This window comes from Cohnella sp. GCM10027633 (assembly GCF_042675445.1).
Taxonomy (GTDB): domain Bacteria; phylum Bacillota; class Bacilli; order Paenibacillales; family Paenibacillaceae; genus Cohnella.
Map to the genome: position 1 here is coordinate 173015 of NZ_JBHTGV010000004.1, position 230686 is coordinate 403700.

178 protein-coding genes and 2 riboswitches (2 of these 180 cut by a window edge) are annotated in these 230686 nt (G+C 60.9%); of the genes, 34 read left to right on the forward strand and 144 right to left on the reverse strand.

Translation table 11 applies throughout. From position 1 onward, the window contains the following. From purL to ACFQZG_RS12330, 13 genes are all read right to left on the reverse strand, one after another. Nucleotides 1-1157, reverse strand: the 5' portion of a protein-coding gene (purL, locus tag ACFQZG_RS12270; protein ID WP_378152820.1) for a phosphoribosylformylglycinamidine synthase subunit PurL. 1099 nt of this gene lie to the left of the window's left edge; 1157 of the gene's 2256 nt are visible here — the first part of the coding sequence; its start codon is at nucleotides 1155-1157; the stop codon falls past the left edge of the window. After that, nucleotides 1135-1827 carry a phosphoribosylformylglycinamidine synthase subunit PurQ gene (purQ, locus tag ACFQZG_RS12275; protein ID WP_378152822.1) on the reverse strand — a complete coding sequence of 231 codons (693 nt, stop codon included), beginning with the start codon at nucleotides 1825-1827 and terminating at the stop codon, nucleotides 1135-1137. Before purQ ends, purL begins: the two co-directional genes overlap by 23 nt. 6 nt (nucleotides 1828-1833) lie before the next feature. Further along, nucleotides 1834-2076, reverse strand: a complete 243-nt coding sequence (purS, locus tag ACFQZG_RS12280; RefSeq protein WP_378152824.1) for a phosphoribosylformylglycinamidine synthase subunit PurS — start codon at nucleotides 2074-2076, stop codon at nucleotides 1834-1836. A 40-nt stretch (nucleotides 2077-2116) separates the two neighbouring features. Further along, a complete protein-coding gene (locus ACFQZG_RS12285) occupies nucleotides 2117-2998 on the reverse strand; it encodes a phosphoribosylaminoimidazolesuccinocarboxamide synthase (protein WP_378152826.1) in 882 nt (293 codons plus the stop codon). Between the two features lie 214 nt (nucleotides 2999-3212). Continuing rightward, complete coding sequence (purB, locus tag ACFQZG_RS12290; protein ID WP_378152828.1) at nucleotides 3213-4508, reverse strand: adenylosuccinate lyase; 1296 nt, start codon at nucleotides 4506-4508, stop codon at nucleotides 3213-3215. Between the two features lie 6 nt (nucleotides 4509-4514). Continuing rightward, on the reverse strand, nucleotides 4515-5684 hold the full coding sequence (gene purK / locus ACFQZG_RS12295; protein WP_378153336.1) for a 5-(carboxyamino)imidazole ribonucleotide synthase: 1170 nt from the start codon (nucleotides 5682-5684) through the stop codon (nucleotides 4515-4517). Between the two features lie 71 nt (nucleotides 5685-5755). Beyond that, nucleotides 5756-6244, reverse strand: a complete 489-nt coding sequence (gene purE, locus ACFQZG_RS12300; RefSeq protein ID WP_378152830.1) for a 5-(carboxyamino)imidazole ribonucleotide mutase — start codon at nucleotides 6242-6244, stop codon at nucleotides 5756-5758. Between the two features lie 164 nt (nucleotides 6245-6408). Next, a riboswitch (purine riboswitch) is annotated at nucleotides 6409-6509 on the reverse strand. Nucleotides 6510-6780: 271 nt separating this feature from the next. Then, nucleotides 6781-8187, reverse strand: coding sequence for an NCS2 family permease (locus tag ACFQZG_RS12305; RefSeq protein WP_378152832.1), 1407 nt, complete (start codon nucleotides 8185-8187; stop codon nucleotides 6781-6783). 140 nt (nucleotides 8188-8327) lie between these two features. Next, a riboswitch (purine riboswitch) is annotated at nucleotides 8328-8428 on the reverse strand. A gap of 219 nt (nucleotides 8429-8647) precedes the next feature. Continuing rightward, nucleotides 8648-10168 (reverse strand): glutamine-hydrolyzing GMP synthase, encoded by a 1521-nt coding sequence (guaA, locus tag ACFQZG_RS12310; protein WP_378153338.1) that lies wholly within the window; start codon nucleotides 10166-10168, stop codon nucleotides 8648-8650. A gap of 109 nt (nucleotides 10169-10277) precedes the next feature. After that, entirely contained in the window at nucleotides 10278-10805 is a 528-nt protein-coding gene (locus ACFQZG_RS12315) for a peroxiredoxin (RefSeq protein ID WP_378152834.1), read from the reverse strand. A gap of 102 nt (nucleotides 10806-10907) precedes the next feature. Continuing rightward, nucleotides 10908-11696 (reverse strand): ABC transporter permease, encoded by a 789-nt coding sequence (locus ACFQZG_RS12320; RefSeq protein WP_378152836.1) that lies wholly within the window; start codon nucleotides 11694-11696, stop codon nucleotides 10908-10910. Between the two features lie 7 nt (nucleotides 11697-11703). Next, on the reverse strand, nucleotides 11704-12498 hold the full coding sequence (locus ACFQZG_RS12325; protein ID WP_378152838.1) for an ABC transporter permease: 795 nt from the start codon (nucleotides 12496-12498) through the stop codon (nucleotides 11704-11706). Continuing rightward, a complete protein-coding gene (locus ACFQZG_RS12330; RefSeq protein WP_378152840.1) occupies nucleotides 12491-13564 on the reverse strand; it encodes an ABC transporter ATP-binding protein in 1074 nt (357 codons plus the stop codon). Before ACFQZG_RS12330 ends, ACFQZG_RS12325 begins: the two co-directional genes overlap by 8 nt. A 152-nt stretch (nucleotides 13565-13716) precedes the next feature. Here ACFQZG_RS12330 and ACFQZG_RS12335 point away from each other — a divergent pair, with 152 nt between their 5' ends. After that, nucleotides 13717-14733 (forward strand): LCP family protein, encoded by a 1017-nt coding sequence (locus ACFQZG_RS12335; protein WP_378152842.1) that lies wholly within the window; start codon nucleotides 13717-13719, stop codon nucleotides 14731-14733. Between the two features lie 3 nt (nucleotides 14734-14736). Continuing rightward, the gene (locus tag ACFQZG_RS12340; RefSeq protein WP_378152844.1) at nucleotides 14737-16044 is read left to right on the forward strand and encodes a glutamate-1-semialdehyde 2,1-aminomutase; all 1308 of its coding nucleotides are present in this window, start codon (nucleotides 14737-14739) and stop codon (nucleotides 16042-16044) included. Nucleotides 16045-16120: 76 nt separating this feature from the next. Here ACFQZG_RS12340 and ACFQZG_RS12345 read toward each other — a convergent pair whose 3' ends face one another. Then, entirely contained in the window at nucleotides 16121-17497 is a 1377-nt protein-coding gene (locus ACFQZG_RS12345) for a WG repeat-containing protein (protein ID WP_378152846.1), read from the reverse strand. Between the two features lie 25 nt (nucleotides 17498-17522). Then, nucleotides 17523-18545: a sulfate ABC transporter substrate-binding protein gene (locus tag ACFQZG_RS12350; RefSeq protein ID WP_378152848.1), complete on the reverse strand. Its 1023-nt coding sequence runs from the start codon at nucleotides 18543-18545 to the stop codon at nucleotides 17523-17525. A gap of 296 nt (nucleotides 18546-18841) precedes the next feature. Here ACFQZG_RS12350 and ACFQZG_RS12355 point away from each other — a divergent pair, with 296 nt between their 5' ends. Beyond that, nucleotides 18842-19927, forward strand: coding sequence for a sulfate ABC transporter substrate-binding protein (locus ACFQZG_RS12355; RefSeq protein WP_378152850.1), 1086 nt, complete (start codon nucleotides 18842-18844; stop codon nucleotides 19925-19927). A 65-nt stretch (nucleotides 19928-19992) separates the two neighbouring features. On the opposite strand, the gene ACFQZG_RS12360 is transcribed toward ACFQZG_RS12355, so the two are convergent. The 6 genes from ACFQZG_RS12360 to ACFQZG_RS12385 form a co-directional block, all read right to left on the reverse strand. Then, nucleotides 19993-20214, reverse strand: coding sequence for a hypothetical protein (locus ACFQZG_RS12360; RefSeq protein WP_378152852.1), 222 nt, complete (start codon nucleotides 20212-20214; stop codon nucleotides 19993-19995). A 46-nt stretch (nucleotides 20215-20260) separates the two neighbouring features. Continuing rightward, the gene (locus ACFQZG_RS12365; RefSeq protein WP_378152854.1) at nucleotides 20261-21112 is read right to left on the reverse strand and encodes an inositol monophosphatase family protein; all 852 of its coding nucleotides are present in this window, start codon (nucleotides 21110-21112) and stop codon (nucleotides 20261-20263) included. Nucleotides 21113-21224: 112 nt separating this feature from the next. Then, a complete protein-coding gene (locus ACFQZG_RS12370; protein WP_378152856.1) occupies nucleotides 21225-22049 on the reverse strand; it encodes a sulfite exporter TauE/SafE family protein in 825 nt (274 codons plus the stop codon). A gap of 151 nt (nucleotides 22050-22200) precedes the next feature. Then, entirely contained in the window at nucleotides 22201-22971 is a 771-nt protein-coding gene (fabI, locus tag ACFQZG_RS12375) for an enoyl-ACP reductase FabI (RefSeq protein WP_378152858.1), read from the reverse strand. A gap of 157 nt (nucleotides 22972-23128) precedes the next feature. Beyond that, on the reverse strand, nucleotides 23129-24148 hold the full coding sequence (uvsE, locus tag ACFQZG_RS12380; RefSeq protein ID WP_378152860.1) for a UV DNA damage repair endonuclease UvsE: 1020 nt from the start codon (nucleotides 24146-24148) through the stop codon (nucleotides 23129-23131). Between the two features lie 37 nt (nucleotides 24149-24185). After that, nucleotides 24186-24509, reverse strand: coding sequence for a hypothetical protein (locus tag ACFQZG_RS12385; RefSeq protein WP_378152862.1), 324 nt, complete (start codon nucleotides 24507-24509; stop codon nucleotides 24186-24188). A gap of 182 nt (nucleotides 24510-24691) precedes the next feature. Here ACFQZG_RS12385 and ACFQZG_RS12390 point away from each other — a divergent pair, with 182 nt between their 5' ends. Beyond that, nucleotides 24692-25342 (forward strand): DNA-binding response regulator, encoded by a 651-nt coding sequence (locus ACFQZG_RS12390; protein WP_378152864.1) that lies wholly within the window; start codon nucleotides 24692-24694, stop codon nucleotides 25340-25342. A 380-nt stretch (nucleotides 25343-25722) separates the two neighbouring features. Here the strand turns inward: ACFQZG_RS12390 and ACFQZG_RS12395 are convergent, their stop codons facing one another. After that, on the reverse strand, nucleotides 25723-26877 hold the full coding sequence (locus tag ACFQZG_RS12395; protein WP_378152866.1) for a D-alanine--D-alanine ligase: 1155 nt from the start codon (nucleotides 26875-26877) through the stop codon (nucleotides 25723-25725). A 20-nt stretch (nucleotides 26878-26897) separates the two neighbouring features. Beyond that, the gene (locus ACFQZG_RS12400) at nucleotides 26898-28004 is read right to left on the reverse strand and encodes an amidase domain-containing protein (RefSeq protein WP_378152868.1); all 1107 of its coding nucleotides are present in this window, start codon (nucleotides 28002-28004) and stop codon (nucleotides 26898-26900) included. 229 nt (nucleotides 28005-28233) lie between these two features. Between ACFQZG_RS12400 and acnA the strand changes: the two genes are divergently transcribed. Further along, nucleotides 28234-30945 (forward strand): aconitate hydratase AcnA, encoded by a 2712-nt coding sequence (gene acnA, locus ACFQZG_RS12405; protein WP_378152870.1) that lies wholly within the window; start codon nucleotides 28234-28236, stop codon nucleotides 30943-30945. Nucleotides 30946-31098: 153 nt separating this feature from the next. After that, on the forward strand, nucleotides 31099-32154 hold the full coding sequence (locus ACFQZG_RS12410) for a YlbL family protein (RefSeq protein WP_378152872.1): 1056 nt from the start codon (nucleotides 31099-31101) through the stop codon (nucleotides 32152-32154). Nucleotides 32155-32582: 428 nt separating this feature from the next. On the opposite strand, the gene ACFQZG_RS12415 is transcribed toward ACFQZG_RS12410, so the two are convergent. Further along, the gene (locus ACFQZG_RS12415) at nucleotides 32583-33326 is read right to left on the reverse strand and encodes an IclR family transcriptional regulator (protein ID WP_378152874.1); all 744 of its coding nucleotides are present in this window, start codon (nucleotides 33324-33326) and stop codon (nucleotides 32583-32585) included. 255 nt (nucleotides 33327-33581) lie between these two features. On the opposite strand from ACFQZG_RS12415, the gene ACFQZG_RS12420 reads away from it, so the two are divergent. Next, nucleotides 33582-34613: an alpha/beta hydrolase gene (locus ACFQZG_RS12420; RefSeq protein WP_378152876.1), complete on the forward strand. Its 1032-nt coding sequence runs from the start codon at nucleotides 33582-33584 to the stop codon at nucleotides 34611-34613. An 80-nt stretch (nucleotides 34614-34693) separates the two neighbouring features. Then, nucleotides 34694-35812 (forward strand): superoxide dismutase, encoded by a 1119-nt coding sequence (locus ACFQZG_RS12425; protein ID WP_378152878.1) that lies wholly within the window; start codon nucleotides 34694-34696, stop codon nucleotides 35810-35812. 79 nt (nucleotides 35813-35891) lie between these two features. Here ACFQZG_RS12425 and ACFQZG_RS12430 read toward each other — a convergent pair whose 3' ends face one another. From ACFQZG_RS12430 to ACFQZG_RS12465, 8 genes are all read right to left on the reverse strand, one after another. Continuing rightward, complete coding sequence (locus ACFQZG_RS12430; protein ID WP_378152880.1) at nucleotides 35892-36968, reverse strand: Gfo/Idh/MocA family protein; 1077 nt, start codon at nucleotides 36966-36968, stop codon at nucleotides 35892-35894. A gap of 219 nt (nucleotides 36969-37187) precedes the next feature. Then, nucleotides 37188-37781: a GTP cyclohydrolase I FolE gene (folE, locus tag ACFQZG_RS12435; RefSeq protein ID WP_378152882.1), complete on the reverse strand. Its 594-nt coding sequence runs from the start codon at nucleotides 37779-37781 to the stop codon at nucleotides 37188-37190. A 21-nt stretch (nucleotides 37782-37802) separates the two neighbouring features. Continuing rightward, entirely contained in the window at nucleotides 37803-38072 is a 270-nt protein-coding gene (locus tag ACFQZG_RS12440; RefSeq protein ID WP_378152884.1) for a YneF family protein, read from the reverse strand. Between the two features lie 90 nt (nucleotides 38073-38162). Continuing rightward, nucleotides 38163-39185: an HD-GYP domain-containing protein gene (locus tag ACFQZG_RS12445; RefSeq protein ID WP_378152886.1), complete on the reverse strand. Its 1023-nt coding sequence runs from the start codon at nucleotides 39183-39185 to the stop codon at nucleotides 38163-38165. Nucleotides 39186-39241: 56 nt separating this feature from the next. Then, nucleotides 39242-40372: a tRNA epoxyqueuosine(34) reductase QueG gene (gene queG, locus ACFQZG_RS12450; protein WP_378152888.1), complete on the reverse strand. Its 1131-nt coding sequence runs from the start codon at nucleotides 40370-40372 to the stop codon at nucleotides 39242-39244. Next, entirely contained in the window at nucleotides 40369-40971 is a 603-nt protein-coding gene (gene lepB, locus ACFQZG_RS12455) for a signal peptidase I (protein WP_378152890.1), read from the reverse strand. The genes queG and lepB overlap by 4 nt, the downstream gene beginning before the upstream one ends. Next, nucleotides 40968-41549, reverse strand: coding sequence for a DUF402 domain-containing protein (locus ACFQZG_RS12460; protein WP_378152892.1), 582 nt, complete (start codon nucleotides 41547-41549; stop codon nucleotides 40968-40970). The genes lepB and ACFQZG_RS12460 overlap by 4 nt, the downstream gene beginning before the upstream one ends. Before the next feature lie 123 nt (nucleotides 41550-41672). Further along, nucleotides 41673-42095 (reverse strand): GNAT family N-acetyltransferase, encoded by a 423-nt coding sequence (locus ACFQZG_RS12465; protein WP_378152894.1) that lies wholly within the window; start codon nucleotides 42093-42095, stop codon nucleotides 41673-41675. 382 nt (nucleotides 42096-42477) lie between these two features. Between ACFQZG_RS12465 and ACFQZG_RS12470 the strand changes: the two genes are divergently transcribed. Both ACFQZG_RS12470 and ACFQZG_RS12475 read left to right on the forward strand, forming a co-directional pair. Continuing rightward, complete coding sequence (locus tag ACFQZG_RS12470) at nucleotides 42478-43089, forward strand: superoxide dismutase (RefSeq protein WP_378152896.1); 612 nt, start codon at nucleotides 42478-42480, stop codon at nucleotides 43087-43089. Nucleotides 43090-43265: 176 nt separating this feature from the next. Further along, complete coding sequence (locus ACFQZG_RS12475; RefSeq protein WP_378152898.1) at nucleotides 43266-45878, forward strand: hybrid sensor histidine kinase/response regulator; 2613 nt, start codon at nucleotides 43266-43268, stop codon at nucleotides 45876-45878. Here ACFQZG_RS12475 and ACFQZG_RS12480 read toward each other — a convergent pair. The 13 genes from ACFQZG_RS12480 to ACFQZG_RS12540 form a co-directional block, all read right to left on the reverse strand. After that, nucleotides 45847-48012 (reverse strand): EAL domain-containing protein, encoded by a 2166-nt coding sequence (locus ACFQZG_RS12480; protein ID WP_378152899.1) that lies wholly within the window; start codon nucleotides 48010-48012, stop codon nucleotides 45847-45849. The two genes, ACFQZG_RS12475 and ACFQZG_RS12480, sit on opposite strands and share 32 nt — an antisense overlap. An 18-nt stretch (nucleotides 48013-48030) precedes the next feature. Beyond that, entirely contained in the window at nucleotides 48031-50559 is a 2529-nt protein-coding gene (locus ACFQZG_RS12485) for a chemotaxis protein CheW (protein WP_378152901.1), read from the reverse strand. Beyond that, complete coding sequence (locus ACFQZG_RS12490) at nucleotides 50556-50984, reverse strand: chemotaxis protein CheW (protein ID WP_378152902.1); 429 nt, start codon at nucleotides 50982-50984, stop codon at nucleotides 50556-50558. Before ACFQZG_RS12490 ends, ACFQZG_RS12485 begins: the two co-directional genes overlap by 4 nt. Nucleotides 50985-50999: 15 nt before the next feature. Further along, nucleotides 51000-52568, reverse strand: coding sequence for a methyl-accepting chemotaxis protein (locus ACFQZG_RS12495; RefSeq protein WP_378152904.1), 1569 nt, complete (start codon nucleotides 52566-52568; stop codon nucleotides 51000-51002). 19 nt (nucleotides 52569-52587) lie between these two features. After that, nucleotides 52588-53025, reverse strand: coding sequence for a hypothetical protein (locus tag ACFQZG_RS12500; RefSeq protein WP_378152905.1), 438 nt, complete (start codon nucleotides 53023-53025; stop codon nucleotides 52588-52590). Between the two features lie 249 nt (nucleotides 53026-53274). Continuing rightward, nucleotides 53275-54372 (reverse strand): A/G-specific adenine glycosylase, encoded by a 1098-nt coding sequence (gene mutY / locus ACFQZG_RS12505; RefSeq protein WP_378152907.1) that lies wholly within the window; start codon nucleotides 54370-54372, stop codon nucleotides 53275-53277. Between the two features lie 5 nt (nucleotides 54373-54377). Continuing rightward, complete coding sequence (locus ACFQZG_RS12510; protein WP_378152909.1) at nucleotides 54378-55238, reverse strand: helix-turn-helix domain-containing protein; 861 nt, start codon at nucleotides 55236-55238, stop codon at nucleotides 54378-54380. 116 nt (nucleotides 55239-55354) lie between these two features. After that, nucleotides 55355-55759, reverse strand: coding sequence for a holo-ACP synthase (acpS, locus tag ACFQZG_RS12515; RefSeq protein ID WP_378152911.1), 405 nt, complete (start codon nucleotides 55757-55759; stop codon nucleotides 55355-55357). Between the two features lies 1 nt (nucleotide 55760). Beyond that, on the reverse strand, nucleotides 55761-56570 hold the full coding sequence (gene nadE / locus ACFQZG_RS12520; protein ID WP_378152913.1) for an ammonia-dependent NAD(+) synthetase: 810 nt from the start codon (nucleotides 56568-56570) through the stop codon (nucleotides 55761-55763). A gap of 106 nt (nucleotides 56571-56676) precedes the next feature. Beyond that, nucleotides 56677-57111 (reverse strand): BrxA/BrxB family bacilliredoxin, encoded by a 435-nt coding sequence (locus tag ACFQZG_RS12525; protein ID WP_378152915.1) that lies wholly within the window; start codon nucleotides 57109-57111, stop codon nucleotides 56677-56679. Nucleotides 57112-57263: 152 nt separating this feature from the next. Further along, entirely contained in the window at nucleotides 57264-57680 is a 417-nt protein-coding gene (locus ACFQZG_RS12530) for a DUF3905 domain-containing protein (protein WP_378152917.1), read from the reverse strand. A gap of 22 nt (nucleotides 57681-57702) precedes the next feature. Next, nucleotides 57703-57828, reverse strand: coding sequence for a spore protein (locus tag ACFQZG_RS12535; protein WP_378152919.1), 126 nt, complete (start codon nucleotides 57826-57828; stop codon nucleotides 57703-57705). A 75-nt stretch (nucleotides 57829-57903) separates the two neighbouring features. Continuing rightward, complete coding sequence (locus tag ACFQZG_RS12540; protein WP_378152921.1) at nucleotides 57904-59565, reverse strand: ATP-binding protein; 1662 nt, start codon at nucleotides 59563-59565, stop codon at nucleotides 57904-57906. 177 nt (nucleotides 59566-59742) lie between these two features. On the opposite strand from ACFQZG_RS12540, the gene ACFQZG_RS12545 reads away from it, so the two are divergent. After that, entirely contained in the window at nucleotides 59743-61011 is a 1269-nt protein-coding gene (locus tag ACFQZG_RS12545; RefSeq protein ID WP_378152923.1) for a BaiN/RdsA family NAD(P)/FAD-dependent oxidoreductase, read from the forward strand. A 42-nt stretch (nucleotides 61012-61053) separates the two neighbouring features. On the opposite strand, the gene ACFQZG_RS12550 is transcribed toward ACFQZG_RS12545, so the two are convergent. The 7 genes from ACFQZG_RS12550 to xylA form a co-directional block, all read right to left on the reverse strand. After that, nucleotides 61054-61506, reverse strand: a complete 453-nt coding sequence (locus ACFQZG_RS12550; protein ID WP_378152925.1) for a hypothetical protein — start codon at nucleotides 61504-61506, stop codon at nucleotides 61054-61056. Nucleotides 61507-61549: 43 nt separating this feature from the next. Then, nucleotides 61550-62110 carry a deaminase domain-containing protein gene (locus tag ACFQZG_RS12555; protein WP_378152927.1) on the reverse strand — a complete coding sequence of 187 codons (561 nt, stop codon included), beginning with the start codon at nucleotides 62108-62110 and terminating at the stop codon, nucleotides 61550-61552. A 91-nt stretch (nucleotides 62111-62201) separates the two neighbouring features. Beyond that, nucleotides 62202-62576 (reverse strand): hypothetical protein, encoded by a 375-nt coding sequence (locus ACFQZG_RS12560; protein ID WP_378152929.1) that lies wholly within the window; start codon nucleotides 62574-62576, stop codon nucleotides 62202-62204. A 71-nt stretch (nucleotides 62577-62647) separates the two neighbouring features. Beyond that, a complete protein-coding gene (locus ACFQZG_RS12565) occupies nucleotides 62648-63520 on the reverse strand; it encodes a DUF1835 domain-containing protein (protein WP_378152931.1) in 873 nt (290 codons plus the stop codon). Then, entirely contained in the window at nucleotides 63517-64377 is an 861-nt protein-coding gene (locus tag ACFQZG_RS12570) for an SDR family oxidoreductase (protein ID WP_378152933.1), read from the reverse strand. The genes ACFQZG_RS12565 and ACFQZG_RS12570 overlap by 4 nt, the downstream gene beginning before the upstream one ends. Before the next feature lie 121 nt (nucleotides 64378-64498). Then, entirely contained in the window at nucleotides 64499-65995 is a 1497-nt protein-coding gene (gene xylB, locus ACFQZG_RS12575) for a xylulokinase (RefSeq protein ID WP_378152935.1), read from the reverse strand. A 197-nt stretch (nucleotides 65996-66192) separates the two neighbouring features. Then, on the reverse strand, nucleotides 66193-67512 hold the full coding sequence (gene xylA / locus ACFQZG_RS12580) for a xylose isomerase (protein ID WP_378152937.1): 1320 nt from the start codon (nucleotides 67510-67512) through the stop codon (nucleotides 66193-66195). 154 nt (nucleotides 67513-67666) lie between these two features. Between xylA and ACFQZG_RS12585 the strand changes: the two genes are divergently transcribed. Both ACFQZG_RS12585 and ACFQZG_RS12590 read left to right on the forward strand, forming a co-directional pair. Then, nucleotides 67667-68827, forward strand: a complete 1161-nt coding sequence (locus ACFQZG_RS12585; RefSeq protein WP_378152939.1) for an ROK family protein — start codon at nucleotides 67667-67669, stop codon at nucleotides 68825-68827. Nucleotides 68828-69311: 484 nt separating this feature from the next. Then, entirely contained in the window at nucleotides 69312-69632 is a 321-nt protein-coding gene (locus ACFQZG_RS12590; protein WP_378152941.1) for an ArsR/SmtB family transcription factor, read from the forward strand. 118 nt (nucleotides 69633-69750) lie between these two features. Here the strand turns inward: ACFQZG_RS12590 and ACFQZG_RS12595 are convergent, their stop codons facing one another. The 7 genes from ACFQZG_RS12595 to ACFQZG_RS12625 all read right to left on the reverse strand — a co-directional run bounded on the left by ACFQZG_RS12595 (nucleotide 69751) and on the right by ACFQZG_RS12625 (nucleotide 77163). Then, a complete protein-coding gene (locus ACFQZG_RS12595) occupies nucleotides 69751-70605 on the reverse strand; it encodes a hypothetical protein (RefSeq protein WP_378152943.1) in 855 nt (284 codons plus the stop codon). 116 nt (nucleotides 70606-70721) lie between these two features. Further along, complete coding sequence (locus tag ACFQZG_RS12600; RefSeq protein WP_378152945.1) at nucleotides 70722-71081, reverse strand: response regulator; 360 nt, start codon at nucleotides 71079-71081, stop codon at nucleotides 70722-70724. Nucleotides 71082-71096: 15 nt separating this feature from the next. Continuing rightward, nucleotides 71097-71540 (reverse strand): chemotaxis protein CheX, encoded by a 444-nt coding sequence (locus ACFQZG_RS12605; protein ID WP_378152947.1) that lies wholly within the window; start codon nucleotides 71538-71540, stop codon nucleotides 71097-71099. An 83-nt stretch (nucleotides 71541-71623) separates the two neighbouring features. Beyond that, on the reverse strand, nucleotides 71624-73435 hold the full coding sequence (locus tag ACFQZG_RS12610) for a glycoside hydrolase family 9 protein (protein WP_378152949.1): 1812 nt from the start codon (nucleotides 73433-73435) through the stop codon (nucleotides 71624-71626). A gap of 149 nt (nucleotides 73436-73584) precedes the next feature. Continuing rightward, the gene (locus ACFQZG_RS12615) at nucleotides 73585-74814 is read right to left on the reverse strand and encodes an MFS transporter (RefSeq protein WP_378152951.1); all 1230 of its coding nucleotides are present in this window, start codon (nucleotides 74812-74814) and stop codon (nucleotides 73585-73587) included. A 45-nt stretch (nucleotides 74815-74859) separates the two neighbouring features. Then, a complete protein-coding gene (locus ACFQZG_RS12620) occupies nucleotides 74860-75561 on the reverse strand; it encodes a queuosine precursor transporter (protein WP_378152953.1) in 702 nt (233 codons plus the stop codon). A gap of 144 nt (nucleotides 75562-75705) precedes the next feature. Then, entirely contained in the window at nucleotides 75706-77163 is a 1458-nt protein-coding gene (locus ACFQZG_RS12625) for a DHA2 family efflux MFS transporter permease subunit (protein ID WP_378152955.1), read from the reverse strand. Between the two features lie 123 nt (nucleotides 77164-77286). Here ACFQZG_RS12625 and ACFQZG_RS12630 point away from each other — a divergent pair, with 123 nt between their 5' ends. Continuing rightward, nucleotides 77287-77844 carry a PadR family transcriptional regulator gene (locus ACFQZG_RS12630; protein ID WP_378152957.1) on the forward strand — a complete coding sequence of 186 codons (558 nt, stop codon included), beginning with the start codon at nucleotides 77287-77289 and terminating at the stop codon, nucleotides 77842-77844. Nucleotides 77845-77898: 54 nt separating this feature from the next. Here ACFQZG_RS12630 and ACFQZG_RS12635 read toward each other — a convergent pair whose 3' ends face one another. Beyond that, the gene (locus ACFQZG_RS12635; RefSeq protein ID WP_378152959.1) at nucleotides 77899-79296 is read right to left on the reverse strand and encodes a hypothetical protein; all 1398 of its coding nucleotides are present in this window, start codon (nucleotides 79294-79296) and stop codon (nucleotides 77899-77901) included. 245 nt (nucleotides 79297-79541) lie between these two features. On the opposite strand from ACFQZG_RS12635, the gene ACFQZG_RS12640 reads away from it, so the two are divergent. Genes ACFQZG_RS12640 through ACFQZG_RS12655 form a run of 4 tightly spaced genes read left to right on the forward strand, consistent with a single transcriptional unit; the run spans nucleotide 79542 to nucleotide 81441 of the window. Then, a complete protein-coding gene (locus tag ACFQZG_RS12640; RefSeq protein WP_378152961.1) occupies nucleotides 79542-80123 on the forward strand; it encodes a hypothetical protein in 582 nt (193 codons plus the stop codon). Further along, nucleotides 80089-80355 carry a hypothetical protein gene (locus ACFQZG_RS12645; protein WP_378152963.1) on the forward strand — a complete coding sequence of 89 codons (267 nt, stop codon included), beginning with the start codon at nucleotides 80089-80091 and terminating at the stop codon, nucleotides 80353-80355. Before ACFQZG_RS12640 ends, ACFQZG_RS12645 begins: the two co-directional genes overlap by 35 nt. 10 nt (nucleotides 80356-80365) lie before the next feature. Next, on the forward strand, nucleotides 80366-81136 hold the full coding sequence (locus ACFQZG_RS12650) for a hypothetical protein (protein ID WP_378152965.1): 771 nt from the start codon (nucleotides 80366-80368) through the stop codon (nucleotides 81134-81136). 32 nt (nucleotides 81137-81168) lie between these two features. Next, a complete protein-coding gene (locus ACFQZG_RS12655) occupies nucleotides 81169-81441 on the forward strand; it encodes a hypothetical protein (RefSeq protein WP_378152967.1) in 273 nt (90 codons plus the stop codon). Between the two features lie 74 nt (nucleotides 81442-81515). Here the strand turns inward: ACFQZG_RS12655 and ACFQZG_RS12660 are convergent, their stop codons facing one another. The 4 genes from ACFQZG_RS12660 to ACFQZG_RS12675 form a co-directional block, all read right to left on the reverse strand. Further along, complete coding sequence (locus ACFQZG_RS12660) at nucleotides 81516-82133, reverse strand: 4-hydroxybenzoate synthetase (RefSeq protein WP_378152969.1); 618 nt, start codon at nucleotides 82131-82133, stop codon at nucleotides 81516-81518. A 51-nt stretch (nucleotides 82134-82184) separates the two neighbouring features. Further along, nucleotides 82185-83933 carry an AMP-binding protein gene (locus tag ACFQZG_RS12665; RefSeq protein WP_378152971.1) on the reverse strand — a complete coding sequence of 583 codons (1749 nt, stop codon included), beginning with the start codon at nucleotides 83931-83933 and terminating at the stop codon, nucleotides 82185-82187. A gap of 13 nt (nucleotides 83934-83946) precedes the next feature. After that, the gene (locus ACFQZG_RS12670; protein WP_378152973.1) at nucleotides 83947-85293 is read right to left on the reverse strand and encodes a phenylacetate--CoA ligase family protein; all 1347 of its coding nucleotides are present in this window, start codon (nucleotides 85291-85293) and stop codon (nucleotides 83947-83949) included. A 191-nt stretch (nucleotides 85294-85484) separates the two neighbouring features. Beyond that, complete coding sequence (locus ACFQZG_RS12675) at nucleotides 85485-89081, reverse strand: glycoside hydrolase family 44 protein (protein WP_378152975.1); 3597 nt, start codon at nucleotides 89079-89081, stop codon at nucleotides 85485-85487. Between the two features lie 220 nt (nucleotides 89082-89301). Between ACFQZG_RS12675 and ACFQZG_RS12680 the strand changes: the two genes are divergently transcribed. Together ACFQZG_RS12680 and ACFQZG_RS12685 are read left to right on the forward strand one after the other, a co-directional pair. Continuing rightward, on the forward strand, nucleotides 89302-89967 hold the full coding sequence (locus ACFQZG_RS12680; RefSeq protein ID WP_378152977.1) for a response regulator: 666 nt from the start codon (nucleotides 89302-89304) through the stop codon (nucleotides 89965-89967). Further along, on the forward strand, nucleotides 89964-92012 hold the full coding sequence (locus ACFQZG_RS12685; protein WP_378152979.1) for a sensor histidine kinase: 2049 nt from the start codon (nucleotides 89964-89966) through the stop codon (nucleotides 92010-92012). The genes ACFQZG_RS12680 and ACFQZG_RS12685 overlap by 4 nt, the downstream gene beginning before the upstream one ends. A gap of 25 nt (nucleotides 92013-92037) precedes the next feature. On the opposite strand, the gene ACFQZG_RS12690 is transcribed toward ACFQZG_RS12685, so the two are convergent. The 17 genes from ACFQZG_RS12690 to ACFQZG_RS12770 form a co-directional block, all read right to left on the reverse strand. Next, entirely contained in the window at nucleotides 92038-92940 is a 903-nt protein-coding gene (locus ACFQZG_RS12690; protein WP_378152981.1) for a DMT family transporter, read from the reverse strand. A gap of 386 nt (nucleotides 92941-93326) precedes the next feature. Next, entirely contained in the window at nucleotides 93327-94427 is a 1101-nt protein-coding gene (locus ACFQZG_RS12695; RefSeq protein WP_378152983.1) for a Gfo/Idh/MocA family protein, read from the reverse strand. Nucleotides 94428-94448: 21 nt separating this feature from the next. Further along, nucleotides 94449-95171 (reverse strand): ThuA domain-containing protein, encoded by a 723-nt coding sequence (locus ACFQZG_RS12700; protein WP_378152985.1) that lies wholly within the window; start codon nucleotides 95169-95171, stop codon nucleotides 94449-94451. Further along, complete coding sequence (locus ACFQZG_RS12705; protein ID WP_378152987.1) at nucleotides 95168-96211, reverse strand: LacI family DNA-binding transcriptional regulator; 1044 nt, start codon at nucleotides 96209-96211, stop codon at nucleotides 95168-95170. The genes ACFQZG_RS12700 and ACFQZG_RS12705 overlap by 4 nt, the downstream gene beginning before the upstream one ends. Before the next feature lie 551 nt (nucleotides 96212-96762). Beyond that, the gene (locus tag ACFQZG_RS12710; RefSeq protein ID WP_378152989.1) at nucleotides 96763-98445 is read right to left on the reverse strand and encodes a methyl-accepting chemotaxis protein; all 1683 of its coding nucleotides are present in this window, start codon (nucleotides 98443-98445) and stop codon (nucleotides 96763-96765) included. A 126-nt stretch (nucleotides 98446-98571) separates the two neighbouring features. Beyond that, nucleotides 98572-100188 (reverse strand): response regulator transcription factor, encoded by a 1617-nt coding sequence (locus ACFQZG_RS12715; RefSeq protein ID WP_378152991.1) that lies wholly within the window; start codon nucleotides 100186-100188, stop codon nucleotides 98572-98574. Nucleotides 100189-100284: 96 nt separating this feature from the next. Next, nucleotides 100285-102039 (reverse strand): sensor histidine kinase, encoded by a 1755-nt coding sequence (locus ACFQZG_RS12720; protein WP_378152993.1) that lies wholly within the window; start codon nucleotides 102037-102039, stop codon nucleotides 100285-100287. A gap of 24 nt (nucleotides 102040-102063) precedes the next feature. Beyond that, nucleotides 102064-103623, reverse strand: a complete 1560-nt coding sequence (locus ACFQZG_RS12725) for an ABC transporter substrate-binding protein (protein ID WP_378152995.1) — start codon at nucleotides 103621-103623, stop codon at nucleotides 102064-102066. Between the two features lie 153 nt (nucleotides 103624-103776). Next, entirely contained in the window at nucleotides 103777-107010 is a 3234-nt protein-coding gene (locus ACFQZG_RS12730; protein WP_378152997.1) for a CARDB domain-containing protein, read from the reverse strand. A 144-nt stretch (nucleotides 107011-107154) separates the two neighbouring features. After that, on the reverse strand, nucleotides 107155-107826 hold the full coding sequence (locus tag ACFQZG_RS12735) for an Rpn family recombination-promoting nuclease/putative transposase (RefSeq protein WP_378152999.1): 672 nt from the start codon (nucleotides 107824-107826) through the stop codon (nucleotides 107155-107157). Further along, entirely contained in the window at nucleotides 107817-107966 is a 150-nt protein-coding gene (locus ACFQZG_RS12740; protein WP_378153001.1) for a PD-(D/E)XK nuclease family transposase, read from the reverse strand. Before ACFQZG_RS12740 ends, ACFQZG_RS12735 begins: the two co-directional genes overlap by 10 nt. Nucleotides 107967-108122: 156 nt before the next feature. Then, nucleotides 108123-110213, reverse strand: a complete 2091-nt coding sequence (locus ACFQZG_RS12745; RefSeq protein ID WP_378153003.1) for a glycosyl hydrolase family 28-related protein — start codon at nucleotides 110211-110213, stop codon at nucleotides 108123-108125. A gap of 66 nt (nucleotides 110214-110279) precedes the next feature. Then, nucleotides 110280-116570: an S-layer homology domain-containing protein gene (locus ACFQZG_RS12750; protein WP_378153005.1), complete on the reverse strand. Its 6291-nt coding sequence runs from the start codon at nucleotides 116568-116570 to the stop codon at nucleotides 110280-110282. A gap of 47 nt (nucleotides 116571-116617) precedes the next feature. Next, nucleotides 116618-118912, reverse strand: coding sequence for a glycoside hydrolase family 31 protein (locus ACFQZG_RS12755; protein ID WP_378153006.1), 2295 nt, complete (start codon nucleotides 118910-118912; stop codon nucleotides 116618-116620). A gap of 36 nt (nucleotides 118913-118948) precedes the next feature. Next, nucleotides 118949-119791, reverse strand: a complete 843-nt coding sequence (locus tag ACFQZG_RS12760) for a sugar ABC transporter permease (protein WP_378153008.1) — start codon at nucleotides 119789-119791, stop codon at nucleotides 118949-118951. A gap of 1 nt (nucleotide 119792) precedes the next feature. Further along, nucleotides 119793-121100, reverse strand: a complete 1308-nt coding sequence (locus ACFQZG_RS12765) for a carbohydrate ABC transporter permease (RefSeq protein ID WP_378153009.1) — start codon at nucleotides 121098-121100, stop codon at nucleotides 119793-119795. An 89-nt stretch (nucleotides 121101-121189) separates the two neighbouring features. Continuing rightward, nucleotides 121190-122521 (reverse strand): extracellular solute-binding protein, encoded by a 1332-nt coding sequence (locus ACFQZG_RS12770; protein ID WP_378153011.1) that lies wholly within the window; start codon nucleotides 122519-122521, stop codon nucleotides 121190-121192. 255 nt (nucleotides 122522-122776) lie between these two features. Between ACFQZG_RS12770 and ACFQZG_RS12775 the strand changes: the two genes are divergently transcribed. Genes ACFQZG_RS12775 through ACFQZG_RS12785 form a run of 3 tightly spaced genes read left to right on the forward strand, consistent with a single transcriptional unit; the run spans nucleotide 122777 to nucleotide 126485 of the window. Then, nucleotides 122777-123871, forward strand: coding sequence for a GerAB/ArcD/ProY family transporter (locus ACFQZG_RS12775; protein WP_378153012.1), 1095 nt, complete (start codon nucleotides 122777-122779; stop codon nucleotides 123869-123871). After that, nucleotides 123868-125346 (forward strand): spore germination protein, encoded by a 1479-nt coding sequence (locus ACFQZG_RS12780; RefSeq protein WP_378153014.1) that lies wholly within the window; start codon nucleotides 123868-123870, stop codon nucleotides 125344-125346. Before ACFQZG_RS12775 ends, ACFQZG_RS12780 begins: the two co-directional genes overlap by 4 nt. Continuing rightward, nucleotides 125343-126485, forward strand: a complete 1143-nt coding sequence (locus ACFQZG_RS12785; protein ID WP_378153015.1) for a Ger(x)C family spore germination protein — start codon at nucleotides 125343-125345, stop codon at nucleotides 126483-126485. Before ACFQZG_RS12780 ends, ACFQZG_RS12785 begins: the two co-directional genes overlap by 4 nt. A gap of 98 nt (nucleotides 126486-126583) precedes the next feature. On the opposite strand, the gene ACFQZG_RS12790 is transcribed toward ACFQZG_RS12785, so the two are convergent. Beyond that, nucleotides 126584-127213, reverse strand: a complete 630-nt coding sequence (locus tag ACFQZG_RS12790) for a hypothetical protein (protein WP_378153017.1) — start codon at nucleotides 127211-127213, stop codon at nucleotides 126584-126586. Between the two features lie 81 nt (nucleotides 127214-127294). Then, nucleotides 127295-128125: an AraC family transcriptional regulator gene (locus ACFQZG_RS12795; protein ID WP_378153019.1), complete on the reverse strand. Its 831-nt coding sequence runs from the start codon at nucleotides 128123-128125 to the stop codon at nucleotides 127295-127297. A 125-nt stretch (nucleotides 128126-128250) separates the two neighbouring features. Between ACFQZG_RS12795 and ACFQZG_RS12800 the strand changes: the two genes are divergently transcribed. Next, the gene (locus ACFQZG_RS12800; protein ID WP_378153021.1) at nucleotides 128251-129222 is read left to right on the forward strand and encodes a Gfo/Idh/MocA family protein; all 972 of its coding nucleotides are present in this window, start codon (nucleotides 128251-128253) and stop codon (nucleotides 129220-129222) included. Nucleotides 129223-129254: 32 nt separating this feature from the next. Further along, complete coding sequence (locus ACFQZG_RS12805) at nucleotides 129255-130019, forward strand: hydroxypyruvate isomerase family protein (RefSeq protein ID WP_378153023.1); 765 nt, start codon at nucleotides 129255-129257, stop codon at nucleotides 130017-130019. A gap of 63 nt (nucleotides 130020-130082) precedes the next feature. Here ACFQZG_RS12805 and ACFQZG_RS12810 read toward each other — a convergent pair whose 3' ends face one another. From ACFQZG_RS12810 to ACFQZG_RS12865, 12 genes are all read right to left on the reverse strand, one after another. Next, nucleotides 130083-131003 carry an Rpn family recombination-promoting nuclease/putative transposase gene (locus ACFQZG_RS12810; RefSeq protein WP_378153025.1) on the reverse strand — a complete coding sequence of 307 codons (921 nt, stop codon included), beginning with the start codon at nucleotides 131001-131003 and terminating at the stop codon, nucleotides 130083-130085. A gap of 381 nt (nucleotides 131004-131384) precedes the next feature. Next, complete coding sequence (locus tag ACFQZG_RS12815) at nucleotides 131385-131885, reverse strand: SRPBCC domain-containing protein (protein WP_378153027.1); 501 nt, start codon at nucleotides 131883-131885, stop codon at nucleotides 131385-131387. 120 nt (nucleotides 131886-132005) lie between these two features. Then, nucleotides 132006-134105 (reverse strand): methyl-accepting chemotaxis protein, encoded by a 2100-nt coding sequence (locus ACFQZG_RS12820; protein ID WP_378153029.1) that lies wholly within the window; start codon nucleotides 134103-134105, stop codon nucleotides 132006-132008. Between the two features lie 14 nt (nucleotides 134106-134119). Beyond that, nucleotides 134120-138658 carry an S-layer homology domain-containing protein gene (locus tag ACFQZG_RS12825; protein ID WP_378153031.1) on the reverse strand — a complete coding sequence of 1513 codons (4539 nt, stop codon included), beginning with the start codon at nucleotides 138656-138658 and terminating at the stop codon, nucleotides 134120-134122. A gap of 485 nt (nucleotides 138659-139143) precedes the next feature. After that, on the reverse strand, nucleotides 139144-140544 hold the full coding sequence (locus ACFQZG_RS12830) for an ABC transporter substrate-binding protein (protein WP_378153033.1): 1401 nt from the start codon (nucleotides 140542-140544) through the stop codon (nucleotides 139144-139146). A gap of 101 nt (nucleotides 140545-140645) precedes the next feature. Beyond that, nucleotides 140646-141470, reverse strand: a complete 825-nt coding sequence (locus ACFQZG_RS12835; protein WP_378153035.1) for a carbohydrate ABC transporter permease — start codon at nucleotides 141468-141470, stop codon at nucleotides 140646-140648. 9 nt (nucleotides 141471-141479) lie between these two features. Further along, on the reverse strand, nucleotides 141480-142331 hold the full coding sequence (locus ACFQZG_RS12840; RefSeq protein WP_378153037.1) for a carbohydrate ABC transporter permease: 852 nt from the start codon (nucleotides 142329-142331) through the stop codon (nucleotides 141480-141482). Between the two features lie 52 nt (nucleotides 142332-142383). Then, the gene (locus tag ACFQZG_RS12845) at nucleotides 142384-143490 is read right to left on the reverse strand and encodes a Gfo/Idh/MocA family protein (RefSeq protein ID WP_378153039.1); all 1107 of its coding nucleotides are present in this window, start codon (nucleotides 143488-143490) and stop codon (nucleotides 142384-142386) included. A 363-nt stretch (nucleotides 143491-143853) separates the two neighbouring features. After that, complete coding sequence (locus tag ACFQZG_RS12850) at nucleotides 143854-144879, reverse strand: LacI family DNA-binding transcriptional regulator (RefSeq protein ID WP_378153041.1); 1026 nt, start codon at nucleotides 144877-144879, stop codon at nucleotides 143854-143856. A gap of 186 nt (nucleotides 144880-145065) precedes the next feature. After that, nucleotides 145066-145671, reverse strand: a complete 606-nt coding sequence (locus ACFQZG_RS12855) for a carbohydrate-binding family 9-like protein (protein WP_378153043.1) — start codon at nucleotides 145669-145671, stop codon at nucleotides 145066-145068. Between the two features lies 1 nt (nucleotide 145672). Further along, the gene (locus ACFQZG_RS12860; RefSeq protein WP_378153045.1) at nucleotides 145673-146692 is read right to left on the reverse strand and encodes a Gfo/Idh/MocA family protein; all 1020 of its coding nucleotides are present in this window, start codon (nucleotides 146690-146692) and stop codon (nucleotides 145673-145675) included. Continuing rightward, nucleotides 146692-147537, reverse strand: coding sequence for a sugar phosphate isomerase/epimerase family protein (locus ACFQZG_RS12865; protein WP_378153046.1), 846 nt, complete (start codon nucleotides 147535-147537; stop codon nucleotides 146692-146694). Before ACFQZG_RS12865 ends, ACFQZG_RS12860 begins: the two co-directional genes overlap by 1 nt. Nucleotides 147538-147683: 146 nt before the next feature. Here ACFQZG_RS12865 and ACFQZG_RS12870 point away from each other — a divergent pair, with 146 nt between their 5' ends. Further along, on the forward strand, nucleotides 147684-148589 hold the full coding sequence (locus ACFQZG_RS12870) for an AraC family transcriptional regulator (protein WP_378153048.1): 906 nt from the start codon (nucleotides 147684-147686) through the stop codon (nucleotides 148587-148589). Between the two features lie 34 nt (nucleotides 148590-148623). On the opposite strand, the gene ACFQZG_RS12875 is transcribed toward ACFQZG_RS12870, so the two are convergent. The 7 genes from ACFQZG_RS12875 to ACFQZG_RS12905 form a co-directional block, all read right to left on the reverse strand. Beyond that, nucleotides 148624-149160, reverse strand: coding sequence for a DoxX family protein (locus ACFQZG_RS12875; protein WP_378153050.1), 537 nt, complete (start codon nucleotides 149158-149160; stop codon nucleotides 148624-148626). Between the two features lie 283 nt (nucleotides 149161-149443). Further along, complete coding sequence (locus ACFQZG_RS12880; protein WP_378153052.1) at nucleotides 149444-150121, reverse strand: SGNH/GDSL hydrolase family protein; 678 nt, start codon at nucleotides 150119-150121, stop codon at nucleotides 149444-149446. Nucleotides 150122-150394: 273 nt separating this feature from the next. Continuing rightward, nucleotides 150395-151531 (reverse strand): acyltransferase domain-containing protein, encoded by a 1137-nt coding sequence (locus tag ACFQZG_RS12885; RefSeq protein WP_378153054.1) that lies wholly within the window; start codon nucleotides 151529-151531, stop codon nucleotides 150395-150397. A gap of 114 nt (nucleotides 151532-151645) precedes the next feature. Continuing rightward, nucleotides 151646-153025, reverse strand: coding sequence for a hypothetical protein (locus ACFQZG_RS12890; RefSeq protein ID WP_378153056.1), 1380 nt, complete (start codon nucleotides 153023-153025; stop codon nucleotides 151646-151648). Between the two features lie 166 nt (nucleotides 153026-153191). Further along, nucleotides 153192-154313 (reverse strand): PAS domain-containing sensor histidine kinase, encoded by a 1122-nt coding sequence (locus ACFQZG_RS12895; protein ID WP_378153058.1) that lies wholly within the window; start codon nucleotides 154311-154313, stop codon nucleotides 153192-153194. After that, nucleotides 154306-154959: a response regulator transcription factor gene (locus tag ACFQZG_RS12900; protein ID WP_378153060.1), complete on the reverse strand. Its 654-nt coding sequence runs from the start codon at nucleotides 154957-154959 to the stop codon at nucleotides 154306-154308. Before ACFQZG_RS12900 ends, ACFQZG_RS12895 begins: the two co-directional genes overlap by 8 nt. 39 nt (nucleotides 154960-154998) lie before the next feature. Beyond that, on the reverse strand, nucleotides 154999-155481 hold the full coding sequence (locus ACFQZG_RS12905) for a GAF domain-containing protein (RefSeq protein WP_378153062.1): 483 nt from the start codon (nucleotides 155479-155481) through the stop codon (nucleotides 154999-155001). Nucleotides 155482-155826: 345 nt separating this feature from the next. Between ACFQZG_RS12905 and ACFQZG_RS12910 the strand changes: the two genes are divergently transcribed. After that, nucleotides 155827-156588: a Crp/Fnr family transcriptional regulator gene (locus tag ACFQZG_RS12910; protein WP_378153064.1), complete on the forward strand. Its 762-nt coding sequence runs from the start codon at nucleotides 155827-155829 to the stop codon at nucleotides 156586-156588. Between the two features lie 312 nt (nucleotides 156589-156900). Here the strand turns inward: ACFQZG_RS12910 and ACFQZG_RS12915 are convergent, their stop codons facing one another. From ACFQZG_RS12915 to ACFQZG_RS13005, 19 genes are all read right to left on the reverse strand, one after another. Continuing rightward, the gene (locus tag ACFQZG_RS12915) at nucleotides 156901-158472 is read right to left on the reverse strand and encodes an S-layer homology domain-containing protein (RefSeq protein WP_378153066.1); all 1572 of its coding nucleotides are present in this window, start codon (nucleotides 158470-158472) and stop codon (nucleotides 156901-156903) included. 20 nt (nucleotides 158473-158492) lie between these two features. Continuing rightward, complete coding sequence (locus tag ACFQZG_RS12920) at nucleotides 158493-163010, reverse strand: sugar-binding protein (RefSeq protein WP_378153068.1); 4518 nt, start codon at nucleotides 163008-163010, stop codon at nucleotides 158493-158495. Nucleotides 163011-163267: 257 nt separating this feature from the next. Then, complete coding sequence (locus tag ACFQZG_RS12925; protein ID WP_378153070.1) at nucleotides 163268-166111, reverse strand: alpha-L-rhamnosidase-related protein; 2844 nt, start codon at nucleotides 166109-166111, stop codon at nucleotides 163268-163270. Next, complete coding sequence (locus ACFQZG_RS12930) at nucleotides 166101-166907, reverse strand: sugar phosphate isomerase/epimerase family protein (protein WP_378153072.1); 807 nt, start codon at nucleotides 166905-166907, stop codon at nucleotides 166101-166103. Before ACFQZG_RS12930 ends, ACFQZG_RS12925 begins: the two co-directional genes overlap by 11 nt. Further along, the gene (locus ACFQZG_RS12935) at nucleotides 166907-167794 is read right to left on the reverse strand and encodes a carbohydrate ABC transporter permease (protein WP_378153074.1); all 888 of its coding nucleotides are present in this window, start codon (nucleotides 167792-167794) and stop codon (nucleotides 166907-166909) included. The genes ACFQZG_RS12930 and ACFQZG_RS12935 overlap by 1 nt, the downstream gene beginning before the upstream one ends. An 18-nt stretch (nucleotides 167795-167812) precedes the next feature. Continuing rightward, nucleotides 167813-168709, reverse strand: a complete 897-nt coding sequence (locus ACFQZG_RS12940) for an ABC transporter permease (protein ID WP_378153076.1) — start codon at nucleotides 168707-168709, stop codon at nucleotides 167813-167815. A gap of 78 nt (nucleotides 168710-168787) precedes the next feature. Then, the gene (locus ACFQZG_RS12945) at nucleotides 168788-170536 is read right to left on the reverse strand and encodes a type 2 periplasmic-binding domain-containing protein (protein ID WP_378153077.1); all 1749 of its coding nucleotides are present in this window, start codon (nucleotides 170534-170536) and stop codon (nucleotides 168788-168790) included. A 157-nt stretch (nucleotides 170537-170693) separates the two neighbouring features. Beyond that, nucleotides 170694-172118 carry a response regulator gene (locus ACFQZG_RS12950; protein WP_378153079.1) on the reverse strand — a complete coding sequence of 475 codons (1425 nt, stop codon included), beginning with the start codon at nucleotides 172116-172118 and terminating at the stop codon, nucleotides 170694-170696. Then, nucleotides 172093-173889, reverse strand: coding sequence for a cache domain-containing sensor histidine kinase (locus tag ACFQZG_RS12955; RefSeq protein ID WP_378153081.1), 1797 nt, complete (start codon nucleotides 173887-173889; stop codon nucleotides 172093-172095). The genes ACFQZG_RS12950 and ACFQZG_RS12955 overlap by 26 nt, the downstream gene beginning before the upstream one ends. 192 nt (nucleotides 173890-174081) lie before the next feature. After that, complete coding sequence (gene rpe / locus ACFQZG_RS12960; RefSeq protein ID WP_378153083.1) at nucleotides 174082-174747, reverse strand: ribulose-phosphate 3-epimerase; 666 nt, start codon at nucleotides 174745-174747, stop codon at nucleotides 174082-174084. 23 nt (nucleotides 174748-174770) lie between these two features. After that, nucleotides 174771-175805 carry an alcohol dehydrogenase catalytic domain-containing protein gene (locus ACFQZG_RS12965; RefSeq protein WP_378153085.1) on the reverse strand — a complete coding sequence of 345 codons (1035 nt, stop codon included), beginning with the start codon at nucleotides 175803-175805 and terminating at the stop codon, nucleotides 174771-174773. Between the two features lie 31 nt (nucleotides 175806-175836). Continuing rightward, nucleotides 175837-176883 (reverse strand): galactitol-1-phosphate 5-dehydrogenase, encoded by a 1047-nt coding sequence (locus ACFQZG_RS12970; protein WP_378153087.1) that lies wholly within the window; start codon nucleotides 176881-176883, stop codon nucleotides 175837-175839. Nucleotides 176884-176905: 22 nt separating this feature from the next. After that, on the reverse strand, nucleotides 176906-177802 hold the full coding sequence (locus ACFQZG_RS12975) for a sugar phosphate isomerase/epimerase family protein (protein ID WP_378153089.1): 897 nt from the start codon (nucleotides 177800-177802) through the stop codon (nucleotides 176906-176908). A 385-nt stretch (nucleotides 177803-178187) separates the two neighbouring features. Continuing rightward, on the reverse strand, nucleotides 178188-179306 hold the full coding sequence (locus ACFQZG_RS12980; protein WP_378153091.1) for a GntR family transcriptional regulator: 1119 nt from the start codon (nucleotides 179304-179306) through the stop codon (nucleotides 178188-178190). A 421-nt stretch (nucleotides 179307-179727) separates the two neighbouring features. After that, the gene (locus tag ACFQZG_RS12985; protein ID WP_378153093.1) at nucleotides 179728-180801 is read right to left on the reverse strand and encodes an ABC transporter substrate-binding protein; all 1074 of its coding nucleotides are present in this window, start codon (nucleotides 180799-180801) and stop codon (nucleotides 179728-179730) included. Between the two features lie 99 nt (nucleotides 180802-180900). After that, nucleotides 180901-181866, reverse strand: a complete 966-nt coding sequence (gene yjfF, locus ACFQZG_RS12990; protein WP_378153095.1) for a galactofuranose ABC transporter, permease protein YjfF — start codon at nucleotides 181864-181866, stop codon at nucleotides 180901-180903. Beyond that, nucleotides 181859-182893 (reverse strand): ABC transporter permease, encoded by a 1035-nt coding sequence (locus ACFQZG_RS12995; RefSeq protein WP_378153097.1) that lies wholly within the window; start codon nucleotides 182891-182893, stop codon nucleotides 181859-181861. The genes yjfF and ACFQZG_RS12995 overlap by 8 nt, the downstream gene beginning before the upstream one ends. A 5-nt stretch (nucleotides 182894-182898) precedes the next feature. Then, entirely contained in the window at nucleotides 182899-184413 is a 1515-nt protein-coding gene (locus tag ACFQZG_RS13000; protein ID WP_378153099.1) for a sugar ABC transporter ATP-binding protein, read from the reverse strand. Between the two features lie 96 nt (nucleotides 184414-184509). Next, nucleotides 184510-185559 (reverse strand): ABC transporter substrate-binding protein, encoded by a 1050-nt coding sequence (locus ACFQZG_RS13005; protein WP_378153101.1) that lies wholly within the window; start codon nucleotides 185557-185559, stop codon nucleotides 184510-184512. Between the two features lie 278 nt (nucleotides 185560-185837). On the opposite strand from ACFQZG_RS13005, the gene ACFQZG_RS13010 reads away from it, so the two are divergent. Genes ACFQZG_RS13010 through ACFQZG_RS13020 form a run of 3 tightly spaced genes read left to right on the forward strand, consistent with a single transcriptional unit; the run spans nucleotide 185838 to nucleotide 190240 of the window. After that, nucleotides 185838-187637 carry a sensor histidine kinase gene (locus tag ACFQZG_RS13010; RefSeq protein ID WP_378153103.1) on the forward strand — a complete coding sequence of 600 codons (1800 nt, stop codon included), beginning with the start codon at nucleotides 185838-185840 and terminating at the stop codon, nucleotides 187635-187637. A 4-nt stretch (nucleotides 187638-187641) separates the two neighbouring features. After that, nucleotides 187642-189276 carry a response regulator gene (locus tag ACFQZG_RS13015; protein WP_378153105.1) on the forward strand — a complete coding sequence of 545 codons (1635 nt, stop codon included), beginning with the start codon at nucleotides 187642-187644 and terminating at the stop codon, nucleotides 189274-189276. Continuing rightward, nucleotides 189254-190240 carry a sugar ABC transporter substrate-binding protein gene (locus tag ACFQZG_RS13020; RefSeq protein WP_378153107.1) on the forward strand — a complete coding sequence of 329 codons (987 nt, stop codon included), beginning with the start codon at nucleotides 189254-189256 and terminating at the stop codon, nucleotides 190238-190240. The genes ACFQZG_RS13015 and ACFQZG_RS13020 overlap by 23 nt, the downstream gene beginning before the upstream one ends. 56 nt (nucleotides 190241-190296) lie before the next feature. Here the strand turns inward: ACFQZG_RS13020 and ACFQZG_RS13025 are convergent, their stop codons facing one another. From ACFQZG_RS13025 to ACFQZG_RS13045, 5 genes are all read right to left on the reverse strand, one after another. Next, nucleotides 190297-191232 carry a helix-turn-helix domain-containing protein gene (locus tag ACFQZG_RS13025; protein ID WP_378153109.1) on the reverse strand — a complete coding sequence of 312 codons (936 nt, stop codon included), beginning with the start codon at nucleotides 191230-191232 and terminating at the stop codon, nucleotides 190297-190299. Nucleotides 191233-191283: 51 nt separating this feature from the next. After that, a complete protein-coding gene (locus ACFQZG_RS13030; protein ID WP_378153111.1) occupies nucleotides 191284-194460 on the reverse strand; it encodes a glycosyl hydrolase in 3177 nt (1058 codons plus the stop codon). A gap of 86 nt (nucleotides 194461-194546) precedes the next feature. Beyond that, a complete protein-coding gene (locus ACFQZG_RS13035) occupies nucleotides 194547-195647 on the reverse strand; it encodes a GerAB/ArcD/ProY family transporter (RefSeq protein WP_378153113.1) in 1101 nt (366 codons plus the stop codon). 26 nt (nucleotides 195648-195673) lie between these two features. Beyond that, nucleotides 195674-196855 carry a Ger(x)C family spore germination protein gene (locus tag ACFQZG_RS13040; RefSeq protein WP_378153114.1) on the reverse strand — a complete coding sequence of 394 codons (1182 nt, stop codon included), beginning with the start codon at nucleotides 196853-196855 and terminating at the stop codon, nucleotides 195674-195676. Further along, complete coding sequence (locus tag ACFQZG_RS13045; RefSeq protein ID WP_378153116.1) at nucleotides 196827-198344, reverse strand: spore germination protein; 1518 nt, start codon at nucleotides 198342-198344, stop codon at nucleotides 196827-196829. The genes ACFQZG_RS13040 and ACFQZG_RS13045 overlap by 29 nt, the downstream gene beginning before the upstream one ends. Nucleotides 198345-198518: 174 nt before the next feature. Between ACFQZG_RS13045 and ACFQZG_RS13050 the strand changes: the two genes are divergently transcribed. The 3 genes from ACFQZG_RS13050 to ACFQZG_RS13060 are packed head-to-tail and all read left to right on the forward strand — an operon-like array spanning nucleotide 198519 to nucleotide 202498. Continuing rightward, complete coding sequence (locus ACFQZG_RS13050; protein ID WP_378153118.1) at nucleotides 198519-200153, forward strand: spore germination protein; 1635 nt, start codon at nucleotides 198519-198521, stop codon at nucleotides 200151-200153. After that, entirely contained in the window at nucleotides 200150-201367 is a 1218-nt protein-coding gene (locus tag ACFQZG_RS13055; RefSeq protein ID WP_378153119.1) for a Ger(x)C family spore germination protein, read from the forward strand. Before ACFQZG_RS13050 ends, ACFQZG_RS13055 begins: the two co-directional genes overlap by 4 nt. An 18-nt stretch (nucleotides 201368-201385) precedes the next feature. Continuing rightward, nucleotides 201386-202498 (forward strand): GerAB/ArcD/ProY family transporter, encoded by a 1113-nt coding sequence (locus ACFQZG_RS13060; protein WP_378153121.1) that lies wholly within the window; start codon nucleotides 201386-201388, stop codon nucleotides 202496-202498. Here ACFQZG_RS13060 and ACFQZG_RS13065 read toward each other — a convergent pair. The 12 genes from ACFQZG_RS13065 to ACFQZG_RS13120 form a co-directional block, all read right to left on the reverse strand. Then, a complete protein-coding gene (locus ACFQZG_RS13065) occupies nucleotides 202448-202804 on the reverse strand; it encodes a YczF family membrane protein (protein WP_378153123.1) in 357 nt (118 codons plus the stop codon). The genes ACFQZG_RS13060 and ACFQZG_RS13065 overlap by 51 nt on opposite strands. A 258-nt stretch (nucleotides 202805-203062) precedes the next feature. Further along, nucleotides 203063-204109, reverse strand: coding sequence for a Gfo/Idh/MocA family protein (locus ACFQZG_RS13070; RefSeq protein WP_378153125.1), 1047 nt, complete (start codon nucleotides 204107-204109; stop codon nucleotides 203063-203065). Between the two features lie 21 nt (nucleotides 204110-204130). After that, nucleotides 204131-204871, reverse strand: a complete 741-nt coding sequence (locus ACFQZG_RS13075; protein WP_378153127.1) for a sugar phosphate isomerase/epimerase family protein — start codon at nucleotides 204869-204871, stop codon at nucleotides 204131-204133. 572 nt (nucleotides 204872-205443) lie between these two features. Continuing rightward, nucleotides 205444-209412: a PA14 domain-containing protein gene (locus ACFQZG_RS13080; RefSeq protein ID WP_378153129.1), complete on the reverse strand. Its 3969-nt coding sequence runs from the start codon at nucleotides 209410-209412 to the stop codon at nucleotides 205444-205446. 80 nt (nucleotides 209413-209492) lie between these two features. Beyond that, nucleotides 209493-211037, reverse strand: coding sequence for an ABC transporter substrate-binding protein (locus ACFQZG_RS13085; RefSeq protein ID WP_378153131.1), 1545 nt, complete (start codon nucleotides 211035-211037; stop codon nucleotides 209493-209495). A 130-nt stretch (nucleotides 211038-211167) separates the two neighbouring features. After that, nucleotides 211168-212097, reverse strand: coding sequence for a carbohydrate ABC transporter permease (locus ACFQZG_RS13090; RefSeq protein ID WP_378153133.1), 930 nt, complete (start codon nucleotides 212095-212097; stop codon nucleotides 211168-211170). A gap of 25 nt (nucleotides 212098-212122) precedes the next feature. Continuing rightward, nucleotides 212123-213067 (reverse strand): ABC transporter permease, encoded by a 945-nt coding sequence (locus tag ACFQZG_RS13095; RefSeq protein WP_378153135.1) that lies wholly within the window; start codon nucleotides 213065-213067, stop codon nucleotides 212123-212125. Between the two features lie 206 nt (nucleotides 213068-213273). Beyond that, complete coding sequence (locus ACFQZG_RS13100; protein WP_378153137.1) at nucleotides 213274-215625, reverse strand: helix-turn-helix domain-containing protein; 2352 nt, start codon at nucleotides 215623-215625, stop codon at nucleotides 213274-213276. Between the two features lie 153 nt (nucleotides 215626-215778). Then, nucleotides 215779-218163, reverse strand: a complete 2385-nt coding sequence (locus ACFQZG_RS13105) for a glycoside hydrolase family 2 TIM barrel-domain containing protein (protein WP_378153139.1) — start codon at nucleotides 218161-218163, stop codon at nucleotides 215779-215781. 416 nt (nucleotides 218164-218579) lie between these two features. Continuing rightward, nucleotides 218580-218852, reverse strand: a complete 273-nt coding sequence (locus ACFQZG_RS13110) for a hypothetical protein (protein ID WP_378153141.1) — start codon at nucleotides 218850-218852, stop codon at nucleotides 218580-218582. Beyond that, nucleotides 218849-219868: a TIR domain-containing protein gene (locus ACFQZG_RS13115; RefSeq protein ID WP_378153143.1), complete on the reverse strand. Its 1020-nt coding sequence runs from the start codon at nucleotides 219866-219868 to the stop codon at nucleotides 218849-218851. Before ACFQZG_RS13115 ends, ACFQZG_RS13110 begins: the two co-directional genes overlap by 4 nt. A 108-nt stretch (nucleotides 219869-219976) precedes the next feature. Continuing rightward, entirely contained in the window at nucleotides 219977-221026 is a 1050-nt protein-coding gene (locus tag ACFQZG_RS13120; RefSeq protein WP_378153145.1) for a LacI family DNA-binding transcriptional regulator, read from the reverse strand. 107 nt (nucleotides 221027-221133) lie between these two features. Between ACFQZG_RS13120 and ACFQZG_RS13125 the strand changes: the two genes are divergently transcribed. Continuing rightward, on the forward strand, nucleotides 221134-222387 hold the full coding sequence (locus tag ACFQZG_RS13125; RefSeq protein WP_378153147.1) for an FAD-dependent oxidoreductase: 1254 nt from the start codon (nucleotides 221134-221136) through the stop codon (nucleotides 222385-222387). Nucleotides 222388-222458: 71 nt separating this feature from the next. On the opposite strand, the gene ACFQZG_RS13130 is transcribed toward ACFQZG_RS13125, so the two are convergent. The 6 genes from ACFQZG_RS13130 to ACFQZG_RS13155 form a co-directional block, all read right to left on the reverse strand. After that, complete coding sequence (locus ACFQZG_RS13130; protein WP_378153149.1) at nucleotides 222459-224213, reverse strand: glycoside hydrolase family 2 protein; 1755 nt, start codon at nucleotides 224211-224213, stop codon at nucleotides 222459-222461. Further along, nucleotides 224210-225577, reverse strand: a complete 1368-nt coding sequence (locus ACFQZG_RS13135) for a hypothetical protein (protein WP_378153151.1) — start codon at nucleotides 225575-225577, stop codon at nucleotides 224210-224212. The genes ACFQZG_RS13130 and ACFQZG_RS13135 overlap by 4 nt, the downstream gene beginning before the upstream one ends. Before the next feature lie 82 nt (nucleotides 225578-225659). Next, entirely contained in the window at nucleotides 225660-227267 is a 1608-nt protein-coding gene (locus tag ACFQZG_RS13140; protein WP_378153153.1) for an ABC transporter substrate-binding protein, read from the reverse strand. A gap of 90 nt (nucleotides 227268-227357) precedes the next feature. Continuing rightward, nucleotides 227358-228269: a carbohydrate ABC transporter permease gene (locus ACFQZG_RS13145; protein ID WP_378153155.1), complete on the reverse strand. Its 912-nt coding sequence runs from the start codon at nucleotides 228267-228269 to the stop codon at nucleotides 227358-227360. 21 nt (nucleotides 228270-228290) lie between these two features. Next, nucleotides 228291-229205, reverse strand: coding sequence for an ABC transporter permease (locus ACFQZG_RS13150; protein ID WP_378153157.1), 915 nt, complete (start codon nucleotides 229203-229205; stop codon nucleotides 228291-228293). A gap of 567 nt (nucleotides 229206-229772) precedes the next feature. Continuing rightward, a protein-coding gene (locus ACFQZG_RS13155; protein ID WP_378153159.1) for a cache domain-containing sensor histidine kinase crosses the window boundary here: on the reverse strand, nucleotides 229773-230686 show its 3' portion. 802 nt of this gene lie beyond the right edge of the window; the window shows 914 of its 1716 coding nt (coding positions 803-1716); its start codon lies beyond the right edge, outside the window; its stop codon occupies nucleotides 229773-229775.

The following is a 230686-nucleotide window of genomic DNA, read 5'->3' on the forward strand; positions in this document are numbered from 1 at the left end:
TTATTGTAGATCGGGCAATCGTCGACGAGCGCCTTAACCGGCATGTCGCCCACGAGCTCGCCTTTGTGGAACAGCTTCAAGCGGCCGTCGTCGGACACTTTGCCGACTTTGGCGCAGTGCAATCCCCAACGCGCGAAGATGCCTTTCGCTTGCTCTTCGTGCTGCGGCTCGCAGACGAACAACATGCGCTCTTGCGACTCGGACAGCATCATCTCGTACGCCGTCATGCCTTCTTCGCGTTGCGGCACCTCGTCGAGGTACAGCTCCATGCCGTTGCCGGCCTTGGAAGCCATCTCCGCGCTGGAGCAAGTGAGGCCGGCCGCGCCCATGTCTTGGATGCCGAGGACGATGCCGGAATCGATCAACTCGAGCGTCGCTTCCATGACGAGCTTCTCCATGAACGGATCGCCGACTTGTACCGCGGAGCGCTTCGCTTCGGACTCGGCCGTCAGATCTTCGGAAGCGAACGTCGCGCCATGGATGCCGTCGCGGCCCGTTGCCGGTCCGACATAGAACACCGGGTTGCCGATGCCCTTCGCGACGCCGCGTTGGATCTTGTCGTGGTCGATCAGGCCGACGCACATCGCGTTGACGAGTGGGTTACCCTCGTACGCTTCGTCGAACATGATCTCGCCGCCGACCGTCGGGATGCCGATACAGTTCCCGTAGCCAGCGATGCCGCTGACCACGTGCTCGAACAGGTAGCGCACGCGATCGTTCTCGAGACGTCCGAAACGCAGCGAGTTCATCAGAGCTACCGGACGGGCGCCCATCGAGAAAATATCGCGGATAATGCCGCCGACGCCCGTCGCCGCGCCTTGGTAAGGCTCGACCGCGGACGGGTGGTTGTGGGATTCGATCTTGAACACGACCGCTTGGTTATCGCCGATGTCGACGATGCCCGCGCCTTCGCCCGGTCCCATGAGGACGCGTGGTCCCGTGATCGGGAAACGCTTCAAGAGAGGCTTCGAGTTTTTATATGCGCAATGCTCGGACCACATGACGCTGAATACGCCGATCTCGGTGTAGTTCGGCTTGCGGCCCATGAAGTCGCAGATGAGGGCGTATTCTTTGTCGGACACGCCGAATTGCTTGTATATTTTCTGCTCCGCGATTTGCTCTACGGTAGGTTCTTTAGCGGACACTTGCTGCGCCATTGCGTTCCCTCCAAGCGTTAAGTACTGACGTGAACATGCGAACGCCGTCGTCGGAGCCGAGAATGTCGGCCACGGCGCGTTCCGGGTGCGGCATCATGCCGACGACGTTGCCGGCCAAGTTAGAGACGCCCGCGATGCCGTCGACGGAGCCGTTCGGGTTCTCGCCCGCATAGCGGAATACGATCTGGTTGTTCGCCTTGAGCTGCTCGAGCGTCGCGTCGTCGACGTAGTAGCTGCCTTCGCCGTGAGCGATCGGGATGTCGATGACGTCGCCCTTCGCGTAGCCGTTCGTGAACGCGGTCGCGTTGTTCTCGACGACGAGGTCCACTTGGTGGCAACGGAACTTGAGCGAGTTGTTGCGGATGAGCGCGCCAGGGAGCAGGCCCGCTTCCGTCAGGATCTGGAAGCCATTGCAGATGCCGAGGACAAACTTGCCGGCTTCGGCAGCCTTGCGTACTTCGGCCATGACCGGAGCGAATTGCGCGATCGCGCCGCAACGCAGGTAGTCGCCGTAGGAGAAGCCGCCCGGCACGAGGATCGCGTCGTACTTGGACAGATCCGTCGCCGTGTGGAACACGTAGTCGACCGGTTGGCCGATCGTGTCTTCTACCGCTTTATAGCAGTCGATGTCGCAGTTGGAGCCCGGGAATACGAGGACAGCGAAGTTCATGGAGTCTCAGCCCTCCAATTCGAAGCGATAGTCTTCGACGACCGTGTTCGCCAGCAATTTCTCGCACATTTCCTTCAGTTGCGCTTCCGCTTTCGCGCGGTCGTTGCCCTCGATTTCGACTTCGAGGTACTTGCCAATGCGGACTTTGCCGACTTCGCCGAAGCCCATCGTGTGAAGCGCGCCTTGGACGGCGTTGCCTTGCGGGTCGAGCACGTTTTCCTTGATCGTTACGTATACTTTCGCTTTCATGAGTTCTCCTCCTGAAAATGGGGTTATAGGTATAGTCGTTCTATTCCATCAGCCTGCGAGCGATATCGCGATACCGGTCGGTCGTCGCTTGCACGACTTCGTCCGGCAGCCGCGGCGGCGGGCTGTTCTTGTCCCAATCCGAACCGGCGAGATACGCCCGTACCGGCTCCTTGTCCATGCTGTCGATCTCGACGTCCAGCGCGTACTTCTCCTGCGCCCAGAAGCGCGAGGAATCCGGCGTGAACAGCTCGTCGATCAAGATGACTTGACCGTCGACGATGCCGAACTCGAACTTGCAGTCCGCGAGGATGATGCCGCGTTCCGCGCAGTAGTCGCGTCCGAAGGTGTACAGCTTCAACGTGCGATCGCGAAGCTCTTCCGACAGCTCCAAGCCGACGCGACGAGCCATCTCTTCAAACGGGATGTCCTCGTCGTGGCCGACGTCGTTCTTGCCCGCCGGGGTGAAGATCGGCTCCTCCAGCTTCGAGTTCTTGCGAAGCCCTTCGGGAAGCTTGATGCCGTTCACTTCGCCGTTCCCCTGATACTGCCGCCAACCGCCGCCCGTTATGTAGCCGCGGACGACGCACTCGATATCGATCCTTTGCGCTTTGCGGCTTACCATGATGCGGCCTTCGAGCTTCTCCGGCTCCGTCACCAGATCGCCGAGCAGCTTCACGTCCGTGTGGACGACGTGGTTCGGTTGAACCCCGGCCGTCTGCTCGAACCAGTACGCGCTCAGCGTGTTGAGCACGCTGCCTTTGCCGGGAACCGGCGGGTCGAGCACGTAGTCGAACGCGGAGATGCGGTCGGTGACGACGATGAGCAGATGCTCGCCGAGGTCGTACAGCTCCCTGACTTTCCCCTTGTGAATGAGCGGGGCATTGACGAGCCCTTCGGCCGTCGCTAACGCTTGGATGGACATGATGGCCTCCCCATGATCGCGATTGTTAGCGGTTGTTCAAAAAGTCGACTTTTGATCACGAAGCAGACCAAGAAGCGGATTCGACATCGAATCTTGCGTTCACCTTCGAAGTCCGGTGCTCATGTAGGTTTGCCTACACTCCGCTCCTCCTTCTTCAGGTTCACGCAACTTTCTCGGTGCTGAAAAGCCGTCTTTTTGAACTCGCATTGTTCGTTTATTTCAAACCGAGCCGGTCGAAAATCGTGTCCACGTGCTTCAGATGCCACGTCGGGTCGAAGCAGTCGGCAATCTCTTCCTTGCTAAGCAATTCCGTGATGGCCGTCGTCTCCGAGACGATGTCGCGGAAGTCGCGTTGCTCTTCCCACGCTTGCATCGCGCGAGGCTGCACCGTGTCGTAAGCCTGCTCGCGGGCGAGGCCCTTGTCGATGAGCTTCGTCATGACGCGGCCGGAGAACGGCACGTTGTACGTGCGGGCCATGTTGCGCTTCATGTTCTCCGGGAACACCGTCAAGTTCTTCACGATGTTGCCGAAGCGGTTCAGCATGTAGTTGAGCAGCATCGTCGCGTCCGGCAGAATGACGCGCTCGGCCGAGGAGTGCGAGATGTCGCGCTCGTGCCACAGCGGCACGTTCTCGTATGCGGTCAGCATGTGGCCGCGAATGACGCGGGACAAGCCGCTCATGTTCTCGCAGCCGATCGGGTTGCGCTTGTGCGGCATCGCGGACGAGCCCTTCTGTCCTTTGCCGAACGGCTCTTCCACTTCGCGGAACTCGGACTTCTGCAAGCCGCGGATTTCCGTAGCGAACTTGTCGATGGAAGACGCGATGAGCGCCAGCGTCGCCATGTACTCCGCGTGACGGTCGCGTTGCAGCGTTTGCGTCGAGATCGGCGCGGCTTTGATGCCCAGCTTCGCGCAGACGAATTGCTCGACCGCCGGATCGATGTTCGCGTACGTGCCGACCGCTCCGGACATTTTGCCGAATTGGACGCCGTCCGCCGCGCGCTCGAACCGCTCGAGGTTGCGCTTCATCTCTACGTGCCACAGCGCCAGCTTGAGACCGAACGTCGTCGGCTCGGCATGGACGCCGTGCGTGCGCCCCATCATCGGGGTCGACTTGTATTTGATCGCTTGATCGCGCAGGATGGCGATGAAGTTCTCGATGTCCTTCTTCAAGATCGCGTTCGCCTGAAGCAGCAAGTAGCCGAGCGCCGTGTCGACGACGTCGGTGGACGTCAGGCCGTAGTGGACCCATTTGCGCTCCGCGCCCAAGCTCTCGGATACCGCGCGAGTGAAAGCGATGACGTCGTGGCGAGTTTCTTGCTCGATCTCGTAGATACGGTCGATATCGAACTTCGCGTCGCGGCGCAATACCACGGTGTCCTCGTGCGGGATGTGCCCGAGCTCTGCCCATGCTTCGCATGCTGCTAATTCAACCTCGAGCCAGGCTTGGAACTTGTTCTCTTCGGTCCAGATTGCCCGCATCTCGGGGCGGCTGTAACGTTCGATCATGATCGGTTAAACCCTCCATATATCTGATTGGGAGATCCATTCAAGCGCCGCCTCGACGTTCGGGGCGAGCACGTTGATATGGCCCATCTTGCGCATGTGTTTCGCTTCCGCCTTGCCGTACAGGTGAACCTTCGGCTCCACGCCGAGCTTGCCGGCGACCGCATCGTGCGACTGCATCCATTGCATCAGCGGCTCCATGTGCTCGCCGAGGATGTTCGCCATGACGACCGGCGTCAGCAGCGACGCGTCGCCGAGCGGCAGATCGCAGATCGCGCGCACGTGCTGCTCGAACTGCGAAGTCCGGCAAGCTTCCATCGTGTAGTGGCCGGAATTGTGCGGCCGCGGCGCGAGCTCGTTGACGAACAGCTTGCCGTCGGCCGTGACGAACATCTCGACCGCGATCAGCCCGACGACGCCGAGCGTCTCGGCGATCGACACCGCCAGCCGCTCGGCCTCGGCGATCACTTCCGCCGACTCGCGGGCCGGCACGATCGAGAGATGAAGGATATTGCGAACGTGAACGTTCTCGGCCGGCGGGAACGTCCGGACTTCGCCGGACGGCCGGCGCGCCGCGATTACGGATATTTCCTTGTCGAAGCGGATGAACTGCTCGAGCACGAGCTCGGTGCCCGTCTTCCGCGCTTCTTCCCACGCGGGCGCCAGCTCGTCCTCGCCGCGCAGCACCCACTGGCCTTTGCCGTCGTAGCCGCCGGTCGCCGTCTTGAGCACCGAAGGCAAGCCGAGCCGGGCAACGGCCTCGCGCAAGCTCTCCAAGCTTACGATCTCCGCGTAAGGAGCGACCGTCGCGCCCGCCGCCTCGATCGCGCGCTTCTCGCGCAGCCGATGCTGGGTCGTGTAGAGCAATTGGCTGCCTTGCGGCACGTACGACTCCGTCTCGAGCATCGCCGCCACGTCCGCGTCGACGTTCTCGAACTCGTACGTGATAACGTCCGAGCGCTTCGCCAGCTCTCTGGCCGCCTCGCGGTCGTCGTACTTCGCGACGATCTGAGCCGCCGTCTGCCCGCAAGGCGAATCCGGCGTCGGATCGAGCGTCACGAACTTGTAGCCGAGCCGGTTGCCCGCGTGCGCGAGCATGCGCCCGAGCTGGCCGCCGCCGAGGACGCCGATCGTGGCGCCCGGCATGATCTTGCGCGGCGCGGCCGCCTTGGCGTCCATCGGCTCGCAGCCGTCGATGCCGCAAGCCTCGCCATCTCCGTCGAACAGACTATCCAACCGAATCATCTCGCTCATCCCGGCAGCTCCGCGTTATCGAGCACGTCCTGCATGATGCGCGCGCGTCTGGCGGCGACCTTCGCTTGCACGCCGGCGTCGAACGACCCGATCATCTGCGCCGCGAGCAGTCCCGCGTTCGTCGCGCCGGCCGCGCCGATCGCTACGGTCGCGACCGGAATGCCGCCCGGCATCTGCACGATCGACAGCAACGAATCGAGCCCGTTCAACGCTTTCGATTGAACGGGCACGCCGATGACCGGCAAGACGGTTTTGGAAGCGACCATGCCGGGCAGATGCGCGGCGCCTCCCGCTCCCGCGACGATGACCTTCAGGCCGCGCTCGGCCGCTGTTTCCGCGTACTCGAACATCAAGTCCGGCGTACGGTGAGCGGATACGACCTTCTTCTCGTACGGAATCTCCAACTCGTCCAGGATGTCGCAAGCCTTTTTCATCGTGTCCCAATCCGAAGTGCTTCCCATGATAACGCCAACCAATGCCGACATGCTTCCACCCTTCCCAGGTGCATAATGGTATGATAAACGCGCAAAAAGACCGATGGGCATACTGTCAGCATTCCCCGATCGGCCACTCCTCTCTCTATGGCAAACGGAAGGACGGACGACAACACAAAGCCCGAACCTGGATGGGTCCGCGCTTCTATTCGCCTATCATTCGACATTCGCCGCGTAGTCCGGAAATTAGGGTTTCCGGGTAGAGACTCATCGGGCCGATCCCCGACATTATACGCGTATTTAATTCGCTGTCTAGCAGCGGGTAATTTGCTCTTGTAACGTTACTAAGTTTACCCCACATCTGATAGGTTGTCAAACAAAGACGAACACTCCGGGAGTCATGAAATATTAATGTTCGGATTTAGACACATCCTCGCGAACTCTGCCCATTATGCCTTCGACAATATCCGAACAATGCCACCGGCGACCCTGTCGAAAGTGCGCCAACCGCATGAAAAAACCGCCGTCTCTTCCTATGGAAAGGAAGAAACGGCGGAATCGATGCGCGCCTATTCGGTTAAGCGGGTTTAGCCTTGCGAACCGATGAACGCGTAGCGCGCGACCACGAGAATCGCGAGCACCCACATCAGCCAGTGGACTTTGTACTTGCCTTTGCCGAGCAGATTCACGGCCGTCGCAAGAACGACGTAGGAGACGATGCCGAACGAGATGCCGTTGGCGATGTTATACGTGAACGGCATCAACACGATCGTCAGGAACGCCGGAATCGCGATCGTGTAGTCTTGGAAGTCGATCAGCTTAACCGATTGCAGCATGAGCAGGCCGACGATGATCAGCGCCGCCGCTGTCGCCGGGCCGGGAATCAGGGCGATGACCGGCGCGAGGAACAATGCGGCGAGGAAGAATATGCCCGTCGATACCGCCGTCAAGCCGGAACGTCCGCCTTCGGCTACGCCCGCGGCGCTCTCGACGTACGCGGTCGTCGTGCTCGTGCCGAGCAACGCGCCGCCGCTTACCGCTACCGCGTCTACCAGCATCGCTTTGCCGACGCGTTTGTTGCCTTCGACGGGGTCTTTCATCAAGCCGGCGCGGTTCGCCGTGCCGACTAGCGTGCCGAACGTATCGAACAGCTCGACGAACGTGAACGTCGCGACGATCGAGATAAGGCCCGTCGTCATGACGCCTTCCCAGTCGAAGTTGGCGAACGCGACTTTATCGAGTTCCGGGATCCATGGCGTCAAATCCGTGTTGATGTCGGTCGGTACGTAGGACGAGCCCATGATCATGCCGATGATCGTCGTGCCTAGAATGCCGAACAGGATCGCGCCTTTAACGCGAAGAACCATCAGGATGGAGATGAGCGCCAGACCGATCAGCACGAGCTGAACGCCATGGTTCTCGAGCGAGCCCATGTGGAACACGGTCTCGAAGAACGCCACGTCCGTGAACTTGTGCGCCGGAATGTCGGCCCCGGCTTCGACGCCAACCGTGAGCAGGCCGCTGTTTTTCAAACCGATGATCGTAATGAAGAGACCGATGCCTACCGTAATCGCGTGCTTCAAGCCGTCAGGCATCGCGACCAGCAGCATCTGGCGCACCTTCGTAAGCGTAAGTAGGATGAAGATAAGCCCCGAGATGAATACGGCCGTCAGCGCGATCTCGAACGTAACCGGCGAACCGGACGCTTGGGAGCTCAGAATAACGGATGCGAAGTACGCGTTAAGTCCCATGCCCGGCGCTACCGCGACAGGGAAGTTAACGAACAAGCCCATCGCGATCGTGAAGATGCCCGCAGCGAGCGCGGTAGCCAGGAAGATCGGATACCATTCCGCTCCCGGCACGGATCCGAAGCCCGTCAGGGTGTTCGGGTTAACCGCCAGTATGTACGCCATCGTCATAAAAGTCGTAAGACCCGCCATGATCTCTGTGCGTACGTTCGATCCCAGTTCTTTCAGCTTAAAGAAACGTTCCATGTGTTTCGACAAGCTCCCTTCAATTGGTTAGTTGATGGTTGAAACTAAGGCAGAACATACAAAAAACCCAGAAGATGACACCTCTAGGTTCCGCACAACTGGGAAAAACCATACGTTCGGGGCGCGCGCTGCCCGTATAGCATGACTCTTCCACTTCCCGTAGCCAGATCATTTGCGGTGACCTCGTAGATACTTCCGGGCCGATTCCCGGAATTATACGAAAAGAGATATTCAGTTGTTAGTTCACTCTCATTCTAGGACCAAGTACCTTGTCTGTCAATGAATATTACGAATATTGTAACCGCTTAACCTGATCGAACGTTCGGAATTATCTCATAATTAGGCGGGATTAGGCTGAAAAACACGCAAAAACGCCCCAGCCGGGTTGCGACGGGGGCGGTTCGGTTCCAACTATGTCGAATACTGTCATGCCTTGATCAGTACGCGGGACGTTTCCCTCTTATTCCCACTCGATCGTCGCCGGCGGTTTGGACGTAATGTCGTAGACGATCCGGTTGACGTTCTGCACCTCGTTGACGATGCGATTGGAGATCTTCTCCAGCACGTCCCAAGGGATGCGCGCCCAGTCCGCGGTCATGCCGTCGATCGACGTAACGGCGCGAATGCCGACCGCGTACGAGTACGTGCGGCCGTCGCCCATGACGCCTACGCTCTTCATGCCCGGCAATGCCGTGAAGTATTGCCAGATCTCGCGATCGAGACCGGCTTTGGCGATCTCGTCGCGCAGAATCGCGTCGGATTCGCGCACGATCTCGAGCTTCTCCGGCGTGACTTCGCCGAGCACGCGGATCGCGAGACCCGGTCCCGGGAACGGCTGACGCATGACGATCGCTTCCGGCAAGCCGCACTCGGCGCCGACTCGGCGAACTTCGTCCTTGAACAGCGTCTTCAGCGGCTCGATCAGCTTGAACTTCATGTCTTCCGGCAAGCCGCCGACGTTATGGTGCGACTTGATCGTCTGGGCCGTGGCCGTGCCGCTCTCGACGATGTCGGTGTACAGCGTGCCTTGCGCGAGGAACGTGAAGTCGTCGAACTTCGCGGACTCTTCCTCGAACACGCGGATGAAGTCCGTGCCGATGATTTTCCGCTTCTTCTCTGGATCGTCCACGCCCTTCAGGTTGCCGAGGAACCGCTCGCTGGCGTCGATCTTCACGACGTTCATGCCGAACTTGCCGACGAACGTCTCCATGACGCTCTCCGCTTCGCCCTTGCGAAGCAAGCCGTGGTCGATGAACATGCAAGTCAACTGGTCGCCGATCGCCTTATGGATCAAGATCGCCACGACGGAAGAGTCCACGCCGCCGGACAGCGCGCACAGCACCTTCTTGTCGCCGACTTCGTTGCGGATTTCCGCTACCATATCGTCGATGAACGAGCCCATCGTCCAGTCGCCGCGGCAGCCGCACACTTCGAACAGGAAGTTGCCGATCATCTCGTTGCCTTGCACCGAGTGGCGTACTTCCGGATGGAACTGCACCGCGTAGAAGTGACGGGACGCGTCGCTCATCGCCGCTACCGGCGCATGCTCCGTGCTCGCGTCGACGCGGAAGCCTGCCGGCAGCTCCGTGACGTGGTCGCCGTGGCTCATCCATACCGTCTGGCGACGGTCGAGCTTCTTCGCGAGGTGCGCGTCTTCGATGAAGTCGATGTCCGACTTGCCGTATTCGCGCTTGTGGGCGGGCTCGACTTTACCGCCGAGCTGGTGCGTGATCAGTTGCATGCCGTAGCAGATGCCTAAGATCGGAATGCCAAGGTCGTAGATCGCCGGATCGACTTGCGGCGCTCCTTCCGCGTATACGCTGGCGGGTCCGCCGGAGAAGACGATGCCTTTAGGCTGCAGCGCCCGGATCTTGTCGACCGAGACGTTGAACGGCAGCAATTCGCTGTATACGCCTAGATCGCGAATACGGCGGGCGATCAGTTGGTTGTACTGGCCGCCGAAGTCCAATACGACGATCATTTCGTGCTGATTCGTAGTCACTTGTAAACCGAGCCTCCTGCAATCAATTGAATGTATTATAGCCGTGCGGCTTTCGCAGCGTCAAGGTTGCGCGGGCGTCGCGGGAGGCTTAGTTCTTCTTCGCCGGACGCTTGCGCTTGTTCAGCGCGCGGATCGCGGCGACGACTTCGTCGACGTGGCCCTTCACCTTCAGGTTGCGCCACTCTTGGACGAGCTTGCCGTTCTCGTCGATCAGGAACGTCGAGCGCACGATGCCCATGTAGACTTTGCCGTACAGCTTCTTCTCCTGCCATACGCCGTACAGGTCGCAGACGCGGTGATCGACGTCCGCCAGCAGCGGATAGGTCAGGCCGTACTTGTCCATGAACTTGCGGTGGGATTTCAGATCGTTCGTGCTGATGCCGAGAATGACCGTGTTCTCGTCTTCGGCGGCCAGCACCGCGCTCGCGTCCCTGAAGTCGCACGATTGTTGGGAGCATGCCGGCGTAAGATCCTTAGGATAGAAGAAAATAACGACTTTGCGGCCGCGGTACTCGCCGAGCTTGACCTTAGCCTTGTCCGGTTCGGCCGGTACGATGGCGGGGAGCTCGAAGTCCGGCGCCTTGCGGCCGACTTGCGGGGGATGCTTGCTTGGCATGTGCGATAGTCCTTTCCATTGCGCTTGCGTGTGGCGTATTGCGTATTGCGTTAGGATTCAGCTTACCACTTCGGCGGGGAAAAAGGGAACACGCGCAGCGCCCTAACTCCCCGCACCGCGGTACCGGCGAACCCCGCTGTTCCAGAACAGGAGGCCGAGTCCGCCGACGACGAGGCCGACGGCTGGAGTGAGCAACGACAGCGTCACGTCCTGATGCCGGTCGAGGAAGAACGACGCCGGGTAGACGCCGACGAACGCGAACGGCAGCAGCCACGTCAGCAGGAAGCGAATGCCCTTGTTGTAGATCTGGACCGGATAGCGGCCGTAGTTCTGAATGTTGTAGATGAGCGGCACGATGCCGGTCGGCGCGTCGGAGTAGAACGAGATCGCCGCCAGCGCCGTGTACACGCCCGCGTAGACGAGCGTCGATCCGAGCACCAGCAGCGCCAGAATGAAGGGATCGTACCACTCGAACGGCATGCCGAGCGTCGTCCATGCCGAGCCCATGATCGCGAGTCCGACGAACGCGCCGATGAGCGACGGCGGATCCACGTTCTCAAGCATGATCTGCACGAGCGAATGCGCCGGCCGCGTCAGCACGCGGTCCATCTCGCCCTTGGCGATGTAGCGCTCGCCGAAGTTCCACAAGTTGAAGAACGTCGTGAACAAGCCGTACGGGATCATGAAGTAGCCGTACACGAAGACGACTTCCGCCTGCGTCCAGTCGCCCAGCGCCGGCGTGTGCAGGAACACGACGAAGATGAAGATCAGGTTCATCGCCGAGAAGAGCAGGTCGCTCACGACTTCCACCCAGAAGTCCGCTCGGTAGGTGAGCTTTGTTTTCAAATAATTGCCGATATATTCGCGGAACAGCGATAAAGTAAATTTCATGCGCCGGTCAACCTCCTTGCACGAACAGCCTGCGGCGCGCGGAGCGCCACATGGCCATGATCGGTAGAATGAGCACGGCGAACCAGACGACCTGAACGAGCAGCGCCTGCCAGACGTCGGCGCCGTTCAGCCGTTCCGTGAACACGGAGCTCGGCAAGTACGTGATCGCCGGGAACGGCAGCCACTCGAGCGCCGACTGCGCCCACAGCGGGAAGAACGCGATCGGCAGCAGCACGCCCGACAGCAAGTCGAGCAGGATCCGCTTCATGCGCATCATGCCCTCGTTGTTCTCGACGAAGAAGGCGAACAGGCCGGTCAGGATGTTCAGCTGCGAGTTAATGAGGAAGCTGAACCAGAGCATGACGATGAACACGACGTAACGCATCGGATCGCTGGGGAACGAGATCGGGAACAGCAGCGACACGACGATCATCCCCGGAATCATGAACAATCCGAAGCGGAATAGACCCTCTCCGAAGCCTTGCATCATTTTCACGATCAGGTAGTTGTACGGACGCGTCATCTGGACCGCCAAGCTGCCGTCGCGGATGTCGTTCGAGATTTCCCTGTCGAGGTTGTTGAAGTAGAACGCGCGCCCCATCCACGACACCGCGACGTACGTCGTCATCTGCGCCACCGTGAAGCCTTGGAGCGTATCCGATTCCCCGTAGATCGCCTGCCATAGAAAATAGTACGCCCCGATATTGATCGCGTAGATGACGATGCCGCTATAATAGTTCACCCGGTAGGCGAGCATCATGAGGAACCGGATCCGGATGAGCTCCAGATAAGCGCTAGCCACGGGCGCCCGCCCCCGCTTCCGCCTTCTCCGGCTCGGACTCGGCGACCGCATCGCGCTTCGGCGCTTCGGCGCTGCCCGATTGGTAGATCTCGCGGACGATCTCGTCCGTGTTCGTCTCGAAAATCTTGATGTCGCTAATGTCTAGCCGCGTGCCGACGACGCGGGAGAGCACCTCCGACACGTTCAGCTCGCGCGGCAGCCATACCTTCGCGGTCTGCTCGTTGTCCATCGTCCACCGAACCTCGAGGCCGCTCGTCAATGCGCTCATCGCCGACAGGGTGACCGGGTCGTTGAACTGGAACTGCACTTCCCGCCCTTTGCCCCAGCGCGTCTTCAGCTCCTCGAGCCCGCCGTCGTATATAATACGTCCGTCGTCCAGCATAATAACGCGAGAGCAGAGCGCTTCGATATCTTGCAGATCGTGCGTCGTCAGCAGAATCGTCGTCCCGTGCTCGCGGTTCATCCGCTTCAGGAATTCGCGGATCTCCGTCTTCACGACGATATCGAGGCCGATCGTCGGTTCGTCGAGGAACACGATCGACGGATTATGCAGCAGTGCCGCCACGAGCTCGCAGCGCATCCGCTGGCCGAGACTGAGCTTGCGCACCGGACGGTTGAGCAGCTCCTGCAGATGAAGCGTCTCGACCAATTCGTCCAACCGGCGCTTGAAGTCCGTCTCTCCTACACGATACACCTTGCGCAGCAGCCGGAACGATTCGATGACGCCGATGTCCCACCAGAGCTGGCTGCGCTGGCCGAAGACGACGCCGATGCCGCGGACGAACGTCTCGCGGTCCTTGTACGGCACGTACCCGTTCACGAGCAGCTTGCCCGACGTCGGAACGAGAATGCCGGTCAGCATCTTGATCGTCGTCGACTTGCCCGCCCCGTTCTCCCCGATATAACCGCATATCTCGCCTTGCGGAATATGGAAGCTGATATCCTTGACCGCGGTCACCTCGGTGTGCTCGCGCTTGAACAGATCCTTGAGCGCTCCCTTAAGACCCTCGCGGTTTTTTTGCACTTTGAACTGCTTTCTCAGCTCGTTCACTTCGATCGCTAACATCGTTACCTCCCGGCGAAACTTGCTTGTCCCGCATGCGAAACTTTATAATTCCTATGATGTAATCTTACCTCACTAATGATTCAGCTTACAATGCCGCCCGCGATTCCGATACGTACGCAGGTTCAGACATGAGAAGCGGAGAGGAATGACAGATGTCTAAAAAATGGAAGTATTCGTTGTTCGGCGTTCTTGCCGTGCTGTTCCTGGCGTTCTGCTTCATCGGCTGGTGGGTATTCCGCATGGCCAACGTCGCCGATAGCGCCCACAAGTCCAACGAGGAATCCCGGTTCAGTCAGATCGAGAGCAAGCCGGAGTACAAGCCGCCCGAATGGGAAGGCTCCGAGCGCGTCAACGTGCTGCTCATGGGCGGAGACGAACGCGGACTGCGGGAGGGCGAAGTCGCCCGTTCCGACTCGATGCTCGTCGTTTCTCTAGACCCGCAGAAGAAGACCATCCACTTGTTCTCCGTCCTGCGAGACACGTGGGTCGAAATTCCGGGCTATCACGACAACCGCGCGAACGTCCCGCTCTCGCTCGGCGGACCCGATCTGGCGATGAAGACGATCGGCAACATGCTCGGACTCGACATCCAGTATTACGCGTACGTCGACTTCCAAGGGTTCATCAAGCTCGTGGACGCGATCGGCGGCATCGACTTCTACGTCGAGAAGGACATGCATTGGTCCGATTCCGCGGACGACCACAAGTACGATATCAATCTGAAGAAGGGCCAACAGCATCTCGACGGCGATCACGCGCTGCAATACGTGCGGTTCCGCCACGACAGGCTGTCCGACTTCACGCGTACCGGACGCCAGCGCGAGTTCCTCGGCGCGATCGCCGACAAGCTGAAGTCCGGCTGGAACCTCATCAAGCTTCCGGACATTCTGGGTAAGGTCGTCCCGTACGTCGAGACGAACATGTCGTCGCGCGACATGCTGAAGCTGGCGACGCTCGGCTACAAGTCGCATCAAGCCGGCTCGGCGCAAGCGCCGCCGTCGGAGCTGCTCGCCGACGAGAAGATCGGCGGCTCTTCCGTGCTGGCCATCAGGGACAAGGACGCGTTGAAAGGCTTCGTCCAGCAGACGCTGGCTACGGATACGAGCTTGCCGGAGGCGACGCCGTCGCCTTCCGCGCCGCAAGCTAGCGGCCAATCGGGAGGAGAGTAACGGATGCAACCACGCGTAAGATCCGCGGAGCTATACGAACAAGCGCAGCGCCATATCGTCGGCGGCGTCAACAGCCCTTCCCGCTCGTTCAAGGCGGTCGGAGGCGGAGCGCCCGTCTTCATGGAACGGGGAGAAGGCGCGTACTTCTGGGACGTGGACGGCAACAAGTACATCGATTACTTGGCCGCGTTCGGCCCGATCATTACCGGCCACGCCCATCCGCACGTAACCGAGGCGATCGTGAGAGCCGCGCATAACGGCACGTTGTACGGCACGGCGACCGAGCACGAGATTCGGCTGGCGGAAATGCTGAAAGCCGCCATTCCGTCGATGGACAAGGTCCGGTTCGTCAACTCCGGCACGGAGGCGGTCATGACGACGATCCGCGTCGCGCGGGCGTACACCGGCCGCAGCAAGATCATCAAGTTCGCCGGCTGCTACCACGGCCACTCCGACCTCGTGCTCGTGGCGGCCGGCTCCGGACCGTCGACGCTCGGCATTCCCGATAGCGCGGGCGTGCCGGCGAGCATCGCGAGCGAAGTCATTACGGTTCCGTTCAACGACTTGGACGGTTTGCGGGAAGCTTTGGGCCGCTGGGGAGACGACGTCGCGGCCGTCATGGTCGAACCGATCGTCGGCAACTTCGGCATGGTCATGCCGCGCGAAGGCTTCCTTGAAGGGCTATGCAAGCTGACCCGCGAAGCCGGCGCGCTCGTCATCTACGACGAAGTCATCTGCGCGTTCCGGTTCCATTACGGCTCGGCGCAGACGTACGCCGCCTTCCCCGACCAAGACGCGATCCGTCCCGATCTCACCGCCCTCGGCAAAATCATCGGAGGCGGCTTGCCGATCGGCGCCTACGGCGGCCGAGCGGACGTCATGGAGAAGGTCGCGCCGCTCGGTCCCGCCTACCAAGCGGGTACGATGGCGGGCAATCCGGCTTCGATATTAGCCGGCATCGCTTGCCTCGAGGTGCTGCAGCAGCCAAGCGTCTACGAGAAGATGGAGCGTCAAGCGATCCGTCTCGTAGAAGGTTTACGGAACGCGGCCGGCAGCAACGGCGTGCCGCTTACGATCAATCGGATCGCCGGCGCTTTCTCGACCCACTTCTGCGATCATCCGGTCACGAACTACGACGAGGCTCAAGATACGGACGGAGAGCGGTTCGCCGGCCTCTTCCGCCTGATGCTCGAGCAAGGCGTCTACCTCGCGCCTTCGAAATACGAGGCGTGGTTCCTGACGACGGCGCATACCGACGCGGATATCGACGAGACGATCGCGGCCGCGGAGCGCGCGTTCGCGCGATTATAACGTCCATACCGAAGACCGGCATCCCCGGAGCGCGCAGCGCTTCGGGAATGCCGGTCTTTTTTGTTATTACGCAGACTTAATGCGCAGGCGCGTCGCCGAGAATGTCGCCTTGCGCGTTGATGACGACGGGGCCGGTGGCGACGTTCACGACGGCGAAGCCGTTATCGAAGTTGCCCGCCGCGTCGAATTGGGCCGGAATGACGACTTTGCCTTTGAGGTCGATATAGCCGTATTGGCCGTCTTCCTCGAACGACGCGAGGCCGTCATGGAAGTTGCCGACGTCGTAGTAGGAAGTCTCCAGCACGGTCTCGCCCTTCGCGTTCACGTACTTGAACGCTCCGTCCGCCTCTACGGGCGCCAAGCCCTCGTTGAACGAGAACGCCTTCGAGTAGACCGGCGCGATCGCCGCTTCGCCCTTGGCATTGACGAAGCCGAACGAGCCTTCTCCGTTCTCGCCCTCCGCCTGCACGAGACCGAGGCCCGCGCTGAAGTCGGACGCGCTCTGATAGACCGGCTTGATTACCGTCGCTCCCGTGCGATCGATATATCCGTATCTGCCTTCGACTTGAACGGCGGCCAACCCTTCGGAGAAGTAGAACGCATCCTCGTATTGCGGCGCGATCGTTTCTTTGCCGGCATGGTCGATATAACCGAACGCGTCGCCTTTGCGAACGAGCGCCAGCCCCTCGGAGAAGTCGTACAGCTCGTCGTAGCCGGTCGGCGTCAACACCGACTCTCCCTTGGCGTTAATATACGATGCGGTTCCGTCCTTGACCACGAGCGCCACGCCGTCGGCGAAGTCGTAAGCTTCGTCGTATTGCAGCGGAATCGCCTGCTTGCCAAGCGAGTTGATATAGCCGAACTTGCCATCGAGCTTCACGATCGCGAGCCCTTCATGGAAGCCGTTCGCCACTTCGTATTGCGCCTCGATGGCGCGTTCGCCGAACACGTTGACGTAGACTTGCTTGCTGCCGATCGCGATCGGATGCAGCTTCGGCGTAATCCGCAGCTCGGACGTCGCGGCATCCTTGTCGGCGGAGGCGCCGAACAGCTTGGCGACCGCGGCGGCCGGCACCCATAACGTGTTCTTCTCGATGACCGGAGCCGGATAGATATCCGCGCGCTGCCCGTTGACGCTCGCATAATACGAGAGATGCGTCAGTTGAACGGAGCGTTGTCCCTGCTTGAGCGTGACCGCTCTCAGCGCGGGGTCCCATTCGACCGTCGCGCCGATCGCGGCGGCGAGAAGTCTGGCCGGCACGAAGTCGGTTTGTTCGATATTGCGGACCGTCCATCCGGATTGCGCGACGCCGTCGACGGTGACGGCGACTGCCGCGTTGGCCGCATGGGCCGAGGAGGCAGGACCGAAGCTTGCGATTTGGATCGCCGTCAGCGCGGCCGCGGCGAACAATGCTCCCTTGCCGATCGTGGAACGATTGCGCGTGATCGTCATCGTACACTACCCCTTATCGATTGGATTATTTGATATAAATTTGGTCGAACACGCCTTTGTCGGCGAAGAACTTCGCTTGCGCCTTATCCCATCCTCCGAACTCGTCGATCGTGATGAGGTTCAGTTTCGGGAAATTCTTCTCGAATTCTTTCGCTATTTTGGCGTTGATCGGACGGTAGAAGTTTTTCGCGGCGATGCGCTGTCCTTCTTCTGTATACAAGTAATCCAGATAAGCGGTCGCCACTTGGCGCGTATCGTGCTTGTTCACGTTCTTCGTAACGACGGCGACCGTCGGTTCCGCCAGAATGCTGATCGACGGCGTGACGATCTCGAACTTGTCGCCGTACTCCTTCTTGACCAAGTACGCTTCGTTCTCCCATGCGATCAGGACGTCGCCGATTTCCTTGCCCACGAACGTATTCGTCGAGCCGCGGGCGCCGGTATCGAGGACGGGGACGTTGGCGAACAGCTTCTTGATGAATTCCTTCGCCTTGTCCTCGCTATTGTTGTTGTGCTCGAGGGCGTAGCCCCAAGCCGCCAGCAAGTTCCACCGAGCGCCGCCGGACGTCTTCGGATTCGGGGTGATGACTTTGACGTCGGACCGGACGAGATCGTTCCAATCCTTGACCTTCTTCGGATTGCCTTTGCGAACGAGGAATACGATCGTGGACTTGTATGGCGCGCTGTTGTTGGCCAAGCGCTTCTGCCAACCTTTGGCGATCAAGCCCTTCTGTTCGATCGCGGACACGTCGTATTCGAGCGCCAGCGTCACGACGTCCGCTTCCAAGCCGTCGATTACCGAGCGGGCTTGGGCGCCGGAGCCGCCGTGGGATTGCTTGACCGTCACTTTCTGGCCGGTTTTCTTCTGCCAGTACTTGGCGAATGCGGCGTTGTACTCTACGTACAGCTCTCGAGTAGGGTCGTACGATACGTTCAACAGCGTTACGCTTTTTTTCTCGGTCTTTTTGGTGACGGCACCAAAGACGGTCGTGGAGGACAGGATGAATGCGAATGCGATGAAGAGGATGAGGCGAATCGACTTTTTCATGCGAATGACTCTCCTTATAATAGGATCTCTTCTTCGGATAACGACCGAAGGCCTCGGCTCCGCCACGCCCCCCGGAACATACGGGTAGCCTTGACGGATCAACCGAGGCCTCCGGTGTACCGGTCGGCGCGTTTGGCGCGATCCATTTCGAATGACTTCATCATATTTCAGACTATTCCTAGTTGTCAACTATGAATTAATCGTTGACATCGGCAATCTTCCGTTGATACAATCTGCACAGATATCCAATTATTTCTATGGGATTTATACCTAATGAGAACAAAGGGGAATTGTCCATGTATCCACGTCTACGCGAACTACGCGCGCGTTACCTTCTAGGCGGCTTGTTGGCCGCCCTGCTTCTCGCTACCTCCGCCTGCTCCGGCGGGGCCAATAACGAACCGGCTGCCGTCTCCGAAGAGCCGGTCCCGTCGTCCGACTACGGCAAGCCCGTTCAATTGGTGAACGCGGTAGCGAACGGCGCGGCGGAACTGTTCAAGGCGATCGACGCCTCGTTCGCGCAAGATTGGAAGGAACGCACCGGCCAGGACGTGACGGTCGAGCAAGCCGCCGGCTTATCGGCCGCGCACGAGGCCGCGATCGTAGACGGTACGTTGCAAGCGGATCTCGCGACGCTGGGCGTCGGCATCGACATCGACGCGATTCAAGCCGGCGGCAAGATCGGCGAAGGCTGGCAGCAGCGCTACGACTACAACAGCTCCCCGTTCGAGACGGCCGTCGCGTTCGTCGTTAGAACCGGCAATCCGAAGGGTATCGCGGAATGGGAAGATCTCGTAGGCTCGGACGCGCAGGTTGTCGTCGCGAACCCCGCGACCGATTCGGACGCGCGCTGGTACTACGCGGCGCCTTGGGCGTATTCGCTAGACCGGACGCCGGAGGACCAGGAAGCCGCTTCGGCATTCGTGACGAGCTTCCACGAGCGGGTAAGCTTGCTCGCGCAGGACGATCAAGCAGCCGAGAACGCGTTCTTGACCGAGAACCAAGGCGACGTATGGGTGACGACCGAGAGCAATGCTCTACGGCTCGCGGCAGGCGCGGGCCAAGGGAAAGTCGAAGTCGTCGTCCCCGCCGTCACGCTTAAGGTCGAGCCGATCGTCTCCGTCGTCGACGCCAACGCGGACGCCAAGGGGACGAGGGAAGCCGCCAACGGCTACGCCGACTTCCTGTTCACGGAGAAGGCGCAGACGCTCGCGGCCGAGCACTTCTACCGCCCGCGCTACGCTTCGGTCGCCGAGCTGTTCGCGGACCGGTTCGCCGAGACGACGCTGCTCACGGTCGACGATAACTTGACCGGCTGGGAGGATCTCCAGGCTGCGCTGTTCGCGGACGGCGGACTTTACGGCAGCTTGCCTGCCAAATAAAAGAAACAAGGGCAACCTTCGGCTCTCGCCGTCGGTTGCCCTTCATCGTTCGCTAGCATGATTCGTTATCGGTCGTCGTATCTCCCGTCTACTTCGCTCGCCAGCTTCCGGTACAGCTTCGTCTCCTCCGCTACCGGATCCCGCTCCGCCTGCACGCGGATTTCCCACTTCGGGGATATCGCCCTCGCCGCTTCGACCTCCGGCGCCTCCGCTTCTTGCTCTCCTTCGGTCAGCATGCGGGCGAGCTGCTCCTCCGCCTCGCTGAACTTCTCTTCCGCGTCTGCCACGACATTCGCTCCTTTCCTCATCTAGGATGGACGAAAGCCGCGCTCGTCATGTGAGCAAGGCGATTCGAAGCTCCTCGATCAATTCGTCGTGAACGCGGCCGTTGCTCGCCGCGACGTCTCGCACCCCGAGATGGTACCGTTCGCCGTTCAGATCCGACATTCGTCCGCCCGCTTCCTCGACGAGCAGCGAACCGGCGGCGATATCCCACGCGCTCAGGTTGTATTCCCAGAACCCGCTTAACCGGCCCGCGGCGACGTAGGCGAGATGCAAGGCCGCCGAGCCCACGATGCGAAGATTGCGGACCTTCGGAGCCAGCGCTTGAATCCCCTTCATGTTCGCCGGCAGGGCTACGTGCTGGTCCGCCGGGAAGCCGGTCGCCACGAGGCTGCGGCTAAGCGTCTCTTCCGGCGACACCTGCATCGACCGTCCGCGGACGTAGGCGCCCTTGCCCCGCTCGGCGACGAACAACTCGTCTCTCGAAGGGTCGTACACGACGCCGACGATCACTTGTCCGCGATGCGCAAGCGCAATCGAAACGGAATAGAACGGGAAGCCGTGTACATAGTTCGTCGTCCCGTCGACCGGATCGACGATCCACAAGTATTCTTCGTCTCCCATCTCCCGAATCGCCCTCGCCGAAGCTTCCGGCCCCGGCTCCACGCCTTCTTCGCCTAGGAAGGCATGGTGCGGGAAGTGAGTCGCGATCAAGTTGCGGATCATCCGCTCCGATCCTTTGTCGACTTCGGTCACGAGATCGTGCATCGAATATTTCGTATCCAGCTGCGTGAAGCTGCCTGATTTGCTCTTGATCCATTCCCCGGCCTTCGACGCGCAATTGATCGCGACCGCCGTGAAGCTTTTGCCGCCGATCGTATGATTCGGCTCGCCAACGCTCATCTATCATCCCTCAGATCCTCGGATTCGTTGCCTAATCGACACCTTACTATACCTATAGCATATACGAAAAACCCGCCCGGCGGTTGCTAACTATATAGATAAGACATGAAAATTATAAATCGCGGGCGCCCTGAACGATCAGATAGATCGCCATGCCGAGCAGCGTCGCCTGCAGCAGCCAGATGAGCTGCTTGCCGCTCATCTTCGACGCGATGATCGCGCCGACGCGGCCTCCGACGATCGCGCCCGGCATGAGCGCGGCGAACAGCAGCCAGTCGATGTTGCCGTGCCACGCGTGCACGCCGCTGCCCAGAACCGAAGAGAGCAGAATGACGAACATCGACGTCGCGGTGGCGATGTGCGGCGGGAATCGGAACAGCAGCACCATCAACGGCACGAACAACGATCCTCCGCCGATCCCGAACAACCCCGAACATAGGCCTACTCCGCATCCGATGATCAAGGCCAGCGTCACGCTGTAACCGTACGTATGCCGTTCGCCTTTGCCGTCCGTGAAGCTTCTCTGTACCGGCCAATTCAGCCGAAGCGGCTTCATTCGCTGTCTGGCGATCATCAGACCGAACATAACGAACATGAAGATGCCGAAGGAGAGCTGGAACGGTCCCGGCTTGATTCCGTTCGTCAGCAGCGCCCCCGCCATCGCGGCCGGACCGCTCGTCGCGAAGAACAGCCATCCGGTACGGAAGTCGACCTTGCCTTGCTTATGATACGTATACGTCGCCGATAGCGCCGTGAAGATCAGCACGGCGAGCGAGGTTCCGACCGCTACCTGCGTCGTGACCGGGTCTCCCGCAATTCGCTCGCCTAGCAGCACGAGCACCGGCACCATGATGATGCCTCCGCCGAGACCGACGATGCTGCCGAAGATCGCCGCGACGGTTCCGATCGCGAATAATATTAAGATAGCCAATAACATCGAGTCATGCACTCCTACGTTCGATTGCCCTTGATTCGTATAGTATAAACCACCTCGGCGCGCACTTGCCATTATAGACGTCCATTTCGGTTATTGACGCGAAGAAGCCGCCTATTCGCTAGGCGGCTTCCGTACGATATAGCAAAATGAATTAAATCCCCACCGTATTGTAGCCGTTGTCCACGTACAACACTTCGCCCGTAATGCCGCGGGCCCAGTTGCTCATCAAGAACAGGGCGGTGTCGCCGACTTCGGCTGCCTCCGTGTTGCGGCGCAGCGGCGCCTTCTCCTCGACTTGCTTCAGAATCGAGTTGAAGCCCGCGATTCCTTTGGCCGCGAGCGTCCGGATCGGTCCGGCGGAAATCGCGTTGACGCGGATTTGATTCGGGCCGAGATCGTTCGCCAGATAGCGCACCGATGCTTCGAGACCGGCTTTGGCGACGCCCATGACGTTGTAGTTCTTCAGCGAGCGCTGCGCGCCGAGGTACGTCAAGGTGACGATGCTGCCGCCTTCCGTCATGAGCGGATGCAGCCGCTGGGCGACCGCCGTCAGCGAGTAGACGCTGATGTCGTGCGCGAGCGCGAATCCGGCGCGGGACGTATCGACGTACATGCCGTCCAGCTCCTCGGCCTTCGCGAACGCGATGCAATGCGCGAGTCCGTGAACGACGCCGACTTCTTCCTTCAGCCGGTGGGCCAAGCCCTCGATGTCTTCGTCTACCGCGACGTTGCACAGCAACGTCAGCGAGTCCGGAATCGTATCCGCGAGCTTCTTCACGCGTTCCTCGACCCGCTCGCTCTCGTATGTAAAGATCAATCTCGCGCCTTGCGACGCGAGCGATTGGGCGATCGCCCAGGCAATGCTTCTTTCGTTCGCGACTCCCATGACTACGATGTTCTTTCCTTGCAGCAATCCGCTCATTCGCCAACAATCCCCCTCGCCGAGAATCAGAAGCGTTCGCCGGCGACATGCCGCGATCCGCTGCCCTGCCTTCGAACTGGCAGAACGCTCCTGCATTTTCCAACGTAACGCATTTCCCGGGGGATTGCAACTGTTGCCCGTCATTTTATGAAAACGCTTAACCCGACACCTCGACGCTCGCGCCGTCGATGACGCGGATCGGTTCGCCCGATGCCTCGAGCCCGCGCAAATCCTCCATCAGCTTAACGAGAGATTCGTCCTTGCGCTTCGCTTCGATCATGACGTCAACCGCCGCGGTCGAGCCAGCGATCCCGTACAGGAACCGCAGCAAAGGCTGCGGATCCACATAATCCGCGTGCCCGCGCGGGTCCGACTCACTCTTCGGACTCGACACGTGCAGCTTCGGCGGCAGCCAGCGCGGATCGCCCATCGCGATGCCGCTTCGCCCGTTCCAGCCGAACTTCTCCCACGTTCGCAGAATGTCCGGCCATAGCGCCTCGGCTTGTTCCTCACCCGGATTGACCGCATGATGATGGATATCGAGCACCATCGGAACGCCGACCTCCTCGCTTATGCGCAACGTCTCGAGGGCGGTGAACGTTTTGTCGTCGTTCTCCAGCGTGATCCGATGCCTGAGCCGCTCCTCCATGAGGTTGAACTGATCGACGAACCGCCTGCCGGAAGTCGGCTTGTCCCCGTAGCTTCCGCCGACGTGGATGTTGCAGGTCGCCCGTTCGTCGAGCCCCATCGCCTCCAGCATCCGCACGTGGTAATCGAGCTCTCTGACCGAGTTGCGGTACACTTCCTCTCGCGGCGTGCTGAGAACCGTGTAATGATCGGGATGAAAAGAAAGCCGTATGCCATGCTCCCTCGCGAACGCGCCGACGTCCGCGAACCCTTGCGCGAGCGCGGGGTACGGATCCCAGTCGCTTAGGTCGGCATGGGTGGAGAGCGGGATGATCTTCGAAGTTATGCGGTACAGCTTCACGTCCATGTAGCGGCAATGCTTCAGCAGCCTTAGCGTGTTGTGCAAGTTCGCCTGCGCGATGCCTTCCAGCCTGCGTAAGCCCGCTTCGCGGTCGGCGAGCTTGGAGAACGTCGCCATGGTCATCGTGCGCGAAGGCGACGCGTCTTCCAACTGGACCGACATCGCGACGAATCCGAATCTAACGATCATGGTGCGGCGATTCCTCCAGACTTAGTCGGGTATCGTACTAAGTTTGCTCCTGATCGCCGAAAAACATTTCGTAAGCGAGCGCCGTCTGCACGCGCGATTCTTCCTCCGTCAACCGGCGCACGAGCTCCATCTCTACTTGGGTCACTTCCTCGCCTTGGAAGTTCCTCTCCGCGATCGACGCCAGAATGCGCACGATGGCGACGGCCGTATTGTCCGGAGCGTAAGCGATCACCTTCTGCCCGGTCGGGAAAATGCGATAATGCTTCTTCACCATTTTGCCGCGGCCGTATTCGAGCAGTTCGTACAGCTCGCCGTCGGACTTGAATTTGCACACGGAATTGAATTCGGTCTGGAATCCCATGGTTCTTAACCCCCTCGTTCTTGTTGCGTTCATTATAACCCGCCGAACGCGGCGATTGCACATTGCCGTTGCCGTCGGTCGTCATCTACCCGTATAATGGATCTAAGCGCGTGAAGCACACCGTCCTCCCCCTTGCATGGGGGTTGGGCGGTTATTTTTTTATCCATGGGAGGGAAATAGCGGTGAGTAAATTCGAGTCGGCTTACGAAGCTTGGTTGAACAAGCATCGCGCGGCGGCCAGCGGTGAACGGTTACGAAGACTGACGAAAGGACATGGTTACGGCGAAAAACTGTTGCTACAGACGGGGTGGTGGCCGACATTCGGGAACTTCGACCATCTAGTGCCGGAGTTCGAGTTCGTGGACGATGAGGGGAATTACTATTATATGGATCTTGGATATGCGCGCTTGCCTAAACCCACCTGTTTGGAATCCGACAGCTTCGGCATTCACGCCCGGGACGCGGATCGCGATTCGTTCTCACGCGGATTGGAGCGTCAGAACGCGATCGTACTGTCGGACTGGCACATCCTTCGTTTCTCGATCGACAAGCTGAAGGAGGATCCCGGCTACTGTCAGCGCACGCTTCGCAAAATGCTCGAGAGCTGGTACGGAGAGGACAGCATGCGGTTGAACGGGTTGAACGTGTACGAAAGGGAGATCTATAGGTTGGCGACTCGGTCGATTATTCCGATCGAAACGGCGGATGCGTGCGCATGTCTCGGGAAGAGCGACCGGTTCGCTCGCGATTTGCTCCATGGCATGGTGGCTAAGGGCATTCTCGAGTCCGCCTCCGGCGTATCGCGTGTACGAAGCTATCGGCTCGTGCGCTAGCGTGATGAGGCCGGAGCCGGGGTCAAGATAGCGGAACCTCGTTCCGCTATTGCGGCCTGGCGCGCCCTTCGCGGCGAGATAGCGGAACCTCGTTCCGCTATTGCGGCCTGGCGCGCCCTTGGCGGCGAGATAGCGGAACCTCGTTCCGCTATTGCGGCCTGGCGCGCTCTTCGCGGCGAGATAGCGGAACCTCGTTCCGCTATTGCGGCCTGGCGCGCCCTTGGCGGCGAGATAGCGGAACCTCGTTCCGCTATTGCGGCCTGGCGTGCCCTTCGCGGCGAGATAGCGGAACCTCGTTCCGCTATTGCGGCCTGGCGCGCCCTTCGCGGCGAGCCAGCGAACGCAAAAAAAGCGGCGCCGAAGCGCCGCCCATCCCGTAATCATTCCCCGCCGCCGTACTCCAGCGACTGCCGCTCCGCATGGCGCTCGATCGCCAGCCGGATCAATTCGTCCAACAGCTCCCGGTAAGAGACGCCGGTTTCCTTCCACATGAGCGGGTACATGCTGAACGGCGTGAATCCCGGCATCGTGTTCACCTCGTTGATGAACAGCGCGTTGTCCCCGCGGCGCAGGAAGAAGTCCGCGCGGCACAATCCGGAGTTGTCGATCGCCCGGAAAGCGCGAATCGCCATCTCGCGAACCGCCTGCGCCGTCTCAGGAGAGATCTCCGCCGGGATGACCATGACCGACTTGCCGTCGATGTATTTCGCCTTGTAATCGTAGAACTCGTTCGAGCTGCAGATCTCGCCCGGCACCGAAGCGCGAGGCTCGTCGTTGCCGAGCACGCTGACCTCGATCTCCCGCGCGTCGCAGAACTCTTCGACGATGATCTTGCGGTCGTACCGCAGCGCCTCTTCGACCGCGCCTACGAGCTCCTCGCGGTTGCGCGCCTTGGATACGCCGACGCTCGAGCCCAGGTTCGCCGGCTTGACGAAGCACGGATAGCCGAGCTCCTCGACGTTCGCAAGCACGCGATCGCGATCTTTGATCCAAGCATGCTTAATGAAGTGACGGTAGCCGACTTGCGGCAACCCCGCCGCCGCGAACATCGTCTTCATCGCCACCTTGTCCATGCCGACGGACGAGGCGAGCACGCCCGCGCCGACGTAAGGCAGTCCCGCCATCTCGAACAGCCCTTGGATCGTGCCGTCTTCACCGAAGGTGCCGTGCAGCAGCGGCAACATGACGTCGATCGCCGCGCCGGATTCGGCCTTCGCACCAACCGCAACCGCGCTCTCGGTAATACCCTGAAGCACAGGCAGCAGCGCGTTGCCGGCGCCGGCGAGATCACCGGCCGCGCCCGTATCGTCGCCGGCGACGCCCGCCGCCGAGAATTGCAATTCGGCAACCGCGGACGGCGGAGCCGCCAACGCGGCACCCGATCGCCATTGTCCCTTCGCGGTAATATAGAAAGGAATGAGTTCGTATTTGTCGTAATCGAACGCCTTCGATACCGCCAGCGCGGTCTGCAGCGAAACTTCGTGTTCGCCCGAACGTCCGCCGTACACGAGACCGACGCGAATTTTGTTCCCCATGAGGACCTCCGGAATATAAGTCATTCGTAAATATGGAAGAAGCGGTACTGGGTTCTGTCCGTCCAGGCATACGAGTCGCGATAGTCCCAGTAACGGTGGCGGCTGCTCACCGTGTTCGCGTTGACGAGCGGCATGCCTTCCGGCGTGAATGCCGTCACGATCGTCGTGTGCTGATACCGGCCATTGCCGTCCCAGTCGTAACAGATCACGTCCCCTAACCGGAGCAGCTCCGGCCGATCGACGGCTTCGGCCTTCAGGCCGTAGGCGCGCGGCTGCGACAAATATCCCTGCAGCGCGTTCGATACCGCCCAGCTGTAGCTCCACTGCTCGACGTTGTTCTGGCGCCCCTTGTACCACCAGCCCGATTCTCTTCTCCCAGTATAGTCCATCGGAATGCCCCCTGCAAAGATGCACTGGGACACGTAGTTCGTGCAATTCACGGCAAAATCCTCGTAGGACGCGTTCGGCTCGTTCCACCATCTCTCCGCGTAGGCGACGGCGGCCTCCCGGCGATACGGGGCGTCGCGCATATTCCGGTCGTAGCCCGTTTCGCTTCCCGCGACGGCTCCGACGTACAACCTGGACTTGAAGCCGTGCAGCGCGTTCGGATTCAGATAAGGAAGCGAAGGAATCGTCGGCCGTCTGTCGTCCTCGAAGCTAACGAAGCTTCCTAAGCTTCCTTCCGCGTGCCGGGGTTCCGGATCGACGGAGACGCCCTGCTCCGGATTCGCCTCCGTCGCGAGCGGCTGCACCGAATCGAGGCGCCAGCTCGAGCCGACGCGAACGAATTTGACGCGTTCCCGGTCGATGCGCTCCTCTTGCCACGGACTGCCGCGCTGTTCGAACGAGCGAACCGAATGCAAGGCGATCTCGACGACCGCTTCCCCCGAATTGGCGCGTTGGCGTTCGATACGCGTTCGCATTTCGCTATGAACGGGCTTAATGCCGGACTTTTTCTCCCGCAGCATCGCCACCCGCATCCGCTTGGCGAGCCGATCGCGCTGCCCGACGTCGGCGATCTGCTTCAGCACGCCCGAATCTTTGCTTAATGCCGCTTCGTTCATCGCGCTCACGTATCGGAACAACGCGTCCTTCCATTCCCCCGCTCTAGACGCTTGATTGGGCACAGCGATCCCTCCCCGATGAAGACATGGAGCCGTCCGTACATTTTATGCCCGGCTTCGCCCGTCCGATGCCTTCGTTCCCCTCGGATGAATTCGCCCCCGCATGCGGTATTCTAATGGAATAGGCCCGTTACGTCTTTACGGAATATGCGCAACAGAGTATACTTGATCTTGTAGCATTATAATGAAATCGTGTTTCACTGTATGAAACAAAGCTAGGAGGCGCGTTGAATTGTCCAAATTGCCTTATCAAGTCGAATCAGACCTTCAGTCGTCGGGTAACTCTTACCGCTACTATCGTCTGCAAGCGTTGGAGGAACAAGGCGTAGGCCCTGTCTCCAAACTCCCGTTCTCGATCAAAGTATTGCTGGAAGCCGCAATCCGTCAATTCGACGGCCGGGGCATCACCCAGGAGCACGTCAAGCAATTGGCGAACTGGGCGAACGGCCGCGAAGACAAAGAAATTCCGCTTATCCCCGCGCGTATCGTCCTGCAGGACTTCACCGGCGTACCGGTCGTCGTCGATCTCGCTGCGATGCGCGAAACCGTCAAGCAAGCCGGCGGCGATCCGAACCGGATCAACCCGCTCGTGCCGGTCGACCTCGTCATCGACCACTCCGTCATGGTCGACGCGTTCGGCACGCCGGACGCGCTTAAGACGAACACGGATATCGAGTTCGAACGGAACAACGAGCGCTACCGCTTCCTTCGCTGGGCGCAAACGGCGTTCGATAACTTCCGCGCGGTTCCTCCGGGAACGGGTATCGTTCACCAAGTCAACCTGGAGTACCTGGCATCCGTCGCCGCAACGAAAACGAAGAACGGCGTAACCGAAGTGTATCCGGATTCGCTCGTCGGCACGGACTCCCATACGACGATGATCAACGGACTCGGCGTCGTAGGCTGGGGCGTCGGAGGCATCGAAGCCGAGGCGTGCATGCTCGGCCAACCGCTCTACTTCGTCATGCCTGAAGTTATCGGCTTCAAGCTGACCGGCAAGCTCGCGGAAGGCGCTACGGCGACCGACCTCGCGCTGACCGTAACCCAAATGCTCCGCAAAAAAGGCGTCGTAGGCAAGTTCGTCGAGTTCTTCGGCCCCGGCTTGTCCAACATCAGCCTGGCGGACCGCGCGACGGTCGCCAACATGGCTCCGGAATACGGCGCGACGATCGGCTTCTTCCCGATCGACGAAGAAGCGCTCAACTACATGCGCCTGACGGGTCGCGAAGAAGCTCAAATCGAGCTCGTCGCCGACTACTACAAAGCGCAAGACATGTTCCGCACGGACGCGACGCCTGATCCGGTGTTCTCCGACATTCTCGAGCTCGACTTGTCGACGATCGTACCGAGCCTTGCCGGTCCTAAGCGCCCGCAAGACCGCGTAGAGCTGACGAACATGAAGAAGAACTTCAACGACAGCATCCGCACGCCGATCGACAAAGGCGGCTTCGGCCTGTCCGACGACAAAATCGCGCAATCCGCTTCCGTCAAGCATCCGAACGGATCGGCGAGCACGCTGCAGACGGGCGCCGTCGTCATCGCGGCCATCACGAGCTGCACGAACACTTCGAACCCGAGCGTAATGGTGGGCGCGGGTCTCGTCGCGAAGAAAGCCGTCGAACGCGGCTTGAAAAAACCGGGCTACGTCAAAAGCTCGCTGACGCCGGGCTCGCTCGTCGTTACCGACTACTTGGTGAAAGCCGGCTTGTTGCCTTACCTCGAGAAGATCGGCTTCTACGTAGCCGGATACGGCTGCGCGACGTGTATCGGCAACTCCGGTCCGCTGCCGGACGAAGTCAGCATCGCGATCGCCGAGAACGACATGACGGTTGCCGCCGTCATTTCCGGTAACCGGAACTTCGAAGGCCGCGTTCACGCGCAAGTGAAGGCGAACTATCTGGCATCTCCGCCGCTCGTCGTCGCTTACGCGCTCGCGGGCACCGTTAACATCGATCTGTCCGTCGATCCGATTGGCTACGACAACGACAATCAACCGGTATATTTGAAGGATATCTGGCCGACGAACGAAGAGATTCAACAAGCCGTCGGCGCTTCGCTCACGCCGGAGATGTTCCGCGCGAAATACGAGAACGTGTTCACGCAGAACGAGCAGTGGAACGAGATTCCGGTACCAAAGGGCGAGCTGTACGAGTGGGACGACAAGTCGACTTACATCGCGAACCCGCCGTTCTTCACGAACCTCGGTCCGACGCCGGGCGACATCGGAGACATCAAGGGCGCGCGCGTTCTGGCGCTCATGGGCGATTCCGTAACGACCGACCATATCTCTCCGGCAGGCAACATCAAAGCCGACAGCCCGGGCGGCAAGTACTTGCTCGATCACGGCGTGAAGAAGGAAGACTTCAACTCGTACGGCTCCCGCCGCGGCCATCACGAAGTGATGATGCGCGGCACGTTCGCCAACATCCGGATCCGCAACCAAGTGGCCCCGGGCACCGAAGGCGGCGTAACGACGTACTTGCCGAAGGACGAAGTGATGTCCATCTACGACGCGTCGATGAAGTACCAGAAGTCCGGCACGAACCTCGTCGTTATCGCCGGCAAAGAGTACGGCACCGGAAGCTCCCGCGACTGGGCGGCTAAAGGCACGTTCCTGCTCGGCGTCAAAGCGGTCATCGCCGAAAGCTTCGAGCGCATTCACCGCGCGAACCTCGTCGGCATGGGCGTTCTGCCGCTGCAGTTCCAACCGGGCCAATCGTGGCAAGTGCTTGGCATTACCGGTCGCGAGACGTTCTCGTTCGCGGGACTGTCCAACGACGTACAACCGGGCCAGACGATCACGGTAACGGCTACGCGCGAAGACGGCACGACGTTCGAGTTCCCTGCGATCGTTCGTCTCGATTCCCTCGTCGACGTCGACTACTACCGCAACAGCGGCATTCTGCAGACGGTATTGCGTCAAATGCTCGCGGGCCAAGCGTAAGCTTACCCTCGTTCAAGAAGCCCTTCCCTCGTCCGATATGGATGCGGGAAGGGCTTTATTGCGCGTCGGCGGCATTTTCGAAAAATCCGCTCATATCGGTTATAATGAAACCGACCTCTTGCATCGATTCGTTCAACTTGGGAGTGACTCGCCTTGACATCGAGACCGAATTTCTCGTTCCGCCGCTCATGGAAGCTGCTGCTCGTCTTCTTCCTGCTCGCGGTATACGCGTTTGCTTATTTCAAATCTTGGCCTTACGTCATCTCCGGTCCCGGCTCCGCCGAGCCGATCCATTCGCGCGTCGAGACCGGGCACAAGCTCGAGCAGAAAGGCGAGTTCCTGTTCACGACCGTATCGTCCCGTTCGAAGCCGAACTTGTTCTCTTTGCTGTACGCCAAGCTGGATCCGAAGCTGGACATTCAATCCGAGCAGAAGGCCACGGGCGGACGCACGAACCTGGAAGCGTACCGGAACCTGCTCGCGTGGATGCGCGACAGCTCCGAGAACAACGCCATGCTAGCCGCCTATAAGACGATGGACAAGGAGATCGGCGTCGAGGAGCAGGGCGTCATCGTCGTCAGCTTGCTTCCCGGCTCCAAGGCGCGCGAGAGCGGCCTTCAGGAAGGCGACATCATTACGCATCTCGACGGCGAGGAGACGCTCACGTTCGAGAAGTTCTACGAGCATATCTCCGACTTGAAGCCCGGCGATTCGGTGAAGGCTTCCGGCAAGCGCGGCGAGAAGACGTTCGAAGCGACGATCCCGCTCATGAAGCTTGACGACGGGCGCACGGGCATCGGCTTCCAGCGCGACATGGTGCTCAAGGTGACGCCTCCGGACCCGGTCAAGTTCGACTTCAACGATATCGGCGGTCCATCCGCCGGCTTGATGATGACGCTGGAGATCATCTCCCAACTAACCGACGAGGACTTGACCCGCGGCTACCAAGTCGCCGGCACCGGGACGATCGCCGCGGACGGCAAAGTCGGCCAGATCGGCGGCATCAACTACAAGCTAATGGCCGCGGACCGCGAAGACGCAGATTACTTCCTCGTGCCGTACTCGGGAGACTACTCGAACTGGAAGCTCGCCGAGGAGACGGTGAAGGATCTTAATCTGTCGCCCAAGCTCGTGAAGGTCGCGACGCTCGCCGACGCGGTCAAGTTCCTGAAGGAGCTGCAAGACAATCCGACGCCTGATGCAAAATAGCGCTACTTGGTAACGCTGCAGCTACGAATACGCGAAGTTGTTACCTGTAACGGTGTCTGGCACCGCTGCAGCGACGAACACGCGAAGTTGCTAACTGTAACGGTGTCTGGCACCGCTGCAGCGACGATTACGTGAAGTTGCTACCTGTAACGGTGTCTGGCACCGCTGCAGCGACGAACACGCGAAGTTGCCTTCTGTAACGGTGTCTGGCACCGCTGCAGCGACGATTACGCGAAGTTGCTGCCTGTAACAGTGTCTGGCACCGCTGCAACGACGAATACGCGAAGTTGTTACCTGTAACGGTGCCTCGTACCGCTGCAGCGACGAATATGCGAAGTTACTCTCTGTAACGGTGTCTCGTACCGCTTCAGCGACAACAAAAAAATCGGGGCCACTCGGCTCCGATTTTTTTGTTGCGCTTATCCTAATTACCCCAACAGCCCGCCCATCCGCCGCGCCGCCTCCATTATCGCCGGGGCGTGCTCGTGCATCTTGTCGGGCGTCAGCCGGTTCGACGGTCCGGATACCGACAGCGCCCCGACGAGCTTGCCGGAGCGGCTCCAGATCGGCGCGGACACGGCGGCCGCGCCGGGCTCGCGCTCCTCGAAGCTCGTCGCGTAGCCGCTCGAGACGATGTCGTCCAGCTGCTGCGCGAACGACTGCCGGTGAAGCCCCGCCGGCCAGGACGGGTCGGACATGACGAGACTGCGCACGCCGGGCTCCGCGAAGGCGAGCAGCACTTTGCTCGATGCGCCGACCGACAGCGGAAGCCTCGAGCCGACCGTCGCGACGCGGCGAATCGCCTGCGTGCTCTGCACGGCCTGGATTCGCACGCGCTCCGAGCGGTCTCTCACGTACAGGCTGACCGTCTCGCTCAGCTCGTCGCGCAATCGCTCCATCTCCGGCAGCAGCACGACCGAAGGATCGTCCGACCGCGACAAATGCGCGGACAGCTCCAATACGCTCAGCCCGAGCCTGTATTTGTCCGTCGCTTCGACGCGCTTCACGAAGCCTTTCGCTTCCAGCGTCGCCAGCAGACGGAACACGGTACTCTTGTGAAGGCCGACCCGGCCGGCGATCTCCGTCAGTCCCCACTCGTTGCCCGCCGCGAAGCAGAGCAGCACGTCGAGCGCCCGCTCGACGGCTCTGACCGTCTTTTTGTCCTCCTCCATCCCGTTCGTACCTCCTTGATAAATAGAATCTACGTCGGGCTCGAACGATCTCACCCTTCGATTCGTTTCATTGCATGAAACCCTGTTACGCCTAGTATAACGCAATCCGGAAGCCGCGTAAATGTTGGAAGCGCTTTATTACAATTTGATTACGCCTATTTAACAAGTGTCCTAGCCGCATTGACGCTCTGAAACCTGCGATCTACGATGAAAGTACTACGATTCGCTAGCGCATGCAAAGAGAGGCGATCCATCATGACAACTTTGTCGACGCCACTTCCTCTCGGCGGCTCCGGGACGCTTCCGTCTCCGGTCGCCTCGTCCGACCCGACAACCAACCACCGCGCCTGGCGCATCGCCTTCAACGTCTCGGTAAGCGCGATCGTCCTGCTGTTCGCGCTCGTCATTGGCGCGCACGGCTACGTCGCGTACCGGCTCGCGCATCCGCCCGTCGCCGCTCTCGTCTCGAATCCGATGCTGGCCATCCAGCTGGATTACGCGGAGGTGACGTTCCCGAGCGTCGACGGCGCAACGCCCGTGGACGGCTGGTGGATTCCCGCCGCGGACAGCCGCAAGACGGTCGTGCTCAGCCATGGCTACGGCACGAACCGGGAAGAATCGTGGGTTCCGATGTACGATCTCGCCTCTCTGCTGCACGAACGAAGCTACAACGTCCTCATGTTCGATTACGGCTTCGCCAGCCAATCTCATCCGACGCCAGCTACCGGCGGTTTAATAGAATCCGGGCAACTGCTCGGCGCCATCCAATATGCCCGATCGCAAGGCAGCGACGAGCTCATCGTATGGGGCTTCTCGATGGGAGCCGGGACGGCGCTGCAAGCCGCCCTCCGGGACGCTCCCGTCGACGCGATGATTCTCGACAGCACGTTCCTGCCGGACGACGACACGCTCTATTATAATTTGCGACAACAGATCAACATTCCTAAAGATCCTTCCGTCTCGATACTGCGTTGGTTTTTCCCGTTCATGAGCGGCGTATCGCTGTCCGATATTCCTTCCGAGCGAGTGCAGACGACGGACTACGGCATTCCGATTCTGCTCATTCACGGAACCGCGGACGACAAGGCGCCGACCTACTTGGCCGAAAATATCGCGGAAGCGCAGACGAACGCGAAGTCGGGACTGTGGATCGTTCCGGGCGCGATTCACGAGATGATCTTCCGAACGCATCCGGATGAGTATATCGCGCGCACGACCGCGTTCCTGAGCGAAGTCGACGCAACGGTTGCCGTTCAAGCGGCCTACGTCTCTCAAGCCGCCTCATAATCGAGCATAACTCCCCTCCTTTGCGCATACGTTGGGTAAGAAGAACGCCTTACTCACCGTGCATGGAGGGGGTTTATTTCATGTTGCCGACTTACGGCGATCGGATATTGCAAGGCCTGATCGGGGGCAAACAGCGCGAACGGGAGCACGCGGCTGCGGTGCGCGAGCTCATCCCCGAGCTCGAGGCGCCGTACGCTCGTCTGCTGCGCGAATGGGAGCAGGCCTTCGCTCGCACGCGGGAGCTGCTGCAACGCGCCAGACAAGACGTAAGGGCTTCCGAAGAGCAAGCGGACGAAGCCGACCGGATAAGATTGCGGATTCCGCAGCTCGTACAGGACGCGCTGCATCAATCCCAAGCGTTCGCGCAGCATCTGCGGTTGCTGCGGGAGCATAGCGAGGCAATCAGGGCGCTGCCTGAGAGCGCCGCTCCGCTCCGGTTGCCCTTGTACGACGAGTCGTCCGACGACGCTTCCGACGACTACGGCGGCGGGCCCGAGCCCGCGGATTCGCCGATGCGTCCCGATCAAGGCGCCGCCATGGGCGATATGAGCGGAAGCGTATTGCCCGTAGGCGCCGTACCGATCGGCGGCCATAAGCTTCCCCCCTTGCCCTACTCCTATAAAGCGCTCGAACCGTGGATAGACGAGAAGACGATGCGCATCCATCACGTCAAGCACCATCAGAGCTACGTGGACGGCTTGAACAAAGCGGAGACGAAGCTCTCGGAAGCAAGGAAGACGGGCGATTTCGATCTGGTTAAGCATTGGGAGCGAGAGCTGGCGTTCAACGGCGCCGGTCATTACTTGCATACGATCTTCTGGGAATCAATGTCGCCGAGAGGCGGGGGCAAGCCCGTCGGAGCGCTTCTGCAGGAAATCGAACGGAGCTTCGGCAGCTACGACGCGTTCAAGAAGCAGTTCTCCGAAGCCGCGAACAAAGTCGAAGGCGGCGGATGGGCGATTCTCGTCTGGAGTCCCCGGAGCCATCGCTTGGAGATTCTGACGGCGGAGAAGCACCAGAACCTGTCCCAATGGGACGTCGTGCCTCTGCTGCCGCTGGACGTCTGGGAGCATGCCTATTACTTGAAGCATCAGAACGAACGCGCCGCCTACGTCAAAGATTGGTGGAACGTCGTGAATTGGCCGTACGTCGCGCAAAGGTACCACGAAGCGGCGAAGCTGCAATGGACGCCTTGGTGAACGAACGGCAACGCAATAAGGGCTCTCCCGGAATCGCGCATGGCGACCGGGAGAGCCCTTCGGTTATTTCGCGCCTAGCTTACAGGCTCCAGTCCAGCTTCACTTCGCCGCCGGTGCGGGAGGACTCGTAGATCGCGTCGATGATCAGGTTGCTGCGCAGTCCCGTCTCCGCGGACGTCCAAGGCGTCTTGCCTTCGCGGACGCACTCGAGGAAGTGGCGGCTCAGTCGAACGCGGGCGCCTTCGTCGTCGGCCGGCGTCGCCAGATCGACTTCGACCGTCTGGTCGAAGCGCTCGGTCAAGAACTTGCCGGAGCTGCCGCGCAATACGGCGCCGCCGTCGGAGCCCATGAGGTGCAGGAACGGCGCGCTGTCCGTGTCCATGTGAACCGCCCAGCTCACTTCAAGCGTCAGGGAGCTGCCGTCTTCCATCTTGATGATGGCCGTCGCCAAGTCTTCGACGTCGTAGATGCCGTTCCAATCCGGCTTGCCCCAGCTTCCGATGCCTTTCTTGCGAGGGCCGAACTCCGCGTACGTAGAGCCGTATACGGATACGGGCTTCGGCTCGCCCATCAGGAAGAACGCGAGGTCGAGCATATGAACGCCGATATCGATCAGCGGGCCGCCGCCGGATTGGGCGTGCTGCGTGAACCACGTGCCCCAGCCCGGGATGCCTTTGCGACGGTACCAGCCGGTTTTGGCCGTATAGATGTTGCCCAGCTCGCCGCGGTCGACTTGTTGCTTGATTTGCAACGACTGCGGCTCCCAACGCATCTGGTGCGCGACCATGACGGTCTTGCCCGTGCGCTTCTGGGCGCGGACGATTTCCTTCGCCGCTTCGGAGTCGAGACCCATCGGCTTCTCGACGAGCACGTGCTTGCCGTGCTCAAGCGCCATGATCGTCAGAGGCGCGTGCGCGGAGTTCGGCACGGCTACGATTACCGCGTCCACGTCGTCGCGGAGGATGAGCGCTTCCGGGGAAGGAGCGACGACGGGAATGCCGTATTGCTGCGCTCTTTGCTCCGCGAGCGGCAAGTAGACGTCCGTGATCGCGACGAACTCGCATGTGTCCGTCAGCTTGCCGAATTCCTGCAAATGCACGTTGCCGATGTTGCCCGCGCCGATCAAGCCGAGGCGGAGCTTGCTAGCCTTAGACATAAAATCAATTCCTCCAATGGATGGTCGATAGTAAGCTGCACTTTCCTAATCATAATAGAGAACCCCGCGCGGAGTGAGTGTCAATTTGGCTTACTTCTTATGGTCATTTGTCCGGAGCCGAGATGCGCGACGATCGGGAACAACCGGAACGACCGCGAACGACGGCGCGAACGCAAAAACCGCCGGAGCGTATCGCTCCGGCGGTTCGTTCTAGCTTCCTTATTCCTTGATCAATCCCAGGAACTCCGCGCGCAGCGCCGAGCTCTGGCGGAACTGGCCCCTGACAGCAGACGTCACCGTCTTGCTGCCCGGCTTCTTGACGCCGCGCGAGCACATGCACAGATGCTCGCCTTCGACGACGACCATGACGCCGTGCGGTTGCAGCACCTCGTCGAGCATGTCCGCGATCTGCGACGTGATTCGTTCCTGTACCTGAAGGCGCCGCGATACGGCCTCGACCAGGCGCGCCAGCTTGCTCAGGCCGGCGATCTTGCCGCTCGGGATATAACCGATGTGCGCCTTGCCGAAGAAAGGCGCCATATGGTGCTCGCATTGGCTGTAATAGACGATATCCTTGACGATGACGAGCTCTTCGTGCCGCTCGTCGAAGGTCACTCCGAGGACGTCCCGGGGATCTACCTCGTATCCCGCGAATATCTCCTCGTACATTCGGGTCACGCGAGCGGGCGTCTCGAGCAAGCCTTCCCGTTCCACGTTCTCGCCGACGAGCTTCAGAATCTCGCGTACATGGAACTCGATCTGCTCGCGGTTGCGGCCGACCTGCGAATTGACGTAATCTTTGGCTCCCGCCACGACGACTCCCCCTTGCAGCGATTATCTGCGGAATTTCGGATTATTTCTGTTGTTGCCCGGGCTCGGCGGTTTAGGAGCGCCGCCGCCGGAACCTTGGTTCTTCATCATTTGCTGCGCTTGCTTCAATTGTTGGCTGTTCATATTGTATCCCATTTGCTTCGCCATCTTCTGCAGCATCTCGGGATTGTTCTGCATCTTCGTCATCTGCGAGCGCAGATAGAATACGCCGATAATGAAACCTACGATCAGACCGACGATCAACGTCAGGATCGGAATTAACCAAGCCCACATAAGAATACCCCTCCGACATGTTCGAATTGTTACCGTCGATCTATGATAGCATGGCCTAACGCGAAGGCGCAAACGGCATCCGCCGCCGCCCTACGACAATACTTCCTCTATGAACAGAGTCGTCTTCTGCGCGAGATCGATCTCTTGCGCGCCCACGGCGACGTCCCCGTCCTTATCGATGACGCGCACGATCGGCCTGCCCGGCAAGCCGCGATGCTGGCCGACGACGACGCCCGTCTGCCTGTTGGAGAGCCTGACCGATACGCCGTTCGGATAGACGGACACGATGCGCATGAATTGGACGATTACCTCGTGGTCGAGCTCCGTGCCCGACAAAGCGTTGAGGCGCTCGCAGGCGACGTGCGGCTGGTGCGGCGGTTCCTCGTCCGTCCCGAAGATCAGGTTGTCGTAACGGTTCGCGACGGCCGCGATCTTGGCGTACAGATGAATCTCTTCCCCGGACAGCTTGCGCGGCACCCCCGTACCGTCCACATGCTCGTGATGCTGGAAGGCGACGTGCGCGGTCAGCAGGCTGTACTCCCGCTTCATCTTGAGCAGCTCGAAGCCCCTCCACGCGTGATGCGTGCGGCCCTCCTGGACTTCCGGAGCGTTAAGCTTGCCGATATCGTGCAAGAGCGCGCCGATCGCGAGCTCTTTCAATTGCAGCATGTTAAGTCCCATATTCAGGCCGAGCAGCGACGACATCATGCAGACGTTCATCGCGTGAAGGAACATCTTGTTATCGGCCGTACGAATGTCGGCGAGCTGTACGAGCATCGTCTGATTGCGCATGACGTCGTCCAGCAGCTGATCGACCGTCTGGCTGATCGCCTTCGTATTGAACGGCTTGCCGGAGCGCAGCGCCTCGAACGTCTCCGACATCTGAGCGACGACGACGCGCTTCGTCTCGTCCGATAGCACCTCGTCATGCTTGATATCGCGGAACTTCGGATCGTCGATATAGACGACCGTAACCCCGAGCCGCTTCAACGTACTGATCATATATACCGTGAGTTGGACGCCCGCGGACAACAGCACCGTGCCGTTCGAGGAAAATATCGTTCTGCCCAGCATTTGTCCCTGCTCTACTTGTTCGATGTCGACGAATTTCATAATCGCTCGCTCCCCGTCCCATGCGTATGATGTTGATACTCGTTAGCAGAACCACGCTACGCCTTCGCCGCCAGCGCGCGATCGATCGCGGCCAGCACCTCGGGATCCGCCTCCTTGAGTCTGGCTTCCGACAAGCCGCGTACCGCTTCTTCGCCGCCGATCCGTCCGAGCGCCCAAGCCGCGGTCGCCCGGAGCTCCGGGCGCGGATCGTCCTCCAGCACCCGCGCGACGTCCGGCACGGACGCCTTGTCCTTGAAGTTGCCGAGTCCGATCAGCGCGTTGCGCTGGATCGGCTTCCTGCCCCTCCACGCGGCGGCGCTGCTCCCGAACTTCATCTTGAACTCGCGGTTGCCCATCTTCAGAATCGGCACGAGCAGAGGCTTCGCGACTTCCGGGTCGGGCAACAGCTCTTCGTGCAGCCGCTTGTCGATGCCGCGGTTCACCGGGCAGACGATCTGGCACGTGTCGCATCCGTAGAGCCGGTTGCCGATCTTCAGCATCAACTCATCCGAGACGATTCCTTTCGTCTGGGTTACGTATGAGATGCAGCGCTGGGCGTTCAGCTGGCCCGGCCCGACGAGCGCGCCCGTCGGACAGGCGTCGATGCAGATCGTGCAGTCTCCGCAGCCGTCTTCGATCGGCCGATCCGGCGGCAGCGGCAAGTTCGTGATCATCTCGCCGAGATAGATCCACGAACCGAGCTCCCGCGACATGATCATGCTGTTCTTCCCGCTCCATCCTACGCCCGCCCGTTCGGCGACGGCCCGATCGGACAACGCGCCCGTATCGACCATCGAGAGCAGCCTCGCGTCCGGCACCCGTTCGGTAATCCACGCCGCGAGCCGCTCCATTCGGCGCCTCAACGCCGCGTGATAATCTTCGCCCCAAGCCGAGCGGGACAAGATGCCCCTGCGCGCGCCAGGCTCGGATACGGGCGCGTCCTTCAGCTTGGAAGGATAAGCGACGGCGATCGAGACGATGCTCCTCGCCCCGGGCAATAGCAAAGCCGGCTCTGTCCGCTTGTCCAGATCCGGCTCCTCGAAACCCGATTCGAAGCCTTGCTCGCGATGAGCGATCAATCGCTGCTTCAGCTCCAAGAACGGGTCCGCCGTCGTCACCCCGAGCTTGTCGATGCCGAGCGAGGGCGCCGCCGCGAGCAACTCTTCCTTGAATGCCTGCCAATTCACAGCTTCGTCCACCTGCTGATCGGCCACAGAATCAGATCGCCGCGCCCCTCGATCAGCTTCCGCGGAACTTCGTTGAACGTACGGCTGTCTTTGCTGCCGTTCAAGTGCCGGTTGTCTCCCAGCACGAAATAATGGCCGGCCGATACGGTCACCGGCCCGTAATCGCCGTCTTCGATCTTGACGTCGGTGTAGGACTCGACCTTCATCTCGCCGTTCAAGTACAGCTGGCCGTTGCGAATCTCCAACGTATCCCCCGGGATGGCCACGATCCGCTTCACGAGATGCTCCTTGCGGTCGACGCCTTCGCTCGGGTCTTTCAGAATAACGACGTCGCCTCTCTTCGGATCGCCGAATTCGTAGGCGATCTTATTAATGAACAGCCATTCGTTCTCGAAGAGCGTCGGCTGCATCGATTGGTGCTTGACCGTGGAGAGCTGGAACACGTAAGCCTTCAGCAGCAGCACGATGACGAACGCGACGATCAGCGCCTTGGACCAGTCCCACAGTTCTTTTTTCCAGCCGACCAGGAACGCGCCCTTCGCATCCTTGACTCTCGCTCTCGAGCTCAATGCCCGCGGTTCTTGCTTCGTATCGCTCATGGCTGCGCGTCGTCTCCTTCCGGGTTCGTCCGGTTCTTCCATTGCTCGTAATATCGGTACGCGTGTTCGTCGCCGAACAACGACGACTGGCCTCTCATCGCTTGCTTAAGCTTGCGAACGCCGGTCTCGATCCGCGATTGAATCGTCTCGCTATACTTGTATTCCGCCTTGTGCCGCGCGAATTCTTCCCTGTCCAGCTCGTGCATGGAACCGTCGGGGAGCAGCACGATATCCAGATCGTAATCGATATACGTCAACACGTCTCCGTATCGATAAGGCGGCGAAGCCAGATTGCAATAATATCGAATACCCTTGTCTTCGAGGAGCGCGACGACGTTGAACCATTCGTTCGGCAGGAAGAACGACACGGCGGGCGTACGGCTAACCCACGTCTTGCCGTCTCTCTCTACGATAGTCGTCTGGTCGTTGAGATACGCCCACACGGATCCGTCGGCATGCGCGGGGTGAAGCAGCCCGCGCGGAATCTGCCAATTCTCCTGCCAGACGCGATGCAGGGAGCCGTCGTGCTTGAAGCTCTTGATCACGTACCGTTCGTACGGAATTCGCGCCGCGTCCATAAGCGTTGTGCCCCCTTATGCCCCTCTCGTCCAGCCCGCGTTACTATAAGAAAAGCATATCTCTCGGCCAAAAGCAACGGCCCGAAAGATATGCTATCAATGAACATGCGACTGACGTCCGAATTACCCTGCCACGATCGCGAGAGGCTGCTTCAGATGCGCGAAATCCGACGATCCGACGCCTAGCGACTCGTAGAACGGACGAAGGAGCTCGTTATGCTCGTCCACCGCGATCAGCATCTTCTGCACCTTGCGTTGGCGGAACCGATTGCCCATGCTCGTCACCAAATCCCGTCCTACGCCTTGGCCGCGGTATTGCTCATAGACCGCGATCCGATAGACGTAAGCTTTCTGCTTGTCGATCGTCCCGATCAGAACGCCCGCGATCTCTCCATCCGACTCGGCAACGAGTATGAGCTCGCTGTCCCACGAGAGTTGCCTGGCGAAAGCGCCCATCGTCTCTTCGCAGCATTCCTCAGACAACACTTCCTCTAGTAGCTCCGCAACGGACCGGTAGTCCGACAATTGGAAAGAACGAATCCGCATGATGCACAATCTCCTCAGGCACAAAAGATTTACGTTCGGTTTACGCTTTTTAATTTTACGACAAATTCGCGATAATTCCTTCACTTTTGTTAAAAAAACATTAAATTTTTTTGTAGAAACTTACGAAAATTAGATGTAAACGCTTCATTCCTCCATATCCTGGCACAACGCCGAAATTCTGATGAATACGCGGTCGAAAGACGGAGATGCTATTTCCGTTATGGCCCTTTCGGAAGCCGATCGAACCGTTCGGAACGGCGCATGATCGTCCGTTCGAAGACGCTCGACTTAACAAACTTACAAGTTGATTTACTCTTTGAAATAAGGGATAATAAGGTTCGTCAGCTACATTAGAACAATTATTATGAGGAGGTAATACTCAATGGCTCATGAATTGCCGGCACTTCCGTACGCGCACGACGCGCTCGAACCGAACATCGACACCGCGACGATGGAAATCCACCACGGTCGTCACCACAACGCATACGTGACGAACCTCAACAACGCGCTTAAATCCGCTCCCGAATTGGAGAGCAAGAGCGTTGAGGACCTCATCGCCGATCTGAATAGCGTTCCGGAAGCGATCCGCACCGCTGTTCGCAACAACGGCGGCGGCCACGCGAACCACTCCCTGTTCTGGAAGACGATCAGCCCAAGCGGCGGCGGACAACCGTCCGGCGCTCTGGCGGCGGCGATCGACGCGGAACTGGGCGGCTTCGACAAGTTCAAGGAAACGTTCGCGGCCGCGGGCGCTACGCGCTTCGGCTCCGGCTGGGCTTGGCTCGCGCTGAGCAAAGACGGCAACCTCAAAGTATACAGCCTCCCGAACCAAGACAGCCCGATCATGGAAGGCGACACGCCTTTGCTCGGCCTGGACGTATGGGAGCATGCGTACTACCTGAAGTACCAGAACAAACGTCCCGACTACATCGCGGCGTTCTGGAACGTCGTCGACTGGAACGCGGTCGGCGCGATCTACGACGCGGCGAAGTAATCAACTTTAACGCAAGAAGCGGCGGTGCCGGGGTTCCTCCCGGCATCGCCGCTTTTTTGCGTTCGTCGAACTGTATAAATAATCAGTTTGCTGTATGAAAATGTCTTGCTCCGCGATCGATCCGGATAGTATTCTGAATTTAACATGTCAGATATTGTCGCCGATGGAGGGGTCCCGTGAGCATCTTAGTCTATTTCGCCCAGTACAGCGCCATAATGGTAACCTTCGTCTTCTTGCTTAGATGGCTGTATCCGTTCTTGACGAGCCTCTCGCCGCGCGCGCAAGCCATTATCTACGGGCTCTGCTTCGCGTTGATCGGCCTGCTCGTCATGCAGATGCCGATCAATGCCGAGCATGGCGTCCGCTCCGACGCGAGACTCATCGCCATCCTGCTCGCCGGCATCTTCGGAGGACCGACCGGAGCGTTCATCTCGACGTCGGTCATCGCCGCTTATCGCGTATATCTCGGCGGAGAGATTGTGTTCCCGTTATGCGCGATCGTTACGACCGGCTTCGTCAGCTTGGTCGCTCATCGCTGGCGCATGAACAAGGAACATTGGCTGGAGCGGTACGGCTGGCTGCTCGGCCTGTTCGCCGGAGCGCAGACGCTCGCCTGGACGATGCTCGCTCCGGGAGACGCGCGAGCGTTCTTCCTCGAGACCATGGGCGTTACGTTCCTCGTCTTCCACGCGGTGGCCGTGCCGCTCTATTATTCTCTCATCTCCTACGAATTGAAGCGGCAAGAGACGACGAAGCAGCTGAAGGACAGCGACGAGCGCTACCGCACGCTCGTGCAGAACTCTCCGGACATTATCTACAGCTGCGACCTGAACGGCGTGTTCACGCAAGCGAACCGGACCCTCACGGCCATCGCCAGAATACCCGAGGAACAACTCGTCGGCCGGCACGCGTCCGATTTCATGATCGATTCGGACGTTCGCCGAATCTGGCAGGAGACGTTCGACAAGGTGCTCGAGACGAAGCGATCGCAAGGCTTCGAGGCATCGCACGTCACGACTTACGGCAAGCCGTATACGCTTCGCGTAATGCTGTCCCCGATCTTCGACCAGAACGGGAACGTCGTCGAGGTTACCGGCACCGGACACGACATTACGGAGCTCAGAATGCAGGAAGAGTCTCTGCGGCGATATCGGGGACATCTGGAGGAGCTCGTCGCGGAACGGACGACCGAGCTCGAACGGAGCAACACGGAGCTGGCCGTGGCGAAGGATGCCGCGGAATCCGCCAACCGCGCCAAGAGCGCCTTCCTCGCCAATATGAGCCACGAGATTCGTACGCCGCTCAACGGCATCGTGGGACTGAGCTACTTGCTGCAGCAATCCGAGCTCAACGAGGAGCAGCGCAAGAACGTCGACAGGACGATCATGTCCGCGCACAGCTTGATCGCGCTCGTCAACGACGTGCTCGACTTCTCCAAGATCGAAGCGAACAAAGTCGATATCGAGCGCCTCGAGTTCGATTTGTACGACGTTCTGGGCCAAGTGTCCAATCTGATCAGCATCAAAGCGTACGACAAAGGACTGAAGCTGCATTACGCCATTCACCACGAAGTGCCGCAGATGCTCGTCGGGGATCCGATCCGCCTGAACCAAATTTTGCTTAACCTGGCCGGCAACGCGGTCAAGTTCACCGATGCGGGCGAAATCTCGTTCGACGTGAGCGTCGCCGGCGCGGACGAAGACGGCTACACGCTGGCGTTCTCCGTAAGCGATACCGGAATCGGCATGTCGGCCGAACAGCAAGCGCTGTTGTTCCAAGAATTCACGCAAGCCGATATGTCCACGACCCGCAAGTACGGAGGCACGGGACTCGGTCTCGTCATCAGCAAAAATCTCGTCTCGCTCATGGGAGGATCGATCGAGGTGGAGAGCGCTCCCGGCCAAGGCAGCCGCTTCGTCTTCACCGCGCGCTTCGGCCGCGCGAAGGGTCCGTTGCTCGCGAGCGAAGCCGGCTCCCCGTTGCCGAAGCTGCGCGCCTTGCTCGTCTGCGACGACCCGGAGATGCTGCTCGTGCTCAAGAGCCAGCTCGAACATTTCCTATGCACCGTCTACGCGGCGACGACCGAAGACGACGCGCTGGACCTGCTGCGCCGCTGTCGCAAGTTCGATCTCGCGATCGTGGACTGGAAGCTTCGGGACGCGGACGCCGTCAAGCTCGCGGAGCGATTGAAGGCCGAAGCCTCGACGTCCGTGCAGGTCATCGTACTCATGACCGCCACCCACGAATCCGGCTACCTATCCGGCATTCAATCGCCGGCGATCGAGAAGCTGCTTCATTATCCGATCAGCCATTCCCAGCTCTATAACGAACTGGTGGGACTGTTCAAGCGGCGGTTCTATCCGCAACAGACGCCGAGCCTGCTCGCCGAGCGAACGGAACGCTTCGGCGTCCTGCACGGCAAGCGGGTGCTGCTCGCGGAAGATAACGAGATCAATCAGCTCGTCGCCCAGGAGATCCTGAAGGAGATGGGCGTCCAGGTCGACGTCGCGGAGAACGGCGAGGAAGCGGTCAAGCTCGCGGAAGCGAACCGATACGATGCGATCCTCATGGACCTGCATATGCCGGTCATGGACGGGGTGGCCGCGACTCGGCGCATAAGAAGGCTCGATTGTCCGAACGCGTCAAGCGCGCCCATCGTCGCGATGACGGCGGACGCGATGAAGGGCGTGCAGGAGCAAGTGCTCGGCGCCGGCATGACCGCGTATATTACGAAGCCGTTCGACCCGGACGAGCTATTCAGTTTATTGACGCGGTTGATCGTCCGTTGAATTGGTTCAAGAAGATCGGCACCTGCACCGCTTCTATCGGCTTGCTAAGCCAGTAGCCTTGCGCGATATCGCATCCCAGTTGGCGTAGAAGAAGGAGCTCGTCCTCCGATTCTACGCCTTCCGCCGTTACGCACAGGTTCAGATCCTCCGATAGGGCGATGATCGTATTCACGATCGAGGCGTCGACGGCGCTCGACGTCATCTCCGAGACGAACGATCTGTCGATCTTCAGCTTGTCGATCGGTAGCTTCTTCAGATAGGCGAGCGAGCTGTAGCCGGTCCCGAAGTCGTCGACCGCGACCGTCAATCCTAAGCTTCTTAGCGCATGCAGCGTCGGCGTCGCGCTGTCCATGTTCATCGTCATGCTCTCCGTGATTTCAAGCTCCAAGCATTCCGGCGCAAGCCCGGTATCCTGCAGAATCGCCCCGACCTTCTCCGACAGCTTCTGATCGTAGAACTGCCTGGAGGACAAGTTGACCGCCACGAACAGCTTCGGCAAGCCGGCGTCTTGCCAGCATCGATTTTGCCGGCAGGCTTCCCTTAACACCCACTCCCCGATCCGGTAGATCAGCCCCGTCTCCTCGGCGACCGGAATGAACTCGGCCGGAGATACGCGGCCCAACTCCGGGCAATCCCATCGGATCAAGCATTCGAAGCCGATAATCCGGTGGCTCGCGATATCCATCTCCGGTTGGTAGAGCAGCACGAACTCGTCCCGCTCCAGCGCCCTTCGCAAGTAAGTCTCGATCGCCATTCGCCGCTGAATCTCCTCTTGGTAACGCGGGTGATAGAACTCGAGGACGCCCCCGCCTTGCTTCTCGGCATAAACCCTGGCGATATCGGCATAGCGGATCAGATGCTCGGCGACGTCGTGATCTCCCGGGTACAAGCTGACGCCGATGCTGGAAGACAGATGAACCTCGTGCCGATCGACGCGAATCGGCTGCCGGACGCAATGCATGATCTTGTCCGCGAACGATGCGGCCGCCTCCCGCGCCGCGTTCGGCAGCAGGCAGACGAATTGGTTGCCGCCGGTGCGGAATACCGCCACTTCCCCGATCGCGCTGCTCTTCAGCCTTCTGGCGATCAACTGCAGCAGCCGGTCGCCGATCTCTTGTCCGAGCGTTTCGTTCGCCAGCTTCAACTGCTCGATCTGCACGTTCAACAGAGCGAACCGGTTCGTCTCCAGCGTCTTCCGCTCCAATTGCTTCACGAGGTTGCGACGGTTCGGCAATCCCGTCAGCAGGTCGAGATTCGCCAGATCGCTGATGCGCGTCTCCTGGCGCTTCTGCTCCGTCGTGTCGATCGAGAGCGCGATCACTTCCGTCACGACGCCCTCCGACAAGATCGGCCGGAATACGGTCAAGATCGAATAGCTCCGCCATTCTCCGTTGAAGCTGACGGACGTCTCCCCTCTCCACGCCCGATCGCAATAAGAAGTCCATTCTTGCGCGATTTCCCCGGGCAGCATTTCCTCGATCGCCAGCTCGGCGACCGCCTCTTCCGGCCAACCGAACATTCGGAGCATCGCTCCCTCGCCTTCGGCGACGACGAACCGCTCCCCGTCGGCGCGAAGCCTCAAGTATAATCCCTTCGATCCGAACGCGTTGCGCCATTGCGCGAACGCGGCCTCGACGTGCATTTTCAGCTGCAGCATCCCCGCGATGATTTCGAGCAGCCCGTTGATGATTTTCGCGTTATGCGCGGTTTCCGATTCCTTCCTCAGGAACGGCCGGCTGCATAGCGCCGCTTGGCACCGCAACAGGAATTCTTCCTCCGCTTGCGGGTTGCGCGGATGCTGGAACAGAGCGTCCTTATGGAAGAAATCCGCCGCTCCGAGCTCCAACGCCTCGATCGCGAACGCCGAACCTTCGTCCGTATAAGTGCTCAGCACGATGACGGGAATCGGATCCGTGTCCATCATATGGCGCAACGAGGTCAGACCGTCCATGCCGGGCATCTCGATGTCCATCGTCACGAGATCGGGGCGCAGGCTATCTACCTTCAGCAGCGCTTCCAGCCCGTCGACCGCCGTACCGACGACGGCGAACCTGCCGTCCCTCTCGAGCAAAGAGGAGATCAACTGCCGCATGACCGCGGAATCGTCGACGACCAGTACTCTCTGCTTGTCCAATCCCATCACCGCCTCCGGTTACGCATGAAGCGCGTCGAGCCGATGCGTGCCGACGATGGCGTCCATGCGCAGCAACACGATTAGTTGCTCGTTCTGTTTGTAGATTCCGCGAATGTAATGCCGCGAGATGGCGGCAATCTGATCCGGCGCCGGCTCGACTTGGTCCGCGCGCATATTGACGACTTCCGCGACCTCGTCGACGAGCACGCCGATATCGCGTCCCGCTTCGTTCAAGATGAGAATGCGCGATTGCTCGCTTCCCGCCGCTTGCGGGAGTCCGAGGCTCGGACGTATATCGATGACCGGCAGCAACGCGCCCCGGAGGTTGATTAAGCCGAGCACTTCTTGCGGCGCGTTCGCGACGCGCAAGATCGACGGCACCTTGATGATTTCCTTCAAGTGCGAGATGTCCAGCGCGTAACGCTCGCCCTCCAGCATGAACATAACCAGCTTATCCATCCGTCCGCCATGCTTCGTCGCTTCGTCCTTCTGAGCGGTCGTGCCCGCCTCGCGGACGACCGCGTTCACGTCCAGAATGAGCGCGATGCTGCCGTCGCCCAATATCGTAGAGCCGGATACGTACGGCACTTGGCCGAGGAACGAGCCGAGCGACTTCATGACGATCTCCTGATTGGCGATGAGACGGTCGACGTACAGGCAGACGCGCTTGTCCGCGACGCCGATCATGACCGCGTAACCCCGTTGGCCCGAGCCGCTCTCCGTCGTGCCGAGCGCGCGGTGCATCCGGATGAGCGGTAGGATGCTGCCGCGAACGACGCACACTTCGCGTCCGTGCACCGTTTGGATGTCCGCCGGAGTCAGCCGGAACGTCTCGAGCACGTTGACGAGCGGAATCGCGAAGCGATGCTTGCCGAGCTGAACGAGCAGAGAGCGGGTAATCGCGAGAGTGAGCGGCAGCTTGATCGTGAAGACGGTGCCTTCTCCGATAGACGTGTCGATGTCGACGAGTCCGTTCAGCTTCTCGATATGCGCACGGACGATGTCCATGCCGACGCCGCGTCCCGACAGCTCCGTCACTTGCTCCGCGGTAGATACACCCGAGCGGAAAATAAGCGAGATCAGCTCCTTGTCCGTCATCCGGTCCGCTTCTTCTTGCGTGACGTACCCTTTCTGAATCGAAGAGCGCTTCAGCTTGTTCGCGTCTATGCCGCGTCCGTCGTCCGCGATCTTGATGATGATCGCGTTCTCTTGGTGGCTCGCCTGCAGCATGATGTTGCCTTTGCGGCTCTTGCCCAGCTTCTCCCGCTCGTCCGGCGATTCGAGACCGTGATCGGCCGCATTGCGCAGGATGTGGATGAGGGGATCGCTGATCTCCTCGATGAGCGTGCGGTCGAGCTCGGTCTCTTTCCCTTCGATGGACAGCGAGATTTCTTTGCCCGCTTGCTGTGCCAGGTCGCGCACCATGCGAGGGAAGCGATTGAACAACTGCTCGATCGGCATCATCCGCGTCTTCATCATGCCGTCCTGCAGCTCCGACACGACGCGGCTCAGATGGTCCGTGACGTCCGTCAAGAGCGCCGTCTCCGGCTCTTGCTTGAACCGGTCGCCGAATCTGCGCTTCACTTCCTGCAGCCGGGTGTTGTCGATGATGAGCTCCCCGACCAAGTTCATAAGATGCTCGAGCCGGTTAACGTCCACGCGCACCGTCGGTTGTACTTGCACCTTCGCGTCCGACGCTTGCTTCGTATCGGACTGGACCGCGCCGCCGGCGAATATCGTCTCGTCCTGAACGGGCGACGGCTTCGGCTCCTTCTCGGCCGTTCGTACGGTCGCGCCGATTCGCGCTTCGGCAACCTGGGAGATTTGCATCAGGTCGGCGACGATCGCCTCGTCCGCCGCCTCGGATACGACCGCGAACGTAATCGGACCCGCGAGCAACGCCGCTTCGTCGTCCCATCCGTCCATCGACGGGGATATGCCGACGACTTCTCCGAGCTCGCTTAAATTCCGATGGACGATCATCGCCTTCACGATCGGCATGTCCGCTTCCTGATCTAGCCTAACGCTGACGAGACGATAGGCCGTGCATCCCGCGTTGATTATCATCGCGACTTCCGGCTCCTCCTGCGGGACAGCCGCGATCGCGGCTTCGATGGCGACGAGCTCCGCTTCCGCCCCGAGGGCGGCGGACGCCGAGCTACCGTTCAAGCAGTCCCCTAGCAGCAGAAGCAGCTTGTCGTTCGGCTGCTCTTCGTAGTTGCCTTGCCGCAGCATCACGCGCTGATGCTTCAAGTAGTCGATGCACTGGAACAGCGTATCGATCAGCGTCGAATCGACTTGCAGACGTTGATTGCGAAGCAGATCGAACACGCTCTCGACCTTGTGCGTGACGTCCTTCATCCGGGTGAAGCCCATCGCGGCGGTAGAGCCCTTGAGCGTATGCGCCGCCCGGAATATCGTCTGAAGCGTATCCTGCCTATTGCCGCCGTGCTCGAGTTCCAAGATCGAATGGTCCAAGATTTGCAGTTGTTCCTCCAGCTCGTCCAGGAATACTCCCAGATAGGCCGCGGCGAAAGAATCGTTCATCGGTGGCTCTCTCCCTTCCCTAGCACCTTGCCCAGATCGAGCAGGCTGATCAATTGGTCGTCCAGCTTGCCGATGCCTTTCAAGTACGTCTGGTCGCCTCCGCCGACGCCGTCCGGCGCGGGTAGCGCTTCGGCGAACGGCACGACCTGCATGACGTTGTCCACGAGCAAGCCGACCGCTTCGCCTTCCGCCGTATTGACGATGACGATTCTCGACGCTTCGCCCCGATCCCCGACCGGCATGCCGAATCTCGCCCGCATGCCGATTACCGGCACGATCCGCCCCCTCAGGTTAATGACGCCTTCCACGTAATGCGGCACGCTGGGAATGTCCGTGATCGGAAGCAGCTTGATGATCTCCTGGATGTCCGCGATGGCCAGCCCGTATTTCTCCTCGTTAATACCGATGACGATATGGTCGCTCATGAGCAGCTTCTCCTTCTATACCTTGAAGATGGACACGTTCTGATTCAGCTCGTCCGATAGTTGGGCGAGGCCGTGAGACGAGCTTGCCGTCTCTTCCGCCGACGCGGCCGACTGCTGGCTTGCGGCCGCGATCGTCTCGATGGCGCGCATCACTTCGTCGGATTGCGCGGCTTGCTCTTCGCTTGCCGCGGCGATTTCGGCCACCTGCGCAGCGGTTTCCCCGACCATGCGAACGATCTGATCGAACGTCGCGCCCGTCTTGGCCGACAGCGCCGACGCTTCTTCGACCGCCTTCACGCTGTGGTCGGTATTGCGCTGCATTCCTTTGATGATCGTCGCGATCTGCTTCGTCGCTTCCCCGCTTCGTTCCGCCAGCTTCCGAACCTCGTCGGCGACGACGGCGAATCCGCGTCCTTGCTCCCCGGCCCTCGCCGCTTCGATCGCCGCGTTCAGCGCCAACAAGTTCGTCTGCTCGGCGATTTCGTCGATGACCTCGATGATCCGGCCGATCTTCTCGGAATCTTGCTCCAGCAGGTGCATCTGCTTCGACAATCGTTCCATGCCGTTAATCGAAGCTTGCACGGCCGCTCCGCCTTCTTCGGCGCCCTGACGCGTGCGGTCGGAGAGCGTCGATACCGACTCGGCGTTATCCGCTACCGCGTTCACGGCGCGGGTCATCTCGTTCACGAGCTCGCTGATCGTCTGCGCGGCTTCCGCCTGGTCGGTGCTGCCCTTGGCGATCTCTTCCGTCGTCGCCGATATTTCCTGCGCCGCCGCGGCGACGCTCTGCGCGGAATCCAGCGTATGCCCGATCAGCTTCCGCAAGTTGTTCATCATGCCGTTGAACGCCGTCGCCAGCACGCCGACCTCGTCCTTGCCGCGAACGGCCGCGAGTTCGCGCAAATCCCCGTTCGCCGCCTTCGTCGCGACGTCAAGCACCGACTGCACGCCTCTTCGCAAGTTCTCGGAGATGACGACGGCGAGACCGAGTCCCGCGATTACCGCGATGATGCCCAGCACGATTATGATCGTCGTGCCTTTCGTATTCGTGTCGTTGGCATGGGCGACTTCTTTGCCGGAGCCCTCGATATTGTAATGAATCCATTCGTTGATCGCCGCCTTGCCCGTCTCTACGAGCGGAGATGCCGCGGACAGCAGCGCGATCGCGTTCGGGTCCTTCGCTTTGATTCCGGCGATCACGAGTCCGATCTGAGCATAATACTCGTCCGTCGCGGTCTTGACGTCGTCGTAGAGCGTTCTCTCCTCCGGCGAGATAATCAAGTCTTCGTAATCGTCGAGCGAGTCGCTGTATCGGGCCATCGTATCGTTCAGCTGCGCTTCCCGCGCGTCCCTCTTCTCGCCTTCCGGAGACAAGTACATCGCCATCATCGCGCTCGAGAGCGAGATATAGTCGCCGCGCATATCCGATAGCTTGTTAATGCTCGGCATCCAATTGTGCTGCACGGTTTTGATCGAGCCGTTCAGCGACCTCATCTGCATGATCGCCGTCGCTCCTACGACCACGAGCAAGGCCAGTACGATTAGGAAGCTACCTAATAATTTCGCGCGAATCGTCAATCTCATCATCATTTCTCTCCTCGTTCTAGTGGATACTGGTTTCGTTGCTAGGGGTAATCCCGTAATCCTCTTGAAGCTGAATGGTGCAATCTATGATGTTCATCAGTTGGCCGCGCGCTTGATGAATGAAGCCCATGATCGAATCCTGCAGATTGGCCGTCGACACCGTCGCGTTCAGCCACAGCTTGCGGTCCAAGATCGCCAGCGTCAGCTCGTATTGCGATTTGTAGCTTTTGATTTCCTCGTAGATCGTCGTCTGCAAGTAAAGCTCCGGCAGCACGATCGAATACATGAGCACCGGCGGTTCGTGTTTCATCTCCGTGATTTGCAGTTGCTCTTGGTTCGGATAGTTCCGCTTGATCCATCTGACGCCTTGCTCGTACCTGCGATCTTCCCGCCACACGGGCTCGAACTTCTGGAATGCCTCGATGATCAATTGTTTGTAGAATTGAATTAAGGTCATCGGCCGTCACGCTTCTCCATGGGTGATTACCCCTCTCGTTTCCATTGCGTTGTCAGCGTTGCTGTTACGTTAAAGATACCGAACAATTATGTGATCTTTCCCGGATTGAATGTTATAAAAGCATGTTTTTTCCGCGACGAACGAACCGAATATGAGACGACTGTTAGCAAAGTGTGAAGGGTAGGAGAATTCGCCCGCAACGAAAAAAAGCCCCGCCGCGGCCGGCGAACCGGTACGGCGAGGCTTCCCTCAATGAGGACGCGAGATGAAATATTCCGTTAACAATTTGCGGAACACGTTAGGCCAAGAGTAGTTCTCGAATTCCTCCGGTCCGACCCAGCGGTAATGCGCCGGCAGCCGGAGCTCCTCCAGCGGCGCGGCGCCGATGACGCGCACCTGCCAGACGAGATGCGTGAACACGTGCTGCGCGTCCGCCAGATGCTCCGTCGGCCGGACGCGCAGCCCTTCTTCGGCCAAGGCAGCCGCCGCCAGACGGCCGGCGGCCGCCGGGTCTTCCCAGACGGCGGCGTCCGCCGTCTCGATATGCGGCAGCTCCCACATGCTCGCGAGCAGCCCGGTGCCCGGCCTCTGCCGCACGAGCACTTGGCCCGCATGGCGACCGACGCCTTCGACTAACGCGGCGACCCGCGCCACCGGCTTCGGCGGCTTCGCCTTGCTCTTCACCGGCAGCTCGCGTTCGCGTCCGGCCTCGCGCGCCATGCAATGGAGCGCTACCGGGCAATCCCCGCACGACGGGCTCTTCGGCGTGCACACCATGGCCCCGAGCTCCATGAGCGCTTGGTTGAAGTCGCTTGCTTCCCCTTCCGGAATAAGCGCTGCCGCCAGGCTCTCCATGCCAACGCGCGTCGCGGGCTTGGCGATATCGTCCTCGAGCAGGAAGTACCGCGACAGCACGCGCATGACGTTGCCGTCGACCGCGGGCTCGGGTTGATTGTACGCGATGCTCAGAATGGCGCCGGCCGTGTAAGGTCCGACCCCTTTCAATCCCGACACGGCCTTCTTCTCCGAAGGAACCTGCGCTCCGTACCCGGAGACGACCTCGCGGACGGCGGCCTGCAGGTTGCGGGCCCGCGAGTAGTAGCCGAGCCCTTCCCAGTGCTTCAGCACGTCCTCTTCCGGCGCCTCGGCCAGCTCCCGCAACGTCGGGAAGCGCCCGACGAACCGGTTGAAGTAAGGAATGACCGTCTCGACCCGCGTCTGCTGCAGCATGATCTCCGACACCCAGATGTGGTACGGATCCTTCGTGCGGCGCCAAGGCAGATCGCGGCGTTCTCTTTTATACCAACGCAGCAGCTCCGTGCTGAAATACCGTCTTGCTTCGCTCACCGAATCTATACCCCTTCTCCCGTCGCGGCTATGAAGTTCATCGTTCCCTGTTTGCGGAAGCGGCTCGGCGACAGCCCCGTATGCGACTTGAACATGCGGGAGAAATAGTAGATTTGCATCCCGACTTTGTTCGCGACCGCCGATACGTTGCATTCCGGCTGCAGCAGCAGCCCTTTGGCCGTCTCCATTCGCCGTTGGTTCACGTATTGTATGGGAGAATATCCCATCATACCTTTGAAGAACATAATGAAATAGTTCGGGTGCAAGTAGACTTGCTTCGCCAGCTCTTCCACCGTAATATTATCCGCCAGATGATTATCGATATATTGAATCACCGCTTCGATCTTCTGCAGATCGTGCGACGGAGCCTTCTCGTTCGCGTCGATCGATAGATTGTCGATATAGGCGCTGATCAGCTCGAGCATTAACGACTTCAAGCGAAGTCTCGACGTCAGCCGCTCATGACCCAAGTATTCGAAGATGCGCTCGAATACGGACGCAACCTCTCCGAAGCTTGCCACTTGCGTCACGGACGGCAAGCTCAAGCTGCGATACAAGTCCCGATCTTCGTAGCTCGCGCGAAAATGTACCCATTGCACGGTCAGAGTCGTCCCCGGCGCCGGCTCGAACCGATGCGCGATGCCCGAGAGCAACACGCACAGAGTACCGCTCGCGATCGGCAGCGTCTTGCCTTGCATGTGCAAGCGCCCTTCGCCTTTGGCGATCCATACGAACCGATTGCAATCGAATACCGCTTCCTTCGCCTCGGCGGAATCCGCTCCGATGACGGTTTCCGCCGCCGCGGCGACTTCGATCTGCATCTGTTCGAAATGTTTCATCATGATCGATACGTACGTTGTCGTCATTAGAGCTCCCCGTTCGAAATGGCTTCCTATCGTTCGGCCATCTGAAATCTATTATACGCTACCTATATATTGGAGTAAATTTACAAAATAAAACAGCCCACGTTGAGGTGGGCCGTCTATCGGTCCTTCTCGATTAAGGCGGTGGCGGCGGCCATGGAACGTTCGTGCGTAATCGCCACGTGGATGCGCGGCGGGCGCCCCGCGAGCCCGAGCCGTTCCAGCGCCGCTTCCGACAGCCGGCATACCGGCTTCCCGTATTCGTCCGGCAGCGCCTCGATATCCTGGAAGCCGACGATCGCCCCGATGCCGCAGCCGAGCGCCTTCACGACCGCTTCCTTCATGGCGAACCTGCCCGCCACGTATTGCACTCGCCGCATGTGCGTCAAGCCTTCCGACGTCTTCCGTTCGCTCGGCGTCAGCACTCTTGCCGAGAACCGCTCTCCGGCCGATCCGGAGAGCACCGACGCTACCCGCTCCAGCTCGACGATATCCAATCCGATTCCGACGATTTCCGCCCTCATCTTATATGCCCGGTATCGGCTTGCGTTTGTGTTCGGTGCGAAGGTAGCGCTGCTCTAGCTTCTCTCTCGCTTGCGGTGAAATCTCTTTGCCTTCCAGATAATCGCTGTTGTCCTCGTACGTGACCCCGAGCTCGGCCTCGTCCGTCTGTCCTTCCCACAATCCGGCCGTCGGCGCCTTGTCGATGACCGCGGCGGGGACGCCGAGCGCTCGCGCGAGCTGACGAATCTGGCGCTTATCGAGCGTGCTGAGAGGCGTCACGTCGACTGCGCCGTCGCCCCACTTCGTGAAGAAGCCCGTGAGCGCCTCGGAAGCGTGGTCTGTTCCGACGACGAGCAAGTTCAGATCGAACGCGAGCGCATACTGGACGACCATGCGCGTCCGCGCCTTCACGTTGCCCTTGCCGCCGCGGCTCATATGCCGATGGATGCCGAGCGACTTGAAGGCGTATTCCGTCTCGATCACGATTTCGTCCACGGCCTGCTCGATATTCGTCTCGGCCTTGCGCGTCAATCCGAACGCCTCGGCGACCGCGTAGCTATGCTGAATGTCCTCTTGCTCTCCGTACGGCTGGAAGACGCCCAGCGTCATATATTCCCGGCCCGTCTCCGCCGACAGCTCGTCCGTCGCCCGTTTGCACAGACCGGCAGCCACCGCGCTGTCCACGCCGCCGCTGATCGCGATCAGCAGTCCGGTCGCGCCCGCTTCCTTCACGTAGCTCTTCAAGAACGCTACGCGCCTTGCGATTTCCGTATCGGCGTCGATCGTCGGCTTCACGCCGAGCGCCGCGATAATTCGCTGCTGCAAGCTCATCGTCCCTGTCCCCTTTAACCGCTTATCGCCGTTCACCCGAAGCCCCGAAACGCAAAATATCCCGGGAACGCAGCCGGTCTAGCCGCGTCCCGGGATACTAGGCCGATTACCGGCAGTAACGATCGAACGCATCCGTCAAGTCGGCCGCGATGTCGTCGGCGCTGCGGTTCTCGATCTGATGTCTCTCGATGAAGTGCACGAGCTCTCCGTCCTTCAGCAAAGCGATGGACGGCGAAGACGGCGGGTAAGGCAGGAAGTATTCGCGTGCTTTCGCGGTCGCTTCCTTGTCTTGTCCGGCGAATACCGTGAACGTGTGATCCGGCAGCGCGTCATGCCGAAGCGCTTGCGCGACGCCCGGACGGCATTGGCCGGCGGCGCAGCCGCACACCGAGTTGATGACGACCAATGAGGTTCCCTTCGCGTTCGGAAGCTCGCTCTCTACTTCCTCCGGCGTTCTAAGCTCCTGAATGCCGAGCCGCGTCAGATCGTCGCGCATCGGTTGAATCATATCCATCATATAGCGTTCGAAAGACATCGACACTACAATCGCCTCGCATTCTGTTGCGGGATCTCGCCCGCGATTTCCTTCATTATAACGCGCCGGCGCAAGCCCCGTCAAAACCTTCCCCGAACGCGCCGAAGACCGAACCCATGGGACGCCCTAGGCTCGGCCTTCGTCATCTGGTCTTCCGTTCATGGCTCGTCCAATACTTCGGGCACCGGAAAATATTCGTCGTCGTCGAATTCCGCCGAGGCGGAAGCCGAGTGAGTCGGGTGCATGAACAACCCGGAGAAAGGCGCGATGCCCTTCTCGAACAAGTCCCGGTTCTCTCGGGTCAGGAAGCCGATGTCTTTGTACGGATGCACCCACTGCCCTCCGGACATGATCGAGGGGTCCGTGTCGCTGCTCCAGTTCTCGAGCGGAGATTGCGGAGATTCGTAATCGTGATCCCCGACCACAACGCCGTGTTCGTTGACGAACGGCTCCCGCGGGCCCCGGTTGTCGCGGAATTCCGCCCGAAATTCGATTTCGAACGGATCGAGCTCGGAATCGTCGCGGCTTTGCGCCGGTTTCACGTTCGCATAGGATGGATGGGTATCGTCCCTCATGCCGCCCTGCCGCGTCTAGTCTTCACGTCGACGGACGATTCGGTCCGTCCAGTCTTTTGTCGTATCCGGGGGAAGTCGGCGAACGGTCTTTCTTGCCTTGGCTGGCGGATTTGCCCGCGGTCTGCCCGCGATCTTGAGACTGGGTCATGGGAGCTTCCTCCTTGGTTGGATGTATCCCCCGTAGTGTATCCCGATCGTCCTCCCTTATCCGCCCGCCGGGCGATCATTGCCAACAATTTCGCCCCGGCTTGCACAACGACACGATGATCGTCGTCCCTTGTCCCGGCACCGATTCGACGTGGATTTTGCCGTTATGACGCTCGACGATGCTGAGGCATAGCGCAAGCCCGAGTCCGGTTCCGTTCGCCTTCGTCGTATAGAACGGCTCGAACAGCTTCTCCAGCTTCTCCTGGGAGATGCCGACGCCCGAGTCGATGACCCGCAATTGGATAATGTCTTGCAGATTGATCGTCTCGATCCGCAGCACGCCTTTGTCGTTCATCGCTTCCATGCCGTTGCGCGCCAAATTCAGAATGAGCTGCTTGATTTCCTTGCTGTTCAGATTGAGCATCTCCATCCGGTCGCACAGCTTCACTTCGAACACTTGCCCCCGCATGTTCGCGTCCGCCCAGATGAGCGGAATGACGTCGTTCAGCACGTCGTGAAGATCGCCCAACTCCTTCTCGACGATCCGGTTCTGCGCGAGCGACAAGAAGTCGTTGATGATGGCGTTGGCGCGATCGAGTTCCTCCAGCACGATGCGAAAATACGACTGCTGCTCCGGCGCGCTGCGCTCGTCGAGCAACTGGATGAAGCCGCGGATGACGGCCATCGGGTTGCGGATCTCGTGCGTAATGCTCGCCGCCATCTGGCCGACGAGGCTCAGCCGCTCCATGCGGTCGACCTCGTCCTTCAATCGCTGCAATTCCGTGATGTCCTGCCCCACGTGCAGAATGCCCTCGAGCTGCCGCGAAGGCACCTCTACGACCCTGCAGGTGACCGTGTAATAGACTCGACCCCGGTAGCGCACGATCTCCGTGAAACGTTCTTCTCCGTTCCTGATTCGCTCGACGGGGGAAACCTCCAGTTGCTTCTCCCTGTTCGAGTAGATGTCGTCCAACGTTCGTCCGATCAAGTCTTTGCGCGTAAGCGGATGCATGTGCTTAAGCGCCTCTTCGTTAATATGGGTCAACAGCCCTTGACCGTCGAAGAAGGCGACCGTCAGCGGCGTATTGTCGATGAGCAATTGCAGCCTCCGCATCTCGTTCAAGTACTTCTGCGAGACGACGCGCAGTTGGGACTGCATGCGGACGCGTTCGTACGTCATCTCCGCGAGATGGACCGTAACGTAAATCACGATCAAGAAGACGCAACCATAGAGCAGGACGGGACCGAAGTACGCCGACAGATCGTCCGGCCGGAATTTGTATATGCATATCGCGTGACTAAGCAGATAGAAGGTCAGAAGTACGCCGCACAAGAGCGACACTTGCTTCATCTTGACCGCGTAGCCGCGTTGCGTGAAGGACGCCGCGCGAACGTACAGGAGCGGCAGGAAAACGAGGAGAGTAGCCGCCAACATAGCGTACTGCCACAGCTCCGTCAATTGCGGAATTCTTGTCGCGAGGTAGAGTACCGTAAGGAACGCCGCGGTCGGAATTCCGCCGTAGAGCGATCCGATCGTAAGCAGCACGTAGCGCAAGTCGAAATTTTGCCCGAGCTCGGTATAGGCCGCGTATTGGAACGTAAGCACCATCGAAGCGCCGCAGACGACGCCGATGAACGCCGAGACGTAACGGCTGCGTTCGGGACGGTCGTACCAGATCAAGAACAGGAATGCGGGAAGTAGCGCGATCAATGTTTGCAGCAGCGTATCCTTCCACATTCCTGCTCGTCCTCCCGGATATATCGAATATATATACGAATAATTTAGCAAATATTAGCGGGTATTAGGGATTTAATACCATTAGTTAACCACATTTATTCGATTGTTACAATAAACATCGATAGCCGAATTCGGGTATACTTGTACTAGCATATCGATAATAGGGGCAAACGAACGATGAACTATGACGTAATAATCGTCGGGGCCGGATCCTCCGGACTTATGGCGGGCGTAGCCGCGAGCGAAGCCGGGGCGAAGGTGCTGCTGCTGGACAAGGGAGACAAGCTCGGGCGCAAGCTGGGCATTTCGGGCGGCGGCAGGTGCAACGTCACGAACGCCAAAGAACTCGACGAGCTGATCAAACATATTCCCGGCAACGGCCGGTTTCTGTACAGCGCGCTCGCCACGTTCGGCAATCGCGACATCGTCGCGTTCTTCGAACGAATGGGCATCGAGCTGAAGGAAGAAGACAACGGCAGAATGTTCCCCGTCTCGGACAAGGCGAAGACGGTCGTGGACGCGCTCGTGAACCAAGTGCGCGCGCAAGGCGTGGACATTCGGGTGAATTGCCCGGTCGATCGCGTGCTGTACGAGGACGGCAGAACGGCCGGCGTCGCGCTGGCGACGGGGGAAGTCGCGCGCGGCGCTTGCGTCATCGTGGCCGTCGGAGGCAAGTCGGTGCCCCACACGGGGTCGACGGGAGACGGCTACGCGTGGGCCGAAGCGGCGGGACACACGATCACCGAGCTGTTCCCGACCGAAGTGCCGCTGACGTCGAAGGAGCCGTTCATCCGCAGCAGAGCGTTGCAAGGCTTATCGCTGCGGGACGTCGGCCTGTCGGTGTGGAACGCCAAAGGCAAGAAGATCATCACTCACGAAGGAGACATGATCTTCACCCATTTCGGCTTATCCGGTCCGATTGCGCTGCGATGCAGCCAATTCGTCGTGAAGCAGTTGAAGCAGCAAGGGGGAGCCGCGGCGCAGACGACGATCGACCTGTTGCCGCGTCTGAGCGCCGAAGAAGTATACGAAGAGACGTATGCGCTCGCGAAGAACGAACCGAAGAAGGCGATCAAGAACGTGCTGAAGGGGTACTTGCCCGAACGGATGCTTCCGTACTTATTCGAGCTCGCTGGGCTGAAGGAAGACTTGACGTTCGACAACTTGCCGAAGCAAGCTTGGAACGACTTGGCTCGCATCGTCAAAGCGTTTCCCGTCGCGGTGAACGGCACACTGTCCATCGAGGAAGCTTTCGTGACGGGCGGGGGCGTGAACTTGAAGGAGATCGATCCGAGGACGATGCAGTCGAAGCAGATGGACGGACTCTATTTCTGCGGAGAAATATTGGACATTCACGGCTACACGGGCGGCTATAACATCACCGCCGCATTCTCGACCGGCTTCACCGCGGGCAAGAACGCCGCCGAGCAGGCACAAAAATGGTAATAAAAAAATACCCCGCCTTCACGAACCTGTGATGGCGGGTGTTCAATGACCGTTATTTATCCTTTTTAGGCTCCTGCTGACTTTTGGCGTTTTCAAGATATCTTCTTTGATCTCTAAGCGGCCTACGATATTGCCCAGATGATCGATAAACCTATATTCTACGTTTTCACCCGAAATTAATGAATTAAACCGATTGTCGATTGAACCTAACTCGTCTCTCGTTCGCTCTATCCAATCCATTACTTCTTGTTTCATTGCATCATCCTTATAATTTGCGGCATCATTTAGTACACGAAACTTCTCAAAAATAACACCTGCATTTGAAACTTGTTTGCGAGTCCATGATTCGACCTCATCGTAAATAGAGTAAGTTATATCTGCATAGTCGGGATTCAACTGTCCTTCCTGCAACTCTCTCCAAAGATAATCGATATACATAACAACTTCATCTGTTGACTTGTCGTTAAAGTCTTCGCCCGTAAGACCAACTGCCATGACATCTCCTCCTTGACCTTAATTATATTTGTTACCCTTTTCCTTAGGAATAATCTTCGCAATCCGAACATTTTTCATGGAAATAAATATTTAAACTGATGTTACGAAAGAGATTCAAAAAATTAATGATAACAAAATCGCAGCTAATACAAGGCTCTAATGTCGTATATAGATGTACGTCTCCTGTTGTTTCTGCTGTGAATCTCCGGCTTAGTTCCTCTAGAAACGTGACTTCGGTATCGTTATTCCTGTTAATAGGCGGAATCTTTACTCTGAACTTTTCAGGATACTGTAAATTAATGTTTCTTGTATATCCTGCTTTTAAATTGTTTTCGAATGGTTTGTCTTCTCCATGTTTAACGATAAGAAGACCTTTTAGTGGGTGATCGTGCCTTGATAGCTTACTGTGAGCCATCAAATGATCCGATAAAGGAAACCCCTCTCTCGTTTTATCTACAGTATACTCTAGATAGGCGAGGTTTTTAGTCGTAAAAGCGATAAGCCAATATTCTCCGTCCGGATGTTCAAATAATTTATCTCGATGTCCTTGTTCGATGATTTCAGTTAGCTTTTGCTGCGCATTCCTATCTCCTCCCGCATCCATATTATACCATAAAAGTTGAGAGGGGGATATCAGTCCAACTTAATAGCCCTGCCTCCGATGAAGGAAGCAGGGCCGATTCGTTCGCTACCGATTATCGCGCGTCGAAGCGATCGTAGGAACCGTCGTCCGGGTCGAAGTCTCGTTCGTCGGACGCCGCGTTGCCTGCGAGCTCCCGATATTGATCCTCCCAGTCCTCGTTCACCGTATGCGCCGGAATCGGTATCGCATCCATTCCGTACGCGACGTCGGTAATGACCACCGCCTCCGCCGGGGCGTGCTCCATCAATTGCCCCGCGTAGCACTGCACGATCTCCAGCGCCGAGGTCAGATCCTCGTTATGCACGTGAATATGCAGGCGCCCTCCCTCGTGAAGCTGCGGCTCGTAGCCGAGCTCTTCAAGCGTATCGCCCGCAAGGGCCGCTTGCCGGGCATCGGGAAATTGGAATAACAATGCGGCGTGGCTCATCGGCTGATCTCTCCGTTCCTGTACCTGATCGTTAGGGTAGTCCCGGATAGGATTGCCAGCCGCCGCGCGCGCTATGCGTTGCCCGACGAGAGCTCGTTCGACCGGGGCGGCGCCAGCCGCTTGCCGGACAGCACTTCCCTGCCGGCTTCCGCCAGAAGCACGTCGTCTCGCCGAAGGCTGATCATCGGCGGTTCGCAAGCGTCCAAGCACCGGAGAATATGCCAATATTGCAGATCGCCCATCCCGAACAGGTCGCAATGCTTGGAAACGAGCTGGAACAGCTTGAACTTGGACAAGCGTCCTTCGGCCTGCTCCGCGAGCTTCGTTAGCGTAATCCTCTCGACATGGCCGAGACCGTCCGCTCCCGGCCAGCGATTCAGATGAAACCGTAGGGCCGAAGACGTAACCGGATGCTTCCTGCCCTTCACGGATACCCAGAGCTCGAGGCCCGCGCGGTCGTTCTTCGCGTAAGCTTCCCAAGCGGACGCCAGCTCCGACACTTCGTCGGCGCGGAGCGTCGAGCGGGAACGGTCCCAGGCGTCCCCAAGCCGGTCGTCGGAATAAGGACCCGCAGGCAACGCCACGAGTTCCAGCGAAGTCCGATTCGTAACGGCGACCGTTTTCGCCTGATGGCACAACTTCATGAGGATCGCATGGTCGAACAGATCCGGATCGATCCATAACGCGATCCGAAGCCCGCCCTGAAGCGCCTGCTCGAATGCGGACAACTGATACTCGGTCCGCTCGAAGTACTCTTGCTTCGGGATGCCGTAGAACGTCTCCAGCCATTCCGCCCTGACGGCAAGCCGGGCGTCGAGCGGGCCCGCTGTATAGATTTCGCGCCAGACGAGCACGTCTCCCCCGATGGATGCCGCGCGCAGTTGATCCCCTACGATGTCGCCGTTGACGATATGCAGGAAAGCGTTAGATGTCGTATCTGTCACTTCTTCTTCACTCCCATCGCCTTCAGCGCCGTTCTCTCGATGACTCTCCAAGGCAGCCATTGCTTCGCCGCGAGCGTCAGCTTCTCGCTGCGGGTCGGCATATAGCGCAGCTTCGGCTTCGCGTCGCTGATCGCCCGCCAGATCGTCTCGGCGACGCGCGCCGGATCTCCGCCGTTCGCCGACGAATGCTCCAGCATCGGTTTGAGCCGCCCGTACGTCTCGTAATAAGGAGACTCCGGCGCCGGCTCGCGCAGCGCGGTTATGCTTTTGCGCCAGATCGGCGTCCGGTACGGTCCCGCCTCGATCAAGCTGACTCCGATGCCGAATGCCGCCAACTCGAGACGCAGCGATTCGCCGAAGCCTTCCACCGCATGCTTGGAGGCGACGTACGGCGCCAACGCCGGGAAGCCGATCCGTCCGCTGACGCTGCTGACGAGCACGATTCTCCCCGTTCGACGCGCCCGCATGACCGGCAATGCCGCCTGCGTCATCGCGATGAGCCCGAACACGTTCGTCTCGAACTGCTTCCGCCAATCCTCGATCGGCACCTCTTCGACGAAGCCGCCCGCGGCGAAGCCGGCGTTGTTGACGAGCGCGTCCAAGCGTCCGTGCCTCTCGCGTATCGTCCGAACCGCTTCTTCGATCTGACCCGCGTCCGTCACGTCGAGCTGGATCGGGAGCACGAGGCGTTCGACTCCGCGCTCCCTCGCCCCGTCGTTCAATTCGCTCTGCCTGCCGGCGTCCCGCAACCCCGCGTATACGATCCAGCCTTTATCCGCCAGAAGCAACGCCGTCAATAAGCCGAATCCGCTTCCCGCTCCCGTGACCAACGCGACTCTCTCGTTCCGTTCCGTCATTGCCGCCCTCCTCCGGATAAGAATAAAAGCCTCCTCCCGGTTACCGGCCGGGAATTGCGGAGGCTTAGAAGGAAAAGGGAGGCAACCCTTGATTCCTTGTCTTCTATTGTAACTTACCCGATTAGTTTCGGAAAGCTTTCAAGCTCGCGTTCAGCTCTCGGGTCTGCGCGTACACTTGCTGATAGATTCTGAACAGCTTGCCGTACGCTTCGCTCGTATCGGGATTCGGAACGTACGTGCGCGCGCGCTTGACGAACACTTCGCCGCAAGCGTCCAAGCTCGCGAACCAGCCGCAGCCGACAGCGGCCAGCATCGCCGCTCCGAGCCCCGGACCTTGCTCGTTCTCGAGCGCGACGACGTTCGCTTGGAACACGTCGGCCTGCATCTGGAGCCATACCGGGTTCTTGGCGCCGCCGCCGATCGAGACGATCGTGTCGACCGTCTTGCCCGCCGCGCGGAACAGGTCGATCGATTCGTTAAGCGAGAACGTAATGCCTTCCATGACCGCGCGGGCGAAGTGCGTCCGCGTATGGCTGCCGTCCATGCCGACGAAGCTGCCGCGGATGACCGCGTCCGGATGCGGCGTACGCTCGCCGACGAGATACGGGGTGAACAGCAAGCCGCCCGATCCCGCCGGGATCGCGTCGACGCCGTCCAGCAATTGCTCGTAAGACTCGCCCTTGGCGAACGTATTGCGGAACCAGCTCAGCGAATAACCCGCGGCCAGCGTAACGCCCATCGCATAGAAGGCGTCCGGCTTGCCGTGGTTGAAGAAGTGCACCTTGCCCGCGTAATCCGCGCTCGCATCCGCTTCGTACGTCAGGACGACGCCCGACGTGCCGATGCTGCATAGCGTCACTCCCGGGGACAGGATACCCGCGCCGATCGCTCCGCACGCGTTGTCCGCGCCGCCGGCGAATACCTTCGTCGCCTCAAGCAGGCCGGTAGCGGCCGCCGCTTCCGGCGACAGCGTGCCGACGAGCCCGCTCGCTTCGACGAGAGGCGGACAGAAGGAGGCCGGAAGACCGAACGCGGACAGGACGTCCTCGCTCCAGCGCTTGCCGGCGACGTCGAGCATCAGCGTGCCGGCCGCGTCGGACAAGTCCATATGCGATGCGCCGGTCAAGCGAAGGCGCAAGTAGTCTTTCGGCAGCAAGAATTGCTTCGCTCGCGCGAACGTCTCCGGCTCGTGTTGCTTCACCCATAGAATCTTCGGCAGGGTGAAGCCTTCCAGCGCGGGGTTGCGCGTGACGGACAGCAGCTTGTCGCCTAGCGCGCGCTCGATCTCGCGGCATTGCTCGGTCGTGCGCGTATCGTTCCACAGCATCGCGCGGCGGACCGGCTTGCCGGCTTGGTCCAGCAGCACGAGACCATGCATCTGTCCGGAGAAGCTCATTCCTTCGATGTCTTGCGGCTTCACGCCGGCTTGCGCCGTCAGTTCTTGCAGCGCGCCGATCGTGCCGGTTACCCAGTCCTCCGGCTCCTGCTCGCTCCAGCCGGACTTCTCGTGGAACAGCGGGTATTCCCGCGTCGCTTCCGCCTTGACCGCGCCGTCCTGCGCGATCAGCAGCGTCTTCACCGCGCTCGTGCCCAAGTCTACGCCAATGACGTATTTCATCGGTTCAGTTCCTCCTCGTGTGGGAAAATGCGAACCGCCCCGCCGGGGCTTCCGGGGGGCGGCGTAAGGGGTCCCCGCAAAGTAATCGGTATAAGCTTCGAAGCATCCGGGTCACTTTGTGGGGCACAGTGCGGCGGCTTATGCGCCTAATTCTAATTCGGTTCGTTCGGCATTGCGCAATCGGGATTACGGGATCGTTATAACGCGCCGAACACGACGTCGTTCAACGTGGCTTTCAGCTGCTCGAGACGAGCGGATTCATTCTTGATCGGCTTTGCTTGCAGCGCGTAGGCTTCGAGCGACTTCAGCGTCGCGCGGCCGGATACGATCTCCGCGCCGATGCCTTCGTCGAAGCTGCGGTAACGGTGCGCGAGAATATCGTCGAGCACGCGCTCTTCGATCAGCTTCGCTGCCGCTTTCAGTCCGCGGGCGTACGTGTCCATGCCGGCGATGTGGGCGAAGAACAAGTCCTCGTCCTCGAACGAGGAACGGCGGACTTTGGCGTCGAAGTTGACGCCGCCGCGGCCGATTCCGCCTTCGTTCTTGAGAATCTCGTACATCGCGAGCGTCGTCGCCATAAGGTCGGTAGGGAATTCGTCCGTATCCCAGCCGAGCAGCAGGTCGCCTTGGTTCGCGTCGATCGAACCGAGCATGCCGTTGATGCGGGCGACGTGCAGCTCATGCTCGAACGTGTGACCGGCCAGCGTCGCGTGGTTCGCTTCGATGTTCATTTTGAACTTGTCTTGCAAGCCGTACGTGTGAAGGAACGCGATCGCGGTCGCGGTGTCGAAGTCGTATTGGTGCTTGGACGGCTCCTTCGGCTTCGGCTCGATCAGGAATTGGGCGTCGAAACCGATTTCCTTCGAATAGTCGACCGCCATATGGAGGAAGCGGGCCAGGTTGTCGAGCTCCAGCTTCATGTTCGTGTTCAGCAGCGACTCGTAACCTTCGCGGCCGCCCCAGAACACGTAGTTCTCGGCGCCGAGCTCTTTGCCGACTTCAAGGCCTTTCTTCAACGTCGCGGCGGCGTAAGCGAACACTTCCGCGTTGTTCGACGTGCTCGCGCCGTGAACGTAGCGCGGGTTCGTGAACAGGTTGACGGTGTTCCAGAGCAGCTTCTTGCCCGTCGACTTCTGGTAGTCTTTCAGCATCGCGACGATGACGTCGATGTTCTTGTTCGATTCCGCGAGCGTGGCGCCTTCCGGAGCGATATCGGCGTCATGGAACGCGTAGAACGGAACGTTCAGCTTCTCGAGCATTTCGAAGTTCGCTTCGACGCGCGCTTTCGCTCTGTCGAGCGGGGAGTAGGAATCCCAGCTGCGAACGGCCGTGCCCACGCCGAACGGATCCGCGCCGGCGCCGTTGAACGTATGCCAGTAGGTGACCGCGAAGCGGAGGTGCTCCTCCATCGTTTTGCCGAGCACCACTTCGCTAGGATTGTAGTGCTTGAACGCGAACGGGTTCTTGGAGCCGCGTCCTTCGAATTGAATATTCGGTACGTTGCTGAATTTAGCCATTTCGAATGTATCCTCCTTGTAAGCGTTACCTTCTCGCTTGATGAGATTAGAATAGCACGCCATACTTAGTTTGTCTATCCAATAAACTAAGTTTTTTGCGCGAAAATTGTGCTATAATGTAGATCATTATGGAGTTGAGGAGCCGGAACATACGATGACGACGCCTACTGGAGATCAGGCCTTAATCAAACGAATCAATACGGCGATCGTGCTGGAGTCGATCCTTCGCGGCGCTCCGCTCTCCCGCGCCCAAATCTCCGAGCGTACCGGACTGAACAAGGCCACGGTGTCGAGCCTCGTGCAGGATCTGATCGACGGCTCGCTCGTGCGCGAAACCGGACGGGGCGAGTCGAGCGGGGGGCGCAAGCCGGTTATGCTCGAATTCATCGCGAGCGCCGGCCATGCGATCGGCATCGACCTTGGCGTTAACTATATCCGCGGCGTGTTGATGAATTTGCGGGGCGGCATCGTTCGCGAATGGACGGAGCCGCTTCGGCGCGCCGAGCCCGAGTACGTATTCGGCGAGCTATGCCTCGCGATCGATCAGTTGATCGCGTCCGCTCCGGCTTGTCCTTACGGCATCGTCGGCATCGGCGTCGGCGTGCCGGGTCTCGTGGACGAGGCCGGCTCCGTGCTGTTCGCGCCGAACTTGAAGTGGCGGGACGTGCCGCTCGAGCGGCAGTTATCCGATCGTTACGGCTTGCCGGTAACGATCGATAACGAAGCGAACGCGGGCGCGATCGGCGAGCAGAAGTACGGCGCCGGACGGAACGTCTCCAATCTGGTGTACGTGAGCGTCGGGATCGGGATCGGCACGGGGTTGATTTTGCATAAGGCGCTGTACAAGGGGGCGTCGGGATTCTCCGGGGAGATGGGGCATCTGTCCGTCGAAGCGCACGGCAAGCCGTGCAGCTGCGGCAACCGCGGCTGCTGGGAGATGTACGCCTCGGAGCAATCGTTGCTGGCGCAAGCCGCGGAGCTCGGCTACGGCGATCTGGAGCAGCTGCTCGCGGCGGCCGGGAGCGGCGACGCGAAGGTGCTCTCGCTGTTCAAAGGCATCGGCGAGTATCTCGGCGTGGGCATCGCGAACATTGTCAACGTGTTCAATCCCGACGCGGTCATCATCGGCAACCGGATGAGCCAAGCCCGCGAGTGGCTCGAGACCGAGCTGCGCCAGACGGTCGTGCAGCGCGCGATCGGCTTCCACCTAAGGAAGGTGCAGCTACTGTTCGCCGAGCTCGGCGAGCGATCCGCGATGCTGGGCGCGGCAGAGATGGCGGTGTCCGGCTTCTTCGACCGGCTGAAGGCGACGTAGGCTGGCGGGGGACGCATACGGCACGCACGGGCGGACCGGAAGGGCCTCGGCTCAATAGCGGTGCTACACTCCACTAACTTCGACGTTCTCCGGGACTTCGGCTCATTAGCGGTGCTACACTCCACTAACTCCAAGGTTCTCCGGGACTTCGGCGCATTAGCGGAGCTACACTCCACTAACTCCAAGGTTGTCCGGGACTTCGGCTCATTAGCGGTGCTACACTCCACTAACTCACAGTTTGTCCGGGAATTCGGCTCAATAGCGGAGCTACACTCCGCTAACGCACTAGACTTGGAGCAAGAACGGCAACTTGACCTTCGCTCCGTATCTCCCTGACCGAATTCGGAAGCTTCCGACGCCCTTCGCATTGATCCGACGCTTTTCGCGCGATCCGATAGCCGTCCATGCGAAACCGATGTATAATTATATGTATATGTATTGATCTGACTTGCCCTTCACTCGCGACTCGGACGGAGGCTTTCACATGAGCGATCAACTATCGGAAATGGCCGAATTGCTGAAGCTGCTCGGCGACAGGACGCGGCTTGCGATTCTCGGCTTGCTGCAAGAGAGGGAGCTGTGCGTCGGCGATATGGTCGACCTGCTCGGCACGAGCCAGCCGAACGCGAGCCAGCATCTGCGCAAGCTGAAGAGCGCCGGGTTAGTCCAAGAGACGAAGCGCGGACAGTGGGTGTATTACTCGCTGAACTTGGATGATTTCCCGGACTTGCGCATCTTCCTCTCTCAACTGCCCGGGCGCAGGGAGAGATTGAAGTCGTTGTCGAGCTTGCCGGAGCGCGCGTAGATCGCCCGTTCGCCGTATTCCCGGCAACTCCGGCACTCCTGTTCCCATGCACGACAAATAAGCTTGCCCGAGCCCCGCGACACGACGCGGAAACCCGGGCAAGCTTGTTTATTCGAGGTTACGATTGAACGGAAGCGGTAGGCGATGCCGAAGCCGACGGAGTCTCCCCGGCGCCCTTGCCCGCCCGTTCGCCTCCGAAGCCGCGGCCGCCGTCGCGATGGCCGCCCGGCTTGCCGCCGTGGGCGAAGCCCGTCTCGTTCACGATCTTCGCGGCGATCGTCGGCACTTCAGCCAGACGCTTCGCCGCTTCTTCCTGCGTCAGCTTGCCGTCCGTCACCGCTTGGTTAATGCCGGTCGTTATCGATGCGGCGACCGCGTCGATGACCTTCTGCGCGTCGATGCCCTTCTCCTTGGCAATCGCGGCCAGCGATTTGCCTTCGCCTTCGGCGAGCGCCGCCTTCAACTCCTCGGCGCTAAGCCCGAGCGCCGTCGCCGCGGCGGTCAAATCCAATGGCGTACGGCCGATGCCCTTCTTCCCGATGCCGCCTCGGCCGAAGTCTCCCGCTCCGCCCTTCAGCTCCGAATCGATCAGCTTGTCCAATCCGTCGGCGTACGCTTGCTTGCGTTCTTCCAGCTTCTTGTCGAACGCTACGGTCAACGCCTTCTTCAAGCTTTCGCGCGAGACGCCTTGCGCTTCCGCGATTTCCGCGAGCGTGTCGCCCGCCTTGAGCTTCGCCGCCAGCGCGTCCTTATCCAGCTTCAGCAGATCGAGCACGTCTTGGCCGATCGCCTCTTCCTTGCCGCCGAAGCCTCCCCGAGGCCCGTGTCCCTTATGCTCGCCGCTCACCGCGGACGTTACCGGCTTATTCTCGGCCTTCGCTCCCGAATCGTCGCTCGTCGCCGCATAAGCGCTAAGCGGGATCATGACCGCCAACGCCGCCGCGATGCTGAATGTTCTTGCCGTCTTTCTCATCGTCATCCCTCCAACCGTAGATTGGCCTTGCCTCACCCATTATTCACGCGTTACCTGAAAATGGGATTAGCGCATCCTTAAAAACGGCTGAGAGTTTCCTGAAAGTTCCTCGTTCCTTACGCGAGAGCCTTGCGCAGCGCCTCGAGCACGCGGTCGCTCTGGAACGGCTTCACGACGAAGTCCTTCGCCCCCGCTTGGATCGCTTGCACGACCATGCCTTGTTGTCCCATCGCCGAGCACATGACGATCTTGGCCGCGGCATGCTGCTTCTTGATCTCGCGGACAGCCTCGATCCCTTCCATCTCCGGCATCGTAATGTCCATCGTCACGATATCCGGCTGCAGCTCCTGGTATTTTTGAACCGCGACTTTGCCGTTCTCGGCTTCTCCGACGACCTCGTGGCCGCCTTTGATCAAGATGTCTTTAATCATCATTCTCATGAAAGCGGCATCGTCTACGACTAATACTTTGGCCATTGTTCGATCTCTCCTTTAGTTGCCGCCGAGCAGCATGATCCGCATGTTGCCGACTTCTTCGATGTTCAGCGCCAGACCGTTCTCGTACCCGTCGACCGCCGTCTTCCCGGCGAGCAGCGACGGAGGCGTAATGTCCGCGGAGATGCCGCGATTGCTAAGCAGCGTCGTCGTTCCTCCGGCGATAATGTTGGCGATCTCCCCGACGCAGCTGTCGAGCATCTCGCCTTCCATCGGCATGCCGAACATGACCTCGCTCATCTTGCTGAACATCCGACGTTCGCCGTCGATGATCATTCGCACGCTGATCGGATCGGCGAAGCTGATCGCGACGCCCATCTCGTCGACGGCATCGGGCCGTTCGCCCGCGGTCGCCTCGGCTTGATCGATCGGACGCGGAATGACGTTGCGCATCGAATCGCATAGACTGTCGAGCAACAAATTTTGAATATCCCGGCTCATCGTTGTCTCCCTCTTGACGTTTGATGCTTCTTATTATGCCGGGTAGATTTTGGGAAAGTTCATGCGTAAATGTTTGTTAAATGTTAATTTGCGGATCTGAACGCAGTCAGCGCGACGAACAAAGGGGCATTGTAATCGATGGCGTATTCGTTGCTCGAATAGCTGGATACATCGTCCACATAGCTCTTCGCCGGCGAAACCCCTTGCGCGATTACCTTCTTCAGCGCATCGTCGTCGCCGTACTTGTTCGGCCCGCCGACGAGCAAGCCCGGCACCTTCGTTCCGGACATCATCGAGATCCGATGATGCGCCTTCGCCGGGTAGCGGCTCCCGACGCCGGTTACGTAGCTCATGCCCATCGCGTTGCGGCCGAGCGCGTAGTGAAGCTGATCCAACGCGCCGTTCTCGTAAGCAACGTCCGGCTTCAGCCGGTTCGCGAGCAGCAGAAGCTCCCCGTAGGCAAGCGCGTTCTTATTGGAGCCCCACGCGTATTCGTCCGCCGTCAACGAGAAGCGATAGCCGTCGCCGTCGATTCTTCCAACGATGCCGTCGGCCGCCTGCACGATCGCCGCCGCGGCCTCGTCCCGTCCCGCGGACGGCGTCCTCGAAGCGGTCGCGATCGCCCATTGCCCGAGCAACTGCGCGTTGCCCCAACCTACGATGCCCGGCGGCTTGCCGGCCAGATCGGCGTATTCCCGTTGAACGATCGCGTCGTACGCCTCGTCCCCCGTCGTCTTGAACAGCTCGGACAGCGCCCAGAACCGCTCTTCTCGATCGGACGTCTTATCGTAAGGCCCCGAGCCGGAGTTCTGTCCTTCGTCGACGCGGAAATACGGTTCCGGATGCCCGTCCAACCACGCCTGCGCCCGCTTCGCGCGGTCGAGCAACTCCGAAGCGTACGCCGGATCGAACGGCTCGTAGACGCGGGCGCCCATGGCGGCCGCGCCGGCCAGCATCGCCGTCCCGAACGTCGACTGCCCGAATACGTACCGGTCCTGCAGGTCTTCCGCCGGCAGAATATAAGGCGGGAACGTCATCCCGCTCACCTTGTGGTACGCCGCGCCGTCATCGCGCTGCATGCGCAGCAGCCAATCGAGCTCGTACTTGATCTCCGCGAGCAAGTCCGGCGCCTTCGCGCCTTCCGGCCAGAACGCCTTCTCCCGGTCATCGAGGAACTTCCCGCTCGCTGCTTCCGGGTACAGCTCGTATGCGATCATTAGCTGTCCGACCGTAATCGCCGCCGTCGGCACGTACTTACCGTAGTCGCCCGCGTCGTACCAGCCGCCGCTAACGTCGAGGACCGACGGGTTCCCCTCGTCCTCGTAATACAACCGAGCTTCCTTGTCCTGCTTATGTCCGGCGAGCAGCTTCAGCCCCGTGACCGAATCGTCCTGCTCGAAGTTCGCGCGTTGGAACGTATACGACTTCGCGACCTTCGCCCAAGCATCGTCGAAGACGCCGGCGCCGACGTAGAACGGATCGGAAAGGTTGCCGCCCGCAGCGACTTCGTACCGTCCATCCGCCGTAAGCGACCCGAAGTCGATTCTCGCGACCCAATCGCCCGAATTCGCGTCCATGCTCGCGGCGGGCGACAAACCTTCCCACGCCGTCTTCCCGTCGTTGTCGACGACCTGGACCGCCAGCGGCTCGAACGGTTCGTCCGACGCGAAGACGGCCGTCTTCGGCGCGTTCGGCATATAGCCGACTTGATCGACGTGGATGCGCAGCCCTTCGACTCGCGCTTCCGCGATCGGAATCGGCGTCGCCGATGCCGCGGCGGTCGGCGTCGCGGACGGCTTGACCGAAGGCTCGGCCGCCTCGTTACCGAAGCAACCGGCGGTCAGCGTCATCGCGAGCAAGAGCGCGGGCAAGCTAAGCTTCGTTCGTCTTGGCATGTGTAGTCCCCCGATTCTGGAAAACGTTATCAAACCCATACGGATACGTTCGACTCGTACCGCGAATATTCCTTCGATTAGCGCGACGAGCGCGTAAATTAAAAGCCGACCGGACTCATCGTCCGATCGGCTTGCGCCAATGCAATCGCTTATTTCGAGATGCCGACCTTGCGGTCCGGCGGAAGCAGCAGCGCGCTGAGCCCGACGAGCGGAAGGAAGCTGCACCAGAACATGACCGGCGACAGGCCGAACACGTCGGCCATCTTGCCGAGCGCTACCGCACCGATCGCGCCCATCCCGAACGCGAGGCCGGTCGTCAGTCCGGACGCCATGCCGACCTTGGAAGGCATCAGGAACTGCGCGTAGACGACCGCTACCGAGAAGCCCGACAGGATGACGAAGCCGAGCAGCGCGATGATCGGGTAGACGAGGTACAGCGGCAGATGCGGCAGCGCCAGCGCGAGAGGCGCCGCGCCCAGGATCGAGAACACGATCATGTTCTTCAGCCCGAACCGGTCCGCCAGCACGCCGCCGAAGTACGTGCCGAGCACGCCGGCCGCGAGGAACAGGAACACCGGAACCTGCGCTTGCTGCATCGTCAATCCGTAATCGTGCTCCAAGTAAAATTGATAATAACTGCTGATGCCCGAATGGTACCATGACCGCGCGAAGACGAGGAATATCAGCAGGCCGAGCGCGAACTTCATTCGCGGATGATCCGAGAGCTCCGCCGATTTCGTCTTCGAGGCGAGCCGCCGTTCCCGCTCTTGCTCCCACTCCGCGAGCTTCTTCTTGTACCAGGGAACGAGCCCGAGCAGCACCGCGATCGCCATGCCGGCGAACAGCGTTCCCCACATCGCGCCGATCTGTCCGAACGGCACGAAGATGAAGATCGTCATGAGCGGCGCGAGCGAGCTGCCCGCGTTGCCGCCGACCTGGTACACCGACTGCGCGAAGCCGCGCCGGCCTCCCGAAGCGAAGTACACGATGCGCGAGCCTTCCGGATGGAAGATCGCGGAGCCGAGGCCGATGAACACGACCGCGAGCAGCAAGTACCAGAAGTGCGGCGCCAGCGCGATGCCGACCATGCCGACGAGGCTAAGCCCCATGCCGATCGGCAGCACCATCGGAATCGGCTTGCGATCGGAATACGCGCCGACGACCGGCTGCATGACCGACGACGTCATATTGAGCATGAAGCCGATCCAGCCGACTTGCACGTAGCTCAGGTCGAGCGATTTTTCCAGTATCGGGTACAGCGCGGGCACGACCGCCTGCATCGAATCGTTGAGCATGTGTACCAAGCTGATGGCCAGCAGAATCGGCAATACCGTCGCGGATTGCGCCGATGCGCTGCGGGTCGAAGCGGTTGAAGCCATGTGCTAACCTCCCGGGTAGGGGCGATGCAGGAGTTGCGAAGTCTGCTATTCGTCCTTGAACTTGAAGCTTCTTGCGATATAGATGACCGGCGTGCAAGCCACCGAGATAATGAATTTGATCAGGTAAGTCGTGAGCGCGATCTCTCTCCAGACCGCCCACGTGTAGTCGTCGTTGCCGAGGATCGGGGCGAACGCGATCGTGCAGAACACGAGCGTATCGACGAGCTGGCTTAAGCCGATACTCCCGTTCAGCCGCAGCCACAGTTGATTGCGAGCCGGATACTTGCGTTTCAGCCTGCTGAACACTTGAACGTCGAGCAGTTGGCTGATCGCGTACGCGGCCAAGCTTCCGAGCGCGATGCGCGGCATCAGTCCGAAGATCGTCTCCAGCGAGCCTTGCGCGAAGTCGCTCTCCGCCGGCGTGAACTTCAGCACCATCTGCATCATGATCGTAGACATGATAAGGATGAAGAAGCCGAACCAGACCGCCTTCCTAGCTTCCTTGGCGCCGTACTTCTCGTTGATCAAGTCGGTCGTCAAGTAGATCGTGCCGTAGATCGTGTTGCCGAGCGTCATGATAAGACCGAACAGCTCGATCTGCTTCACCACCTGAATGTTGGCGAGCACGACCGCTGCGCCGATCCAGGCATACAGCCCTTGCTTCCCGAACAGCCGGTAGCAAGCGAGGAACAGCGCGAAGTTGACCAGGACGAACAAGGCGCCCCAGCCGAGGTTGTACGTGAACATAGTGAATCATGCCTCCTAGTTTTGTTAACGCGGGAGTTCGCGAACCGCGGCTCCGCTTTGCGGAGCAAACGACTAATTATAGCACGATAAGAAAAACCCGGCGAACGGAAAATCGTTCCGCTCGTCCGGGCGTTTCGATGCGATTTACGCGGCTTTGCCGGCTTGCTGATCGTCGCCGAGCGGCTTCACCTTGCGGTTGAACAACGCCAGCGGCATCGCGAGCGCGGCGACGTACGTCGCGACCAGGTACACGTCGTTGACGCTCATCGTGAACGACATGATCTGGATGAAATGCTGGTCGGTCTCCCCGGAGGCGAACAAGTTGGCCCCGTGGCTGGCGCCGCGCGAAGCGAGCATCGTCGTGAATATCGCGATGGCGAACGAGCCGAATACGTTCCGCGTCCAGTTCATGATCGCGGAGGCATGACCGCTCAGCTCCCGCGGCAGAAGCTCCATGCCCGCGTTGCTCGAAGGCATCATGACCATCGCGATACCGAGGTTGCGGACGGTCATCCAGACGATGATGTACGTCCGCGAGACATCGATGCTGAGCCAGCTGAGCATCAGCGTGCCGATCGTGAGCAGGACGATGCCGACGATCATGAGCGGACGAGGTCCGACGCGGCCGTACAGCTTGCCGACGATCGGCATGACGAGCGCCATCGCCAGCGAAGCCGGCAGCAGGATCAAGCCCGTGTCCATCGCCGATACTCCCTGCACGCTCTGCAGGAAGACGGGCGTGAACATCGTTCCGGCGTACAGGCTGATCGTCAGAATGTTCGCGATGACGGTATTCAGCGTATAGCGGCCGTTCTTGAACACTCTCAGGTTCAAGAGAGGCGATTCCGCGGTCAGCTCGCGCCAGACGAACAGCACCAGCGTAACCGCGCCGAACGCGAGCAAGCCGATGACTTTGGCCGTGTCCCAGCCCCAGTTATGTCCCTGGCCGAGAGCGAGCAGCAGCGACGAGCTGCTGGCAAGGACGAGCAGGAATCCGAGCGCGTCGAAGCTCTTCGGCACGCTAAGACGGTAATACGGAATGTACAGCGCGACGCAGATAATGGCGATAATACCAACGGGCACGTTGATCAGGAACAGCCATTGCCAATCGTAATTTTGCAGCAGCCACCCCGCGAGGGTCGGACCGAACGCCGGCGCCATCATCGAAGCGAGCCCCCATAGCGCGACGGCCATCGGCTGCTTGTCCCGCGGAATGACCTGGTAGACGATCGACATCGTCGCCGGCATGATCAAGCCGCTGAACGCGCCTTGAACGACGCGGAAGGCGATCAGAGCGTATTCGTTCCAAGCGACCGCGCATAGCACGGATGCGAGCGTGAAGCCGACGAGCGAATACAGATAGACGCGCTTATAGCTGAACCGCTCGCCCAAGTAACCGACGATCGGGGCGAACGTGCCCATCGCTAGCATGAAGCCGGTCATCGTCCACGTAATCGTGTCGAGCGACGTCTCGAAATGCTTCCCGAGCAAATCGAGAGCGAGCGTGATCGTGCTGGAAGCCAGAATGCAAACGAACGAACCGATAAAAATCGCAACCATAATCGGCCAGAAACGTACTTGCTGATTGAACCCGTTACTCATTGTTGCTTATCCACATCCCCTAGTTTGGATCTATGTCTTTTTTTACATATTAATAAAGCGCACCATATCATACTATGGGATAATGGGTATGTCAAAGTTTACTTATGCGCCGGAGGCACCGTTATGAACACCTTATCCTACGGATTGTTGAGCATACTCTCGCAGGCTTCCTTTTCCGGGTACGACCTGATGCTGAGAACGCAGCCGTTCTGGCCGGCCAAGCACAGCCAAATCTATCCTTTGCTCGCGAATTTGGAGAAGGAAGAATACGTCAGCTACGAGCACGTCTGCCAGAGCGACAAGCCGGACAAGAAAGTGTATTCGTTGACCGAAAAGGGCAAAGAGGCGCTGCGGGGATGGCTGACCGAGCCCGCGGCCGACCCCGTCACCCGGGACGAGCTCATGCTCAAGACGTACTGCTTGTCCTACACGGACCCGGAGGGCGCGAAGCGGCTGTTCGCCGCGCGCCTCGACTATTACCATACACGGCTGCGCAAGCACGAGAACACCGTCGAGTCGCTGCGCCGGCGAGGCGACTTCCCGGCGAACGGCGAAGCGCCGCCGTTCGATTCGTTGCGATTCGGCGCCTACGTCCTCATGGAGAAGGCGCTGAGGACGACCCGATCGAACATCGAATGGACGGAATGGGCGATGCGGTTGCTCGAATCGCAACGGAAGTAGCCTTGCGCGCGGTCGCGGAACGCTCCGCGACCGCGCGCGCGTTAAAGGCGGGCGTTAGCGGCTTGCCTTGCGTCTGCCGGACGCGATCCGACCGGCCGATTTCTTGAAGAGCGGCTTCGGGCGCGTTGTCGGTCGATTGGCGACTACGCTTCTCTTGGGAGTGGACTTGGCAGCTCCAGTTACGGGCTTCCTCCGGCTCGCGCTTCTCGCTTTGGACGTTGTTCCCGGCTTCCTCTTCGCCAGACCCTTATGCCAGATCCGGCTCGGCGCCGGCGACGCCTTGACTTCGGGCGCCGGAACCGGCGTTGACGGCTCGAGTGCCGGGAACGTCGCGATCGCCTCCGCTTCGGCGGGATTCGTCCGCGGGTACGCGATCGCCGCCGGCGTCGGGGAAGGATCCGGCTGCTGGGCGGCGAACAACTCTTGCGCTTTCATGAGACGGGTCGCGAGCAGCGGTTTGCTCTCGGAAGCGGACGGATCATCGTTCGCCGTGAAGACGACCGGCGGGAGCGCCGGCGGATCGACGGACGGCGGAACGAATACTTTCACGTCGGGAGGGACGATCGGAGCGACCAATTCGCGGAGTGCCTTCGCCCGTTCCTGCTTCGTAACGTCGCGATCGTCTTTGGACGCGCGCGTGGAGAGCGGCTCGATCCGGAACGAACGGTCGATCTCGGCATCCGTCCTTCTCGTTCGCGGCGCTTGGTCGCGGGCCGAATCCTGTCCGCCTTCGGCGCGCCGTTGCCGTCTATCCGTCTCCTCGATCCGACGACGTTTCGACGGGTCGACGCTCGCGTTCGTCGGCTCGGCGGGGCGGAACTTGATCGGCATGAGAGGCGGCGGCGCCGTCGGTTCGGCGCTCGGCGCATGCGCGAGCTTCTCCTCGGCGACCGGCTCCGGCTTCGAGTCATCGTGAAGCGACGTCGTGACGACAAGCTCGGCCTCCGGCTCCGTCGGAGCCGGGAGCGGCTCGATCTGCCTGCTGCGCAATTCGTTGCGGATGAGATTCTCCCATGCGCTTTCGAAGTCGAGAGGTTCTTCCGCGACCGCCTCTTCCTCGACTGCTTCCTCTTCGACCGCTTCTATCGCGACCGTCTCTTCCTCGACTGCTTCCTCTACGACCGCCTCTACTGCGACCGCCTCTTCCTCGACTGCTTCCTCTACGACCGCTTCTATCGCGACCGTCTCTTCCAGAGGCGCTATTTCAATGACCGCTTCTATTTCAGCGCCGTTTTCTAAGATCGCTTCCGCTACGACCGCTTTCTCGGCGTCCGCTTCGACCGCGACCGTCTTTTTCTTCCTCGTGCGCTTGACCGCCGGAGACGCCGCTTCCTCCTGCCCCTCCGCCGGTTCCTTGCGCTTGCGCGCCCGCTTCTTCGCCGCCGCTTCGGGCGACGCCGTATCTACTCCGTTAACCGGAATATCCGGCGCTCCGTCTAATAACTCGCTCACGCTAATGCCTCCCTATGCTGACTGCGATCATATCGGGTCATGAACGCTCCTCTACTATCTTTATGTAGGCAGTCGCGCATGCGGAATACGTCGAAGCAACTTTTCTTCCATAGTCCCGCGTTTTATTCGCCGCCTATTTTTCGATCGTACTCGTATACTTGTCTATCCCGTCGATACAAGCACCCAACACTCATTGCGCCGAAAGGCCATACCGTGAAATGTAATTACCTACTGGAGGTTGGACGATGGCAGCAGACGACTCCTTCAACGCACGGTTCGAAGCGGCGATAGGCCGGCATAACAAGGCCGTTCGCGGAAACCCCGCGGCCGTTCGCGACGCGCACCGGCAATTCGCGGAGCTGCGCGCGATAGATTCGCAGCACGCGCTGCTCGAAGCTTACTACGGCAGCACGCTCGCGATGCTCGCGCGCGACGCCGATCAATTAATCGACAAAGCGGACAAAGCCCAGCACAGTCTCGACATCCTCGATCGCGCGGTCGCGATGGCGCCCGGGGACGCGGTCGTGCGGCTCATTCGCGCGAACGTGTGCATGCGGCTGCCGGATCGGATATTCGACCGGACGCAAACCGCGATCGACGATTTCAAGCATTTGCTCTCGCGGGACGACGGCACTCCCGGCTACCTCGCTCCCGCCCAACGCCAGGAGACGCTGCAAGGTCTTGCTCAAGCTTACGAGAACGCCGGGAAGCACGGGTTGGCGAAGACGATTAGACAGCAGTCGGCCAAGCCTCGTCCGGATGCGGCGCCCCAAGGCAAAGGAGAGAACGATAATGGAAAACAAAGAAAGACTGGGAAAGGCAAGTAGAGCGTTGTTCGTCGTCAGCGTCGTGCTCGGAGTCGTCATGCTCATTCTGGCCGCGCTGGCCATCGTGCTCGGAGCGTTCAAGAGCAAACCGAACGCGGAGCAATCGCTGGCTCTGACGGGTTCGGACGACAGGTCCAGGCGCGACAGACCGTCCGGCTCCGCCGCGAGGCCTCGTCTGATCGAACAGACTGGCTCGAGCCAATCGCTCAAGCGCGCCAAGGGGAAGGAGTGAACGTTGTTCCGTGGGCAACGACAAGAAGAAGCAGGAGAAATTAGCCAAGAAAGCCGCGGCTCCTATCCCGGAACCCTTCGCGAGCCCGTCATCCAAACCGACGAAGAGGGACCGCCGGCTGGCATCCGCCATTCGCGTGCATAACGATGCGGTGTCGGGCGGCCAAGAAGCGGTCGCCAAGGCGGAGGCCGTGTGGGGGCAACTGCGCTTGCGGTTTCCGGACGATGCCGCGGCGAAGGCGTATTACGGCAGCGTGCTCACGCTCAAGGCGCGCGATGCCGAGACGCCGGCCGACAAGCTGACTATAGCCAGGAAGGGACTCGGCCTCCTCGACGAAGCCGTCGCGGCCGAACCCGGCAACCGAACGTTTCGCTTGATCCGCGGCCGCATATGCTATCGCTTGCCCGAGCCGTTCTTCCAGCGCGCGGAAACGGCGGTCGAGGATTACGCCCTGCTGATCGACGAAGAGATCCGCCGTCCCGGCAGCCTCGAGAAGAAGGAGTTCGCGACGCTCGTCTACGAGCTCGGAGAAGCTTATTACCGCACGGAACGGTTACCCGAGGCGCAAGTATGCTTGAAGAAGCTAGAGACGCTTACGACGGATTCGAAGCTGCTGACGCTCGCCAGGACCAGGCAACGCGTCATCGCGTTCAAGCTGGATCGGGCCCGCAACGGGCCAAGCGACTCGTCGCAAGCGACTCCGTTCGAATTGCGCGACTGGGTCAGCGTCGTTCTCGGCGCCGTAGGAGCCGCCGCGCTCAGCTTCGCGCATCGCCAATAACCGCCATCTCGATCGCGGAAGGGGGTGAAGCCTTGCCTATCAGAGAAGATTTGGACGCGTTCAAGAACGTCTTCAACGAAGAAGCCGGCGTGTTCATCGAGAAGTTACGGAACGCCGCGGCGGACGGCGCGCAGTCGATCAGCGAGCAATTGAAGGAATCCGCCGTCGAACTGCTGCCGGAATCGGCCGTCATCGCCGACAAGCTCAGGACCGCTTTCCAGAGCGGCGCGACGATCGCCGGCGAACAGATTGCCGCCGCCGGCGCGCGATTCGCAGAAGCGCTCAGAGCCGCCAGGCCGAAGTAAGCGACTCTCTCCGACGACGATAACAAGAAGGCTCACGAGCGGGTTTTCGCCGCCGTGAGCCTTCTTTGTCGCTTCTACCAATCGCCGCCCCGCAACAATCGATGCCGGACGATATCCGGATTGAAATACTCGAGCAGATGAATGCCCGGCTCTTCGCCGAAATAGATCGCGTATCGCTTGAACGGCACGTTCGAAGCCGCCTGCCGGTCCGGGAAGCTCAGCTTCGCCGGTTCGCCGAACAGGTCGACGATCGCTCCGTCGCTCCTCCAACCGCATTCCGACAGCCGCCTCGACGTCTGTATGCCGAGCGATTGAATCGTCTTGCCGATTCCGTCCTGCTTCGCCGCGAGCGCTTCGAACATGGCGGGGGGCACGCAACGAGAGCATACGATCGCATAGTTGTGCGATACGGCGAATCCCGTCCGATCGCCGGTCAGCACCGATTCCCGCAAGTAATAGGGGCCGCCCGACAGGCCTGCGCCGATATCGATATCCGCCGCGTCGATTTGTTGCTGCCGAACGACTTGGACCGTCATTTTCTCATCCAACAAGGTTTCCAGTAAATCCGTCGTACGCCCGTCGGTCGTCAGTAAAATATCGAATAACAGCTGGTGCAGTTGATTGAGCATTAATTGCTCGATTCCCGGGTTCATGTCTACCATGCCTACGAACTTCCCTCCTTCGGCGCTCATGTGCCTCCTTGCTCCGACAACCTCCTTGACCTATTATCTTCGGGCCCTCCGTTATACGTCCTCGTCCCGCAAATCCTCCATCAGCCGTTGCGCCTTCTTGTGCTTCGGATCGCGCCGCAAGGCGACGGCCAGCATCTCGATCGCCTTCTCCGGCTCGTTCAGCTTCAGGTGGCATTGTCCGAGCGACACCCAGACGTCCGTATCCTCGAGCCCCTGCTCGAGGCAATACCTGAACTCCTCCGCCGCGCGGGCAGGATTGCCTCCGAGCGATTCGGGCGTGTTGAGCAGCCTTGCCCCGTTCATTCGCCTCGCGAGCGGAAGCGACGGGTCGATGTCCATCGCCGTCTTGACTTCGTTCTCGAATAGCGGAAGCAGCTTGATCTTCTCCTGCATGTTCCCCGCTTCGATTAATCGGCCGTAAGCCGCGGCCAGCCATGCGCGCGCCTCGGCGTTGCGGTCGTTCAGCGCGATCGCCTCCTCGAAGGCGGCTCTCGATTCGGCGAACCGATCGCCGAGGAACGCTTCCGTGCCGCGTTCGATCAGCTCCCGGACCGGATCGACGCTCCGCCTCAGCCGCTCGATATAGACCGGCTTCTTCGACGGCTCGTTATGCAACAGTTCCTCTCGGCCCAGCAGTACGCCGTCGGCCGCGACTTCCAGCGTGACGGGCACGCGCAGCATGCCGGCGAGCTGCGCCTTCGCCGCGTCGATCGACCACTCGGCGCTCCGATGCGAGTCGATCAGCACGTGAAGCCCGCGCTCCCGTTCGATGACGCGCCAGGCGTCCGGCGCCGGCACGAGCGAATAGACGGCTTCCTGAATGTTGCCTGCATCGAGCGTCGTCGTCCCGAAGACGATTCTGTCTTTGCTCCGGCCGTAGTGGGTCAGCGCCGCGCCGGCGCGCCCGCATAAGCATCGGCTAGGCGCCATCGAGACGATATCTTCATTGAAGTAGCGCAGCAGCGGGGAAGCGCGATGGGATAGCGTCGTAATGGCGGCGAAGCCCCGTTGTCCGTCCGGAACCGGCGTTACGCCGTCCGCGTCCAGCACCTCGACGATGAAATCCCGCTCCGCGACGTGCATGACCCCATGCTCGCACATGACGGCGATGTTCGCCGTTTCCGTCGAGCCGTACAGATTGAACGCGGGCACGCCCCATAACCGTTCGATGTGCGCCCTGCGGGCGTCGCTCATCAGTTCGCCCGCGACGCATATCGCCCTAAGCGCGGGATACTCTGCGCACGGCTGCTCCCCGAGCAGCCGCGACGTCTCCGCGAGCAGCTCCATCTCCCGGGGTAGTCCCGCGAGCACCGTGACGCCGAGCCGCTTCATCAGGCCGAGCACACGAGGGTACGGCGTAACCGTCGTGCGGCCGCTGGCCGGAACGATGCCCGCGCCCGTCTGCCGGCATGCCTGCTGCATCAGGAACGCCGGAAGCGACATCGCGTACGGAAACCGGACAAGGACGAGATCGTTCGCCGCAAGGTTGACCCCGCACTCCTTCAGTTGCCTGCCGCCCGTCTCCAAGTCTTCCGCCGTGAACCAAGACGCGGAAGGCTCCCCCGTCGTGCCGAACGATTCGTGATATTGCGCCACCTCTTCCGCGTCGACGGCCAGATATCCGAAGGAGCCGGCCTTCCGCAGCTCTTCCTTCGTCGTAAGGGGCAGCTTGCGCATGTCCGCGAACCCGATGTTCGCCGTATCGCGACCGGTCAGCTTCTCCCGGTATAGCGGTGATTGGGTAATGCGAGAGAGCAGATCCTTAAGCTTGCGTTCCCGCTCCTCGATGAGATTGGACATGGCGATTCTCCTTTTATCGAATAATGACGCGCGTCGCTTTGCCGAACGTGCGGGGAATGTCGTGCCTGACGACGACCTCGCACGTCTCGCCGATCGCGTCTTCCATATGCCGTTGCACTTTCCGCGCCAGCTTGTCGTCGCCGAGCGTCGTCCGGTGCGGCTCGACTTCGATCGTCAGCTTGCCTTGCTCGACGATGAAGCGATACCAGAGGCCGATCTCCCGCACTTCCAGCAGGAACTGCTCCAGCAGAAAAGGCGAATAGTCGTTGCCGCCTAACCGGATCATGTTCTCCATCCGTCCCCGAAGCTGCAACACGTCCATCGTAATGCCGCACGCGCACGTAGAGCGCTGCATATAGCCGATATCGCCGCTGCGATAACGCATCATCGGCATCCCTTCGCGCAGCAGCGTCGTCATGACGATCTCTCCCGTCTGTCCGTAGCCGAGCCGAGCGCCCGTATCCGGATCGACGATCTCCATGTAGACGTGCCCTTCCGCGACGTGATAGCCCGCGTGTTCCTTGCATTCGATGCCGACGACGCCGCACTCCGTGGAGCCGTAGAAGAACGACGCCTCGCAGCCCCACCATTGCTCCAGCCGCTTGCGGAACGTGTACGAGCAGCCTTCGCCCGTCAGTATAATCCGGCGCAGCTTGAAGTCGACGCCCGGCTGGTAGCCGAACTTCTCGCATTCCTCCGCCAGCAGCGCGGCATAGGACGGCGTCGTGGCGAGAACCGTCGCCTCGTACTCCTTCATCAAGGCGAGAGACTTGTCCACCGGTGCCATATACCCGCCTTTGCCGAGCGACAGAATGGCCGACCCGAAGGCGAATTGGAACAGCCGCTGGAAGCCGAGGCCCGGCAAAGCGAATTCGTACGGCAGCGCGATCGCCACGACGTCGTCGTCCGTCTCCGGAAACAATTCCAAGTATTTGGGCAACAAATCGTACACGTATTGGTCCCCGAGCGTATACGACGTATAGATCGGCTTACCCGAGGTGCCGCTCGTCAAGTGCACTTGGCCGATTTGCCGCGGGTTCACGCACAACAGCTTCGATTTATCCCCGCGGATGACGTCTTTGCGAAGGAGAGGCACTTTGCCGAACTCGGCGAGCGAAGCGATGACCGGCGATTCGAAGCCGGCCGCTTGCAGCGCCTCGCGATAGTACTCGTTATTGTTCCATATATGGGAGAGCGTCAGATTGAGCGCCTCCAGCTGATAGCGTTCGCGGCGTTCCCGCGGAAGCTTCTCGAGCGTGACGCCCTCTTCGTCCAATTTCCGGTAGAACTCTTGAAGCTGCGACAGGTGCGACGGGGGCTCGTCGATCGAGACGTTCATTTTGTGTGATTGCGTGTTCATGAGTACCCTCCTTGCCATGCATGTTTCAGTGGCGTTCGCGATTTATGATAAGTGATCGCTTATGGCGTAACAATCGACAACAGCCCGAATCCTCGCGCGCGCGCGCAAAATGGGTACAACCCTCGCTCGAACCTCCCCGAAGACGTCGAAAACCGCCGGGGTTTCCCCCGGCGGCCTTGGCCTTGCGATGCTTATGGAATGACGACCAACGCGGCCGACTTTGGCGGCATCTTCAGCGAGAAGCCATCCGCCGCGACGTTCGCGGCGCCGCCGGCCGACAGCCGCTTCGACGAATCGAAGCGATAGACGGCAGCCTGGCCCTCTTCGAACGCGCCGCTCACGTTCACTTCGCGGATCGCGCTGTCTTTGTTGAACAGCAGCACGTACGTCTTGCCGTCGTCTCCGGCGATCGTGTACGCGCCGAGCGCGTCCGGAATCGCGCTCTTCGTGGAGACGCTATCCCCGTCGATCCGGCTGCCTTGCCCGTCGTAATCGAGATACAGCTTGAACGCGTCCTCGATCGGCGTGCCGGCCTTCACGACGCCGAACCTCGTCGCCAGATCGACGCCTTCCCGGCCGAAGATCGCGAGCGCCTCGGCTTGCGCGAGTCCCGCGCTGACGCCGTCGCCGTTGCCGAAGTTGTATTCGGTGATCGCGAGCTTCATGCCCGGCACGCTGCCCGCGATCATCTCCTTCATGCGCGGAATGAGACGGATCGGCTCCTGGATCCACGATTGGTCGACGAAGTTCGGGTCGTAGAGCGACTTCAGCGATTGGAACCTGCGCTTCGCCGCTGCCGGCCCTTCTTCTCCCGAAGTTACGACGCCCTCTTGCGGATAGAAGTGAATGTCGAGATAGTCGACGAGACGTACGCCCGTCTCTTCTTCGTGCGCCTTGATCTGCTCCAGGTACCATTCCAGGAACGGCTTGCCGTCGTGCGCCTGCCGGTCCGGACCGTCGGCGCAATTGTCCGCCGAAGAGTAGAAGTACGCGCACCAGCCCCAAGACGTCGGACCGAACACTTGCGCCTTGTCGTCGGTCGCCTTGATCGCGCTGCCGTATTGCTCGGTGAAGCCCCAGATCTCGTCGTACGTCGGCGCTTCCGGATGGACGTCGCGATGCGTCACGTGCCAGATTTCCGGCTCGTTGTCCAGCGCGTAATAGTGCAGCTTATCGTCCGTTCGCTCGGAGATATGCTTCATCCAGTCGGTGACGAATTCCGTCCCGATCCGCTTGGACGTATCCGTCGGATCGTTGCCAACGATCAGATCGCCGTTCTTGTATACCCCGTTGCCCGCGTCCGGATGCTCCGGCGCGAAGCTCTCCTGCTCCCCGTACTTGGCGCGGCTGAAGCCGAACGCCAGCTCTCGCGACTTCGGCGTCCAGCCGATCGTCGGCACGGTCAGCAGCACGTTGCCGCCTTGCGCGTGCACGCCGTCGATGAACCGGTCCGACGTCGATCCGTTCGGCAGCGCCTCCGGATTATCGTTGTCGTACGGATAGTTCATGAAGAACCAGTCCGACGCCCGGTTCGCGACGTCGAGCTGCCAGTTGTAGCGGGTCGTATTGTTGCCGCCCCACCGTTGAACCGGGAACGCGAGCGTCGAATCGGTCTCGTTGTTGTCGTTGTAGTTAATGCCGTAGATTTCCGAATTGATCGGCTTGCGGTCCGCGGCCATATCGACCGTAACGGCCACGGACGGCAGCACCGGCTCGGGCAGCTCGCCCGCGTGAAGATTGCGAAGCAGCTTCACGTCGTCGATGTACACCGCGGCTTGATCGCTCTCCGTCGCCGCCTGGAAAATAAACCCGTCGAACTCCCCTTCGGTAATGCCCATGTCCGCCAAGTTCACGGTCACTTTCGTCCATGCGTTCGCCGGCAAGACGCCGCCTTCCGCGTACGCCGCCAAGTCGACCGCGCCGATGCCCATGTTGCCGTTATAGCCGTGGAACAGAAGCTTCTGCCCGCCGGTCGCTCCGCCGTGAATCCAGAACTCGACGCCGTAGTAATCGGACGCCTGCTTCTTCTCGCCGCTAACGAGCCATACGCCGTCCCAGCCATCGGGCTCGAACTTGATCGACAGCTCGCCATCGTGCGCCTGCTCGGCGTTCGCCAGATCCTTGTCGTGCCAGCTTTGATTGCGGTAGCCGTCCGCGAGCCCGTCGGCGTATACGGCTTCTTCCGCGATTTCCGTCACTTGCACGTAAGCGACCGCGACGTGTTCCTTGTACGTAGCCGTTATCTTCGCAATGCCGACGGATAGCGCCGCGATGTCGCCGCCGTTCACGCTCGCGACTTCCGGGCGATCGGACGTCCACTCGGCTTCGTCCGAGACGATGTCCGTCGCGCCCGTCTCGACGAGCGATTCCGCGTTCAACCGGTTCGTGTCTCCCGGCAACAGGACGAGCTCCGGCTTGTCCATCCGGACTTCCACGAGCTTCGGCGGAGCGACGTATTTGCGCACGAGCGCGATGTCGTCAAGGTAGACGTCGCTCTGGACGCCGCCTACTCCCGCGATGATCAGGCCGTCGAACAACCCGCCGGGCAGCTTCAAGTCCGCCAGCAAGAACTCGAGCTTCGTCCATTCGCCGGCCGGCGCGCCGCCTTCTCCGAACAACTCCGCGGACGACAGCTCCTTGACCGCCTGTCCGCCGGCCATGAACACGAGCTTCAGACGCTGCCCTCCTTCGTCGCCGCCGTGAATCCATAGCCTTAGCTTCTCGAATTCTTTGTCCGTCAAGATCCGATCGCTATACAGATAGATCGGCGCGTCTCCGCTCGGGGAGAAGCGGATCGCGTTCTCTCCGGTATGCACCGTCCCTTGCTCGGCGAGATCGACGTCCGCCCAGCCGTAATTAGCGAACTGCCCGCCGAGCGCGTCGTCGTACGCGTACACTCCGTCGATCGGTTCGATCGGGGCGACGCTGCTCCGCTCCAGCACGTTCAGCTCGAGCACCGCTTCGAATCCCCCGTAGCGAGCGACGATCGTCGTTTGTCCCGGCTTCAAGCCTTGGATCAGCCCGCCCGAGACGCCGGCTACCTCCGGATCGCCGGAAACCCACGTCGCTCCTTCGGCCAACGAAGCCAGCGCCCCGCTCTCGTAGCGGGCCAGGAGCGGCGCGTTCGCCAGTCCGCCCTCGCGGACGATCAGCTGAGGCTGCTCGAACAGCAAGCCGACGATGTCGCCTGCCGGCGGCTCTTCTTCGCCCGGTTGTTCGCCGCCCGTCGTCGCGCCTTCCGGCACGAAAGCGACTTCGTCTATATAGACCGAGTCTTGTTCGCCTTCTCCCCACAGCCAGATGCCGTCGATCAAGCCGGCTGCGCCATTGGGTGCCAGCGGGATGACCACTTCGCTCCACTCGCCCGCCTTGATGCCGCCCGGTATCAGTTCCGCGACTTGCTTCTCCATGACCGTCTGTCCCCCGAGCGACAGCACGGCCTTCAACTGCTGGCCGCCCGTGCTTCCGCCATGAATCCAGAACCGCAAGGCGCCGTATTCGGCAGTCGACAACACCCTGTCTTTATACAAATACAGCGCGGTCCCGCCATTTGGCTTGAGCCGGATCGAACGCGCGCCTTCCTTCGCGTAATCGGCCGATGCCAGATCGGCTTCCGCCCAGCCGTAGTTGACGAACGCCCCGGACAGCGCTTCGTCGTATACGACGAGTTCCTCGGACGCTCTGCCCTCGGCTCGCGGCGACCATACCCACTGGCTCCATAACATCAGCAGCGCCAGACTTGCCGCCAATACGATTCTGCTTCTTGCGCTTAACCTGCTTCTTTCCATCACGTCTTGTCCCCTTCCGACGCGGCTCTTGCCTTCCCGCCGCTTCCCTCCGATCGTACCCGCTCGTGACGTAACCGGCCTAGTGACGCGAGTCATCGTTTTTGTCACTGCGGTCATGACATGCGCCGCGACCGATCTCCGGCGGCCTAACCTGTGGTAAGCTGAAATCACGATGACGGGCCCATGCCCGAATTTATCCGCGCGAAGGAACCGTGATGACATGATCCACGTTGTGATCGTCGACGATCAGACGCTGCTCCGGGAAGGCTTGCAGACGATCGTCAATCTCGAAGACGATATGCGAACGGCCGGTCTAGCGGCCAACGGCCAAGAAGCTTACGAAATAACGGGAGCGACCCGCCCCGACGTCGTGCTGATGGATATCAAGATGCCCGTGCTTAACGGAATCGAAGGCATGCGGCGCATTAAGGCCGATTATCCGGGCACGCTCGTTCTCATGCTGACGACGTTCCTGGAGGACGACTTGATCGTCGAAGCGATGGCAGGCGGCGCGGACGGCTTCCTGCTGAAGGATATGGCCGGAGACCAGATCGTGCAGACGATCAGGGAAGCGCTCCGGGGACATCTGATCATGCCCGCCCCGATCGCGGCCAAGCTCGCCGCCAGGGTGAGGAGCGGGGCGACGCGGCAGCATGCCGATGCCATGGACGAACAGGCGGTGTCGCGCGAGGGTTTGTTCTTCAACGATAAGGAGCGGCAGATCATACGGCTCATGGTGCAGGAGAAAGCGAACAAGCAGATCGCAGCCATCCTCAACATGAGCGAGGGAACGGTGCGCAACTACGTCAGTCTCATCTACAACAAGATCGGCACGAACGAACGCGCCGCTTCCATTAAACGGCTGAAGGAGCTCCTCTTCCTATGATCCGAACCCGCGCTCGTGCGCTGATATCAAGACTCGTCTGGCTCGCGCTATGCATCGGGGTGCTTAGCATGCTGCTGCCTTCCGTGTTCATGCGGGATCAACCTTACATAAGCGAAGGGCGTCAGGCGACCGTCGCTCTGCTCAAGCATTGGGAGGTGCGGTACGCCGACGGGCCGAAAGCGGACGGAAGCTGGCGCCCCTTCGACGAAGCCGAATGGAGCAAGCTGACGGACTACGTAGGCACGCTCACCTTGCGGCGGACGCTTCCCGAGCTGAAGCACGCGCAGCCGTATTTGTTCATGGCCGGCATGAACCGTTTCGAGATACTGATAGACGGCAAGTCCGTCTATCGTTACGGCATGGACGGCGGACTCGTCTGGAACAATTATCGGTTGAACGTCCATCCGCTGAAGCTCGAGCCGTCCGATGCGGGCAAGACGATCGTCGTTCGCGCGAAGTGGGAAGGGCTTCCTTTTCTCCAGTGGGCTTGGATGAACGTATCGGATCCCGGCACCCGACTGGAGACTTATCTGAGCGGAGAATGGCCGTTGTACGCGATTTCCCTGCTGAATCTGATCGCCGGAATCGTCGGAGCCGTGCTGTACGTTCGGAGAAAAATGCGCATCTACGCGTGGTTCTCCGCGCTAGCGCTGACCGCCGGGTTCGGCATGCTGTTCCTCTGCATCTCGCTGCAATGGTTCGCCGACGTCGGCTCGCTCTACTACTGGAACGATCTGTTGCTTCCGTTCGGCGTATACGCCTTCGTCGGCTTATACGGGGAAGCGCTCGGCGCCGCGAGGCGGATGCCGATCCGGTTGGCCAAGTCCGCGCTGCTCCTGTTCACGGCCGCCAACCTGTGCGTCGGCATTTGGAGCCCGTCCTTGTATTGGGATATGTTCGTCCGGGTGTTCCCGATCCTAGGCGTCGCTGCGATGACCGTCGTGACGTTCGTCTTGTTCAAGCACAGGACCGAGCGGGACCAAGCCGCCGAACGGCAATGGCTCGTCCGCGGCTACGCCATCATGACCGTATGCGGCGTCCTGCATATGATTCAGATGAGTCCGCCGCAGGTCATCCGCGAGCTCGGAGAGGTTTGGCCCTACGCGATGCAAGTGCTCGGGGGCATGCTGCCGAACGGGTTGCTGCTGTTCATGCTCAGCATGGTCATGGTGCTCGTGAACAGCGTGCGCCGCGTTCATCAGGAATCCGAACGGAACGCGCAGGCGCTCATCGCGAAGAACGCCGAGCTTGCGCTATTCCATCGCAACCTGGAACAGCTCGTCGACGTTCGGACGAGAGAGCTCGAAGCGGCGAACCGCTCGCTGCAAGAGACGATGCGCGAGAAGGCGGAGACGCTGGCGGAGGTGTCGGTGCTCGAGGAGAGAACGAGAATCGCGCACGAAATGCACGATGTCGTCGGCCATACGCTGACGGCCGCGATCGTTCAATTGGAAGCGACGAAGAAGCTGGCCGAACGCGACCGGGAAATTCCGCTCGACAAGCTGTCGACCGTGAACGGGCTCATTCGCAAAGGGTTGGACGATATCCGGAGGACGGTGCGCGTGCTGAAAATGGACCAAACGCCGTTCAAGCTGGAGCCGGCGCTGCGCGATTTGATCCGGGATACGGAGGCGACGATGGAAGTCGAGGTGGACGCGGTCATCAAGCTGCCGCCCGGACTCGGCAAGCTGGCCGAGCAGGTGCTCTTCCACGCGCTGCAGGAAGGATTGACGAACGGCATTCGCCATGGCCGGTGCGGCCGGTTCAGGTTTACGCTGTTGCCTATCGGAGACAACCTCCGGTTCACGCTATGGAACGACGGTATGCCATACGGGGAGTCGAAGCCGGGCTTCGGCCTCACGTCGATGATGGAGCGCATACATTTGATCGGCGGATCGGTATCGATCGGCTCGGGAACGGACTTAAGCGGCTCGCCGATCGGCTGCGAGCTGTCGATCACGTTGCCGCTCGGGGCGCGGGGGGAAAGGGCGGATAGGGAAGAAGACGGAGGAGACGGAGGAGACGGAAGGGGCGAAGCCGTGTAGCGGCTCCGCCCCTTTTGTATTCGCTTCATGCGATTGGTTTCTGCCGCTCAAGTCCGATCCAGATGAGCCCAAGCGCCATGAACCCGGTGCCCGCGAGCTGCATGCCCGTAATCTGCTCGTCGAAGAACAGGTAACCGGCGGCGACCGACGTCGCGGGCACGACGTAGCGGAAGAAGTTCGCCCGCGCCGCGCCGACCCTCAGCATGCCCGCGTTCCAAGCGACGAAGGCGAATACGGTGCAGACGAACACGTTGTAGGCGATCGCCGTGTAGTGGCCTGCGGTCAAGCCGCTCCAGTCCACTTCCCCCCACGCGCCGGCCGTGAACGGAAGCATGAAGACCGTGCCGAACAGGATGTACCACGTACTGACCCGAAGCGGCGAATGGCGCTTCATGAGCGGCATCGTCGCGAGGTTGAACAGCGCGCCGATGATGCTGACTCCGAACGCCAGCAGGTTGCCGACCATGTTGTCCGACGACAGGCTAAGTCCTTCGCTTCCGCCGAGAATGACGAACGACACCCCGACCATGGCGACGGCGCCGCCGACCGCCAGCCTGCGCGTGAACTTCTCCTTCACGAATAACGGCGCGAACAGCGCGGCGAAGATCGGCCAAGGGGCGACGTTCAGCAGCGAGGCGTTGGCGAGCGTCGTGTACTTGATCGAGTACATGACGGCGATCTCGAGCCCGGTAATGCCGACGAGGCCGATGCCCGCGAGCGCGAGCATGTCCTTCGCGGGCACGCGGACGCTGCCTTCCTTCAGCTTCAGGATCAGGAAGAAGAACGGCACCGCTCCGGCGAATCGCAGGAACGAGAACAGCACCGGGTCGAACGTCTCCATCGCCGACCGGGATACGCCGAAGTTCGCGCCCCAGATCGCCGCCACGAGCACGAGCCCGATATAGTAAATCCAGTTACGGTTAGCCATGTTGCGTCGCAAGCTCCATTCTACTGCTCATATACACACTTGATCATTGTGCGGGATGGGTCGGTCATATGCAAGATGTAAATCGTAGCCCCTCTAGCGGCACGTAGTACCGTTGCAGCGTCGAAGTCCGCAACTACTTCCTTCTAGCGGCACGTGGTACCGTTGCAGCGCCGAAGTCCGCAACTACTTCCTTCTAGCGGCACGTGGTACCGTTACAGCGCCGAACTTTGCAACTCCTTCCCTCTAGCGGCACGTGGTACCGTTACAGCGCCGAACTCCGCTATTCCTTCCCTCTAGCGGCACGTGGTACCGTTACAGCAGGCGCCTGTCCCCGCGTACGCAAAAACCGGGACGACGGCGTCGTCCCGGTTCCACAAGTAATCGTATTAGTCCAGCGTGAAGTCCGCGAGTCCGAGCGGGAACGAAGCCGGACGCTCGCACGAGCTCTTCATGACGTAGTGCTTGCCTTCGGCGGCCGCGTCGTGGAAGCCGTGCATCGCTTCGAGGACGTGGAACGCCATCTCCCCGTTCGCGCGATGCTTGCGTCCCGTCTGGATCGCTCTCGCCATGTCGGCCGCGCCGACGCCGCGAGCGTTGTCCGCGTAGCCGTGCGTGAGCGGAATTTCGGACCAGTTGCCCGCGCCCGAGCGACGAACGCGGATCGTGCCGCCGAAGCCGTTCGGGTCCGGAATCTGAATCGTGCCGTGGCTGCCGTACAGCTCGATGCAAGGCAGCATCGTGCCGCCCTTCACGTCGAAGCTCGTCAAGATCGTGGCGATCGGTCCGCCCGCGAATTCCATGATGCCCGCGACGTGCGTCGGCGTCTCGACCGTCACCTTCTGCCCGTACTTCGGCTGGCTCGTGATCGTGCGTTCCGGGAACGTGATCCGCGTCGAGCCAGTCACGCGCGCGATAGGTCCGAGCGCCGCGACGAGCGCCGTCAGGTAATACGGTCCCATGTCGAACATCGGGCCGCCGCCCTTATGGTAGTAGAACTCCGGAGACGGATGCCAATTCTCGTGGCCGCCGCACAGCATGAACGCGGTCGCGCCGATCGGCGTGCCGATCCAGCCGTCCTCGATGAGCTTGATAGAAGTCTGGATGCCTCCGCCGAGGAACGTGTCCGGCGCGCTGCCGACGAGCAGCCCTTTGCGGCGCGCGAGTTCGAGCACCTGCTCGCCTTCCTCGCGGGTAACGGTGAACGGCTTCTCCACGTATACGTGCTTGCCCGCTTCGAGTACCTGCAGGTTAACGGAGCCGTGCGCGAGCGGAATCGTCAGATTGATGACCATCTGGATGTCGGGATCGGCGAGCAGCTCTTCGACGGAGCAGCCGCGAATGCCGTGCTCCGCTGCTTTCGCTTTGGCGCGTTCTACGTCAAGGTCGGCGCAAGCGACGACTTCCATCGAATCGAATTTCTTGCCGTTCTGAAAATAAATGCCGCTGATGTTGCCCGTGCCAATGATGCCGACTTTGATTTTATCCATGATCGCTCTCATCTCCGGATCTTAAAGTTGGTTGTCCTGCATGCCCGTGTAGGCTTCTTGCTTCTCGTCCGCGTTCGCGAGCGCCTTGCCTTCGGCCGCCCAGTTGAAGCCTCTGCGCATCAACTCTTGAACGACCGGAATTTCCATAATGTTCGCTTGATGCCCGAGCGAGTTATAATAGACGCGGCCTTGGCCCCAACGCTTCGTCCAGACGACCGGCATATCGACCGACTTGTTCGTCGAATACGGCCCGGGAGCGAGCGGGAAGCGCGTCGTCGCGAGCACTTCGTTCGCCGGATCGACGTGCAGGTAATACTGCTCCGTGCTCACCTCGAAGTCCGCGATCCCATCCACGAGCGGGCTCGAGCTGCTCTTGATCTCGACCGTGTACGTCGTGCCGTCGTTGCCCGGATGCGCGATCCATTGGCCGCCGGTCATGAATTGCCAGTCCGTGTTGTCCCGGAACGCGTCGCACATGCCGCCGTGGCAGCCCGCGAGGCCGACGCCGCTCTGCACGGCCGCGGATACGTTGTTGACGTATTGGCCGTCGATCCGGCCCATCGTCCATACCGGCACGATCAGGTCGAGCGACTTCAGCTTCTCTCCGTCGGCGAACGCTTCGAGCGTATCCGACACTTCGACCTCGAACCCTTCCTTCACGAGCTGTCCGCGGAAAATCTCCGCCACTTCCTTCGGTTGGTGGCCATCCCAGCCGCCCCATACGATCAATGCTTTTCTCGTCATCTGGTTTCTCCGCTCCTATGCGCTGCGCAAGATTTCCTTACTTTCAATTCGGTCTGAAGCATGTCGTTGAACGTGAATGCCTCGTTATCGGGATCGGACATCCTATCGAGCAGTCGTTCCGAAGCCAATCTTCCCATCTCGTAGAACGGAACCTTCACCGTCGTTAACGGCGGTTCCGTCATGCTCGCGGCGTCCGAATCGTCGTAGCCGACGATCGGCAAGTCTTCAGGGAACTTGCAGCCGAGCTCCCGCATCCCCTGCATGAGCCCGATCGCCATCCGATCGTTCGCCACGAACAGCGCGTCCAACTTCGCCAGATCGGCATGGACGGCTTCCGCCGCTATCGATCCGCTCTTGCGGCTGTAATTGCCCCGGTAGACGATCGATTCGTCGAACGCGATGCCCGCTTCCGCCAACGCTCTTCGGTAGCCGGTCATCCGGTCGACGCTGTTGGAATATTGCGGGGAACCGTTCAGGAAGCCGATCCGCTTGCGCCCGTTCGCTAGCAAATGCCGAACGGCCTCATAGCTTCCCTGGGCATGGTCGGTCTGAACCGTGCTGACGTCCAGTCCGTCGAACCGTTGGTCCATGACGCAGAAGGGAAGCCGTTGACCGGCCATCTGCGCGATGCCCTCCCGCTCGGAAGCGATCGCGCTCGCGCCGAGAACGATGCACGCGTCGATCCGCTGCGTCCGGAACAGCGAAGCGTAATCGAACGTTTCGTTCGGATCCCGGAACAAGAGCAAGAGCCCGTAGCCTTTCGATCGAACCGCCTCTCCAATCCCGCTTAAGATCTCGGAGAAGTAGAACGTGGAGAACAAGTGAACCTTCGGCACGTGCGGCAGCACGACGCCGAGGTTGCCGCTTCTGCCGCGGGCGAAACTCGAAGCGATCGCGTTGAGCTCGTAGTTGAGCTGCTTGGCCGCCGCCAGTACGCGCTGCCGGGTCGATTCCTTCATCGGGCCGATCCCGTTCAGCACTCGGGAGACGGTCGCTTCGGACACGCCGGCGAGCTCGGCGACTTTTTTGCGGTTGGACACCGTTACCGCCATCCTGTTCTGGAGTGATCTCAATAATGTACGCGTGTACATTATTGCACGGAATAGATGCGTCGTCAACGGGGAACTCGAAGCCGTCGCGCTAATATACTTGTGTGGACAGTCGGCGCGCTGTTGTTAGGGTTAGTCGAACTGCATGTGCGGATTGGGACATTCGGCGCGTTGGAGTTGGGATTAGTCAAACTACATGTGCGGATTGGGGCAGTCGGCGCGTCGGAGTTGGGATTAGTCGAACTGCAGGCGTGAATTGGGACATTCGGCGCGCTGTTGTTAGGGTTAGTCGAACTGCATGTATACCGTAGCCTGGTATTCCCGCGTCATCCCGCGCGCAATAGCCCGGCTTTTCCCGGCTACAGACACTCGAATCGGCATCCGAAGCGCAATAGCCCGGCTTTTCCCGGCTACAGACACTCGAATCGGCATCCGAAGCGCAATAGCCCGGCTTTTCCCGGCTACAGAAACTCGAATCGGCATCCGAAGCGCAATAGCCCGGTTTTCCCGGGCTATTCATCGCCGTAATCTCGCTACACGCGCTACCGCTCGTCCTCCGCCCGAAGCGTCTTCGCGGCGTCCGCCAAGCGATCGACCGCTTGCTGCAAATACCCCGACACGTCGGATTGCGTCGCGGCGAGACCGGATACTTGCTGCATGCTCTCCCGGATATCGGCCGAAGATACGGCGAGCTGCTCGATCGACCCGACGATCTCGTGCAAGCCCGCGGCCACCTCCTCGACCGACTGCGACCAAGCCGCCGTCTCCGCGGCGAGCCGGCCGCTCTCCTGCGCAATGTCGCCGAAGGAAGCGACCGCTTGCTCGGAGCGGTCCCTCGTCGCGTCCATTAACGCGCTGAACGCGGAGAACCCGGCAGCCATCGCCGCGATGTCCGCCTGGACCGACGCCATGACGCCGCGAACGTTGCCCGCGAACCCTTCCGTCTGCCCGGCCAACCGCCGAACCTCGCCCGCGATGACCGAGAATCCGCCGCCGTGCGCGCCTGCGCGCGAAGCCTCGATCGAAGCGTTCAGGGCGAGCAGATTCGTCCGATACGCGATCTCGCTAATGCCGAGCATCGACCGGTGCGCATCCCCGATTCTCGACGTCATCGATTGCACCTGCCCTTCGAGCCGCGCCATCTGCGCGCTCGTCTCCGCGAACGAAGCGGACAACCCCGCGACAAGCTCTCGCCCCGCCTGCGCGTGCCCGTTCGTGCGCAGCACCGAATCCCGCAACGCGCCGGACGCGTGCAGCATGTGCTCCGAACCGGCCGACGCCTCCTCCACGACGGCGGAGATCGACGCCGTGGCGTCGTGCTGCAGCTCGATCCGAGCTTGGCACCGCTCCGTCAGTTCCTGGATCGCCGACGCGGCTTGCCGGTTCTCGGCCGACTTCCCGCTAATATTACTCGTCCATTTGATGACCTCCCGTCCCGTCCGGCGGTTGCCTTCCAGCATCTCTCGCAATTGCTCGCCCATCTTCGCCAAATACGCGTCGACCGTCCCGAATTCGTCGCCCCGCAATGCCGTCGAGACGTAGTCCAGCTTGCCGTCGCGGTACGCTAGAATGCGTCGCATCAGCAGCTTGACGCCCCGGTCGATCGAACGCCCGAACAAGGAAGCGAGCGCGAGCGTGACGACGAGCATGAACGCCGTCAGCAGGATGACGTCCCTCGAACTCGCGGACAACGTGCGCGCCAGCTTGTCCGAGCTTGCCGCCCGCCGCGCCTCGAACAACGCCTTAAGTTCCGTATCGACGCGAACCGTATCGTTCATCTGCGCCGTCAGCGCTTGCCGGATGACGACGCCGTTCAGCGACTCCGGCAGGAACGCCCCGGCGAAGTGCGCGTCGAACAGCTCGGCGTATTGCCCGTTGATTTTATCGAACCACGCCAAGTACGAACGAAGATCCTCATCGTTCTCGAACGCGTACGCAAGCTCCGACTTCAGTTCCTCCATCCGCGACAGCTTGGACGCGTAGGCTTCCGCTTGCTTCTTCTCGTAACCTTCGCTCAGGAACCGGTAAGAGATCGTATTCAGCTCGTTGTACGAACCTATCAAACTCGCGTAATCCTGCTCCGTACGGGCCAACGCTTCGGCTTCGTTCGCGTGAGACCCGACCTGCGCGTTCGAACGCAGAATCGCGAACCCGGTCAAACCGCTAATCAATAGCAACGCGAGCAGCAGCAACGCCAGCTTGCGGACGATCGATAAATTTCTCATAAGTAAAAAGCCTCCCGCACCACGGACTACTAGCTCGAGTCCATTGTACGAGAGGCTTCGCGGCGCCCTCTGCTCGGTTTGTGACAACTAACGTCAAAATGATGACCTCTTCAGCAAGACGCTGCCTTATGCTCTCTTCCGGTACGATTTGCGGTAATCGTGCGGCGTCACGCCGTGCACCTTCCGGAACAATCTCGCGAAGTACGAGAAGTTGCCGTAGCTCAGCCCGTCGGCGATCTCGCTGATGCTCCGGTCCGTCGTAGAGAGCAGCTCGGCGGCTTTGCGCATTTTCTCCTGCAGAATGTAGTCGGTGAGCACCATGCCCGTCTCCTTGCGGAACAGTCTGGACAAGTAGGCCGGATTGACGAACGCCACGGCGGCAAGCTGCTCCCGCGTCAAGTCATCGTCCAGATGCTCCCCGATGAAGGCGGTCACCTTCTGCACGACGGGGCTCGTCGCCGCCGGCTTCGCGAACAGCGCGCCGGCGGCTTCCGCGATGCATCGCGCCCACGACTGCCAATGCGCCACCGACCGCGTCGCCGTCTCGATGCCCGGACACGTCCGGTTCTCGTACAGCAAATGCGCCTGCATCCCTCTACGGTGCATCGCGTAGTAGACGGCCTGCAGGAACGCGTGGTAAGAAGCGGTCAGCGTCTCCACCGTCGGCTGTCCGCCCGCGAGCCGCATCGTCCACGCGTCCAAGCGGGTCTCGAGCTCGCCCATCCGTCCCTGTTCGATCAGCTCCGCGAGATCGAGCGCCGATTCGGTCATCGGCGCGGCAATCGGAATGCCCCCGTCGCCGTCCGGCGAACCGCACGTAACCACGATGCCCGACTGGTTGACGTTGCGGTACTCGGCGTCGAGCAGCGTCATATAGCTGCCGACGATGTCCGTGATCGCAACCGGTTCCCCGACGTAGCACGACACTTGGCAGAAGAAGTATTCATTGCATGCGGCCAAGTAAGCCCCGCACCGCTCCGTCAGTAGCGCTTGCGGCAACTCGGACGTCCCGCGATGCAGGATGGCGAGAAGGTTGCCCCGGTGGTCCTGAATGACGTCGCCGGATAGTCCGCCTTCGAGCAGCACTTCCTCGGCCGCCTTGCGCAGCGCGAACTCCATGATCTGCTCGTCGCGGTCGTTGAGCGGCTTCTCCCACCTCTCCACGCTTACGAGGACGAGGCTGACGCTCGCCACGTCCGCCATCCGCATGTCGTAAGCGGCGAGCGACTGCGCGATCGCCTTCTCGCTCGGCGGAATGCGGCATTCGAGCAGATCCTGCCAGAACCGCTCGACGAGCAGAGGTTTGCGGCTATTCCACAGCTCGACGATCCGGCCGTACTGCTCGTCCGTCTCGCTGATTCTTCGCTTCTCGTTCACTTTGCCGATCGCGGTCCGCAGCACTTGCTCCAACTCCGTATAGACGACCGGCTTCAACAAATAATCGAAGCCGCCCAGATGCATCGCCCGCTGCGCGTACGCGAACTCGGAGTGACACGTCAGGACGATCGTCTCCGGATCCATGCCCCGCTCCTTGATCCAAGCCATGAGATCGAGCCCGCTCGTCTCCGGCATCTCGATATCGCATAAGAGAATGTCGATATCCCGCTCGTTCAGAATGTCCTGCGCCATCGGCGCGTGGTAAGCCTCGTGCACCTCGTCCACGCCGATCTCGTCCCATCGCACGCCGGAACGCAGCCCTTTGACCGCGTAAATCTCGTCGTCAACGATCAATACCCGAATCATGCGCACTCCTCCTTGAGTAAATTCAATCTTCGTCGGGCTCGAACAAACTCACCCTCGAGTATATTCAATCTTCGTCGGGCTCGAACAAACTCACCCTTAGCTCGCTTTTCCCCGCGGCAATTGCAACGTGATGTGCGTGCCTTGCGGTTCGTTGTCTTCGAACGTCATTCGGACGTTCGTCTTGAAGTAGAGGCGGCAGCGGCGAACGACGTTCCACAGGCCCAAGCTTCCGTTGCCCGGCTCCTGGTCGTGTACCTTATGGAGCAGCAGCTCCTTCTGCTCCGCATCGATGCCCTTGCCGTTGTCCGACACTTCGATCAGCAGCTCGTTGTCGGGGGAGTTCGGCGCCGGCGACACCTTCACCTTGATGCTGAAAGGCGTCCCCGTCCGAATCGAGAACCCGTGCACCATCGCGTTCTCCACGATCGGCTGGATGGCGAGCGGCGGCACTTCGGCCATTTCTACGGCCGGGTCGACCTCGAAGGAGAAATCCAGCGTCTCCGGGAACCGGTATTTCTGAATGGAAAGGTAGTGGTAGATGTGCTCGATCTCTTCCTTGATCGTCACCGTCGACACTTGGGTACGCGTCGTGAACCGGAAATAGCGGACGAGATGCAGCGACATGCTCTGGATAACCTCGTAATCTTTAATCTGCGCGAGCTGGTAGACGATGTTGAGCGAGTTCATGAAGAAGTGCGGGTGGATTTGCGCTTGCAGATGCTTGAGCTCCGCCCGCTGCGTCCGAATCTGCTCCTCGTAAATATCGATTTTCAAATGCTCGATCTGCTGCGCCATGCCGTTGAACGTCTCCTTGAGCGAGACGAACTCGACAAGCTTGTTGTCCGCCATCCGGACGCTTAAGTCGCCGGCGCGGATTTTGCGCATCGCCTTGATGAACTGCTGGATCGGCTTCACGATCGAATTCTGGAGGAACAGCAAGTACAGGACGAGCATGACCGCGGCGATCATCGGAATCAAGTAGGTCAGGTTACGGAAAAAAGGAAGACCTTCGAGCAGCGTCCGCTCCGGCAACAGAAGCAACAGATGCATATCCGCCATACGGGACTGCTTCGCCACGAGGAGGTACGGCTCGTCGAGCTTCACGATGTTGTATTCCGACGAGGAGTTGCCGTTATCGAGATATTTGACGGAGTCCGCCGCCGCCAGCGCGTCCGCGATCGCGTCGGATGCCGCGGAGATCGGACGTCCTTCGCCCGACATGAGCAGCGCCTCGCCTTTGCCTTCCCGGCCGAACTGCCCGACCTTGCGCATCGGTTCCATGAGCCGGTTCAAGTCGACCCATGCGCCGATGTACGAATCGTAGTTCGTGTCCACCACGCGCAGCAACGCGTACTCTCCGTTCAACTCGACGAGACTCCATCTCGAGCCGCGGCTGCGGTCCGGCTCCTTGAGCAGCCGCTTCAATTGGTCTTGGATGAGCAGCTTGCGTTCGTAGGAGACGGACTGCTGCTGGGCGACGAACAGCTCCTCGTACTTCGTGCTATAGGCGAACAGGACGTCGGCCGCGTCGTAGTAGTTCGTGTTCAGATACAGCTCGTTCATCGTCTCCGTCGTGGACAAGTAATATTCCCAGCTGACCTTGTCGTACTGGCTGAGCGAGATCAGGCTCTGATCCTGCTCCGCCGTCTTGTACAGGTAGTTCTCGATCTCGCCGAGCACCTGGTCCATGTCGTTCATATAGATCGTGAGCATGTTCCGGTTGGACTGCGCCACCTGCGAATGCACGACCCCCGTCGCGTATAGATTGTTCCAGAGCAGCACGATGACGAGGGGGACGGTCAGCAGACCGAACCCGAGTATGAGCCTGGAACGCATGCTTGCTTGCCTCATCCGGTTCGCCTCCCTGCGTTCGGCTTACGAGGAACGTTTCGCTTGCTCCGCGAGCCATTCGTCGAGCTGTCGTTGTTTTTCCGCGATGACTTTGTCCGCTCCGGCGGCCTTCAGCTTCCCGACGTACATCGGCACGATCTTCTCCGGATCCTGCGCGCCCGTGTTGAGGGCCGGCATGAACTGCTTCTCGACGAGCAGGCACGCGGCGATCTCCGCCTTCACCCGCTCCGGGTTGAACACGAAGCCGAGCGCCTTCGACTTGTTCGCCTGGTCGTTGAACGCTCGGTATTGCTCCCACAGCCCCGGATTCTCGTTCGCCCACAAATACGAATTCAGCTGGTTGCCGAACATCCACGGCTGATTCAGGTTGTAGCCGACCGTCTTCGCGTCGATGCCGGCCGGGTAATCGATAACGTTGTCGCCGGTTTTCACGTAGTGGACGCCTTCGATGCCCCAGTCGAGCAGGTTCAGCAAGTACGGATCGGTATAGAGCAGATTGAGCAGCATCATCGCCTTCTCCGGGTGCTTCGCCGTCTTCGTGATCGCGAACATCGCGCTCGTCGTATCGGCGGTCGTCGTGTACGGCTTCGTCAATTCGACGCTGACCATCGGGTAGCCGGTGTCGCGGGACGCTTGGATCTCGAAACCCGGCTTCAGCGATTCCGCGTAGGCGAACGCCTTGCCCGCCTTCACCGCGTCGAATTCGTTGTCCTTCGTCGTCGTTGCGTCGGCGTTCAAGTAACCTGCCTTGTTCCACTCGTACAGCGTTTGGGCGTGAGCCATGAACTCGGTCGTCTGCGCCATGTCCACGATTCGGGTCGAGCCGCCGTCGCGGTACAGCACGCCGGGCCCTTCGCCAAGCATATCGAACAGGCCGTACTGCATCATGAACGTGAGCGGACTTCTGTCGGCGCGCGCCTGCAGCGGTGTCATATCCGGTTGTTCCTGCTTGATCCTCTCGAAAATCGGGCCGAAGTCGCTTAGCTCCTTCACCTGCGTCAGGTCGATGTTCAGCTTGTCGACGAGGTCTTGGCGGACGACGAGCCCTTTGCTGGAGGCGAATTCCTTATTCGTCACGATGCCGTAGATGTTGTCTTTCACCTTGCTCGCTTGCAAGATGGAAGGATCGAGAATGTCTCGGATTCCTTTGCCGTATTGCTCGAGCAGCCCGTCGAGCGGAACGAACCGGCCCTTGGCCACTTCGTCGCCGAACTTCATCCAGCCCGCGGTGAACATGATGTCGATCTGCTCGCCGGAGGCGAACATGAGACCTGTTTTGTCCCACCAGGCGCTTAGATCGATCGTCTTGATATCGACCGTCGCGTTGATCTTCGTCAGGAGATACCGGTTGATCTCCTGCTCCACGAGGTTCAGATCCCGCGGCACGTTGCCCGCCGGGAACACCATGACGAGCTGGTCCGCGTTCGTCGGCTGCTCGGGCGGCTCGGCGGACGGCTCCGGTTTGGTCATGGGGTTGCCTGTTGCGCCGAACCAACCGGCGGAAGCCGCGAGCCCTAGGGCTGCGGCGATGACGATGGCCATGCTTGCTATTGTAACCGCTTTCCGATTCATCCTGATGCGCATGCGGATTCGTCCTCTCCAGGGGAGTTCGATTCCTAATCATACAACGAATCGGACGGCTGGACTACTTCGATTGTGATACCGAATGCCAACATTGTGACATTCCGGCATGAAGAAAACCCGGCAAGCGAGGGCTGCCGGGTTAGTAGCGCGATTTTACCAGTTGTTCCCCGACCCGCTTACGGTAAAGCTCGGCGAGTCGTTCTTGAATTTGCCAGAAGGAGCGACGTTGACCGTATTATTGTTGAACGCCGCGGAGCCGTTGGCCGAGCCTCGAATGTGCACCCCGTAAGTCCCCGAGTTGTTGATCGTGTTGGACGTATAGTTCACGGTGACGCCGTTGCTAGGTTCTTCGATGAAAATACCCGAATATACGCTGCCGTCGATCACGTTGCCCGTCACGTTCACCGTCAGCCCCGAAGCGAGGCCGTTGTTGTTGACCCAGTAGCCCCAGATCGCTCCGATTTGGTATCCGTAATCGTGATGGTACGAGCCGCCGCGGACGATCTTGTTGTTCGAGACGGTCAGCGTACCCGTGAAGGCCGTCGGCGCATGGTTCGTGCCGAACTGGATGCCCGATCCGTTGTCGATGACGTCGGCGATCAGATTATTGCTCACCGTATTGTTCTTGCCGCCGTAGACGCCGATGCCGTTCGCCAAATTCGGGATTTGCACCGTGTTGTACCGGAACGTCGTGTTCTCGACCGTGCCCGTGCCGCCGTTCAGCGACTTCGACCAGTAGGCCATGCCGTCGTCGCCGGTGTTGCGGAAGCTGTTCTGCTCGACGATCGTGTCCCGAGTGCCGCCGTTGACGTTGATGCCGTCGGCCCACACGTCTCTGACCCGGTTCTGCGACACGAGCGCGTTAACCGTGCCTTCGTTCAGCCAGAAGCCTACCTTCGCATGCTGAATCCACAGCTTCGTCAACGTGGAATTGAGCGCGTTCCCTTCGACCCCGGCGATGCCCGTCGCGTTGGAGCGGTACGTCTCCTCGGCCCGAATCGTCATATCGGACAGCGTGACGTTGCCGCCTTGCAGAATGATGCCCGCGAACGGCCCCTGCAGCGTCGAACGCCACATGCCCGCGCCTTTGACGGATACGCCGCTCGGCAACCGGATTCTCGTCGTGCCTCTCGTGCCGTTCTTGAAGTCGAACGTCCCTTCCGGAATCCATACGCCCTTGACCGTCGTGCCGTTCACCGCCGCGATCGCCGACGTCATGGCCGCCGTATCGTCCGCTCCGTCGTTCGCGACCGCTCCGTAGCTGGCAATGGAGACGTAATCCGACGGTTTGGCGAGCGCCGCCGGCACAGCTTCCGTCTCGATCAGGTCGATCAGGACGTACGTCGAGCCGTTCGGGTTGTAATCGTTCGCATCCCATTGGAGCTTGATCTTCGTGCCTGCGGCGACCTGTTGTCCGAGGAGCACGCGGGCTTCGTCGAAGTAGCGGTGATGGTTGATGCCCGGCGTATTCGACCATTGCATCTCCCCGCCGTCGGGACCGTACTGCCCGTATTGGTGAGAGTACCGGTTCGTGAGCTGTACGTCGGCCGCATGGATCCCGCCTGCATACAGGCTGATGTTCTGATAGATGTCCGAGCCGGTCGCGCTGTCCGGCATCGAGTATCTTACGACGATGCCTTGCGCCGGATTCGCGAGCGTCAGCTCGACGGACTGACCTTGCGCGAGCCTCGCCGCGCGTCTTCCCGAAGCCTCGGACTCCGCCGTCGTCCACGTCGTGCTCGGACCCGTGACGGTGCCGCCCGAGATCGTCAAGCTTTCCGCTTCATAGCTATCGTACGGCACCGTTGCGCCATAGGTCTGCACGGTTCCGACGGTCAGACTCTCGCCGTACGCGTTGTTCGTCTCGTCGAGCTCGCTGATCAGAGACGTCCCGTCGACCGTCGCGCCGACCGTATGGAGACCGTTCGCCGCGGTCCACGAACCGGCGTTTTGAGTCAACGTAACGGAAGCGCCCGCCGCGATCGACGAGATATAGTTGTTGACCGTGCCGACTTGCGTGCCGTTCACGAGGAACGATACGTTCGTCGCGGTTCCCGCCGGCGTAGCAGCCGTGCCTTGGTTCTTCACGACGGCGCTGAAGACGACGGAAGTTCCCGCCGCGGGGGCGGCCGGCGACCAGGTAATATCGGTAACGACGAGATCCGGCTTGCTCGGCACGTTCACGGTCAAGCTCTCGTCGCGAGTGTTGTTGCCGTCGTTCGACTCCGGTATCCGGTTGATGTCGTCCACGAACGCGCGGACGGTATGCGTGCCCGCCGTTGCCGTCCAAGAAGACTTGGCCCCAGGACCTCCGTTCGCGGTAACGGTCACCGATGCGCCGGCCGCGATCGATGCGGTCCGGTTGTCGCTCCAGCTCACGGACGTTCCGTTAACGGTAAATAGCACGCCATGGATCGTATTGGCCGGCGTAGCCGCCGTGCCTTGGTTCGTAAGTACGGCGCTGAACGTCACTTCGTTGCCGGTCTGAGGAGAGGCGGGCGTCCACGCGATATCGCTGACGACGAGATCTGGCGTGCCGCCGCCGGAGCCGATCGCGAAGTTCTCGTCCAGCGTGTTGTTATTCTCGTTCGACTCGGCGATTCGGTTCACGTCGTCCACGAACGCGCGGACGGTATGCGAGCCGGAGGTCGCGGTCCACGAAGCTTTGGCGTTCGGGCCTCCGGTGGCGGTCACCGTCACCGATGCGCCGGCCGCGATCGACGCCGTGCGATTGTCGCTCCAGCTCACGGACGCCCCGTCCACGGTGAATAGCACGCCGTGGATCGTGCCGGCGGCCGTCGCGGCGGTGCCTTGGTTCTGAACGACCGCGCTGAACGTTACCTCGTTGCCGGTCTGCGGCGAAGCCGGAGACCACGTAATGTCCGTCACCACGAGATCGGGCGTACCGGTCGAGGACGGCACCGTCAGGCTCTTATCGAACGTGTTGTTGCCCTCGTTCGCTTCGCCGATCCGGTTCACGTCGTCCACGAACGCGCGAACGGTATGGGCGCCGGACGTAGCGGTCCATGTCGCCTTGCCGCTCGGACCTCCCGTCGCGGTAACCGTGACGGATGCGCCCGCGGCGATCGACGCCGTGCGATTGTCGCTCCAACTTACCGACACACCGTCCACGGTGAACAAGACGCCGTGAATCGTGCCGGCGGGACTCGGGTCCGCGCCTTGGTTCTTGATCGTCGCGCTGAACGTCGTTTCGTTGCCGGCCGTCGGGCTCGCCGGCGACCACGTAATGTCGGTGACGATCAGATCCGGCCCCCCGGCCGCGTTCGCCGGCTGCGGGGACAGCGTCATCGGCGATAGGATGAGGGCGAGGATCAGCAATACTTTGAAGACCATGTTACGATCGAATGCTTGAATAACGTTGCTCATCATGATCCCTCCTTGAACTCGTTAGCGATTCGGATGCGCATCCAACGCCATTATCGGCGGGCGATCGGGCGATGCGCTACCAAACCGGTGACCACTACGAGCAAGATGGTGACATTGAAGCATAAAAAGGCATGAAAAAACCCGTCAGTCGCGCTGACGGGCTTCGTTTCTTGCGATTTGTTTTACGATTTCGTCCAACGGGATGTCCAGCAAATCCGAAATTTGACGGGGCTCCATTCCTTTGGCTCGCAGCTTTTCGACGAGTTCGGCTTGAACTTCCTGTTTCCCTAGCTCTCTGCCCTCTTCTCTGCCCTCTTCTCTGCCTTCTTCTCTGCCTTCTTTCCTCGCGCCCTCCATAGAAGACACCCAATCCATCTGCGCCTTCTCCCGAATCTCCGCAGCTCGTCGCATGAAATCGTCGCGGCTCATCCCTTCCAATTGCTCCTCCGTCACCTCGATGATCGGATCCATCTCCATCAGCTCCTTCAATCGTTGTTCCGGCAGCTTCTCGTCCATGAACATCAGCCAGCGATGCAAGGGCACGCTAGTATCCTTGGCCGCGCGCTCGAACTTCGGAAACTCAATGACGTGAACTTCCAACAAATCGGTCAGAAGCAGCTCCCGTTCATGATCCTCGTAAAAATGAAATACGCTATGAAAACGCTCGGTATGCGGTAATTCGTAGTCAAGCAAGTTGATGACGATCGTCTTTTTCAGCTTCTCGTAATTGTCGCCTGCTCGTATCGATGAAGTGAACAACTTGGCCATATAGAACAACGTGCGTTGAATCATATTGCGGCGGTTGATCATCTGCATTTCGATGTTGACTTGCTTCCTTGCCCGTCCTCCCGCAAGATCGCGTTCAACAACGTCAGCAAGCTTCTCTTGGACTCCTGCGCGCCGAACAATTTGCCGAAGACAAAATCGTTCTTGGGCTTCAATCGAAAAATAGCCATCTACATCCGCTCCCGATAAGTTGTCGGCCAAAGCCGCCCGCCATCGGTGCTTCCGTATCGGCGTATTCGCTATCTATCAAAGCACATCCATTTGTATCCAGAAAAGGAGAAGACGTATCGAAACCTACTTCCGATGCATCTTCTCCCCGACTCGTTTCACCACCCGCGATTCCCTTCCCCGCGCACGACCTTGTACTTGTCTCCAGGATTGCTCAGGCCGCCCGACTTGGCGCCCGATACGGTTACGCCGGCGAACGTGCCCGTGCCATCCACGCCATCGAAGCTCAAGCCGAACGCGCCGGCGCCTTCGATGACGACGTTATCGAATGCGACGCCGGTTATCGTCTTGTCTTGGCTTAGCTTGATGGCATCATAGGTGCTATCGACGATTCGCATGTCCGAGACGACGATAGGCTCCGTCATCGGATGATTGTCGGCGTAAATCCATAGCGCGCCGAACGTCTCGTTCCAGTTGCGCTCGAGCCCGCCCGTACGGATTAACGTATTGCGTCGCACCTCCGTCATGCCGGTTAGCGGCAGCGTGCCTCCGAAGTCGCGCGTGCTGATCGCGATGCCGGCCGAAGCGGTGACCGTGTCCGCCGCGACGTTGTCGAGCACCTTATTCCCCTTGCCTCCGTAAATCGCGAAGCCGTTGGCGAGAACCGGCACTTGCGCGGTATTGTAGCGGAACGCGTTGTTCTCGTTCGCCATCCCCGCCGACCACATCGCGAACGCGTCGTCTCCGGTGTTGCGGGCATGGAAGTGGCTTATCGTCGTATTCGCGACGCCTGCATGGAAGTTGACGCCGTCCGCCCACGTGTTCCGAATGCGTCCGCCGACCATGTAGAGCCCGTTCGTGCCCGCATTCAACCACATGCCGACCTTCGTATGCTCGATCCAGACGTTCTGGATCAGCGAGCCCGGCCCGAAGTTGCCGACGAACGCCGGATCGTCGCCGCTGTCGTATCGATACAGCGAATCGCCGCTGATCGCGAGATCCGTAATAACCGTGCGGCCGTCCCTTCCGTAAAAGCCGCCTTTGCCGTCCCTTCCCTGCAGATTCGTATGCCACATGCCGGCCCCGCGGACGTGCATGTCGCCGACGATGATCGGCTTGCTCAGCAGAAACGTTCCCGCGGGAATCCATACGCCGGCTTTGCCTGCCTGAATCGCGCCGATGACCGCGTCTTGGATCGCGCCCGCATCGTCTCCTTCGTCGTCGGCGACCGCGCCGTAATCGGCGACGCTGACGAAGTTATCCGGCATGGCATACGCGGAATCCGCCCGTTCGAAGTCGATGAGATCGATCGTGTAATAGGCCGCATCGTCAGCGGCATCCTTCTGCAGCCTTACCGTTGCGCCCTCCGGAATGTCGTCCACTAAGAACCGGCTCTCGTCGTAGAAGCGATGACCTTCCCCGGTGGACGGGTCGTCGTTGTACGGATAAGCCCCGTACGTCCACGCATAGCGCGAAGTCAGCTCGAGCGCCCGCGCCTTCGTCCCGTTGACGTACAGACTGAGCGTATGATTCTCGCCTCCGCCTGCCGTCGCGTCAGGCATGCTATATCGGACGACGATCGTATTGGCTTCTCCCGGTGCCGTCCACTCCACGTAATGTCCCGTCTCCGTCAGCTTCACCGCGCTGCGTCCGGAGGATTCCGACTGAACGGTCAAGTATTCCCGGCTCGGGACGAGCACCTCTGCGTTCGTCTTGCCGGCTTCGGCTTCGCGTTCTACGTACGAAACCGTCGCGCCGCGCTCGGCCAATGCGATGCCCCCATCGATCGCGATACTGTTCAAGCTAACTCCGCCCGTGTTGCCTTCATCGTATCGGTAACCGATCGTATTCAGCCCGGCGCGCAACGGCAGCTTCTCGACCTTGTCGATCCATTGCCCGGGTCCGCCCGTATCCGACAGCGTCGTCGTTACGGCGAACACTCCGTTCACGTAGACGTTCAACGTACGGTCCATTCCCGAATCGTTGGCGTATCTCAGATAGACATCGTAATCCGCCGTATCAGGCGCGTTGACGGCGAAGATCGCGATGGCACCTTCCGCGGCGAAACCGTTCACCCCCGTCGCGGTTTTCGTCGCACCGCCCGCATAGAATTGATCCTCGGCTTCGTAGACGAACGCGCCTTCAGGCAGCGCGGACGCGGATTCCGACTTCGGGAACGTCAGGATCAGCCCGGCTGCGAACGCGAGGAACGCCGCCCCGCCTACTGCGTATAGAAGCCTTCTTCTCATCGGTTTATCCTCCTTAACGAAGCGCCCGGTAAGGGAATCCCCTTGCCGGGCGCTCGTCGTTATCGCTTATTCATTCATAAGTCCCGATGTTTGAAGCAACCGCTTCAGCACGACGGCCGCTTCCGCGCGGGTGGTCGCCGCTTGCGGCGCGAACGAACCTGCCGCGCGTCCCGTCATGACGCCGCTGTTCGCGACGCGAGCGACGGCTTCGCGCGCCCATTCGCCGATCGTAGCGTAATCCCCGAAGAGCTTCTCGACGTTCGTCGTTACTGCCGCCGTATCGCCGGCTAACTTCAAAGCCCGGGAGAGCATAACCGCCATCTCGGCTCTCGTAATCTGCTTCGTAGGACGGAACGTGCCATCCGTCATGCCCGTAACGATGCCGTATTGAGACGCTATCGCGACGGAAGCCGCATACCACGTTCCAGCCGGGACGTCCGAGAATGTCTCCGCTTCCGCCGGCATGGCATCGAGTCCGAGCGCCCGAACGAGCATCGCCGCGAATTCTGCGCGGTTAACGCCGCGGTCCGGAGCGAACGCGCCGGATGGATCGCCGTTCACGAGCTGCTTGTTCGCCGCCAGCGAGATGTCGTTCTTCGCCCAATGGCCGGCGATGTCCGTGAACGCGCGATCCGTGACGGCGACCGAGTACAAGCTGTTCGTCGTGCTTCTCGCCGTCACGATCGTCTTGCCGTCCTTCGTCTCGAACAAGGCCGGGACCGTCCGGAACTTGCCGGTCGCGGGATCGTACACGACGACGGAAGCCTGATTCGCGTCAAGCGTTCCTTCAACGGAGAACGTGCGCGTAATGAACTGCCGGCCGAACGAGCGTACCGTCGTCGTTCGCCCGCCGGCTACGAGCGTCAGCTCGAACGAGAACGGCGTGCCCTTGATGGTGAACCCGGCCTCGTTCGCCTTGTCGCGAATGCCCGCGGCGACATCGGCCGTTACCGGCGACAGCGTGACGGTCAGCGTACCTGATCCCGCTGCGCCTTGACCGGCGTTCGCGGCGGCGATGACGTCGAGAATGTTCGTCGGCAACTCGTAGCTCAGATCGCCGGACCGCAGCACGATCGTCGCGTTCGCGAGCTTGCCGGCCGCTTCGCGAAGCGCGCCTAGCGAGAACGTCGCTTGGCTGACGCCGTTTACGTTCCGCAGATTCACTTCGATCCGATTGCTGCCGGAGGAAAATCCGCCGCCGAGCTGCGCGTCTTCGTTCGTGGAAGGCGCGACGATAATCGGATTCGCGCTGCCGGTCGGCGCGTCTTCGATGAGATCGCTGACGAAGTCGGCCTCCGCCGCGATCGGCTGCGGATCGACCGTGCGCAATTCAAGCGCTGCGCCCCCGGCATTGAATACCGAACCGATCTTCGTATTCCGAACGATGACGTTATCCATATCGACCGAACCTCTGACGCCGTCGCCGTTCACGTGGATGCCCCAGGTGCCGGTGCCGTCGATCACGTAATTCTGAATCAATATTCGATGATCCGTATTCGCGATCGCGTTAGGTCCGCTAACGTACAGACCTTGATACGTGCTATCTAGAGCCGTATTGTCCCGGATGACGATATCCGCCTCGATAGGCTTATCTCCCGTGAACACCCAGATCGCGCCGAAGTTCTGTCCCCAGTTCGGCTCGCGGCCGCCCGTGCGGATCAGCGTGTTCCGTTCGACGATCGTCGTGCCGGAGAAAGCGACCGGATTGAACCGGGTCGATACGGCGATGCCGGCCCCGAAGCCGACCGTGTCGGCGAGAACGTTGTCCTGCACCTTGTTGTCCCGACCGCCGAAGATGGCGACGTTATCGGCCAGCCAAGGCAGTTGCACCGTATTGAACCGTACCGTATTGCCTTTGGTCGTGCTGTTCGCGTCCGATACGCCTTCCATCGGCTGCGACCATAGAGCGATGCTGTCGTCTCCGGAGTTGCGGATGTGCGTCTGCTCGATCATCGAATTGGCCGTGCCGGTCGTGAAGTTGATGCCGTCCGCGTACGTGTTGCGGATTCGAACGCCTCCGACGTACAAGCCGTTCGTGCTGACGCCGGCTTCGCTGCGCATCGACCAGATACCGGCTTTCGCATGCTCGATCCAGACGTTCTGAATAACGGATCCCGAGCCGAACGTGCCGTCGAAGCCCGCTTCGCGAAGCTCGTCGCGACGCGCCGTAACGCCGACATCCAGAAGCAAATCATAGACTTTGATTCGGCTGCCGTCGGCCATGAACCCTGCCCCGTGCAGCGTCGAATGCCACATGCCCGCGCCGCGAATCGTCACGTTCGCCAAGTGAACCGGCGCGCTAAGCTCGAACCGGCCGGCGGGTACCCATACGCCTGCTCCCGAAGCCTTCGCGGCGGCGATCGCCGCATTGAACGCCGCCGTATCGTCGCCCGCGTCGTTCGCCGTCGCGCCGTAGTCCGTGACGGACAAGTAGCCGTTCGGTTGGGAATAGGCGCCGTCTACTTGCTCTAGCTCGATGAGGTCGACCACATAATAGTCGGCCGTATCGTCGCCGTCCTTGCGCAGCGTGATGGTCGCTCCCGCCGGAACGTCGCCGATTCGCAGGCGCGTCTCGTCGTAGAACCGGTGCGCGTCTCCATCCGCCGGATTGTTGGTCCATGGATACTTGCCGTATACCCAGCTATGCTTGCTGGACAAGTCGAGCTTGCCTCGGCTCTCTCCATTCACGTATAGCGTTAACGTCGCGTCTTGTCCGCTGCCGTCTATAGAATCCGGAATGATGTAACGAACGTTCAGCGCGTTCGCGGCTTTCACCGACCGGAACGATACGTATTGTCCCGTCGAGTCCAACGTCACGGCTTGGCGACCGGACGCTTCGGAAGCGAACGTCTTGAACTCGCGATCCGGTCCGATGACCGTGCCGTTCGTCTCTCCATGCTCCGCTTCGTACGTCGTGAACGGGAGCGTTGCCCCGCGATAAGCTTTGTTCGCCGATCCGCGAACGGTAAGCGCGTCTATCTCGAGTCCGCTGCCCGCGTTGCCCGCGTCGGCTTGCAACGCGATCGTGTTCATGCCGGCGCGCAGCGGCAAGGCTACGACGACGTCCGTCCACGCCGCGCTCTCCGCGAAAGTGACGGCGGCAGGCTGCTTCAGCCCGTTGACGTACGCGCCCAAGCTGCGCGCGCCGGCTTCCGTCGTCCTGTAGCGTACGACGACCTCGTAGCCGCCGGCTTGCTCCGCGTTCACCGAGAACAACGCGCCGGCGTTCTTGACTCCGAAGCCCGTCGCCAAGCCTCTGGCCGGCGATGCGATCGCGCCGCCGTAGACGAAGGCTAACTCGCCTTCGTAGCGCGCGTCGTCGATAACCTTCTCGAACAGGAGAAGCGTACCGGCCGTACCGGCCAACAAGCCGCCGCTATCGGCGTTGCGAAGCGTCTCGTAGCCCGCAAGCGTATCGGCATCCCATTGCGAACCGAGCTCGTCGCCGGATTCGCTTCCTGCCGGTTCCCCTGCTTCGAGCGACAGGTAATGTCCGCTCGCGCGGTTCACGAAGCGCTTATGGCCGTTGTAATCTTGCGGCAGCCATTGCGCCTTGTAATCGTCTGCAGCGGCAGCGGCGAACGCAACGCTTCCCGTATCTACCTCGATAAGCACGTTTGCCGAATCCCCGTCATGAATACGAACGTAATTCAATTCTTCCTGTACCGGGGTTACCGCGTTCGCCGGCCCTTCCTCCGGCGGAATCGTCACCGCTTCCTCCGACGCGGCCTCGAACAGCCATTGCACGCCTCGGCTTTCGACGGAGCGCAACTCGTATTGCGCATAGCCTTGGTTATCCTCGGCATGCACATAGGCGTCTTCGAAACCGTCGGCCTCGCTTCGGATCAAGTACACGCCCGAAGCCGGTCCGTTCTCGATCGTCCAATGCGACCGCGAATCGTCCGCGGCGGCGTTAGTCGTCGTCTCGAGGTAGCTTCTCAGATGTTCGATCGACAAGATATTACCCGTTGCCCGGTTCGCGATACGTCGGACGCCGCCTTCGTCCGTAATCATCCAATGCGAAGCGGCGTCGTTACCGGGAGGCGTGCCATACAGAACGACGTGATCGCCGTTCTCGTACAAATACTTGCCGGTCGCCCGATTCGCGATTCGGATATAGCCCGCGGGAACGACCGGAGCGACTTCGGGAGCAGCCTCCACGATCCATTGCGCGGTGCCCCAATCGGCGGGAATGTTGCTGGCTTGGGCGAAGCCCAACTGGTCCTCAAGATGTATCACCCACTGGTTCTTCCATACGTTGCGGAACACTATGTTCTCCGATCCCGCTGCGTTCTCGACCGTCCATTGGGCGCTGGCCCAGCTCGGATCGATGTCCAAGCTTTCGAGCGGGTCGGTATGATAGACGGCATGCTCGACGCTCATGTAATGCCCCGTCGCGCGGTTGACGATATTCGTGCCTCCGTCGGTCGGCGCGAGCAACCAATGCGACGATAAATCGTCGGCAACCGGCGCTCCGTACACGACCTGGCTTTCCGATGCGCCCGCAGTCGATTCGTACAAATACGTACCCCTATAGCTATTCTTTAATCGGACATAAGCCGGCACGGCGTCTTCCACCGTCACGAATTCCCACTTCGGACTGCCCCAATCCTTAGGCACCGCGCCGTATTGCGCGTGCTTCAGTTTGTTCTCGACGTTAATGTAGCTGCCGGACTCGTCTCCGGCGCTTCGGATGATTCGATAGCCTTGGTGATCTTCGATGACCCAGTCGCCGGCCGTCGAGCCGTCCGAGAGCGCCGATGCCTTCAATGCGCCGCGCGCGTCGGTTACGCCGTCCAAGTTGACGTAATGGCCGGATGCACGGTTCTTGATCCGCTTGGCGCCGCCGCCCGTCGTCTCGATCTGCCACTCCCCGTTCGGATCTCCGGCCTCGACGTTGCCGTATTTAACGGTGCCGTCTGATTCGTACAAGTATAGCTGCAACCAATTGTTCTTGATCCGAATGTACGGATTGACCGGAACTTCAGGCCCCGTCGCGGGAGCCTCCGGAGCCGCCAGCTTCCACTGCGCGCTGCCCCACGTCGCCTGCGCCCAGTTATTACCCTGCGCGAAGCCGTCTTGATTTTGCACGTTCAAGAAGCTGTTGTCATGTCCCTCGCTCCCGCTCCGGAGCGTAACGAATCCGTCCACCGGGTTGCCGTCGCCGTTCTTGGCGGCCGCGATGATCCAGAGGGCATCCGCTCCCGGCGACATTACCGTAACGAGCGGCGTCGCTCCGACGTAATCGAGGCTCGAAACGTAGCGACCGGTCGCCAAGTTGCGAAGCCTTTTCCCGCCCGCCGAATCCTCGACGATCCAATGCGAGGCCCGATCCTGCCAGTCCGGCTGGCCGTATTTCACTTGACCGTTCGATTCGAACAAATAATTGCCTTTCCAGCCGTCCATCAATCGTACAGGCGTCGTATCGGCCGCGGGCTCCAGCTTCCATACCGCGCTGCCCCACGACTTCTGCGCCCAGTCGTTGCTCTGCGCATAGCCGTCTTGATTTTGCACGTTCACGATCCGATTCGGATGGTCGACGTTAATGATATTGATCCCGTCGGCGCCTTCCGGAGCCGGCGCGAGATCCCACAAATCCGACGTCCAGCCCGCTTCGATCCCGGAGCTGTCGAGCGGCTTCGTAATCTCCGTCGCGGTGATGCTCTGCGCATTGATGTAATGCCCGGTCGCGCGATTGCGGAACGTCTTGTGCCCGTTCTTGTCCTCGACGAACCAATGGGACGACGCGTCGCCGAGCGCCGGCGTGCCGTACTTCACTTTGCCGCCGTCCTCGTACAGGTATGTTCCCTTCCACGGAAGAACGATGCGGACCGGCTCTGCCGTCTCCGCCGCTTCGAGCTTCCAGCTCGAGCTGCCCCAGCCCGGCTGCGCCCAATCGTTGCCTTGGATGTACCCGTCTTGATTCTGGACGTTGATGATCCAACCCGGATGATCCGCCCGAACGATGGTGTACTCGCCCGGCTTGCCCGCCACGCCGACGAAGTCCCACAGGTCGGAGGTCCAGCCCCCGGGGATGTCCGACACGTCGAGCGGTCTCGTAATCTCGGCGACCGTCACGTTCTGACCGTTCAAGTAATGGCCGGTCGCGCGGTTGCGCAGCCGCTTGTCTCCGTCTCCAGTCGTTTCGACCGCCCATTGCGCCGAAGCATCGTCGATCGCGGGATAGCCGTAGCGCGCTTTGCCGTCGGCGCCCTCATATAGATAAGCGCCCTTCCATGTTTCTTTCAGCCGATAATAAGCGCCGTCCGCCGGCCCCTCGTCCGCGCTCGCGTACAGTGGCGGAACCAATAGCAACATCGTCAAGCATAATGCAAGTACTCTTCGCAGGACTTTCATGACCCATCCCCCTCAAAGGTTGCCTTTCTATGCCTTGCTGCTTACTCCTAACCGTGCGCGACGACCCGACGCTCGCCCCACTTCGGCTCATAGCCGTCCCGAACGACGTCCGCCCGCAAGATCGCCTCGCCGTCCTCGCCGCGCGAAGCGACGACCAGCTCTTCGTACGATGCGCCTTCGCCGTAAGCGAACGAAATGCCGTCGTCTTCGTACACCGTCCCCTCGGCCGTGCCGTTCGCCGACCAGTAGACGTGCAGCTCCAACGCCTCGACCGGCTGCTCCGTGTTCATCCGCGGCGTCGCTAGCGGCAGCACCGTGCCCGCGCGGACGAAGATCGGCATCGTATCGAGCGGCGCGTCGACGACGATATGCGTGCCGCCTGCGATCTTCTCGTCGGTCCAGTAGTTATACCACTCGCCGGCCGGCAAATAGACGAGCCGTTTCGTCACGCCCGGGCGCACGACCGGCGCGACGAGCACGCGCGAGCCGAGCATGAACTGATCGCTCAGCCCATGGACCGCTCCATCGTCCGGGAACTCCAGGAACAGCGGACGCATGACCGGCACGCCCGTCCGGTTCGCCTCGGCGAACAACCCGTACAAATACGGCAGCCAGCGGTAACGCAGCTGAATATACTTCCTCGCCACGTCCTCCGCCTCGCCGCCGAACATCCACGGCTCCTGACGGATCGCCTTCATCTCGCTGTGGTTGCGGAAGTACGGCAGGAACGCGCCCGCCTGCGTCCACCGCGCGAGCAGCTCTCCGTTCGAATCGTGCGCGAAGCCGCCGACGTCGGCTCCGCACAGCGGTACGCCGGACAACCCGAGGTTCAGGCACATCGGCACGCTCATCTCGAGATGCTCCCAGAAGCTGCGGTTGTCGCCCGTCCAGACCGCGGCGTACCTCTGCACGCCCGAGTAGCCCGCACGCGTCAACACGAACGGCCGGCGGCCGGCCAACCGCCGGGCCATCCCTTCGTACGTCGCCTTCGACATGAAGAAGCCGTACTGGTTGTGCAGCTCCTTATGCGTCGCCGGATGGCCGTCGTTGCGATGCAGCACGTCGAGGTCCATCGTCTTCGACTCGTTGAACACCGAAGGCTCGTTCATGTCGTTCCAGATGCCCTCGATGCCCTTGTCCGCGTAGAACGCATGCAGGTCGCCCCACCATTCGCGCGCGGATTCGTCCGTGAAGTCCGGGAACGCGCTCTTCTCCGGCCACACTTGGCCGTAGAACAAGCTGCCGTCCGCGAAGCCGCAGAACTTGCCGCTGGCCGCGCCTTCGCGGAACACCGAGTACGCGGGATCCGCTTTCACGCCCGGATCGACGATCGGAATGACGCGGATGCCTTGCGCCCGCAGCTCGGCGATCAAGCCTGCCGGATCCGGGAACCGGTCGCGGTCGAACGTGAACACGCGGTAACCATGCATGTAATGGATGTCGAGGTACACCGCGTCTAGCGGAATGTTCTTCTCCTTGAAAACGCGCACCAAGTCGCGTACTTCGGCATCCGTCTCGTAGCTGTAGCGCGACTGGTGATAGCCGAGAGCCCATTTCGGCGGAATCGGAGCGCGCCCCGTCAACGCCGTGTATTGCCCTACGACGTCCTTCGCCGTCGGCCCCGCGAAGAAGAACGTATCGAATTGCCCGCCCTCGGCGTGCATCCGATACTCGTCTACTCCGCTCAAGTCGAACGCCGTCTTGAACGTGTTGAACAGGAACGTGCCGAACGCCCGTGAACCCCGCAGCGTCAGGAAGAACGGAATCGAGACGTATAGCTCGTTCGTCTCCGGGTTGTGCGGCGCGTACACGTCGGTGTTCCACATCGACAGCTTCTCGCCGCGCTTATCCAGGAAGCCCGCCTTCTCGCCGAAGCCGTAGAACCGGTCTTCGGCCCGCATCGCGCGATACGAGGCGACTTCGCCCGAAGCGCCGTGCATCATGCCGCGGCCTCCCTCGCCAACCAGCAGTTCCCCGGTCACTGCATCATAGTAAGCGACGCGCATGGGCGCCTGCCGGACGACGACCCGCAGCGCATCCGTCGTCAATTCCACCGCATCGTCCCGCTCCAGCACCCGAACCTCGACCGCTTCCGGCCGAGCGACGAGCACGTGCTTATCGCGCCCAAGCTCCGGCTCCTCGCCGGCCGCGCCCAGCGTAACCCTTACGACGCTCTCGCCGTAGAACAGCACCGATACGATGCCGCCCGTGCACGCGAACCGGAACGCGCCGTCACCCTCTCGCGAGAAAGCCTTCACCGACCCGATGTCGGTGAAGCCTTCCGCGGCAATCTTTTTCCCATATTGATCCGGATGGATCGCCAAGCTGTTGTCCGCTGCCATAGTAGCCTCCGTCTGTTATCCCAGTAGTGTCTGTCGTTACCCTTTCGTCGCTCCGTCCGCGAGGCCGGAGATGAGGAACCGTTGCAGGATGAGGAACACCGTCGCGATCGGTATCGCGATCATGATCGTGCCCGCGGCGAATAACGTGAAGTTGTTCGCGAACTTGTCGTTAATGAGGTTGTATAGCCCGAGCGCCAGCGTGAAGTTCTCCGGATCGCGGAAAATAATCCGGGGCGTCAGGAAGTCGAAGAACGGCGCCATGAACGTGAACAGCGCGACGACCGCGATGATCGGCCGGGCGAGCGGCAGCAGAATACGGATGAATATCGTCATGTAACCCGCGCCGTCCATTTTCGCCGATTCGTCCAGATCGCGAGGGATCGTGTCCAGATAACCTTTGACCAGGAACACGTTCATCGGAAGCCCGCCGAATACATACAACAAAATCAGACCCGTGAACGTATCCAGCAGATTGACCAGATTGAGCAGCAAGTAGATCGCCACCATCCCCATGAGCACCGGGAACATCTGCAGCAGCAGGAACAGGTAGATCGTGTTTTTACGGCCGACGAACCGGAACCGCGAGAAGATGTACGCGAGAATCGACACGAGCGTGACCGAACAAACGCAAATCCACGTCGCGACGATCAGCGTGTTCTTGTACCAGAGCACGTAATCGATGTTCGGTTCGTTGAACAACGTCTTGTAATGCACGAGAGACCAGTTGTCGGGGAACATCTTCAGGCTGAACATGCTCGTGCCCGGATTGAGCGAGATGCTGAACGCCCAGAGCAGCGGATACAGGATAATGGCGAACATGAACAAGACGACGACGTAGATGCCCGTCACTTCGAGAGCGGACTTGACCGAATGCTTCATGCTAGTACATGCCCTCCTCTCGGAACGAACGCGTCTTGCGGAACTGGTAGAGCGCGAAGGCGGCGACGACGATGCCCATGATGATCGAGATCGCGGCGGCCATCTTGTAGTTGTTCTCCTTGAACGTCAGGCTGTACACCCAAGAGATGAGAATGTCCGTGGCGCCCGAATTCTGTCCCGACACCGGCGGTCCGCCCTTATTGAACAGGTAGATCAGGTTGAAGTTGTTGAAGTTGCCCGCGTATTGCATGATCAGCAGCGGCGCGGTGGCATACATGACGTGAGGCAGCGTAATGTAGCGGAACTTCGCCCACCGGCTGCCTCCGTCCACGTCGGCCGCCTCGTACCAGTCCTTCGAGGTGCTCTGCAGCACGCCGGTGAACAACGTGTACACGTAAGGGAAGCCGAGCCACACCTGGATGCCGATAATGGCGACGCGCGACCAGAACGGATCGGACAGCCAAGGGATCAATACGCCGAAGTGGGAGAAGATGTCGCGGTTGATCGCCCCGAAGTTGTCGTTGAACATCGCCGCGAACACGAGAATCGTCATGAACGACGGTACCGCCCACGGAAGAATGAATACCGTGCGGATGAGCTTCTTGCCGATGACCCGCTTGTCATTGACCATGACGGCCAGCAACAGCGCGACGACGATCTGCAGCGTCGTGGCGACGAGCGTCCAGACGATCGTCCAGCCGAGCACGGACAGCAAGCTCTTCGTCCACACCGCCTCGGTGAACAGCGACTTGAAGTTCGCGAAGCCGACCCAATCGAGCAAGTGCGCGGGCGGCGAGTTGTACAGGTTGTAGTTCGTGAACGCCATCGAGATCATGAACAACAGAGGGAAAATAACGACGAGCGCCATCATGATGAAGCTAGGCACGACGACGAAATACGGGAAGCCGCGCTCGTAGCTGTCGTGGAACGCCTGCTTCATCGACGGCTTGCGGAAGCCCTCCGCGCCGCTCTTCGCGTCCTTATAGGCGTCCAGCAAGTTAAGCGTATATAGACCGAGAAGGATGATCGTCGTAATCAGGGAAAGAATGCCCGCCACGAGCAGCGTGCGGGAGTCGTCGACGTCGGGCGTGTCGCCGAGCGTCACGAGACCGACGATGCCGTTCGCCAGCGGAACGGTCAGAGAGAAGATAATGCTTAGGCCGAGAATGAATAGGATCGTGCCTTTGATCCAGCGGCGGTTGTACAGCTGTCCCAAGCCCGGAACGATCGATAGCAGCAGGGCCGTCATCGGATTGGCTCGGTTACGGGCGGCGGTTGCCGGTTGTAAGGTCGCGCTCTTCGTCTGCATGTGTCGTTCACCTTCCATCGTCTTCGCGGGTAAGGAAAAAGGGACTGCCGAGAGCCCCTTTTTCGCATTCGTCCCGCTTCGCGGTTTCTTTATTTGGCGCCTGCCATTTTCATCTTGTCGTTAATTGCCGTTACGGCGTCGTCGAGCGACTTCTGCACGTCTTGGCCTTCGGTAATGAACTTCAGCGCGTTCGCCATCGGATCCCATACGTGGTCGAGCTCGGGCACGGTCGGGAACGGGAAGCCGTATTGAATCTGTCCGGAGAAGCCGGCGACGATCGGGTCGCCCGTCAGAGCAGGGTTGTTCAGGACGTTCTTGACCGGCGGCACTTCGCCCGTCTTCTTGAAGTACTCGAGCGAGTTCTCTTCGTTCGTGACGAACGCCGCGAAGTCGGTCGCCCATTCCGGATTCTTGGAGTACTTGGACAGCATCCAGCCTTTGATGCCGATGAAGGACGTCGGGTGCGAACCGTCTTCGAGCGTCGGAATCGGAGCGACCGCGAGGTCGTCGCCGAGCGCTTTCTTGTAGTCCGTAACCGCCCACGGTCCGTTGATGACCGCGCCGACTTTGCCTTGCGTGAACAGGCCGCCGACGATGTCGCCGTTGACGCCTTTCGGGATGTAGCCTTTGTTGAACCAGCTTTGGATCAGGCTCGCGCCTTTGACGGTACCTTCTTTATTAAGGCCGATGTCGTTGATGTCGTATTTGCCGCCGTTGTCTTTGAAGATGTAGCCGCCGCTGCCGCCGAGGAAGCCCCAAGCGAAGTAGAAGTTGGCCGCTTCGAACAGGAAGCCGTAGTTTTGCGCTTTCGCGTCCGTCTGCTCCGCCATGATCTTCTCCAGATCGGCGATCGTCGCCGGAGCCGTAGGCACGAGCTTCTTGTTGTAGAACAGCGCGTACGTTTCCGTTACGGCCGGGATGCCGTACAGAACGCCGTCTTGGCTAAGCGCTTGCAGCGCTTCCGGCGTGTAGGCTTCCTTGACCGCGTCCGACGCCGGAACCTCTTGCACGAGGCCTTTGACGACGAGCGCGCCGATGCCCGGCTGGTAGAACAGGTCCGGTCCTTTGCCGGCGGGACCGTCGAGCGCGAGCACGTCCGGCTGGTCGTTCATCGCGACCGGCTTGATGTTGATCTTGATGCCGGTTTGCTCCGTGTATTTGGCCGCCGCCGCTTCGATAATCGCGAGCTTGTCGGCGTTGTCGTCCGGCCAGATCGTCAGCTCGGCCGGCTTCGCCGGGCCTTCCGCGGACGGGGATGCGCTAGCGGATTCGGATGCCGCGGCGGAGCTTGCCGGCGCGGACGCCGTCGGGCTTGCGCCCGCGTTCTCGTTGTCGTTGCCGTTGCCGCCGCACGCCGCGAGCGTCGTCGCGAGGAGCACGAGGCTGCTGATCGTCGCCATCGTCTTCGTTCTCATGTACATGAATGGTAGAACTCCCTTCTCTATTGGACCCTTGAATGTGTTGAGCCTTGGCGGTGTGTGCCGCGGTTCTTGAGTCTTATTGTAGGGGAGCGCGAAGGGAGGACGCCGCCAACCTCGTGACCTGAAAGGCTAAGATTGTGACATGGTGGAGCGAGAGTCCGGTTAGCAAGGCATGCGTCCAACTGGGAATAATCGGTAACCTTTGCGCGCAAAATAACCCGATCCCAAATTTATCCTCAGGTCGGGTGCAGCGAAATGTCGGACTCCTCCGGAACGATCAACTTCTTCCAAGCCTGTATCATCCTCATGCTCATGAACGGGCTCGCGAACCACGTCATCGTGAACCCGATGCTGCTCGACGCCTCCGGGCGCGACGCCTGGCTCGCCGTGCTCGCCGCCGGCGTTCCGTTCCTGGCGTGGTCGGGGCTGCTATTCTGGTTCATGAAGCGATCCGGACAACGCCGGCTGCTCCCTTGGTTGTCGGCCCGGACGCATCCGATCGCAGGATGGCTGTTCGTCGCGCCGCTGTGCGCGCAGATGTATATGATCGGCGGCATGACGACGATTCACACGACGACGTGGACGCTCGCGAACTATTTGCCGATGACCCCGAAGCTGCTGATCGTCTTGTCCATGGCGATCGTCTGCGCGATGCCCGCTATATGGGGGCTTCGGTCGATCGCCGTGATGTCCGCCTGCCTGCTGCCGATCGTCATTGCCCTCGGGTACTTCGTCGGCTTCTCCAACATGCGGCATAAGGACTTCACGTTGCTCGTCCCGATCGCCGAGCACGGATTCGGACCGATCTGGGGCGGCATGGTGTACGCGGGAGGCGGGTTCGTCGAGCTGGTCGCCTTGCTCGCGATGCAACACAAGATCCAAGCGAAGCTCAAGCTGTGGAAGATACTCCTGTTCGCCGCGATATCCGTCTACGTCATGTTCGGTCCCGTCCTCGGAGCCATCACGGAATTCGGCCCGACGGAAGCGATGCTGCAGATGGAATCCCCTTACGAGCAATGGCGGCTCGTGAAGCTCGGCGAATACGTCGAGCATATCGACTTCTTCTCCATCTTCCAGTGGATGGCCGGCGCATGCGTCCGCGTCAGCCTGTCGGTCTATCTCCTCGTCGAACTGCTGGGCGCGCGCGGGCGGAAGCGGCTCGGCATCGCGCTCGGCGCGATCGCCAGCTACGTCGTCGCCGGCATGCTGCCGATCAACGAATACGACTTCTACGTCTGGATGTACGAATACTACTTCCCGATCTCGCTCTCCGTCATGCTCGCGGCGTCCGCCTGCTGGCTTGCCGTCGCCTTGATCGGCGGGAAGGAAAGGCCGGTGGGCGCCGCATGACCGTTAACGGAAAAGCGGAATGGACCGAAGAACGGCTGCGGGTGCTTTTCGAGGGCTCTTCCGACGTCGTCGTGCAAACGCGGGATTTCGGACCGGACGCCGAGTCCCGGATCGTGCTCGCCTACTCCATCGGGCTAAGCGACGGCAAGACGCTCTCGCAGGTCGTACTGCCCGAGCTCGGCAAGCAATTCGAGCGCAGCGGCGCGTTCCGCGAAGAGGAATTGCGCGCGATGGGCTCGCTCCTGCTCGGCGCGTTCCCGGAACGTCCGCATCCCGACGCGATCGCCGAAGCCGTCTTCGAGGGCGAACTCGTGCTGCTGTTCGCGGCGTTCGGCGGCCTGTATCGCGTCAGCATCGACGACAGGCCGAGAAGAATGCCTTTCGAGTCGAATACGGAAATTTCGATCAAGGGAGCGAAGGACGGCTTCATCGAGGATATCGTCGTGAACGCCGCGCTCATCCGCAAGCGTGCGCGCAGCACGAAGCTTCGCTACGAACCGTTCACGCTCGGCGAACGGACGCGGACGAAGGTCGGCTTGCTGTACTACGAAGACCTCGTGTCCGAGAAACCGCTGCGACTGGCGCGGGAGCGTTTGGCGGCCATCGATGCGAAAGGCATCTTCAGCTCGAACCAGATCGAGGAGGCGCTGTCCGACTCCAGGTACGCGATCATGCCGCTCGTCGCGTTCACCGGCCGCCCGGACTTCGCCGTGCAGGCGCTGTTGGCCGGCCGCTTCGTCGTTCTCGTCGACGGCAATCCGATGGCGCTCATCGGGCCCGCCGACTTAACGCTCGTCATGAAATCGCCGGAGGACGCGCATTTCAACTATGCCTACATCTCGTTCGCCAGAATTATCCGGCTCATCAGCCTATTCATTTCGGTGTTCCTGCCAGGCATCTGGGTCGCGCTGATGGCGTTTCACCAGGATCAAATCCCGTTCCGCCTCATGGCCACCATCTCCGTTTCCCGGCTCGGACTGCCGCTATCGGCGCAGATGGAGATGTTCATCCTGCTCATGCTCCTGGAGATTTTCCGCGAGGCGGGCGTACGGCTCCCGAATCCGATCGGCCAGACGCTGACTTCGATCGGCGGGCTCATTATCGGCGACGCGGCGATCCGGGCCGGCCTCGTCTCCCCGTCGGTCGTCGTCGTCGGAGCGATAACGGCCGTATGCGGAGTCACGCTCGTCAATCAGATGCTCAGCACGACGACGAGCGTCCTGCGGATGTTCTTCTTCTTCATCGGATCGTTCCTGGGCATGTACGGCATGATCCTCGGCATGATCCTGCTCGTGGTCTACATGTCCCGGCTCCGTTCTTTCGGCGTCCCGTATTTGCCTGCCTTGTCGCCGCCGCGGCTGCAAGATGCGTTGAAATCGGTGCTCAGCCTGCCATGGAAGTTCATGGACAAGCGTCCCCGCTTTCTGACCGGCGAAGACGATGCGGGAGACAGCGGAAAGGAAGGAAACCGATGAGTCCCCTCCGCGTGCGCGTTCGTCGAGCTACGCTGGCGCTGTTACCGCTGCTCGCGACGCTCGGCTGCTGGAATTCGAACGACATCCAGAACCAATCCTACGTCACGGCGATCGGGCTCGATTATGAGAACGGGCAATACGGCATCTATGCGCAAGTGCTGAACTTCGGCAACGTGGCGCGCACGGAGACGGCCACGCTCGGCAAGCCGATTCCGGTCTGGATCGGCCACACCGAAGGGCCTACGATCTCCGATGCGCTGAGCGTGCTGCACCGGACATCGCAGATGCCGCTCTACTGGGGGCATACGAAGGTATTCGTCGTGACGGAGAGGTTCCTGCGGGAGAGAGGCATCCGCGAGGCGATCCGCGCGATGAACCGGTATCGCGAGGTTCGCTACAACATCTACATGTATGGTACGAAGGAAAAGCTGTCGGACCTGTTCGTCCAGAAGTCGATCTTCAATCTGTCTCCCCTCGACACGGTCATGTTCTCGCCGAAGCAGGTGTACGTCCCGATTACCGGCAATCGGTTCATCTCCAGGCTCGACGAGCCGGGCAATCCAGCGGTGCTTCCTTCGATCGGAATCGACGATACGGACTGGAAGGAAGACAAGAAGCGCAAGCCGATGCTCCACATCGACGGCGGGTTCTATTTCACGAACCGCGACATGACGTCGTGGATGTCAGAAGATGAGCTGAAGGGCGCCAGATGGTCTCAGCGTACGTTGCGCGACACGGCCATCAACGTGCCGGTGTCGAAACCTTACAGCGCCGGCATTATGGTCGTCAAATCGGATTTCGAGGCGAATCCGGGCCATAAGGACGGACAGCCGACGTTCGACGTCAAAGTCCGGGCGCAAGGCTTCGTGCTGGAGCTGTTCGAGGATGTCTCCGTGCAGCGGCTGGAAGAAATGACGGCAGGCGTGCTGCGGTCGGAAATACGGGAGACGTTCTTGAAGGGGGTGTCCAAGCGGTGCGATCCGTTCGCCCTTCAGCAGACGTTCTACCGGAAGTTCCCGCGGGAGTGGGAGTCGCTCGGAGGGGCCGAGGAATACCTATTGAAGCCGGATTCGCTCGGAAGCATCGACGTCAAGGTCAAGCTCAGCCACATGGGCAAGTATAAAGGTCGCGCCAATTAACGCGCCTCGAACGAGAACAAACCGGGAACGCGCCGTCGCTGGCGTCGTTCCCGGTTCGTTTGTTTGGCCGTATGTCGTATTCGTAGTTCCGAACCCGATCAATCCAAGCCGTGCTCTTCGCGGATCCGGTACATCGCTTGGATGACCAGTTCGGAAGGTTCGCGGTTCAATAACAAGTGCGCCATCAGCACGTGGAGCGGGAACGCGCACACGTTGTTGCCGTCCTTGATCGCGGGGAAGCCCGCTTCCAGGACCGGTCCGTGCTCTTGGTTCCAATCGAGTCCGACGTGCACTTGCTGCTCTTCCGACTCGAACTCTTCCTTGACGGCCGCGATGCACGAAGGCACGATGACCTTATCGATAACGGCCTTCGCTTCGTCTTCGTTCTGCGGAGGACGCGGAAGCATCCGGCCGCCCTTCGTATTCATCAGTTCGAAGTAGAACGAAGCCATCCATTCGCCTACGTCGCCGCCGGCTTGGAACTTCGACACCAGCTCGCGGAGGAAGAAGCCGACCGCGTAGTCGTCGCCCGCTTCGTCTTTTGCTTTGAACACGAACACGGGACCGTAGATGTCATGCATCATCACTTGCCCTTCGACGTCGTCGAAGCGCGTCTTCAAGGATACTACGCCGTTATGGTGAACGGCTTTGACGAGTTCATGCATTTGCTCGTCTTGCGCGGCAGTGGAATTGCCATTATCGGGAACGTTCTTCGTATCGTTCGTCATTATGCTTCACCCGCTTCATTCTAACATTCCGGCGCTATGCCAGTCTACTTCAAGGCGGCATTACCATAAAATTGTATACGCTTACTCCCCGTACTGCATCCGGAATTGCACCGGCGTCATGCCCGCCAGCTTATGGAACGTATGCACGAAATGGCTGTCGTCCTGGAAGCCGACGTCGCCCGCGATCGCCTTCACCGTTCGGCCTCTATCCGCGATGAGCAGTTCCTTCGACTTCTGGATCCGGAATTGCACGAGATATTGGTACGGGCTGATGCCCCAGCTGTTGCGGAACAGCGTGTTCAAATACTGCGGGCTTACGCCGAGCGCCGCCGCCATCTGCGGGAGCCCGAGCGCCGGATCGCCGTACTCTTCCTCGATCAGCAGGTAGATCGGCGTCAACCGCTCGTGCCCTTTGGATAAGGAAGGCTGCCCGCTCGTCTGTCCGTATCGCTTCAGCAGCGCAAGGAACGCGAACACCTCCTGCGATCCGTTCACGCCGGCGAAGTCGATGCTGTACCGGCACTTCTCGCTATATACGTCATGAATGTCCGCAAGCTCGCAATCCGGCTCCCAGCTGATCGGCTGCATGTGCTGAAGCTCCAGCGAGGCGGTAATCGGACTGGCGAGCGCGCCGTCGAACGTCATATACCACGTCGTCCAAGCCGATGTCTCCGGCCGATAGCCGTGCGGCACGCCCGGCTTCAGCAGGATGCCTTGGTTCGGCATCATCCGGAATGTCTGTCCCAGGACCGTGAATTCGCCCGCGCCATGAACCGTATGGATCCAGTGGAACGTCTGGAAACCTTCCTCCCGGTGGATGACGCCTTGGTCCTCGTTCAGGCCGACGCTCGTCAGATGAAGCGGCAGCCGCTTGTCCCATTCCGTCGTCAAGAAATGTCTGCCGTATTGCATGAGACTTGCACCCCGGGTTTCATTTTACGATACTGGATACGTTATATCTTATATTTTAATCGCACAGTGCCTGAACTACAATGATGTCGTGAGTTGAATTATCCTACACAAAGGGCGGGATAGGGATGACGATCAGACTCGGATTCATCGGCACGGGAGGCATTGCGAATTATCACGTGAACAACTTGGCGCGCATGGAAGGGGTCGAGCTTGCGGCATTCTACGACGTGGACGGGCGGCGCGCGGAACAGGCGGCATCCGCCCATAACGGCGCGCGGGCGTACGCTAACTTGGACGACATGTTGGACGGTGGCGGACTCGACGGCGTATACGTATGCGTGCCTCCAATGGCCCACGGCGCGGCGGAGCTACGGTTGATCGAGCGGGGAATTCCTTTCCTCGTAGAGAAGCCGCTCGGCATCGACAACGAATTACCCGCGGACATCGGACGCAAAGTTCGCGAATCGAAGCTGATCACGGCCGTCGGTTACCATTGGCGTTATATGGAATCGGCCGGCTTGGCGAAGCGGCTGCTAGCGGACGGCAAGCCGGGCATGGCGCTCGGTTATTGGATGGGCGGCATGCCGATGGTGCCGTGGTGGCGCGTACGGTCGGGCTCGGGCGGACAATTCGTCGAGCAGACGACGCATATCGTCGACCTGCTGCGCTATCTATGCGGCGAAGTCAGCGAAGTGTATGCGGCGTATAGCTTGCAAGTCATGGGAGTTGCCGTGCCGGGCACCGACGTGCCGGACGTCGGCACCGTTACGATGAAGCTGGCGAACGGCATGGTCGCCACGATCTCCAATACGTGCCTGCTTCCGGTCGGTCACCACGTCGGCCTCGACGTCTATACGGATCGCGGCGTGCTCGAGATCAGAGGCGACGGGCTCCGCGAACTGACGAAGGACGGTGAGACGAAGCATCCGAATGCCGCGAATCCTTACGCGCTCGAGGACGAGGCGTTCGTGCACGCCCTTCGGACGGGCGATACGTCCCGCATTCTCTCCGATTACGAAGATTCCCTGCGCACGCACGCGGTCACGATCGCGGCTAACGAATCCGCCGCGTCCGGCAAACCTGTCACTTTAAGATAATTCACATTCCGAACGGAGGACATTCGAATCTCATGAACATTTCATTGTGCATCGGCGCTTATCAAGGCAAGGACGAAATTTACCATCTGGAGAAAATCAAAGAGCACGGCTTCCAAGGACTCGAATATTACGCCTGGTGGGACTTGAAGGATTTGAATCGCGTCGCCAAGGAACAAGAGCGCATCGGCGTCGGCATTAGCGCGACGTGCACGAAATTCATCAGCCTGGTGGACGAGTCGCTTCGCGACGCCTACATGGCCGGCGTCCGCGAGACGATCGAAGCGTGCAAAAGGCTGAACGTCCGTTCCGTCATCTCGCAAACCGGCAACGAGATCGAAGGCTTATCGCGCGACGCGCAACGGCAGACGATGGTCGAGACGCTCAAGCGTTGCGCGCCATTGTTCGAGGAAGCCGGCATCGTGCTCGAAGTCGAGCCGCTCAACGGTCTCGTAGATCACCGCGGCCACTTCCTGCAGCGCTCGGACGAGTCGGTGGACGTGGTCGATCAAGTCGGCAGCCCGAACGTGAAGCTCGTATTCGACGTGTATCATCAGCAGATTACCGAAGGCAACGTCATCCGCAACGCGACGGGCTACATCGATCGCATCAACCACTACCATATCGCGGACAACCCTGGCCGCAAGCAACCGGGCACCGGCGAGCTGAACTACGTCAACATCCTGCGCGCGATCAAGAGCACCGGCTTCGACGGCCTCGTCGGCCTCGAGTGCGGCTACACGATCGACACCGACGCGGCGCTGGAGCAGTTCAAGCGGGACGTGCTGGCGCAGGTTTGAGTTGTGGGGGACAAAGTTAGAAGGGCAGAGACTCATATCGTCTCTGCCCTTTATCCGTTTGCCCTACTCTTGCAGCCATTTAACGATTTCTTCGACCGGAACGTCTACGATATCCGCGATCTCATTCGCGGTCGCGCCCTTCTCGCTCATGCGAATAACGATCGCGCGCTGCGTTTCCATGCGACCTTCTTCCCTGCCCTTCTCCAGACCTTTTTCCATGCCCTCTTCGATTCCCCATCGTTTCCAAGCAGGCATCAATTCCATGATCTTCTCCTCCTTGTCGGGATCGCGGCTAAGCAACTCCCGCAATATCGATTCGTCCTCTTCTATGTTGGGTTCGTAATAGATATCAGATACGGACATAATAAGCGCCAGCCGCGCGTCGTCGATTCGCCCTTTAAGTCGTAATATCATGCGCAAGTATGCGATCCGAAGCTCTCTCTTCTCTTTCTTATTATATCCCATATTGGCTAACAGCGCAGCAGCCACCGGATTGTCCGACAAGACGAACTTGCGCCAGTCCTGTTTGCGTAGAGATACGCTCCAATAACGGAAGCTTAGAATACTGCGCCCCGGAACAGACATCTCGAACCCGGCCTCGGCTTCCCAACCGTCATCGGCCGTGAACACCGCGATCGGCAGGATGAGGCGATGCTCTTTGCGGTGCCGTTCGAACAATCTGCCGAAGTAGATGAACATCCGCTCCGCGAAATCTTCTTGCCGATAGGACTGCGGCTCCAGATGCACGAGAACGTACGCTTCCGTGTCCCGATACCGGGTCTCGACCAGCAAATCCAACGTACGCGCCTCTTCTCCCACGATATCGACGAGCAGTTCCTGCATCAGTAGCCGCGTCCGGCTGTGATCGAGCAGCCTGTCCAGCTCCGGAAAGAACAAAGCGATAAACTCCGCGAAAAAAGTTTGCAGCAGCTTCTTGAATGCTTCATCATGAGGTCTCGTCGCCTCCGATTCCATTCTTCTCATCCCCGTGTCTCCCTCCCCTGCCCGAAACGCAAAAACGCCGCCTGCCCGAGGGGGCAAGCGGCGCGTGCTTCGCGTCCGTGAATACGTTATGGCTCTAACCTTATCGGATTAGGACAAGGCTGTCAATCGTAGACGAAGCATTCCGCTTCTAATCCTTAAGCCGCCACATGGACGCCCGATACATGATCTCCTTCTCTGCGATGAACGACGGCGCCCGACGGCGTACGAGCGCGGCCATGTCGTCGTAGGGTAGCCCTGCAGCAACTCCTCGTCCGGCGGGATGCGGTACTTCATGCGGCAATTGGGCTCCTTCGCAATGTTCCTATGCTTATTAAGTAGCCGAGGATGGCGTTCGGACGAAATAACTTTTCCGCTCGCCGCTTATTGCAACTCTTCGAGTACGCGGTCCAACTTCTCGAACGCGTTCGCCATGCCCTCCGCCATGCCCGCCTCGACCGTCCACTTCAAGTCTTCCGCGCGTTCGAAGTGAACTTGGACCGTCATTCTTGTCTTGCCATCGTCCTGCGCGAACAGCTTCATCGTGTTCAACTGCTCCGGAATGGCGTCGTTCGCGTTGGCATGCTCGTCCGCGAACAGGCTCGTATAGACGAGACGTTCCGGTTTCACGACCTCGCGGTACACGCTCAGCACCCAATGCTCGTCGCCTTCGGGAGATCGCATGCTATAATGCCACTTGCCGCCCGGCTGCAGATCGATTCTGCATACCGGTATCGTGTATCCGCCCGGCGCCCACCAACGCGACAGATGCTCCGGCTCGGTCACCGCTTTCCATACGAGCTCGCGAGGCGCGTTGAATTCCCGTTCCACGATTAAATCCAATTCGCCGACCGTCTTCGTAATTTTATTCGCTTCCGTTGCCATCCTAACAGCTCCTTCAAATTAGTATGCCCTTAATATACCCGTACAGGAATATTCCTGTCAAGGAATATTAGCATTGAAAATAAAACCTTGCGGAAAACTGCCCCCGCAAGGTTATTATCTCTACCGATTGGTTTTTTCTTCCGTCCGCTCCAACACGAATCGCTCCATCGAACGCAACAGCTGATTCGAAATATCCTCCAGCTGTCCGGCCATGCCGCGCAGCGATTCCGACATCGCGTACTGGCGCCCGCTCTTGCCCGTGACGTCGGCCGAAATCGCGGACAACTGCTCCGCGGACGCAGCGAACGACCCGACCGTGCCCGACATGACGGCTTGGCGTTCCGAGACGAGCGCCAACGCTTCGCCGAGCGAGCGTAACAAGGTTCCGGACTCGTCCATCAGGCCCTTCACCCGCACGAACCTGCTCTCGGTGTCCGCCGCGGCTTCCGATTGCTCTCGCACGATGTCGTACATGTCCCGGTTCAACTTCGCCGCTTGCTCCGCGTCCGTCACGATCGCGGCAACGATGCCGCCGGCGTGCTCGATCGACGCGCGCGAAGTGTCCGCGAGCTTGCCGATCTCCGCGGCGATGACGGAGAAGCCCCTGCCCGCCGTTCCCGCCCGCGCGGCTTCGATCGTCGCGTTCAGCGCCAGAATGCGCGTCTGCTTGGCGAACCCGGTGAGCGATTCTAGAATGCGATGAATATCGTCGGTGCGATCCCGCAGCTTGTCGGCTTGCGCCACGGCTTCATGGCCGGATCGCTCCGCGCGCTCGGCGCTTAGCCGAAGGAGACGCAGCATATTCATGCCCTCGTCCGAGATGTCCCCGACTTGCTTCACCGCGACGGTCATCTCCCGGTGCGCGTCGGAGGAGGACCGGATCGGTTCGCGCATGTCTTCCACCGCCCGGCTGCCCCTCTCGGCTTCGACCGCCATGCTGTCCGCTCCCGCCGCGACTTCTCCGATCGCTCCGAGCATGTCGTCCGACGCGCCTGCGTTGTTCGTCGCGGCACCGGACATATCGGAGGCGATTCCCCCCATCTCTCGGGCGATTCGGTCGCTGCGCGCGACGAGCGAGGAGATTTGCTCGAGCATGCCGTCGAAATGACGGCCGACGACGCTGATCTCGTCCTTGCCCCCGCCGCCCATTCTGCCCGTCAGATCGCCGCCGGACGCCCGTTGCATCAGCCGTCGCAACCGTGCCATCGGCTTGCCGATTCTCGCCGCCAAGTACAAGGACACGAGCACCGCAGCGGCCAGCGCGATGGCGGCGACGATCGCCGCCCCCCGCTTGAAGCGTTGCGCGTCGCGGGTCAAGTCGCTCTCCGGCGTCCGGGAGGCGACGTACCACCCGGTCACCGGCGAACGCTGGTACGCGACGAACGCCGGTTCAGCGCCGGACGTATCCGAATAACCGCCCGCTTCCGCAACGAGCTCGTTTTTCGCGAACGCGGCTTCCGGCGCGGATGCGGCTTGTTCGCCATCTTGTTCCGAGCCGGCCAACACGGAGCCGTCGGCATCGATGACGTACAATCGCGAACGCTCCGTTACTTTAACCGACGCCAGATCGCTAACAAGCGGCTTTGCCTGCAGTTCCACGGCCATGACGTAATCGGTTCCTGCTCCGGATATGCCGGCCGGCAGCAGGCGTGCATAGCCGAACAATGCATCCGAAGTCGTCCGGAGCAATCCTCCGTCGCTTGGCGGAATCCAAGCCGCCACGCCGGCCTTGTCGACCGCTTCACGGAACCACGGCTCATCCGCGACGGCTTCTGCTCTCAGTTGCCGATCGGTCGATAGCGGCAGCTTGCCGCCCGAGGCCGGAATGAAGCTGATGCTCCTCAAATTTGGTTGCGCGGCGATGTACTTCTTGAACGCGTTCTCCACGCCGAGCGAGCCTTCGAACGAACGCGTCTCGTCGGCGGAATCGTAGTCGGCAAGCATTCGCAGGAACGAAGCGTCCGAGAACATCTCGTTCGACATCGCCAGATCGTTCTTCAAGTTAACGTCGATCTTGTATCCGAGCAACGTCACCATCTGTTCCGCCAGCCCGCCTACCCGCTCCTGCATGATCGACTTCGTCGTCCGGTAATTCATCGCGCTCAGGAACGATACCGTGCCGATGACGAGCGCCACCGTCACGATGACGATATACGCGCCCGTCGAACCGAGCGCTGCCCGCGAGCGGCGAATCGCCGCCCGCGTCATGCTGTCTGCCATCTTATGCGCTCACCTCAGATCAGATCTAGCCAGCGCGACAGCATTACCGCCATCTGCGCACGATCGACGACGCCTTGCGGCTTCAGCTTGCCAGGGGCTACGCCTTGCAGCACGCCGCCGTTCGCCAGCTTGCCGATCGCTTCGAGCGCCCAAGCCGATACGTCGCCCCGGTCGTCGAATGCTTCGAGCCCGCCGGATTTCGCTTGCTTGCCCGCCGCCTTCAGCGCGCGATCGAGCATCACCGCCGCTTCCTCGCGGGTAATCGCGGCGTTCGGCGCGAACCGCCCGTTGCCTTGGCCCGCGACGATACCCGCGTCCGCGGCCGCTTGAATCGCTTCGGCGAACGTCGAACCGGAGACGACGTCCTTGAACGCCGGTTGCGCGCCCGTCGGCTTCAAGCCGAGCGCTCTTGCCAGCATCGCCGCGAACTCGGCACGCGTGAGACTGCGGCCAGGCGCGAACGCGTCTTCGCCGGTCCCGTTAACGATGCGGTGAGCGGCCAACCGCTGAATCGCCCCGTGCGCCCAATGATCGGCCGGCACGTCCGCGAATTCGCGCTTCCACTCTAGCGCGGCGTAAGCGCTGAAGTGCATCAACGACGCCGTGATCCGGCCTCCCGTTGCCTTGCCGCCGACGTATTCGGGCTCTCCGCCCTCCGGCAAGTAGTAGATCGCGGCCAGCTGCGGATCCGCGCCCGGAGCCAGCTTCAACGTCAGCTTCACCGGCTGGCCGAACGTCGTTACCGGCGTTACCGTGCCGCCAGGGGCGCGGATGCCAAGCGTCAATTCGAACGCCTCTCCGGCAGCGGTATAGACGCCGACGGTCGCAGAGCCCGTCGCGGTCTGCGCCGAATCAAGCTTTTTCCATCCGAACACGAGCTGCGCGCCGGAAGTTACGTCTCCTCCGCCCAGCGATTGTAGCAGTTCCTTCGGCAGCTCCAACTCGAGCGCGTCGTTCCGCAGTACGAGTGGAGCTCCCGCATCGATCAGTTGCCCGAGCGGCAGCCTCGCTTCCGACTTGCCGCCATCGAGCGCGACGCTGACCGGACCGCCGGCTTCATGCGCCGGCAAGTTGCTTATATCTTGCACGCCATTGTTCGACGGTGGCACGTATACCGTACCGCCGCCGTTGCCGGTTACGGTCAGCGCGTCGAGCGCGTACCAGCCATCGGAGCGTTGGCCCTCGATCGCCAACTTGACGCCCGGCGCGTCCGTCCCCGGATCGAGAATGCCAACGAGTACCTTATAGCTTCCCGGCGCGAGCGACGACGGAACGTTCAACTTAAGCGTCGTCTCGTGCTCGCCCGGCAACCAGTCGCGAATATCCGCGTACGTCGCCTTCGTAACCGAGGTCGGAACGAGGTTGCCCCAAGCATCGGAAAGCGCCAGCGCAACCGGCCATTCGCGATAGAACGGCGCAAGCCCGCGGTTCACCCAAGTCGTATCGACGTCGATCGCCGTTCCCGGCGCCGCCGAAGCCTCGTGACTCACCGACTCGAGGACGAACCGGTAACCCATCGTCGTCAATAGCGTCGTCATGTTCTCCTGAATGTCTTGCGTGACGCCGCCGCTGCCGACGACGTAGTCGGCCGGCGCGGCCGGTCCGATCCATGACGTATGCGAAGCGCGAATCTGCTCCAACGTCGTCATGAACTTCTCGTCGTTGATCGAGAGAAGCGGATTGCCGCTCGTGAATTCGCCGCCGGAGAAGTTCGTCTTCCAGAAGTCAGGCATGCGCGAATCCGCCTGGACTTGAGCGGGATCCTGTCCTTGGTTCACGTATCCGCTAATCTGATCCCAGCCTTGCTCGATCCATCGCAGCCACGTCTGGGTCTCGCCGTCCCCGATAATGTCGTTGAACAGCCCGAAACCGTTCGCCGCCGCGATAGGGAACGGCTTGCGCATGCCGAGCAGCGCGTGTTCGAAGTTGTCGATGTAATGCTGCACGTACTGATCCGATACGGCCAGCTTCGGGAACGCGCCGGACTCTTCCTCCGGCCAGTTGTGGAACTCGCCCCAGTGGCCGAGCGAGCCGATTTGCACGTGCGCGATGCGCGAATCGCCGTCGTACCGGTCCGCCAGCGCCGCGATCATTCGTTCATGCTCGGCGATGAGAACCGGGCTCGAATAGTTCGGCGCGAAGCCCGAGCCGACCGCGCTCGAATCGTACCATTTGCCCGCGCCGCTCTCGGTCTCCGCGGCGACAAGCTCGTCGTACAGCCAATCGGGGATGTCTTTATGCGAAGGATCGGTACCCGGCAGATCGAGCACGATCCGGAGGTTGAACCGCTTGCCAAGCCCCGTCCAATAATCGAATTGATACTTCTCTTCGATCGCATCCCAGGCGAACTCGCCTTTGACAGGTTCCAACTCTCGCCATGTAATGCCGGCATAGACGAGAGAGTGCGGCTGCGCGTAGGATTCCCCGACTTCTTTATGCGAATCGCGGGACCATGCGGCCCAGCCCATGAACGGATTGTTCAATGCCTCGTACGATTCCAACGGATAGTACGCGGCGGATTCGCGCGCTTCCTCGATGACCGCGTCGACGGCAAGCATGTCGCCGCCTCGAGCCGGCAAGGCGATCGCGTTCTTCGAGACGTAAGCGACCTTCATCGCCGCGGCCGGAGTCGCGCCCATATCGCCAAGACGCGCGTAGACCAGGTCGTACGTTGCCGTCGGCTTGTTGTAGACGCTGCCCGCGGCCGTCCAGCCGCCCGCGCCGTCGTAGCGGTACAGCGTGTTACGCGAGATCTTATAGTCTATGCCCGCGCCGGTCCAAGCCGATTCGCTCCAGCCCGTCGCCGCGTTCCCGTCGCTGTCGATATAGTAGTCGTTCTGCGCGTTCATGTCCGAACCTTCGGCCAGCAGAATAAGCCGATCATTATCCTTGACCGCCTTGAGCGACAGCGTCGCGACTCCGGACGTCGCCTTGTTATCGACGATGGACCAGTCTCCGTTCGCGCCGTCCAAGACGATTTCTCCGCCGGATGCGGTGAGCGCGATCGGATACTCGGCGACCGATCCGGCCGCCGGCGCATAAGCATCGCCGACTCCCAGCGCGACGCGCACCGTACCGGACAGCCCCGCGACCGACCCGAGATCGACCGCCATCTCGAGCAGTTCGGTGCCCGGCGGCGCGTATACCGAATAGACGACGCTCGTTACCCCGACTTCCGCCGCCGGATCCCAGCTCCAGCCTGTCCCGGTGCTGCGATAAGCGCTGCCGTTCTGCACGAGGTAATCCGCGCCCGTTCTTGCGTATTGCCATCCCTGATGACCGGTCGCGGGGTCGTTGTCGGTATTGATGAACAGATTTTTCTCCCCCGACAAGCTCGCTCCTTGTGCCAGCACGTACAGCGTATCGCTCTTGACGAACGCCGACAGCTTCTGGGCGTTGCCGACGCCCGTGCCGATCGGCTCGATGCCGGCCCACTCCGAACCGTCGCCGTCTACCGTGACTCGCGGCAGCGACGGCACGACCTTGACCGCATAGGCGGCCGCCGACGGCGTATAACGATTCGCCCCGCTGAAGCCGATATGTACCGGCATGCCCGGCTCCAGCCCCAAGCCGGCCAACGGCACGGACATCTCGATGACCTTGTCGTCGTTCCCTCCGGCCGCCGCGTATTGTAGACCTTCGACGACTAGCGGCCCGTCACCCCAAGCGAATCCGCCGCCATCGTTCGCGTACAACGACCCGTTCTCGAACATGAAGTCGAACCCGTTGTTGCCCTTCCATAACCAGTTCGCGGTAAACCCGGTCGCGTTATCGTCGTCGACGTCGATGAACACGTCGTTCCAATCTCCCATTTTGCCGGTGACGAGCACGGACAACCTCTCGTTGTTCATCGCCGCGTACAACGCCGTCAACCCATCCTCCGACCGGGCCAACGGCTCGAAGGCGGCCCAATCGGACGTCTCCGCGTCGATCGACACGAGAGGATCCGGCCCGTACGCTGCCGCTTCCGGCGTCGTATCCAGCATCGTCTTGCCCGGATCCGGCAAGTACGAGTTGTCGCTCTCCTGCGCGTACGATACCTTGACCGTGCCGCCGGCGCCGCCAAGCCCGATCAGCGCGAGATCGACCGCGAGCTCTGCCCTTTCCGGCGTTCGCGCGACCTGCGCGATGCCCGCGTCCGTCCAGCTACCGCCCTCGTACTTCTGCAGCGCGCCGCCGACGATCCGGTAATCGATGCCCCCCGCGTTGCTCCAATACGGCGAAGCGAATCCCGTCGCCGCGTTATTGTCCGCATCCAGGTAATACACGCCTTCCGCCCGCACCGCCGAACCTTCGACGAGCGCGTACAGTTTGCCGTCCCGCTGCACCGTCTTCAGCAACTGCAGCGTGCCCGCCGTCGATACCGAATCGTAATCGATCGCCGCCCATTCCGCCGGCTCGCCCGCGAATCTCGCGAACCCGCCCGATCCGCCCGATCCGCCCGCGCCGTCCGCCGAAGCCGTGCCCGCGTATGGGAGCATCCCCAACGCGACAGCCACGCTCAATCCGAGCGCTGCCGCCCTCCGCCCAATCCATCGTTGTCCTCTCAACACCAATCGCGCCTCCTTTTTTTCAACCAAGACCGCCTACGGCAACCCCAAAAAAGCGCAGCAAAAAGACAATGGGAGCAGATGGCCTTGAACGTACCGTCTCAAAGGTAACTTCATCTTCCCATTGTCTTCATGCGTGCCTATTCGCGATTTAGCGGTACCACGCACCGTTATTCAAGCGCATGGTCCACCATTTCGCGATTTAGCGGTACCACGCACCGTTAATCAGGCGCACGACCCACCATTCGCGAGTTAGCGGTACCACGCACCGTTATTCAGGCGCACGGCCCACCATTTCGCGAGTTAGCGGTACCACGCACCGTTATTCAGGCGCATGGCCCACCATTTCGCGATTTAGCGGTACCACACGCCGTTATTCCAGCATATGGCCCACCATTTCGCGATTTAGCGGTACCACGCGCCGTTATTCCGGCGCATGGCCCACCACTTCGCGATTTAGCGGTACCCCGCCCTATTCCGCGAATCGATCACTTGCCGTACAGCGACTTGATCTCCGCGACGGTCGGATCGAGCTCGCCTTTGCCCGACAGCGGTTGCGCGAGCTTCTGCGGCAGGATCTCCCACAGCAGGCGCTCCTTGCCGTCGAAGAACGGCGCCGAGATCGCGAACTTCTGCGAATCGATGAACGCCTGCTTGTTGTAGCCGTCGTCGATCGCCAGATAGGCAGCCGCGGCTTGCTTGTTCGCCGGAATGGCGCCGCCCGACTTCGCGAGCGCGGTTTGGCCTTCCGGACCGGCCAGCCAGCTCAGCAATGCCCATGCCGCGGGCTCGTTCTTGCTGTAAGGGCTCAGCGCGTTGCCGGCGACTTGCACGACCGTCTTCGTCTCCTTGAACTTCGGAGGCAGCACCGCGTCGAACTTGATGTTCGCGTTCTTGAACTCGCCGGCCGACCAGGAGCCCGCGAAGCTCATCGCTACCTTGCCCGTCGTCAGCGTCAGGAAAGGCTCCTTCGCCAGCGATTGGCTTTGGCTGAACGTCGGCGTAACGTGGTGCTTCACGACGAGGTCGCGGTAGAACTCGAGCACTTGCTTCGCTTCCGGCGTCTCCAGTCCGAGCGATTGGTCGTCGTTCACGAGCTTGCCGCCGTTCGATTCGATCTGCGGCTCGAGCACCGAGTCCGCGGAACCCGCCGCGTCGACCGTGAGGCCCCATTGCACGACGTTGTTCGCGTCGAAGTCCGCGTCGGCGGCCGTCTTGCCGTTCTTGTCGATCGTCATCTTCTTGGCGATGTCGAGCGCTTCGTCCCAAGTCATCTCCGCTCCCGGGAACGCGACGCCCGTCGGGTTCGTCTTCGCGTCCTCGAACAGCCCTTTATTGTAGAACAAGACGATCGTGTTCGCGTCGCGAGGCAGCGACACTTGCTTGCCGCCGACTTGATGCGCCGCGAGAACGCCCGGCTCGAAGTCGCCGGTATTGAAGCCGGTGCCCGAGATCAGATCGGTCAAGTCTTTCATCGCGCCGAGCTTGGCGTACTTGTCGACGTAGGCGAAGCTCATCTTGTACACGTCCGGCAGGTCTTTGGAAGCGGCTTGCGCCGTGAGCGACGTCCAGTATGTGCCCCAGTCCTTGCTGATGACTTCGACTTCGACGTTCGGATACTTCTTGTTGAATTCCTTGAGCAATTCCTTCGTCTGTTCGGTCTCTACGTTCGTTCCCCATTGCGAGTACGTTACTTTGCCGGACACTTCCGCAGGCGCTTCGGATGCTTCGACGCTCGCCGAGGACGAGGCCGACGGCGCATCGGACGACGCCGGAGCGGACGACGAGGCCCCTTCGTTCCCGTTGTTGTTGTTGCCGCAAGCCGCGAGCAACAATGCTCCGATCATCAGCGTGGACGTTACGGCGGATACTCTTCTGTTCATCTTCATCGAATAATTCCTCCCCTAATCTAGTAACGCGTTAGTAGAATGGCGTAAATTGCGCTTCTGCGAGGGCTTCTAAGATGATGGCTCGAGCCGTGCCGCCGGACTTACTTGAGCCCGGTCGTCACCACCCCCTCGATGAAGTATCGTTGCGCGAAGAAGTAGATGCAGCCGATCGGGAACAGAGCGAGGAACGAACCCGCCGCGAGTACCGGGAAGTCGTGCGACGTCTGACCCATGATCATCTGTAGCCCGACGCTGAGCGTCTGGAGCTTCTCCGACTGAATGAACACGAGCGGGGTGAAGAAGTCGGTCCAAGAGAACACGAACGAGAAGATGAAGGCGGTGGCGACGACCGGTCCCGACAGCGGGAGGATGACGCGGCTGTACACCGTCCAATGTCCGCCCCCGTCCATGTTCGTCGCTTCGTCCAGCTCCCTCGGAATCGTCAGGAAGTACTGTCTGAACAGGAAAATAAAGTAGGCGTTCGCGAGCATCTGCGGCACGATGAGCGGCAGCCACGTATCGTACCAACCGATATTCCGGTACACGAGGTACAGCGGGATAAGCGTTACCTGAGATGGAATCATCATCGTGGCGAGCACGATCGGGAACAGGAACCTCCGGGACTTCGCCGCCGTCCGCGTGAAGCCGTAGGCGATCAGCGAAGCGAAGACGACCGTACCGAGCGCGACGCTGCCCGAGATCGCGAACGAGTTGCCGATCCAGCGGCCCATGAGCGGCATCGTATCGAACAAGCGATCGAACGCGCCGAGCGTGAACGGGTCCGGCACGAACGTCGGCGGGAACTGGAACGTCTGCTCCTGCGTCTTGAGCATGGTGGACAGCAGCCAGAGCAGCGGTCCGGAGAACATCGCGAGCCCGACGACGAGCAGCGCGTATTGCAGCAGCATTCTAGGTGCTTTGGCCATCGGTCGCGATCAACTCCCCTTCTCCGCTTCGTAATAGACCCACGACTTCGACGTCTTCATGACGATCCAAGTCAGGATCAGGATCATGAGGAACAGCACCCACGATTGCGCCATCGCGTAGCCGAACTTCATGTCGCGGAACGCGGTGTTGTACGTGTTGAGCATGTACGTCATCGACGAGTAGTTCGGACCGCCGTTGTTGAGCAGCTTCGACTCCGTGAACATCTGGAAGTAATAGATGATCTGCAGCACGAGCGAGAACAGAATCGTCGGCGTGATCATCGGCAGCGTGATGTTGAAGAAGCTGCGCAATCGTCCCGATCCGTCTATCGTCGCCGCCTCGTACAAGTGGCCGGGCACGCTCTTGAGCGCCGCGAGGAACACGAGCACCGGACCGCCCGAGCTCCAGATGCCGATCATGACGATGAGCGGTTTGCTCCAGCCTTCGGATCCGAACCAATCGACCTTGCCGATCCCGACCAGATCGAGCAACCGGTTGACGAAGCCTCCGTCGGTGCCGAACAGCAGCAGCCAGATAATGACCGTTGCGACGGGAGGCACGAGGTAAGGCAAGTAGTACAGCGTCCGGAATATCCGGATCCCTCTCACCTCGGCGTTCAAGACGACCGAGACGAGCACCTGGAACGCGACCGTGATCGGTACGGCGACGACGACGAAGAAGAGCGTGTTCGAGAAACTTTTCTTGAAAATCGCGTCGTCGAGCAAGTTCGCGTAGTTGTCGAATCCGATCCAATTCGGCGGCGTGATCGAGTTGTAGTCCGCGAAGCTGTACACGAGACTCGTCAGCGCCGGTCCGATGAAGAAGACGAGGAACCCGACGATCCAGGGAAGTATGAACAAGTAAAACGCGAACTCCTCTTTCCACTTAGCGCGCAATGCTACTTCACCTCTTCTATGTCAGCTCGCTGAGATACACGTACCGTTCTTCCTTGATGGACTTCTCCGCCGCGAGGGCGATCATGAGCGCTTCCCGGCCGACTTCGCCGCTGGCGATCGGCGGCTCGCCCGTCTCGATGGACTTCAGGAACGCGAGCCTTTGGCGTTGGCTGCCGGTATGGCCGTTATTCACCGCGTCGGATTCGTGGTTGAATTCGATACGCTCGCGGTTCAGGTCGACCGAACTGAACAAGTCGATCGTCTTGTCCTTCTTCGCGATCATCTGGCTGCCGTTGTTGCCGATCAATCCGATCTCGAGTCCTTCGTCCATCATGTTGCGAGGCTTCAGGTACATGCAGAGCCCGAGGTTCGCCTTGCTGCCGTTCTCGTACTCGACGATGACCCAAGCGTGGTCCACGATCGAGCTCGTAGAGATCGCCTTCGTCTCGTAATGCGTGTAGCAGTTCGTAATGTCGATCGGCTCGCCGTTCTTGATGACGTGCTGACCGCCCGACGCGAACACCCTGCGGGGCTTGGAACCGATCATCCAGTTGAAAATATCAAAATGATGGCAATCCTTCTCGATGAGCGCGCCGCCGGACTTCGCCTCGTCGTAGAACCAGTCGACCGGCGGGAACGGATCGCGGAACTCCTTGCACCACATCATCGTTACGTCCCCGAGGCGGTTCTCCTCGAGCTCTTCGCGCATTCTCCTGTAAATGCTCGAGTACCGGTAGACGAGCCCGATCTGCAGGATAACGCCCGCTTCGCGGGCCCGGCGGATAATGTCGTCGCATTCGGCGAGCGACGGCGCGACCGGCTTCTCGAGGAACACATGCTTCTTCAGATCGATGAAAGCGACCGCGACTTCGTGGTGCATATAGTTCGGAACCGAAATGACGACCGCGTCGAACGTATCCGGATGCGCCAGCAGCTCGCGATAATCGGCGACGATCTTCGGCTTGTTGCGGCGAACGTATTGGAGCGCCCTATCGACGTTCATCGGATTCGGGTCCGCGATCCACGTCATTTCGCAATTCGTTATTTGATCGAAGCCCATCGCATGTCCGGTTCCCATATCCCCGACGCCGATCATGGCGACTCGCAATAATTGTTGTGCCAAGTTGCACGCACCTCCAAGGTAACATCCTCATGTTAAGTTTTTGCCGCAAAGTTTGGATTACAAATTGAATATTAACCCAATAATAACGCTTCGTCAACAACTATTTGCAATAGTTTGCCGCAAACAAAAAACATGTAAAAAATCGCGTATTATCAACAAATTCATTATATTTTCCTTGATGAAATCGGTGCCAATACAGGAGAAACGCTTTCATTTTATCATTTATTCACAGGAAATAACGCAAATAAGTCTGCAAAGTTTGCCGCAAACAAGTAGAAAAATCGTAGTGTAGATGCAAAAAAAACCTGTCATCGAATACGACGGCAGATTTTCGTTGCAACATTATCCAATTGTCATTGCGGTTTACGTCGATTGCCTCACGATCAATTCGAACGGCAGCGTAATCTTGACCGGCATCGGATATTGCTTGCGGCTTACGTCGAATAGCGTCTTCGCCGCCACCCATCCGATCTCGTACTTCGGAATATGAACCGTGCTGAGAGGCGGCGAGCTGTAATTCGCGAAGTCGATGTTGTCGATCGAGACGAACGCGATATCTTCCGGAATGCGCAGCTTGCTCTCGAAGGCTGCTCTCATCGCCGAGATCGCCATCATGTCGCTCGCGGCGAAGAAGGCGGTCGGCAGATCGGCCTGGTTCTCGAGCACGCGCTTCATAAGCTCGTAGCTCTTGTCGACGTTCCAGCCCGAATCGAGAATCCAATCTTGGCGAACGTCCAGATCCGCTTCCTCCATCGCTTCCTTGAAGCCGAGGAACCGCTTCTCTTTCGAGATGTTCTGCGCGATGCCCGCGCCGCCGATGAAGCCGATCCGGCGATGACCCCGCGTGATCAAGTGCTGCACCGCGAATTTGGCGGCCTGCATCCGATCGTAGCCGACGCTCGGAATGGTCGTGTCGGAAATATCGATGCCGACGAGGAACGGCACGTGACGCTTGATGTATTCGTAAGAGGAGGGATCGATGCGCTCGACGACGATCATCCCGTCGATGCCGCTCTCCTGCACGATCTTATGGAGCGTCTCCGGAGACTTGATATCTTCGTTCGTATGGATGAACGCCAGCTCCCCGCCTTGCTCCTGCACGCCTCGCTCGATGCCTTCGAGAATCGGGGAGAAGTAGGGATGGTTGTATTTGTTCTGATTGACGGCCACGATGCAGCCGACCCGATGCGTGAATTCGGGCTTGGAGGCGATTTTCTTCACGAGCTCCCTCGCGGTCTTGTTGGGCTGATAGCCGAGCAAGGTGACCGCGTCCCAGATTTTGCGTCTCGTGTCCGAATTGACGGAACGGCTCGCGTCGTTGTTGACGACCCGGGAGACGGTCGATATGGACACGCCAACGTGTTCAGCGACATCTTTCAACGTAGCCAAGGCGAATTCTCCTCCTGCGCTATATTTGCGCCAAACGTTATCATTAACGCCATTATACCGAATTCGCCGCTCGGCTACAATATCGGCCGCATCTTTGCCGCGAACGGCGCCAACGCCGAACGGGGCTGTCCCCCGATCGGTAATCCGACCGAACGAACAGCCCCTGCGGAAACGCCTGCATGCATGCTACTCTATGACGAACAGCAGCTCGCCGAACTTGCCCGGCATATGGAAATTGACTTTCCCCGTCGGCGACCAAGCGGAGTATTGCCTAACTCCGCTCCGATCCTCGTCGATCCGGTACGCGTTCCATCTCCAAGCCGTGCCGCCGGAAGGCGCGCGACGGAAGTTCTCGAACGGAATGCGCAGCTCCGCGAAGCGCGCGCCCGCGCCCGACGCTCCCGCGGACGTCTCGATTCCGACCGCGTCCCAGTCCGTGTCCGCGCGAATGCTGCCTTCCGCGTAATACGTCACCTCGGCATCGAACAGCACGTTGGCCGGACTGACCTCGAACTCGAGATACGTCCTGCCTTCGCCCGTCTCGTCGAGGAACACCTCCACGACGTCCTCTTCGTAGAGAGGGTCGTCGCGGCGCCCCATCGTCGATACGACATGATCGTCCTCGCAATCGAAGCGAATATGCAGCGCCCGATCGGTCCAGCACGCTTTGACCTTCGTCGCCAAGCGCGGCGCTGCTCCGGTCACCGTATCCGCCAGCCCGATCGGCTCGATCCGCGCCCAAGGCAAGCGTTCCGCATCTTCCGCGTAGACGCAGCGATAAGCGTACGCCATCTTAAGCGAGCTCCACCCAAGCGCCGCCTTCGTCCGCCGAGCGCAGCTCCGCGCCGACGATCGCGATCGTGCCGCGCGTATCGCGGCCCGCCGCCGTGACGATCGGCTTGCCCGCAGCGAGTTGCTCGACGAAGTGCTTCAGCTGGAAGTAGTATCCCATGTCCGCCGACAGTTCGGCAACGTAACCCGCTCCCTCGTTCGGATTCACCTTCACGGCGCCGTCCTTGAATACGATGTTGCCCTTCTCGAAGTTAACGCGGTAAGTCATGTCGAAGCCGAAGTCTCCTTGCAGCGTCCAGTCGCACTGCGCGTTCACGACTTGTCCGTCCGCGAAGCGGTAGTGCGCGGACACGAGATCGTAGCCGCTGCCGGCCACGACGTTGCGGCCGATCGCGGATACCGCCTGCGGCATGCCGAACAGCCAGTACACCATGTCCGCGTCGTGGACGTGCATGTCCATGAGCGCGCCGCCGCTCTTGTCCTTCTGCAGTAGCCAAGGACCCCACGTCGGCGTCGCGCCGCCGCGGAAGAAGTACGCGTTCGTCACCGCGCCGAAGTCGCCGTTGTCGATCGCTTCCTTCAGGAGAACGTAAGCCGGCCAGAACCGGAGGCATTGGCCGATCATGAGCTGCTTGCCGTTCGCCTCGGCGGCCGCGATCATGTTGTCGCATGATTCCGCCGTCAGCGCCATCGGCTTCTCGCACAGCACGTGCAAGCCGTGGTTCAGGCATTGCACGGCGATCTGTTCGTGCAGGAACGTCGGCAACGTAATGTCGACCGCGTCCAGTTGCTCGCCCGCGAGCATGTCCGCCACGCTCGTATACTTATTGAAGCGGCCGAAGTCGATCGCGCCCGCGACCGTCTCGATGTTGCCGGCCGACGCGGGGCCTTGCAGCTTCGCCGGATCCATGTCGCACAGCGCGACGACTTGAATCTCTTGACCTTCTTGCTCGAGCCGCAAGTAATTTTCCAAGTGCGTGTTGCCCATGAACCCGAGTCCGATCAATCCGATGCGCAGCATTAAGCTTTCCTCCCCAAGATGGCGTCCATCGCGCCCGACGTGTTGTATACGATCTGCTTCGGTTGCTGCTTATAGCCCGGAATCATCTCGGCGACGACGTAACCGTCGTATCCGATGCCGTTCAGGGCGGCGACGACCGCGGCGTAATCGACGTCTCCCGCCAGCAGGTCGACGAAGCCGTGCAAGCCGCCCGCGTCTCTGCGGTAATCCTTGAAGTGAACCTTCTTGATGCGGTTGCCGAGGATCGGAATCCAATGTTCGGGATATCCGGAATAGATGACGTTGCCGACGTCGAAGTACGCGCCGACGTAGTCGGATCCGATCGCGTCGATGAAGCCGCGCATCTCGAGCGGGGACAGCAGGAACTTGTTCCAGACGTTCTCGATGCCGATGTTGACGCGCTGCGCCTCAGCTTCCGACTTCAACTGCGACAACGCCTCGAGGGCATAATCGTACGCGCGATCGTAAGGCACGACCTCGGAGCCGGGAATGAAGTCGACGCCGACCGCGCCGGGAACGACGAGAATCGTGTCCACGCCGAGCACGGACGCCGATTCAAGCTGCTTCTTGACGATGTCGCGCGCTTTGGCGCGAACGGAAGCGTCCGAGCTCGTCAGCGAATAATCCCAATAGAGGCCGCTCGCGAGGCTCGTCAGTTCGATGCCCGCTTCCTCCGCCGTCTTGCGGATCTCGAGCAGGTCGCGCTCCGTGCAGTCGAGCCCCAGCTCGCCTTCGAGTCCGAGCGCAGGTTCGATGCCTTCGAAGCCCGCGTCCTTCGCGAGCGCGATCGCGTCCGCCAGCTTCATGCCGCCCGGGAACGACCAAATATTGATACCCTTCTTCATTCCTCGCTCAACTCCTATCGCTATGATAGTGTTGATTATAGACGACGTTCGTCCGAACCATCTTTAGCAATTCAGCCGATAGATTTGCACGCTTGGCGAAACCGCTTCTCAATTGCTACAATCTTAGATGACAAGGAGGCGGCGGCATGCAATTCGTCAGGACGGCGTTCGAGGACTCGCTTAAGGTCGACAAGCTGATCTCGTTCCACTATTTCGAATACGCCAACGGCTTCGTGTTCGAAGGGGAACGGCACGACTTCTGGGAGCTGCTCTACGTGGACCGGGGAAGCGTGGAAGTGCGCGCGGACGACCGGACGTACGAGCTGAAGCAAGGCCATATGATCTTCCATAAGCCGGACGAATTCCATACGGTGCAGGTCAAGCCCCATCACAAGCCTCCGCATCTGATCGTTCTCTCGTTCGAATGCGATTCTCCAGGCATGGACGCGCTGAAGGAACTCGTGCTGACGCTGAGCGACGCGGACCGTCAATGGCTGTCGCACGCCGTGCAGGAAGGGTTCCGCGCGTTCTCGCCTCCGTTCGACGATCCGTCCGAGCACCGGCTCGTCCGCAGTCCGGACGCCCCGTTCGGGAGCGAGCAGCTGATGCGGTCCTATCTCGAGATTCTGCTCATCTCGCTCGTCCGGTACGCGTCAGCCGCCGAGCCGGACAAGCCTTCGGCCAAGCTGTCGACCGGCTTCAAGGCGAACTTCGAGCAGGAGCTGTGCGACCGCATCGTCGCCTATCTCCGGGAGCATCTGTCGGAGCCGCTCTCGCTCGAGAAGCTCGGGGCGCAATTCCACGTCGGCAAAAGCCGGCTCAAGCAAATTTTCCACGACCGGTTCCGCTGCGGCATCATGGAATACTACCGCTCGCTCAGGCTCGAAGAGGCGAAGACGCTTATCCGCGAGCACAAATACAACCTGACCGAGATTTCGGCCAGGCTGGGATACGCGAGCATTCATTATTTTTCCCGGGACTTCAAGAAGAACGCGGGCATGTCGCCCTCCGAATACGCCAAGACGGTCAAAATGAAAAGCGGGCTATCCTAGATCTCTCCGGGATGCCCGCTTCTTCGTTATCCGATTATTGCGCCGTCAGCTTCGTCTTCGCGCCCGGGTCGCCCGGCTTGCGCCATACGATCGCCCAGCCTTTGCGAAGCAGCGGCATCAAGTAGAAGTCGAGACCGTAGCGTCCGGCGTTCGCGCCGGCGACGAGGACGATCGTGCCGAGCAGCAGCAGCCAAGGGTTCGTGCTTACGGTGCCGGCGAACAGGAACAGGAAGTTGAGCATCAGGCCGAAGAACGCGGCCGCGACGGTCAGTCCCCCGACGATGAGTCCGACGCCGATCAGGAACTCGCCGAGCGGGATCAGGAAGTTGATCAGCTTCACGTTCGGCAGCGCGAAGTGCTCGAGGAAGTTCGTGTACGTCGGGTAGATCGCCTCGTTCGTCGCGCGGTCGATGACCGGCTTGCCGACCGCGTTGTTCAGGAACCCGCCTGCGTCGAAGCCGTCCGCCAGCTTATGCCAGCCCGCGTCGATCCACTGCCACCCCACGTATATTCTCAATAACGTAACCGCAATAGCCGCCCATACGTTCTCTCTCCACCATCTCATGACCATAATGGCCATCTCCCTTCGGGATTTCGGTTGTCTGATCTTTACAAACTCAGTATGAGGCCAACCGAAGCAAAAGAATGTGAAGAACGTCACATGTTCACCAAAAGGGCACAATCGCCGATACGATTACGATTACCTTAAGCCGCAAGTTTGTTTGGATCAAAGATCCCGATGTTCGACGGGTCGAGCATTGGAAGAAATAACGAGTCGTTGCTCTATAAACAAGCGGGAAGATCCCACGGGTCATCTTATAATGACTTACGGAATCGCCCCTTCTTTGGATCGCCTATCTCGGCGACGATACGCCGCCCAAGTTTCGCAGGAACGGGATCATCGTCCGCGCGATCCGTTCGTAACCGGCATCGTTCGGATGCAAGCCATCGAGCGTGTATACGCGTAGATTCAATTGCGTAATACCGGACGTTCGATAGGCGTCGTATACCGGAATGGCATACATGGCGCCGACGCGGGCGATTGCGTCGGCATAATCGACCAACCGATGCCCGGCAGCGTTGACGTAATTCACGTCGTACGGCGCGTTGCCCCGTTGCAGCGGCGTAAACAGCGCGATCCGCCGCGTCGGCTCCACGGTCAGCATATGCTCGATCGCGCTTCTCAGCGCGCCATAAAACGTGCAATCGTCGAACGAGATATCTCCGGTCGCCCCCAGCTCACCAATCGGGACGTTCAGCCGAAAATCGTTCGTCCCTCCCGCGATGACGACAAGATCCGCATCGTTATCTGTGTCGCGGATTATCGAGCAAATGCCTTCGCCCCTGTCCGTTCCGTTCGCCATCGGCCTGCCGCCGATCGCATGCGTGTCAATCCTCCCGAAGCCGAGCTGCTCCTTGGCGTACGTCTGATATCCGCGCGCCGCTTGCGCCCCCTCATCGTAAGCGCATCCGTCTTGCCTGGAGATGCTGTCTCCGTGCCATGCGCACGTCGCGCCTTGCCAATCCCCCATCGCTTGTCCCTCCTGCGTCTATCGAACGTTCGCTTAGATGCCGTTCGAACAATATAGTTCCATCTTAAACGGTCGCGCGCAACAACTCCAGAACGACGCGGCCAGGAGCTCCGGCGAATAGGGACGTTCGCCCGGGTTTTCGCCGACGGCATCGCTACAGGTCGACTGACGTAGCGCCTCCCGGCGATCTTAGCGCCCTTCTCTGATCGTGCCTATATTCGTTGAGAAGCGCCGATCGTTCGATCGTTCGCCGGGAGATTACCCTTCCCTCCGCTACTCTCGATCCGCAAGCCTGATCCCGCCGCCGCCGCGCATACGTCCCCCCGTCTCCATATGCCCGACGATCGCCCGGCGCAGCCCCGTGCTCCGGTCTGCCGTCGCGGTATCGATCGAATCCGTTCCGAACGTCCGGGAGAGCGTCTCCCGATCGTCCGACATGACCGGGAACAAGCGGAACAGGCGCTGGAACACCGATATATTCGAGTTCGCGGGCAGAATATCCGAGAGCTGCGGATCTAGCAGCCACGATACGCAGACGAATCCGCGAACTTGCTTCTCCGGGAACCTGTCGCGGAAGAACGCCAAAGCGCGTTCGAAGGCGTCCTCGCACGCTTCCGGCCGCAGCGGCTCTCCTTCCGGAATATGCACGTCAAGCACGGGATCGCCGCGGCGTATCGCGCCGCCCCAGACCGCCTTCGATAGACGGATGACCGTTCGGGAAGCGAGGCCGGACATGTCGATCGGATTGCCTTCGAACGCTTCTTCTGTCTCGCGGAAGGACGCAGTCCAGCCTTGCTCCGGGTCGAGCCGGCCGTTCGAGCCTTCGACGTGACCTTCTCCCGAGTATCGTATGCCAGGCTCCGAGAGCAACGCGACCGCCGCGCTATCCGATTCTCGAAGCGCCGCGACGGCCGAGTAGAACGGCTTATGTATGAATTGCAATCGCCCAATTCGGAATAGCCTGCAACCGAAATGATTCAGCAACCATTCGACGTTGTCCAACCCCCACGCGCCATGAGCCGCCCGATAGTGCTTCATCCAGATCGTCAAATCGCCCATCGTCTCAACCAGGACTGACTCGGCGATGCCTCGCGCGCGATAGAAGTCTCGCGTCCAATCGAGCGTGCCGAGCAGCATCAGGACGGGGAACATGCCCGCCCTCTCCCCCATCTCGGATCGAAGCTTCGCGGCGTGTTCCGTCGCGAAGCGAGGCCAGCCTTCGGTCTCCGCCTCGAAAGCGGCGACGTCTTCCTGCCGCACGCCGCAGATCACGCATTGCCGGAGCAACGCTCGCAAGCTCTCGTTCCGATGCGCGATCTCGCATGCTTCGCGAAGCTCCGCCAACGCGTCAGCAGGCAGTCGCAGCAGCCGTTCGGCTTTCGTTAAGTTTATTTTCGGTAGAAACTCCATTATGATTGCCCCTTTGCCTCCCATCGTCCTAGGACTAGAATATTGCAGGCTCGATCGACCGCTTCACGAGCAGTGACATCCCCGCGATGACCGGCACCTGCATTTCCGCGCCAACTATCTCCCCGCCTTCTCCTCCAGGAACGACAACCGGAAAATTTGGCGAGGCCGTCCCTTAGGCACCTTCTCCACGCCCGCGACCGTAACGAGGCTGTTGTCGATCCATTGCAGCAGCAAACGGTGCGTGCTGCGAACCGTGATGTCGAGCAAGGCGGCCAGCTCGTGCACCATGAAGTCGATCTTGCCGGTTCTTGCCGTGTGAGCCATCAGCTTGCTGACATACTCCGCGGTCATGCCTGCCGCTTCCGCCCGACGCAGCAGCGATTCGTCCGTCAGCGACAAGACGAGCTCCAGCGGATCCGACATCGCGAGCGGGCCGATCAGCATCCGGTCCTCGCGCACGATGAAGCACGAGTCCCCGCCAGCGTCCTTCGAACGGCGCAACGCGATTCTGGCGTGCGTCCCCGCTTCGTTGGCCGACCGGCCGAAGCCGATGCCGATGCTTAGCGACAGACCGAACTTCTGGTGCGCGTGCTTGCCCAGCGGAATCGACTTGTAGCCGCCGGTCTCCCGCTCGAAAATACCGCGAGTCGTAAAGAACAAATATTCGTCGCCTCCGAGGTGCGTCAAATATCCGTCGAGCGATTCGACGTAATCGAGCAGCACCCGGTGAATGTCCAGCTTGAACTTCTGGGTCTCGTGCTCGGACGCGTGGTGCCGGATATGCTTCTCGAAGTGGTCGACGTTCAGCAGTCCGACGACGATCTGCGCTTCCTTGCTCTGCCTCGTCTCGGTCGAGAGCAGCGCCCTCTCCAACGCCACGACGATGTTCTGATCCGTCGGGATAATCCATTCGCACGGTATTCCCTGCTCGGCCAGCGCTTGCGCGACGGAGCCTTCGGCCGTCAGCGCGGCTTCGCACGCCCCCGTCTCGAACTGGCGGCGATGGTACGCAATCAACGCGTCCCGCGATGGGTACGCGAGCCCTTCGTAATGGACGGCCTCGATGCGCGTCTCGTTAATGTCCTTCAGCAGCTTGTCCGCCGTCTTCTTGCCCACCGTATCGATGGACACCCGCAGCTTCCGCTCCGGACCGACCGCGTTCCGCAAGCGCGACAGCGCGCGATAGAAGCTCGTGTCCGTCAGCGGTATGTGTTGGAGCGCGATCTTGAGCTCCGTCTCCTCGCGGATTTTCCGGTACGGCACCGGTCCCGATACGAGCAGCACTTCGGCTTCGCCCGCGATTTCGGCGGCGAGCGACGGCGCCTCCGCCTCGTCCGTATATCCCCTCGCGATCGGCCGGAACGAAGGGAACGACTGCATCACCTTCAGAATCCGCTTGACCAGCTCCTTCGGGCCGATCACTCCGATCGATATGCCTTTCTCGTCGCTTGCTCTCGTTCCGGCTCCTGCGCCTGTTTCAGCGATTTCAATCATCCGAGTACCCTCCGTTGACTTCGAGACGCTGTCCGTGACAAGTCTTTTAATCACTATACCACAAATGCCCGTTCTCCGGCCCCCTTACGAATCCGCGCGCGACAGCCCATAAAAAAATAGAGCGCTGCCGGTTCCGCCCGGCAACGCCCTCTCTAACCGGCAGCGATTACGGCTGCGCGTCCTTCGGCACCTTCAACGAGACCTTCGTCCCTTGTCCCGGCGTCGAATCGATCCGCAGCTCGCCCGAGACGGCGCGCGCGCGTTCTTCCATGCTGAACAAGCCGACGCCCCGACCCGCCCGCTCGCGCGAGAAGCCTCGGCCGGCATCCGACACGGCAACCTCGAGGTACGCGCCGCGATCGGCCAGCGTCACCGACGCTTCCGACGCTTCCGCGTACTTGCCCGCGTTCGTCAGCGCCTCTTGGACGACGCGGTAGATCGTCGTCTCGACGAGCAGCGGCGGCCGTTTGCGAAGATCGCAATCGAAGCGCACCCGTATGCCGTAATGCCGCTCGAAGTTCTCGATATACGTGCGAAGCGCCGGTACGACGCCGAGATCGTCGAGCACGGACGGCCGAAGCTCCCACGCGAGTCCGCGCACCTCGGACATCAACTGCGCGACCTCTTTGCCCAGTTGCTCCAGGCCCGCGTCCTTGCCGTCGGACAGCATGCGGTCGATCGATATTTTCAGAGAGAACAAGCTCTGGCCGATGCCGTCGTGCAAATCCCGGGAGAATCGCCGCCGCTCTTCCTCCTGAATGTGCATCATCTGCGTCATCATCGACTGCAGTTGCGCTTCCGTCTCCTTCAGGCGGGTAACCTCGTGGCGGATGGCCAAATATTGATACGGCCTTCCCTCCTCGTCCACGAACGGGACGATCGTCGTATCGACCCAATAGTAGCCGCCGTGCTTCGCCCGGTTGCGGATCTCGCCTCTCCAGACGCGGCCCGAAGAGATCGTCGCCCACAGCTCTCGCATGAACGCCTTGCCGTGCTGCGCCGAGTTGACGATCCGGTGATCGTATCCGATGAGCTCTTCCCGGGTGTAACCCGATATCTCGCAAAACTTGTCGTTCACGTACTGGATCGTTCCCTTGCGGTCGGTAACCGCGACGATCGAAGCTTCGTCCAGCGCGAACTTGACGTCGGACAGCTGCTTGAGCGAGCGCTGCAGCAGCTCCCGGAACGCCGGATCGGGAATTTGCGACTCCAATTGGGCGACCAGCGTATCGACGTACTCGGCGATGTTGTCCGACGGATACCGCTCGCGTCCGGTCGTCTCACTCAAAGTTAAGCAACCCCTTCTTCATCGCGAATTTGACGAGATCGGGCCTCGTCTTCAGGTCGAGCTTCTCCATGAGATTGCTCTTGTGCGTTTCCACCGTCTTGACGCTGATGACGAGCTGCTCGGCGATCTCCTTGTTGGCGTAACCTTGCGCGACCTTCGCCAGTATCTCCTTCTCCCGCTCCGACAACGACTCGTACGTGCCGGCATGCTCGCCGCGCTTCATCCGGTCCATGTAATCGCCCATCAGCCGCTTCGTCGCGGTCGGGTACAAGTAAGCATCCCCCGCCGCGATATGGCGAATCGCCGTCAGCAGCTCCTCGTGCGGCGCGCTCTTGAGAATATAACCCGAAGCGCCCGCGTGGATCGCCCGGAACAGATAGCCTTCGTCGTCGTGCATCGTCAAGACGAGCACCGCCGTATCCGGCAGCAGCTTCTTCAGCTCGCCCGTCGCCGTCAGCCCGTCTTTGCCGTGCGGCATGCTTAGATCCATCAACACGACGTCCGGCCGCAGCTCCGCCGCCTTCGCGATCGCTTCGTCCCCGTCCGCCGCTTCCCCGACGACCTCGAAGCCGTGCTTGCCGTTCAGCAGCATGTGAAGTCCCGACCGGACGACCGCGTGGTCGTCCACTACCATGATGCGCACCATTCGCCCGCGCCTCCTCGCCCTAATCCGTTCCTATGCCCACTATTCTACCATATCGCCTTGCGGCGTCGCGGATTCCGCTTGCCTTCCGGCCAGCAACTCCCCGATCCGCTCCGCCGCGGCCGCGACGACGGCTCGTTCCTCCGTGCGGTAGATGCGCCTGCGCCGGTCGCCGGCTATCAGCACGCCGACGACGTCACGTCCGACGACGATCGGCACCGCGAAGGCGGAGCGCAAGCTTTCCGCGAGCAGAATCGGGTATTCGTGAATCCGGCGCGCGGCGAGCAGATCCGTCAACTGCATCGACATCGCCCGGCCGACCTTGACGACCGAGCCCGACATTCCTCCGCCGAGCCGCTCCGCGATCGAGAGGAACCGCTCGTTCCCGTTGCCGAACGCCAGCCGCCACTTCAATTCGCGATCCGCTCCCTCGAGCAGTCCTAGCGCGCAGAAGTCGCAGTAGATCGCGCCGGCGAGCCGGCTTAACGCCTCCCGCGCGGAAGCTTCCCATCCCTCGTTCACCATCGTTATCGCACCTTCCCAGACCGTACGTTGCATCTGCTATCAGTGTAGCGGAACAAGGAGGCGAAGTAAGTCGGGGAATCCCCTGATTTTCCGGTCGGGGAATGTACTGAATCGCGTCTCGGGTGTGAGATTGCTCACAGGCAAGCATAGACGGCTACCGCCGTCCTTCAGGGAAGGCGGCATAACGTTTATGTCGGAGATGATTCAGGACAAGTATCGAAATCTGATACTTTCTGAAGCATAAAATAGGGGTTTCCCCCCTCCATTATCAGGAAGCTCCCCGATAACGCGACGTCTCCGCCGGCTGTACAATGAACGCATAAGCTCATGAAGGGGTTGGCGAACATGGCAACGATCCATGCGTTGGCGGCACAAGTATACGAAGGAATTCTCGAACGGAAGGCGGCGAACGCGAAGGGCATCGCGAGCTTCCTGACCGAAGCGCAGTTCGGGAAGCTGGAGGCGCTCATGTCGCCAAAGCGCGCGAAGGACGGCAATTGCTTGTTCTGGGAAGGCGAGCCCGCGAACCGCTTGATCTATATTCGCTCGGGCAAAGTCATGCTGCGGAAAACGACCGAGGACGGCAAAAGCTTGATCCTGACCGTGCTGCAGGCGGGCGACCTGCTCGGCGAGTTCGGACACGGCGACGCCGTTCACGGCTACGACGCGGAAGTCGTGGATCATGCCGAGCTCGGGATGATCGCGCGCGCCGACCTCGAGGCGCTGCTCGCCCGCAACGGCGACATGGCGATTCCCTTCATGAATTGGATGTCGCTGAACCACCGCGTAACCGAATCGAAGCTTCGCGACCTGCTTCTGTTCGGCAAGCCCGGCGCGCTCGCATCGACGCTCATCCGGCTGTCGAATTCGTACGGCGTCGCCTGCGCGGACGGCATCCGGATCAGCCTGAAGCTGACCAACTCGGAGCTCGCCGACTTCATCGGGACGACCCGCGAGAGCGTGAACCGGATGCTGAACGCGATGAAGGAAGAAGGCACGATCGATATGCACGCGGGCCGCATCGTCGTCCGCCGTCTCGATACCCTCCGGAAAATATGCGGTTGCCCCGGGTGCCCGGCTTGCCCGAACGAAGTGTGCCGGATCTGACGATAGGGGGGGGACTCTCGCATTCCGCGCCGCTCTAACGGCACGAGAGGACGCTAATCTCCCAATACTCGCAGCCAACGCGACAATAGCGGTATGCGAGGCCGCTATTCTCCCAATACTCGCAGCCAACGCGACAATAGCGGCACGAGAGGACGCAATTCTCCCCATACTCGCAGCCTACGCGACAATAGCGGCACGAGAGGTCGCTAATCTCCCAATACTCGGAGCCAACGCGACATTAGCGGTACGAGAGGACGCTAAAAGGCGTTCCCCGCGTCATGAACCCATGACGTAGGGAACGCCTTTGCCGGTTTACGGCAGCATCAACAACCGATAGATCATGACCGCCGCTTCCGCCCGCGTGCTGTTCGCGCCGGGATTGAACCGCTGCGCCGCGTCGCCCTGGGCGATGCCCGCCCGGTACAGCGCGAGCACGTCGTCCTTCGCGAACTTCGCGACGCGAGCCAGGTCCTTCGGTTCGCCGCTAACCGCGTCGGCTGGCGGCTCGATTCCTGACGCGCGCAACGTCCGCGCGATCATGACCGCCATCTCCTGACGGGTAATCGTCCGCACGCCGCCGAACGTCCCGTCCGGATACCCCGTCGCGATGCCGTTCTTGACTGCGGCCGCCGCCGCTTCCTCGTACCAACTGCCGTCCGGTACGTCGGAGAAGCCGGACGACTTGCCTTCCGCCTTCAGCTCGAACGCTAGCGCGAGCATACGAACGAACTCCGCTCTCGTCACCGCGCGCTGCGGCTCGAACCGCGCTTCGCCTGTGCCGTTCACGACCTTCCTGGCCGCGAGCCCGGCGATCGCGCTCTTCGCCCACGGCGTCGCCGCCACGTCCGCGAAGTCCTCGACGCCGACCGTCGCCGCCGCATAGACGCTGAAGTGCTTCGCGTAGAACGTGACGGCACCGGCAGCTTCGTCGTAATGGCCGTCGCCCACGAGCGTTAAGCTCCCGTCATCGCTGACGTAATAGACGACGATCGTCTCCGGGCGGTCGCCCGCTTCCTTATCGAACGGAATCGTTACGCGTACGGCGCGGTTGCCGTTGAAGTCGCTGACCGGCCGGCCGTCCACGGACAACGTGAACGCGTAAGCCGTCAAGCCCGCGCCCGCGTTCGCCGGACCGATCGTGAACACGACTTCTCCCGCGGCGTCCTTCAAGCCGGGAATCGCGTTCGGCTTGATGCTTACGACGCCGAATTGCGTCTCGATCCGCACCTCCGACAGACGGTCCCGCCATTCCGGCTTGAACAAGTCCGCAGGCAGCTTCAGGCTGACGCTATCGACGCCTTCCGTCTTCGCGACTTCGATCCGCAGCGGCTTCTTGGGCCCGCTCGCGCCCTCGGGCAGCTCATGCTTCGCGGCATCCAAGCTTAACACCGCCGACGCCGTTCGCCCGGACGGCGTCGGCTTCAGCACGACATCCGCATCCGGTGCCTCCGCATTCCCGACGTTACCGGAAGATCCGCCGCCGGAACCCCCGTCAGAACCGCCCGGGTCGCCTCCGCCGGAAGGCGAAGCGTATTCGAATTCAAGCGAGACCGCCGACGATTCCTCGCCCCCTACCTTCGCCTCGTAATCGCCGTAGCCGCCCGCCGGCAAGCGGCAGGAGAACGCGTACGCGCCCTCCGCCCCGCTCGTCGTCTGGTCGACGCAGACGAGCTTGCCCGCCGAGTCGGCGACGAGCAGCGACACTCGCTTGCCCGCGCCGCCGGCATGCGCGCCGGACAGCGTCGCCACGCCCGTGCTCGCTTCGACTTCGGCTTGAAGCGTCAGATTCGCGGCGCCGCCGACCGGATCCGCATAAGCGTTAGACCCTAGCAACAGCAAACCTGCGACGATTAGCAATAATGATAGTTTTGTCATGCGTTTCATGGCTGAGCCCCCTTATCCCGCTAGTCCCGCGCCGGGAATGTCGCGGCGTCGGACAACGGAACCATCGTGTCCATGCCGTCCCATACGAAGGCTTCGATATACAATCCGCTAGTCGACGACGGCAACAAGAAGCCTGCCGACAAAGTCTCGTCCAGCGATCCCCCGACCGTCTTCTCGGCGACGGAGACGTTCAGCACGCGGCCGTTCGCGTCCTTCAAAGCCACGATCAACGCGGCTTGCCGCCCCGTCGCGGTTTCGTTCGAGACGGTGACGGATGCCCGGACGAACGCGTTCGCCGCCAGCCCCGTTACCGCGTTGCCGTTCCAATCGACCAAGTTCACCGCGCCGACGGTCATCGGTTGACCCGGCTCGCCGCCGACCGTGTCCGAAGACAGCGCCAGATCGCCGAACCGCTTCGTGCTCTGCCAGTTGTCGCCGTTACCGGACCACATGAGCTGCGAATCTCTGTCGCCGCCTTCATCGTCGTCGTTGACGCCGATGTCGAAGCCGATGACCGTAGTGTCGCCCGCAGGCTCCGTCACGCCGAAGTTGGACCAAGGTATCGCTAGTTCTACCGCGTAGCCGTCGTCCGTCGTCGCGTAAGCGAACGACGCTCCGGTCAAGCGGTTGCTCTTCTCGAACAGCGTCGCGTCGTTCATGCGGATGGCGAATTGCCGGTCGAACGCGACATCGTACGTATTGGCCTTGTCATGGTTGCCGTCGATGTAGATTTCCACCGAGTCGTCCAAGTGCGCGTAATCGCTGTCCTTGACGATCGAGCCGTCGGTCACCTTGACCGCGACGTACAAGTAGTCCTCGTCCCATAGCGTGCCGAACGCGACGTCGTTGTTCGGCGTTCCGCTGATCGCGATATCGGCGGTGCCGTTCAGCTCCCACATCGATTCGTCCAGCTGCCCGTCGATCGAGACCGCTTCGCCGGCCATTGAAGCCTCCGCCTGCTCGACCGGATCTTCTCCGCCCGTCCCCGGCGTCGGAGGCACGTCGTCGTCCCACCATTGAGGCGTTTCGCGGACGAACTTCATGACCGCCTTGTACTTCGGCGCGTCGTTCGGATTCTGCAGCGCGTCCTCCACGATGCCCCAGCTTCCCCACTTGCTCGGCGCCGCCATGCTCGCGAACACCATCATCTGCCGGCCGCCGATGTTCTTCCAACCGTTCAAGTAACTCTCGTACATCCCGGCCATGCGCGGGTCGCGGTTGACCGCGATCAGCTTGGCCGTCAAGGCGTCGTCGTGGTAATATTCGATGCCGTTATGGTACGTACCGACCATGTGCTGCCCGGCTTCGTACGCGAACGTCGCCACGCCTTTGTCCGCGGCCGCGTCGACGACTTCCTTCGCCTCTTCGAGCGCGAGGTCCACTTCCTCCGGCAAGCCCGCGAAAATCTGGTCGAGCGTCATCGTCTTCGTCTGTTCGGCGCGTTCGCCGCCGTAGACATGTCCGAAGTACGGCGCGATGGCAATCGCGTCCGCGACTTCGTAGACGTCCTCGTGCTCGAGCAGGATGTCCGTCATGTACCGGCCGCCCACGTGGAAGCCGCCGAGCACGTTCATGACGCGGTCCGGATCGTCCGCGAACACGTCGGCCCAGATTTCGAAAATCTTTTTCGCCCGGTGGGCGTGGAACTGGTACGAGATCTCCATGTTGTTGCCGGTATAGCCGAGCTTCTGGCCTTCCGTGACCGCGTATTGGTGCGCCGCGAAGCTGCTGTTCCACGTCTCGTTCGACCATTCGACGTACGGCTTCAGCTCCGGATCGAGATTCGCCTTGACGTATTCGGCGAACGCCCGGACGTACGCGTCGTCCGCCTTCGTCGGCATGTTGAACCAAGGATCCGCGTGAAGCGTGTTCGCCAGCTCCACCATGTATTCGATCGCGACGCCCTTGGAAGAAGATTGGCGATAATAGTCCGGCGTCGCCCGGGTCGCCCAGGAGACGTTCGCCGAATCGTTCGTCCGCTGGAAGTCCATGAAGCGCAGCGAGTTGAATCCGCTCCACAGGCGCAGGAATTCCGGCGTGAACGGCTCATCCTCGTAATTGTCCTCGTACTCCGGCAGCATGACGCGGATGTTGCGGATATAGTCGGCGGGATTCGTCTCCGCGATGTTTAGCTTGACGCCAGCGCCCGGGGTTACATGGATGACGATGCGCCCCGGCTCCTCGCTCACGACCTGCCCGCCCCACTCGAAGCTCAGCTCGCCTTCCCCATCGTAGAGGACGACGTAATCGGCTTCCTCGTAGAAGTCGCCGACGAGCAGCAGCGCGTAAGCGGTCTGGCCGGCGCCGAGCGACTTGACCCAGCCGTTCTCGTCCAAGTCCAGTCCCGGATCGGCCGCGTCGTTGTTCCAGCCCCTCGCGCTCTTGAACACGTCCTTGAACGGCTGCTGCGTGCCCCAGTCGGCGACGCCGGACAGGTTCATTCCGAGCGGAGAGTTCTCGTTGGACGCGAAGTCGGCCGTCCGGAATTCAACGACGACGCTCTCGTCCGACAACAGTCCCGATACGTCCTTCACCTTCAACGTCACCCGGTACGTCGTCATCGGCTCCAGGCCGCCGAGCGAATACGACATCGAAGGTTCCGCCGAAGCGTCCGCCGGCACGACAGCGATTGGATCCGCTCCGCCTTCCTCATACACGAGATATTCCGCGATGCCGCGGTTATCCGTCGATTTCGTCCACGTCAGCGTCGCCCCCGTGTCCGTGACGTCGGAAGCGCCGGGCGCCGTCGGCGCGGTCGGAGCTTCCTCGTCCGGCGTCAGCGTGCGAACGTCTACGCCCGCGCTCGCGGCGGACCGATTGCCGCCGAAGTCTTCGGCGACGACCGTGAACGTATACGGCGTATCCGGCGTCAGCCCCGTCAACGTCGCCGAAGCGGTGCCCGGGAAGTAACCGATCGAGTCGACGTATACTTCTCCGGCCTCGCCGGCGGTCGCGATCTGAAGCGATGCGCGCGGACTCGGAGGATTGCCGTTCAAGGCGACGCTGAGCGGGAACCATTTCCCCTTCGGATAGGTGCCCTCGAACTTGCCGTTCCAAGACCAACCTTCGCCGAACAGATGTAACCCGAACAGCGTAACGTTCGTCGTCTCCGGCACGTACACCCACGCCGTCAGCGTGCCGCCGGCCTCTTGAATGCCGCTCGGGGAATTGAATCCGACTTGGAACGACCTCTCGTCCTTGTCGCCGGTCGCCGGATCGTCGGTCATCGGAAGGAACGCGACCTTCGCAGCGCCCGCGCCCGCTTGCTTGCGGTCCGTGACGCGCGTCACCGTCGCCTTGCTCGCGTCGCCGTCCACGACGCCGAAGCCTTGCAGCGCGGCGTCGAAGTCGGCGATGACGCTGGCGGCCGGAGCGTCGACGGTCAAGATCGGCTCGTCCCCGCCGTCCGCGTAGATATGATAGGCCGCGACGCCTTCGTTATCCGTAGACGACGTCCAGCCGAGCGCGACGCTCCGGTCGGCGATCGCGCCGGCGGTCGGCGTACCCGGCGCCGCCGGCGGCGTCGTATCCGAGCTCGCCTCGCCGAACGGGATCGTCGCCGGCTCGGAGACGTTGCCGGCTTCGTCCTTCGCGACGACCTTCGCCGTATGGACGCCGCGCGAGAATCCGCCGATCGTCGCTTCCGTGCCCGTCACGGTCGTCGACGGTGCGGCAGCGGCGTCGACGTAGACCGCGTAGCTCACGGATCCGACGTCGTCGTCGGCCTTGTCCCAACGGACGGTAACCGAATCCTCCGACTGCGCCGCGATCTCAAGGTTCGCCGGCGGCTGCGGAGGCGTAACGTCGCTCGCCAGCGCCGCGATCTCGGCGCCGCTCAGCTCGCGCTTGTAGAACCGCATGTCGTCGATCGCGCCGCGGAACGGCGCCCATCCGCCCAAGCTCCCGAGATGGAAGTTGGAAGAGATCGTCGCGGTCAGGCCGCTCTGCTCGGCGGACTTGACGCCGTCGACGTAGATTTCCGCCGTGCCGTCGTCCAACGTGACGGCGATATGATGCCAATCTCCCACGGAAATCGTACCTGCCGCCGTCTCAACGGAGCCGCCCGTGAAGCTGGCCGTTACTCCGTTCGCGTCGTTCACGCGGACATGCCAGCCGGACATCCCGACGATGCCGTTCCAGTCGCTGCCCTGATCCACTCTCACCGTCGCCGTGAATGTAAGCGCTTGCGAATCGTTAATCGCCGTCATCTTCGTCGTATTCGCGTAGAACACCTTGCCCGCGCCGTCGAACAGCGCCGCCTTCGAGCCGTACTTGCCGTCGACCGTCTGCGGCACGGCGCCCGACCCCGAAGGATCCGTCGTGCTCGTCGTTTCGGTCAGGTTCGCCGTCATGCCGTATTCGCTGATCTGCTCGAACGGCCAGTGGGCGACCAAGTCGGCGTCGCCGTTTAAGTTGAGCGGAACGTCCGCGGCATAGGCGGTTCCCCCTCCGTATCCCGTGCCCGCGGCGCCGAACGCCTGGGGCAACGCCAGCCCGAGCGCCAACGCCACGATTCCCGCTTGTTTCCTCATGCGCATGTCATCTTCCTCCCTTATGGTTACGTCAACCGCATCCATGCGCGACGATCGTGCCTGTACGCCGCGCTCGACTTGAGTGTACTACCGCCCGCCGGCGCCGGGAGTCGAATTTGGTCTCGTCGCGGGAGAGAGATGTTGATCTTCCGGCGCCGACCTGACAATCGTCGGGCGGGAGGCTACGGAATTCCTCATCCGGCGCTTCGGCCATCGTACGAAAATCCGCCCTCGGCGTCGCGACGCGACCCGGGGCGGATTCGTTAACCGACGATCCGGGCGGCCATTCCTTCGGGTACCCGAACATAGTCGAATACCCGCCGCCCTTCTTCGTCCGTATGCCATTTCACTTCAATCAAGCCGCGCGGGTGCGGCACCGCTCCTTCCGCCGCCGTCACGTCGTCCGCCTGCACGCGGATGACGACCTCGCCGGCGTCCCCTTCCCGCAGCCGAACGCCCAGCACGTGCCTGGACAGGAAGTACGTCGGACAAGCCGACCATGCGTGGCATAAGCTTTGGTTCAGATCGTAATATTCCGGCGCTTGCGTCAAGCCTTGCTGCAGGAACCATCCCCAGCCTTGCCGCATCATGCGCTCCGCGACGTCTGTCAATCCGAGCTCGTACAAGCCTTCGAAAATATAGAAGGAGAAGCTCGGCGAAACGTACACGCCGTCCTCCGGGCCGTAGCCGTTGACGAACACCGAACGCAGCGCGCGACGGACGTGCCGCCTGGCGGGCTCCTCCTGCTCCGGCGTCAAGACGCCAGCTCTGGCCGCGAACAGGCTGGCGTGCGCGGAGTGCGTGCCTCGCGCCAACGTATCCGCATAGCAGCCCCGCCCCTCGTCCCAAAACGCGTCCCGGATCGATCGTTCCAATACGCCGATCCGGCGCCGCAGCTCGCTCTCGTCGGCCGTTCGCCCGATCGCGTCGGCCAGCGCGGCCGCCCGCCTCAGCGCGATCAGGTACGTGCAGCTGAACACGCAGTGGACGCCCGTATTGTCCATGTACCCCGGCACGATCGCGAGATCTCCGTGGAAGCCGCCGTAGTGCGCCTTGATTCCCCGTTTCTTGTCCCAATCCGCGTCCAGCAGCAGATCGCCGCGTTCGTCGGCGAGCTCGTGGAACCACGCCAAGTTGCGCAAGATCGGCTCCCAGTACCGGGAGATCAGTTCCTTGTCGCCGGTATGCGCGTAGTACGTTTCGAAGCCTTCGAGGGCGTTCAAGGCGAAGTCAGCGATCGTGTAGTCTCCCTCGTTCGGATAGACGGCCCTGAACTTGCCCGTCTCGTCCGGAGACTGGCCGATAAGCTCCAGGCTGCGCCGCATGAGCGCGCGATCGCCGAACGCGGCGAGATTCGTATGGTACTGGATGACCGTATCGCGTATATATTGGCCGCGCTCCCGCGTGACGCAGTCCGTATAGGCGTCTTCCATGTTCGTCGCCTGCGTGCGGACGCCCATCTCCCAGATCCGCTCGAGCAGCGGGTCCGAGCAACGGAACGAGCCGAGCCTCGTCGTCGGATAACTGGCCGACTTCAGCTCGATTCGCTTCAGCGTCACGTCGCCGCGCGCGCCGCGAACGGTCAGTTGCAAGTAGCGGAAGCCTTTGGGCTGCGCCAGTCGCCAGTCGAGCGTCCCGCGCCGCTCGTCTCCCGTCGCGCGGTCGCCGAGACCGTACCAATGATAGTGGCGAATATGCTTGCCGTCTTCGTTCAGATGCTCGCCGTACGTCATGTCGATCGCGGCTCCGCCCGCGCCTTCCCACACCGTCCGCGGGTAGACGAGCCGCGTCGCTCCCAAGTCCAAGAGCAGCGAGAAGCCATGGGGATAATCCGCGAGCCGGAACGTTCGCGGCGACTCGAGGTCCTCCGCGCCGATCGTTTCGAAAGGCTCGCCGTAGCCGTCCCAACCGGAGCTCATCGTCGGGCTCCAGCCGGTCTCGCCTTGTCCGACGTCGATCCATCCGCCGGCTTCGGCAAGCTCGTCATAGGGCGCGTACGGGAGCGGCTTGCCGCCCAGCAGCGCTTCGTACCGCTCCGGCGTCAGCGCCGGAGAGCGTCGGAACATCGCGTCCGAGCCGTCCGCCTCCTTCGCAGAATTCGCAGCATTCGCCGATAGGTGGTAGCCTCCGTCGGCCGGCAGCGCCAAGTAATGATGAATCGCGTCCTGCAGCGCTTCGATTCGCGCGAAGTAGTGGTTCCAGCCCCGGCGCAGCGCGAATCTCCGGTTCATTCTCATGCTCTTGTCGTTCGAATGGACGCCTCCGTCGACCGGCACTCCGTTGATCCAGACGGATTGGTAATGGACGCCGGCGGTCACGATGCGATCCTCCGGCGAGTAGATCCACGTCATGACCGCCATATACGGACTCAGCCGCTCCGGTTCGTGAATCTCTCGAACGTGCGGCATCTCGACGCTGAACGAATAGACTCGCTCCGCGGCGGCGAGCGGAAGTACCTGCAGCACACGCTCGACGGCTACCGGCTCTCCGGACGGATAAGGAATCGAGCGCGGCTCCGGCGGCCCCCAAGCCGACGAATCGGCCAACGGTTCGGCAAGCGGCCATGCGGCATCGTCATACGCCGACTCCGTCCATGCCGGATCGTCCAACCGCTGGTCGTAACGGTCGGCCGCCTTCAGGAACAAGCTCGCCTTGGCCGCGTACCGGTGTGCCTCCGCGCGAGTCGCCTTCCACGCCGCCATGCCGGTCGCGAGCGCGACCCTCTCGCCGTCGCCGCCCGCGATTTCTCCCCAAGCGACGAACCCGGCTTGCGAACGGATCGTCATGAACGTCTTGTGGCCGACGTAGTTCGCTTGTACGGCGATCGCGTTCCGTCCGGGGACGAGGAGCGCGCCGATATCGTGCGTGTCATACGTCGGATGCTTCGGGTCGAATCTGGCCGGACCGGTCCCGACATATTCGCCGTTGACGTACAATTGGTACGTCGTGTCGGCGAACAGATGCAATGTCGCTCGCGCAGGCACGCCCGTTATATCGAACGTCAACCGGAATCTCCCGTACAGATCGCGCCCCTTCCCCTCGCGATCGTACCAGACAGCTTGGGCCGGCCAATCGCCGCCGATCGGTCCGCCGTTCTCATGCTTCAAGTCTTCGATCCCCTTTCCGCAGCCAGCCGGCTTCCTTCAAGTTCAAGTACGCCGCTTGGGCGGTTTCCATCGGCGTCAGATTGCGGAGCCGGTCTTGTTCGACCGTCATCCACTCGATGCCGCCGATGTCGTAGGCAGCCTTCAGCGACCGATCTAGAGGGACGATCCCCGTGCCGAGCACGGTCCAGTCGCCCGCCGGATCCATCGTGCGTACGTCCTTCAGATGCAAGCCTTTCACCCGCGCGCCCAGCTTCGTCAGCTCCGCCGCGGGATCCGCGCCCGCTATCGTAATCCATCCGATATCGAGCCGGAAGGATAGCGCCTCCGGATCGGTATGGCTCGCCATCCAATCCAAGGCGCGGATCCCTTCGAACCGGTTCTCGAATTCGTGCGCGTGCGGGTGGTAGCATAACCGAAGCCCTTCCCGGGCCAGACGCCTGCCCGCGGCATCGAACAGCTCGGCGTCCCGCAGCGTCTCCTCCTTGGAGGAGCAGGGCGCCCACCAGACGGTCACGTGCGACGTCCGAAGCGCGAGCGCCTCCCGCGCGACCTCGTCGAGTTCCGATGCCAGCCGTTCGCGGCTCGCGGAATGGGTCGCGACGGCCAGCCCCAGCTCGTTGAATCGCCGGACGTTCGCCGCGACATCCCCCTCCGGCAGCCCGTCGGGCGCCTCGACGCCCTCGTAGCCGATGTCCGCCAATTGCCGCATCGTTCCCCAGAAGTCCTTCTTCGCTTCCTCCGTCACGATTCCGATCAACCCGAGCTTCGGCCGCTCCGGCCATGCTTCTCGGCGCATTATTCCTTCACCGAGCCGAGCGTGATCCCGGTAATGAAGTAACGTTGCAGGAACGGATAGATGACCATGATCGGGAACATGGAGACGAAGATTTTGGCCGCGCCGAGCGTCTTGTCGGACACGCTCGCCAGCTGCTTCACGTCTTCCACGGATTGTATGAGCGTCGGGTCGATACGGACGACGAGCTGCTGCATGTACGTCTGGAGCGGAGCGTCTTCGACGGTGCGCATGAAGATCATGCCGAGCATGAATTCGTTCCATACGACAACGAGCAGGAACAGCGTCGTCGTCGCCAGCACGGGCATCGCCAGCGGCATGTAGATCCGGAACACCTTGTACCAAGGGCCCGCGCCGTCCATCGATGCGCATTCGTCGAGTTCCTTCGGGATGGTGCGGAAGTAGTTGACGATCAGAATGATGTTGTACACGTTCACGATCATCGGCAGCACGAGCACCCAGAACGAGTTCATCAGGCCGAGCTGCTTCACGATCAAGTAGAACGGAATGAGCCCGCCGTTGAACATCATGACGAACACGAGCACCCACATGTAGACGTTGCGGAGCTTGAATTCCTTATTCGTCCTGGATAGCGGATAAGCCATGAGCAGCGAGATGAGGAAGCTCATCGACGTCGTGACTGCCACCCGCTCCAGCGAGATGCGGAACGTGCGGAAGAACGTCTCGTCTTCGAACAGCTTCGTATAGGCCGCGAACGTGAATTGCTGCGGGAATATCGTGACGAATCCGCCTTCGGCTCTCGCCGGGAGGCTGAACGAGATCGCGAGATTGTGAATGATCGGGAACAGGCACGTGAACGACGCCAGCGCGAGCAGGACGATCAAGGCGATGTCCGCGGCCTTCGTTCCGAACGTAGTGCTTCTTACCATAGCCCTTCCTCCTTGATGTCAGAATATCCGATAGTTGGCGAACCTGCTGGCGAGCGCGTACGAGACGACGATGAGCACGAAGCTGATGACGGACTTCAGCAAGCCGATCGCGGTCGCGACCTCGAAGTGCCCTTCCTGCAAGCCGGCGCGGTACACGTAGGTATCGATGATATCGGAGGAATCGTAGACGAGCGAATTGTACAGGTTGAAAATCTGGTCGAAGCCCGCGTTCAGGACGTTCTGCAGGCTAAGCGTGCCGACGAGCACGATCATCGCCGCGATGCCCGGCAGCGTAATGTACCGCAGTTTATTCCAACGGCTGGCCCCGTCGATCTCCGCCGCTTCGTACAACGCCGGATTGATCGACGTGAGCGCGGCCAGGTAGATGATGGTGCCGAAGCCGAATTCTTTCCAAATGTCGGAGCCTACGAGGATGGAGCGGAACCAGAAGTGTTCGCCGAGGAACATGATCGGTTCGATATCGAAATTCCTTACGAGGAACATGTTGACGATGCCGTCTACCGCGAATATATCGCGAAGGATGCCGGCGATCAGCACCCAAGACAGGAAGTGAGGCAAATAAACGATCGTCTGAACGGTACGCTTGAACCAACGGATCCGAAGCTCGTTCAACATGAGCGCGAATACGATCGGCACGACGAAGCCGACCGCCATCTTCATCAGCGCGATGATCACCGTGTTGAAGAACACCTGCTTGGCGACGGGCGTCTCGAACAGCAGCGCGTAGTTCTCCCAACCGACCCACTCGGAGCCCCAAATGCCTTTCGTCGGTATGAAATGCTTGAACGCGAGAATGATGCCGCCGATCGGCCAGATCGAGAACACGAGCACGAGAAGCATGCCCGGCAGCAGCATGAAGTTGTAATGGAATTGTTCCGACCATTTGCGTTGCATGAGGTTGGCCTCCTTCGGCGCGATTGTCGAAGACAACGAGGGCGCCGAGCTCCGCTCAGCGCCCTTCGTCTTGTCCTCTTATTTGCTTGCCAGCTCTGCTTTGACTTCCGCGAGAATCTCGTCCCCGCCTTGCGACTTCCAATCGGCCACGAACTTGTCGAAGTCCGCGTCGATGTCTTTGGACTTCATGATCATCGTATGGTACGCCTTCATCTGCAGGTCGTTCAGCGCCGTCATCTTCTTCTCCATCGTCGGCGTCTGCCCGTCGAACACGGAGTAGACGACGTTCAACTCGTAAGCGGACGCGCCGCCCATCGCGTCGAACCAACTGCGCGTGTTCTGCCATTGCAGCATGTTCTTGCTAGGCGCCTGCGGTTGGTCTTGCAGCTCGTCGATGTACTTCTTGATGTGGTTGTAAGCGTCCAAGTTCGTGAACGGCAGCGTCGCCGGATCCACTTCGCCCTTGACCGCGCCGACGATCAGCTTGGCGGCGGACAGAATATCGTCACCCGGCGCGACCGTCAGGCCCCACAGAATCGGAGCTTTCTCGTTCGCGTCCTTGAACTTCTCTTGCGACAGCTTCATGAAGAACTCGCCTTTACGGTTCGCGTTGTACACGTTCACCCACTTAAGTGGAAGCTCCGGATGCTTGAAACCTTTCTTCACGACGATGACGTTCGTGGAAGGCAGCGTCGAGCCGAAATTGATCTTGCCGTTGTTCGCCGGAATCGCGTACGGTTTCCAGTCCGCGTCGGGAACGTTCTGCAGCGTCATGAACAGCGGGTACCATACGCCCCACCACGCCTGGCCGACGATGCCCGCGCGGCCGCTCGCCAGCAGCTCTTGCAGCTTGCCGGAATCCTTCAGCGCGAAGTCCTTCTCGATCAACCCGTCGGCATACAACTGCGCCAACACCTTCAGGCCGTCCTTGATGCCCGGTTGAATGCCGCCGTAGACGACCTCTCCGGCCGCGTCCTTGTGGAACAACCGAGGATACGCGTCGTACGTGTCGAACAGGAAGCCCGGACCGAACAAGCCGCTCGGCTCCGTCTGCATCTGCATCGCGAACGGCACCGTCTTGCCGCCGCCGAACGGATCTTGCTCCTTGAACGCCTTGCCGATCGCGATGACGTCGTCCATCGTCTTCGGCTCCGGCAGGTTCAGCTTCTTGCGCCAGTCGTCGCGAACCCAGACGAAGTTGAAGTTCTCGAGACCGGTCTGCTGCGGAATGCCGTACAGCTTGCCGTCGATCGAATACAGGTCGAGCACTTGGTTGTTCTGATTGGCGTAGCTTTCCTTAAGCGCCGGCGACGCGTATTGGTCGTACACCGTCGTCAAGTCTTCGATCATGTCCGCGTCCACGAGGCGCTTCAGCGTCGCCTTCACTTCCGTCGGCGTAGAGCCTACGATCTCGAAAACGTCGGGGATGTCGTTGCCGCTGATCGCGAGGTCGAGCTTCTGCTTATAGGCGAAGCCGTCCTGCGGCGCCATCCAGACGAACTTCGGCTTCGCGTTGAGCTGCTCTTGCATGAACGCGTTGAAGTCGTTCTCTTCGTACGATTGGCCTTCCGGGAACGCCGGATTGTTGCCGACCGGACGCACCGTCGTGAATTCGATCAGCTCCGGATATTTGCCGAACGGATCCGCCGCAGGAGCGGACGGTTCCGCCGGCGCCGATTCCGACGCCGTGCCCGACGCCGACGGCGAAGCCGGCGCGCTCGGAGATTCGGAAGCGTCGTTTCCGTTGTTGCCGTTGCCGCTGCAAGCCGTCATGAACGCGAGCATGGAAGCCATGGCTAACGTTGCCCATTTCTTCTTGTTGACCATTTCGCGTAACCCTCTTTTCGATATCGATATTTGCTTACAGGTTCATCGTAACGAGTTCTCGCGATCCGCTAGAATGGAAAAAACGCATCAGTTGACCGACGTTTGTCATCTGACGCGTTTTTTGCCGTACATTTTTCGCTGGCGGTCCTACAATTGTCTACTTCGCGTTCTTCCCGATATAGCCGAGCTCGAACTCGGAGATCGCGGACGGCAGCCGGCTGTATTCCCTCGGCGTCATGCCGGTCTCGTCCCGGAACAGCTTGCGGAAGTAGGGCAAGTCCGCGAAGCCGCAGCGCTGGGAGATCTCCCCGATCGGCAGCTCCGTGCGGACGAGCCACAGCTTCGCGTTATCGACGCGCAGCTCGCGCATGAATTCGTTGAAAGTCGTGCCGACGATGCGCTTGAAGCTGTCGCTGAAGTAGCCTCGGCTGATGTTGACCGACGCCGCCACCTCTTCTTGGGTGACGCCGTCCTGCAATCTGGCGAGGACGAGCTGGATCGACCTTAGAATGCGGAGCGGATTCTCGTGCCCGGCCTCGGCTTCATCGACGACGGCGGCGCGCATCCCGAGCCGGACGCGCTCCAGCCAATGCTTCCATTCCTGCCAGCAACCGAGACTGCAAGCTTCCCGGACGAGCGGCTTGGCTTCCGCGAACTTGCGGATGCCCTGCCAAGCGCGCGCGAGCTTGTAGGCCTTCTCGCACAGCTCGGCGGGCAACGGCCGCTGCCTGACGATCTTGCCCTGCAGCTCGTGCCATGCCGAATCGTCGAACACCCAATCGAGCGCTTCCCATTCGACCGTCCAATCGGCCTGGCCGCGCTTCTCCTCGAACGCCATCACGTCCCGCAGCGAATCATGCCATACGCTGCCTTCTCGCGGATTCGCGACATAGTACAGATGCCTGCGCAAATATTGGGAGAGCAGCTCTCGGAGCCGGTCCTTCATCGTCAGATGATGCAGGACGACGATCGCCCACCGGTCGGACGCGAGCAAGCCGTCCAGGCGCGACGGCTGCTCTTGCTCCGGGTCGGCTTCGACGAACCAGGCCTGGTTCGCGTTCGACACCGGATAAGGCATCCGATCCGCGATCCATGGCGCCGCATACAGCTCGTTGACGGAGCAATCGGATGCCAAGCCGACGAACAGAATGCCGTCCTTGCCGCGCGCCGACTGCTTGACCGCCCCGCCTTCCGCGGCCAGCTTGCCGCGCACGACGGTCGAGATTCTCCCGAACAGCTTATCGAGCTTCTCGTCGTCCATCTCGGTCTTGACGATGTAATCGAGCGCGCCCATCCGGATCGCTTCCTGCACGTAGTCGAACTCCTGATGGCAAGTGAGAATCGCGACGCTGACCGCCGGGTGCCTCTCCTGCATCCGCTCGATCAGCTCGAAGCCGGACATGCCCGGCATCGTCAGGTCGGTAACGACGAGGTCGATCTTCTCCGACGCCAGCCATTCGAGCGCCTTGTCCCCGCTCCCGACGTCCGCGACGACGGACATCCCGTGCTTGTCCCACGGCAAAATATGCAAAAGTCCTTTGCGGACGATCGGTTCGTCATCGACCAGCAGCGTTCTGATCATGCTCTATCCCCTCCAGCGGCTTCTCCGGAATCCGGATCGTAATCGTCGTGCCTTCCCCGCTCCGGCTTCGGATCTCGAGCCCTCGATCGTCGCCGTAATACGTCCGGATCAGGCGATGCGTGAACGCGAGGCCGATGCCCATGCCCGTCTTCCTGCCTTCCGCGGCAAGCGACGGCTTCTCTTCGAACAGCGCGGCGACGGCGTCCTCGGACATCCCGACGCCGTTATCCGAGACGACGATCCGGATGCCGTCTTCTTCCTTGCCGATGTCGACGGCGATCGTCCCTTCGTCGCTCCGAAAACCGTGGTACAGCGCGTTCTCGACGAGCGGCTGCAGCACGAATCTCGGAAGCTCGCCGTTCTCGGCTTCCGGCTCCACCCGGATATCGACCGTGAACGTATGGTTATAGCGAATCTGCTGCAGGTAGAGATAGTCCCGAAGATTCTCGATCTCGTCCCGCACGCGGACGAACGTGCCTTCCTTGCCTAGATTGTAGTGCAAGATCCGAGTGAAATAGGTGACCAGCTTGACGATCTCTTCCTGTTTATGGATCTTGGCGATGACTTGTACCGTGTTGAGCGTGTTATGAATGAAGTGCGGATTGATCTGGTAGCGAAGCTTCTCGACTTCGATGCGGCTGCGCGCCCGCTCCCGCCACTCGATCTCCTTGAGCAGGTCGAACACCCGGTCCCGCATGAGATAGAAGCGGGTGAGCAGGCTATCGAACTCCGTCAGGTTCATCACGCGCCGCGCGCGGGCGATCCGGCTGTCGCCCATCCATTCGATCTCCTTGCGGAACGTCTGCAGCGGCCGGAAGATCGAACGCCAAGCCAAGTACGCCAGCAGGAAGCTGAGCGCGAGCGAGAACAGCCCGATCGTGGCGAACTTCAGAATCCAGGCGTCCATCTCCGCGCGATACGAGGCCCCGTCGAGCAAGACGACGAGCTGCCAGCCTTGGTCGCCGACCGTCGTCAGCGCCATCCGGCTTCGGTGCGAAGCGGCGGAAGGCGCCTTGTCGTCGCCGACGTACGCGCTGCCGGCCGGAAAAGCCGAATCCTCGCTGTAGACGACCCGACCGCCCGGATCCAGCAGCAGATGAACGGCCGGCTCGCCGTACTGCTGCTGCCCGAACAGCTGCTTGATCGAGTTGAAGTTGCTCTCGATATAGACGTAGAACGATTGCCCGTTCTCCGCGTAATCCGTCACCTTGCGAGACAGCGAGATGACGGGAGGATCCGATTCCTTGCCGTATTGGTCGACCGACAGGTGCGGCGCGTGATAGCTCACGCCGTTCGCTTCGACGAGCACGGGATAGGCGTCCAGCTCGACCGATCCGACCGAAGGGTAGCTCTGGAACAATACATTGCGGTTCATGTCCAGCACCGTCAAGATACCGGCGTGCGGACTCGAATAATTGATGAGCCGCATCCGGTCTTGCACGATCCGGATCATGTCCTTGCGCAGGATGATATCGTCGGTCGACATGTACTTCCGAATCTCGGCGACGATCGCCTGGTCGAGCGCGATTTGCTGGGAGGCGAAGTTCAAGTTTTTCAAGATGTCGTCGATGCCCTTCAGTTCCTTGTCCACGTTCTCCTGGATGCCCTTCGTTAGCGTATTCTGAATGAAAGAGTGGAACGAAGAGTAAGAGATCAACCCTAGCAAGGCGAGCGGCGCGATGGCGCTGAGGAGCAGCATCGCGATCAATCTCCCTTTGACCGTACGGAGCAACGGCGCGGTAACGCGCCCCAACAAGCTTGCAGGATTCATGGTGAAGCCTCCCGGTATCGCCTGGATGTAAGCGCTGTCTATCATGCGTGCGAAAACGGCGCTTCCGCGCCGCTTCGACCTTCTTGTCGACAAGGGTATCACAGGTTGCCTTCCGTCATCAATCGTTCTCTCGTCGCGACTTTAGCGAGAGGACTTTGTCGAACGGCCCGCGATCCGTTCGCGATAGCCCTGTTACGTAATGCACGCGCGCAGCTGATTCGTCAACGCCAGCAAGTCCTCGCCCGGGCGGAAAATGCTGGACGTGCCCGCGACGAACAAGTCCGCCCCCGCCTCCCGCATCCGCTTCGCGTTCTCGAAGCTGACGTTGCCGTCGACTTCGATCTCGATATGGCCGTAGCCGCGTTCCTCGAGCATCGCCCGCAATCTCTTGATCTTCTGCAAGGTGGAAGGAACGAGCCTCTGTCCGGCGAACCCCGGATTGACGGTCATGATCAAGATGACGTCCACGTCGTCGAGCACGTCCTCGACGGCGTAGATCGGCGTGGCCGGATTGATCGCGACGGCGCTCTTCGCGCCGTATGCGCGAATTTGCTGCAGCGTGCGCTGAAGATGGACCGTCGCCTCTTGGTGGACGGACACGAGGTCGCCTTCGCGCAGCCCGAACAGTTCCAAGTGGCGTTCCGGCTCCGTGACCATTAAGTGGACGTCCATCGGTATATTCGTCATCGCCCTCAGCGCGCGGACGAAGTCGGGCCCGAGCGTGAAGTTGGGCACGAACTTGCCGTCCATGATGTCGACGTGAAGGTACTCCACGCCCGCGGCTTGAAGCGCCGCCAGTTGATCCTGCAGCCGCAAGAAGTCGACGCACATGATCGACGGCGATATTTTACCCGGCACGGCATTCGCCTCCCGATTCCCCGTCATGGGTTAATGATGACGCGCATGCCGGCATGGCTCTCCGCCGTCTCGAACCCTTCGACGATCCGCTCGAGCGGGAACCGATGGGAGATATACTTCTTCATGTCGATGATGCCGGCGTTGATAAGCTCTACCGCCTTGCGGTGATGGCGGGGCAACGAACCGTGCGCGCCGTGAACGAACAGCTCCTTGTAGTGGATGACGTTCGTGTCGAGCGTCACTTGCGACTGGTGCTTCGGCAGACCGCCGAACAAGTTGACGCGCGCCCGGTTTCTCGCCATATGGATCGCGTCGACCTGCGCCTGCGGCGAAGGATTGCACGTAATGACGACGTCCGCGCCGAGACCGCCCGTCTCTTCCAGCACGCGGGCGATCGCGTCCTCTTCCGCGGAACATATATACGCGTGCGCGCCCAGCGCTCTCGCCGTGTCCAGACGAGGGCGGGAACGGTTGACGAGCAGCACCTTGGCGCCCATCTTCAGGCACACCTCGACCAGCATCTGGCCGATCGGTCCGGCGCCGATGACGACGATCGTCTCGCCGATGCCGACGTTCGACAGCTCCAAGCCGTTCAGCACGCAAGCGAGCGGCTCCGAGAGCGCCGCTTCTTCGTAAGAGACGTGGTCCGCGATGGCGTGAATCGGCCCGTAATTGACGACCGTCTTGTTCAGCAGCACGTATTCCGCGAAGCTGCCGGCGAATTGATAGCCCATCGCGTAATTGATCTGGCAGTTGTTGCCGTAGCCCGCCTCGCAGAACACGCATTCCCCGCAAGGCACGTCCGCGCCGAGCGCGATCCGGTCCCCGACCTTGAAGCGCGAGACGTTACGCCCGACTTCCACGATGCGTCCCGACGCCTCGTGGCCCAGAATTTGCGGCATGCTCACTCGGCTGTTGCCGTGGCGGAAGATGCGAATATCGGAGCCGCACACGCCGACCGCCTCGACCTTCATCAAGATGCTGTCGCCGTCGACGTCCGGCGTGCCGACCTCCTTCACGACGAGATTGCCCAGCGCTTCCAGTACGGCTGCTTTCATTGGCGATCGCTTCCCTTCTCTTCTCTATTCGTTAAGTAGATTCGTTCACGTACATGACTTTGTTGTAAAATTCCGTCCGGTCGCGCATCATGACGAGCGCGTCCGGCACGCCCTCCAACGGAACGCGGTGCGTCACGAGCGGCCTCGCGTTCAGCTTCCCGGACGCCATCGCCGCGATCGCAAGCTCCCATTCGTTGTTCGGCGCGCTCGCGAACGAGGAGTTCCATGTTCCTCGCACGGTCAGCTGCTTGCGGAGAATTTGCCAATAGCCGTCCTGCGACAAGGAGACGCCTCCCGACGGATTCCCCATCAAGACGACCTTGCCAGAGGGGCGAACGGCATAGAGCGCGGTATCCAAGCCGGGCGAAGTCCCGGTTCCTTCGATGACGACGTCGGCTCCTCTCCCGGTCGCGGAGCGCACCCACTCCTTCGCGTCTCCGCGCATCGGGTTGAAGACGTCGCCGAAGCCCAAGCGCTCGGCGAAGCGAAGCTTGTCGTCGTCGATATCGGTCAGCAGCACGCGGTTCGCTCCCCAGGCTCTCGCCCACGTCGCGAGCAGCAGCCCGATCGGGCCGGCGCCGGTAATGAGCACGTTATCGCGGAAGTCGAGACCGGCTTGGCGGAGCGCGTGCAAGGCAACCGCCGCCGGTTCGGCCATGGCGATCTCCTCGTAGGATAGGCAATCCGGCGCCGCTATCAAGTTCCAAACGGGCGAGCTGATATATTCCGCGAACGCGCCGTCGCTTCTCGAGCCCATATAGTCGTAGTCGGCGCACAAGGCGTAATCGCCGATCTCGCACGACGGGCATCGTCTGCAGGGAATAAGCGGGAAGACGGCGACTTTCCTGCCGATCCAGCCTTCGTCGACGTCCGCTCCGACGGCGACGACCTCGCCCGCGAACTCGTGACCCGGAATCGTCGGGAACGTGTACGTCCCCTTCGAATACACGCGCGGAATGTCCGAGCCGCAAATCCCGCAGGCGCGCACGCGGACGAGCGCCTCTCCTCTCTTGGGAACAGGGGTTGCCCGCTCCTCCAACCGCAAATCCCCGATTGCGTGCAACACGCAAGCTTTCATGCTCGGTTCCTCCTCCGCCGGATTATGCGCCGACGTACGTTTTCCAATAATCGACCGACGCCTTATGGTCTTGAATGATGCGGAACTCCGTCGACCATGCTTCGCGATGGGACAATTCGAGGACGAGCTCGGCTTCCTCCGCGCCCGCCTGCTCGAGCGCTTCCAAGAGCGGCTCCCCGTGAACGATACCTAGCTTGTTGTACTCGTCGGTGAACGGCCAATGCCGGCTGTGATCCTTCTCCGTCTGCTGGAGATGGATGATCGGCGATACGCTCCCGAGCTCCCGCACCCAACGGTACGGATCGCGGTCGTCCGGATGCGGCGCGTGGCCGACGTCGAGGCACAGCTTGAACGGAATGCCGGCGCCGTCGTTCAGACGCGCGAGCAGCTCCTTCGTATCCTCGACCGTATTCGCCATCTCGCGCGGAATCGACATCGGCTCGAACAGCAGATGCGGCATGCCGAGCTCCTTGCAATACCAGCTCAGCTCCTGCCAATGCTTCAGTCCCTCTGCGATGATGTATTCCCTCCGAACCGGGTTGTCGTAATCCTCGAAAGTCAGGATGCCGAAGTGGCTTCCCGTCGTCTTGGCTCCCATCTCGCGCGAGAGGCGGGCGAATCGCTTGAACCATTCCAGCCACGCCTTGCGCTGCTTCGCGTCCGGATGCATGAAATGGTTCACGCGCGTGAACGAGCTCGTGAACGTGCTCGTTACGTTCAAGCCGTATCGGTCCACGCTGTCCCGGATCCGCTCCGCTTGCTCGCGGATAATGTCTTCCGGCAGGAACGCGTTCAAGAGATCCGCCACGAACTGCACGTTGCGCAAGCCCATCTCTTCCGCCACGATACGCGCCCATACTTCCGGCTCCACGTATTTATTGATCGCGAAGCCCAAGTTAACCCCTAGTTCCAATTTCAACGTTCGCACGCTCGCTTTCCGGTGTGGTTGATATGTTTCATTGATACTTAGTTGAATACTATAATGTGTCACTGATACATTCAATGATGAATTTAATCGCAGCACCTATGGTCGGACACACGCGCCGCTATTTCGTTCTAAGCGACTCCGAACGCTTCCGTTGTGGACACAGCGGCCTCTATTCGAGCCAAATTCCGTGCGAAAGCATTACCTGACCGCCAATAGGGTCCCGCGTGTCCGCCAATCCCTCTATGTCCTTGCTTATCGAGTAAATAGCGCCCACTGAGTCCGCACGAATGCGAGACAACTCAGCGTCGCAATCGACTCCACGACAAAAAAAGACCCGCGCAAGCCGCGCAGGCCTTCCGATGCGATATTCGATTTCCTAACGCGTGATCACGCTATCCCGTTCGACGATCTCGACCGGTACGACGACGGCATCGGCCGTATCTCGTGTCTCCATCGACGAGCTCAGCAGGCTCAATACGAGCTCCGCGGCAGCCGCGCCCAGCGCGTCGGGCGACTTCCTCACGGTCGTCAGCGGCACGGGAAGCTGCGCCGCGACCGGCAAATCCGTGAACCCGACGATCGAGACGTCTTCCGGGACTCGCTTCCCCGCGCGCATCGCCGCCCCCATGACCTCTGCCGCGACATGGTCGTTCGCGCAGAAGATCGCCCCGAGGTCCGGCAGCGCCGCGATATAAGCGTCGGCGTCGCGCCGATCGGCGTAGTCGAGCCGCACGTCGCCCATGGAATAGGCGACGCCGGCGTCCGAATGCGCTTGGATGTAGCCGTGATAACGGTCTTCCCGGCTCATGACGCCGTAGATCGGCTCCGAGACGAAGCCGATGCGCCGATGCCCCCGCTCGATCAGCATGCGGGTGACGTCGTACGCCCCGCGGAAGTGGTCGTGAACGACGCACGGCAATCGGATTTCCCGAAACCCCCGGTCCACGATGACGATCGGGTACCCTTCGAGATGCAGGCGCAGCACTTCCGTGCCGCATGTCTTGCGGTCGCACGGGAACAACAGAACCCCTCGAATTCCGCTGCCCGGCGAAGCGAGCTCCCGCAACAGGCGATCCTCTTCGTCCAATCGGTTATCGGTCGCCCGAAGTACGAGCTCGGCACCGTTCGCGCGCGCGGCGGCCAGCACGGCCTCGGCGATCGGCCCCGTGTAGCCGTCCAGCTTCGGCACGACGAAGGCGATGCGCGGCGGGGCGTCGAGCGGCTTCCCGCGTTCGGAATCCGACTGCTGCGCCCGCTCCGCCAGGAACGTCCCCCTGCGAGGCATGCGGTAGACGATTCCTTCCTCGGCGAGCATAATCAGCGCTTGCTTGCTCGTACGGCGGCTTACCCCGAATAAGTCCGCAAGCTCCCCTTCGGACGGGATCGGATCGTGCGGCTTCAGCTCTCTCTCCCGAATCAATTCCAGCACGCTAAGGCGCATTTGTTCGTACAGGGCAAGCGGTCCTCGCACCAGCTTCTCATATTGCCGGACCAATGATACGTCCCTCATTTCCTTATCGTACGTAGAATTACGGTAATTCGTATATTCTTAATACTAATAAGAGTCACGATTGATATCAAGGCTATTACGCGTTCTCGCGATGACGCTCGGTGAACTTTGTCGCAATAGCGGAGTCACACTCCATTAGTCTGGCGAAATCCCGGGGGTGCGGCGCAATAGCGGAGTCACACTCCATTAGTCCGGCGAATTCCTGGGGGTGCGGCGCAATAGCGGAGTCACACTCCATTACTTCAGCTAAGTCCCGGGGGTGCGGCGCAATAACGGAGTCACGCTCCATTAGTCCGGCGAAGTCCCGGGTGTGCGGCGCAATAGCGGAGTCACACTCCATTAGTCTGACGAACCTACGTCCCTCCCGGCTAACGAAAGAACCCCCGGCATCGGGGGTTCTCTTCATTCAATATTTGCGGTTCTGGATTTCCCGTTTGGCCATTTGCTCGGTGAACACGCTCTCCGCCGGCACGATCCGCTTCGGCAGCGTCCGCCCCTGCATCACTTCCGTCGCCGCCTGGACCAAGTTCGGGCCGAGCAGCGGATTGCATTCGACGACGAGATTGATTTTGCCTTCGGCGAGCCGTTCGAGCGCCTTCCGCGTACCGTCGACCGAGATGATGACGATGTCCTTGCCCGGCTTCAGCCCGTACTCCTCGATCGCTTCGATCGCGCCGAGCGCCATGTCGTCGTTGTGGGCGAACAGCACCCGGATCTCGCCGGCGTTGTTCCGAAGAAACTCGCGCATCTTCTCCTTGCCCTTCTCGAAGGTGAAGTCCGCGAAGTCGCTCTCCACGAAGACGAAGTCGGAGCGGCCCTCGATCGTATCCCGGAAGCCCTTGCCCCGCTCGATGGAAGGGGACGAACCGTCGGTACCTTTCAGCTCCGCGATGCCGATCGGACCGGCCGTGTTCTTCGTCTTGTCGAGCAAGTACTTGCCCGCCTTGCGTCCTTCCTCGTAGAAGTCGGCGCCGATGAACGTGACGTAGAGCGAAGTATCCGCCACGTCGATGGACCGGTCGGAAATAATGACCGGGATGCCCGCCGCCTTCGCTTCCTTCAGAATCGGCTCCCAGCCGGACTGTATGACCGGCGCGATCGCGATGACGTCGACCTGCTCGCGGATGAACGACCGGACGGCTTCGAACTGCTTCTGCTGCGACTGCTCCGCGTTATCGAACTTGAGCTCGACGCCCGCCTCCGCGGCGGCGTCCTTAATCGATTCGGTGTTGGCAAGCCGCCAGTCGCTCTCCGAGCCGAGCTGGGAGAAGCCTAGCACGATCGGCGATTGCGGCAGCGGATCGACGACGGCGTCGGGCTCCTCCGTCCCGATCGGCTCGCCGGTCGGCGCCGTGGGGGAGGAGAACGCGTTGCCGCCGTTCGTGCAGCCGCTAACCAAACACGCGAGCATTAACCCTAGCGCCAGCGCGTAGACGAACGACGGGATGCAGCCGCCTTGTTTCCGATTCCCGATTCGCACGGTTCGATCCTCCCCCGTTCAACCTTCTTAACGTCCCGATGTCGTCTTCATTATAAATGAAACCGGCCCGTCTGTAAGGCCAATTTGTCCGACTAGGCGTTACAGCTTCCGCGTCGCTTGCCGCGCGCTCAGCACGCGTTGGAACAAGATGAACAAGAACAGGAGCAGGCCGATGACGATCTTCGTCCACCACGAGCTCAACGTCCCTTCGAAGCTGATGATCGTCTGGATGACGCCTTGAATCATGACGCCGAAGAACGTGCCGGCGACGTAGCCGACGCCGCCCGTCAGCAGCGTGCCGCCGATGACGACGGAGGCGATCGCGTCCAGTTCGAGCCCCATCGCGTGGAGGCCGTAGCCCGACAGCATGTAGAACGTGAACACGACGCCGGCGAGCGCGGAGCAGAAGCCGCTCAGCGCGTACACCGCCATCTTCGTGCGGGCGACCGGCAAGCCCATGAGCAGCGCGGACTGCTCGCTGCCGCCGAGCGCGTAGACGTTCCGGCCGAACCTCGTATAGTGCGCGATGTAGAGGCCCGCGGCCACGACGATCAACGCGATAACGACGCTGATCGAGATGAAGGCATCGCCGGGCAGGCGAATCTTCGTCTGCGCCATCTTCGCGTAGAACCCGTTATCGATCGTGATCGTGTTGATGCTGATGACGTAACATAGCCCGCGCGCCAAGAACATGCCGGCGAGCGTCACGATGAACGGCTGGATCTTGAAGTATTGGATGATCGCGCCCATGCCCCAGCCGAACAGCCCGCCGAACGAGAGCACGAGCGGAATGACGGCGGACGGAGGCCAGCCCTGCTCCTGCACGAGGCTGGCGGACACCATCGTCGTGAGCGCGATGACGGAGCCGACGGATAAGTCGATGCCGCCGGTCAGAATGACGAACGTCATGCCGACCGCGACGACGAGCAGGAACGCGTTGTCGATGAGCAGGTTCAGGACGACCTGCATCGAGAAGAAGCCGGTATACCGGAACGACCCGGCGAGGAACATGACGGCGAACAGGAACACCGTCACGGCGATGGACAAGTACTTGCTCTTAAACATGCTTGACGACCTCCCGTTCCGCCGGGTAATTGCGGGTTTTCCATCGATGGACGAGCGCTTGGCGGAACGCCTCCGACTGGATGAGGCAGACGACGAGCACGACGAACGCCTTCACGACGAGCGTGATCTCCGGCGGGACGCCGATCATGTAGATCGTCGTCGTCAGCGTCTGGATGATGAGCGCGCCGATGACGGTGCCGGTCAAGTAGAAGCGGCCGCCGGTCAGCGACGTGCCGCCGATGACGACGGCGAGAATGGCGTCCAGCTCGTACCAGAGGCCGGCGTTGTTGCCGTCTGCGCTCGAGACGTTCGAGCTGAGGATGAGTCCGGCGATCGCCGCGCATACGCCGCAGAACAAGTACACCGCGATCTGTACGTACCGGGACCGGATGCCGGCCAAGCGGCTCGCGGCCGGATTGCGGCCGACCGACTCGATGAACAAACCGAGCGCGGTGCGTCTCGTCAGCAAGCTCGCGACCGCGAAGACGAGAGCGACGACGAAGATCGAGAACGGCAGTCCGGCTAGCGAGCCCGAGCCGATATAGCTATAACGATCGCTCGTGACGGTAATGATCTGTCCGGACGTAATGAGCTGCGCGATGCCGCGGCCCGCGACCATAAGGATGAGCGTCGCGATGATCGGCTGGATGCCGATGACCGAGACGAGCAAGCCGTTCCATAGGCCGAGGACAAGCGAGAGAACGAGCGCGTAGCCGATGGCGGCGAGCACGAGGCCCATCGCGTCTTGGTCGGCGCCCTTGCTGATCGTCAAGCACGCCATCGCGCCCGAGATCGCGACGACCGAGCCGACGGACAAGTCGATGCCGCCCGTCGCGATGACGAGCGTCATGCCGATCGCCACCAGAATGAGCGGCGAGCCGAAGTTCAGAATGTCGATCAACGTACCGTACAGATGGCCGCCGCGCACTTGGATCTCGAAGAAGTCCGGCGAATAGAGCAAGTTGAACAGCAGCAGCGCTGCCAGCATGGCCAGCGGCCAGAACAGGTTATGCCGGTGGATGCGCATGGTCGTTAACCTCCCGCGATAGCCTGCATCACTTGCTGCTGGCCGAAGTCTTCGTGCATTTCCTTCACTTTCTTGCGATCGCGCAGCACGACGATGCGGTCGCTGACGCGGACGACTTCCTCGAGCTCCGAGGAGACGAACAGCACCGACATCCCTTGCCCGGCGAGCGACAGCACGAGCTTCTGGATTTCGGCCTTCGCTCCGACGTCGATGCCACGCGTCGGCTCGTCGAGGATGAGCAGCTTCGGCTGCGTCACGAGCCAGCGTGCCAGAATCACCTTCTGTTGGTTGCCGCCGCTTAAATTTTTCACCAGATGCTCCGGATTCGGAGGGTTGATGTTCAGCGCCTTGACGTACTGGTCGGCGATCTCGTCCTGCTTCTTCCGCGGAAGACGGCGCAGCCAGCCGCGCGTCGCCTGCATCGCGAGCACGATGTTCTCACGCACGGTCAAGTCGTCGATGATGCCCTCCGTCTTCCGGTTCTCCGGACAGAAGGCGATGCCTTCGTCGATCGCCTGCCGCGGCGAATGCACCGAGCCGGCGGAATCGTTCAGCCTCAAGCTGCCTTGGTCCGGCCGGTCGGCGCCGAAGAATAGCCGCGCCATCTCCGTCCGCCCCGAGCCGAGCAGACCCGCGAGGCTCACGACCTCGCCCTTGCCGATGAGCAGGTCGAACGGCTCGATCGCGCCCTTCCGGCCGAGGCCGCTGGCTTCGAGCAGGGGCTCCCGCGACGCCCGCGTCCGTTCGCCGCCCTTAGGCAGCTCGCCGAGCAGCTCCAGCTCCTTGCCGATCATCTTCGATACGAGCTCTATCCGGGGCAGCCGAGCCGCCTCGTACTCCCCGACGAATTCCCCGTTGCGGAGAATGGTTATTCGATCCGAAATTTCGTACACCTGGTCCAGGAAATGCGTGACGAACAGAATGGCCAAGCCGTCTTCCTTCAGCTTGCGCATGATCGCGAACAGCTGCCCGACCTCGTTGCGGTCCAAGCTCGACGTCGGTTCGTCCAGGATGAGCACCTTCGCCGAGACGTTCAGCGCCCGCGCGATCGCCACCAGCTGTTGGATGGCGACGGAATACAGTTGCAGCGGCTGCGCGACGTCGATGTTCAACTGCAGTCGCTCGCGGAGCAGCTGCTCCGCCTTGCGGTTCATTTCCTTCCACAGAATGCGTCCGAAGCGGCGCGGCTCCCGTCCGATGAATATATTTTCCGCGACCGATAGGTTCGGACATAGATTCACTTCCTGGTACACCGTGCTGATGCCGGCGCCCTGCGCCTCTTGCGGGCTGTGGATCGAGACCGGCTTGCCGTCCAGCTCCACCGTCCCTTGGTCGATCGAATAGACGCCGGTCAGCACCTTGATCAGCGTCGACTTGCCCGCTCCGTTCTCTCCCATCAGCGCGTGCACTTCTCCCGGGAACAGGCGGAAGTCCACCCCGTTAAGAGCCTTCACCCCCGGAAAATGCTTATAGATGCCGCCCATCCGAAGCAGCGGCTCTCCGGATACTCCTTCGCTCATCGTTGTCTCCCCCTCCCAATAAGAGAGACAGCCGCCCCGGGACGGAAGCCCGGCGGCGGAGCGGCTGCACACTCTATGAATTCGCGTTGCGAACGACTAGTACTTGCGGTTCGGGAGCGCTTCCTTCGCTTGCTCCGAAGTGAACGTGCCGTCCGGCGTCACGATGCGCTTAGGCGGCTGCGTGCCGGCGAGCAGATCCTTGGCCGTCTGCATGAGCAGCGGTCCGAGCAGCGGGTTGCACTCGACGATGTAGTTGATCTTGCCTTCCGCCGCAGCGGTCATGCCGTCCTTGACGCCGTCGACGGAGATGATCTTGATGTCCACGCCCGGCTTCAGGCCGGCCGCTTCGATCGCTTGAATCGCGCCGAGCGCCATGTCGTCGTTGTGGGCGTACAGCACGTCGATGTCCTTGTGCGCCTTCAGGAACGCCTGCATGACTTCCTTGCCTTTGGCGCGGGTGAAGTCGCCCGTCTGGGAAGCGATGATCTTCAGATGCGCGTTGCCGGCGATCTTCTCTTGGAAGCCGGCTTTGCGGTCGTTCGCCGGAGCGGAGCCCGTCGTGCCTTGCAGCTCGACGATGTTCACGTCCTCGGCCGCGTCCTTGTACTGATCGGCGAGCCACGCGCCGGCCATGCGGCCTTCCTCGACGAAGTCGGAGCCCATGAACGTCACGTACAGCGACGTGTCCTTCGTATCGACGGCGCGGTCGGTCAGGATGACCGGGATGCCCGCGTCCTTCGCTTCCTTCAGCACCGTATCCCAACCGGACTCGACGACCGGCGAGAAGGCGATGACGTCGACTTTTTGCTGAATATAAGAGCGGATCGCCTTGATCTGGTTCTCTTGCTTCTGCTGCGCGTCGGAGAACTTCAGGTCTACGCCCGCTTCCTTCGCCGCGTCTTGGATCGATTGCGTGTTCGCCGTTCTCCAGCCGCTCTCCGCGCCGACTTGGGCGAAGCCCATCGAGATCGCCCCGTCTCCGGCCGGAGCCGCCGCGGAAGATGCCGGCGCTTCGCTGCTTGCCGGCGCCGCCGGCTTGCTCGATGCCGCCTCGTTGTTGCCGTCGTTGTTTTTGCCGCATGCCGCCGTAACGATCATGATGGCCGCCAGGACGAGCATTGCCCCCAATTTACCCGCTTTTTTCATTCGTCGTCTAACCTCCCGAATAGTTCGCCGCTGCCTTGATCCGTCGGCGTGAGCCCATTATAGAACGCTTACATTTTCGCCCGATACGGAGCTTCGCGTGAATTCGATGGGATCTTTTTGGCGTTTGCGGGGCGCGTTCGCGGCGAAAGTTCGTTTTTTTGTCCGGAAGTTGGACTTTTGCTTCAATGTCAGCGTTTGCATAGATCGTTCCTCCGCCTTTTGCTATAGTAGATTTACGAGTTGGAACCGCATACACCCGGAAAGGGCGCAGCCGACCTATGAAGCGAATCCGAATGACGAGCATGCGCGCCAAAATGCTCATCATGTTCGTCACCCTCACTTCGATCCCGCTGATCGTCGTCGGGCTTCTCTCCTACCAAAAGTCGTACGACACCGTATCCGGACATAGCAAAGCCTCGACGATGCTGGCCGCGAGCCAGCTCGGACGCAACATCGACGTCCTGTTCGAAGACGCGGGCAAGCTGCTCGAGCTCGGCAAAAACCCGCAAGTCATCCGCTTCCTCTTCTCCCAGACCGACACGTACGAGGACGCCAAAGAGATTCTGAACGCGTTCGGCCTCTACCGGGAAACGTACAAATACGACAGCGTCCTGAACATCACGATGGTCAATCTGTACGGCAGGGGCATAAGCGAGCGCAAGGGCGTCTTCCAGATGGAACGCAACCCGATGCGCAATCCGCACTTCCAGTCGCTGCTCCGCAAGCCGGACGACATTCTGAACGTCGCGCCGCTGGACGCCTCGCCCCTTGATCGGCTGGACGGGTTCGATTATCCGGGGCGGAACGTCATCTCCGTCATGACGACGGTCAAGAACGGCATTACGCACGAGGTCATCGGCTTCATCGTCATCGACCTCGTCGACACCGCGCTCGAGCAGTTCCGGGACAGCGCGGTCATCGGCCGGACCGGCTTCTTCTACGCGACCGACCGGACCGGCCGTCCGGTGCTCTATCCGGACAACGATCCGAACGCATACAAGCTAATAGGCGAGATAGACTTGTCCGGCAAGCTGGCGAGCGAGCAGGCGAGCTACGTCGATTCGACGCATGGCAAGCCGCAATTCGTCGTGTTCACGACGTCCTCGATGACCGATTGGAAGATCGTCGGCATCGTCCCGCTGCAGGAGATAATGGCGGAGGCCAATTCCATCCGGCAGCTCATCATCGTCAGCGTCGCTCTCAGCATTATTTTCGCGATCGGACTGAACTTCTTCATCTCCGCCCGGCTCACCCGCCCCGTCCAGGTGCTCAAGAACAAGATGCGCCAAGCCGCCTCCGGGTACTTCGACGCGAAGGTGAAGCCGACGGGACACGACGAGATCGCCGATCTGGGCAACAGCTTCAACCTCATGCTCGAGAAGATCGACGACCTGATGGCGCAGCACCTAAAGGAGCAGGAGCAGATCCAGAAGGCGGAGCTGCGCACGCTGCAGGCCCAGATTCACCCGCACTTCCTGTACAACACGCTCGATTCGATCGTCTGGACGGCCGAGGCGGGGAAGAACGACCAGGTCATTCAGCTCGTGCAGGCGCTGTCTCGCTTCTTCCGGGTCAGCCTGAACAAGGGGCTCGACTGGATTCCGCTGAAGGACGAACTCGACCACGTTCGCAGCTACCTCGTCATCCAGCAGATCCGGTACCGGGACATTCTCGATTACGAAGTCGACGCGCCGGCGCATCTGGGAGATTGCAGAATGTTGAAAATGACGCTCCAGCCGATCGTCGAGAACGCGCTCTACCACGGGCTCAAGAACAAACGGGGCAAAGGGCTCATCCGCATCGTCTGCGAAGCCGTCTCGGAGCAGGAGCTTCGCGTCGTCGTCGCGGACAACGGCATCGGCATGGACCCGGAACGGCTCGAGAAGCTGCGCGGGCAATTAAGCCGGCACATTATCCCGGAGGAGACGACGGGGTCAGAGGTGTCCGGCGGCTTCGGGCTTCACAACGTCCAGCAGCGGCTCCGGCTCTATTACGGCGATAGTTGCCGCATTCAAGTAGACAGCGTGGACCGGGAAGGCACAACGGTCTCGTTCCACATTCCGAGAGGGCGGCGATGATCCGATGAAGAAAGTAATGCTCGTCGACGACGAGATCGTCATTCGCGAGAACATCCGCGACTGCGTCGATTGGGAGAAGGAAGGGTTCGTCTATTGCGGGGACGCGTCGGACGGAGAGCTGGCGCTGCCGATGATCGAATCGCTGGCTCCCGACATTCTGATTACCGACATCAAGATGCCGTTCCTGAACGGGCTCGAGTTGAGCGCCATCGTGCGCAAGCGGATGCCGGACACGAAGATCATCATTCTGAGCGGCCACGACGAGTTCGAGTACGCGCGGGCCGCGCTTCGGCTCGGCATCGAGGAATATTGCCTGAAGCCGGTCAGCTCGGCCGACCTGATCGCCCTGCTGAAGAGCGTCTCCGCGAAGATCGACAAGGAGAGAAGCGAGAAGGAACGGCAGGGCGACGGCGCCGATCTGGAGCAGTCGCGCGAGAAGCTGCTCGCCGACATCTGCACCGGCATGATCACGACGGCGGAAGCGCTCGACACGGCGTCCGCGCTGTCGCTCAACTTGACGGCACGCTACTACGCCGTCGTCGTCTCGGACATTCGCTGCGACAAGAGCCAGTCCGCGTCCGTCGACTACGCGGTCGTGGAACGGGCGGAAGCCGCGATGCGCCAAGGCCTCGAAGGCTACGCGGAAGCACTGGCCTTCAAGCGCAGCCGCACGGAGCAGGCGTGGATTCTGAAGCACGACGCGCTGCCGAAGCTGGAGGAAGCGCTCGCCTACGTCCGCGGCGAGCTGAAGGCGTCGGTCGAAGCGGCCGCCGGCTGCAGCCTGAGCTTGGGCGTCGGCAGCGTGCAGGAACGGTTGCAGCGCGTTCACTCATCCTTCCTGGAAGCCGAAGAAGACAAACATTGGCGCAGGCTGTCGCTGTCGGCGAAGCGCCGCTGGTCGCTGCGGGCGAGCGACGGCGCGCTCGATCCGGCCGTCTTCTTCGACCGGCAACGGTTCGTCGAATACGTCAAGATCGGCACTCCGGCGGACGTCGGGGCGATCGCCAAGTCGCTCGCCGAAGGGCTCCGCAAAGTCGATTGGCGGAACAATCTGTACGGCTATTACGCGCTAAGCGACTTGACGCTCGAGGTGTTCGAGACGGCGAAGCGCATGTACCGCAACCTCGACGGCTCGGAGGAAGCGCTGCAGCGGTTCCAGCTGCAGATCGGCGACATCGACGGCTGGGAAGGCGCGTCCCGCTACCTTGCCAAGCTCGCCGAGCAGTTCTGGCAATGGCGCAACGGCGCCGCCGACCGGTATGCCGACATGCTCGAGCAAGCGAAGACGTACATGCTGGCCAACTACGGCCAAGACCGGCTGTCGCTGCAGGATGTCGCCGACCATGTCTGCGTCAGCGCCAGCCATCTGAGCAAGGTGTTCAGCCAGGAGACGGGTCAGACGTTCATCGAATTCCTGACGCATGCCCGCATCCGTAAGGCGATGGAGCTGCTGCAGACGACGAACGACAAGTCGTACGAGATCGCGCACCGCGTCGGCTACGCCGACGCCCACTACTTCTCCAACTTGTTCAAGAAGGTGACGGGAATGACGACGAAGGACTTCCGCAAGCAGGGGCGGACGGAAGCGGCTTTCGCCGGCGGGGCGGGTGCCGCGCATGAAGCCGGTTATACTCTGTAAGCGCCGCCGGGCCGCGCCGCTCCTGCTGCTTGCGTTGGCGTTGCTGCTCGTTACGGGAGGCTGTTATAAGGGGGCCGGCGGAAGCGGAGGCGCGGAAGGTTCGGCGGCCGCGCCGGCGGGAGGAACCTCGTCTCCGCCTCCGGCAGCGAGCGGACTGACGTTCGGCATCGTCTATCCGATGGCGCATCCGTTCTACGAGATGATTACCGAGTACGCGAAGGAAGCGGCCGCCCGGCAAGGCGTCCGGCTGCTGGTCAAGGCGCCGGACGAAGCGAATCTCGAGCAGCAGATCCGGATGGTCGAGACGATGATCAAGCAGAAGGTCGAAGGCATCGCCATCGATCCCGTCGACGAGCGCGCGCTCGCGCCGGTCATCGACAAGGCGGCGCAAGCCGGCATTCCGGTCGTCTGCTTCGAGTCGGATTCGCCGACGAGCGGCAGACTTTCCTACATCGGGGCGGACAACCGCCAAGCCGGCGAACGGATGGGCAAGCTGCTGGACGGATTGCTGGAAGGCAAAGGCATGGTCATCGTGGAGACCGGCATGGCGGGCATGGCCAACTTGAAAGACCGGTTGGACGGGCTGCTCGGCTACTTGAACCGGGAGACGGACATCCAGGTCATCGAGGTCCGGTACAACGAAGGCAAGGAAGCCGCCGCGCTGTCCCATCTGGAGGCGATGATCGAGGCGCATCCGCACTTCGACGCTTTCGTCGCGCTGGACGTTATGTCGAGCTCGGCGTCCGTGCTCGTGTGGAAGGCGAGCGGGCTGAACCGGTACGCGCTCTCGTTCGGCATGATGCCGGACATCCGGCAAGCGTTGGACAACGGCCAGATGACCGCCGTCGTCTCGCACAACGAGGAGCTGTGGGGGGAGCGGATCGTCTCGCGGCTGCTCGAAGCTTCGCGGGGCGAGGCGATTCCGGCGTTCGACGACATGGGGACGACGGAGGTTCAGCGGTAATAGCAAAGAGCCTTCTCCTTAGGGAAAAGGCTCTTTGCCGTACGTTCCTAACCCCGCTACCCGCCCAATGGCCCTAAATTTACGTACATCGCCCGGAACGCCGCCGGCGACACGCCTTCGGCACGGCGGAATTGCCGGCTGAAGTACTTGGCGTCCTCGTAACCGCACGAGAACGCGACTTCCTGAACCGGCAAGTTGCACTCCGCGAGCAGCTTGCGGGCTTTGTTCATGCAGAGCAGCGTGAAATACGCGTGCGGCGTCGAGCCGTACTGCCGCTTGAACAGCCGCCGGATCTGCGCCTCGCCCAGCGACATCGTCCCCATCGCTCCGGGAAGCTCCCCGAATCGGACGTCGCCCTGCTCGACGTGCTTCATCAACCGGTCGGCTAGCGCCGTCACCTCGGCATGGTCAGCCTGCGGATCGCCGCGCATCGACGTCGCCCCGTGCGGAACCTCGACGTACGCGGTCCGCCCGGCCTCGATGTCCTGCGCGAGCCGAAGCAGCATCTCGCTAAGCGCGATCTGAAGCTGCAGCTGCCTGTACTTCTCGGCTTCCCGCGGGTACAGCGAAACGATCCGCGAGATCGAATCGACCACTTCTGCGCCGACCGAACGGAACGCGACCGCATGCGGCAGCCATAGCGAGCCTCGCTTGTGCGCGGGAGCCGGCTCGCGGCCATGCTCGTCGATCAGATAGTCCAAGGCGGACCGCTCCGACGGCAGATGCTCCCAGTCGAAGTGGATCGCCGCGTGGGCATCGATCGGACCCGACAGCTTGTGCACGGTGCCCGGAGGAATGAGCAGCAGATCGCCTTGCTCGAACCGAACGGTAACGGGGCCGACCGTCATCGTGCCTTCCCCCTTCTCGATCCAGACGAACTCATGGTCGAAAATAAGGCGAGGCACGAGATCCATCCGCTGAACGAGGCGATGGGCGAACCGAATATAGGGCCGTATCGTGTTCCATTGCAGCAGCTCCATGAACCGCAACATCCGCAATCCCCCGTCGTTAGACCGAACAAAGTCGTTTACCGACATTATAGCTTAATCATGAACGACGCGAATACGGAACTCTTCCAAGAGGCCGTAAGGAAGGAGGTCGTACGCTTCCGCCGAAGGCTCGGCGAACATCGGCGCTCTCTTCCAATTATCCGGCCAAGCCGAGTTGCGAGGCTTGCCCGGATCCAGATGCGGCCCGAGCAAGTTCTTGAAGCTGCCGCTTACCCGCAGCGAGATCTCGTTGCTGCCCGGCTTCGCGAACGGCGTAAGATCCGGACCGACGTCGTTGCCGGCGCCTAGCAATCCGATCATCTTGCCGTTCACCCATACGGACGCCACCGTTCCTTCCCAGCGGGGGAACGTCGCGAGCACCCGACCGCCAAGCCGATCCAGCTCGAAAGTCTTCTCGTAAGTGAACGCGCCTCCATAGAACGGATACCCCTGCTCGACCCAGGAGCCGGTCCGAATCGCATCGTTCGCCCGGCCGATCGTCCATCTGCCGTCTTGCGCGTTCACGTCGAACGATCCTCGCAAGTAGACGGCTTCGATCTCCAGGAATACGGAGAAGACGTCCGCCGTCAGCGTGATCCGATTCATGCCCTCCGTTACGAAGGCGGCAATATCGGCTTCGCCGAGATGGTGATCGAGCCATGCGCCCTTATCCGGCTTCCAATCGACCGGATTGCCGTTCACGGATAGCCGGTAATGCTCTGACCGTTCCGCGAACAGGGACAATCGACCCGGAATGCCGCCTTCTCCGATCGAGAACGAATAGACGACCTCGAAGCCGCTTCCCGGCCCGAACGTGTCCCGATCCAATACCCGCCGTTTGAATTGCACGCTGCTATCCCAAGGGTTGCCGTCGAAGCCGCGATGCTCGAAGAGGAACCGGCCCGCTTGGATCGTATGGATGCCTTCGTACTTCCGGGTACCGACGTCAAGATCGCAGTAGTGCAGCGGAAGCACGTTGTCTTCCTCCGCGGCGATCCGCAGCGACGACGCCTTCACGGCCTCGTCTATCGGCGCGATCGCGCTTGCCGCTTCCGCGATATCGCCAACCTCCGTTACCTCCGTCTTCGCCGAATCGTCGAACACCCGGTACAACGCCGAACCGTAGGCCGGAAGCTCGACGTCGAGCCGAATCGTACCTTCCGTCGAGTTGGCGCGCGGAGCTTCCTTCACGCTTCCGTCCCATGCGTCCCATCTCTCGGCGCGCGCGCCGGCGAGCAGCAGCCCGGATGCCACGGCAACGTTCCGCGGATTCGCGATGAAGCATAAGTACGAGCCGTCCCCCAGCTCCCGGCGCAAGTGAGCGACGCCGGAAGGCACTCGCTCCGGCTCCGTCCAGGCGAACCGGACGGGGACGAGCGCTTCGATCGCCGCGGCCAGCGTATCCAGAGTCACGCTCTTCCAATTCGGATGCGAAGCTAGGCCGATCGGGCGATCCGCTTGCACCGCCATCCCGTCCACGTACGCCGGGTCGGAACGCAGCGCCAGCACGGTGCCGCCTTGCTCCATGTACGTCCGCAGCAGCTCGACCGTCGTGCCTACCATATGCAACATCTCCGCGGGCACGACGACGACGTCGTACGTTCTTCGGGCTACGCGCAGCTTCCCGCCTTCCCCGCTCCCGTGCCGTCCGAGGATGAACTCGTCGCCGAAGTCGTAGTCGATCCCTTGATCGCATAGCCGGAGCGCTAGACGCGCGTATGCTTCCGCGTCGAGCGGCTGCGGATCGCCTTGCGCCGGCTCCGGCTTCCCGAGGAACGCGGCCGTCGTCGGATGCAACAGCAGCACGCGGTTGCGAGTCGCCCCCTGCGACAGGGCGAACGACAGCCGGGCTTGATACTCCGTCATGCCGGCGTATTCGCCCCACCACGGCTGTCGCCAGTCGAACGACTGCGGATGATCCCGCTTGCGCGCCCCCGCGATCGTGGAGTAGGTCAGATGTTGGTTGATGAAGTTGATGCCGTGGACCATCAGCCAATCGCCCATCCGCTTGAAGTCGCCGAAGCTCGCGTCCCAGCCGCCCGCGCCGTACGATTCGCACAGCACGCGGGGCCGATCGAACTGGTTGGCGACGCTGTGCGCCTCGCGAACGGTCAGCGTCAGCAGCAGGTCGTTGCGGATCGCTTCCTCATGACCGTAGCTTGCATACGGATCGTCGCTCTTCAACACGCTGGACAGCAGCATGTCGATCGCCGGCCAATGCATGTACTCGTACATAGACATGACCGCGGGTGACGCCATCGAATACCAGGGATACGGCCAATGGTGTTCCATGTAGTGGCCGGTGTACGCGACTCCATGGGCTTCGCACCACTCCGAGATCGGCTCCGCCGAATTGCTGGCCCATAGCTCGCGCATCGTGCGGTAATAATCGAACCTGATTCGGCCGACGGGTTGCGTCAATGCATCGTCCGGGAGGTCGAAGAACAAGGCGGGCAAGCACGGACGAAGGTCATAGCCGTTCAGTCTCTCGAATTCGCCCGAGAACCAATGCGTGAACGGCGCCGTCCGTTCGCTGGATACGTACAAGGCGCCCGTGCACACCGCCGGCTCGTCGGTGAAGATCGCCGGAATCGTCGTGCCGAACCGGTCGCCGAACCGCGCGTAATACGCCTCGTGCGTCGTCTCGAGAAACTTGCGCGTCACTTCCGGACGCAGAACGTCGGTATAGGCGAAGCCGCCGAGCCAAGGCGTCGTTCCCGGCACGGTCAGCTCGAAGACGAGGAACCGCGATCCGTATTCGCCCCAACGGTCCGTCGCGATGCGGGTCACGTCGCGCAGCAGCTTGCGCGTATCTCCTTCTCCCTCATACGCGTAGGCTTGGACGAGGCGATGAACGCCGGCGAGCTCCTCGGCGCTCGACCCGATCTCCCGAACGGCGACCGCTTGCGCCAAGCAATCGGGCAGCTCTTGGGACACATGGCCCCCCGCGAAGCCGGACGGGTAGGAGTTCTCGTCGTAGATGTAGAGCTTCATGCCGAGCGACTCGGCGATTCGCATCGCTTCCCCCCACAGCGCGAACCATTCCTCGGACAAGTAAGGGGTTATCAGACCGGGGCGAGGGTGGACGAAAGCGCCGCCGAAGCCATGCGTGCGAAGCTCGGTCAGTTGCTCGCGGATGCGCTCCGCGTTCATGTCGTCGTTCCATACCCATAAAGGCGCCGTGCGATAATCGGATGTAGGGTTCGCGAACGATTCGCGCATCGATTCCATAGCAGAGATCCTCCTAAGAGATGAATGGCTGAATGCCTTCATTATAGGAGGATACGGATCGCGACCGGGAGAAGGAAACCGCTCGTTTAGGTGGACTTTTTGGACTTTTGTCTTGCCATCGCGACGAGCAGCATCAAGACGGGCAAGCCGACGCACAAGACGGGGAGGACGTACGGAACGGCGAATTTCTCGGGGAAATCGATGGACGACTCGACGTAGTTAAGGGGAATAAGCGCCATGCCCGCGCCGACCGCGGCGATGATCCAGGCGATCGGCCGCCAATTGCGAGCGCCGACGAGCTGCGCCGTCCCGTAGCTGGAGACGAACAGGTACAGCGTCAGCTTCGCGAACACGCTCATGATCCACACCGAGACGAGCACGGCGTCGAGATTCTCGATGACTCCGCTGACCGACAGCGAACGAACGACGAGGAGCATCGGGTACGGATACCCTTGCGTCGCGTGCAAGCCGAAGACGAGCAGGCAGGCGAACACCGACAGTACCGTGAACAGCCCGGATACGAAGACGCCGATCACGGCGTGGCGAATGACCTTCCGGCGCGTGCGCACGAAGGAGACGAGCACCATGAGCATAATGCAATCGCCGAGGAACACCGCCGTAGGGAGCGCCCCCTTCATAATCGACGGCCATCCGCTGTCGACGAATACGGGGAGCAAGTGGTCGCTGTCCATCCGGTTGATCGCGAACAAGACGGGGCAGAACACTCCGACCATGATCAGCGGTCCGAGCAGCTCGCAGCATTTGGCGATCGCGTCCACGCCGTGAAGCGCGAGGTACAGCACGACGGCGACCATGAGAAGCACGATGACCGACGGCGGCGTGCGGGGCAAGATCGTGCCGACGATGAAAATCTTGAATTGCTGCAGGATGATCCCGAACAGACTGATCCAGAACAGCAGGTAAAGCACCGAGATCGCGCCTCCGATCCATCTGCCCGCGAGCTCCCGGGAGAATTCGATCAGCGTGCGGCCGGGAAACATCGCGCTCAGCTTCGCGCATACGTACGCGATGCCGCCTCCCGCCGCGGAGGCGAGTAGAGCCGAAATCCATGCGTCTTGATTGGCGATCCGGAACGTCGGCGTCGTCGTCAGCAGCAGCGTCATGATGATCTGCATGCTGACCATCATCCAGAACAATTGACGGCTCGTCAAGGTCATCTCCCTCATCCCTTCCCCTCCTTATCGCGCCCCGTCTATGTTCTCAAGTTGGCGATACCCGCCTTACGCAGCCTGCATTTCACTTCGAGCGTAACGTCGACTTCCCGGAACTTCTCGTCCCAAAGCCCCGACGCTTGCTTCCATTCGCGCGGATACTTCTTGTGGAAGGCGCGCGCGAAGCCGAGCACGTCCGCGTTCAGCCCCCCCTGCACTTCGTTCAGAGGCCGCCGGAGCAGCTCCTTGATCGCATCGTCGAACTTCGGCTCGAGCGCCCGCAGCGCGCCCGGCGTATCGAACAGGTCGATGCTCGACGAATTCTGCACGATATCCGCGTCGAGCCGAAGCCGCACGGTCATCTTCCACTCGCCGTTCTCGATGCGCGGCACGTACCTGAGCTTGCGTCCGACGAGCTCGGCGGTGATTTTACCCCCGGCCTCCTTGATCGTGATCGCGAAGTTCTTCCCTTGCTTCCTCGGATGCAGCCATTGGAATCCGAGTTGCATCCCTTGGGCATCCTTCTCGCCGATCCAACCCGCCAGCTTGCCGTTCTTGATGACCGCCATGCCTTTGACCGTCAACGCCTGCTTCGGGGTGGCGCTCACCAATAACGTCATCGTCTCCGCCTCCGGCAGCACGAAAGCCCTCGCCTCTCCCGTCATCAGCTCTTCGATGTAGTTCATGTTGTACGTGCTGACCTGGGGCATGTTCGAGACACGAATGATCGTATCGTACGAATTCGGATCGTTCAACGATTGCAGCATCTCCCTGGCATGGCCCCTCGTGACGAAGAAGTTCGCCTGCTCTCGCGGTTCGATATCCCGAAACAAGAAGTCGAACTCGTCCTTGATGCCCCGGCTCGCGAGCGCTTCGCCGATGATGATCATCTTGGCGTGATCCCACGACAGCGCCCTCGGCACGCGGTTCTGGATGAATCCCAGCGCTTCAGGAACGGAAGGCCCGCTGCCCGTGAAAGTGATGACCCGGCCTTCGCCGCCGTCGCCCCCTCCGCCGGCCGTCGGATTCGGCACGAACACTTGGATCGTCAGCCGCACGGCGTCGTCCTTCTCGGCATCCATGCCCGCGGCGAGGATGAAGCCCACGTTGCTCACCTCGTCCTGGTCCCAGCAGCCGGACGACGGCGCGAGCGCGAGCAGCGCGAGAAGAAGCCGAACGAACCGCGCCGCCCGTCTACGCCCGATCTTCCGAGCTTCCTCCATTGCGGATCAGATCCCCTTTCGCGAAAAAAGAAGGCCGGCGTTTCATGCGCTTCAACGGCGCGCGAATGATCGTATCCTTCAGCCCGCTCGGATCGATCGGCGCGAGCGGCGACAAGTAAGGCACGCCGAACGACTTCAGGCAGCATAGATGGCTGACGATCGCGAGGATGCAGATGACGAGGCCGTACAAACCGACAAGGCCGGACAACAGCATGATCGGGAACCGCAGCAGCCTCAACGTCACGCTGATCGAGTATTGCGGCAGCATGAACGAGGAGATGCCCGTAATCGCCACGATCATGACCATCGGCGCCGATACGATGCCCGCCTGGATCGCTGCCTGGCCGATGACGAGCGCGCCGACGATGCTGACCGCCGATCCGATCTGCTTCGGCAGCCGAACCCCCGCTTCGCGCAGAGCCTCGAACGTGATCTCCATGATGAGCGCTTCCATCCAAGCGGGGAACGGTATCTCCTCCCGCGATCTCGCCACGCGAAGCAACAGCGTCGTCGGCACCATCTCGTGATGGAACGTCAGCACCGCGACGTAGACGGAAGGGGCGAGCAGCGCCATCGCGAAGAACATGTACCGCAGCCAGCGTATGAACGTTCCGATCAGGAACCGTTCGTTATAGTCCTCGGACGATTGCATGAGCGACCAGAACGTCGTCGGCGCGATGAGCGCGACGGGCGTGTTCTCGGCGAGAACGACGACGCGTCCTTCCATGAGCGCGGCGACGGCGACGTCGGGACGCTCGGTCATCTGCAGCTGCGGGAACGGAGAGTAATTCGTCCCTTCCAGCCATTCTTCGAGGGTGCCGCTCTCGGGCACGTTGTCGACGTCGATGCGGGCCAGCTTGTCCGCGACTTCGGCGACGACCTCGGGCTTCGCGATGCCTTGGATGTACGCGAGCCGGACTGGCGTCTTCGACAACCGCCCGACGGTGAACGACCGGAACTTCATCGCCGGCGACCGAACCCTGCGGCGCAGGAGCGTCATGTTGACGGCCAGCGACTCGATGAAGCCGTCCCTGGATCCGCGGACGACGGATTCGGCTTGCGGTTCTTCGACCGACCGGACGGGATAATGCGTCAATCCGAGCGTTAAAGCCCCCTCGATTCCGTCGACGAACACGACGGGGCAAGCGTCCATCACGTCGCGCACGACGTCGGCGAACGTCCGGATCTCCCGGCAGTCGGAAATCGCCAGCGCCTCCCGGACGCTCCCGATCGTCCCGAACGATCCGGCGTCCGCCCGTTGCAGCGGCTCGAGCGCCTGCTTGTCGAGCAGCTCGGCGTTCACCATGCCTCTGACGTATACCGCGTACAGCTTCCTCTCGCCGGCCGCGAACGCGTCATGAACGACGACGTCCTCGCAGCCTGAGAAAGCCGTCCGAACGATGTCCATATCGCGTTCCGCGTCTCCCGTCAGACGCGAAGCCAACGTCTGTCCGTCTAATCCCGCGTATTCCGCTTGCGCCTCGGCCATGTCGCTCCCTTCTTTCCTTATCCGTTGTTGTGCGCCCGATGCGTGAATATTATTCCATCTTAGCGATCTCCGAGGAACGAGAGGTAAATAAAGGAGCGCATTGAGCCATACTATCCGAATCCGGACATCGGTATCGCCGCCTTGGGCGAACGAATGGAAAGGAGGAGCTCGCGAATGCGCAAAGTCAACGAGCCTTACGAACGGAAGAAAAAGCGCGGAGCAAGCGGGACGGATGCCCGGTCTTCCGGCTCGAGCCGGCTTGACGTCTACTTGGAGGCGAATCTGGAACGCATCCGCGACGAGCTCGGCTCGAACCCGGATCTCGTGATACGCCGGTTCACCCTTCGGTTGAAGAGAGAGCTGCAGGTAGCGGCGATCTACCTGGATTCCGTCTCGGACAAGCAGCTCGTGAACGACTTCGTCTTCCGTTCGCTCATGTCGCCGTCTTTGCCAGAGCCGCCGGACGGCGTCGATACGCCGGAAGCCGCGTTCCGGTACGTCTGCGACAACGCGCTGGCCGTCGGTCAGATCGAAGCGATCGCGGATTGGCAGACAATGTCGCTCGAGGTGCTTATGGGCAAGACGGCGCTCTTCGTGGACGGCTGGGACGAATGTCTCTGCGGCAACACGATGGGCGGAGAGCGGAGAGCGGTATCGGAAGCGAGCACCCAGGTCGTCATCCGCGGGCCGAAGGACAGCTTCTCCGAGTCGATCTCAACGAACGTCGGCCTCGTCCGCCGCCGGATCCGCACGCCCGACTTCAGATTCGAAGCGATCAAGATCGGCTCGATCACGAAGACGACCGTCGTCATGATGTATCTCAACAACATCGCCAAGCCGGAGATCGTGGGCGAGGTACGCAAGCGGCTCGCCGGCATCGACACGGACGCCATTCTGGAATCGGGCTACATCGAGGAGTTCATCGAAGACAATTGGCTCTCTCCGTTCCCGACCGTATACAACACGGAGCGGCCGGACGTCGTCGCCGCGAACTTGATCGAAGGGCGGGTCGCCATCATCGTCGACGGCACCCCGTTCGCGCTTGTCGTGCCGACCGTGCTGTCGCAGTTCTTCACCGCGGCCGAAGACTACTATCAGCGGTACGACATCGGCAGCTTCGTTCGGGTGCTGCGTTACCTCGCCTTCGTCATCGCGCTGTTCGGACCCGCTTCCTATATCGCGCTCACGACGTTCCACCAGGAGATGCTGCCGACGCCGCTGCTCATCAACTTGTCCGGCGCGCGCGAAGGCGTACCTTTCCCGGCGCTCGTCGAAGCGTTCGCGATGGAGATCAGCTTCGAAATCCTGCGCGAAGCCGGCATACGGATGCCGCGGGCGGTAGGACAGGCCGTCTCGATCGTCGGCGCGCTCGTGCTCGGCGAAGCGGCGGTGCAAGCCGGCATCGTCTCGCCGATCATGGTCATCGTCGTCTCGATTACGGCTATCGCCAATTTCTCGATCGCGTCCTACAATCTCGCGATTACCGCCCGCCTGCTGCGCTTCCTGTTCATGCTCGCCGCGGGCTTCCTCGGCTTCTATGGCATGATGCTCGGCTTGATTATGCTCGTCGCGCACATGAATTCGCTTCGTTCGTTCGGGGTCGCGTTCCTATCGCCCGCCGTGCCGTTCCGACCCGAGCAGTGGAAGGACTACTTGCTCCGGTTTCCGCATTGGAGCAAGCGGCGACGGCCCGACAACGTTGCGGCAGCGCCCGAACGGATGCCGCCCGGCCAGGGGCCGCATATCGACGCCGACGGGGCCGGAGGAAGCGACGGAAGCGGCGGCGCGAATAGGGCCACCGGGCCATGAAGACGCGCGCAGTCGCTCTCGCCAAGCTCATTGCCGTCGCAACTGTGTTCGCGTCGTTGCTCGCGGTCGCGGGTTGCTGGAACAGCCGCGAGCTGGACAAGCTGGCGATCGTTACCGCCATGGCCATCGACCGCGTGCCGGAAACCGGCGAATACGAGCTCGCCTTTCAAGTCGTCATGCCGTCCAGCGTGACGCATCAAGGCGCGGGCAACGGAGACATGCCGTTCACCGTGTACGGCATACGCGCGCCGACGCTGTTCGAAGGCATCCGCAAAGCGTCGAAGCAAGTGCCTCGCCAGCTGTTCTTCTCGCACGTCCAAGTCGTCGTCATCGGAGAGCGGCTGGCGAAGTCCGGCATTATGGAACTGTTCGACTTCTTCGAACGTTCGCACGAGGTGCGGCTGACGTCCATGATGCTCGTCGCGAGGGGCGAGCGGCCGGACAAGCTCGTCAGCATTCTCGTTCCGCTCGAGAAGTTGCAATCGAGCGCGTTGCTCGGCGAGAGCACGCTGTCCGCCAAAATCTGGGGGGAGACGATGGCCGTCGAGATCGACGATGTCATCCGCAAGCTGATCAACGCCGGCGCCGAACCGACGATCGGCGGCCTCAAGCTGGTCGGCAGCGACAAGGCCGCCGGCCAGCGCAAGAGCATGGATCAGACGCGCCCGCCTTTCCATCTCGAAGTATCGGATATCGCGATGTTCCGGGAAGGCAAGCTGGCCGGCTGGCTGGAGAACGGGAGCGCCCGCGGCTTGATGTTCGGCCTGAACAGGATCAAGAGCTCGATCTTGAACTTGCCTTGCGACGATATTCCCGACGGCGTCGCGCTCGAGATCATCAAGAGCAAGACGAACAAGGAAGTCGTCATGCAGAACGGACGACTCAAAGTGAACGTAATCGTCAGCGCCGAAGGCAACGTAGGGGAAGTGAAGTGCGACATCGCCTTGGAGAATCTCGGCGTGCTGCGGGAATTGGAGGAGCATTGGGAGGGCGAGGTCAGGAACGAGATTATGATGTCCGTCCGTCAAGCCCAGGCGATCGAAGCGGACGTGTTCGGCTTCGGCATGCAGCTCCAGCGCAAGCATCCGAAGTTGTGGAAGAGCGTCGAGAAGGAATGGGGGAAGATTTTCGCGGAAGCGGACGTGAACGTCACGTTCCACGGCATCATTCGCAGGACGGGCATGCGCGGCAAGTCGATCATGGAGAAACCGTGACGAGAGAGGAGGGAACGCATGAAGTATCCGCTTGAAACGATGGGACCGTTGCATCTATTCGCATGGGTCGTGCTGTTCGAGCTCGGCTCGGCGGTCGTCATTCCGATCGGCATGGAAGCCAAGCAAGGGGCTTGGCTCGTCATCCTCGCCGGATGCCTGATCGGCGTCGCCTTCATGGGCGGCGTATACGGCCCGTTGTTCCGGATGTTCCCGGACATGCCCTTGACCGGTTACTTGCGCCGGATATTAGGCTCGGTTCCCGGCTGGATCGTCGGCTTCGCGTACATGCTGTACTTCATCTATATCGCCGGGCGCAACACGCGTGACTTCGGCGATCTGCTCGCCGCGGCGTCCTACGACGCCACGCCGATGTTCGCGATCGACGCTCTGATGGTGCTGGCCGTCGGCTACGTGCTCCATCTCGGAATCGAGGTGTTCGGAAGGACGGCGTTCGTCTTCTTCGTGTTCACCGGCGGCATCTTCGCGCTCATCGTCGTGCTCGTCCTGTTCTCGGACATGGCGGACGCCCACCGCATGCTGCCGGTGCTCCCGGACGGCTGGCAGCCGGTATGGAAGGCGCTGTATCCGACGAACATCACGTTCCCGTTCGGGGAGATGATCGTCATGACGATGTTCCTGCCTCATCTGAACCGGCGGTTCAAGCCCGTGCGGATCGGCATCGGGGCCATGGCGCTCAGCGCTGCGCTGCTCTGCGTCGCGATGTTCGTCAACGTCTCCGTCCTCGGCATCGAGATCGCCGGCCGCGCGACGTTCCCGCTGTTCACCTCGCTCAGCCGGCTTCGCCTCGCCGAATTCGTGCAGCGGATGGACGCGGTCGTGCTGCTGCTGCTCGTCATCTCGAGCTTCTTCAAGATCGGCACGTTCATGTTCGCCGCCGTCTTGGCCGCGCGCGACTTGTTCAAGACGGTCAATTACAAGACGCTCGTCTTGCCCGTCGCCCTCGTCGTCCTCGTCTCTTCGCTGCTGATGGCGGGCAGCTTGACGGAGCACCTGGAGGAGGGGCTGAAGATCGTGCCGTATTATCTCCACTTGCCGTTCCAGTTCGCCATCCCGGTCTTGCTATTGCTGGTCGGATGGCTGCGGCGGGGTAGCCGCTCCTCCTCCGGATGACGCGGCGGGTGCGTTAGATCCGCTCGATTGGCTTGCTCCGCCGCTTGTTCCGTCGCTAGTGCTGCCGCTCGCTCCGCCCTTGCGGCCGAACGCCATTCCGAACGCGGCCACGATCGGCTTGCGCAGGAACACGAGCAGCAACGCGAGAACGATCGTACGCTCGATCGGATCCATCATGCGGAAGATGAACGCGATGTTCTGCCCCATATGGCCGACGCCGATGCCGAGCAGCGTGTCCATCGCCGTATCGAGCGCGATGCTGCAGACCAGCAGCAGCAGGAATATCCAGTAACGTTTCCAGTACATAAGAGCCGCTCTCCTTATTCCATCTTGGGGATAGCGTTCCCTAAATCCGGGAAATCGTCGACGGAGGACAGCATCCTCTTCTTCGCCTGCCCTTGATGTCGCGCTAGTTGTACCAACTAGAAGGATGCGAACAGCGGGTAGTAGCAATTTAGTTGTACGAGAATCTAGCCCATACCTCTAACGCTTCGGCGCTTCAGGTCCCTCGCCAAAGCACAACGGCCGCCCCGAAGAGGTCGGCCGTCATGGGACTCGCCTAGCTTATTCGAACGCCGTGCCGCGCTTCACGGCCGAGATGACGCGCATGACCTCTACCGCTTCGTCCGTCGAGATCGGGAACGGCGCCCCGCCGCGAACCGAAGCGTGCAGCGCCTCCCAGATGTCGACGATGCCGGACGGGGCGACCGGGAACGACCGGTCGACCCAAGTGAGCGTCTCCGCGTTGCCGAACGTCTCGCCCGGCGTGCCCGGATCGGCGACCCGCTCGGACAGCGCGACGTCCGGGTCGAGCGCGCGCACTTGGATGACGTTGCCGGTCAGCGTCAGGCTGCCGCGCGTACCGTATACCGTATACAGCGGAGACGGGATTCCGACGCCGCCGCTGATCTCCAGGTCGACGACGCGTCCGTTCTCGCCCTTCATTACGATCTTGACGTGGTCCTCGCTGTCGCCGGCCGCCGCGACCCGCTTCAGGTCGCTCCATACCGAGTCGACCGGGCTCTCCAAGAATCGCAACGCCTGGTCGACGACGTGCGGCCCCCAGTTGAGCAGCTGCCCGCCCCCGTAGGCGCGAATCGTCTGCCAGTCGTCCCGGCGCTGGTAATTGTGCCTGTTCAGCTTCACCTCGTACACGTCTCCAAGCTGTCCCGACGCGATAATCTCGCGGACGTGCATGAAATCCTCGTCGAACCGGCGATTGTGCCGGACGAACAGCTCTCCCGCCGACCTCTCCGCGGCATTCGCCAGCCGCAACGCCTCTTCGTGGTTCAGGCTGAGCGGCTTCTCCATGAACACGTGCTTGCCGGCGGCCAGCGCCGACAACCCGTGCGCGCAATGATCCGAAGACCGCGTCGTGATGTCGACGAGCTCCACGTTCGGATCGGCCAGCAACTCCTCGTACGTCTCGTAGACGGCGCAGCCGTACCGCTCCTTCATCTTCTCCCGCCGGGTCGCGATCGGATCGCAGGCCGCGACGATCTCGAACAGATGCTCCTTGCCGGCCAGCTCCTCGCAATGCATGCCCCATCCAGCCCGGCCAAGTCCGGCGAGCCCGACGCGAATGGGCTTGCCCGTATCGTTACCGCTCATTCGAATCTCTCCTCTATGTCTCTAGTATCCGGCTTCCCGTACGTATTGCCTGCTTGCTCGCAAATCGTCGAGCGGCTCGTTCAAGTGCCTGTCGTGCTCGACGAATACCCAGCCATCGTAGCCGGAATTGGACGCCGCCTTCAGCACCGCCGCGTTGTCGAGCCCGATGTTGCCGCGGCCGAGCCCGCAGAAGTAGCCGCGCTTCGTCCAATCGGACTGGCCCGAATCGGTCTCGATCCAATCCTTCAGGTGTAGGACGGCGAGCCGGTCCGCGTACTTCGCCGCGATCGCTTCCGCGTCGCCCCCCATTGCCGCCAGATGGGCGGTATCGAACACGAGCTTGCTGTCCGGGCATTCCGCCAGGAACGCCTCGAGCTGGTCCTGCGTCTCAACCGGCGTGCCCATATGGTTGTGCAGCGCGACGTCGATGCCGTATCGCTTGCAAGCCTCCCCTTGGATGCGGACTTGCCGGCAGAAGGCGTCGAAGCTTCTTCCGTCGACGCTCGTCCAGACGTACCTCTTGCCCAGCGCCGCCGTATAACGAATCGACAGCTCCGCCGTCGGCGCGCGCACCGTCGCGAAGTCCATGCCCAGCTTCCGGTAGAGCGCCGCCGCTTCCAGCGCATGCTCCCCTCCGGCGACCGTAAGCCGCTCGATCCCTTCGTAGCCGATGTCCCGCAGGCCGCGCAGCCGCTCCTCCAGGTCGAAGCACGCGCCGCCGTCCCAGACGTTCATGCCGTAGTCGGCAATGCCGATTCTCATCGTCAATCCCTCCATGACGTATCCATACTGCTTCTCCTATCGCGATTCCATTGTGTCACCGCTTGCGGTCCCGTGCCTACTGTGAATCCCGCGCATCGCTATGAATAATGGTGCGATTGCGCGACATTGCTCCCATCCCCGCACCCTGTCCGCCGACTAGCACGCGGTCGGAATGATCCGTTTCGCTCCGTTTCGCACCCCCGAAGCTCTGGATAGCTCGATCTATCCCACTCCCAAGTCCGTCGTGGACGCTCATCGACTAGATATACGCGATATGCTCGATTTTTCGAAGCCAGATCCGGATTTAGCCCCGCTCTTTCGCGATGTATTCGATTTTTTCAATCACATTTTCGACTTTTGTCCAACCGGCGCGAATTGTACTCGGTTTTTCATATACAATTCAGAATTCCGCCTGATCGGAGGGAATTGTATTCGGTTTTTCATATCCATTCATCCATTCCAGAATTTCACCCATTTGGCGCGCAACGTGAGTAGGAAGCGAACCGTCCCGAAACGCCGCAACAACGCCCGCGGCAACGATCGCCGCGGGCGCACTCTTCGACTATCGATAATCAATAAGGAGACAAGTAGCTGCCGGCGACGACCGTGATCGTCGAGATGCCCGGTCCCGTCCAGCCTACCGATAGATGGTCGGCGCTGGCATCCTCCTTGTGCAGCACTTCGACGTAGTAAGATTGCCCCGCGACGAGGTTGATCGCCGCCGACTGCTGGGCGGACGAAACCGTCCATTGCCGGTAGCCGGTATACGTATTGACGTATGCGATGCGCGTCTTGTTCGCCGGATTGACGTCCGTGCTCAGCCACAGCTCGCCCGCGTTGTCGCTCGCGAGGTAGAACGTGTACGCGCCGTTGACGGTCGGCGTAATGTAGCCGCGGATGCGGTCCGCGTAGCCGTTGCCCCAGTTCGACGGGCCTTCGAGGCTCGTAAGCGTCTGCGTGCCCGTCGGCGTCGTGCCGACCGGAATGTTCGCGATCGAGTCGCCGCCGACGCCGGTCCAGTATTCGCGCACGATCGAGCCCGTGCCGCCTCCGCCGCCGGAGGACGCGCTCGTCGTCACCGACAGCGCGGAGCTCGCCGTGGAGACGTTGCCCGCCGCGTCCTTCGCGCGTACGGTATAGCTGTATGCCGTGCTCGGCGCGAGACCGGTGTCCTGGAACGTGGTCGCGGACCCCGCCACTGTACCCGCCAGCGTCGTGCCGCGATAGACGTCGTAGCCGGTCACCCCGACGTTGTCGGTCGAAGCCGCCCACGATAGCCCGACCGTCGTGGACGTTACGCCCGACGAAGCCAATCCCGTCGGCGCGGTCGGCGCCTGCGTATCCGACGATCCGCCGCCCGCATACGGCGACAGGAAGCTGCCGTCAACGACCGTGACGGCGGAGATGCCAGGACCGGTCCAGCCGACCGACAGATGGTCGCCGCCGTTCTTCTCCTTGTGCAGCACTTCCACGTAATATCGTTGGCCTGCCGTCAACGCGATCGCGGCCGACTGCTGAGTGGTAGACGCATTCCATTGTCGGTAATTGGTCCAGCCCGACACGTAGGCGATCTTCGTCTTGTTCGCCGGGTTATCGCCGGTACTCAGCCATAGCTCGCCCGCGTTGTCGCTGGCGAGATAGAACGTATACGTCCCGCTCGCCGTCGGCGTAATATACCCTCTGATCCGCGTCGCGTAGCTGTCCGCCCAATTCGTCGGGCCTTCTAGACTCGTCAGCGTATCGCTGCCCGTCGGCGTCGTGCCTACCGGGATGTTCGCGATCGTCTCGCCGCCGACGCCGGTCCAGTACTCGCGCACGATCGAGCCCGTTCCCCCGGCGGCGCTCGTCGTGACCGACAACGCGCCGCTCGCCGCGGAGACGTTGCCCGCCGCGTCCTTCGCGCGGACCGTGTAGCTGTACGCCGTGCTCGCCGACAGTCCCGAGTCCTGGAACGTCGTCGCGGATCCCGCCACTGTGCCCGCCAGCGTCGAGCCGCGATAGACGTCGTAGCCGGTTACGCCGACATTGTCGGTCGAAGCCGTCCACGACAGGCCGGCCGTCGCCGACGTTACCCCCGTCGATGCCAATCCCGTCGGAGCGCTAGGAGCCTGCGTATCGGAAGGTCCGCCGCTCGAGTACGGCGACAAGTAACCGCCGCCGATGACCGTCGTGACCGGAATCCCGGGCCCCGTCCAGCCGACCGACACGTGGTCGCCGCTATGCCCTTCCTTGTGCAGCACTTCCACGTAATACGATTGGCCGCCGACGAGCGTGATCGCCGAAGATGTCTGCGCCGGAAAACGCGTCCATTCCCGGTAATTCGTCCAGTCGGTCGTGCTGGCGATGAGCGACTTGTTCGCCGGGTTAGCATCCGTGCTGAGATATAGCTCGGCCTTGTCGTCGCCCGCGATCCGGAACGTGTAGCTGCCCGTCACGTCCGGCGTAATGTAGCCGCGGATGCGCGCCCCGAAAGCGTCCGCGTAGTTCGTCGGCCCTTCCAGGCTCGTCAGCCAATCCGTGGCGTTCGGCGCCGTCGTCAGCGGAATGCTGCCGATCAGGCTGCCGCTGATTCCCGTCCAGATCTCCCGCTGGATGCTGCCCGTTCCGCCCCCGGGCGGGTCGTTCGTCGTCACGTTCAGCGCGGCGCTCTGCGTAGACAGATTGCCTGCGGCGTCTTGCGCCCGAATCGTGAACGCGTAGGCCGTCTCCGGCTGCAAGCCGTTCGCCTGGAACGTCGTCGTAGACGCATCCGTCCAGCCGATCAGCGTGCCGTCCCGATAAATCTCGTAGCGATACACCGCGAGATTGTCGGTCGATCCGGTCCAGCTCAGATTGACGCTCTCGTGCGTCTTCGAAGGCGAGGTCAGGTTCGTCGGCGCGGTCGGCGCCTGCGTGTCCGGCGGACCTTGCGAGACGACGATCGCGTGCTCCTTGATGGCCGACCGGCCGCCGTCGTCCGTCGCCATAAGCGTGACGCGGTACGTACCCGGCTTCTGGTAGACGTAGGTCGGGCTCGTTGCCGTCGACGGCAAGCCTTCGCCGAAATCCCACAAGTAGTGCGCCAGCGTGCCGTCCGCGTCCGTCGACGTATTCGAGAACGTCGCCGACTGTCCGAGCAACAGCGTCGTAGGCGCCGTGAAGTTCGCGACCGGCTTCAGGTTGGCGAAGCCGCGCGAAGTCGGCTGCGTATTCGGATTATTGCCGCTGACGATATTGCCGCTCCATTCGAGATCGGCCGCCGCCTGCGGATACTGGTCGATGACGTCCATCCCGTTGTTCGTAATCGTATTGCCCACGAAGCTGATCTTGTCGACGCCCGGTCCCGTCGTCGTGATGTTGATGCCGTACCGCTCGTTGCCGCTGATCTCGTTGCTGTCGAACGTCACGTTCGTCGTGTAGCCGTGCAGACGAACCCCGTACCCCGCGTACGAACCGTACACCGCGAGCGGATTGTCCTTGTCCGTGTTCAGGAACTGGTTCTTGTAGAAGTATTGGTGCTCGTTGCCGTCGGTCGTATTGTTGCCTTGGAACTGCATGCCCCATTGGATCATATCCTCGATCCGGTTGTAGCCGTAGTACGTGTAATCCCGCGCCGGCGACGACGAGATGCCCAGATGCTGGCCGCCGTCGACCCAGTTGTCGGTGACGATCGAATTGCCGGAAGAGATCTCGAGCCCGTAAGACTTGTACGTGCCGTCCGTCGCCCGCACGATATTGCGCCGGACCGCGTTGAAGTCCGAGATGACGATGCTGATCCAGTGGTCGACGACGTTGTCCTCGATGATCGACTGATTGACGCCCGTATGAAGCTCGATCGAGAGCCCCTGCTTGAACAAGCCCGAGCCGGAGATCGTATTATCCCGGATAACCGCCCCCGTCAGCTCGTTGTTGAGGAAAATCCCGCCGCGTCCCGTGTTCGCGATCGTATTCCGGGCGATGATCGGATTGTCCGAGCCCCAGCCGACGCGGACCGCGCCTCCCCACTCCGAGCCCGTGCCGATGTTCAGGAAGACGTTGTCCGTAATCTCGACGTTGTCCGAGCCGGAGAACAGGATGCCGAAGGGGCCGAAGCCCGTCGTCTTCGCCAGGTCGACGATCCGATTATGATGGACCTTCGCGCCCGACCCGTTCGGGTCGCCGACGATACCTCTCGTGACGTACGCGCTGTTGTTGCCGTCGATCGTCAGTTGCGTAATCTCGACGTTCGTCGCGTTGGTGACGTTGATCATCGCGGAATCGGCCGTGCCGGAGAACTTGACGATCGACGTGTCCCGGCTCTGCCCTTGTAGCTTCACGCCCGACTTCATCGCGATGGCGCCGGTAACGTAGTACGTGCCGGACGGCACGTACACGGTGTCGCCGGCGGCCGCGGCGGCAATGGCGGCGTTGAACGCGGCCAAGTCGTCGACGGTATCGGTCCCGTTCGCTCCGTACGAGCTTACGTTAAGCGTCGCCGCGTAGGCGGCCGGAGCCGGAAGCACCGGGAACAGCAGCGAACCGGCCAGCAGCATGCCGGCCCATCTTCTGGTAAGCGTTTTCATCAATAGCACTCCTTTATGGGTTGGATATAAATAATCCCCCTCCTGCCTGCGAGTGCGACGAAGAGGGGGATCTGGGTGAATTATTGCTTAGGCGCCGGCTCCTTCAGCCCTTGCTGCGCCAAGTACGAGTCCAGCTGCTTCTGGTATTCCGCCATGATCTCGTCTTGACCGGCCTTCTTGAGCGCGTCGATATAACGAGGCAAGTAATCGTTCGGATCCACGCTGCCGGTGTTGAGCGCCTTGGAGAACTCCTGGTGCACCGCCGTCGTGTTCGCGATCTGCGTCTGCACCTTGGACGCCTCGTACTTGAAGCCCGAGAGTTCCGGCCGCTTCGCCGACATGTTCAGCTCGTGCGTCTTCTTCCAGACGTCCGGATCTTGGCCTTCCTGCGTGTAGGAGATGATCGCGTTGCCCATGACCCAATCGTTCGAGACGTAGCCGCTGCCGTCGATCTTCTTCACCTGGTTGTCGCCGACCATCGTGTAATGTTTGTCTTTGATGCCGTACGTCAGCAGGTTCATCAGCTCCGGCTCGGTGTTGACGAGCTCGAGGAACTTGAGCGCTTGCTCCGGATGCTTCGACTTGCGGTTGATCGCCGTCATCGTCGGCTGCACGCCGGTGAATTCCGGCTCCGTGACGCGTACGTAGACGACTTCGTTGCCGCCGAAGCGCGCCTTGTGGTCGACTTCGCCGCCCGGCTTCATCGTCGTGTCCCACTCTACCGCGACCGTACCCGTCTTGAGCAGGTCCGGCAGCGAAGGATTCGTCGCGTCGTCTTGATAGATGTAGCCCTTCTCGTACCAGCTGCGCTGGCGGTCGAGGAATTGCTTGTATTCCGGCGTCTCGACGATCGTATGGATCGTGTACATGTTGTCGCCGGCCTTATAGCCGTACTTCGTAAAGCCGGCCTGACGGCCGAAGTCGAACATGTTGCTGACGCCGGCGATCGGAATGATGTCCGGCTCGTTCTGCTTGATGACCTCGAGCACCTTCTCGATGTCGCTCTGCGTCTTGATCGTCGACACGTCGATACTATACTTGTCGATGAACCGCTTCTGGATCGCGAAGCCTTCGGCCTTCGCGGCGATCTGGTAGTTCGGAACCGCCCAGATCTTGCCCGCGATCTTCGTGTCTTCCCACGCGAGCTCCGGCAGCGCTTCCTTCAGCTTCGGCGTCAGCTCGAGCAGGTCGTCGAGATCCTGGTAGGCGCCCTTCAGCACGCGGTTCTGGTAATCGCCGCCGCCCCAGTTGGACGTCCACATCAGGTCGAAGTCTTCGCCCGCCGCCAGCATCGTGTTCATCTTCTGGCCGTAGGACGATTCGATCGTCGGCATCAGCTTGATCGTCGCGTTGATGCGCGGCAGGATGAAGTCGTTGACGGCTTTGTTGACGGCTTCGAGATCCGTCGGCATTTCGTAGGCGATGTAATACCAGGTCAGCTCCACCGGCGGCTCGGCCGGCGCGCTGCTGCTCTCGGAAGGCTCCGCGCTGGCAGACGGCTGCGCCGCCTGGCTCGAGGCTTGCTCCCCGTTGTTGCCGTTGTTGCTGCATCCGCCCAGGACGAGGGCGAACGCAAGCATCGCGATCGTCGCGAGCTTCACTGCGGATAAGTGCTTTCTGATCATTCCTGTGACCTCCCACAATAGGTTGAAGTGAAGCAGCCATCTATCATTTCAAATCGCGGGCGGGTTTCCCGGAATCGACATCTTACTCATGCCTCCCTTCTTCATTCCCGCCCCGACGTTGAAATTCCTGTCAGCCTTTCAAGGAACCGAACGTAAGCCCCGTCACGAAGTAGCGCTGGAAGAACGGGAAGATGAACATCATCGGACCCGCGGCGAGCAGCGCCATCGCCATCCGCGCCGACAGCGTCGGGAATTGCTGCGCGTTCACGTTGACCGCCGTAATGAAGTCGTGGTCCGACGTCAAGTAGTTGAGGTTCTCCATCATGCGGACGAGCAGCAACTGGATCGGAATGTACGACTCGTCGTTAATGAACAGCATCGCGGGGAACCAGTCGTTCCAGAATTTGAAGGCGAAGAACAAGCCGAGCGTCGCGAGCGCCGGGGCGCTGAGCGGGAGCACGATGCGGAAGAAAATCCGGAACTCCTTCGCGCCGTCGATTTTGGCCGATTCGAATATTTCCCCCGGGATCGCGAGCATGAAGCTTCGCATGACCAGGACGTACAGCGGGAAGACGACGTGGGGAATGATGAGCACCCAGATCGTGTTCTGCATGTGCAAGTATTGCGTGATCAGGATGTAGAACGGCACGACGCCGCCGCTGAACAGCACGGTGAAGAAGATGTACCCCGTGGCGATCTTATGGTACCGGAACGCCTTGCGGGAGATGACGTACCCGAGCATCGCGGTCAGCACGAGAGAGATGAGCGTGCCCACGACCGTGACGAACGTCGTCACCCCGTACGACTTCAGCAGAATGGCCGGCGATTGGAAAATGTATTCGTATGCCTTCGCGGAGAACGTCTCCGGCCAGAACCGGTAGCCGTGCTTCCGGATGGCCCCGTCGTCGGAGAACGAAGCGGACAGGACGAGCGCCATCGGCGCGACCATGCAGACGGATACGAGAATAAACCAGACGTGGATCAAGGTTTTGACGGGAGAGAACCGGATGCGGTACGTTGCGACGGCCGTTCCCCTTCGGTCTTCGAGCGTTGTTTTCATGACGGCACCTCCATGGACGGACGAACTACCAGAGCGCGTTTTCCTCGTTGATTTTCCGGACGATATAGTTGGTAACGATGACGAGCACGAGCCCTACGACCGATTGGAACACGCCGACCGAGGAAGACATCCCGATATCGCCCAGCTCGATCAACGCCCGGTACACGTACGTATCGATAATGTCCGTGGTCGGGTACACCATGCCCGAGTCGCCCGGAATGAAGTAGTGCAAGCCGAAGTCGCCCTTCATGATGTTGCCGATCGCCAGAATGATCAGAATGACGATAAGCGGCGTCAGCATCGGGATCGTGATTTTCAATGCCATCTTCCACCGGCTCGCGCCGTCGATTTTCGCCGATTCGTAATACTCGGGGCTGATGCCGACGATGCCGGCGAAGTAGACGAGCGTCGCGAACCCGATGTTCTTCCATAACGCGACGATGTTAAGGATGTAAGGCCAGACGTTCGCGTCCAGGTACCACATGACCGGCTTCAGCCCGATCGCCTCGAGCGTCTTGTTCACGAAGCCCATCTGATGGTCGAGCAGCGCGTAAGTCAAGTAGCTGACCACGACCCACGACAGGAAGTAGGGGAGGAACAGCGGCGTCTGGTAAATCTTGAGCCACTTGCGGCTGATCTCGTTCAGCAGAATCGCCAGCGCGAGCGCCGCGACCGTCGTCAGCAGCAGGTAGCCCGATTCGTAGAGAAGCGTGTTGCGGAAGATCCGGTACGCCGTGCTCGACGTGAACAGGAACTCGAAGTTTTTGAATCCGATCCATTCGCTGCCCCAGATGCCCTGGTCGTAACGGAAGTTCTTGAAGGCGATGATGATGCCGATCATGGGCAGGTAGCCGAACAGGAAGATATGGAACGCTCCCGGTAGGAACAAGAGCAAGTACTCGCCGTTCTGCTTGAAATGCTTCCATTCGGATTTGCGATTCTGCCGCGATTTGTCTTTGATTGTGAACACCTCCCGTCTGCTAATAGTCTTAAGGGCCGCGGTTCGGCCTTTCGCAACCTCATCATGCCACCTCGGCTTGCGGACGCCTACTGTGATTGCGAGTCGTCGGTCAACCGAAAACTGCGATTATTGAACTGCACTGCGCATACGCGACAAATCGAAAGCCCCGCTCCCCTCCGAACGGAGGAAAACGGGGCCTTGAAGGTCCGATGTAGTCATTCGAGATTGCGCTTCAACCGGTATTCCTTCGGCGTTACGCCGTATTTCTTCTTGAACAGCTTGAAGTACGTGCTCTCGTTCGCGTAGCCGACGAGCTCCATGATCTCCTTGACGTTGTAATTCTTCGTCTCGAGGAATTCCTTGGCGCGGCGGAGACGCACTTCGTTGATGTATTGGCCCAGGGCCATGCACTCGCTCTGCTTGAAAATCCGGCCGACATACGCGGAGGACAGGTGCAGCATCGTCGCGATCGATTGCAGACTCAGGTTGTTGTCGTTGTACTTCGCCTCGATAATCTCCTTGATCGTGTCCATGAGCGCGTCGTTCTTCTCCTGCTCGGAAGGCTTCAGCTTCTCGTGGATGTCTTGGCACAGCTCGCGGAAGAACGTCTCCGTCTGCCGCATCGTCTCGAGCTCGAGCAACTGCCTGCGCATCGGGCCGAGGTCGAACTTCACCGTCATGACCCGGTGCTTGTTGATGTCGCGGATCGTCGCATTGAACAGGTCGAGCAGCTGCAGCATGCCGTGAATCATCTGGTCGTAGTGGTACGTGGATATATGGGCGAGCAGCTGCGCGACCCCGTTCTCCATCGCCTTGAGCTCGTTCGTGCGAATGCTCTCGGCCAGCTTCTTCTCCAAGTCCGCGGGCATGGCGTAGGCGAGCCGCTCGTTGTTGCCTTGCACCATGGAAGGAACGATGACCGCCCGGTCCCCGAAAATAAACTTGTACTGCCCGTTCTGAAGCGCGAACTCGTACTGCTCGGCGATTGCCGCGTAGTCGGTGAACGAGTCGCCGAGCGATACGGACAGCGAGACCTTATAATAGCGCCCCACGACGTCCTGGACGGTCGCGAACAACTTGGCGAGCGCGTCGTCGTCCATTTCGGCCCCGTCTTCGCTGCTGATGAGCATCGCGAGATGATCGCCCCGCATGTCCGCCGATTCGCACGCGCAGCCCTTGGCCAGCAGCAGCTCCTCCGCGATGTTGGCGATCGCGAACAGGTGCAGCGCCCTCGCCTGAGCGGACGTCTCCCGCCGGTACGCCGTATATTGGTCGACTCGTACGACCGCCACTCGGTACGCGCCGCCCGCGGCGATCGCCAGCCCGTTCTCGGCCGCGCTCTCCGCCCACTCCTCGCGCCCGATCGACGCGCTGTCCTGGAGCACCCGCCGCAGGAAGTACTTGCGGACGACCGTCTTGCGGCTGTCTTGCTCGCGCGCCGCACTCTTCCACTTCTCCACGATCTCGTCGTACACGTTCGTCGCGTAGGACAGCTCGTCGAGCGTCCTCCGGTCGCTGCCCGCGGCCGCCTCCGGCAGGGCGTGGGTCCGGATGCGAAGCATCATCTTCTCGACCGGCCGGTACAGCCGGTGCGCGAGGAACACGGATACGGCGATCGACAGGACGAAGAAAGCGACGATGACGAGCAGCGACGTCTTGCGCATGTCGTCGACGCCTCCGAGCACGGCGTCGTACGGCTGCACGCTGACGACCTTCCAGTCGCCGATGCCGATCTTCATGTGCGTAACGAAGAACTTGCTGTCGTCGCCGATCCGCTCGATGAAGTAACCGGAATCCGCCGCCTCGCCATTGCCCTCGCCATGCCGGAACACGGCTTCGCGCAGCTCCTCGATGCTCCCGAGCGCAGCTTGGTTCTCCGACATGACGATCTGACCCGAGCCGTCCATCATATAGATGCCGGAGCGATCCGGCGCCGCGAAGCTGCCCGAAGCTCTCATGTTATTGAAGATCCATTCCGGCTTCACGTTCAAGACGAGCACGCTCTCCTTGTCGTTCCGGTCGTAATACGTCTCGTAGATCGGGAACGAGAAGAAGTCGACCGTATGAGGCCGGCCGCTGAAGTTCATCGGAATGAGCTGCATGCCGGGCAGCTTGTTCTCGCTCTTGAGCAGGTCCACGATCTGCGCCGCGCGGCCGTGCTCCGGCTTGCCCGCCGCGAGCTCGCCGGCGGCGAACGTCTCGTCGACGTGGCCGTTGTAGATGAGAATCGAGTGCAGGAACGGGAAGATCGTCTGCGCCTTGTTCAGCTCGATGATCGACTGGATCGCGCTCATCCGGTCGGGATGCAGCAGCAGTGGCTGGATCTCGAGGTCGCTGTACAGGTTGATCGCGAAGCTGCTGATCAGCTCGTTCGTGTAGCCGATGTTCGTGCGGATCTGGTTCATCGTCTTGTAATTGGAATCGACCTGCATCTTGAGCACGCGATTCTCCGCGCTGTAGTGCAGCACGGACGAGGAGAACACGAGGATCGCGACGACGATGACCGAGACCGACAGCAGCATGCGGAGCAAATAACGTCTGGACTTATACGATTCCAACACTTTCATGCCGTCGTCTCCTTTCGCCGGGAATTGCTTGTTCGTTACGTCTAGCATGACATACGGGCGGGGATCGCTCCAACTATGTTTTTTGCGAATGGCTTCAAATCCCCGACGTGCGAATAGCCGATCCCCGGGGATCGGCTTGATTATCGCTTACGATTAGATTCGGGAGACGGCCGCGGAAGGCGTCGCGCTTATGGCGCTCAGCGTCAAGCTCGCCTCTTCCAAGCCTTCCGCGGTCGCCGAGAGCGTTACGGTTCCCGCGTTGCCGTTCGACCGAACGACGGCGAGAACCCGGCCCATGAAGGCGCTCCTCGACGGGCCTTGGAATCTCTCTCCGGACAACGGATCGCCGTTGTCGACGCCGACCAGTTCGCCTTCGCCTTCGATGCGGAAGTCGATGAGGTGGTCCGCGCCCGGAACGACGTTCCCTTCGGCATCCGTCACGAGCGCCTCGACGTAGACGACGTCTTGACCGTCGGCGTTCAGGGCCGGTTCGTCGGCCGAGAGCGCCAGCTTGACCGGCGGCCCCGCGGTCTTCAGAACGCAGGTCGCTTCGCTGCCGTCCGCGTGCCTAGCGACAGCTTCGATCGTTCCTTCCGCGTACGGAACGTGCCACAACATTGTCCGGTCGGGCCAATCGGCGAGCCGCTGCGATCCGCACGAGCGGCCGTTGACGCGCAGCTCCACCGTCTCGCAATTCGTATACGTCGCGACGGTCGCCATCCGCGTCGCGCGGTGCGGCAGCGTCCAATGGGCGACCATCCTCGGCGCGCTCCACATCGGCGGCCGCATCGTGAGCGGCGACGCGTCGTCGAATACCGCGATGCGTACCGTCGGACGGTCCGACCAGACGCTCTCGTGGAAGAAGGAGATCGGCTTGCGGACGCCGCAGCGATCGATCAGAGTGCCCGACCAGCCCTTATTCGGCCAGCCGGACATGTCCGTCCAGAACATCGCCTCTCCCAAGTAGTCGATGCCCGCCCAGACGAACTGGCCCGCGACGTAGTCGTGCTTCGCCACGTCGAACCACGGATTGCTCGCCTCGTACGACGGCCCGGGCGACGAGTCCAGCTTGTTCCGGTAATAGACGAGCGTCTCGGTGCCGAGGATGACGAGGCTCGGGTCCGTGGCCTTCAGCAGCTCGTACAGCGGCTCCTGATAATTCAGGCTCAGGACGTCCATGTGCGGCGCCAGCCCCAGCACGTGGTCAAGCTTCTCCTGAACGGAAGGGAAGCTTCGCGGCGCGAGCGCGCAAGTGACGGGACGTCCCGGATCCTCCTCGCGGACGACCGCGATCAGCCGCTTCAGCCAGTCGACCATCTCCGGATCGCCTTGGTTCGGCAGCTCGTTGCCGACGCTCCACAGGACGACGCTCGGATGGTTGCGGTCGCGCCGGACGGCGTGCCGCAAGTCCTCCTCCCACCAATCGTCCCATTCGATCAGCGCGTTCCGCCTGCCGCCGTGCTCGAACTTCCAGCTATCGTGGAACTCGTCGATGACAAGGAAGCCCATTCGGTCGCATAAGTCGAGGAACGCCTCGGACGGCGGATTGTGGGCCGTGCGGATCGCGTTACAGCCGATAGCCTTCAGCCCTCGCAGCTGCCGTTCGTAGCTGCGCCGCTGCGCGGCGGCTCCGAGGCAGCCGGCGTCGTGGTGCAAGCAGACGCCCTTCAGCTTCAGGCGCTTGCCGTTCAGCTTGAAGCCTTCGTCCGGATCAAAGACGGCGTCGCGAACGCCGAACGTCGCGTCGCGGCTGTCCGCAACCTCTCCGTCGATGTGCAGCGTCGTCCGGGCGACGTACAGGTTCGGCTCGTCGACGGACCACATACGCGGCGTCCGCAGCTCGAACGTCTGCGAGACGGTCGCGGTCTCTCCCGGCCCGATCGCTCCCGACGTCGTGGCGAAGGCTTCGGCCCGGCCGTCCGAATCGACGATCGCGGTTTCCAGCCGGTAACGGACCGTCGTAGCCCCGCCGTTGAGGACGACGTTGCGGACGTCCCCGGCCGCCGAGCCGTCCGCGCGGATGCCGGTCCGCACGTACGTGCCCCCGGTCTCTAGCCGCGCCCCCGGTCCTTCGCTCAGCCAGACGTTCCGATAGATGCCCGAACCGCTGTACCATCTGCACAGCGACGTCGTGCTGTCCGCCCGCACGGCTACGACGTTGTCTTCGCCGGGGATCAAGTAAGGTGATATATCGAGCTCGAAGCCGGTATAGCCGTAGACGTGCCTGCCGGCCTTGCTGCCGTTCACCCATACGGTCGCGTCCATATAGACGCCTTCGAATTGCAGCAGCGTCGTCTCCGCCGAGCCGTCCGGCCGGAACGACCGGCGGTACCAGCATACGCCTTGCGGCAAGTAGCCGTTGGACGGACGGTGCGCCGGATCGAAGGGTTGCTCGATGCTCCAATCGTGCGGCAGGCGCACCTCGCGCCATGCGCCGTCGTCATAGGCGTTATGCTCGGCGCCTTCCGCCTCCCCGAGGTGGAATCGCCAAGCTTCGTTGAACAGGCGCCTTAGTCGTTGTCGTTGTCGTTGTGTCACGCTTCCCGCTTCCTTTCCGGTAATCTGCCTCCCACCCTATCACCGGCTCACGGAGCGTACAACTGCAACTATTGCGAGTTACTGCGAATCGCCGACTTCGGAGCGAATTTGCGGCGCCATTCGCCTTCCATCGAGGCCACTCCCCCAGATAGCGCCGAGATCGTGAATGTATTTGATTTTTCGAGTACGGGCATTGCGGTTCCCCCGAGTTTTGAGGCGTATATATGAAATTTCACGTTTATTACTCTCAAACTCGACTATCGCTACCGATAAGCTTGAAATTTCATATACAATGTCCGAATGGTCCCCTTACGCTAATCATAAACACGATATTTCGAATACATTCCCGCCTGCGCCAACGCAAAAAAAAAGATCGCCCGCTCGGGCGATCTCTCGTTATCTGCTAGGATTGCCGATCAGCGCGCGAACGACGGCTTGCTGACCGACACTTTGCCGCTGACGACCTTCACGTACTCTTCGTCCGCGCCGTCCGCGATCGGACCGACGTAGATCTCGGGCACCGCTTCGCGAGGGGCGAACGTGAACAAGCCGCCTCTTCCCGCCGAATCGCCCGCGGCCCGGAGGCCGACGAACCTGCCCGTCTTCTGGTCCCGCTTGCCCCAGCGACCGTTCGGAGCCGATAGACCCGCCGCCGTTCCGCGGCGCAAACCCGACTTCGGATTCTTCATCTTCCGTTCCCTCCTATCAGATCCCGGACCGTGTCCAGAAGCTCTTGATTCGTATCGAGGACGTCGGCGATCACATGGGCGACGTCGAGCGTCCGATTGCCGGTCAAGTGCACCGACAGCGCATAATCTTTACCTAAAGGATAGCATAGGATGCAGACGTCGGCAATCTGGCGCCGGATGTACCCGGACCATTCGCCGGTCGCGAACGCGTCTACGACGTAGATTTTATCCGTCTTTCCTTCGTTCTCGTCGAGCCGGTAGCTGCGGCCTCTGCCGACGTTGCCGCCGACGTGCTCGACCGTCTCCGCGCCTCTCTTCCAGATCGAAGCGCCGGTCAGCCGGAGTCCGATCGGCGGAATAAGCGAATTGCGGATCGCCTCGGCGTAAGCCGCGTACTTCTCCCGCTCGTCGGATACCGTGACGTTCTTATGATATTCCCAGAAGAAGCTCAGAATGCTCTGCTTCCGGTCCAGCATCGCGCGATTGTCGTCGAGCAGCCTCCGCGGGTCGGCGAACCGCCCTTCCCGCCGGATCGCGGCAAGAAGCTTGCCGCAGGCGACGTCGACCGCGGCCGCGTACCGGCCGTCTTCCCTCGCGCCGTATTCGAGCAAGGTGAGCCCGGCCAGATCGGACGGCAGGTGGAACTGGGACACCGTCGTCCCTTCGACCGTCCGCGATGGAATATCCCGGGGCACGAGACAGTATACGCGTCTTCTCCCGAGCTTGCCCCAGAATAAGCCCATCTCGAACAACGCGTTGTCGCGCGTCACGAACCAATACCGGTCGCGGATTCTGGCGATGTCCTCCGCGGCGAACACGAACACGGCGAAGTCGTTCGCCTCGAGCTCGCGCTCGAGCGATTCCATCGTATAGTCGTTCGGCTCGAACGTGCCCGCGTACCACGGATTCACTTGCACCGCCCGCTCCAGCGTCTCGCCGAGCGCCCGGGCGTAATCGATCGCTTCCCTCGAGCTTCCGATAAAGACGCTCGCTTTCTTGCGCGCTTCGGTCGTCACGGCATACCTGCTCCCCGTACAAGGTTAGTCTCTCGCTCCCATTATACAGACCGTACCAGTGCTGGAATAGCCCCCCTGCGCACTACGCGCGGTCGTGAATCCGCGGAACTAGGCATCCCCCGAGCCGGAATCCCGGATCGTGTCGCCCCCCAGGAACCGTCCCTTCAGCCGGACATGCTCGAAGGGCAGCGTCGGATTCGCGATCCGCCGCAGCAGCAGCTCCGCCGCCCGCTCTCCCGCTTCCCGCACGATCAGCTCGGGGCGCGACAGCGCGGGCAGGAAGGCCGGCTCCTCGTGCTCCATGCCGACCAAGGACAACTGCTCGGGGACATTCAGGCCGAGGGAGCCCGCCGCGCGGTGCACCCACTCGGCTTCGCCGGGAATGCCGCAGAGCACCGCCGTGAACCCGCCCGCGCGAAGGATCGTTCTCAGCCGCTCCATCCACGCCTCGCGGTCAGCCGCCGAACCCGTCATGTGCGCTGCGGGATCAGCCGGCGGCAAGCCGGCCCGCGTTCCCGCAGCGACGAACGCCCGCCATCTCAGCCGGAAGCCCCGCTGGGGTTCGATCGCCCCGACGTACAGCACGTCGCGATGGCCGCGCTCGTGCAGCGCCTCCATGGATCGATGGACGGCGTACTCCACGTCCCACACCGCGCTGTCGACTTCGGCCAGATCGGGCGGGTAATTGATCAGCGTCTTCGGCATATCCAGCGCCAGCAGCGCCGTCTCGACGGGCTCGGCGATGCCGGCCGTCAGGAACAGGCCGTCCGTATGGCGAATGCCGGCGCGATCAAGCCACGCTTCGAGCTCCGCCGGACGCGAGAGACCGCCCGGAACCCTCATCGGGACGAGCGCGTGTCCCAGCTCGTTCAACCGGCGCCGCGCGCCTTCCGACTGCTGGTCGAAGTAGGGAGCATCGCCGCCCGTGAGCAGCGCGAACCTCCGCGGCTTGCCGTTCGCCCAAGGAATCCGCTCCGCAGCGATGCCCGCCTCCTGCCCCTTCGTCAAGTAGCCGAGCTCGCGCGCCCGTTCCGCGACCGCCCGCCTCGTCGTCTCCGACATGCCCGGCAGCCCCCGGAGAGCTTTGGACACGGTATGCACCGTGAGATTCAATTCGCTCGCGATCGTTCGCAGCGTTACCGTCTTGGGGCGCGGCATGGCGTACCTCCTAAGAAGTCGAATGTAACGAAAATGAAACTAGTTGCGCGCCATCGCAATCCTTATGATGAGGGTAAACAAGGATTATCGAGGGGAGCGACTCTGAAATGACTATGGGTGAAATCGAATTGCAGCGAAAGGTTCCGGTATTCGAAACCGCTGACGTCGTCGTCATCGGGGGCGGGCCGGCCGGCACGGCGGCAGCCATTAGCGCCGCGCGGTGCGGCAAGAGAACGATACTGCTCGAGCACTCCGGCCAATTGGGAGGCATGGGTACGCTCGGCAACGTCAGCGTGTTCATGGGCGTCGGCAACGTCACCGGCATCTACCGGGAATTCATCTCCGAGTTTCTGCCCCGGGCGTTGCCGTCTTCTCACTATGAATCTACCACAAAAGCGCAATACTCGCCTTTCGAGCTTCGCCATTACTTGAATCGGAAGCTCGAGCGGGAAGGCGTCGAGACGTTCTACCATACGAGCGTCGTCTCCGCGGTCAAACGGGACGGCCGGGTCACGGCCGTCGTGGCGAACACCCGTGAAGGCTTGAAGGCGTTCGAAGGATCCGTATTCATCGACTGCACGGGAGACGCGCGCGTCGCGGCCGAAGCCGGCGTGCCGCTCACCTCCGGCCGCGACGAGGACGGCTTGACCCAGCCGATGACGCTCATGTTCATGATGCAGAACACGGGCAAGCCGGTGAAGCCGTACTTGCCCGACGATTGCTACCGGTACGAATCGGTAGCCGACTTGCCGCAGGGACGGCGTCTGCATTGGGAGACCGACGAAGACGGCATGCTGCTCGTCAACATGACCCGGGTCAAGGGGAACGGCGCCAAGATCAAGGACGTCAACTACGCGGAGAAGGAAGCGATGCGCCAAGTCGTCTCCGTCGCGAACTACTTGCAGCGCAACGGCTTCGAGAATTACGCGCTGTCGCACGTGCCCGCCCAGGTCGGCGTCCGGGAGACGAACCAGATCGTCGGCCTCTATACGCTGACGGATGACGATCTGACGCAAGGGCGCCGGTTCGACGACGTCGTCGCGCAGACGAACTACGAGATCGACATCCACAACCCGACCGGCGGAGCATCGACGGACGAACGCCATATTAGCGGCTACGATATCCCTTACCGCTGCATGATCCCGGTCGGCGTCGACGGCTTGATCGTCGCCGGCCGCAGCATCTCCGCCACGCACGTGGCGATGTCGTCGATGCGGGTGCAGGCGACGTGTTACGCCCTCGGCCAAGCGGCGGGCATAGCCGCTTCGCTCTCGATCGATTCCGGTTCGCCGATCGCTTCCGTTCCTTACGAAGCGTTGCACGAACGGCTCGCTTCCCAAGGCGTCCGCTTCATGAAGTGAAGTACTTGGAATACGCAGACGCGAAAGTCGACCTATGCCTCACGGCGCAGGTCGACTTCTTCATTACGACGTTATTGCGAATAGAACCGGTTCGCTCGCGCTCGAGCCTGCCCGCCCCCGTATCGCTCGGGCTCTCGCGCCGCGGCCGCCTCGAACCTCGTCCGGATCGCTTCGACCGCGAGCTTCGGCCGCCGGTAGGCGTCGAACACGCCCTTGTTGTTGCGGTTGCCCGCCCGGGACGCGAACGAAGGGAATTCCTCGTCCACCCGGTTATCGCCGAACTGCCAGACGAGCGTTCCGCAAATTTCCGGCCGGCTCAGATAATAATCGAGCGACTCGCCCATGAGCTTCGCTTGATACTCCTCGCTCCACTTCGCCGCTCCGGGATCGCGGAAGCCGTACGGCGCCTCGCCGCCGAATTCGCTGACGAGGAACGGCTTGCCCGCTCCGCCGTTCGCGTCCACCCACGGCCGCAGCAGCCCGTAGAATTCCTCGACGGTCTCCGGATTGTACCAGCCCGGGTACAGGTTGAACGAGACGATGTCCGCCAGGTCCAGACAGCGATCCGCGAACACGTGGCAAGAAGCGTACGTCAGCGGACGGCTGCCGTCGAGTCCGCGCAATTGCCGGAACTGGGCCTCGAAGTGGGTTCGTCCTTCCTCCGTGTTGCTCGCGCACTCGTTCAACAATCCCCAGACGACGATGGACGGGTGGTTCCGATGCTGCTCGACCATCTCGCGAATGCAGTCCTCCGACTGCGAAGCGAACTTCGGATGGCTCATCTGCTCCAGCGTCAGCGACCGCGCATGGCTCTCTTCCCAGACGTACAAGCCGCGCTCGTCGCACATGTCCAAGAACCGCTCGTCGTTCGGATAGTGCGACGTGCGGACGCAATTGCATCCCAGCCGTTCCAGCCAGTCGATATCCTGCGCCATCAGTTGCAGCGGCAGCGCCGCGCCGACGCTCGCATGGTCCTCGTGCCGGTTGAACCCGCGCAGCACGACCGGCTTCTCGTTCACGAGCAGCCGATCTCCCGCGACCCGGACCGAACGGAAGCCGACCCGCTCGATCAGGTCGTCCAGCAGCCGGTCGTCTTCCCCGTCATGTAGACGGGCTTCCAGCGCGTACAGCTTCGGCCGCTCATGCGACCACGGCTCCGCTCCCGGGAACGCGAACGCCCGCGAGACCGAAGCCGTCCCGCCCGCGGGCACCGGGATCTCTCCGAAGTCAAGCTCCAAGCCCGCCAGCTCGCCGCGAACCGACGCGACCGCCCCCCGGTCCGAACCGTTCCGGATCCAGACCGCGATCTCGGCTTCCCAGCCCTCCGGAGCGCGCTTCGGCGTGAACGAGAGCCGCTCGATCCAGAGATCGGGCAGGCTCTCCGCGGCCACCGGACGGATGATGCCCCCGTACGTGCGGTAATCGTTCGGGATATGAAGCCCCGAATGCTCGCCGAACGTATTGTCGACGTGCACGCGCAGCTCGTGCTCGCCCGGCATGGCGTTGCGCACGATCGCCTCGAACGCCGTATACGCGTTATAATGGTCGGCAATCAACTCGCCGTCCCAGTAGACGTGAGCCGTATGGCTCACGCCTTTGAAGACGAGACGCAGCGCGCTTCGCTCCGCGACGGTCACCGTCGTCCGGTAGACGCCCCGCCCCCGGTAACGGAGGAAGTCCGGATGGCTCTCCCAGCAGCCGGGCACCGGCAACCGGTACGGATAAGCGTCGGGAACGTCCGCGATCGCGTCGACGGGCGCGAAGTCCCACAGTCCTTCCAGCTCCTTCTGCTTCCTGACACGATGCTGCTCGAACAATCGGATCATGGCGTCGTCCCCTCTCTCTTGCGCAGCCGAAGCGCGACCGTTCGCCGCTCGCCCGTCAAGTTCATCCGCAGCATGACGACTCGGTCCATGATCGGCGCCGTCGGCGCGGTCGCGCCCTCCGAGCACCATTCGACCTCGTAGCCCGCCAGGTCGTCCCAATACGCCAAGCCGAAAGGCATCGGCGGCCATTGCCCGACCTGGAATTCGACTTCGATCGCATCCTTCGTCCGCTCGTGGCGCGTAACGAACACGCGCGGCGCCCGCTCCGCGAAGTCGTCGCCCATGTCCCCCTTGCCGACATAGCTTCGCAGCATGCGGGGTACGCATTCGCCTTCGACGAACGCCAGCTGGCATTCGCGGTCGTAGTACAGCAGCGCCGTCGGCCACGGCCCCGCGCCGACGCCGCCGAGCGTCATCGTATAGTCGTTCACCGCGGGCCGGACTTGCGTGTCCCGGGTCAGCATATAGACGGGCGCCGTCGCCTCGTTCGTCCGATGGTACAGCTCGACCGCCTTCGGCAGCGTCGTCAGCGTGATCGGATATTGCGTAATATAGGAGAAGAATCGGTCCAGCATCCCCTCGCACGCCTCGACGTGGGAGGCGGGGAACACGCGGAACCGCTCCGTGTATTCCATCTCGTGCGCTTCCTGCTGCTGCAGGAAGTAGACTTGGTCGTTATGCGCCGTATTGGCGAGATAGTCCTGGAACACGTTCTTCCAATACGCAATGTCGTCCGCATCGCATAATCCCGCCCGCAATACGTCGTTCGGGTCGGTGGAGTAGATGACCGGACTGCCCGAATGGTACGTCAGGTTCAAATCCCGGGCCGTCCATTCGCAGGCGACGATACGGCCTTTGCCCGGATGCGGGGCCTTGAACCTTTCTCCGTCCACGTACCATTGCCCCCACGGAACGCCCTTGTGCGTGATGCCGTCCCACCATACTTGCTCCCAGCAGTAGCCCCACATTCCTTGGAAGCCGAGCTCCTCCAGCACTTCTATCGTTTCGTTATAGATTTTGCCGCGTCCGGCCACCTTCGTCGTCACCCAAGGAAATGCCCGCTCCACGATCCGCCAATCCCGTTCGAGCTTCGCCCGAAGCTTCGCTTTGCTAGCGCTGCTCTCTTCGATGAACAGCGGGCATTGCAGGATGACGTCGTCTCCGTATCGCTCGTGCCACTCCCGGATTCGGTCCTCCAGCACGGGTACGGAATCCCCGTTCACGATCCACGTGACCGGTATGCCGTGCTTATGGGCGATGCTCGCCGTCAGGTCGACGCCCTCGATCGCCGTCCCGCGTCCCCAATCCGTGTCGTAATGCGCCGCGTAGCTGACGAACGTATAGATTAAATTTTCAGGTCTCATCGTATGCCTCCCGCTCCCTTAACGAGCAGAAAGTCTCCCGAATAAGGAGACTTTCCGCCCTTCTGCCCTTGTTCCTTGCCGTTTACTTCTTGTTCGTCGCCCACCACGCGTCGATCTGCGCTTGAAGCTCCGCTTGCACCTTCTCGATGCCCGCGTCCTTCAGCTTCGCGTTGCGCTCGTCGAGCTCCTTGGACGGATTCTTGACCGCGCCGGTGAAGATGACCTTGTATTCGTTGACGACGGCCGTAATCTGCGTAATCTCGTTCTTCACGTTCGTATCGTCGAACACGAAGCCCATGAGCGGGAAGCGCTTCGCCTCGTCGTTGAACTTCTTCCAGTTCGCGTACAGATCGTCCGGTTGGCCCGGCTTCAGGTAGTTGAGCAATTGGTTGCCGACGACCCAGAAGATGCCCGGGGAATAGCCGGAGTCCTTGATCAGCTCGATGCGGTTGTCGCCGACTTTGTTGTAGTGCTTGCCTTCGATGCCGTGAACGATCAGGTTGATGACGTACGGATCGGTATGCAGGTAGTTCAGCACCATCATCGCGCGCTCCGGATCCTTGGACGTGCGGGAGATGGAGAACATGGAGCCCGCCGCCAGGTCGGTCGTGACGATCGGCTCTTCGACGACGTGAGACACGTACTCGAATTGGTTGTTGTCCGCGTTCTGCAGCTCGATGTCGGAGCCCGGCTTCCACGTCGTCGTCTGCGTCCAGATCTTGCCTTGCTTGCGGTAGTCGTCGATCGCGGCCGTGTTCGTGCCGGAATCGGAGTTGATGTAGCCTTTTTCATAGTACTTGCGGTACAGCTCGAGCTCCTTCTTGTTCAGGTCGACGATCTCTTGATCGAGCACCGACTTCACCTTCATGTCCGCTGCCTTGTAGTCGAGCAGGAACATCGGAGTCTTCGCCGGAACCGGACCGATCGGACGCCAGTTCGATTGGCCCTCGTACATGAGGAAGCCGCTCGTGAAGTTGCCGCTGCCGCCGGCCAGATAGAAGTTCGTCACGTCCGGATTCTCCGCCTTCACCTTCTCGAACCACGGTTCCAGATCGGCCATCGAGTTGATCGTGTCGATCGGAATGTTGTACTTCTCGACGAAGTCCTTGCGGTACGTGATCGCCTTGCCTTGCGTGATTTCCTTGTTCGTCGGAATCGCATACAGCTTGCCGTTCAGGCGCGGCGCTTCCAGGTACAGCGGGTTCAGCTCTTGCTTGATGCCTTGGCCGTGCTTCTCCAGCAGGTCGTCCAGCTCGAGGAACGCGCCCTTCGTCACGTTGCCGAAGTAGTTCAGCCAAGAAGCGGTGAACACGAGGTCCATCTTCTCGCCGGCGTTCATCATGAGCTCCGTGCGGTTCTTATATTCGCTGGAGGCGATCGGCACGAGCTTCACGGTAGCGTTGATCTTCTCTTTGAAAAATTCGTTCAGCTTCTCTTGGACGAGCGCGTCGTCCTGCTGCGGCTTGCCGAAGTAGACGATCGTCACTTCGTACGGCTCGAGCTTCGGCGCTTCGGACGCGCTCGGCTCCGCCGAAGCGGACGCCGATGGCGACGCGGACGGCGACGGCGTGGCGGACGCGCCGTTGTTCTCGTTGTTGCCGCCGGAAGAACACGCTTGCAGAACGAGCGTCAATGCGAGCAAACCGGCGATGCCTAACCCTGTGCGACTTCTTTTACCGCTTCCAATCATGGTGTGAAACCCTCCCAATATTTAATATATATAGTTCAGCCCCGGACGCATAGCCCGTCGGCTGGTCCTATCGAGATCGCGGCGAACGGATCAGCCCTTGATGGCGCCGACCGTCAAGCCTTTGACGAAGTACTTCTGGAAGAACGGATAGACGAGCAGGATCGGTCCGATGCCGACGACCGCCATCGCCATCTGCAACGACTCGTTGGGCAGCTGGCTCATCATCTCCGGGTCTTGCGCCGCCAACTGGACGTTGTTGCGCAAGTACTGGACGTCGTTCAGCACGCGCATCATTAGGAACTGCAGCGGATACTTCTCTTCGCTGCGGATGAACAGCAGCGCGTTGAACCAGTCGTTCCAGTAATGGATCGTACTGAACAGCGCCATCGTCGCCATGACGGGAAGCGACAACGGAAGCACGATGCGGAAGAAGATCCGCCATTCCCCGGCCCCGTCGATCCGGCTCGACTCGATGAGCGCGGGATGGATCGTCGTCTGGAAGAACGTCCGCATGATGATGACGTTGAACGGAACGATGAGCAGCGGCAGGATGAGCGCCATGTACGAATCGAGCACCCCGATCACTTGCGTGAAGACGATATATTTGCTCACGACGCCGCCGCTGAACAGCATCGTGAAGAAGAGAATGAAGGTGAACGCGTTGCGCAGCGGGTAGTCCGCCCGGGATATCGGATACGCGTACAGCGCCATGAGCAGGACGCTGAGCATCGTGCCCGCGATCGTGATGCCGATGCTGACGCCGTATGCGCCGAAGATCGTGCCGTAATCCTTGAACAAGCTGTCGTAGGCGATGCTGCTCAGCTTCTCCGGGAAGAAGCTGTAGCCCCGGTTCAGCAGCGAATCGTTGTGCGATATCGATACGATGACGACCAGCACCACCGGCAGCACGCTGGCCAGCGCCAGCAGGATAAACCCTGCGTGCAGCGCCGCGTTGGCCGCCGGGGATATGGAATTGTCTCGTCTGTTTCTTTTGCCTAACATCGTCATACCCTCCAGTCCGCGCTAGAACAGCGCTTGCTCGCGATTGAGTTTGCGGACCGCCGAATTCGTCGCCAGTACCAGGATGAAGCCGAGAATCGATTGCACGAGCGCCGCCGCGGAAGACATGCCGATATCGTTCAGTTCCATGAGCACCCGGTAGACGTACGTGTCGACCGTGTCGGTGACCGGATACAACGCGCCGGCGTCCATCGGCACTTGGTAGAACAAGCCGAAGTCGGAGTTGAACACGTGGCCCATCGACAGGATCGTCATGATGATGACGATCGGCTGGATCGAAGGCAGCGTAATGTGAATCACTTGCTTCCACTTCGAAGCGCCGTCGATGACCGCCGCCTCGTAATATTCCGGGTCGATGCCGGCGATGGCGGCGATGTAGATGACCGCTCCGATGCCGATGCCCTTCCAGGCGTTGACCAGCGTCAGGATGTACGGCCAATACTCCGTCTCCGAATACCAGAAGATCCGATCCATGCCGAAGCTCTCCAGCACGCCGTTCAGGAATCCGCGATCGGGATTGAGGAACGCGTACGTCAGGTAGCTGACGACGACCATCGACAAGAAGTACGGCATGATGATCATCGTCTGGTAGCCTTTGGCCAGCAGCCTTCCCCGCAGCTCGTTGATCGCGACCGCGATCGCTACCGACAGCAAGAGGTTGACGACCATGAACGTCAGGCTGTACAGCACCGTGTTGCGCGTAATTCGCCAGATTGATTGGGACGAGAACAGGAACTCGAAGTTGTCGAACCCGACCCAGGGGCTGCCCCATATCCCATCGATATAGTTGATGTTCTTGAAAGCGATGAACACGCCGAACATCGGCAAGTAGTTGTTCAATGCGAGGACGAGCAGCGCTGGCAGGATCATGAACGTCAGCGCCCGGTACTTCCAAATTCCGCGCATGTAAGCCGTCATGTAAGTCCACTTCCTTTCTGTGACCTCAGTATATAAGCCAGCCCCCTCGGGGTACGAGGATATATTCCGCCATGAATGTGATGGATTATGAGATTCCAAATAACGGATGCAAGATAAAAAACCGCCAGGAGTGATCTCCTGACGGTTCGTATTGCAGGCTCGGCGGCCCTCTCGACTGTCGCTTCGTCCGGACTTTCGCGATCTCCCGCTAATTGTGCGGAACGATGCTTCGCAGTCTCTTGCGACATCGAGTTATATTCGAAATTCCGAATACAATTTTTGTAAATAATGGCTGCGGACCGATTGTATGCGATATTTCGAGTGCATTATAGCGGTTATCCCATTAAGCCCCGATTAAGCACGAAAAACCGAATACGATCCGCTAATCTCGCAATTCCGCGTAAAATGTAACTGATATTTCGATTACTTTGCCGTTGCAATCCCACGCAGCATAGATACTGCGATGATGCCGTTGCGACACCTGCCAGCATCGGTACCACGCGACCTGCCGCGCCATACCGCGCCTCACCTCATCCGGACCGCAGCCGAGACCGTCGCGCGCCACGCTCAACCCGAAGGCGGACGCATGAGCGGCATATTCATAATAGCCCGCAGCCCGCCCCCTTCGCGGCGCTCGTACCGAAGTCCGTACGCCTCGCCGAAATGGAGCCGGATGCGCTGATGCACGTTGCGGATGCCGTAGCCTTTGTCGCTCGTCTCGCCCGAGAGGATGCTATTCAGCCGGTCCATGTCGACCGGCAGGAAGCCGTTGTCCTCCACGGTAACGACGAGCTCCGCTTCGTCCCGGGCGATCTTCACGCGGATTTCCCCTTCGCCGTCCATGCCGCTGACCCCGTGGAAAATCGCGTTCTCGACGAGAGGCTGGATGATCACCTTCGGCGCGGCGTAATCGAGCAGCGATTCGTCGACGTCCCAATGGATCTCGAGCGTGTTCGGGTAACGCTTCTGCTGCAGCCGGCTGTACGCCTGCACGTGCTCGAGCTCCTCGCCGATCGTAATGACGGCCTTGCCCTTGCTAAGCCCGATGCGCAGCAGCTTGGACAAGTCCTTGACCATGTCGCCGACGTCGGTATTGCGGCTCGAGAGCGCGCGCCAATAGATCGAATCGAGCGTGTTGTACAGCAGGTGCGGCGTAATCTGGGAATGCAGCGTGGAGAGCTCGACTTCCTTCTGCTTGATCTTCATGCCGTAGTTCTCCTCGATCGAATGATCGAGCCGGGTCGTCATCTTCTTGAACGCGCCGTACAGTATGCCGAATTCGTCGGTGCGGAGCTGATCGTCCTCCCAATCGAGCTTCTTGCCGGGCTCGTAGATCTTCGTCAGCGAGACGAGCTTCACGAGCGGCTTCACGATCATCCGCAGCAGATACAGCACGAAGACGAGCATGAGCGCCATGTAGACGGCGGATCCTCCCATTAGAATCCACTGGAAAGCCGATTGTCCGGCCGTCATCGCGTCGA

Excerpts from the sequence above, each read along its gene's own strand:
- ACFQZG_RS12615 (WP_378152951.1), bottom strand. The coding sequence starts at position 74,814 with ATGGCTTCAACCGCTTCGACCCGCAGCGCATCGGCGCAATCCGCGACG.
- ACFQZG_RS12915 (WP_378153066.1), bottom strand. The coding sequence starts at position 158,472 with ATGAAACGCATGACAAAACTATCATTATTGCTAATCGTCGCAGGTTTG.
- ACFQZG_RS12440 (WP_378152884.1), bottom strand. The coding sequence starts at position 38,072 with ATGTGGGCTTGGTTAATTCCGATCCTGACGTTGATCGTCGGTCTGATC.
- ACFQZG_RS12805 (WP_378153023.1), top strand. The coding sequence starts at position 129,255 with ATGAACATTTCATTGTGCATCGGCGCTTATCAAGGCAAGGACGAAATT.
- ACFQZG_RS13035 (WP_378153113.1), bottom strand. The coding sequence starts at position 195,647 with ATGAGGGAGATGACCTTGACGAGCCGTCAATTGTTCTGGATGATGGTC.
- ACFQZG_RS12745 (WP_378153003.1), bottom strand. The coding sequence starts at position 110,213 with ATGAGAAGAAGGCTTCTATACGCAGTAGGCGGGGCGGCGTTCCTCGCG.
- ACFQZG_RS12860 (WP_378153045.1), bottom strand. The coding sequence starts at position 146,692 with ATGCTGCGCATCGGATTGATCGGACTCGGGTTCATGGGCAACACGCAC.
- ACFQZG_RS12585 (WP_378152939.1), top strand. The coding sequence starts at position 67,667 with ATGACGACGCCTACTGGAGATCAGGCCTTAATCAAACGAATCAATACG.
- ACFQZG_RS12955 (WP_378153081.1), bottom strand. The coding sequence starts at position 173,889 with ATGAATCCTGCAAGCTTGTTGGGGCGCGTTACCGCGCCGTTGCTCCGT.
- ACFQZG_RS12695 (WP_378152983.1), bottom strand. The coding sequence starts at position 94,427 with ATGGATAAAATCAAAGTCGGCATCATTGGCACGGGCAACATCAGCGGC.
- ACFQZG_RS13125 (WP_378153147.1), top strand. The coding sequence starts at position 221,134 with ATGACTATGGGTGAAATCGAATTGCAGCGAAAGGTTCCGGTATTCGAA.
- ACFQZG_RS12285 (WP_378152826.1), bottom strand. The coding sequence starts at position 2,998 with ATGTCCATCCAAGCGTTAGCGACGGCCGAAGGGCTCGTCAATGCCCCG.
- ACFQZG_RS13000 (WP_378153099.1), bottom strand. The coding sequence starts at position 184,413 with ATGAGCGAAGGAGTATCCGGAGAGCCGCTGCTTCGGATGGGCGGCATC.
- ACFQZG_RS12700 (WP_378152985.1), bottom strand. The coding sequence starts at position 95,171 with ATGACGAGAAAAGCATTGATCGTATGGGGCGGCTGGGATGGCCACCAA.
- ACFQZG_RS12950 (WP_378153079.1), bottom strand. The coding sequence starts at position 172,118 with ATGATCAGAACGCTGCTGGTCGATGACGAACCGATCGTCCGCAAAGGA.
- ACFQZG_RS12630 (WP_378152957.1), top strand. The coding sequence starts at position 77,287 with ATGAACACCTTATCCTACGGATTGTTGAGCATACTCTCGCAGGCTTCC.
- ACFQZG_RS12395 (WP_378152866.1), bottom strand. The coding sequence starts at position 26,877 with ATGGGGAACAAAATTCGCGTCGGTCTCGTGTACGGCGGACGTTCGGGC.
- ACFQZG_RS12900 (WP_378153060.1), bottom strand. The coding sequence starts at position 154,959 with ATGGTGCGCATCATGGTAGTGGACGACCACGCGGTCGTCCGGTCGGGA.
- ACFQZG_RS12345 (WP_378152846.1), bottom strand. The coding sequence starts at position 17,497 with ATGACGATCACGCGCAATCGTTCCACGATCGGCAAGGGAGCATTGTTC.
- ACFQZG_RS12765 (WP_378153009.1), bottom strand. The coding sequence starts at position 121,100 with ATGCAGACGAAGAGCGCGACCTTACAACCGGCAACCGCCGCCCGTAAC.
- ACFQZG_RS12460 (WP_378152892.1), bottom strand. The coding sequence starts at position 41,549 with ATGGACGCGGCGCGAATTCCGTACGAACGGTACGTGATCAAGAGCTTC.
- ACFQZG_RS12730 (WP_378152997.1), bottom strand. The coding sequence starts at position 107,010 with ATGAGCAACGTTATTCAAGCATTCGATCGTAACATGGTCTTCAAAGTA.
- ACFQZG_RS12335 (WP_378152842.1), top strand. The coding sequence starts at position 13,717 with ATGTCTAAAAAATGGAAGTATTCGTTGTTCGGCGTTCTTGCCGTGCTG.
- ACFQZG_RS12830 (WP_378153033.1), bottom strand. The coding sequence starts at position 140,544 with ATGAAGATGAACAGAAGAGTATCCGCCGTAACGTCCACGCTGATGATC.
- ACFQZG_RS13010 (WP_378153103.1), top strand. The coding sequence starts at position 185,838 with ATGAAGCGAATCCGAATGACGAGCATGCGCGCCAAAATGCTCATCATG.
- ACFQZG_RS12885 (WP_378153054.1), bottom strand. The coding sequence starts at position 151,531 with ATGGAGTTTCTACCGAAAATAAACTTAACGAAAGCCGAACGGCTGCTG.
- ACFQZG_RS12945 (WP_378153077.1), bottom strand. The coding sequence starts at position 170,536 with ATGGTCAACAAGAAGAAATGGGCAACGTTAGCCATGGCTTCCATGCTC.
- nadE (WP_378152913.1), bottom strand. The coding sequence starts at position 56,570 with ATGAGCTTGCAGCAGCGAATTATCGCGGCGCTCGGCGTGAAGCCGACG.
- uvsE (WP_378152860.1), bottom strand. The coding sequence starts at position 24,148 with ATGATCGTTAGATTCGGATTCGTCGCGATGTCGGTCCAGTTGGAAGAC.
- ACFQZG_RS12570 (WP_378152933.1), bottom strand. The coding sequence starts at position 64,377 with ATGACGGAACGGAACGAGAGAGTCGCGTTGGTCACGGGAGCGGGAAGC.
- ACFQZG_RS13100 (WP_378153137.1), bottom strand. The coding sequence starts at position 215,625 with ATGAAAGTGTTGGAATCGTATAAGTCCAGACGTTATTTGCTCCGCATG.
- ACFQZG_RS12545 (WP_378152923.1), top strand. The coding sequence starts at position 59,743 with ATGAACTATGACGTAATAATCGTCGGGGCCGGATCCTCCGGACTTATG.
- ACFQZG_RS12355 (WP_378152850.1), top strand. The coding sequence starts at position 18,842 with ATGTATCCACGTCTACGCGAACTACGCGCGCGTTACCTTCTAGGCGGC.
- ACFQZG_RS12725 (WP_378152995.1), bottom strand. The coding sequence starts at position 103,623 with ATGCGCATCAGGATGAATCGGAAAGCGGTTACAATAGCAAGCATGGCC.
- ACFQZG_RS12305 (WP_378152832.1), bottom strand. The coding sequence starts at position 8,187 with ATGGAACGTTTCTTTAAGCTGAAAGAACTGGGATCGAACGTACGCACA.
- xylA (WP_378152937.1), bottom strand. The coding sequence starts at position 67,512 with ATGGCTAAATTCAGCAACGTACCGAATATTCAATTCGAAGGACGCGGC.
- ACFQZG_RS12680 (WP_378152977.1), top strand. The coding sequence starts at position 89,302 with ATGATCCACGTTGTGATCGTCGACGATCAGACGCTGCTCCGGGAAGGC.
- acpS (WP_378152911.1), bottom strand. The coding sequence starts at position 55,759 with ATGAGGGCGGAAATCGTCGGAATCGGATTGGATATCGTCGAGCTGGAG.
- ACFQZG_RS12935 (WP_378153074.1), bottom strand. The coding sequence starts at position 167,794 with ATGGTAAGAAGCACTACGTTCGGAACGAAGGCCGCGGACATCGCCTTG.
- ACFQZG_RS12500 (WP_378152905.1), bottom strand. The coding sequence starts at position 53,025 with ATGACCTTAATTCAATTCTACAAACAATTGATCATCGAGGCATTCCAG.
- ACFQZG_RS13055 (WP_378153119.1), top strand. The coding sequence starts at position 200,150 with ATGAAGACGCGCGCAGTCGCTCTCGCCAAGCTCATTGCCGTCGCAACT.
- ACFQZG_RS12735 (WP_378152999.1), bottom strand. The coding sequence starts at position 107,826 with ATGCAGATGATCAACCGCCGCAATATGATTCAACGCACGTTGTTCTAT.
- purS (WP_378152824.1), bottom strand. The coding sequence starts at position 2,076 with ATGAAAGCGAAAGTATACGTAACGATCAAGGAAAACGTGCTCGACCCG.
- guaA (WP_378153338.1), bottom strand. The coding sequence starts at position 10,168 with ATGATCGTCGTATTGGACTTCGGCGGCCAGTACAACCAACTGATCGCC.
- ACFQZG_RS12315 (WP_378152834.1), bottom strand. The coding sequence starts at position 10,805 with ATGCCAAGCAAGCATCCCCCGCAAGTCGGCCGCAAGGCGCCGGACTTC.
- ACFQZG_RS12445 (WP_378152886.1), bottom strand. The coding sequence starts at position 39,185 with ATGAAATTCGTCGACATCGAACAAGTAGAGCAGGGACAAATGCTGGGC.
- ACFQZG_RS12810 (WP_378153025.1), bottom strand. The coding sequence starts at position 131,003 with ATGAGAAGAATGGAATCGGAGGCGACGAGACCTCATGATGAAGCATTC.
- ACFQZG_RS12420 (WP_378152876.1), top strand. The coding sequence starts at position 33,582 with ATGACAACTTTGTCGACGCCACTTCCTCTCGGCGGCTCCGGGACGCTT.
- ACFQZG_RS12640 (WP_378152961.1), top strand. The coding sequence starts at position 79,542 with ATGGCAGCAGACGACTCCTTCAACGCACGGTTCGAAGCGGCGATAGGC.
- ACFQZG_RS12795 (WP_378153019.1), bottom strand. The coding sequence starts at position 128,125 with ATGCAATACGGCAGACATTTCTTGACGACGGAATGGGACAAGCGGCTG.
- ACFQZG_RS12675 (WP_378152975.1), bottom strand. The coding sequence starts at position 89,081 with ATGGAAAGAAGCAGGTTAAGCGCAAGAAGCAGAATCGTATTGGCGGCA.
- ACFQZG_RS12600 (WP_378152945.1), bottom strand. The coding sequence starts at position 71,081 with ATGGCCAAAGTATTAGTCGTAGACGATGCCGCTTTCATGAGAATGATG.
- ACFQZG_RS13020 (WP_378153107.1), top strand. The coding sequence starts at position 189,254 with ATGAAGCCGGTTATACTCTGTAAGCGCCGCCGGGCCGCGCCGCTCCTG.
- ACFQZG_RS12415 (WP_378152874.1), bottom strand. The coding sequence starts at position 33,326 with ATGGAGGAGGACAAAAAGACGGTCAGAGCCGTCGAGCGGGCGCTCGAC.
- ACFQZG_RS12965 (WP_378153085.1), bottom strand. The coding sequence starts at position 175,805 with ATGAAAGCAGCCGTACTGGAAGCGCTGGGCAATCTCGTCGTGAAGGAG.
- ACFQZG_RS13135 (WP_378153151.1), bottom strand. The coding sequence starts at position 225,577 with ATGAGACCTGAAAATTTAATCTATACGTTCGTCAGCTACGCGGCGCAT.
- xylB (WP_378152935.1), bottom strand. The coding sequence starts at position 65,995 with ATGAAATACGTCATTGGCGTAGACTTGGGCACGAGCGCGGTGAAGACG.
- ACFQZG_RS12620 (WP_378152953.1), bottom strand. The coding sequence starts at position 75,561 with ATGTTCACGTACAACCTCGGCTGGGGCGCCTTGTTCGTCCTGGTCAAC.
- ACFQZG_RS12890 (WP_378153056.1), bottom strand. The coding sequence starts at position 153,025 with ATGATTGAAATCGCTGAAACAGGCGCAGGAGCCGGAACGAGAGCAAGC.
- ACFQZG_RS12690 (WP_378152981.1), bottom strand. The coding sequence starts at position 92,940 with ATGGCTAACCGTAACTGGATTTACTATATCGGGCTCGTGCTCGTGGCG.
- ACFQZG_RS12710 (WP_378152989.1), bottom strand. The coding sequence starts at position 98,445 with ATGAGAAATTTATCGATCGTCCGCAAGCTGGCGTTGCTGCTGCTCGCG.
- ACFQZG_RS12870 (WP_378153048.1), top strand. The coding sequence starts at position 147,684 with ATGCAATTCGTCAGGACGGCGTTCGAGGACTCGCTTAAGGTCGACAAG.
- ACFQZG_RS12930 (WP_378153072.1), bottom strand. The coding sequence starts at position 166,907 with ATGCGCCGAGAAGCATGGCCGGAGCGGCCGAAGCTCGGGTTGATCGGA.
- ACFQZG_RS12820 (WP_378153029.1), bottom strand. The coding sequence starts at position 134,105 with ATGGCAGACAGCATGACGCGGGCGGCGATTCGCCGCTCGCGGGCAGCG.
- ACFQZG_RS12625 (WP_378152955.1), bottom strand. The coding sequence starts at position 77,163 with ATGAGTAACGGGTTCAATCAGCAAGTACGTTTCTGGCCGATTATGGTT.
- ACFQZG_RS13140 (WP_378153153.1), bottom strand. The coding sequence starts at position 227,267 with ATGATTGGAAGCGGTAAAAGAAGTCGCACAGGGTTAGGCATCGCCGGT.
- ACFQZG_RS12715 (WP_378152991.1), bottom strand. The coding sequence starts at position 100,188 with ATGATTCGGGTATTGATCGTTGACGACGAGATTTACGCGGTCAAAGGG.
- ACFQZG_RS12540 (WP_378152921.1), bottom strand. The coding sequence starts at position 59,565 with ATGTGGAAGGATACGCTGCTGCAAACATTGATCGCGCTACTTCCCGCA.
- ACFQZG_RS12365 (WP_378152854.1), bottom strand. The coding sequence starts at position 21,112 with ATGAGCGTTGGCGAGCCGAATCATACGATCGGCGGCAAAAGCTTCACG.
- ACFQZG_RS13110 (WP_378153141.1), bottom strand. The coding sequence starts at position 218,852 with ATGAAGAATCCGAAGTCGGGTTTGCGCCGCGGAACGGCGGCGGGTCTA.
- lepB (WP_378152890.1), bottom strand. The coding sequence starts at position 40,971 with ATGAGCGATACGAAGCAAGAACCGCGGGCATTGAGCTCGAGAGCGAGA.
- ACFQZG_RS12595 (WP_378152943.1), bottom strand. The coding sequence starts at position 70,605 with ATGAGAAAGACGGCAAGAACATTCAGCATCGCGGCGGCGTTGGCGGTC.
- ACFQZG_RS12770 (WP_378153011.1), bottom strand. The coding sequence starts at position 122,521 with ATGTACATGAGAACGAAGACGATGGCGACGATCAGCAGCCTCGTGCTC.
- purK (WP_378153336.1), bottom strand. The coding sequence starts at position 5,684 with ATGGACGCCAAGGCGGCCGCGCCGCGCAAGATCATGCCGGGCGCCACG.
- ACFQZG_RS12875 (WP_378153050.1), bottom strand. The coding sequence starts at position 149,160 with ATGGTCATGAGATGGTGGAGAGAGAACGTATGGGCGGCTATTGCGGTT.
- purE (WP_378152830.1), bottom strand. The coding sequence starts at position 6,244 with ATGTCGGCATTGGTTGGCGTTATCATGGGAAGCACTTCGGATTGGGAC.
- ACFQZG_RS12665 (WP_378152971.1), bottom strand. The coding sequence starts at position 83,933 with ATGTCCAATCTCATCGAGGAGCGGGAACGCAAGCTTAAGGATCTGCTC.
- yjfF (WP_378153095.1), bottom strand. The coding sequence starts at position 181,866 with ATGTTTAAGAGCAAGTACTTGTCCATCGCCGTGACGGTGTTCCTGTTC.
- ACFQZG_RS12470 (WP_378152896.1), top strand. The coding sequence starts at position 42,478 with ATGGCTCATGAATTGCCGGCACTTCCGTACGCGCACGACGCGCTCGAA.
- ACFQZG_RS12495 (WP_378152904.1), bottom strand. The coding sequence starts at position 52,568 with ATGAGATTGACGATTCGCGCGAAATTATTAGGTAGCTTCCTAATCGTA.
- ACFQZG_RS12550 (WP_378152925.1), bottom strand. The coding sequence starts at position 61,506 with ATGGCAGTTGGTCTTACGGGCGAAGACTTTAACGACAAGTCAACAGAT.
- purB (WP_378152828.1), bottom strand. The coding sequence starts at position 4,508 with ATGATCGAACGTTACAGCCGCCCCGAGATGCGGGCAATCTGGACCGAA.
- ACFQZG_RS12920 (WP_378153068.1), bottom strand. The coding sequence starts at position 163,010 with ATGCGCATGAGGAAACAAGCGGGAATCGTGGCGTTGGCGCTCGGGCTG.
- ACFQZG_RS12905 (WP_378153062.1), bottom strand. The coding sequence starts at position 155,481 with ATGGTGAACGAGGGATGGGAAGCTTCCGCGCGGGAGGCGTTAAGCCGG.
- ACFQZG_RS12785 (WP_378153015.1), top strand. The coding sequence starts at position 125,343 with ATGAGTCCCCTCCGCGTGCGCGTTCGTCGAGCTACGCTGGCGCTGTTA.
- ACFQZG_RS12790 (WP_378153017.1), bottom strand. The coding sequence starts at position 127,213 with ATGACGAACGATACGAAGAACGTTCCCGATAATGGCAATTCCACTGCC.
- ACFQZG_RS12740 (WP_378153001.1), bottom strand. The coding sequence starts at position 107,966 with ATGGCTATTTTTCGATTGAAGCCCAAGAACGATTTTGTCTTCGGCAAA.
- ACFQZG_RS13085 (WP_378153131.1), bottom strand. The coding sequence starts at position 211,037 with ATGATCAGAAAGCACTTATCCGCAGTGAAGCTCGCGACGATCGCGATG.
- ACFQZG_RS13070 (WP_378153125.1), bottom strand. The coding sequence starts at position 204,109 with ATGAGCGGTAACGATACGGGCAAGCCCATTCGCGTCGGGCTCGCCGGA.
- ACFQZG_RS12535 (WP_378152919.1), bottom strand. The coding sequence starts at position 57,828 with ATGACCCAGTCTCAAGATCGCGGGCAGACCGCGGGCAAATCCGCCAGC.
- ACFQZG_RS13150 (WP_378153157.1), bottom strand. The coding sequence starts at position 229,205 with ATGACGGCTTACATGCGCGGAATTTGGAAGTACCGGGCGCTGACGTTC.
- ACFQZG_RS12800 (WP_378153021.1), top strand. The coding sequence starts at position 128,251 with ATGACGATCAGACTCGGATTCATCGGCACGGGAGGCATTGCGAATTAT.
- ACFQZG_RS12835 (WP_378153035.1), bottom strand. The coding sequence starts at position 141,470 with ATGGCCAAAGCACCTAGAATGCTGCTGCAATACGCGCTGCTCGTCGTC.
- ACFQZG_RS13030 (WP_378153111.1), bottom strand. The coding sequence starts at position 194,460 with ATGGAATCGATGCGCGAATCGTTCGCGAACCCTACATCCGATTATCGC.
- ACFQZG_RS13145 (WP_378153155.1), bottom strand. The coding sequence starts at position 228,269 with ATGTTAGGCAAAAGAAACAGACGAGACAATTCCATATCCCCGGCGGCC.
- ACFQZG_RS13065 (WP_378153123.1), bottom strand. The coding sequence starts at position 202,804 with ATGTACTGGAAACGTTACTGGATATTCCTGCTGCTGCTGGTCTGCAGC.
- fabI (WP_378152858.1), bottom strand. The coding sequence starts at position 22,971 with ATGAGCGGATTGCTGCAAGGAAAGAACATCGTAGTCATGGGAGTCGCG.
- ACFQZG_RS12370 (WP_378152856.1), bottom strand. The coding sequence starts at position 22,049 with ATGTTATTGGCTATCTTAATATTATTCGCGATCGGAACCGTCGCGGCG.
- ACFQZG_RS12555 (WP_378152927.1), bottom strand. The coding sequence starts at position 62,110 with ATGGATGCGGGAGGAGATAGGAATGCGCAGCAAAAGCTAACTGAAATC.
- ACFQZG_RS12865 (WP_378153046.1), bottom strand. The coding sequence starts at position 147,537 with ATGAAGAAGGGTATCAATATTTGGTCGTTCCCGGGCGGCATGAAGCTG.
- ACFQZG_RS12775 (WP_378153012.1), top strand. The coding sequence starts at position 122,777 with ATGTCGGACTCCTCCGGAACGATCAACTTCTTCCAAGCCTGTATCATC.
- ACFQZG_RS12425 (WP_378152878.1), top strand. The coding sequence starts at position 34,694 with ATGTTGCCGACTTACGGCGATCGGATATTGCAAGGCCTGATCGGGGGC.
- ACFQZG_RS12610 (WP_378152949.1), bottom strand. The coding sequence starts at position 73,435 with ATGCCAAGACGAACGAAGCTTAGCTTGCCCGCGCTCTTGCTCGCGATG.
- ACFQZG_RS12720 (WP_378152993.1), bottom strand. The coding sequence starts at position 102,039 with ATGAGGCAAGCAAGCATGCGTTCCAGGCTCATACTCGGGTTCGGTCTG.
- ACFQZG_RS13050 (WP_378153118.1), top strand. The coding sequence starts at position 198,519 with ATGCGCAAAGTCAACGAGCCTTACGAACGGAAGAAAAAGCGCGGAGCA.
- ACFQZG_RS12385 (WP_378152862.1), bottom strand. The coding sequence starts at position 24,509 with ATGGGATTCCAGACCGAATTCAATTCCGTGTGCAAATTCAAGTCCGAC.
- ACFQZG_RS12330 (WP_378152840.1), bottom strand. The coding sequence starts at position 13,564 with ATGTTAGCGATCGAAGTGAACGAGCTGAGAAAGCAGTTCAAAGTGCAA.
- ACFQZG_RS12465 (WP_378152894.1), bottom strand. The coding sequence starts at position 42,095 with ATGCGGATTCGTTCTTTCCAATTGTCGGACTACCGGTCCGTTGCGGAG.
- ACFQZG_RS12940 (WP_378153076.1), bottom strand. The coding sequence starts at position 168,709 with ATGCAACGCAAATGGTCGGAACAATTCCATTACAACTTCATGCTGCTG.
- ACFQZG_RS12510 (WP_378152909.1), bottom strand. The coding sequence starts at position 55,238 with ATGACGACAACGTACGTATCGATCATGATGAAACATTTCGAACAGATG.
- ACFQZG_RS12755 (WP_378153006.1), bottom strand. The coding sequence starts at position 118,912 with ATGGCAGCGGACAACAGCTTGGCGATCCATCCGGATCAATATGGGAAA.
- ACFQZG_RS12670 (WP_378152973.1), bottom strand. The coding sequence starts at position 85,293 with ATGAACACGCAATCACACAAAATGAACGTCTCGATCGACGAGCCCCCG.
- ACFQZG_RS12320 (WP_378152836.1), bottom strand. The coding sequence starts at position 11,696 with ATGAAATTTACTTTATCGCTGTTCCGCGAATATATCGGCAATTATTTG.
- ACFQZG_RS12530 (WP_378152917.1), bottom strand. The coding sequence starts at position 57,680 with ATGAGGGACGATACCCATCCATCCTATGCGAACGTGAAACCGGCGCAA.
- ACFQZG_RS12430 (WP_378152880.1), bottom strand. The coding sequence starts at position 36,968 with ATGTCTAAGGCTAGCAAGCTCCGCCTCGGCTTGATCGGCGCGGGCAAC.
- ACFQZG_RS12880 (WP_378153052.1), bottom strand. The coding sequence starts at position 150,121 with ATGGGGGATTGGCAAGGCGCGACGTGCGCATGGCACGGAGACAGCATC.
- ACFQZG_RS13080 (WP_378153129.1), bottom strand. The coding sequence starts at position 209,412 with ATGAAAACGCTTACCAGAAGATGGGCCGGCATGCTGCTGGCCGGTTCG.
- ACFQZG_RS12350 (WP_378152848.1), bottom strand. The coding sequence starts at position 18,545 with ATGAAAAAGTCGATTCGCCTCATCCTCTTCATCGCATTCGCATTCATC.
- ACFQZG_RS13025 (WP_378153109.1), bottom strand. The coding sequence starts at position 191,232 with ATGTTGCGGTTCATGGAGCTGCTGCAATGGAACACGATACGGCCCTAT.
- ACFQZG_RS12910 (WP_378153064.1), top strand. The coding sequence starts at position 155,827 with ATGGCAACGATCCATGCGTTGGCGGCACAAGTATACGAAGGAATTCTC.
- ACFQZG_RS12780 (WP_378153014.1), top strand. The coding sequence starts at position 123,868 with ATGACCGTTAACGGAAAAGCGGAATGGACCGAAGAACGGCTGCGGGTG.
- ACFQZG_RS13090 (WP_378153133.1), bottom strand. The coding sequence starts at position 212,097 with ATGAAAACAACGCTCGAAGACCGAAGGGGAACGGCCGTCGCAACGTAC.
- purQ (WP_378152822.1), bottom strand. The coding sequence starts at position 1,827 with ATGAACTTCGCTGTCCTCGTATTCCCGGGCTCCAACTGCGACATCGAC.
- ACFQZG_RS12590 (WP_378152941.1), top strand. The coding sequence starts at position 69,312 with ATGAGCGATCAACTATCGGAAATGGCCGAATTGCTGAAGCTGCTCGGC.
- ACFQZG_RS13015 (WP_378153105.1), top strand. The coding sequence starts at position 187,642 with ATGAAGAAAGTAATGCTCGTCGACGACGAGATCGTCATTCGCGAGAAC.
- ACFQZG_RS12660 (WP_378152969.1), bottom strand. The coding sequence starts at position 82,133 with ATGAGCGCCGAAGGAGGGAAGTTCGTAGGCATGGTAGACATGAACCCG.
- ACFQZG_RS12760 (WP_378153008.1), bottom strand. The coding sequence starts at position 119,791 with ATGAAGCATTCGGTCAAGTCCGCTCTCGAAGTGACGGGCATCTACGTC.
- ACFQZG_RS12995 (WP_378153097.1), bottom strand. The coding sequence starts at position 182,893 with ATGCGCATCCACCGGCATAACCTGTTCTGGCCGCTGGCCATGCTGGCA.
- ACFQZG_RS13040 (WP_378153114.1), bottom strand. The coding sequence starts at position 196,855 with ATGGAGGAAGCTCGGAAGATCGGGCGTAGACGGGCGGCGCGGTTCGTT.
- ACFQZG_RS12340 (WP_378152844.1), top strand. The coding sequence starts at position 14,737 with ATGCAACCACGCGTAAGATCCGCGGAGCTATACGAACAAGCGCAGCGC.
- ACFQZG_RS12750 (WP_378153005.1), bottom strand. The coding sequence starts at position 116,570 with ATGAAAGTCCTGCGAAGAGTACTTGCATTATGCTTGACGATGTTGCTA.
- ACFQZG_RS13045 (WP_378153116.1), bottom strand. The coding sequence starts at position 198,344 with ATGGCCGAGGCGCAAGCGGAATACGCGGGATTAGACGGACAGACGTTG.
- ACFQZG_RS12605 (WP_378152947.1), bottom strand. The coding sequence starts at position 71,540 with ATGAGCCGGGATATTCAAAATTTGTTGCTCGACAGTCTATGCGATTCG.
- ACFQZG_RS12560 (WP_378152929.1), bottom strand. The coding sequence starts at position 62,576 with ATGAGCCACGCCGCATTGTTATTCCAATTTCCCGATGCCCGGCAAGCG.
- ACFQZG_RS13005 (WP_378153101.1), bottom strand. The coding sequence starts at position 185,559 with ATGAAAAAAGCGGGTAAATTGGGGGCAATGCTCGTCCTGGCGGCCATC.
- ACFQZG_RS12815 (WP_378153027.1), bottom strand. The coding sequence starts at position 131,885 with ATGGCAACGGAAGCGAATAAAATTACGAAGACGGTCGGCGAATTGGAT.
- ACFQZG_RS12645 (WP_378152963.1), top strand. The coding sequence starts at position 80,089 with ATGGAAAACAAAGAAAGACTGGGAAAGGCAAGTAGAGCGTTGTTCGTC.
- ACFQZG_RS13120 (WP_378153145.1), bottom strand. The coding sequence starts at position 221,026 with ATGCCGCGCCCCAAGACGGTAACGCTGCGAACGATCGCGAGCGAATTG.
- ACFQZG_RS13075 (WP_378153127.1), bottom strand. The coding sequence starts at position 204,871 with ATGAGAATCGGCATTGCCGACTACGGCATGAACGTCTGGGACGGCGGC.
- ACFQZG_RS12855 (WP_378153043.1), bottom strand. The coding sequence starts at position 145,671 with ATGGCGTACGCTTATCGCTGCGTCTACGCGGAAGATGCGGAACGCTTG.
- ACFQZG_RS13060 (WP_378153121.1), top strand. The coding sequence starts at position 201,386 with ATGAAGTATCCGCTTGAAACGATGGGACCGTTGCATCTATTCGCATGG.
- ACFQZG_RS12970 (WP_378153087.1), bottom strand. The coding sequence starts at position 176,883 with ATGAAAGCTTGCGTGTTGCACGCAATCGGGGATTTGCGGTTGGAGGAG.
- ACFQZG_RS12685 (WP_378152979.1), top strand. The coding sequence starts at position 89,964 with ATGATCCGAACCCGCGCTCGTGCGCTGATATCAAGACTCGTCTGGCTC.
- ACFQZG_RS12490 (WP_378152902.1), bottom strand. The coding sequence starts at position 50,984 with ATGAGCGACCATATCGTCATCGGTATTAACGAGGAGAAATACGGGCTG.
- ACFQZG_RS13130 (WP_378153149.1), bottom strand. The coding sequence starts at position 224,213 with ATGATCCGATTGTTCGAGCAGCATCGTGTCAGGAAGCAGAAGGAGCTG.
- ACFQZG_RS12485 (WP_378152901.1), bottom strand. The coding sequence starts at position 50,559 with ATGAACGATTCTTTCGCCGCGGCCTATCTGGGAGTATTCCTGGACGAG.